Annotated in this window: 204 protein-coding genes, 2 tRNA genes, 1 other RNA gene and 10 pseudogenes (1 of these 217 cut by a window edge); 111 read left to right on the top strand and 106 right to left on the bottom strand. The window is 64.2% G+C overall.

Going from position 1 to position 228,863, the window contains the following annotated elements; genetic code table 11:
* The first annotated feature begins 88 nt into the window (after positions 1-88).
* Positions 89-784, top strand: coding sequence for a sulfate transporter family protein (locus EJ069_RS21325; protein WP_126062981.1), 696 nt, complete (start codon positions 89-91; stop codon positions 782-784).
* On the opposite strand, the gene EJ069_RS21320 is transcribed toward EJ069_RS21325, so the two are convergent.
* The 5 genes from EJ069_RS21320 to EJ069_RS21300 all read right to left on the bottom strand — a co-directional run bounded on the left by EJ069_RS21320 (position 781) and on the right by EJ069_RS21300 (position 4,429).
* Positions 781-1,590 carry an oxaloacetate decarboxylase gene (locus EJ069_RS21320; RefSeq protein ID WP_126062980.1) on the bottom strand — a complete coding sequence of 270 codons (810 nt, stop codon included), beginning with the start codon at positions 1,588-1,590 and terminating at the stop codon, positions 781-783. The genes EJ069_RS21325 and EJ069_RS21320 overlap by 4 nt on opposite strands.
* A gap of 79 nt (positions 1,591-1,669) precedes the next feature.
* Positions 1,670-2,524 (bottom strand): hypothetical protein, encoded by an 855-nt coding sequence (locus EJ069_RS21315; protein WP_126062979.1) that lies wholly within the window; start codon positions 2,522-2,524, stop codon positions 1,670-1,672.
* A gap of 55 nt (positions 2,525-2,579) precedes the next feature.
* Positions 2,580-3,239, bottom strand: coding sequence for an HAD family phosphatase (locus EJ069_RS21310; protein WP_189475911.1), 660 nt, complete (start codon positions 3,237-3,239; stop codon positions 2,580-2,582).
* Positions 3,239-3,724 carry a dUTP diphosphatase gene (gene dut, locus EJ069_RS21305; protein WP_126062977.1) on the bottom strand — a complete coding sequence of 162 codons (486 nt, stop codon included), beginning with the start codon at positions 3,722-3,724 and terminating at the stop codon, positions 3,239-3,241. Before dut ends, EJ069_RS21310 begins: the two co-directional genes overlap by 1 nt.
* A gap of 234 nt (positions 3,725-3,958) precedes the next feature.
* Positions 3,959-4,429, bottom strand: a complete 471-nt coding sequence (locus EJ069_RS21300) for an Lrp/AsnC family transcriptional regulator (protein WP_126062976.1) — start codon at positions 4,427-4,429, stop codon at positions 3,959-3,961.
* Positions 4,430-4,544: 115 nt separating this feature from the next.
* Between EJ069_RS21300 and EJ069_RS21295 the strand changes: the two genes are divergently transcribed.
* Positions 4,545-4,799: a DUF6356 family protein gene (locus EJ069_RS21295; RefSeq protein ID WP_126062975.1), complete on the top strand. Its 255-nt coding sequence runs from the start codon at positions 4,545-4,547 to the stop codon at positions 4,797-4,799.
* Positions 4,800-4,814: 15 nt separating this feature from the next.
* Positions 4,815-5,612 carry a class II glutamine amidotransferase gene (locus tag EJ069_RS21290; RefSeq protein WP_126062974.1) on the top strand — a complete coding sequence of 266 codons (798 nt, stop codon included), beginning with the start codon at positions 4,815-4,817 and terminating at the stop codon, positions 5,610-5,612.
* Positions 5,613-5,701: 89 nt separating this feature from the next.
* Here the strand turns inward: EJ069_RS21290 and EJ069_RS21285 are convergent, their stop codons facing one another.
* Positions 5,702-6,775: an FAD-binding oxidoreductase gene (locus EJ069_RS21285; RefSeq protein ID WP_126062973.1), complete on the bottom strand. Its 1,074-nt coding sequence runs from the start codon at positions 6,773-6,775 to the stop codon at positions 5,702-5,704.
* Positions 6,776-6,840: 65 nt separating this feature from the next.
* Complete coding sequence (locus EJ069_RS21280) at positions 6,841-8,655, bottom strand: winged helix-turn-helix domain-containing protein (protein ID WP_126062972.1); 1,815 nt, start codon at positions 8,653-8,655, stop codon at positions 6,841-6,843.
* 204 nt (positions 8,656-8,859) lie between these two features.
* Between EJ069_RS21280 and EJ069_RS21275 the strand changes: the two genes are divergently transcribed.
* The 5 genes from EJ069_RS21275 to EJ069_RS21255 all read left to right on the top strand — a co-directional run bounded on the left by EJ069_RS21275 (position 8,860) and on the right by EJ069_RS21255 (position 12,938).
* Positions 8,860-9,141 carry a DUF4242 domain-containing protein gene (locus EJ069_RS21275; RefSeq protein WP_067003570.1) on the top strand — a complete coding sequence of 94 codons (282 nt, stop codon included), beginning with the start codon at positions 8,860-8,862 and terminating at the stop codon, positions 9,139-9,141.
* Between the two features lie 16 nt (positions 9,142-9,157).
* Positions 9,158-9,673, top strand: coding sequence for a hypothetical protein (locus EJ069_RS21270; RefSeq protein ID WP_126062971.1), 516 nt, complete (start codon positions 9,158-9,160; stop codon positions 9,671-9,673).
* Positions 9,674-9,752: 79 nt separating this feature from the next.
* Entirely contained in the window at positions 9,753-9,989 is a 237-nt protein-coding gene (locus EJ069_RS21265) for a DUF1127 domain-containing protein (protein ID WP_126062970.1), read from the top strand.
* A 120-nt stretch (positions 9,990-10,109) separates the two neighbouring features.
* Positions 10,110-11,702 carry a peptide chain release factor 3 gene (locus EJ069_RS21260; protein WP_126062969.1) on the top strand — a complete coding sequence of 531 codons (1,593 nt, stop codon included), beginning with the start codon at positions 10,110-10,112 and terminating at the stop codon, positions 11,700-11,702.
* 297 nt (positions 11,703-11,999) lie between these two features.
* The gene (locus EJ069_RS21255; protein WP_126059835.1) at positions 12,000-12,938 is read left to right on the top strand and encodes an IS110 family transposase; all 939 of its coding nucleotides are present in this window, start codon (positions 12,000-12,002) and stop codon (positions 12,936-12,938) included.
* A 70-nt stretch (positions 12,939-13,008) separates the two neighbouring features.
* On the opposite strand, the gene EJ069_RS21250 is transcribed toward EJ069_RS21255, so the two are convergent.
* Entirely contained in the window at positions 13,009-13,476 is a 468-nt protein-coding gene (locus tag EJ069_RS21250) for a VOC family protein (RefSeq protein ID WP_126062968.1), read from the bottom strand.
* Between the two features lie 251 nt (positions 13,477-13,727).
* Between EJ069_RS21250 and ilvD the strand changes: the two genes are divergently transcribed.
* A complete protein-coding gene (gene ilvD / locus EJ069_RS21245; protein WP_126062967.1) occupies positions 13,728-15,572 on the top strand; it encodes a dihydroxy-acid dehydratase in 1,845 nt (614 codons plus the stop codon).
* Between the two features lie 365 nt (positions 15,573-15,937).
* A complete protein-coding gene (locus EJ069_RS21240) occupies positions 15,938-16,900 on the top strand; it encodes an IS110 family transposase (protein ID WP_126060767.1) in 963 nt (320 codons plus the stop codon).
* A gap of 47 nt (positions 16,901-16,947) precedes the next feature.
* Here EJ069_RS21240 and EJ069_RS21235 read toward each other — a convergent pair whose 3' ends face one another.
* Positions 16,948-18,702 carry an ABC transporter ATP-binding protein gene (locus EJ069_RS21235; protein WP_126062966.1) on the bottom strand — a complete coding sequence of 585 codons (1,755 nt, stop codon included), beginning with the start codon at positions 18,700-18,702 and terminating at the stop codon, positions 16,948-16,950.
* Between the two features lie 176 nt (positions 18,703-18,878).
* Between EJ069_RS21235 and EJ069_RS21230 the strand changes: the two are divergent.
* The 3 genes and pseudogenes from EJ069_RS21230 to EJ069_RS21220 all read left to right on the top strand — a co-directional run bounded on the left by EJ069_RS21230 (position 18,879) and on the right by EJ069_RS21220 (position 22,406).
* A pseudogene (locus tag EJ069_RS21230) lies at positions 18,879-20,158 on the top strand (amidohydrolase family protein).
* A 356-nt stretch (positions 20,159-20,514) separates the two neighbouring features.
* Entirely contained in the window at positions 20,515-21,438 is a 924-nt protein-coding gene (locus EJ069_RS21225; RefSeq protein ID WP_126062965.1) for a DMT family transporter, read from the top strand.
* Positions 21,439-21,938: 500 nt separating this feature from the next.
* Positions 21,939-22,406 carry a DUF805 domain-containing protein gene (locus EJ069_RS21220; protein ID WP_126064831.1) on the top strand — a complete coding sequence of 156 codons (468 nt, stop codon included), beginning with the start codon at positions 21,939-21,941 and terminating at the stop codon, positions 22,404-22,406.
* Positions 22,407-22,421: 15 nt separating this feature from the next.
* On the opposite strand, the gene EJ069_RS21215 is transcribed toward EJ069_RS21220, so the two are convergent.
* Positions 22,422-23,321 carry a phosphotransferase family protein gene (locus EJ069_RS21215; protein ID WP_126062964.1) on the bottom strand — a complete coding sequence of 300 codons (900 nt, stop codon included), beginning with the start codon at positions 23,319-23,321 and terminating at the stop codon, positions 22,422-22,424.
* Between the two features lie 100 nt (positions 23,322-23,421).
* On the opposite strand from EJ069_RS21215, the gene EJ069_RS21210 reads away from it, so the two are divergent.
* Positions 23,422-24,054 carry a class I SAM-dependent methyltransferase gene (locus EJ069_RS21210; RefSeq protein WP_126062963.1) on the top strand — a complete coding sequence of 211 codons (633 nt, stop codon included), beginning with the start codon at positions 23,422-23,424 and terminating at the stop codon, positions 24,052-24,054.
* Positions 24,055-24,069: 15 nt separating this feature from the next.
* Here EJ069_RS21210 and EJ069_RS21205 read toward each other — a convergent pair whose 3' ends face one another.
* Complete coding sequence (locus EJ069_RS21205; RefSeq protein WP_126062962.1) at positions 24,070-26,523, bottom strand: FAD-dependent oxidoreductase; 2,454 nt, start codon at positions 26,521-26,523, stop codon at positions 24,070-24,072.
* A complete protein-coding gene (locus tag EJ069_RS21200) occupies positions 26,520-27,404 on the bottom strand; it encodes a phosphotransferase family protein (RefSeq protein ID WP_126062961.1) in 885 nt (294 codons plus the stop codon). Before EJ069_RS21200 ends, EJ069_RS21205 begins: the two co-directional genes overlap by 4 nt.
* 390 nt (positions 27,405-27,794) lie before the next feature.
* Between EJ069_RS21200 and EJ069_RS21195 the strand changes: the two genes are divergently transcribed.
* From EJ069_RS21195 to EJ069_RS21155, 8 genes and pseudogenes are all read left to right on the top strand, one after another.
* Entirely contained in the window at positions 27,795-28,559 is a 765-nt protein-coding gene (locus tag EJ069_RS21195) for a DeoR/GlpR family DNA-binding transcription regulator (RefSeq protein ID WP_126062960.1), read from the top strand.
* Between the two features lie 55 nt (positions 28,560-28,614).
* Positions 28,615-29,520, top strand: a complete 906-nt coding sequence (locus EJ069_RS21190) for a LysR substrate-binding domain-containing protein (RefSeq protein ID WP_126062959.1) — start codon at positions 28,615-28,617, stop codon at positions 29,518-29,520.
* A 164-nt stretch (positions 29,521-29,684) separates the two neighbouring features.
* Entirely contained in the window at positions 29,685-30,455 is a 771-nt protein-coding gene (locus EJ069_RS21185; RefSeq protein WP_245456228.1) for a class I SAM-dependent methyltransferase, read from the top strand.
* Positions 30,456-30,666: 211 nt separating this feature from the next.
* On the top strand, positions 30,667-31,821 hold the full coding sequence (locus tag EJ069_RS21180) for an ABC transporter substrate-binding protein (protein WP_126062957.1): 1,155 nt from the start codon (positions 30,667-30,669) through the stop codon (positions 31,819-31,821).
* A gap of 172 nt (positions 31,822-31,993) precedes the next feature.
* Positions 31,994-32,992 (top strand): ABC transporter ATP-binding protein, encoded by a 999-nt coding sequence (locus EJ069_RS21175; protein ID WP_126062956.1) that lies wholly within the window; start codon positions 31,994-31,996, stop codon positions 32,990-32,992.
* A 217-nt stretch (positions 32,993-33,209) separates the two neighbouring features.
* Complete coding sequence (locus EJ069_RS21165) at positions 33,210-34,175, top strand: ABC transporter permease (protein ID WP_126062954.1); 966 nt, start codon at positions 33,210-33,212, stop codon at positions 34,173-34,175.
* Entirely contained in the window at positions 34,165-34,980 is an 816-nt protein-coding gene (locus tag EJ069_RS21160) for an ABC transporter permease (RefSeq protein ID WP_126062953.1), read from the top strand. The genes EJ069_RS21165 and EJ069_RS21160 overlap by 11 nt, the downstream gene beginning before the upstream one ends.
* Positions 34,981-35,083: 103 nt before the next feature.
* Positions 35,084-36,510, top strand: a pseudogene (locus EJ069_RS21155) (gamma-aminobutyraldehyde dehydrogenase).
* 86 nt (positions 36,511-36,596) lie between these two features.
* Here EJ069_RS21155 and EJ069_RS21150 read toward each other — a convergent pair.
* The 10 genes from EJ069_RS21150 to EJ069_RS21105 all read right to left on the bottom strand — a co-directional run bounded on the left by EJ069_RS21150 (position 36,597) and on the right by EJ069_RS21105 (position 48,006).
* A complete protein-coding gene (locus tag EJ069_RS21150; RefSeq protein ID WP_126062952.1) occupies positions 36,597-38,006 on the bottom strand; it encodes an FAD-binding oxidoreductase in 1,410 nt (469 codons plus the stop codon).
* 326 nt (positions 38,007-38,332) lie between these two features.
* The gene (locus EJ069_RS21145; protein WP_126062951.1) at positions 38,333-38,647 is read right to left on the bottom strand and encodes a hypothetical protein; all 315 of its coding nucleotides are present in this window, start codon (positions 38,645-38,647) and stop codon (positions 38,333-38,335) included.
* 41 nt (positions 38,648-38,688) lie between these two features.
* Positions 38,689-39,051, bottom strand: coding sequence for a nuclear transport factor 2 family protein (locus EJ069_RS21140; RefSeq protein WP_042645780.1), 363 nt, complete (start codon positions 39,049-39,051; stop codon positions 38,689-38,691).
* Between the two features lie 103 nt (positions 39,052-39,154).
* A complete protein-coding gene (locus tag EJ069_RS21135) occupies positions 39,155-40,708 on the bottom strand; it encodes an alpha/beta fold hydrolase (protein WP_126062950.1) in 1,554 nt (517 codons plus the stop codon).
* A gap of 114 nt (positions 40,709-40,822) precedes the next feature.
* The gene (locus EJ069_RS21130; RefSeq protein WP_126062949.1) at positions 40,823-41,134 is read right to left on the bottom strand and encodes a formate dehydrogenase subunit delta; all 312 of its coding nucleotides are present in this window, start codon (positions 41,132-41,134) and stop codon (positions 40,823-40,825) included.
* Entirely contained in the window at positions 41,124-41,954 is an 831-nt protein-coding gene (fdhD, locus tag EJ069_RS21125) for a formate dehydrogenase accessory sulfurtransferase FdhD (protein WP_126062948.1), read from the bottom strand. The genes EJ069_RS21130 and fdhD overlap by 11 nt, the downstream gene beginning before the upstream one ends.
* A gap of 3 nt (positions 41,955-41,957) precedes the next feature.
* Positions 41,958-44,870: a formate dehydrogenase subunit alpha gene (gene fdhF, locus EJ069_RS21120; RefSeq protein WP_126062947.1), complete on the bottom strand. Its 2,913-nt coding sequence runs from the start codon at positions 44,868-44,870 to the stop codon at positions 41,958-41,960.
* A gap of 10 nt (positions 44,871-44,880) precedes the next feature.
* Positions 44,881-46,437 carry an NADH-quinone oxidoreductase subunit NuoF gene (locus tag EJ069_RS21115; RefSeq protein ID WP_126062946.1) on the bottom strand — a complete coding sequence of 519 codons (1,557 nt, stop codon included), beginning with the start codon at positions 46,435-46,437 and terminating at the stop codon, positions 44,881-44,883.
* Positions 46,434-46,913 (bottom strand): formate dehydrogenase subunit gamma, encoded by a 480-nt coding sequence (locus EJ069_RS21110; RefSeq protein ID WP_126062945.1) that lies wholly within the window; start codon positions 46,911-46,913, stop codon positions 46,434-46,436. The genes EJ069_RS21115 and EJ069_RS21110 overlap by 4 nt, the downstream gene beginning before the upstream one ends.
* A 193-nt stretch (positions 46,914-47,106) precedes the next feature.
* A complete protein-coding gene (locus EJ069_RS21105) occupies positions 47,107-48,006 on the bottom strand; it encodes a LysR family transcriptional regulator (RefSeq protein WP_126062944.1) in 900 nt (299 codons plus the stop codon).
* Positions 48,007-48,166: 160 nt separating this feature from the next.
* On the opposite strand from EJ069_RS21105, the gene EJ069_RS21100 reads away from it, so the two are divergent.
* Both EJ069_RS21100 and EJ069_RS21095 read left to right on the top strand, forming a co-directional pair.
* A complete protein-coding gene (locus tag EJ069_RS21100) occupies positions 48,167-48,808 on the top strand; it encodes a DUF47 domain-containing protein (RefSeq protein WP_126062943.1) in 642 nt (213 codons plus the stop codon).
* 3 nt (positions 48,809-48,811) lie between these two features.
* Positions 48,812-49,816, top strand: coding sequence for an inorganic phosphate transporter (locus EJ069_RS21095; RefSeq protein WP_126062942.1), 1,005 nt, complete (start codon positions 48,812-48,814; stop codon positions 49,814-49,816).
* A gap of 24 nt (positions 49,817-49,840) precedes the next feature.
* Here the strand turns inward: EJ069_RS21095 and EJ069_RS21090 are convergent, their stop codons facing one another.
* A complete protein-coding gene (locus EJ069_RS21090) occupies positions 49,841-50,218 on the bottom strand; it encodes a VOC family protein (RefSeq protein ID WP_126062941.1) in 378 nt (125 codons plus the stop codon).
* A 253-nt stretch (positions 50,219-50,471) separates the two neighbouring features.
* Here EJ069_RS21090 and EJ069_RS21085 point away from each other — a divergent pair, with 253 nt between their 5' ends.
* Complete coding sequence (locus EJ069_RS21085; protein WP_126062940.1) at positions 50,472-51,644, top strand: Mrp/NBP35 family ATP-binding protein; 1,173 nt, start codon at positions 50,472-50,474, stop codon at positions 51,642-51,644.
* A 16-nt stretch (positions 51,645-51,660) separates the two neighbouring features.
* On the opposite strand, the gene EJ069_RS21080 is transcribed toward EJ069_RS21085, so the two are convergent.
* The gene (locus tag EJ069_RS21080) at positions 51,661-52,110 is read right to left on the bottom strand and encodes a carbon monoxide dehydrogenase subunit G (RefSeq protein WP_042647051.1); all 450 of its coding nucleotides are present in this window, start codon (positions 52,108-52,110) and stop codon (positions 51,661-51,663) included.
* A gap of 150 nt (positions 52,111-52,260) precedes the next feature.
* Between EJ069_RS21080 and EJ069_RS21075 the strand changes: the two genes are divergently transcribed.
* Together EJ069_RS21075 and EJ069_RS21070 are read left to right on the top strand one after the other, a co-directional pair.
* Positions 52,261-54,066, top strand: coding sequence for an IlvD/Edd family dehydratase (locus tag EJ069_RS21075; RefSeq protein ID WP_126062939.1), 1,806 nt, complete (start codon positions 52,261-52,263; stop codon positions 54,064-54,066).
* 128 nt (positions 54,067-54,194) lie between these two features.
* The gene (locus EJ069_RS21070) at positions 54,195-54,593 is read left to right on the top strand and encodes a hypothetical protein (RefSeq protein ID WP_126062938.1); all 399 of its coding nucleotides are present in this window, start codon (positions 54,195-54,197) and stop codon (positions 54,591-54,593) included.
* Between the two features lie 140 nt (positions 54,594-54,733).
* Here the strand turns inward: EJ069_RS21070 and EJ069_RS21065 are convergent, their stop codons facing one another.
* Both EJ069_RS21065 and EJ069_RS21060 read right to left on the bottom strand, forming a co-directional pair.
* Positions 54,734-56,323, bottom strand: a complete 1,590-nt coding sequence (locus tag EJ069_RS21065) for a trimethylamine methyltransferase family protein (RefSeq protein WP_126062937.1) — start codon at positions 56,321-56,323, stop codon at positions 54,734-54,736.
* A 220-nt stretch (positions 56,324-56,543) separates the two neighbouring features.
* A complete protein-coding gene (locus tag EJ069_RS21060) occupies positions 56,544-58,037 on the bottom strand; it encodes a PLP-dependent aminotransferase family protein (protein WP_040986066.1) in 1,494 nt (497 codons plus the stop codon).
* A gap of 355 nt (positions 58,038-58,392) precedes the next feature.
* On the opposite strand from EJ069_RS21060, the gene pgi reads away from it, so the two are divergent.
* Both pgi and EJ069_RS21050 read left to right on the top strand, forming a co-directional pair.
* Entirely contained in the window at positions 58,393-60,000 is a 1,608-nt protein-coding gene (gene pgi, locus EJ069_RS21055; RefSeq protein WP_245456692.1) for a glucose-6-phosphate isomerase, read from the top strand.
* A gap of 5 nt (positions 60,001-60,005) precedes the next feature.
* Positions 60,006-60,731: an HAD family hydrolase gene (locus EJ069_RS21050; protein ID WP_126062935.1), complete on the top strand. Its 726-nt coding sequence runs from the start codon at positions 60,006-60,008 to the stop codon at positions 60,729-60,731.
* Here EJ069_RS21050 and EJ069_RS21045 read toward each other — a convergent pair.
* Together EJ069_RS21045 and EJ069_RS21040 are read right to left on the bottom strand one after the other, a co-directional pair.
* On the bottom strand, positions 60,728-61,435 hold the full coding sequence (locus EJ069_RS21045) for a 50S ribosomal protein L11 methyltransferase (protein ID WP_126062934.1): 708 nt from the start codon (positions 61,433-61,435) through the stop codon (positions 60,728-60,730). The genes EJ069_RS21050 and EJ069_RS21045 overlap by 4 nt on opposite strands.
* Positions 61,432-63,378, bottom strand: coding sequence for a long-chain fatty acid--CoA ligase (locus EJ069_RS21040; RefSeq protein WP_126062933.1), 1,947 nt, complete (start codon positions 63,376-63,378; stop codon positions 61,432-61,434). The genes EJ069_RS21045 and EJ069_RS21040 overlap by 4 nt, the downstream gene beginning before the upstream one ends.
* Before the next feature lie 463 nt (positions 63,379-63,841).
* Here EJ069_RS21040 and EJ069_RS21035 point away from each other — a divergent pair, with 463 nt between their 5' ends.
* From EJ069_RS21035 to EJ069_RS21015, 5 genes are read left to right on the top strand one after another with little or no spacing between them, the layout of a single operon-like run.
* Positions 63,842-65,440 (top strand): ABC transporter substrate-binding protein, encoded by a 1,599-nt coding sequence (locus EJ069_RS21035; protein ID WP_042647037.1) that lies wholly within the window; start codon positions 63,842-63,844, stop codon positions 65,438-65,440.
* Between the two features lie 51 nt (positions 65,441-65,491).
* Positions 65,492-66,499: an ABC transporter permease subunit gene (locus EJ069_RS21030; RefSeq protein WP_126062932.1), complete on the top strand. Its 1,008-nt coding sequence runs from the start codon at positions 65,492-65,494 to the stop codon at positions 66,497-66,499.
* Positions 66,500-67,408 (top strand): ABC transporter permease subunit, encoded by a 909-nt coding sequence (locus tag EJ069_RS21025; protein WP_126062931.1) that lies wholly within the window; start codon positions 66,500-66,502, stop codon positions 67,406-67,408. It abuts the gene before it with no gap.
* Positions 67,408-68,259, top strand: a complete 852-nt coding sequence (locus tag EJ069_RS21020) for an ABC transporter ATP-binding protein (protein WP_126062930.1) — start codon at positions 67,408-67,410, stop codon at positions 68,257-68,259. Before EJ069_RS21025 ends, EJ069_RS21020 begins: the two co-directional genes overlap by 1 nt.
* Positions 68,256-69,083, top strand: a complete 828-nt coding sequence (locus EJ069_RS21015; RefSeq protein ID WP_126062929.1) for a dipeptide ABC transporter ATP-binding protein — start codon at positions 68,256-68,258, stop codon at positions 69,081-69,083. The genes EJ069_RS21020 and EJ069_RS21015 overlap by 4 nt, the downstream gene beginning before the upstream one ends.
* Positions 69,084-69,319: 236 nt before the next feature.
* On the opposite strand, the gene EJ069_RS21010 is transcribed toward EJ069_RS21015, so the two are convergent.
* From EJ069_RS21010 to EJ069_RS20990, 5 genes and pseudogenes are all read right to left on the bottom strand, one after another.
* Entirely contained in the window at positions 69,320-70,606 is a 1,287-nt protein-coding gene (locus EJ069_RS21010) for a cysteine desulfurase-like protein (protein ID WP_126062928.1), read from the bottom strand.
* A 49-nt stretch (positions 70,607-70,655) separates the two neighbouring features.
* Positions 70,656-71,330, bottom strand: a complete 675-nt coding sequence (locus EJ069_RS21005) for an amino acid ABC transporter permease (protein WP_126062927.1) — start codon at positions 71,328-71,330, stop codon at positions 70,656-70,658.
* 160 nt (positions 71,331-71,490) lie between these two features.
* Positions 71,491-72,288, bottom strand: coding sequence for an ABC transporter substrate-binding protein (locus EJ069_RS21000; RefSeq protein ID WP_126062926.1), 798 nt, complete (start codon positions 72,286-72,288; stop codon positions 71,491-71,493).
* 88 nt (positions 72,289-72,376) lie between these two features.
* Entirely contained in the window at positions 72,377-73,567 is a 1,191-nt protein-coding gene (locus EJ069_RS20995) for a pyridoxal phosphate-dependent aminotransferase (RefSeq protein WP_245456690.1), read from the bottom strand.
* Positions 73,568-73,742: 175 nt separating this feature from the next.
* A pseudogene (locus EJ069_RS20990) lies at positions 73,743-74,504 on the bottom strand (HpcH/HpaI aldolase/citrate lyase family protein).
* Positions 74,505-74,626: 122 nt separating this feature from the next.
* On the opposite strand from EJ069_RS20990, the gene EJ069_RS20985 reads away from it, so the two are divergent.
* Positions 74,627-75,718: an LLM class flavin-dependent oxidoreductase gene (locus tag EJ069_RS20985; protein ID WP_126062924.1), complete on the top strand. Its 1,092-nt coding sequence runs from the start codon at positions 74,627-74,629 to the stop codon at positions 75,716-75,718.
* Here the strand turns inward: EJ069_RS20985 and EJ069_RS20980 are convergent, their stop codons facing one another.
* The 13 genes and pseudogenes from EJ069_RS20980 to EJ069_RS20915 all read right to left on the bottom strand — a co-directional run bounded on the left by EJ069_RS20980 (position 75,719) and on the right by EJ069_RS20915 (position 89,666).
* A complete protein-coding gene (locus tag EJ069_RS20980) occupies positions 75,719-76,114 on the bottom strand; it encodes a RidA family protein (protein ID WP_126062923.1) in 396 nt (131 codons plus the stop codon).
* 35 nt (positions 76,115-76,149) lie between these two features.
* A complete protein-coding gene (locus EJ069_RS20975) occupies positions 76,150-77,298 on the bottom strand; it encodes an acyl-CoA dehydrogenase family protein (RefSeq protein ID WP_126062922.1) in 1,149 nt (382 codons plus the stop codon).
* A gap of 235 nt (positions 77,299-77,533) precedes the next feature.
* Entirely contained in the window at positions 77,534-78,346 is an 813-nt protein-coding gene (locus EJ069_RS20965) for an enoyl-CoA hydratase family protein (RefSeq protein WP_126062921.1), read from the bottom strand.
* Positions 78,343-78,806: pseudogene (locus tag EJ069_RS20960) on the bottom strand (MarR family transcriptional regulator). The gene EJ069_RS20965 and the pseudogene EJ069_RS20960 overlap by 4 nt, the downstream one beginning before the upstream one ends.
* Positions 78,800-79,573, bottom strand: a complete 774-nt coding sequence (locus EJ069_RS20955) for an SDR family NAD(P)-dependent oxidoreductase (protein ID WP_126062920.1) — start codon at positions 79,571-79,573, stop codon at positions 78,800-78,802. Before EJ069_RS20955 ends, EJ069_RS20960 begins: the two are co-directional and overlap by 7 nt.
* Complete coding sequence (locus EJ069_RS20950) at positions 79,570-81,864, bottom strand: bifunctional salicylyl-CoA 5-hydroxylase/oxidoreductase (protein ID WP_126062919.1); 2,295 nt, start codon at positions 81,862-81,864, stop codon at positions 79,570-79,572. The genes EJ069_RS20955 and EJ069_RS20950 overlap by 4 nt, the downstream gene beginning before the upstream one ends.
* A 196-nt stretch (positions 81,865-82,060) precedes the next feature.
* Positions 82,061-82,660, bottom strand: a complete 600-nt coding sequence (locus EJ069_RS20945; protein WP_126062918.1) for a VOC family protein — start codon at positions 82,658-82,660, stop codon at positions 82,061-82,063.
* Between the two features lie 80 nt (positions 82,661-82,740).
* Positions 82,741-83,565: an ATP-binding cassette domain-containing protein gene (locus EJ069_RS20940; protein WP_126062917.1), complete on the bottom strand. Its 825-nt coding sequence runs from the start codon at positions 83,563-83,565 to the stop codon at positions 82,741-82,743.
* Positions 83,558-84,436, bottom strand: a complete 879-nt coding sequence (locus tag EJ069_RS20935) for an ABC transporter ATP-binding protein (RefSeq protein ID WP_126062916.1) — start codon at positions 84,434-84,436, stop codon at positions 83,558-83,560. Before EJ069_RS20935 ends, EJ069_RS20940 begins: the two co-directional genes overlap by 8 nt.
* Positions 84,433-85,281 (bottom strand): ABC transporter permease, encoded by an 849-nt coding sequence (locus tag EJ069_RS20930; protein WP_126062915.1) that lies wholly within the window; start codon positions 85,279-85,281, stop codon positions 84,433-84,435. The genes EJ069_RS20935 and EJ069_RS20930 overlap by 4 nt, the downstream gene beginning before the upstream one ends.
* The gene (locus tag EJ069_RS20925) at positions 85,274-86,281 is read right to left on the bottom strand and encodes an ABC transporter permease (protein ID WP_126062914.1); all 1,008 of its coding nucleotides are present in this window, start codon (positions 86,279-86,281) and stop codon (positions 85,274-85,276) included. Before EJ069_RS20925 ends, EJ069_RS20930 begins: the two co-directional genes overlap by 8 nt.
* Before the next feature lie 185 nt (positions 86,282-86,466).
* Positions 86,467-87,993, bottom strand: coding sequence for an ABC transporter substrate-binding protein (locus tag EJ069_RS20920; RefSeq protein WP_126062913.1), 1,527 nt, complete (start codon positions 87,991-87,993; stop codon positions 86,467-86,469).
* Positions 87,994-88,088: 95 nt separating this feature from the next.
* Positions 88,089-89,666 (bottom strand): NAD(P)/FAD-dependent oxidoreductase, encoded by a 1,578-nt coding sequence (locus EJ069_RS20915; protein WP_126062912.1) that lies wholly within the window; start codon positions 89,664-89,666, stop codon positions 88,089-88,091.
* Positions 89,667-89,785: 119 nt separating this feature from the next.
* Between EJ069_RS20915 and EJ069_RS20910 the strand changes: the two genes are divergently transcribed.
* The 5 genes from EJ069_RS20910 (at position 89,786) to EJ069_RS20885 (ending at position 96,699) form a co-directional block, all read left to right on the top strand.
* A complete protein-coding gene (locus EJ069_RS20910; protein ID WP_126062911.1) occupies positions 89,786-90,577 on the top strand; it encodes a cyclase family protein in 792 nt (263 codons plus the stop codon).
* A 309-nt stretch (positions 90,578-90,886) separates the two neighbouring features.
* On the top strand, positions 90,887-92,458 hold the full coding sequence (locus tag EJ069_RS20900; RefSeq protein ID WP_126062910.1) for an NAD(P)/FAD-dependent oxidoreductase: 1,572 nt from the start codon (positions 90,887-90,889) through the stop codon (positions 92,456-92,458).
* 79 nt (positions 92,459-92,537) lie between these two features.
* Positions 92,538-92,939, top strand: a complete 402-nt coding sequence (locus EJ069_RS20895; protein ID WP_245456224.1) for a MarR family transcriptional regulator — start codon at positions 92,538-92,540, stop codon at positions 92,937-92,939.
* 45 nt (positions 92,940-92,984) lie between these two features.
* Entirely contained in the window at positions 92,985-95,138 is a 2,154-nt protein-coding gene (locus tag EJ069_RS20890; RefSeq protein ID WP_126062909.1) for an indolepyruvate ferredoxin oxidoreductase subunit alpha, read from the top strand.
* Positions 95,131-96,699, top strand: coding sequence for an indolepyruvate oxidoreductase subunit beta family protein (locus EJ069_RS20885; protein WP_126062908.1), 1,569 nt, complete (start codon positions 95,131-95,133; stop codon positions 96,697-96,699). Before EJ069_RS20890 ends, EJ069_RS20885 begins: the two co-directional genes overlap by 8 nt.
* Before the next feature lie 100 nt (positions 96,700-96,799).
* Here EJ069_RS20885 and EJ069_RS20880 read toward each other — a convergent pair whose 3' ends face one another.
* Positions 96,800-97,246 carry a pyridoxamine 5'-phosphate oxidase family protein gene (locus EJ069_RS20880; RefSeq protein ID WP_126062907.1) on the bottom strand — a complete coding sequence of 149 codons (447 nt, stop codon included), beginning with the start codon at positions 97,244-97,246 and terminating at the stop codon, positions 96,800-96,802.
* 282 nt (positions 97,247-97,528) lie between these two features.
* On the opposite strand from EJ069_RS20880, the gene EJ069_RS20875 reads away from it, so the two are divergent.
* On the top strand, positions 97,529-97,792 hold the full coding sequence (locus EJ069_RS20875; protein WP_126062906.1) for a hypothetical protein: 264 nt from the start codon (positions 97,529-97,531) through the stop codon (positions 97,790-97,792).
* Positions 97,793-98,140: 348 nt separating this feature from the next.
* On the opposite strand, the gene EJ069_RS20870 is transcribed toward EJ069_RS20875, so the two are convergent.
* The 8 genes and pseudogenes from EJ069_RS20870 to EJ069_RS20835 form a co-directional block, all read right to left on the bottom strand.
* On the bottom strand, positions 98,141-99,379 hold the full coding sequence (locus EJ069_RS20870; RefSeq protein ID WP_126062905.1) for a DUF1501 domain-containing protein: 1,239 nt from the start codon (positions 99,377-99,379) through the stop codon (positions 98,141-98,143).
* A gap of 19 nt (positions 99,380-99,398) precedes the next feature.
* Entirely contained in the window at positions 99,399-100,868 is a 1,470-nt protein-coding gene (locus EJ069_RS20865) for a DUF1800 family protein (protein ID WP_126064828.1), read from the bottom strand.
* Between the two features lie 93 nt (positions 100,869-100,961).
* Complete coding sequence (locus EJ069_RS20860) at positions 100,962-101,252, bottom strand: hypothetical protein (RefSeq protein WP_126062904.1); 291 nt, start codon at positions 101,250-101,252, stop codon at positions 100,962-100,964.
* A gap of 110 nt (positions 101,253-101,362) precedes the next feature.
* Positions 101,363-101,806 carry a periplasmic heavy metal sensor gene (locus tag EJ069_RS20855; RefSeq protein ID WP_126062903.1) on the bottom strand — a complete coding sequence of 148 codons (444 nt, stop codon included), beginning with the start codon at positions 101,804-101,806 and terminating at the stop codon, positions 101,363-101,365.
* Complete coding sequence (locus EJ069_RS20850) at positions 101,803-102,252, bottom strand: hypothetical protein (protein ID WP_126062902.1); 450 nt, start codon at positions 102,250-102,252, stop codon at positions 101,803-101,805. Before EJ069_RS20850 ends, EJ069_RS20855 begins: the two co-directional genes overlap by 4 nt.
* Before the next feature lie 74 nt (positions 102,253-102,326).
* Positions 102,327-102,868: pseudogene (locus EJ069_RS20845) on the bottom strand (RNA polymerase sigma factor).
* Positions 102,869-102,913: 45 nt separating this feature from the next.
* Positions 102,914-103,342 (bottom strand): acid-shock protein, encoded by a 429-nt coding sequence (locus EJ069_RS20840; protein WP_126062901.1) that lies wholly within the window; start codon positions 103,340-103,342, stop codon positions 102,914-102,916.
* A gap of 151 nt (positions 103,343-103,493) precedes the next feature.
* The gene (locus EJ069_RS20835) at positions 103,494-103,682 is read right to left on the bottom strand and encodes a DUF2158 domain-containing protein (RefSeq protein ID WP_126062900.1); all 189 of its coding nucleotides are present in this window, start codon (positions 103,680-103,682) and stop codon (positions 103,494-103,496) included.
* A gap of 1,072 nt (positions 103,683-104,754) precedes the next feature.
* Here EJ069_RS20835 and EJ069_RS20830 point away from each other — a divergent pair.
* Positions 104,755-104,830: transfer RNA gene (locus EJ069_RS20830), tRNA-Ile, on the top strand.
* 184 nt (positions 104,831-105,014) lie between these two features.
* Here EJ069_RS20830 and EJ069_RS20825 read toward each other — a convergent pair.
* Positions 105,015-105,776, bottom strand: coding sequence for an SDR family oxidoreductase (locus tag EJ069_RS20825; RefSeq protein WP_126062899.1), 762 nt, complete (start codon positions 105,774-105,776; stop codon positions 105,015-105,017).
* Positions 105,777-105,877: 101 nt separating this feature from the next.
* Here EJ069_RS20825 and EJ069_RS20820 point away from each other — a divergent pair, with 101 nt between their 5' ends.
* From EJ069_RS20820 to EJ069_RS33785, 3 genes are all read left to right on the top strand, one after another.
* Entirely contained in the window at positions 105,878-107,161 is a 1,284-nt protein-coding gene (locus tag EJ069_RS20820) for an aspartate aminotransferase family protein (protein ID WP_126062898.1), read from the top strand.
* Between the two features lie 113 nt (positions 107,162-107,274).
* On the top strand, positions 107,275-107,913 hold the full coding sequence (locus EJ069_RS33790) for a phosphotransferase (RefSeq protein WP_281059990.1): 639 nt from the start codon (positions 107,275-107,277) through the stop codon (positions 107,911-107,913).
* A gap of 13 nt (positions 107,914-107,926) precedes the next feature.
* Positions 107,927-108,271: a phosphotransferase gene (locus EJ069_RS33785; protein ID WP_348639374.1), complete on the top strand. Its 345-nt coding sequence runs from the start codon at positions 107,927-107,929 to the stop codon at positions 108,269-108,271.
* Between the two features lie 120 nt (positions 108,272-108,391).
* Here the strand turns inward: EJ069_RS33785 and fabG are convergent, their stop codons facing one another.
* From fabG to EJ069_RS20785, 7 genes are all read right to left on the bottom strand, one after another.
* Complete coding sequence (gene fabG / locus EJ069_RS20810) at positions 108,392-109,153, bottom strand: 3-oxoacyl-ACP reductase FabG (RefSeq protein ID WP_126062897.1); 762 nt, start codon at positions 109,151-109,153, stop codon at positions 108,392-108,394.
* A 152-nt stretch (positions 109,154-109,305) separates the two neighbouring features.
* Positions 109,306-109,488, bottom strand: a complete 183-nt coding sequence (locus EJ069_RS33355) for a hypothetical protein (protein ID WP_245456222.1) — start codon at positions 109,486-109,488, stop codon at positions 109,306-109,308.
* A 115-nt stretch (positions 109,489-109,603) separates the two neighbouring features.
* The gene (locus tag EJ069_RS20805) at positions 109,604-110,755 is read right to left on the bottom strand and encodes an APC family permease (RefSeq protein ID WP_245456220.1); all 1,152 of its coding nucleotides are present in this window, start codon (positions 110,753-110,755) and stop codon (positions 109,604-109,606) included.
* A gap of 99 nt (positions 110,756-110,854) precedes the next feature.
* Positions 110,855-111,553 (bottom strand): cysteine hydrolase family protein, encoded by a 699-nt coding sequence (locus EJ069_RS20800; protein ID WP_126062896.1) that lies wholly within the window; start codon positions 111,551-111,553, stop codon positions 110,855-110,857.
* A 27-nt stretch (positions 111,554-111,580) separates the two neighbouring features.
* On the bottom strand, positions 111,581-112,000 hold the full coding sequence (locus EJ069_RS20795) for a diol dehydratase small subunit (RefSeq protein ID WP_095819267.1): 420 nt from the start codon (positions 111,998-112,000) through the stop codon (positions 111,581-111,583).
* Positions 112,000-114,267 carry a propanediol/glycerol family dehydratase large subunit gene (locus EJ069_RS20790; RefSeq protein WP_126062895.1) on the bottom strand — a complete coding sequence of 756 codons (2,268 nt, stop codon included), beginning with the start codon at positions 114,265-114,267 and terminating at the stop codon, positions 112,000-112,002. Before EJ069_RS20790 ends, EJ069_RS20795 begins: the two co-directional genes overlap by 1 nt.
* Positions 114,268-114,609: 342 nt before the next feature.
* Positions 114,610-114,685, bottom strand: a tRNA-Thr gene (locus EJ069_RS20785).
* 333 nt (positions 114,686-115,018) lie between these two features.
* Here EJ069_RS20785 and EJ069_RS20780 point away from each other — a divergent pair.
* The gene (locus EJ069_RS20780; protein ID WP_126062894.1) at positions 115,019-116,215 is read left to right on the top strand and encodes a hypothetical protein; all 1,197 of its coding nucleotides are present in this window, start codon (positions 115,019-115,021) and stop codon (positions 116,213-116,215) included.
* Between the two features lie 170 nt (positions 116,216-116,385).
* Here the strand turns inward: EJ069_RS20780 and EJ069_RS20775 are convergent, their stop codons facing one another.
* Together EJ069_RS20775 and EJ069_RS20770 are read right to left on the bottom strand one after the other, a co-directional pair.
* Positions 116,386-117,987, bottom strand: a complete 1,602-nt coding sequence (locus EJ069_RS20775; RefSeq protein ID WP_126062893.1) for a cisplatin damage response ATP-dependent DNA ligase — start codon at positions 117,985-117,987, stop codon at positions 116,386-116,388.
* Between the two features lie 314 nt (positions 117,988-118,301).
* Positions 118,302-119,312: a ligase-associated DNA damage response exonuclease gene (locus EJ069_RS20770; RefSeq protein ID WP_126064827.1), complete on the bottom strand. Its 1,011-nt coding sequence runs from the start codon at positions 119,310-119,312 to the stop codon at positions 118,302-118,304.
* A gap of 109 nt (positions 119,313-119,421) precedes the next feature.
* Here EJ069_RS20770 and EJ069_RS20765 point away from each other — a divergent pair, with 109 nt between their 5' ends.
* The 3 genes and pseudogenes from EJ069_RS20765 to EJ069_RS20755 all read left to right on the top strand — a co-directional run bounded on the left by EJ069_RS20765 (position 119,422) and on the right by EJ069_RS20755 (position 121,419).
* The gene (locus EJ069_RS20765) at positions 119,422-120,345 is read left to right on the top strand and encodes a methyltransferase domain-containing protein (protein ID WP_126062892.1); all 924 of its coding nucleotides are present in this window, start codon (positions 119,422-119,424) and stop codon (positions 120,343-120,345) included.
* Positions 120,346-120,440: 95 nt separating this feature from the next.
* Complete coding sequence (locus EJ069_RS20760; RefSeq protein WP_126062891.1) at positions 120,441-120,815, top strand: hypothetical protein; 375 nt, start codon at positions 120,441-120,443, stop codon at positions 120,813-120,815.
* Positions 120,816-120,889: 74 nt separating this feature from the next.
* Positions 120,890-121,419: pseudogene (locus EJ069_RS20755) on the top strand (AAA family ATPase).
* Positions 121,420-121,785: 366 nt separating this feature from the next.
* Here the strand turns inward: EJ069_RS20755 and EJ069_RS20750 are convergent.
* The 7 genes and pseudogenes from EJ069_RS20750 to EJ069_RS20720 form a co-directional block, all read right to left on the bottom strand.
* On the bottom strand, positions 121,786-122,727 hold the full coding sequence (locus tag EJ069_RS20750) for a glyoxylate/hydroxypyruvate reductase A (RefSeq protein ID WP_126062890.1): 942 nt from the start codon (positions 122,725-122,727) through the stop codon (positions 121,786-121,788).
* A 38-nt stretch (positions 122,728-122,765) separates the two neighbouring features.
* A complete protein-coding gene (locus tag EJ069_RS20745) occupies positions 122,766-124,394 on the bottom strand; it encodes an ABC transporter ATP-binding protein (RefSeq protein ID WP_126062889.1) in 1,629 nt (542 codons plus the stop codon).
* The gene (locus EJ069_RS20740; RefSeq protein ID WP_126062888.1) at positions 124,391-125,530 is read right to left on the bottom strand and encodes an ABC transporter permease; all 1,140 of its coding nucleotides are present in this window, start codon (positions 125,528-125,530) and stop codon (positions 124,391-124,393) included. The genes EJ069_RS20745 and EJ069_RS20740 overlap by 4 nt, the downstream gene beginning before the upstream one ends.
* On the bottom strand, positions 125,530-126,624 hold the full coding sequence (locus tag EJ069_RS20735) for a microcin C ABC transporter permease YejB (RefSeq protein WP_126062887.1): 1,095 nt from the start codon (positions 126,622-126,624) through the stop codon (positions 125,530-125,532). Before EJ069_RS20735 ends, EJ069_RS20740 begins: the two co-directional genes overlap by 1 nt.
* Positions 126,625-126,654: 30 nt before the next feature.
* Positions 126,655-128,532 carry an extracellular solute-binding protein gene (locus EJ069_RS20730; RefSeq protein ID WP_126062886.1) on the bottom strand — a complete coding sequence of 626 codons (1,878 nt, stop codon included), beginning with the start codon at positions 128,530-128,532 and terminating at the stop codon, positions 126,655-126,657.
* Positions 128,532-130,411, bottom strand: a pseudogene (locus EJ069_RS20725) (extracellular solute-binding protein). The gene EJ069_RS20730 and the pseudogene EJ069_RS20725 overlap by 1 nt, the downstream one beginning before the upstream one ends.
* A 158-nt stretch (positions 130,412-130,569) precedes the next feature.
* Entirely contained in the window at positions 130,570-131,214 is a 645-nt protein-coding gene (locus EJ069_RS20720; protein WP_126062885.1) for a cytochrome c family protein, read from the bottom strand.
* A 193-nt stretch (positions 131,215-131,407) separates the two neighbouring features.
* Here EJ069_RS20720 and EJ069_RS20715 point away from each other — a divergent pair, with 193 nt between their 5' ends.
* Both EJ069_RS20715 and EJ069_RS20710 read left to right on the top strand, forming a co-directional pair.
* On the top strand, positions 131,408-132,136 hold the full coding sequence (locus tag EJ069_RS20715) for a 3-deoxy-manno-octulosonate cytidylyltransferase (protein ID WP_126062884.1): 729 nt from the start codon (positions 131,408-131,410) through the stop codon (positions 132,134-132,136).
* Positions 132,137-132,146: 10 nt separating this feature from the next.
* Positions 132,147-133,009 (top strand): annotated as a pseudogene (locus EJ069_RS20710) (prephenate dehydratase).
* Between the two features lie 400 nt (positions 133,010-133,409).
* Here the strand turns inward: EJ069_RS20710 and EJ069_RS20705 are convergent.
* Genes EJ069_RS20705 through EJ069_RS20695 form a run of 3 tightly spaced genes read right to left on the bottom strand, consistent with a single transcriptional unit; the run spans position 133,410 to position 135,119 of the window.
* Positions 133,410-133,712 (bottom strand): Dabb family protein, encoded by a 303-nt coding sequence (locus EJ069_RS20705; RefSeq protein ID WP_042639949.1) that lies wholly within the window; start codon positions 133,710-133,712, stop codon positions 133,410-133,412.
* A gap of 10 nt (positions 133,713-133,722) precedes the next feature.
* Positions 133,723-134,664, bottom strand: a complete 942-nt coding sequence (gene nudC, locus EJ069_RS20700) for an NAD(+) diphosphatase (RefSeq protein ID WP_126062883.1) — start codon at positions 134,662-134,664, stop codon at positions 133,723-133,725.
* A 35-nt stretch (positions 134,665-134,699) separates the two neighbouring features.
* Positions 134,700-135,119 carry an HIT family protein gene (locus tag EJ069_RS20695; protein WP_112127995.1) on the bottom strand — a complete coding sequence of 140 codons (420 nt, stop codon included), beginning with the start codon at positions 135,117-135,119 and terminating at the stop codon, positions 134,700-134,702.
* A 181-nt stretch (positions 135,120-135,300) separates the two neighbouring features.
* Between EJ069_RS20695 and ffs the strand changes: the two genes are divergently transcribed.
* The 11 genes from ffs (at position 135,301) to EJ069_RS20640 (ending at position 146,528) form a co-directional block, all read left to right on the top strand.
* Positions 135,301-135,397: signal recognition particle sRNA small type (ffs, locus tag EJ069_RS20690), an RNA gene on the top strand.
* A gap of 106 nt (positions 135,398-135,503) precedes the next feature.
* A complete protein-coding gene (locus tag EJ069_RS20685) occupies positions 135,504-137,321 on the top strand; it encodes a DNA polymerase III subunit gamma/tau (RefSeq protein WP_126062882.1) in 1,818 nt (605 codons plus the stop codon).
* Between the two features lie 22 nt (positions 137,322-137,343).
* Positions 137,344-137,667, top strand: a complete 324-nt coding sequence (locus EJ069_RS20680) for a YbaB/EbfC family nucleoid-associated protein (RefSeq protein WP_112127993.1) — start codon at positions 137,344-137,346, stop codon at positions 137,665-137,667.
* Positions 137,668-137,885: 218 nt separating this feature from the next.
* A complete protein-coding gene (locus EJ069_RS20675) occupies positions 137,886-138,872 on the top strand; it encodes a cell wall hydrolase (RefSeq protein ID WP_126062881.1) in 987 nt (328 codons plus the stop codon).
* A gap of 99 nt (positions 138,873-138,971) precedes the next feature.
* Positions 138,972-139,577, top strand: a complete 606-nt coding sequence (gene recR, locus EJ069_RS20670; RefSeq protein ID WP_042639939.1) for a recombination mediator RecR — start codon at positions 138,972-138,974, stop codon at positions 139,575-139,577.
* Positions 139,578-139,767: 190 nt separating this feature from the next.
* Positions 139,768-141,045: a lytic murein transglycosylase gene (locus EJ069_RS20665; RefSeq protein ID WP_126062880.1), complete on the top strand. Its 1,278-nt coding sequence runs from the start codon at positions 139,768-139,770 to the stop codon at positions 141,043-141,045.
* Positions 141,046-141,311: 266 nt separating this feature from the next.
* Complete coding sequence (locus tag EJ069_RS20660) at positions 141,312-142,943, top strand: ABC transporter substrate-binding protein (protein WP_042639929.1); 1,632 nt, start codon at positions 141,312-141,314, stop codon at positions 142,941-142,943.
* A gap of 18 nt (positions 142,944-142,961) precedes the next feature.
* The gene (locus EJ069_RS20655; RefSeq protein WP_126062879.1) at positions 142,962-144,029 is read left to right on the top strand and encodes an ABC transporter permease; all 1,068 of its coding nucleotides are present in this window, start codon (positions 142,962-142,964) and stop codon (positions 144,027-144,029) included.
* Positions 144,026-144,946 carry a nickel transporter permease gene (gene nikC, locus EJ069_RS20650; protein WP_126062878.1) on the top strand — a complete coding sequence of 307 codons (921 nt, stop codon included), beginning with the start codon at positions 144,026-144,028 and terminating at the stop codon, positions 144,944-144,946. The genes EJ069_RS20655 and nikC overlap by 4 nt, the downstream gene beginning before the upstream one ends.
* Complete coding sequence (locus EJ069_RS20645) at positions 144,943-145,782, top strand: ABC transporter ATP-binding protein (protein ID WP_126062877.1); 840 nt, start codon at positions 144,943-144,945, stop codon at positions 145,780-145,782. Before nikC ends, EJ069_RS20645 begins: the two co-directional genes overlap by 4 nt.
* Positions 145,779-146,528, top strand: coding sequence for an ABC transporter ATP-binding protein (locus tag EJ069_RS20640; protein WP_126062876.1), 750 nt, complete (start codon positions 145,779-145,781; stop codon positions 146,526-146,528). The genes EJ069_RS20645 and EJ069_RS20640 overlap by 4 nt, the downstream gene beginning before the upstream one ends.
* Before the next feature lie 30 nt (positions 146,529-146,558).
* On the opposite strand, the gene EJ069_RS20635 is transcribed toward EJ069_RS20640, so the two are convergent.
* From EJ069_RS20635 to EJ069_RS20615, 5 genes are all read right to left on the bottom strand, one after another.
* Positions 146,559-146,957, bottom strand: a complete 399-nt coding sequence (locus tag EJ069_RS20635) for an SgcJ/EcaC family oxidoreductase (protein WP_126062875.1) — start codon at positions 146,955-146,957, stop codon at positions 146,559-146,561.
* 137 nt (positions 146,958-147,094) lie between these two features.
* The gene (gene attM, locus EJ069_RS20630; RefSeq protein ID WP_126062874.1) at positions 147,095-147,883 is read right to left on the bottom strand and encodes an N-acyl homoserine lactonase AttM; all 789 of its coding nucleotides are present in this window, start codon (positions 147,881-147,883) and stop codon (positions 147,095-147,097) included.
* A 26-nt stretch (positions 147,884-147,909) separates the two neighbouring features.
* A complete protein-coding gene (locus EJ069_RS20625) occupies positions 147,910-149,412 on the bottom strand; it encodes a sugar ABC transporter ATP-binding protein (RefSeq protein ID WP_126062873.1) in 1,503 nt (500 codons plus the stop codon).
* Positions 149,413-149,421: 9 nt separating this feature from the next.
* On the bottom strand, positions 149,422-150,579 hold the full coding sequence (locus EJ069_RS20620) for an ABC transporter permease (RefSeq protein ID WP_245456218.1): 1,158 nt from the start codon (positions 150,577-150,579) through the stop codon (positions 149,422-149,424).
* 4 nt (positions 150,580-150,583) lie between these two features.
* A complete protein-coding gene (locus EJ069_RS20615) occupies positions 150,584-151,687 on the bottom strand; it encodes a substrate-binding domain-containing protein (RefSeq protein WP_126062872.1) in 1,104 nt (367 codons plus the stop codon).
* Positions 151,688-151,955: 268 nt separating this feature from the next.
* On the opposite strand from EJ069_RS20615, the gene EJ069_RS20610 reads away from it, so the two are divergent.
* A complete protein-coding gene (locus EJ069_RS20610) occupies positions 151,956-152,678 on the top strand; it encodes a FadR/GntR family transcriptional regulator (RefSeq protein WP_126062871.1) in 723 nt (240 codons plus the stop codon).
* 11 nt (positions 152,679-152,689) lie between these two features.
* Here the strand turns inward: EJ069_RS20610 and EJ069_RS20605 are convergent, their stop codons facing one another.
* From EJ069_RS20605 to EJ069_RS20595, 3 genes are read right to left on the bottom strand one after another with little or no spacing between them, the layout of a single operon-like run.
* Complete coding sequence (locus EJ069_RS20605) at positions 152,690-155,779, bottom strand: efflux RND transporter permease subunit (protein ID WP_126062870.1); 3,090 nt, start codon at positions 155,777-155,779, stop codon at positions 152,690-152,692.
* Positions 155,779-156,852 carry an efflux RND transporter periplasmic adaptor subunit gene (locus EJ069_RS20600; RefSeq protein ID WP_126062869.1) on the bottom strand — a complete coding sequence of 358 codons (1,074 nt, stop codon included), beginning with the start codon at positions 156,850-156,852 and terminating at the stop codon, positions 155,779-155,781. The genes EJ069_RS20605 and EJ069_RS20600 overlap by 1 nt, the downstream gene beginning before the upstream one ends.
* Positions 156,849-157,913, bottom strand: a complete 1,065-nt coding sequence (locus EJ069_RS20595; RefSeq protein ID WP_245456217.1) for an efflux RND transporter periplasmic adaptor subunit — start codon at positions 157,911-157,913, stop codon at positions 156,849-156,851. Before EJ069_RS20595 ends, EJ069_RS20600 begins: the two co-directional genes overlap by 4 nt.
* 326 nt (positions 157,914-158,239) lie before the next feature.
* On the opposite strand from EJ069_RS20595, the gene EJ069_RS20590 reads away from it, so the two are divergent.
* The gene (locus EJ069_RS20590; protein ID WP_126062867.1) at positions 158,240-159,517 is read left to right on the top strand and encodes a 4-aminobutyrate--2-oxoglutarate transaminase; all 1,278 of its coding nucleotides are present in this window, start codon (positions 158,240-158,242) and stop codon (positions 159,515-159,517) included.
* Positions 159,518-159,570: 53 nt separating this feature from the next.
* Here EJ069_RS20590 and EJ069_RS20585 read toward each other — a convergent pair whose 3' ends face one another.
* From EJ069_RS20585 to EJ069_RS20575, 3 genes are read right to left on the bottom strand one after another with little or no spacing between them, the layout of a single operon-like run.
* Complete coding sequence (locus EJ069_RS20585; protein WP_126062866.1) at positions 159,571-159,897, bottom strand: type II toxin-antitoxin system RelE/ParE family toxin; 327 nt, start codon at positions 159,895-159,897, stop codon at positions 159,571-159,573.
* A gap of 4 nt (positions 159,898-159,901) precedes the next feature.
* The gene (locus tag EJ069_RS20580) at positions 159,902-160,132 is read right to left on the bottom strand and encodes a type II toxin-antitoxin system ParD family antitoxin (protein ID WP_126062865.1); all 231 of its coding nucleotides are present in this window, start codon (positions 160,130-160,132) and stop codon (positions 159,902-159,904) included.
* Positions 160,133-160,169: 37 nt separating this feature from the next.
* Positions 160,170-161,423, bottom strand: coding sequence for an FAD-dependent oxidoreductase (locus EJ069_RS20575; protein ID WP_126062864.1), 1,254 nt, complete (start codon positions 161,421-161,423; stop codon positions 160,170-160,172).
* Between the two features lie 413 nt (positions 161,424-161,836).
* On the opposite strand from EJ069_RS20575, the gene EJ069_RS20570 reads away from it, so the two are divergent.
* The 30 genes from EJ069_RS20570 to EJ069_RS20425 all read left to right on the top strand — a co-directional run bounded on the left by EJ069_RS20570 (position 161,837) and on the right by EJ069_RS20425 (position 192,964).
* Positions 161,837-163,126, top strand: coding sequence for an imelysin family protein (locus EJ069_RS20570; RefSeq protein ID WP_126062863.1), 1,290 nt, complete (start codon positions 161,837-161,839; stop codon positions 163,124-163,126).
* Between the two features lie 97 nt (positions 163,127-163,223).
* The gene (locus EJ069_RS20565; RefSeq protein ID WP_126062862.1) at positions 163,224-163,535 is read left to right on the top strand and encodes a (2Fe-2S)-binding protein; all 312 of its coding nucleotides are present in this window, start codon (positions 163,224-163,226) and stop codon (positions 163,533-163,535) included.
* Positions 163,501-163,986, top strand: coding sequence for a bacterioferritin (bfr, locus tag EJ069_RS20560; protein WP_126062861.1), 486 nt, complete (start codon positions 163,501-163,503; stop codon positions 163,984-163,986). Before EJ069_RS20565 ends, bfr begins: the two co-directional genes overlap by 35 nt.
* Before the next feature lie 12 nt (positions 163,987-163,998).
* Positions 163,999-165,600: a di-heme oxidoredictase family protein gene (locus EJ069_RS20555; protein WP_126062860.1), complete on the top strand. Its 1,602-nt coding sequence runs from the start codon at positions 163,999-164,001 to the stop codon at positions 165,598-165,600.
* Positions 165,600-166,694 carry an imelysin family protein gene (locus EJ069_RS20550; RefSeq protein WP_189475908.1) on the top strand — a complete coding sequence of 365 codons (1,095 nt, stop codon included), beginning with the start codon at positions 165,600-165,602 and terminating at the stop codon, positions 166,692-166,694. The genes EJ069_RS20555 and EJ069_RS20550 overlap by 1 nt, the downstream gene beginning before the upstream one ends.
* Before the next feature lie 439 nt (positions 166,695-167,133).
* Positions 167,134-168,240, top strand: coding sequence for a DUF1513 domain-containing protein (locus EJ069_RS20545; protein ID WP_126062859.1), 1,107 nt, complete (start codon positions 167,134-167,136; stop codon positions 168,238-168,240).
* A gap of 225 nt (positions 168,241-168,465) precedes the next feature.
* Entirely contained in the window at positions 168,466-169,155 is a 690-nt protein-coding gene (gene tsaB / locus EJ069_RS20540; protein WP_126062858.1) for a tRNA (adenosine(37)-N6)-threonylcarbamoyltransferase complex dimerization subunit type 1 TsaB, read from the top strand.
* Positions 169,155-169,649 (top strand): N-acetyltransferase, encoded by a 495-nt coding sequence (locus EJ069_RS20535; protein WP_126062857.1) that lies wholly within the window; start codon positions 169,155-169,157, stop codon positions 169,647-169,649. The genes tsaB and EJ069_RS20535 overlap by 1 nt, the downstream gene beginning before the upstream one ends.
* Before the next feature lie 148 nt (positions 169,650-169,797).
* Positions 169,798-170,598: a lysophospholipid acyltransferase family protein gene (locus EJ069_RS20530; protein WP_126062856.1), complete on the top strand. Its 801-nt coding sequence runs from the start codon at positions 169,798-169,800 to the stop codon at positions 170,596-170,598.
* 73 nt (positions 170,599-170,671) lie between these two features.
* Positions 170,672-172,081: a tRNA (N6-isopentenyl adenosine(37)-C2)-methylthiotransferase MiaB gene (gene miaB / locus EJ069_RS20525; protein WP_126062855.1), complete on the top strand. Its 1,410-nt coding sequence runs from the start codon at positions 170,672-170,674 to the stop codon at positions 172,079-172,081.
* Between the two features lie 87 nt (positions 172,082-172,168).
* Entirely contained in the window at positions 172,169-173,161 is a 993-nt protein-coding gene (locus tag EJ069_RS20520) for a PhoH family protein (protein WP_245431563.1), read from the top strand.
* 12 nt (positions 173,162-173,173) lie between these two features.
* Positions 173,174-173,671 (top strand): rRNA maturation RNase YbeY, encoded by a 498-nt coding sequence (ybeY, locus tag EJ069_RS20515; RefSeq protein WP_126062854.1) that lies wholly within the window; start codon positions 173,174-173,176, stop codon positions 173,669-173,671.
* A 27-nt stretch (positions 173,672-173,698) separates the two neighbouring features.
* Entirely contained in the window at positions 173,699-174,775 is a 1,077-nt protein-coding gene (locus EJ069_RS20510) for a hemolysin family protein (protein WP_126062853.1), read from the top strand.
* Between the two features lie 74 nt (positions 174,776-174,849).
* Positions 174,850-175,320 (top strand): VOC family protein, encoded by a 471-nt coding sequence (locus EJ069_RS20505; protein ID WP_126062852.1) that lies wholly within the window; start codon positions 174,850-174,852, stop codon positions 175,318-175,320.
* Between the two features lie 97 nt (positions 175,321-175,417).
* The gene (lnt, locus tag EJ069_RS20500) at positions 175,418-177,004 is read left to right on the top strand and encodes an apolipoprotein N-acyltransferase (RefSeq protein ID WP_126062851.1); all 1,587 of its coding nucleotides are present in this window, start codon (positions 175,418-175,420) and stop codon (positions 177,002-177,004) included.
* Positions 177,005-177,143: 139 nt separating this feature from the next.
* Positions 177,144-177,566, top strand: a complete 423-nt coding sequence (locus EJ069_RS20495; protein ID WP_095819313.1) for a helix-turn-helix transcriptional regulator — start codon at positions 177,144-177,146, stop codon at positions 177,564-177,566.
* A gap of 166 nt (positions 177,567-177,732) precedes the next feature.
* Entirely contained in the window at positions 177,733-178,998 is a 1,266-nt protein-coding gene (gene metK / locus EJ069_RS20490; protein WP_126062850.1) for a methionine adenosyltransferase, read from the top strand.
* Positions 178,995-179,705 (top strand): tRNA (guanosine(46)-N(7))-methyltransferase TrmB, encoded by a 711-nt coding sequence (locus EJ069_RS20485; RefSeq protein WP_126062849.1) that lies wholly within the window; start codon positions 178,995-178,997, stop codon positions 179,703-179,705. Before metK ends, EJ069_RS20485 begins: the two co-directional genes overlap by 4 nt.
* 64 nt (positions 179,706-179,769) lie before the next feature.
* Positions 179,770-180,069, top strand: a complete 300-nt coding sequence (locus EJ069_RS20480; protein WP_126062848.1) for a DUF1778 domain-containing protein — start codon at positions 179,770-179,772, stop codon at positions 180,067-180,069.
* A gap of 3 nt (positions 180,070-180,072) precedes the next feature.
* On the top strand, positions 180,073-180,582 hold the full coding sequence (locus EJ069_RS20475; protein WP_126062847.1) for a GNAT family N-acetyltransferase: 510 nt from the start codon (positions 180,073-180,075) through the stop codon (positions 180,580-180,582).
* Between the two features lie 154 nt (positions 180,583-180,736).
* Positions 180,737-181,363 carry a ribosome maturation factor RimP gene (rimP, locus tag EJ069_RS20470; RefSeq protein WP_126062846.1) on the top strand — a complete coding sequence of 209 codons (627 nt, stop codon included), beginning with the start codon at positions 180,737-180,739 and terminating at the stop codon, positions 181,361-181,363.
* Between the two features lie 46 nt (positions 181,364-181,409).
* Complete coding sequence (nusA, locus tag EJ069_RS20465; RefSeq protein ID WP_126062845.1) at positions 181,410-183,005, top strand: transcription termination factor NusA; 1,596 nt, start codon at positions 181,410-181,412, stop codon at positions 183,003-183,005.
* Between the two features lie 32 nt (positions 183,006-183,037).
* Positions 183,038-183,688, top strand: a complete 651-nt coding sequence (locus EJ069_RS20460) for an RNA-binding protein (protein ID WP_126064824.1) — start codon at positions 183,038-183,040, stop codon at positions 183,686-183,688.
* Positions 183,685-186,273 (top strand): translation initiation factor IF-2, encoded by a 2,589-nt coding sequence (gene infB, locus EJ069_RS20455; RefSeq protein WP_126062844.1) that lies wholly within the window; start codon positions 183,685-183,687, stop codon positions 186,271-186,273. The genes EJ069_RS20460 and infB overlap by 4 nt, the downstream gene beginning before the upstream one ends.
* A 120-nt stretch (positions 186,274-186,393) precedes the next feature.
* Entirely contained in the window at positions 186,394-186,810 is a 417-nt protein-coding gene (gene rbfA, locus EJ069_RS20450; RefSeq protein ID WP_126062843.1) for a 30S ribosome-binding factor RbfA, read from the top strand.
* The gene (gene truB / locus EJ069_RS20445) at positions 186,810-187,769 is read left to right on the top strand and encodes a tRNA pseudouridine(55) synthase TruB (RefSeq protein WP_126062842.1); all 960 of its coding nucleotides are present in this window, start codon (positions 186,810-186,812) and stop codon (positions 187,767-187,769) included. The genes rbfA and truB overlap by 1 nt, the downstream gene beginning before the upstream one ends.
* A 46-nt stretch (positions 187,770-187,815) precedes the next feature.
* Positions 187,816-188,910, top strand: a complete 1,095-nt coding sequence (gene corA, locus EJ069_RS20440) for a magnesium/cobalt transporter CorA (protein ID WP_126062841.1) — start codon at positions 187,816-187,818, stop codon at positions 188,908-188,910.
* Positions 188,911-189,059: 149 nt separating this feature from the next.
* On the top strand, positions 189,060-189,371 hold the full coding sequence (gene rpsO, locus EJ069_RS20435; RefSeq protein WP_280952563.1) for a 30S ribosomal protein S15: 312 nt from the start codon (positions 189,060-189,062) through the stop codon (positions 189,369-189,371).
* A 364-nt stretch (positions 189,372-189,735) separates the two neighbouring features.
* Complete coding sequence (gene pnp / locus EJ069_RS20430; RefSeq protein ID WP_126062840.1) at positions 189,736-191,886, top strand: polyribonucleotide nucleotidyltransferase; 2,151 nt, start codon at positions 189,736-189,738, stop codon at positions 191,884-191,886.
* Between the two features lie 70 nt (positions 191,887-191,956).
* Entirely contained in the window at positions 191,957-192,964 is a 1,008-nt protein-coding gene (locus tag EJ069_RS20425) for a class I SAM-dependent methyltransferase (RefSeq protein ID WP_126062839.1), read from the top strand.
* Between the two features lie 119 nt (positions 192,965-193,083).
* Here the strand turns inward: EJ069_RS20425 and EJ069_RS20420 are convergent, their stop codons facing one another.
* The 4 genes from EJ069_RS20420 to fabA form a co-directional block, all read right to left on the bottom strand.
* A complete protein-coding gene (locus EJ069_RS20420; protein WP_126062838.1) occupies positions 193,084-194,637 on the bottom strand; it encodes a bifunctional diguanylate cyclase/phosphodiesterase in 1,554 nt (517 codons plus the stop codon).
* Positions 194,638-194,739: 102 nt separating this feature from the next.
* Positions 194,740-195,552 (bottom strand): enoyl-ACP reductase FabI, encoded by an 813-nt coding sequence (gene fabI, locus EJ069_RS20415; protein ID WP_112127956.1) that lies wholly within the window; start codon positions 195,550-195,552, stop codon positions 194,740-194,742.
* Positions 195,553-195,565: 13 nt separating this feature from the next.
* A complete protein-coding gene (fabB, locus tag EJ069_RS20410) occupies positions 195,566-196,786 on the bottom strand; it encodes a beta-ketoacyl-ACP synthase I (RefSeq protein WP_126062837.1) in 1,221 nt (406 codons plus the stop codon).
* Positions 196,787-196,902: 116 nt separating this feature from the next.
* Complete coding sequence (gene fabA / locus EJ069_RS20405; protein WP_040985924.1) at positions 196,903-197,418, bottom strand: 3-hydroxyacyl-[acyl-carrier-protein] dehydratase FabA; 516 nt, start codon at positions 197,416-197,418, stop codon at positions 196,903-196,905.
* Positions 197,419-197,668: 250 nt separating this feature from the next.
* Here fabA and irrA point away from each other — a divergent pair, with 250 nt between their 5' ends.
* Positions 197,669-198,100, top strand: a complete 432-nt coding sequence (gene irrA / locus EJ069_RS20400; RefSeq protein ID WP_042647097.1) for an iron response transcriptional regulator IrrA — start codon at positions 197,669-197,671, stop codon at positions 198,098-198,100.
* Positions 198,101-198,104: 4 nt separating this feature from the next.
* A complete protein-coding gene (locus EJ069_RS20395; RefSeq protein ID WP_126062836.1) occupies positions 198,105-198,491 on the top strand; it encodes a DUF4260 domain-containing protein in 387 nt (128 codons plus the stop codon).
* 141 nt (positions 198,492-198,632) lie between these two features.
* Here EJ069_RS20395 and EJ069_RS20390 read toward each other — a convergent pair whose 3' ends face one another.
* Positions 198,633-199,190, bottom strand: a complete 558-nt coding sequence (locus tag EJ069_RS20390; RefSeq protein WP_126062835.1) for an SH3 domain-containing protein — start codon at positions 199,188-199,190, stop codon at positions 198,633-198,635.
* Between the two features lie 269 nt (positions 199,191-199,459).
* Between EJ069_RS20390 and EJ069_RS20385 the strand changes: the two genes are divergently transcribed.
* Positions 199,460-200,461 carry a D-glycerate dehydrogenase gene (locus EJ069_RS20385; protein ID WP_126062834.1) on the top strand — a complete coding sequence of 334 codons (1,002 nt, stop codon included), beginning with the start codon at positions 199,460-199,462 and terminating at the stop codon, positions 200,459-200,461.
* Positions 200,462-200,465: 4 nt separating this feature from the next.
* Here the strand turns inward: EJ069_RS20385 and EJ069_RS20380 are convergent, their stop codons facing one another.
* From EJ069_RS20380 to EJ069_RS20330, 11 genes are all read right to left on the bottom strand, one after another.
* On the bottom strand, positions 200,466-200,879 hold the full coding sequence (locus EJ069_RS20380) for a DUF126 domain-containing protein (RefSeq protein WP_126062833.1): 414 nt from the start codon (positions 200,877-200,879) through the stop codon (positions 200,466-200,468).
* Positions 200,876-202,129 (bottom strand): aconitase X catalytic domain-containing protein, encoded by a 1,254-nt coding sequence (locus EJ069_RS20375; RefSeq protein WP_126062832.1) that lies wholly within the window; start codon positions 202,127-202,129, stop codon positions 200,876-200,878. Before EJ069_RS20375 ends, EJ069_RS20380 begins: the two co-directional genes overlap by 4 nt.
* Positions 202,126-202,614, bottom strand: coding sequence for a GNAT family N-acetyltransferase (locus EJ069_RS20370; protein ID WP_126062831.1), 489 nt, complete (start codon positions 202,612-202,614; stop codon positions 202,126-202,128). Before EJ069_RS20370 ends, EJ069_RS20375 begins: the two co-directional genes overlap by 4 nt.
* 4 nt (positions 202,615-202,618) lie before the next feature.
* Entirely contained in the window at positions 202,619-203,374 is a 756-nt protein-coding gene (locus EJ069_RS20365) for a molybdopterin-synthase adenylyltransferase MoeB (RefSeq protein ID WP_126062830.1), read from the bottom strand.
* A gap of 137 nt (positions 203,375-203,511) precedes the next feature.
* A complete protein-coding gene (gene recF, locus EJ069_RS20360; RefSeq protein ID WP_126062829.1) occupies positions 203,512-204,672 on the bottom strand; it encodes a DNA replication/repair protein RecF in 1,161 nt (386 codons plus the stop codon).
* 81 nt (positions 204,673-204,753) lie between these two features.
* Positions 204,754-205,872 carry a DNA polymerase III subunit beta gene (gene dnaN, locus EJ069_RS20355; RefSeq protein WP_095819339.1) on the bottom strand — a complete coding sequence of 373 codons (1,119 nt, stop codon included), beginning with the start codon at positions 205,870-205,872 and terminating at the stop codon, positions 204,754-204,756.
* A gap of 200 nt (positions 205,873-206,072) precedes the next feature.
* Positions 206,073-207,620, bottom strand: coding sequence for a chromosomal replication initiator protein DnaA (gene dnaA, locus EJ069_RS20350; protein WP_126062828.1), 1,548 nt, complete (start codon positions 207,618-207,620; stop codon positions 206,073-206,075).
* A gap of 842 nt (positions 207,621-208,462) precedes the next feature.
* Positions 208,463-208,729: a 30S ribosomal protein S20 gene (gene rpsT, locus EJ069_RS20345; RefSeq protein ID WP_040985913.1), complete on the bottom strand. Its 267-nt coding sequence runs from the start codon at positions 208,727-208,729 to the stop codon at positions 208,463-208,465.
* A 291-nt stretch (positions 208,730-209,020) separates the two neighbouring features.
* Complete coding sequence (locus EJ069_RS20340; RefSeq protein ID WP_126062827.1) at positions 209,021-209,794, bottom strand: enoyl-CoA hydratase; 774 nt, start codon at positions 209,792-209,794, stop codon at positions 209,021-209,023.
* A 46-nt stretch (positions 209,795-209,840) separates the two neighbouring features.
* Positions 209,841-210,731: a bifunctional DNA-formamidopyrimidine glycosylase/DNA-(apurinic or apyrimidinic site) lyase gene (gene mutM, locus EJ069_RS20335; RefSeq protein WP_126062826.1), complete on the bottom strand. Its 891-nt coding sequence runs from the start codon at positions 210,729-210,731 to the stop codon at positions 209,841-209,843.
* Positions 210,724-211,962: a phosphopentomutase gene (locus tag EJ069_RS20330; RefSeq protein ID WP_126064823.1), complete on the bottom strand. Its 1,239-nt coding sequence runs from the start codon at positions 211,960-211,962 to the stop codon at positions 210,724-210,726. Before EJ069_RS20330 ends, mutM begins: the two co-directional genes overlap by 8 nt.
* A gap of 132 nt (positions 211,963-212,094) precedes the next feature.
* Between EJ069_RS20330 and EJ069_RS20325 the strand changes: the two genes are divergently transcribed.
* Positions 212,095-213,033: a PhnD/SsuA/transferrin family substrate-binding protein gene (locus EJ069_RS20325; RefSeq protein WP_126062825.1), complete on the top strand. Its 939-nt coding sequence runs from the start codon at positions 212,095-212,097 to the stop codon at positions 213,031-213,033.
* 4 nt (positions 213,034-213,037) lie between these two features.
* Here EJ069_RS20325 and EJ069_RS20320 read toward each other — a convergent pair whose 3' ends face one another.
* The 3 genes from EJ069_RS20320 to EJ069_RS20310 form a co-directional block, all read right to left on the bottom strand.
* Positions 213,038-213,649, bottom strand: a complete 612-nt coding sequence (locus EJ069_RS20320) for a TadE/TadG family type IV pilus assembly protein (RefSeq protein ID WP_126064822.1) — start codon at positions 213,647-213,649, stop codon at positions 213,038-213,040.
* Positions 213,650-213,687: 38 nt separating this feature from the next.
* Positions 213,688-214,281, bottom strand: coding sequence for a TadE/TadG family type IV pilus assembly protein (locus tag EJ069_RS20315; RefSeq protein ID WP_126062824.1), 594 nt, complete (start codon positions 214,279-214,281; stop codon positions 213,688-213,690).
* 137 nt (positions 214,282-214,418) lie between these two features.
* Positions 214,419-214,841 (bottom strand): pilus assembly protein N-terminal domain-containing protein, encoded by a 423-nt coding sequence (locus tag EJ069_RS20310; RefSeq protein ID WP_126062823.1) that lies wholly within the window; start codon positions 214,839-214,841, stop codon positions 214,419-214,421.
* Between the two features lie 356 nt (positions 214,842-215,197).
* Here EJ069_RS20310 and EJ069_RS20305 point away from each other — a divergent pair, with 356 nt between their 5' ends.
* The 9 genes from EJ069_RS20305 to EJ069_RS20265 all read left to right on the top strand — a co-directional run bounded on the left by EJ069_RS20305 (position 215,198) and on the right by EJ069_RS20265 (position 224,342).
* Positions 215,198-215,380 (top strand): Flp family type IVb pilin, encoded by a 183-nt coding sequence (locus EJ069_RS20305; RefSeq protein WP_126062822.1) that lies wholly within the window; start codon positions 215,198-215,200, stop codon positions 215,378-215,380.
* A 145-nt stretch (positions 215,381-215,525) separates the two neighbouring features.
* Positions 215,526-216,044, top strand: a complete 519-nt coding sequence (locus tag EJ069_RS20300) for a prepilin peptidase (protein ID WP_126062821.1) — start codon at positions 215,526-215,528, stop codon at positions 216,042-216,044.
* Between the two features lie 197 nt (positions 216,045-216,241).
* Positions 216,242-217,054, top strand: a complete 813-nt coding sequence (gene cpaB, locus EJ069_RS20295; protein ID WP_126062820.1) for a Flp pilus assembly protein CpaB — start codon at positions 216,242-216,244, stop codon at positions 217,052-217,054.
* On the top strand, positions 217,051-218,577 hold the full coding sequence (locus EJ069_RS20290) for a type II and III secretion system protein family protein (RefSeq protein ID WP_126062819.1): 1,527 nt from the start codon (positions 217,051-217,053) through the stop codon (positions 218,575-218,577). Before cpaB ends, EJ069_RS20290 begins: the two co-directional genes overlap by 4 nt.
* Positions 218,578-218,591: 14 nt before the next feature.
* Entirely contained in the window at positions 218,592-219,323 is a 732-nt protein-coding gene (locus tag EJ069_RS20285) for a CpaD family pilus assembly protein (protein ID WP_126062818.1), read from the top strand.
* Positions 219,324-219,353: 30 nt separating this feature from the next.
* Positions 219,354-220,637 (top strand): CpaE family protein, encoded by a 1,284-nt coding sequence (locus EJ069_RS20280; RefSeq protein WP_189341456.1) that lies wholly within the window; start codon positions 219,354-219,356, stop codon positions 220,635-220,637.
* A gap of 30 nt (positions 220,638-220,667) precedes the next feature.
* Positions 220,668-222,167: a CpaF family protein gene (locus EJ069_RS20275; RefSeq protein ID WP_126062816.1), complete on the top strand. Its 1,500-nt coding sequence runs from the start codon at positions 220,668-220,670 to the stop codon at positions 222,165-222,167.
* 131 nt (positions 222,168-222,298) lie between these two features.
* Positions 222,299-223,312, top strand: coding sequence for a type II secretion system F family protein (locus tag EJ069_RS20270; RefSeq protein ID WP_126062815.1), 1,014 nt, complete (start codon positions 222,299-222,301; stop codon positions 223,310-223,312).
* 13 nt (positions 223,313-223,325) lie between these two features.
* Positions 223,326-224,342, top strand: coding sequence for a type II secretion system F family protein (locus tag EJ069_RS20265; protein WP_126062814.1), 1,017 nt, complete (start codon positions 223,326-223,328; stop codon positions 224,340-224,342).
* A gap of 253 nt (positions 224,343-224,595) precedes the next feature.
* On the opposite strand, the gene EJ069_RS20260 is transcribed toward EJ069_RS20265, so the two are convergent.
* Entirely contained in the window at positions 224,596-225,423 is an 828-nt protein-coding gene (locus EJ069_RS20260) for a tetratricopeptide repeat protein (RefSeq protein WP_042638644.1), read from the bottom strand.
* Between the two features lie 123 nt (positions 225,424-225,546).
* Between EJ069_RS20260 and EJ069_RS20255 the strand changes: the two are divergent.
* From EJ069_RS20255 to EJ069_RS20240, 4 genes and pseudogenes are all read left to right on the top strand, one after another.
* Positions 225,547-226,910 (top strand): annotated as a pseudogene (locus EJ069_RS20255) (leucyl aminopeptidase family protein).
* 72 nt (positions 226,911-226,982) lie between these two features.
* On the top strand, positions 226,983-227,333 hold the full coding sequence (locus EJ069_RS20250; RefSeq protein WP_040985896.1) for a MarR family winged helix-turn-helix transcriptional regulator: 351 nt from the start codon (positions 226,983-226,985) through the stop codon (positions 227,331-227,333).
* Positions 227,334-227,361: 28 nt separating this feature from the next.
* Positions 227,362-228,222 (top strand): NlpC/P60 family protein, encoded by an 861-nt coding sequence (locus EJ069_RS20245; RefSeq protein WP_189475905.1) that lies wholly within the window; start codon positions 227,362-227,364, stop codon positions 228,220-228,222.
* A gap of 232 nt (positions 228,223-228,454) precedes the next feature.
* Positions 228,455-228,863 (top strand): annotated as a pseudogene (locus EJ069_RS20240) (ligase-associated DNA damage response DEXH box helicase) (it continues 2,122 nt past the right edge of the window).

The raw sequence follows: 228,863 nt of genomic DNA, 5'->3' as shown, positions 1-228,863 counted from the left end.
GGGCGACGATTTCCCCTTGCAGTTGCGCCGCTCTTCCTCGCCGCCTATCTCGGGGACGTCGTTTCTCGATGAGGGGTCTGCACCCACCGTGATCCTAGATGCTGCCCGAGCCGCCGCCAGCCGGCTGTTCTCGCCTGAATTCCGCTTCGTCTTCCTCAAGACGCTGGGGCTGACGCTGCTTGCTCTGCTGGCGCTGTGGGCCGGCCTGGAGAGCCTGCTCGAATGGCTGGCCTGGCCATGGCTGCAGACGCTGCTGCCGGGCCTGCCGTCCTGGGCCGGGTGGCTGGGCGGCATCGTTGCCGGCATCGTCCTGGCCGTGGGATTGGCCTTGCTCATCGCGCCTGTGACGGCGATCGTTGCCGGCCTGTTCCTCGACGATATCGCCGAAGTGGTCGAGCGCACCGACTATCCAGACGATCCGCCCGGCCGCGCCGTGCCGGCGCTGCATTCGCTTGTGCTCGCCATCAAATTCTTCGGCGTGGTCGTCCTCGGCAACATCGTCGCGTTGCTTTTGCTTCTGGTGCCGGGCGTCAACATTGCCGCTTTCTTCATCGTCAACGGCTATCTGCTGGGCCGCGAATTCTTCGAATTCGCCGCCATGCGTTTTCGCCCCGAGGCAGAGGCCAAGGCGCTGCGCCGCAAATATGCCGGCACGGTGTTCCTTGCCGGACTGGTCATTGCGGTGTTCCTCGCCGTTCCGCTGCTCAACCTTGTGACCCCGCTATTCGCGGCTGCCATGATGGTGCATTTGCACAAGGCGGTTTCGGCGCGGGGCCTGGTCTAGTCCTGCTCCTTGCCCTCCCGGAACAGCGCCTGCAGCTTGCCGAACGGCATCGCCGCCCGGGTGAAGCCGAAAGTGCCGTCCTGCTGGATTTCGCGCGCCGCCGTCTCCAGCATGCCGTAGGCGAAATTGGTCAGCCACGGTCCGAGCGAGATGCGCTTGACGCCGGCCATGGCGAGGTCGGCGACGGTGAAACCGGGGCGGGCCATCACATTGACCGGCCGGCCCACCGACGAGCAGATGGTGCGCACCATGTCGACGTCGCCGATCCCCGGCGCATAAAGCACGTCGGCGCCGGCTTTCTCGAAGGCCTGCAGCCGCTTGATGGTGTCGTCGAGGTCGGTCCTGCCCCAGAGGAAATTCTCGGCCCGCGCGGTGAAGACGAAATCGTGCTTGAGCGCCCGGGCCGCCTCGACGGCGGCCGCGACGCGCTCGGTCGCATGAGAGAAATCGTAGATCGGGTTGGCGGGGTCGCCCGTGTGGTCCTCGATCGAGCAGCCGGCGAGCCCGGCGGCTTCCGCCGCGAAGATGGTTTCGGCGGCCTGCTCGGGGCTGTCGCCCTTGCCGCGTTCGAGATCGGCCGAAACCGGCAGGTCGGTTGCCGCGGTCACGTCGCGGCAATGGTGGATCATGGCTTCGAAGGTCACGGCGCCGTCAGGCAGGCCGCGCGAGAAGGCGAAGCCGGCGCTGGTGGTCGCCAGCGCTTTGAAACCGAAAGAAGCCAGAAGCTTGGTCGTGCCTATGTCCCAGGGGTTGGGCATGACGAAGGTGGAGGCATGCAGATCGCGAAAAATCTTGCCCTTGTCCATGGCGAGTCCTCAATCATGAGCGGGGTCCTGCGAGGAATTTATCGCGGCCGTTCGACGCGGGCAAACGAATGCGCTTGGATCAGAAGCGTTTCTCGTTCTCTGCTGACAAACGTTTGAAGGCATCTGAATCCGCCACGTAGCGCGACGTTTTCTTGTTCCAGTGATAGGTGACGGAAACGTCGTGCGAGACCGCCTTGGGCGCCGGCTCCTCGCAGCTTTCACCGCTGGGGTTCGTGGCGTCGGTCACGGTCACCCTGATCGCTGCATAGGGCTTTTCACTTCCGCGCGTCTGGAAGGAAAGGTCCTGAGTGCGTTTGTAGGCGCAGACATTCTCGTCGAAAGTGTTGATCTGGTCGATCGGTTCGAAGCGATCGTTGCGGACCAGGATCAGGATCGTGCCGACATAGCCCTGGTTCGAATTGAAATGCGTGCTCATGGTAATGAGCGCGTCGTCGCCGGGACCGATCGCGAGCTTTCCCGGATCGCGAAAATAAGTGCTCTGGTCGGTTCCGACATTGACGGCGTCGAGCAGCTTCGGCTTGCCGGTGAGGTCGTAGAGCGCCAGCACGGCAAATCCCTCGGCGCTGTCTTGCGCCCGGCCGAGGTCGAAAAGCATCGCCAGCCGCTCCTTGCCGCCGGCCTTGATGGCCAGCACCGCAGCATTCGGCAGGTTAATGGTTTCGGGCGGCGATCCGCCATCGTTGCCGCCGAGGATGTCACGCATCTCGATCGGCGCGCTGCCCTTATAGAAACCGTCGTCGCCCGCGGCCAGATCAGGAACGATCATTTTCGCGAGATCGAGATAGGTGACGCCCTGATGTCCGGGAGTGGCGCTGCTTAGTTCCGGAAAACTGACGGCCTGGGCGCGCGCGACCGTCCATATGGAAGGCAGCAGCAGGCAGGCGAGCATGAGACGGGATAGAATGGAAATCATCGAAAACACCCCCGGGGCCGCACGCTAGCACGGAGTCCTGAAGCGTACAGCTGGATCAGCGGATCGGTACCAGGCCAGCAAGTTCCCGCATGTCGTCGAACAGGATACCGCCGGCCGCCGCCAGGCCGTCGCGGTCGGTGAATGGATCGGCGTAGTAGGAGAACACCCGCATGCCGGCGGCAATGCCGGCTTGCGTTCCCGCGACGCTGTCCTCGATGACGATGCAGTCGGCCGGCGCGAAGCCCGTCGTCCTTGCCGCATGCAGGAAGAGGTCCGGGAACGGCTTGCCGCGCCCGACCATGGTCGAGGAGAACATGGCATGCTCGAACAGCGGCAAAAGCCCGGTTTGGCCGAGGGTGATATACATTTTCGAGACCCGAGCCGAGGAGGCGACGCAATAGGCGATGCCGGCCGCGCGGACGGCTTCGACGAACTCACGCACATAAGGGACCGCCTCGACGCCGTGCGAAAAAAGATCCGGCAGGCCGGCATTCCAGCGCTCGACGAAGTCGGCGCCGAGCCTCACCGCGGTCGCCTCTTCGATCTCTTTCTGCACTGAGACCATGCTGCGGCCGGAAAAATGCCTGCGGCAATATTCGAAGCTGGTCGTGAAACCTGCGGCTGTGAGCCATTCGGCGAGGCGTCTGTTGGCAAGGTTCTCGGTATCGACCAGAACCCCGTCGCAGTCGAAAATGACCAGCTTTGGAACTTGCATCAAGCCGTGCCGGTCGACCCGAAACCGCCGGCGCCGCGCGTCGTGCCGCCGGCCAGCGCGCGCTCTTCGACCGTAACCTGGGTCACGGCGGCAAAGACGATCTGGGCGATGCGCATGCCGCGCGTCACCGCGAAATCCTCATCGCCGAGATTGACCAGCAGCACCTTCACCTCGCCGCGATAGTCGCTGTCGACGGTGCCTGGCGAGTTGAGGACGGTGAGGCCATGCTTGAACGCAAGGCCCGAGCGTGGCCGCACCTGGCCTTCCATGCCTTCCGGGATTTCCAGGACAAGCCCCGTCGGTACCAGCGCGCGTTTCCCTGGCAGGATGAGCAGCGGCCGGTCTTCCGGCACCGCGGCCCGCAAATCCATGCCGGCGGCGCCCGCGCTCTCATAGGCCGGCAGAGGCAGGCCTTCGCCATGCGGAAGCCTGACGAAACCGACGGTGGGGCCGATGACGGAGGAAGAATGGACAGCCGTGCGCATGAGCCCATTCCTATGGGAGCGAATGCCGATTCGGTCAACTCGACCGTGACGCTATCCAAGGCTTTCTTTGAGGCGTCACGATGACTTCGCCTTCCAGGTGAAGAAGACAAGATCGTTGCGCTGGTGGAATGCTCATTTGGTGATTGGCGATAACGCCCATCACGTCGTCATCCTCGGGTCTACGCTCCGCTACGCGTCGCTCCGCCCGCGGATGACGAAGAGGCCTTGGCTACCTCAACGCAGTTCCACCGGCACCACGGTCGTCTCCTTGATCTCCTCCATGACGAAGGAAGCCGAGACGTCCGACAATGCCACCTTTGCGATCAGCCGCTGGTAGAGGCGGTCATAGGCCTTCACGTCGGCGACGCGGGCCCTCAGCACATAGTCGAGGTCGCCTGACATTCGATAGACGCCGGTGATCTCGGGAAAGCCGGTCACCGCCGCTCGGAATTTCTGCAGCCAGTCCGGGTCATGATTGGAGGTGCGGATCAGAATGAAGACGGAGAGGCCGAGTCCCAGCTTCTCGGCATCGACCAGCGCGACGCGGCCGGTAATGATGCCGTCCTCCTCGAGCCGTTTGACGCGTCGCCAGCAGGCGTTGCGCGACAGCGCCACCCGCTCCGACAGCTGGTCGACGGAAAGCGTGCCGTCGCGCTGCAGTTCTGCCAGCAATCTTCGATCGATGGCATCGAGTTCCGTCGACATATTGGGATGAATGTCCCACAAAATAGCAAAAAGCAAGGACGAAATGGGACCTATGAACCAAAGCCCTGTGGCACGTTACTCATCATCGGGGCTCATCCCGGCAGGAGGGATAACCATGACGACCAGGCTTACGGCACTCTTCACCGCTCATCCGGCCAAGGTCGGCGAGACCTATTTCGGCCACATGGCCTTTGCCGCCTGGTTCTGCTCGCGCTTGTCGATGGCGGCCGGTGCCGCGCTCGTTCACGCTTTCTTGCCATTTCTGTTCGAAACTACGGCGAGCCGAATCGTTCGCGAGCTCTATGAGCGCACGCACAATCGAGGCTCACACGCGGTCAAGGAGCCTCAGGCTCTGATGGACCGCGCCTAGGAATGGTGGAAAGCGATGTGCCGGTGGGCGGCCTATCTCGGTGAAGCGGTCTTCCTCGAAGACATCATCACCGCGCCCTGCCATTCGCTGATCGCCCAGAGCCATTGCGCCCAGGAAGCCAAGTCGCCAACCAATGGCGACGGTTTTGGTCTGGCGTGGTATGGCGACCGGCCGGAGCCCGGCCTCTATCGCGACATCCTGCCGGCCTGGTCAGATCCAAATCTGAAAAGCCTCTGCCGGCAGATCAAATCCGGCTTGTTCCTTGCCCATGTCCGCGCGTCGACCGGTGGCGCCACCAGCCGCATGAACTGTCACCCCTTCATCTCCGGCCGCTGGTCGTTCATGCATAACGGTCAGATCGGCGGCTTCGAGAAGATTCGCCGCGCGCTAGAGAACTCGCTCGCCGACAAAGTCTTCGACCAGCGCGAGGGCACGACCGATTCCGAGCTCTTCTTTCTCCTGATGATCGACCAGGGGCTGGCGACGGACCCGCAAGGCGCGGTGTCGCGGGCAACCGGCCGCGTCGTCGAAGCCTCGCGCCGTGCCGGGATCGAGCCGGCCCTGAAACTGACGGCCGCCTTTTCCGATGGCGAAACGCTCTACGCCGTTCGCTATGCCACCGACAACCATGCGCCGACGCTCTACACCGGCGCCTTCGCCAGGCGCGCCGGCCATTGCATCGTCTCCGAACCCTTCGACCGCGACGGCGGCGACTGGCAGGCGATCCCGCCATCGAGCTTCGTCACCATGACGAGGAGCGGCACCAACATCCGGCCGTTTGCGCCGGCGGCCCGGTTGGCAATGGCGGTGTAGTCGGAAATAGCGCAACGTCGCGGGACAGTGCCAGCTTCTACACCCTGTCGCAATTCCAATCACGACGGTGGGGTTCGTCGCCCCGCGGCTTACCGGGCGAAGCGCGACAGCGCGTAAGGCGCTAACAGCACATCGCGCTCGCCCTCCAGAATCTCGCGGGCGGCGAACAATCCCACGGCCGGCGCCAGCGTGATGCCCGAATGCATGACGGCGATGTAGAGGCCGCCGACCCCATCGGCGCGGCTGACGATCGGGAAGCCGTCGGCCGGAGTAGGGCGGTAGCCGACGGTGTGAAAATCAAGCTCCAGTCCATCCGCGCCGCGCAAGGCTGCCTTGGTGATCGCAAACAGCTCCCGCGCGGTGGCTTCCGCGTTTTCGCCCGGATCGCCGCCAGCGAAATCCGAGCCGGCGATGATGCGGCCCTCGGCCGTCTGGCGCATGTGCAGTCTCTCGGCATGCACCAGCCCGTTGAGCAATTTCCTGTGGGGCCGGGAGTGCACGATGAGGCCTGGCGGCGTGTCGAGCGGCAGCTCGATGCCGGCTGTCGCGGCAATGGCCGGGGAGCCCGCACCCGCCGCCACGACAATTTCTTCGGCGCTGAGGGTTTCGCCCGAAACAACCGCGCCTGTCACCTTGCCAATCGATAGGGTCAGCCTGTCCACAGCGCCAACAATTACCCGCGCGCCGAGCCGTTCGGCGTCCGCTAGAAGCGCCTTGGCGGTTGCCACCGGCTCGGCGACGCCTTCCTCCGCGACGTAGACGGCGAAATCGGGAGGCGCGACGAGGTTGGGCTCGATCTCTCCCGCCCGCTTGGCGTCGACGCGCTCGATGCCATAACCCCATGACGAGTGTTCGGCGGCATAGGCTTCCAGCCTGTCGGGCGGCAGGTCGAAGCACAGGCCGCCGCACCAGGCGAGCGGCAATCCCGGCACGTCCTTCGCCAAGCGCGTCCACTCGGCCATGGCGCGGATGCGCAGCCGGAAATAGATCTCGGGATTGCCCCAGCTTGCGTTGATCCATGCAAAGGAATTGGGCGTCGCGACACCGCCGGCGCCACTCCCGGAAACGACCGTCACCCCCGCGCCGGCTTTCGTCAGGTGCCAGGCGATAGAAGCGCCGATGATTCCGGCGCCGATCACGATGACTTGCTTTGGACTGCTCATGTGGTCCTTCGGAGAGATTTTCCCCGTCATGCCACCGCGCCGTCCTGACCTCAAGCAAGAAGCAGCTACGCGCTGTCCGCTATTGCCTTCTGGCCCCCGGCGAGGAGGCTCGCCAGCTCTTCACAGCGCCGCATGAGACGTGACGAATCGACCTTCTTCGCCACCGCCCGCGCCGTGCCGAGCTCCAGCTCCGCGCCAGTACGATCGCCTTGCTGGATGAGAAGCGCCGCGAGCGAAAGCCTGGCGTCCGCGCAATTGGTCGGCGAACCGATCTCGGCCCAGCGCGAGCATGCGGTCTGCAGCTCCCGCACCGCTTCGGTGAAGCGATTTTCCCGCATCGACAGTTCCGCCTTGGCCTCGGCGGTCAATGCCCGGATCGAGGCCATCGGCCAGCGTTGCGGTTCGCTTTCCAGCTCGGCGATCACCGCTTTCGCGCGCTCCAGCCGATCGGTCCGCGCCGCTACCTTGGCGAGCGTGGCGAGAACCATGCCCCGACGCTGCAGCGTCGGCCAGCCGTTACCGACAAGCGACCGCTCAAGGGAGCTGAATGCGGCTTCCGCCTGGCCCAGTTCCATCTGCAGCAGCGCAAAGCCAGGCTGCGGATCCCAGCCAGCGGCATGGGACGCGCGGTAGGCTGCATCCGCCTCGGCGAAATCGCCTGCGGCGAGATGGATGTCGCCCAGCACACGTAAGGCATCGCCTTTCGCCCAGGGCGCATCGAGCGTAAGCTGATCGAGCGCCGCGCGCACCAGCGCCTCAGCCTCCCGCAGCGTGCCATGGACGCCGAGCACCTCGGCCCGATGCAGCCGACACGAGCCGGTAAGTTCCTCCAGCCCATGCCCTCTGCACCAGCCCTCGTAGCTGAGGCTCCATTGGTTGGCTCGCGCCCAGTCGCCGAAATTGCGGCAGGCCCAAAGGATGTTGCAGTAGAGGATGCCGCCGACGATCGGGTCGACATCGCTGGAGAGGCCGAGCGCGGCGGCAAAATCCTGGTCCTCCTGACCGGCTTTTGTTTCCCCAAGGCAGAGCTTGAAGAAGCCGCGATAGATAAGGCCGAGCGATTCCACGACTGGATCTTCGAGATTTTTGCCGACCTCGAAAGCTTGCTCGGCAAGAGCAAGCGCATGCTCCGGCTCGGCCTCCGCGCCCTTGATGCGCGCGCCCATCCAGCACCAGAGGCCATGTTCCCTGCTCTCGGTTGCTTTGTCGATCAGCTGCGCGGCACGCTTGTGCCAACCCTTGGCCGCAGCAAGCTCTCCCCTCTCGAGATGGATCATGGCAAGGGTGATTGCCGGGGAAGCCGCCCGCAGGCGTTCGCCGGCCATGCCGTATTCCGTTGCCGCGCGCGTCAGGAGCGGGATCGCCTCTGAGGGCCGCCCCATGCATTCCAGCGCCAGCGCCCATTCTTCGAGGTCGGCCGTCAGCAACTCGTCGGCGGCGTCTGCTTCCCTGAAGGCGGCCGCAGCCTCGTGCCATTTTCGCGCCGCGGCGGCCGCGCGTGCGGCCAGGATTCGCATGCCTGGGCTGGAACGCCTGCTGCCCGTATCGGCCGGCGCCGGCCCCTTTTCCGAAGTGGCTGCCTGGTCGAGGCAAATACGGTAGCCGAAGCGGGGCAGGTTGCGCAGCGCCGCCTCCATGCCGCCCTGGCGCAGAACGCTTCGGGCTAGGCTCGCGACACGCTGCAGCGAAGCCTCGGTCACCGTCACGTCCGGCCAGAGCGTTTCGAGCAACTCGTCCTTGCTCAGGGCGCGGTCCTGGTGGCGCAGCAGGATGGCGAGGAAGTCGAAGACGAGGGGCTGCACCTCGATCTCGTTTCCGGCGAGACGAATGGCGCGGGAGCTCTCGTTAAGCTCGAAGTCGCCGAAGCAATGAGTTCCCATCGGCAGCAATCCCGGTAACGGCAATAGGCAAAGGATCAGAACAAGATAAGGACGGCGTAAGGACTGTCGGCCGCCTGTTCCGTAATTCTGCGTCTGCCTGGCGGGCCAAGCGAGAGTTTACCTCAGCTGCCCCAGGGATGTCACCGGCACCGATTTGGTCGAGTGCCCGGCGGCATTTGAACCTCAGATGAAGGAGTTTGTGACATGCAGAAATACATCATCGAGCGCGAGATCCCAAAGGTCGGCACTTTCGAGCGCGAGCAGCTTCGCGACGCGTCCAAGGCCTCGAACGCAGTCCTTGCCGAGCTCGGCCCGGACATCCAGTGGGTGGAATCCTTCGTGGCGGACGACAAGACCTTTTGCGTCTATCTCGCCAAGGACGAAGCGATCATCCAGCGCCACGCCAAGATGAGCGGCTTCCCGGCGACCAAGATCACTCAGGTCAAGCGCCTGTTCGATCCGACGACGGCCTACGCCGCCGCCTGATGGGAGGGGATCGATCGTGAAGCGCTTTACGGAAATCGTCCTTGCCGTCGGCGTCTCGGCGCTGCTTTGCGGCACCGCGGTCGCCCATGACACGCCCGATCCGGTGCTCAACCGGTCTCGGGACATGGCGGCCAAGTACCTCGACATCAAGGTCGCCAAGGCGGACGGCTACCAGCAGCTGTTCGAATGCACGACGCATGACGAGCACGGCACGATGGGGGTCCATTTCATCCATCCCGGCCGCGCCGGCGACGGCAGGCTGGTGCTCGAAGAACCCGACGTGCTGACCTACGAGCCGGAAGCCGATGGCTCGATGCAGCTTGTCGGCATGGAATACATCGTCTTCGAGAAGGGCTGGAAGGGCAAGGGCGTTCCTGAATTCCTCGGCCGCACGCTGCAACGCAAGACGACGGTGGGTATTCACCCGGTGGATCCCTACTACGAGCTCCATGTCTGGCACTGGCGGCACAACCCGGCCGGCATGTTCGCCGACTGGAACCCGTATGTGAGCTGCGAGCACGATCGGTCCTGACGACCCGTCGGCACAGCCTCCGGGAGGGCCGTGGACGGCCCTCCCGCTTTCATCACTCAACCGCAAGGGAGATACGACCATGTCCATCCTTGGGCACGAATTGATCACCGACCGGACGGTTCTCAGGCGCCTCTTTGCCGCAGCCGTCGAAACCTGCCACTCCGGCATAGTGCTCGTGGCGCGCATCGTGCGCATTCGCAGGGACCGGGCCAGGCTGGACGAGCTGCCGGATTATCTGCTGCGCGACATCGGCGTCGGTCGCTCGGAGATACGATCGATCATCAGGTTCGGCCGCAGGGAGCATGGCGAGGCCTGACTCTGTGCAGGGCCCTGCCGTGGCGGCGAACACGCCCCCTGCGAACCGATCCGCCCGAAACTGTCGACAGGCCGGCCATGCGCTGCTAGAAGCCCGCGCCACAGACAGGATTCCAAAAAATTGGCAGAAGACATCGAACAGGCGGTATCGCGCCGCCGCACTTTCGCGATCATCGCCCACCCTGACGCCGGCAAGACCACGCTCACCGAAAAGCTGCTTCTGTTCGGCGGCGCGATCCAGCTTGCCGGCGAGGTCAAGGCCAAGAAGGACCGCATCCAGACGCGGTCCGACTGGATGAAGATCGAGCGCGAGCGCGGCATCTCGGTCGTCACCTCGGTGATGACCTTCGAATATGATGACAACGTCTTCAACCTGCTCGACACGCCCGGCCACGAGGATTTCGCCGACGACACCTACCGCACGCTGTCTGCGGTCGACTCCGCCGTCATGGTCATCGACGCCGCCAAGGGCATCGAGCCGCGCACGCTGAAACTGTTCGAGGTCTGCCGGCTCCGCGACATCCCGATCATCACCTTCGTCAACAAGATGGACCGCGAGAGCCGCGATCCGTTCGAGATTTTGGATGAGATCGAGCAGAAGCTGGCGCTCGACACCGCGCCGGTCACCTGGCCGATCGGCCGCGGCAAGACCTTCTCGGGCACCTATCATCTGGCGCAGAACGCGGTGCGCAGGAGTGACGACGAGAAGGAACGCACGCCCGTCAACGGTCCGGATTCCAACCGGGTTGCGGGCCTGCTGCCGGAAAACGAGCGCAACGACTTCATCGAGGAGCTGGAGTTGGCGCGCGAGGCCTGCCGGCCTCTCGATGTCGACGCTTTCCGCGAGGGCCATCTGACGCCGGTCTATTTCGGCTCGGCGCTGCGCAATTACGGCGTACGCGACCTGATCGAGGCGCTCGGCGCCTACGGCCCGCCGCCGCGCGCCCAGGAAGCCGATGAGCGCACGGTCGAGGCGACCGAGGACAAGATGACGTCCTTCGTCTTCAAGATCCAGGCCAACATGGATCCAAACCACCGCGACCGCATCGCTTTCGTCCGCGTCTGCTCCGGCAAGCTGGAGCGCGGCATGAAGGCCAAGCTGGTGCGCACCGGCAAGCCGATGAGCCTGTCCGCGCCGCAATTCTTCTTCGCCCGCACCCGCGTCACCGCCGATGAGGCCTTTGCCGGCGACGTCGTCGGCATCCCCAACCACGGCACGCTGCGCATCGGCGATACGCTGACCGAGGGCGAGGAGATCCTGTTCCGCGGCGTGCCGAACTTCGCCCCGGAAATCCTGCGCCGCGTGCGCCTCGGCGACGCCATGAAGGCCAAGAAGTTGAAGGAAGCTCTGCACCAGATGGCCGAGGAGGGCGTGGTGCAGCTCTTCTCGCCGGAGGACGGTTCGCCGGCCATCGTCGGCGTCGTCGGCGCCCTGCAGCTTGACGTGCTGAAGGAACGGCTGAACATCGAATACACGCTGCCGGTGGATTTCGAGATGTCGCGCTTCTCAGTCTGCCGCTGGATCTCGGCCGACGACAAGGCGGAGGTGCAGCGTTTCATCGAATCGCATCGCGGCGACATCGCCCGCGACCTCGACAACGATCCGGTGTTTCTGGCCCAGCACGCCTTCTCGCTGAACTATGAGGCCGAGCGCTGGAAGGCGATCCGCTTCACCGCCGTCAAGGACTACCAGGTCCGCGATAAGGCGGCGTGAGCTGTTTTTCCCTTCCCCCTTGTGGGGAAGGTGGCCTCGCGAAGCGAGGTCGGATGAGGGGTGTTCCAGGGAACGCCAACGTCTCACTCCGCTGGAACACCCCTTGTATCTGCACGGACAGAGATTTGTGCAAGGAAAGCGACTGAGCCTCGAACCGGACGGCCATCCGATACGAGGCTTGGCGAAGTCGCCCGACACCCCTCCGGTCACAACCGTGGATGAGCCTGGGATCTTCGCCTTCGTCACGCACGACCGAATAGTCGCTTGGCTCCAATCGCACGCACAAGGCAGGTTACCGTGAACAAGATCATATGTGGAGTGGATGTTTCGAAAGGATGGCTCGATGCCCATGTCGAGCCGAGCGGGGCGGTGGGCCGCTTCGGCAATGATGCGGCAGGCATCGCCGATCTGGCCGCCTGGTGTCAGAGCCACGACGTCGAGCTTGTCGTGATGGAGGCTAGCGGCGGCTATGAACGACTGGCCTTCCTGCTGCTGTGGGAGTTGGGCGTATGCTGTGGCTTGGCCAATGCCCGCAGTGTGCGCTACTTCGCCGAGGCGATGGGCTTCCTGGAAAAGACCGACAAGATCGATGCCGCCATGATCGCCCGCTATGGCGCGGTCAAGCAGCTCAAGGCGATGCCGCCACCAAATGCGGCCCAACTGCGGCTCAAGGCGTTGGTTGCCCGGCTTTCCCAGGTGACTGGCGATCTCACCGTTCAAAAGCAGCGCAAGAGTGCTGCCCTCGACGCCGAGACCGTCGCCAGCCTTGATGAGGTGATCGCGCTGCTCACACGCCAGAGCCGCAGGCTCGAGGGTGAGATCGCTTCGCTCATCGACGATGATCCGTTGTGGGCATGCCTCGACCGGGCCTTTCGCTCGCTCAAGGGCGTGGCCTCTCGCACCGTGCCACGGCTGATGGCGCAACTGCCTGAGATCGGCATCGTCTCCAACAGGGCCATCGCTAAGCTGGCTGGCCTGGCTCCGATCGCCAATGACAGCGGTAAGCGCAGCGGCCGAAGAGCGGTGCGCGGTGGCCGCGCCGGGCCGCGAGGCGTCCTCTTCCTCGTTGCCAGCATCGTTGCCAAATATGATCCCCATCTCGCCGCCTTCAAGCAACGGTTGCAGGCGGCTGGAAAGGAAAAGATGGTCATTCGCATTGCGCTCGCCAGGAAGCTGCTCGTCATCCTCAATGCAAAAGCACGCGACGCGCGCAAACAGTTCGCAAATGCAACTTGACACCTCAGATAGTCGCTCATCCGTCTCGGCGCTGCGCGCCGGTCCACCTTCTCCCACAAGGGAAAAGCCCTCACCCCTTCGCCGCTTCCTCGATCTTGGCGATATCGATCTTGCCCATCTGCATCATCGCCGACATCACGCGACCGGCCTTCGCTCTGTCCGGATCCAGAAGCAGTTTCGGCAACTGCTCCGGCACGACCTGCCAGGAGACGCCGAACTTGTCTTTCAGCCAGCTGCACTGGCCAGGCTCACCGCCCTCGGTGAGCTTCTCCCAGAAATAGTCGACCTCTTCCTGCGTCTTGCAGTCGATCGACTGCGACATCGCTTCGTTGAACTTGAAGTACGGACCGCCATTGAGCGCCTGGAACGGCACGCCGTCGAGCTCGAACGTGGTCATCAGCACCTTGCCCTCATCGGGGTGACCCTCGGGCCAGCGCAAAACGCTCAGCACCTTCGAGTTCTTGAAGATGGAAACATAGTGGTTCATCGCCTCCTCGGCCTGGCCGTCGAACCACAGGCAGGTGGTGATCTTTTGCATGTCTTTCTCCTCGGACTTGTTCGGGTTGGTTCCATCTTCAACGGCGGGTCGGCGATTTGTGCCGTTCATACCGTCTGCCTCAAGGACGGATCGACAAGGCGCTATCCGACAGCGATTTCAAATTTTCCTGAAGAATCCTGGCGCAGCGCAAAATTGTGGCAAGGCCGGATCATGGTCGCTATAACCGCTGCCGACCAAATTTGAGCGCCGCCCGCCGCGCATCGGCGTGGCCAGCCAGCAAGGACAATGCAATGCCTGCCTATCGTTCCCGCACCACCACCCATGGCCGCAACATGGCCGGCGCACGCGGCCTGTGGCGCGCCACCGGCATGAAGGACAGTGATTTCGGCAAACCGATCATCGCGGTGGTCAATTCCTTCACTCAGTTCGTGCCCGGCCACGTGCACCTGAAGGATCTCGGCCAGCTCGTCGCCCGCGAGATAGAGAAGGCAGGCGGCGTCGCCAAGGAGTTCAACACCATCGCCGTCGACGATGGCATCGCCATGGGCCATGACGGCATGCTCTATTCGCTGCCGTCGCGCGAGCTGATTGCCGACTCCGTCGAATACATGGTCAACGCGCATTGCGCCGACGCCATGGTCTGCATCTCCAATTGCGACAAGATCACCCCCGGCATGCTGATGGCCTCGCTGCGCCTCAACATCCCGACCGTCTTCGTTTCCGGCGGCCCGATGGAGGCCGGCAAGGTGGTGTTGGCCGGCAAGGCGCAAGCGCTCGACCTGGTCGACGCCATGGTCGCCGCCGCCGACGACAAGATATCCGACGAGGACGTCAAGGTCATCGAGCGCTCGGCCTGCCCGACCTGCGGCTCCTGCTCGGGCATGTTCACCGCCAATTCGATGAACTGCCTGACCGAGGCGCTAGGCCTGTCGCTGCCGGGAAATGGCTCGACCTTGGCCACCCATGCCGATCGCAAGCGCCTGTTCGTCGAGGCCGGCCATCTCGCCGTCGATCTCGCCCAGCGCTATTACGAGCAGGACGACGAAACGGCGCTGCCGCGCAGCATCGCCTCCAAGGGCGCTTTCGAGAACGCCATGGCGCTCGACATCGCCATGGGCGGCTCGACCAACACGGTGCTCCACATCCTCGCCGCCGCCCATGAGGGCGAGGTCGACTTCACCATGGAAGACATCGATCGGCTGTCGCGGAAAGTGCCGGTGCTGTGCAAGGTGGCGCCGGCCAAGTCCGACGTGCACATGGAGGACGTCCACCGCGCCGGCGGCATCATGGCGATCCTCGGCCAGCTCGACCAGGCAGGCCTGATCAATCGCGACCTGCCGACGGTGCACACGGCTACGCTCGGCGAGGCGCTAGACCATTGGGACATTGCCCGTACCTCGGCCGAGAATGTCCGCAACTTCTTCCGCGCCGCCCCCGGCGGCGTGCCGACCCAGGTCGCCTTCAGCCAGGACCGCCGCTGGGACGAGCTCGACCTCGACCGCGAGAAGGGCGTGATCCGCTCGGCCAAGACGCCGTTCTCGAAGGATGGCGGCCTTGCCGTGCTCAAGGGCAATCTGGCGCTCGACGGCTGCATCGTGAAGACCGCCGGCGTCGACGAGTCGATCCTGAAATTTACCGGCCCGGCCCGTGTCTTCGAGAGCCAGGACGCTTCCGTCAAGGCGATCCTCGGCAACGAGATCAAGGCCGGCGACATCGTCGTCATCCGCTACGAGGGGCCGCGTGGCGGCCCCGGCATGCAGGAGATGCTCTACCCGACCAGCTACCTGAAGTCGAAGGGCCTTGGCAAAGCCTGTGCGCTGATCACCGACGGCCGCTTCTCCGGCGGCACGTCGGGCCTGTCGATCGGCCACGTCTCGCCGGAAGCCGCCGAGGGTGGCGCGATCGGCCTGGTCCAGGAAGGCGACACGATCGAGATCGATATCCCCAACCGCACCATCCGGCTCGCCGTCAGCGATGCCGAGCTCGAAGCGCGCCGCGCGGCGATGAACGCCAAGGGCCCGGACGCCTGGAAGCCGGCCGAAAAGCGCAAGCGCAAGGTGACGACGGCCCTGCGCGCCTACGCCGCCTTCGCCACCAGCGCCGACAAGGGCGCGGTGCGGAAAGTGCCGGAGTGAGGAGCGCTTCTCCTTCTCCCCTTGTGGAGAAGGTGGATCGGCGCGCAGCGCCGAGACGGATGAGGGGTGTTCCAGCGGAGTGAGACGCTGGCGAATTCCGACTGGATAAACGGCGCCGCCAAGCTGGAACACCCCTCATCCGGCCGCTTCGCGGCCACCTTGCATAAGCGATGTTGTATGAAGTGGTCGTCCCGTAAGGGACGCCAACGGCCGGGTGGCCACCCGGCCGTTGGCGCCGATCGTCGGATCGCCAGCCACCCGAACCCGTGGGGTTAAGGAGAAGCAAGATCGCGATCGGCTCTTCATCGTGGCCCGGATGGTTGCTGGAACAACCTGGTTCGTATGCAAGGCAGGGAACGACGAAGATGAATGAGACTAGCACAAGAACCGCCGGAATCGACACCAGCAAGAAGTCGCTTGATGTCGCAACCTATCCGACGAGCGACAGGTTGCGCGTAGCCAATGCCAGAGACGGACATCAAGAGTTGGTTGCTTGGCTGAGCGCGCGTAAGATCAAACGCATCGGCATCGAAGCCTCCGGGGGTTACGAACGAGCCGTCGTGGAATATTTGCGCGAGCAGGGCTTCGAGGTCGCTCTCCTGCAGCCGCGTCAAGTGCATGCCTTTGCCATCTACAAGCTGCGTCGTGCCAAGAACGATCGTATCGACGCCGCCCTCATCGCCGAGTGCGCTGCCAATCTCGGCGACCTGCATGAACCGCCAGACACCAGGCTGGCCGCGTTCGCTGAGCATCTGCTCTTCATCGAGCAACTGGAGTACGATATCGCTCACCTCAAGACGCGGCGCGAGCACTTCACCACCAAGCGGATTCTCAACCAACTCAAGCGTGACGTTCAGCGTCTGCAGCGGCGCCGCGAGGCCGAACTGCTGCTCCTGCAGGTCGTCGTGTGCAAACACGATGATCTCGCTCGGCGGCTCGAGCTGATCGCCAGCGTTGATGGCATCGGCATACGCACCGCGCTCACCCTCGTCATCCTCTTGCCCGAACTCGGCAAGGTCAGTCGTGAGCAAATCTCTGCCTTGGTTGGCGTCGCTCCTTACGACGACGACTCGGGCGAACGTACCGGCGAGCGCCATATCGCCGGCGGTCGCAGTCGTGTCCGCCGAGCGCTCTTCAATGCTGCATTGCCCGCTTCCCAGCGCTGGAACACCGCCCTGGTCGCTCTCTACGGCCGCCTTACGAACAACGGCAAGGCCCACAGGAAAGCCATCATCGCCTGTGTCAGAAAGCTCCTCATCTTCGCCAACGCCGTCGTCGAACGCGGCACTCCGTGGAGCAAAGCTCCACCCGCAAACCACGCCGCCTAAGCTAATGGTTGCGCTTCTCCCACAAGGGGAGAAGGGGGAAGTCGGCGTTATGGCATCAGCTGATATTCATAAAGCTTCTGATAGAGCCCGCCCTGCTTGAGGAGAGTCCTGTGCGGGCCGCTCTCCTGCACCTTGCCCTTTTCCAGCACCACGATGGTGTCGGCTTGATGCACGGTCGACAGCCGGTGCGCGATGACGATCGTCGTGCGTCCGACCGTCAGCTGCTGCAGCGCGTCGCGGAACAGCGCTTCCGACTCGGCGTCGAGCGCGCTGGTCGCCTCGTCGAGCAGCAGTATCTCGGCATTGCGCAGCATGGCGCGCGCGATCGAGATGCGCTGGCGCTGGCCGCCGGACAAAAGCGAACCGTTTTCGCCGACCTCCGTCTCGTAGCCCTTGGCCATGGCGCTGATGAAGTCATGCGCGTTGGCGGCCTTGGCTGCGGCGATCACCTCTTCATCGGTCGCGTGCTCACGGCCGAGGCGGATATTGTGCATGATCGTGCCGGCGAACAGGAATGTGTCCTGGCTGACATAGGCGATCTTCTTCCGGAGCGAATCGAGCGTCGCGAAGGAGATGTCCTGGCCGTCGAACATCACCCTGCCGGTCTGCGGGTCGTACATGCGCATGATCAGGTTCAGGATCGTCGACTTGCCGCTGCCCGACGGCCCGACCAGCGCCGTCATCTTGCCGGCCGCGAGCGTCAGGTTGAAACCCTCGAACACCGGCGGGCTTTCCGGATAGGCGAAGCTGACATTGTCGAAGCGGATTTCGCCCGGTCCAGGTTGCAGCGACCTCGCGCCAGGTTTTTCCGCGAGCGTCAGCGGCCGGTCGGCCAGCTGGAACATCATGCGCACGCCGACGATGCCGGTCTCGAGCGAGATGCGAACGCGGGCCAGGCGCTTAGCCGGCTCATAAGCGAGCAGCAGCGATGCGATGAAGGCCATGATGTTGCCCGGCATCTGCCCGCCCTGCAGCACCAGGAACCCGCTGATGAATACTGCGCCGGCGATCGCCAGGCCGGCAATGGTTTCCATCACCGGGCTGGTGGCCGCCTCCAGCGTGGCGATGTTGTTGGCGCGGTTCTCGACGTCGGAGACGGCCTGGTACATGCGTTTGCGCATCGCGCCTTCAAGGTTGAAGGATTTGACGACGCGTACGCCGATCGCCGTTTCCTGCATGACATGAACGATCTGCCCAAGCGAGCGGAACTCCATGGCGGCGATGTTGCGGACGCGCTTCAGGATGCGGTTGACGCCGTAGATCGCCACCGGCCCGACGACGAAGCAGATCAGCGACAGCGCCGGCTGTTGCCAGATCATGACCCCAACCAGCACGGCCAGCGTCACCAGGTCGCGCACAAAGGACGTCACGACGAGATCGAGCACGCTGCGCGCCGCCTGCGCGTTGTTGGTCATGCGGGCGATCAGATCGGCCGACGAGGTCGAATGGTAGAACTCGATGCCTTGCTCCAGGATGCGATCGTAGATCTTGCGCTGCCGGTCGGCGATGATGGCGTTGCCGACGCGGCTCATGAAATAGGCCTGGACGAAGGTGGCGAGCCCCTTGAGCAGGAAGATTCCCGCGACCCCGGCCGCGATCAAATTGACGCGGTCGAGCCTCTTGAAGACGACGAATTCGTTGGTGATCTCACGCAGGATCCAGGCGCTGGCGCCGGTCATGGCGGCCACCACCAGCATCGACACGATGGCGGCGCCATAGCCGAATTTGTGCTCTTGGAAGGATTCCCTCACGAGCCTCGCGACAAGGCGCTGGTTCTCCGTGGAGCGGAAGAAGCGAAACAACGGCCGTTCCTGTGTCTGGCTTGCAAGGAATTTCGGATTCGCCACGAGGGCGCGAGGCGGCTTATAGAGCGAGTTGCGGCGCGATGGAACCTTTCGGCTGCCGGGGAAAGAGAAGGCTGCGCGAGGCCGTCTTTTCGGCCACGATGATCGCCAAGGTCTTGAGAGGGTGACGACAGATGGATTTCGACCTCATCGTGCGCGGCGGCACGCTGCCGGACGGCAGGGTTGCCGATATCGGCATTGCCGGCGAAACCATCCGCGCGATCGAGCAGAGGCTGACAGGATCGGCGCCGACCGAGATCGACGCGCGCGGCAACCTTGTTTCGCCGCCCTTCGTCGATCCGCATTTCCACATGGACGCCACCCTGTCCTACGGCATTCCGCGCATCAACGCGTCTGGCACGCTGCTCGAGGGCATCGCGCTTTGGGGCGAGCTGAAGCCGCTTCTGACGCATGAGGCCGTGCGCGAGCGCGCGCTCGCCTATTGCGACTGGGCCGTGTCGATGGGCCTGCTGGCCATCCGCAGCCATGTCGATGTCTGCGACGACCGGCTGCTCGCGGTGGAAGCCCTGCTCGACGTCAAGAAAACCGTCGCGCCCTATATCGACCTGCAACTGGTGGCGTTTCCGCAGGACGGCCTCTATCGCTCGCCGACGGCGCTCAAGAACACCGTCCGGGCGCTCGATATGGGCGTCGACATCGTCGGCGGCATCCCGCATTTCGAGCGCACCATGGCCGACGGCACCCGCTCGGTGACCGAGCTTTGCGAGATCGCGGCGAAACGCGGCCTGATGGTCGACATGCACTGCGACGAGACCGACGATCCGCTGTCGCGCCATATCGAGCAGCTCGCTTATGAAACGCAGCGTCTCGGCCTGCAGGGCAGGGTGGCCGGCTCGCATCTCACCTCCATGCATTCGATGGACAATTACTACGTCTCGAAGCTCCTGCCGCTGATCGCCGAAGCCGGTGTCTCGGCCATCCCGAACCCGCTGATCAACATCATGCTGCAGGGGCGTCACGACACTTTCCCGAAGCGGCGCGGCCTGACCCGGGTGAAGGAGATGCTGGCGCTTGGCATCCGCGTCGGCTGGGGCCAGGATTGCGTGCTCGACCCTTGGTATTCGCTTGGCACCGCCGACATGCTCGACGTCGCCTTCATGGGTCTGCATGTGGCGCAGATGTCGAGCCCGGCCGATATGGCGCGCTGCTTCGACATGGTCACCAATGTCAACGCCGCCATCATGGCCTCGATCACCTCGGCCTTGCCGTCGGCAAGCGCGCCAGCCTTGTCGTGCTCGACGCCGGCAACGCGATCGAGGCCGTTCGTTTGCGCCCCGAACGTCTCTGCGTCATCGCCAGGGGCAAGGTCGTCGCCGAGCGGACCAGGCAGGAGACGCGGCTGTCGATTTCCGGACGTCCGGCGCAGGTGAACCGACGGCACCAGACAGCGTAGGCCTCTCGATTTGACGAGTCGCGTTAGCGGGCAGGACAGCGCTTTCGCCAATTGGTCGTAACGCCCGTCACTTCGTCATTCTATGGCGAAGCAAGGAGCGAAGCGACGCGGCGCAGACCATAGAATCCATTCCGTTACCCTTGATCGTCGCGGCGGTGCAGAACGATCTTTATCTTGCGCCGCCTTCGTTCTTCGCGCGAGGTCACGGAATGGATCCTCGGGTCTGCGCCGCGTCGCTTCGCTCCTTGCTCCGCCCGTGGATGACGAAATTCCGGCGATTCCGCCAACCTCAATTTCCCGGCGCTGGTCTTACAGATTTCCCTCGTCAAATCCTCGGCCTGAAGCTAGGACGCGCCATGGCTCAGACCATCGCTCGCAATTTCACGATCAGGAACGTGTTGCTCGCCGGCATCCTGTTGATGCTGGCGGGGGACTTCATGTTCGCGCTGAACGATGCGATGGGCAAATGGTTGGTCGCCAGTTTTTCCGTCGGCCAGGTTGTGCTGATCCGCTCGATCGGCGCCTTCATCGTGCTGGGGCCCATGATCGCCAACCAGGGCGCGGGCAAGCTGTTCCAGATGGAAAGGCCGGTGCTGCAGCTCTTGCGCGTTGTGGCAACGACGCTCGACACAGGGCTTTTCTACGCCGCCGTCGTCCACCTGCCGCTCGCCGACGTGATGAGCTTCTACATGGCCGGGCCCATCTATGTCGCCGCGCTTTCGCACCTCTTGCTCGGTGAAAAGGTCGGCTGGCGCCGCTGGCTGGCGATCCTCGTCGGCTTCTGCGGCGTGCTGATCATCCTGAAGCCGTCCTCGGCCGCTTTCTCGCTGTCGTCGAGCTATGCGCTGATCGGCAGCGTGACCTTCGGGTTCGCCATCATCCTCGGCCGGCGTCTGCGTGGAACGAGCGACACGACACTCGTTACCTGGCAGACCATCGGCACGCTGATTGTCGGCGCCGTGCTCGCCATCGGCGCCTGGCGCACGCCGTCGGTCCTCGATTTCGGCGCCATGCTGTTGCTCGGCGTCGTTTCCTGCGCGGCCCATCTGATGATCACAAGGGCGCTGAAGCTGGCGCCGGCCTCGACGCTGGCGCCGCTGCATTACAGCCTGCTTCTGTGGGCCATCGTCTTTGGCCTGGTTTTCTTCGGCGATGTGCCGAGCCCGCGCATTCTGTTCGGCTCGGCTATCGTCGTGCTTGCCGGCATATTCATCTTCCATCGCCAGAAGGTGGTGGAAACCGTGGTGCCGCCCGAAAACGTGCCGAAGGGCGTCAATTAGCTTCTTAGCACAGAAATTTTGACCGGTCGGCTATGCGTGCGTTGGCAGATACATGCTTTGGCGATTGGCCGAGACGCCTACCGGGTCGTCATCCACGGGCGGAGCAAGGAGCGAAGCGACGCGCGCAGACCCGAGGATCCATGCCGTGACTTCAAAGCGCTGCGGCGGTCCAGAATTCTGCACCGTTGCACACTTCGGTCCAGGTAACGGCATGGATTCCAGGGTCTGCGCGCGTCGCTTCGCTCCTTGCTCCGCCCTGGAATGACGAGGTTCGGGAGCCTTCGGCTCATCGCCAGCGTTTGCGCTGACTACCCCAAACGGACGTTGATAGCCTTGCCCGACAAGCTTGCAATTCAAAATCACTGTGTTGAGGAACCAGGGCAACTTCACGAAAGTTTTTTGCGGTGCAAATCGCCATCCGGATGCAATCTGTGATTGATTCCGGCAGGGCCGGCAGGATATCTATAACCTGGAAAATTGCGCTATTTGGGGGGAAAGTAATGGGCAGTTTCTCGAGATGGCATTGGCTCATAATTCTGATCATTATCGGCTTGCCATTGTTGTTTGTCTTGAGGGCGCCGCCGGCCGGCGTCAATCGCTTCGGTGACATGCCGCTGAACTTTGGTGAAGCGATTGCAAGCTTTTTCCGAAATTATGTGAACTTTTCCGGCAGGGCCAGTCGCTCGGAGTTCTGGTATTCCTACCTCTTCATAATCATCGTCGCCGTTCTTATGGGGATAGTCGATATCTTTGTGGGAAACGAAGCCGTTTCGTCGCTTTGGAACCTTGCCGTTCTTCTGCCGACACTTGCCATGACCGCGCGCCGGCTGCATGACATCAACAGAAGCGGCTGGCATCAGCTGCTTGCGGGATTCTTCCCCATCGGCACCATCGCGCTGCTCATCTGGTATTGCAAAAAGTCCGACGAAACAGGGTCGTTGAACGAGATACAAAGGGTTTTCAGGTAACGCGCTGGGATGGCTCTAGCCCAGGCGTACGGCGGCGAGGTGTCGCGAAAACTCCGCCGTCTCCATCAGCGCCTTGCAGCGGGCGAAGCGGCCGTCGGCATAGGCCCGGAAATCGTCGGCCGGATTGTCGTTGGCGAGCTGGATCAGGCCCCACAGCGTCCACAAAAGGTCGCACATCGCCTTGTAGATGACGACGCGGCCACGCTCCGCCGGCCGCGCCTCGCCGCCGAAATAAGCGCGCATCAATTCCTCGTCCTGGGCGGCATCGAACCTGCCCTCGACCGAGAGGTCGCCGAGGTCCCAGAGCGGATCGTTCATGCCGGAATATTCCCAGTCGACGATCCACATCCGCTCGCCCGTATCGAGGAAATTCTCGCACAACGGATCGCAATGGCATGCGGCGAGCGGGATGGCGTGCGCGGCAAGCGCCGCGCGCACCGCGTCTGCCTCGCGCACCACGTCGTGATAGCCGGCGGGCAGCGCCACGTCCTTGGTCGACAGGACCTTGAGATAGTCGTCGATCATCGCGAACAGCTCGAAGCGGAAGGGAAACACCGCACCCGAAGAGTGGAGTTTTCGGAAGGCCTCGCCAGCCCGCGCCGGGCTGCCCGGCCGCGCCTTGAATTTTTCGGGCGACATCGTCTCGGCGCCGGCGATGAAGCGCGTCGCCATCACACCGGACGCCGGATCGGCATAAAGCACCTGCGGGCTGACGCCGGCCCTGGCCGCCTCGCGCGCCGCCACCGCCTCGTTGGCGCGGTTGATGTATTCCTCCGTGCCCTTGCCGGGGATGCGCAGGCACACGTCACCCGCCCTGTAGACCCTGTTGGTCAGGCCGCCTAAGCGCTCCAGCGGCCCATCATAGCTCGCCAGCACCGGAACGGCCGCCAGCGCCGCGCGCAGCTCGTCGGTCATGTCGTGTCCCCTTCACGCCATTGTTGTCGTTCTGACGGTTCCACAGTTTTGGCGGCTTGGCTATGATCCTTTGCAGATGAATCGGCTTCGAGGGGCGACGATGACGGACGGCAAGCACAGCGGTTCGCTAAGCGCGGCCTACGCGGCGAAGCGGCCGGAGGACGTGGCCGCGATCTATGACCACTGGTCCGATACCTACGATGCCGACATGTCGGCCGCCGGCTATCGCCATCCGACGATCTGCCTGGCGCTGCTTGCCCGCCACCTGCCGCGCGGAGCCGAACCCTTGCTCGACGCCGGCGCTGGCACCGGGCTGATCGGTGAGTGGCTGGCCATCACCGGCTATCCGCGGGTCGAGGCGCTCGACATCTCGCAAGGCATGCTGGACAAGGCCGGCGCCAAGGGCGTCTACACGGCGCTGCATCGCCTGGCTATGGGCGACACGCTGCCCTTCGCCGACGGAGCTTATGCCGGGATTGTTTCGGCGGGCGTCTTCACCTCAGGGCATGTCGGGGTCGAAGGGCTGGACGAGCTGATCCGCATCTGCCGTCCAGGTGGCGTCATCGTGCTGACGGTCAAGAACACCCTGTGGGATGCCGGCTTCGCGGCGCGCATCGCCGAGCTGGAAGCGCGCGGCGCGATAAGCCGCCTCGAAGAGACACGGCCTTACGCGTCGATGCCCGGCGAGGGTGACACTGTGCCGAGCCGTTGCCTGGCGCTACGGGTCAGCTGATCCGCTTTGCGCGGATCAGGCCCTTATCTTCGCGCCGGCCGGGTCGTACATCGCCTCGAGATGGATTTTCGCCGGCGTGCGTTCCATCGCCACCACCAGTTCGTAATCGCCGGAGGCGAGGAAGTCGTCGCCGACGCCGTCGGCATCGCGCACATAGCCGTAGCCGATGTTCTTTTCGACCGTGTAGCCATAGCCGCCGCTGGTGAGGTAGCCGACAGCTTCGCCATTGCGCAGGATCGTCTCGCGCCCGACCAGCACGACCTCCGGGTCATCCACCGTGAAGCCGGCAAAGCGTTTTGTGGGCGGCTTGCCGGTCGCCTTCTCCAGCGCCTTCCGTCCGACGAAGTCGGTGTTCTTGCGAAGCTTCACCGCCCAGCCGAGCCCCGCTTCCAGTGGCGTGTCGTTCGGCGTGATGTCGGAGCCCCAGGCGCGATAACCTTTTTCCAGCCGGAGCGATTCCAGCGCCCGATAGCCGACCGGGCGAATGCCGTGCGCCTTGCCCGCCGCCCTCAGCGCATCGAAGACTTCGCCGGTGGCGGCGATCGGCACATGCAGTTCCCAGCCGAGCTCGCCGACATAGGTGACGCGCAGCGCCTTCACGATCTGACCGGCGATTGCGATCTCGCGGGCATGGCCAAAGGGGAAGGCGGCGTTCGCAACGTCGGCATTGGTCACCGCCTGCAGCACGTGGCGGGCGCGCGGTCCCATCAGCGACAGCGTGCCGTACTCCTCCGTGACGTCCTCCAGCCTGGCGTCGAGGCCGGAGCCGATATGGTCGCCTATCCAGGACAGGTCATGCGTGCGGAAGCCGGTGCCGGTGACGATGTAGAACCGCTCCTCGCCCAGCCTCGACACGGTGAGGTCGGCCTCGATGCGGCCGCGCGTGTTGAGAAGCTGCGTGTAGGTCAGCCGTCCGACCGGCTTGCTGACGTCGTTGGCGCAGATCCAGTCGAGCGCCTTCAGCGCGTCGCTTCCGGTCAGCTCGTATTTGGCGAAGGAGGACTGATCGAAGATGCCGACCTTCTCGCGCACATGCCGGTGCTCGTCGCCGACCGGGCCGAACCAGTTCTGGCGGCCCATCGAATAGACGTCTTCGGCGGCTACGCCGTCGGGCGCGAACCAGTTCGGCCGCTCCCAGCCGAGCTTGGAGCCGAACACGGCGCGATGCGCCTTCAGCCGCTCGTAGAGCGGCGAGACGATGCGCGGCCGTCCCGAGAGATACTCTTCGTGCGGGAAGCCGATTGTGTAATGCTTGCCATAGGCCTCCAGCGTGCGGTCGCGGACCCAGTCGCGGTCGCGGTGCAGGCCGGAGAAGCGCCTGATGTCGACCACCCAGAGATCGAGCGGCGCCTCGCCGTCGACCACCCATTGCGCCAGCACCCAGCCGGCGCCGCCGGCCGACGCGATGCCGAAGGCGTTGAAGCCTGCCCCGACGAACATGTTGGCGCATTCCGGCGCCACGCCGAGGATGAAGTTGCCGTCCGGCGTGAAGCTCTCCGGCCCGTTGATCATCTGCTTGACGCCGACATGGGCGAGCGCCGGCACACGCGCGATCGCCTGGCTCATATGCTGTTCGAAATGATCGTAGTCGTCGTCGAACAGGCGGAACTCCCAGTCGTTGGGCACGTCGCCGCCGGGAAGCCCGGTTGCCCAGGCCTGCGGGTTGGGCTCATAGCCGCCCATCACCAGTCCGCCGACCTCCTCCTTGAAATAGGTGCGGCGGTCGGGGTCGCGGATCGTCGGCGCGTCGTTGGCCAGCCCTTCGATCCTCTCGGTGATGATATACTGGTGCTTGACCGGCTGCAGCGGCACGTTGATGCCGGCCATCGCGCCGACCTGCCTTGCCCACTGCCCGGCGCAGTTCACCACCTTGTCGCAGGCGATGTCGCCCCTGGAAGTCTTCACCGCCGTGATGCGGCCGTCCTTCATCGTGAAGCCGGTGACGCGCACATCCTCGAACAGTTTCGCGCCATGCATGCGCGCGCCCTTGGCGAGCGACTGGGCGATGTCGGAGGGGCTTGCCTGCCCGTCGGTTGGCAGCCACGAGGCGCCGACCAGGTCGCCCGTCTCCATCAGCGGCCACATGCGCTTCACTTCCGCCGGCGACAGAAGCTGCATGTCCATGCCGAAGCTTTTGGCCGTGGTCGCCAGCCGCTTGAACTCGGTCCAGCGGTCGGCATTGGTCGCGAGCCTGATGCAGCCGGTCATCTTCCAGCCGGTTGCCAGGCCGGTCTCGGCCTCCAGCCCCTTGTAGAGCTCGACCGAATATTTGAGGACGCGCGTGATCGAGGCCGACGAGCGCAATTGCCCGACCAGGCCGGCGGCGTGCCAGGTCGAGCCCGAGGTCAGCTTGCCCTGCTCGAGCAGCACCACGTCCGCCTTGTGGTCGCGCGCCAGATGATAGGCGGTGGAACAGCCGATGATGCCGCCGCCGATGACGACGATTTCGGCATGGCTGGGCAAGGTCATGGCTTGGTCCCGTATTTCGTCCGGTAGTTGTCCAGCGCCGCGTCGAGCCGGACGAGGTTTTCCTCGGTATAGGCGACATAGTCGATGCCGGGCGCGTCGAGATAAAGCTCGGAGACCATGCTCCACATCGCCTCGCGCAGCAGCGAGGCGCATTGCATGGCGGCGTGCGAGCGGCGGATCTCGCTGTCCGGCTCCTTCATGAAATAGGCGGTCAGGAAGGCGAAGGATTCCTCATCGCTCAGGCCGGCGTTGGAGGCGGCGCCCGCGAGATCGAACATCGCCGTGTTGAAGCCGGCATATTCGAAATCGATCAGCCACAGCCGCTTGCCGTCGTCCAGGATATTGGCGGGCAAAAGATCGTTGTGGCCGAAGACGATCGGCAGCAGTTTTTGCGCCCGCTCGAGCTCGTCGGCCAGCGCTAGATAGCGCGGCAACTGATCCGTCTTGCGGCTGCCGCCTTCGTCCAACGTGCGCGCATAGTCGCGGATGACGTGGAACACCCAGAACATGAAGCCGGCGCCGGAGACATGGCTCGGCATCTCGCGATGGAAGCCGCGCAGCAGCGCCGCCACGCGGCCGAGATTGGCCCGCACATCCTCGGCGAGAAAGGTCTTCGCCCCGAGAAACGCCGTCACCAGGATGCCGGGCTCGGCATAATGCACGGCTGGCGCGAATCCAGCCGCATGCGCGGCCCGCGCCGTCATCACCTCGCGCTCACGAAAGACGTGGTGGAACGGAAAATCCTGGCCGAAGCGCACGACATGCCGCCCCGCGGCATCCGTCACGACAAAATTGGCGTTGCTGAGGCCGCCCGGCAGCGGCTCGATCTCGATGCTGCCGTTCCAGCACGGCAAGGCGCGGATGCGGTCTTCGGCGCTCACGGCTTCGCTCCGGCCTCAACCGGTCTCACGGAAAACGACGATGGGACAAAATAAAAAAGCCTCGTCGGTGCGAGACGCCAGGATCGGTATCCCGCACCGCACCGACGAGCCCCTTGGCCAGGTTCAGGATCCCGGCATCCGCCCCCGCGGATTCGATAAAAGCTCAAATCTGGCTGGTCCCAGACGATCTGGTCACTAGGTTGCGGCTCTGCCATCACCCTCCCTTAGCAGTTCCGAGCCCTTGTGACTTGCAACCACTCTCATGCCCAGGTGGCAGAGCTGTCAATCAAAAGCTGTGACTTTTTTTGGGTGTTTTGCCCGAAAATATAAGCAACTCCTTTCAAAGCGTTGTCAAAGCCTTAAATTCGGTCAAGATCCCGGGCATTCCATATGATCCACTCGAAACGGCATGGCGAAATCCTGCGGCTCCTCGGCGAGGAGGGCACGATCAGCATAGCCAGCCTTGCCGAACGTCTCGGCGTCTCGCAGGAAACGGTGCGACGCGACGTCAAGCCGCTCGCCGATGACGGGTCGGTGCTGAAGATGCACGGCGCCGTCGGCCTTGCCTCGATGGTGGGCGAGGCGCCGTTCGAGCGGCGCATGCGCGAGAATGCCGAAGCCAAGCGCCTGATCGCCAGGATGGTCGCGGCCACCATCCGCGATGGCGAGGCGATCATGCTCGACACCGGCACGACCACATCCTTCCTGGCGCGCGAGCTGCTTGGGCATCGCCGGCTGACGGTGGTCACCAATTCCTCCGACATCGCTCGCACGCTGGCGACGGTGAACGGCAACAAGGTCTATATGGCCGGCGGCGAGCTGCGCAGCGACTCGGGCGCGGCTTTCGGCATTTCGGCGATCGAGTTCGTCAGCCGCTTCTCGGTCGATCATGCGGTGATCTCGATCGGCGCCGTCGATGCTGACGCCGGCCTCACCGACTACGAATTGGAGGAGGCGGAGTTCGCCCGCATGGTGCTGTCGCGCGGCCAGCGCTCGCTGGTCGTCACCGACCATACCAAATTCGGCCGCCAGGGGCTGGTCAGGGTGTGCGGCTTCGACGGCTTTTCCGAGCTTGCCACCGACCAGCCGCCGCCGCCCGACATAGCCGCCGCGCTGAGCCGGGCAGGCGCGCGCTTGGCCATCGCGACGGCCTGATCACCGCGGACAAAGCCCGCTTTCATTCCCGCGCGCGGCAGTGTTTAGTCCGGCCATGGCTTTCACAATCCGCCAGCTCCAGTTCTTCGTTGCCGTCGCCGAGCAGGGCACTGTGTCGGGAGCCGCGCAGAATCTCTCGATCTCGCAGTCCTCGGTCACCGAGGCGATCAAGGAGCTGGAGAGCGATCTCGGCGTCGAGTTGTTCGAGCGCCATCCGCGCGGCCTCAACATCACCCATAAGGGCCACCAGTTCCTGCGCCACGCCACCAAGATCCTGGCCGATGTCTCGGATGCGCGCCGTTCTTTCTTCAGCGACCAGGCTGTCGCTGGCGGGCGCCTGCAGCTCGGCGTCACCTCGCTGGTCGCCGGCTACGTGCTGTCCGATCTGCTCGCCCGCTACCGTCGCGCCTATCCCGGCGTCGAGGTCTCCGCCATCGAGGACAATGGCGACTATCTCGAGCATCTTCTGGTCGGCGGCAAGCTCGACATCGCCGTCATGGTCACGTCCAACCTGCGCGACCGCACCGCGCTGCAGTCGGAAATCCTGGAAGTCTCGGCTTACCGGCTGTGGATCCCGCTCAGCCACAGGCTCGCCAGCGCCGACATCATCTCGATCGGCGATATCGCCTCCGAGCCGCTGATCATGCTCACCGTCGACGAGATCGAGGAGAACACCGGCAAGCTGCTGTCGGCGATCGGCGCGAGACCCCATGTCGCCTTCCGCACGCGTTCGGTGGAAGCGGTGCGCAGCCTGGTCGCCACCGGCGCCGGCGTGGCGCTGCTGCCCGACCTCGTCTACCGGCCCTGGTCGCTGGAAGGCGACCGCATCGAATCGCGCGACATTTCCGGCTCGCTGCCGGTGGTCCAGGTCGGCACCGTCTGGCGCCGCGGCTCCGGCCTGCCGCAGGCCGCGCGCGACTTCATCGGCCTCGCCCAATCGCAACGCATGGTGCGCCGCTGAAGCAATTCCAGGAAAAGTGTGAAACGGTCGGCTTGAACGCGTAGAGTGCCCGCAGCGATCGATGAGGGCAACTGAAAGCGAGATCCGCCATGCCGCAATCCGCGCAGCCAAACACGCAGCAAGCCGCTCTCTGGAACGATGCCAGCGGAAAGGCCTGGGTCGAGATGCAGCCGATCCTCGACGGCATGCTGGCGCCGTTGGCGAGCCTGGTGGTGGATGCCGGCTATCCCGGGGAAGGGGGCACGGTTTTGGACATCGGCTGCGGCGCCGGCGCCACGACCCTGGCGATGGCCCGCCGCGTCGGAAATGGCGGCCGATGTGTCGGCGTCGACATCTCGCGGCCGCTTGTCGCCCTGGCCACGGAGCGCGCGCGGGCGGAAGAGGTGGCGAACGCAAGTTTTGAGTTCGGCGATGCCCAGCAATATGCGTTCGAATCCGGACGCTTCGATGCCGTTGTCTCGCGCTTTGGCGTCATGTTCTTCGATGATCCCGTGGCGGCATTCACCAACATAAGACAGGCCGCAAGGCGCGGCGGCAAACTCGCCTTTGTCGCTTGGCGCGGTCCGCGCGAGAATGCTTTCATGACGACCGCCGCACGAGCGGCAGCACCTTTCCTGCCGCAGGCACCCGTGCCGGATCCCGAAGCGCCGGGACAGTTTGCCTTTGCCGACGGCGCCAGGGTGAGGCGGATCCTTGAAGCAAGCAACTGGTCGTCAGTTAAAGTCGAACAGGTTGACGTCCAGTGTCAGATCGCCGAACGCCATCTGATGACATATGCCACCCGGCTAGGGCCGGTCGGCGCTGCGCTGCGGGAGGTTGACCAGGCAACGGCCGAGAAAATCACCGCGGCCTTGCCTGCTGCATTCGCGCCCTTCGTGGCGGACGGCGAGGCTCGTTTCAACGCCGCCTGCTGGCTGGTCACGGCGTTGGCCTGAAGGCATTTTGATATCGGAAAAACCGATATCGGCTTTCTGATAAATGAATTTGCGAAACCGGATTTTTCACAGCACCTTTCGCCCAGGGAACAAAGCCGCGCCCTGAGAGCGCTGCCGTTCGGAGCATGAGCTTCGACGCTTTGTAGTTCGCGCATGATTCTTTCCGAACCGGACCGGTTTCGGGGTCGTGCGCCAAAATGGGAGATCGACGATGAATGCATTCCTGAAGTCGTGCACGGCGCTGACTGTCGCGCTGACTTTTTCCGGTCAGGCCATGGCCCAGGTCAAGGAAATCGGCAAGGGCGAGGGCGAGGTCAACATCGTTGCCTGGCCGGGCTATATCGAGCGCGGCGAGACCGACAAGGGTTACGACTGGGTGACGGCTTTCGAGAAGGAAAGCGGCTGCAAGGTTAACGTCAAGACCGCCAACACCTCCGACGAGATGGTCTCGCTGATGAACGAGGGCGGCTTCGATCTGGTCACCGCTTCGGGCGATGCCTCGCTGCGCCTCGTCGCCGGCAAGCGCGTGCAGCCGATCAACACCGATCTGATCCCGAGCTGGAAGACTGTCGACGACCGCCTGAAGGACGCGCCCTGGTTCACCGTCGACAAGGTGCATTACGGCGTCCCCTATCAGTGGGGCCCGAACATCCTGATGTACAACACCGACGTCTTCAAGGAAGCGCCCAAGAGCTGGAACGTCGTCTTCGAGGAAATGAAGCTGCCCGACGGCAAGTCGAACAAGGGCCGGGTCCAGGCCTATGACGGCCCGATCCACATCGCGGATGCCGCCAATTACCTGATGTTCCACAAGCCGGAACTTGGCATCAAGGACCCCTACGAGCTCAACGAGGACCAGTACAAGGCGGCGCTCGACCTGTTGCGCACGCAGCGCACGCTGGTCGGCCGCTACTGGCACGATGCAGCGATCCAGGTCGACGACTTCCAGAACGAGGGTGTGGTCGCTTCCGGCTCATGGCCCTATCAGGTCAACACGCTGGTCGCCGCCAAGAAGCCGGTCGCTTCCACCGTGCCGGAAGAAGGCGTCACCGGCTGGGCCGATACCACCATGATGGAAGCCGACGCCGCCCATCCGAACTGCGCCTATATGTGGCTTGAGCATTCGCTGTCGCCCAAGGTCCAGGGCGATGTCTCGGCCTGGTTCGGCTCGCTGCCGGTCGTGCCCGCAGCCTGCAAGGGCAATGAGCTGCTTGGCGACGAAGGCTGCAAGACCAACGGCTACGATAATTTCGACAAGATCAAGTTCTGGAAGACGCCGGTGTCGAAATGCGCCAGCCAGAACGACCAGTGCGTGCCTTACTACCGCTGGGTGTCGGACTATATCGGCGTCATCGGCGGGCGGTAACGCTCTTTACCCTCCCCTCTGTGGGGAGGGTCGACGCTTCAGCGTCGGGGTGGGGGCAGTCTGATAGGTTCGCGCCAGCCACCCCCCCCCGGCTTCGCCGCGACCTCCCCCATCGAGGGGGAGGTAAGGCGCCGCGCGAACTTCTCAGACCCGGCAACTGACTGACAGGCCCATGACCTCTGCCGTTTCCTTCAAACAAGTCTCACGCTATTTCGGCAGCGTGCGCGCGGTCGACGCGGTCGATCTGGAGATCGCGCCGGGCGAATTCTTCGCCATGCTCGGGCCGTCTGGTTCCGGCAAGACGACGTGCCTCAGACTGATCGCCGGCTTCGAGCAGCCGACGGCCGGCTCGATCTCCATCTTCGGCGAACGCGCCGAAGGCGTTCCGCCCTATCGCCGCAACGTCAACACCGTCTTCCAGGACTACGCGCTGTTCCCGCATCTCAATGTTCTCGACAATGTCGCCTACGGCCTGATGGTCAAGGGCGTCGGCAAGGCCGAGCGGCTGAAGGCTGCCGAGGAAGCGCTGTCGCTGGTGCGCCTGCCGGGCTATGGCGCGCGCCGCCCCGGCCAGCTCTCCGGCGGCCAGCGCCAGCGCGTCGCGCTCGCCCGGGCGCTGGTCAACCAGCCCAAGGTGCTTCTGCTCGACGAACCGCTCGGCGCGCTCGACCTCAAGCTGCGCGAAAACATGCAGGAGGAGTTGAAGTCGCTGCAGAAGGCGCTCGGCATCACCTTCGTCTTTGTCACCCACGACCAGGGCGAAGCGCTGTCCATGGCCGACCGCGTCGCCGTCTTCAACGACGGCAGGATCATGCAGGTCGGCACGCCGGAAGATATCTACCAGCGGCCGAACACGCGCTTCGTCGCCGATTTCGTCGGCTCGTCCAACGTGCTGCCGCCGGATTTCGTCCAGCGCTATTCCGGCCAGCATTGCTGGGGAAGCCTGCGCCCGGAGTCCATCCGCGTCTCAAGCGCGACCAGTGGCGACGGCGTCGCCGCGCGCCTGGTCGGCACCAACTATCTCGGCGCCACCACAAGGCTGGCGCTCGATGCCGAGGGGTTGAGGCTGCACGCGGTGGTGCCGGCGGGCACCGCGCTGCCGGCGGAAGGTGAGGCGGTGATGCTGACCTTCAACCGCGACAGCCTGCATCTGATGGATGAGCCGGCATGAAGAAGGTTTGCGCGAGGCCCCCCTCTCTGTCCTGCCGGACATCTCCCCCTCAAGGGGGGAGATTGGCTGTCCTTTCGGGTTTCGCCAATCTCCAACGTGTCAGAATTGGCGAGGCCGAGAAACTGCTGATCTCCCCCCTTGAGGGGGAGATGTCCGGCAGGACAGAGAGGGGGGCGAAGGATCGCGACCTCTCACATTCCCACCAAAGGGTGGCCCCATGACCATCGCCGCTGTTCAATCCAACCCCACCCCCGCCATCCTGCCCGGCAGTGGCGGACTGCGCGGCGCGCTCTCCGACCTCTTCTGGCGCCGGCCGAAATTCCTGCTCACCCTGATGCTCGCCCCGCCGCTTCTGTGGCTCGGCATCGTCTATATCGGCTCGCTCTTCGCGCTGTTGGCACAGAGCTTCTTCTCGATCGACGAGTTCTCCGGCCTCATCAACCGCGAGTTCACGCTGAAGACCTATGGCGATCTGCTGCAAGCCGCCAATCTCGACATCATCCTGCGCACCGTCACGATGGCGGCGCTGGTCACGCTCGCTTCGGCGATCATCGCCTTCCCCATCGCCTATTACGCGGCGCGATACGCGCGCGGCCGCTGGAAGGCGCTGTTCTATCTCGGCGTCATGCTGCCGCTGTGGTCGAGCTACCTGGTCAAGATCTATGCCTGGAAGCTGATCCTCGCCAAGGAAGGCATCCTCACCTGGCTGCTCGCCAAGCTGAACCTGCTCTGGCTGCTCGATGGCTGGCTGTCGCTGCCGATCGTCGGCGGCAACTCGCTGTCGGTCTCCTTCACCGGCACCTTCATCGTCTTCGTCTATGTCTGGCTGCCTTTCATGATCCTCCCCGTGCAGGCCGCGCTCGAGCGCGTGCCCGGCAATCTGGTCGAGGCTTCGTCCGATCTCGGCGCCTCACCCGGCCAGACCTTCCGCAACGTGCTCTTCCCGCTGGCGCTGCCCGGCATCGTCGCCGGCTCGATCTTCACCTTCTCGCTGACCTTGGGCGACTACATCATCCCGCAGATCATAGGCACCTCGCGCCTCTTCATCGGCCAGGCCGTCTATTCGCAGCAGGGCACCGCCGGCAACATCCCGCTCGCGGCAGCCTTCACTGTGGTGCCCATCGTCATCATGGGCTTCTACCTCTGGGGCGCCAAGCGCATGGGGGCTTTCGATGCGCTCTGACCGTGGCCAACGTGCTCCGCTCGGCCTGAAGATCGCCGCCGCCTGCGGCCTGCTCTTCCTGCACCTGCCGATCCTGCTGATCTTCGTCTATGCCTTCACCACCGAAGAGAAGAGCTTCGTCTGGCCGCCGCCAGGGCTCACCACGCAATGGTTCGCCGTCACCTGGAACCGGCCCGACGTCTGGGATGCGCTGTCGCTGTCGGTGCGCGTCGCCGCCATCTCGACGGCCATCGCCTTGGTGCTCGGCACGCTCTGCGCCGCCGCCGTCTCGCAGACGCGCTTCTTCGGCCGCGAGGCCATCTCGCTCTTGGTCATCCTGCCGATCGCGCTGCCCGGCATCATCACCGGCATCGCGCTGCGCTCGGCCTTTTCGCTGGCCGACATCCCGTTCTCGTTCTGGACGATCGTGCTCGGCCACGCCACCTTCTGCGTGGTCGTCGTCTACAACAACGCCGTCGCCCGCTTCCGCCGCACCTCGGGATCGATGATCGAGGCCTCGATGGATCTCGGCGCCGACGGTTTCCAGACGTTTCGGCATGTCGTGCTGCCCAACATTGCGACCGCTCTGCTCGCCGGCGGCATGCTCGCCTTCGCGCTGTCCTTCGACGAGGTCATCGTCACCACCTTCACCGCCGGTCAGCAGCAGACCGTGCCGATCTGGATGCTAGAGGAGCTGATCCGCCCGCGCCAGCGCCCAGTCACCAACGTCGTTGCCATGGTCGTCGTGCTGGTGACCCTGCTGCCGATCCTCTTTGCCTATTACCTGACCCGCGACGGCGACCAGATCGCGGGGAGTGGAAAATGAAAACAGCGAGTAGCGAATAGCGAGTAGCGAATAGGGTTCGGCTGTCGATCTCCCTATTCGCTATTCGCTACTCCCTATTCGCTCCTAATCAGGGAGAAACCTTATGGACACCCAGATGCTGATCGGCTCGAAATTCGAGAAGGGCACCGAAACCGAGGAGCCGATCCTCAATCCAAAGACCGGGGCAACGATCCTCAACCTGCCTGAAGCAAGCCCGGCGCAGATCGAAGCTGCCGTGGCAGCCGCCGAGCGATCCTTCGTCAGTTGGTCGCGCACGACGCCGGCGCAGCGTTCCGACTATCTGCTCAAGATCGCCGATCGCATCGAGGCCGAAGCCAAGGAGTTCGCGGCGCTCGAGGCGCTGAACTGCGGCAAGCCGATCAATGCCGTGCTCAATGACGAGATCCCGGCGATCGTCGACTGCTACCGCTTCTTCGCCGGCGCGGTGCGCTCAATGCCCGGTCAGGTGGCCGGCGAATATATTGCTGGCCACACCTCGATGGTGCGCCGCGACCCTATCGGCATCGTCGCTTCGATCGCGCCCTGGAACTATCCGCTGATGATGATGGCCTGGAAGCTGGCGCCGGCGATCGGCGGCGGCAACACGGTCGTCTTCAAGCCGTCCGAACAGACGCCGCTGACATCGCTGAAGCTGGCGAAGATCCTCGCCGAGATCCTGCCCGAGGGCGTCGTCAATGTCGTGCTCGGCCGCGGCGACAGCGTCGGCAACACGCTGATCAACCATCCGAAGGTCAACATGATCTCGATCACCGGCGACGTCGCCACCGGCAAGAAAGTGCTGCAGGCGGCCGCCCGGTCGGTCAAGCGCACGCATCTTGAGCTCGGCGGCAAGGCGCCAGTCATCGTCTTCGACGACGCCGACCTCGGCGCCGTGGTCAACGGGTTGCGCGCCTTCGGCTATTACAATGCCGGTCAGGACTGCACCGCCGCCTGCCGCATCTATGCCGGCACGAAGATCTACGACAAGCTGGTTGCCGACCTCTCTTCCGCCGTCTCGACCATCAAATACAACCAGCCTGACGACACCGAGAACGAGATCGGCCCGCTGATCTCGCGCCGCCAGCGCGACCGTGTGTCGAGCTTCGTCGAGCGCGCCTCTGAGCTGAAGCACATCGAGATCACCACCGGGGCAAGCCCGGCGAGGGCTCCGGCTTCTACTACCAGCCGACGGTCGTCGCCGGCGCGCTGCAGGAAGACGAGATCGTGCGCCGCGAGGTGTTCGGCCCGGTCGTCTCCATCACCCGCTTCTCGGATGTCGACGAGGCGGTGAACTGGGCGAATGACAGTGACTACGGCCTTGCCTCGTCGGTATGGACCAAGGACGTCGCGCGGGCCATGGCGACCGCCGCCCGCCTGCAATATGGCTGCACCTGGATCAACACCCACTTCATGCTGACCAACGAGATGCCGCATGGCGGCCTGAAACAGTCAGGCTACGGCAAGGACATGTCGCTCTACGCGCTGGAGGATTACACGGCTGTCCGCCACGTCATGGTGGCGCATGGGTAACATGAAAAAGGATGGCGGCTCGCCGCCATCCTTAAAATATTCGCTGCGCCGGTGTCGGCATATCAAGCGCTGCGCTACGCCATGCCCTAAGCCGCCGTCCTGCCCTGCATCTCCGATGCCGCGGGCTTGATGTTCTGGTTGACCCTAAAGATGTTGAACGGGTCGTAGATGCGCTTCACCTGGCTAAGCCGCTCGTAGTTCGCGCCATAGCTCGCCTGCACGCGCGCTTCTCCTTCGTCCTCCATCATGAAATTCACGTAGCCGCCTTCGCCGTTATGGGGATGGATGGTCGCCCAGTAGTTCTTGGCCCATTTGGTGAGATCGGCGGCCTTGGCCGGATCGGGATCGATGGCGGCGATGACCATCGACCAGGTCGCGTCGCGCGCATTCCATGCCGTCTCGTTCTTGCCGACGCGGCGAACGGCGCCGTCGATAGGGTAAAGATGCATGAGCGACAATTCGCTCGGCGCCGCGGCGGCCTGCGCGATATGGGTCGCGATGGCTTCGTCGGGAAGCGACCTGACGAAATCGCCCTTCCAGTACCATTGCAGGCCTTTCGGAAGCAGCGGGTCGAACATTGCCTGCAAGGCCGGGAACGGCATCACACCCATCCAGTTGAAAATCGGCGGCGGCAGATTGTCGAGCAGCGGCGCCATGGCCTTGCGCCCGTCCTCCTCGGCGCCGTTGTAGCAGGAGATGATGGCGCAGGCGCGCTTGCCCCAATATTCGCGCGGGAAGGGATCGGCCGAGGGAACGGTTTTCAGGCCGACAAAGGCGCCGAGATCCTCCGGCGCCTCCGGCAGATAGTCGCGATAGGTCTGCATGACGGCCATGGCATCCTTGGCTTCCCAGAACACCGGGCCGCCGAAGATCATGTTCACGGGATGGGCCTGGAACAGGAAACTGGTCACGACGCCGAAATTGCCGCCGCCGCCGCGGAGCGCCCAGAACAAATCGGGGTTCTCGGCTTTGCTGGCGGTCACCACTTTGCCGTCGGCCAGCACCAGATCGGCCTCGACCAGGTTGTCGATGGTGAGACCGTATCTGCGCGTGAGATAGCCTGTCCCGCCGCCGAGGGTCAGACCGGCAACGCCGGTGGTCGAGACGATGCCGGCCGGAACGGCGAGCCCGAAAGGATGGGTGGCATGGTCCACGTCACCTGAATTGCAGCCCGGCCCGACCCTCACAGTCCGCGTTTTCGGGTCGACATGGACACCCTTCATCATCGACAGGTCAATGACGAGACCGTTGTCGCAGATCCCCAATCCGGCGCCGTTGTGGCCTCCGCCGCGCACGGCGATCAAAAGGTCGTTGTCGCGGGCATATTTCACGGCGGTGATCACGTCGGCGACATCGGCGCAGCGCGCAATCAGCAGCGGGCGCTTTTCGATCATGCCGTTATAGACCTTGCGGGCCTCGTCATAGCCGGCATCGTCGCGCAGGATCACCTCCCCGCGCAGGCTTTCACGCAATTTTGCATGGGCTTCGTCGGTCATCGGTTTGCTCCCTTGATTGCGCCAGCGCCATGGCGCGTCGGCGCGACGCATGTGTTGCTTTGTTTGCTCGCCTCATCGGCGGATGCGTTGGATGGTGCAGGAAGCGCACATTGCACCAATCCGGTCCCCGCCGCTTCGCCCGAAAGGACCAGCGGGGCATGGCCCGGGAGAGCCATGACACGGCAGCCAAAGCGGCTGCCGTGACTGACCGACGGGCCGGTTCCTGATTTGGGCCGATCCGGTGACGTCGAGTGGCCGCCTGCTCGCAGCCACTCTTCCCGCGTGTTCGCTGCTGCCGCTTCGGCCTTCGGCTATTTCGCAACCAACTATTCCACGATCCGGAAGATTTGCCACTGGCTGGTGCCCGACACCACATAGGGCTCCAGCTCCTTGCCCCACTTGGCATGCGCGTCGATCTTGGCGATCTTGGCGAAGAACGCTTCCAGTTGGGCCAGGCTTTCGACCTCGTGATGGGACTCGATCGTCGCTTCGCGTGCGCCGATCGAGCCCGTCATGAGTCGGAATTTCAAATCGGCGAGCCCCACCTGCGAGCCGATCTCGCGCTCCCATTTCCGCATCAGCTCAAGTGCGGTCTGCTTGTGGCCGAACCTGGCGTCGATCTGCCATCTGGCGCTGAACATCTCGGTACTCCCTCACGATTGTGTTGATTGTCCGCGGTCGGCTATTCGTCCCAGGCCTGCACGACGGTTTGCCGCGCGATCAGGCCGTTCTTCAGCTCCAGCATCGCCGCGCAAACCACCTTCGTGCCGTCCGGATAGGCGCAGGCTTGCATGAAGGCGAGGTTGTCGCCCTCGGCGATGGTGGTGTCGACCTTGTGGGTCATCGCCCGGCTGCAGATATCGTCCCAGAAGATGCTGATCGCCGCGCGGCCGCGGATCTCGCGCGGCTTGCTCGGCGGGTTGTTGCGGTCGACCACGCGCACGAGCGCATCGTCGGTGTAGAAGCTCGACAGCAGCTTGCCGTCACGGCCCTCGATTGCCTTCTTGATCGCCGCGCCGTCCACCGTCTTTGTCTTGGTCAGCATCTTGTCTCTCCATGGCCCCGCAGTGCCTTCCCGGCTGCCTGCATGGGGATAATTGATACCTCTTACGGCGTCCCCACCGCTTCGCCCGAAAGCGCCATGGCTCTCATGGCCCGTCCGGGCCAGCATGTCTGGCCGAGAATGCCGCTGCCGCCGCCCGCGACGGCAGGTCGAGCTTGAGCAGTATGTTGGCGACATGGCGCTTGACCGTGTGCTCGCTGAGGTCGAGCTCGGCGGCGATCGCGGCATTGCTCTTGCCGTCGGCGATCAGGCTCACCACCTCGCTCTCGCGAGCCGTCAGCGTTGCCGGTTCGGCCGGCCTGGGCTTGGGACGGCAGGCCGGCTCCAGATGCTGTTCGGCCGTCACCTGCGCCAGCGCCATCGGCTCCTCCAATTCGTCGAGGCTGATGCGGCCGGCATCGGTGAAATGCAGCCCCGAACCCGCGGCGAGGTCGGCGACCAGCCTTGAGCAGAGGATGTGGCCGCGCTCGGCATGGGCGGCGAGCTGCATGGCTACGCGCGCTGTCAGCCCCGTCGGCGGTCCGCGTACTTCGATCTCGCCGACATGCACCCCTTGCGCGCTTGCCACGCCGATTTCCTGGGCCGCCTCGCGCAGCAGCGCCGCGCAGCGCACGGCACGCGCCGGGCCATCGAAGCGCGAGATCATCAGCTCGCCATGCGTGCCGGCGACGCGCCCGCCATGGCGCCCAACCAGCATGCGCCAGTTCTCCTGGAAGCGCAGGCTGCGTTCGCTCCACAAGCGGTCGCCGAGCCGCGCGGTGTCGTAGATGCGTGTCACCAGAAGTGCCGCGAGCACGCGTTCCACAACGGCCACCGCCGGCTCCCCGGTCAGGAATTCCTCGATCAGGTCGGCAACGCGGTCGACGTCGCCGGTCCAGATCGGGTGGTCGCGCCCCGAAATCTCGACCAGGCGGGCGCCGGGGATCTTTCTGGCCAGGAAGCGGCTGGCGTCGGGATCGACTCGAGCGTCGTTGCGGCGATGGATCAGGTAGGTCGGCACGCTGATCGTCCCGAGCATGTCGCGCACGTCTATGCCGGCATTCATGCGGGCAAGCGCCGTAGCGGCCGTCGGGCTGGCCGACAGCCGCTCGAACCGGGCCCACCACTGAGTGAAGTGGGTATCGTCGACTCGGCCCGGCGCGAAATTGGGCAAGGTGGCGCCGGTGCCCCAGGATGTTTCCGCCGTCTCGATGAAGGCTTCCAGCCGTTCCGGCGGCATCACCCATTTGTGGAAATGCGCATAGCCGCCGTAGAGCACCAGCGCCCGCGTCCGCTCCGGATAGGTGGCGGCGAACAGCATCGCCATCGGCGCGCCTTCCGAGGCGCCGAGGATAGCGGCGCGGCCGCTGCCGGTGGCGTCCATCACCGCCCGGACATCGTCCATGCGCGTCTCGAGGCTGGGCAGGTGGTGGGTGTCGACGCGGTCGGAAAGCCCGGTGCCGCGCTTGTCGAACAGGATCAGCCGCGAGAAGGCGGAGAGCCGTTTCAAGAGGCGGCTGTAGCCCTCGTCTTCCCAATGCAGGTCGAGATTGGAGATGAAGCCCGGTACGAAGACGAGATCGAAAGAGCCCTGGCCGATCACCTGATAGGCGATCCGCACATCCCCGCTACGGGCGTATCTGGTCTCGATCGGCCTCACGCGAACTACCCCGCCCGGCCAGACGACTTCCTGTCGCCAACCATAGCAGAGCCGTGCCGATAGCGGCAGCTTAAACTTTAGCGGAAAGGAATATAGCGCCGTCCGATCGCTACATCATTCCTGCGAAGCGGCGATATCGGCCGGAAAGGCTGTGACTCCAAGCTTCCTGTCGGCCTCCGCAGGGGAGATCGGCCGCTTGATCCTGGCCGAGGCCGCGATCACCAGCTCGTCGAAATCCTCAGCGTCGCCGTCGAGCAGCTCGAAAAGCTGCCGCCGCATCCGTGGCTCCCAGAACTTGTTGATGTGCTCCGCCAGCCCGGCAATGCCTTCCTCGCGCGGCTTCGAATGGAAGAAGGTGGCGATCTGGTTGGCCATGCGCACCAGCTTTTCCCTGGTGCTGGCGATGTGGTCTTCGTCATGCGACATGCTTGGCAACTCCGGAAGCCACCCGTTCGGGGTGGGTAAAAATATCGAAATCATCGCCGCGCACCAGCGCCACCAGCGTCATCCCGGCGGTATCCGCCGTGCGGATGGCAAGCGCCGTCGGCGCCGAAACCGCCATGATGATCGAAGCGCCGATGGCGGCCGTCTTCTGCACCATCTCGACCGAGACGCGCGAGGTCACCACGACAGCGCCGCTTGCGCCATCGATGCCGGCTTTGGCCAGCGCGCCGGCGAGCTTGTCCAGCGCATTGTGGCGGCCGACATCCTCGCGCGCCATCACGATGCCCTTGCCGGGAACGTAGAAGCCGGCCGCATGCACCGCGCCGGTCTCCGCGTGCAACGGCTGCTGCTTCGACAGCAGGCGGACGGCGGTTGTTATATCTTCCGCTTGAAGCGTAAGTCGTGACGCACCAACGGCGCCGACCGAGCGCATTGCCTCCTCGATGGATTCGATACCGCACAAGCCGCAGCCGACCGGTCCCGCCAGCCGCCGACGCCTTGCCTGGAAGCGCGTGTTGGCCTGGTCCTTCAGCCTGATCTGGATGTCGATGCCGGCGCCGAGATCCTCGACCTCGATCGACTCGATCTCTTTCGGGTCGGCGATGATGCCTTCGGTCAGCGAGAAACCGAGCGCGAAATCCTCGAAATCGGCGGGGCTCGCCATCATCACCGCATGCGTGGTGCCGGCAAAGGAGAACGCCACCGGCGTCTCTTCCGGCACCATGCGGTTCGCGGCAGCGGTGCCGCCGGCGCGATGCGCGAGCCGCGATATTTGCGTCGTCGCTTTGCGCCGCGCGCCCAAGGACTACTCCGCCGCCGCCAGTGGTGCGATGCGGCGGCTCTGCCGGGCCTGCTCGTTATAGTCCTTCTGCCAGTCGGTCGGCCCGTTGGAGGGCGCCACCTGCACGGCGGTGACCTTGTATTCCGGACAGTTGGTCGCCCAGTCCGAGAAGTCGGTGGTGATCACATTGGCCTGCGTGTCCGGGTGGTGGAAGGTCGTGTAGACGACGCCCGGCGAGACGCGGTCGGTGATCAGCGCGCGCAGCGTCGTTTCGCCGGAGCGGCTCGCCAGCCGTACCCAGTCGCCTTCGCGCACGCCGCGAACCTCGGCGTCATGCGGATGGATCTCCAGCCGGTCCTCCGCATGCCACGCAACGTTCTCGGTGCGCCTGGTCTGCGCGCCGACATTGTACTGCGACAGGATGCGGCCGGTGGTGAGCAGCAGTGGATAGCGCGGACCGGTCCGCTCGTCTGTTGCCACATACTCGGTGCGGATGAACTTGCCCTTGCCGCGCACGAAGCCGTCGACATGCATGATCGGCGTGCCGAGCGGCGCCTTCTCGTTGCAGGGCCACTGCACCGAGCCGACGCGGTCAAGCAGCTCGAATGAGACGCCGGCGAAGCTCGGCGTGGTCTTGGCGATCTCGTCCATGATCTCAGACGGATGGGTATAGTTCCAGTCGAGCCCGATGGCGCGGGCAAGCTCCTGCGTCGCCTCCCAGTCGGCATAGCGCGCCTTCGGCTCGATGACCTTGCGCACCATGTTGATGCGGCGCTCGGCATTGGTGAAGGTGCCGTCCTTCTCGAGGAAGGTCGAACCCGGCAGGAAGACATGCGCGTAGTTGGCCGTCTCGTTGAGGAAGAGGTCGTGCACGACCACGCATTCCATCGCGGCGAGGCCGCCGGCGACATGCTTGGTGTCGGGGTCGGACTGCAGGATGTCCTCGCCCTGGATGTAGATGCCCTTGAACGAGCCGTCGACGGCGGCGTCCAGCATGTTGGGGATGCGCAGGCCCGGCTCGTCGTCCAGCTTTACGCCCCACAGGCTCTCATAGATGTCGCGCACCGCATCGCCCGAGATGTGGCGATAGCCGGGCAGCTCATGCGGAAAGGAGCCCATGTCGCAGGAGCCCTGCACATTGTTCTGGCCGCGCAGCGGGTTCACGCCGACACCCGGACGGCCGATATTGCCGGTCGCCATGGCAAGGTTGGCGATCGCCATCACCGTGGTCGAGCCCTGGCTGTGCTCGGTGACACCGAGGCCGTAATAGATCGCGCCGTTGCCGCCCTTGGCATAGAGCCGCGCGGCACCCCGGATGGCTTCCGGGTCGACACCGGACAGCTTGCCGACCGTCTCCGGGCTGTTTTCCGGGAGCGCAACGAAGGATGCCCAGTCCTGGAACTCGGCCCAGTCGCAGCGCTCGCGCACGAAGGTTTCGTTGTAGAGGCCCTCGGTGACGATGACATGCGCCAGCGCCGTCAGCACCGCCACATTGGTGCCGGGCTTCAGCGGCAGGTGATAGTCGGCCTCGATATGCGCCGATTTCACCATCTCGGTGCGGCGCGGATCGAGCACGATCAGCTTGGCGCCCTGCCGCAGCCGCTTCTTGAGCCGCGAGGCGAACACCGGATGGGCGGAAGCCGGATTGGCGCCGATGATCACGGCGACATCGGTGAATTCGACCGAGTCGAAATCCTGCGTGCCGGCCGAGGTGCCGTAGGTCTGGCCGAGGCCGTAGCCGGTCGGCGAATGGCAGACACGCGCGCAGGTGTCGACATTGTTGTTGCGGAAGCCCTGCCGCACCAGCTTCTGGACGAGGTAGGTCTCCTCGTTGGTGCAGCGCGAGGAGGTGATGCCGCCGATCGCCGTGCGTCCATACTGATACTGGATGCGGCGGAATTCCTTCGCCGTGTGGGCGATCGCCTCTTCCCAGCTCACCTCGCGCCAGGGATCGGTGATCTTCTCGCGGATCATCGGCGACAGGATGCGGTCCTTGTGTGTGGCATAGCCATAGGCGAAACGGCCCTTGACGCAGGAATGGCCGTGGTTCGCCTTGCCGTCCTTGTAGGGCATCATGCGGATGACCTCGTCATCCTTCACTTCGGCCTTGAACGAGCAGCCGACGCCGCAATAGGCGCAGGTGGTGACAGCCGAGCGCTCCGGCATGCCTTTTTCCAGCACCGTCTTCTCGCGCAGCGCGTCGGTCGGGCAGGCCTGCACGCAGGCACCGCAGGAGACGCATTCCGAAGCGATGAAATCCTCATGCATGCCGGCGACCATGCGCGATTCGAAGCCGCGGCCCTCGATGGTCAGCGCGAAGGTACCCTGCACCTCTTCGCAGGCGCGCACGCAGCGCGAGCAGACGATGCACTGCGCCGGGTCATAGGTGAAATAGGGATTGGATTCGTCACGCGCGATATAGTCCACCGCCAGCGAGCCATGGCCGGGCGCCACGCCACCCTCTTCCTTGACGTGGTTGCGGCCTTCGGTGCCGTAACGGTTCTCGGTGAGACCCACCGACTTCGCCACCGCGTCGAACTCGCTGGCGCCGGTTCCCGCCTTCTCGTTCCAGCCCGTCGGATGGTCGGAGACATAGAGTTCCATGACGCCGCGGCGGATGGCGTCGAGCCGGTCCGACTGCGTGCGCACCACCATGCCTTCGCCGACAGGCGTCGTGCAGGAGGCGGGCGTGCCGCCGCGCCCTTCGATCTCGACCAGGCAAACGCGGCAGGAGCCGAAGGAATCCAGCATGTCGGTGGCGCAAAGCTTCGGGATCTCGACCCCGCCTTCCATCGCCGCGCGCATGATCGAGGTACCTTCCGGCACGGTGATGCTTTGCCCGTCGACGGTCAGGGTGACCTGCTTCGTCGCTTTCGACTCCGGCGTTCCGTAGTCGATCTCCTGGATGAGTGTCGGGAAGTCGGCCTTGATGTTCATCTGCCAGCTCCTATTCAGCCGCCACGCGCGCCGGCGCGGGCTTGAAATCCTCAGGGAAATGCGTGATCGAGCTCATCACCGGATAGGGCGTGAAGCCGCCCAGCGCGCAGAGCGATCCGAACTTCATCGTGTTGCAGAGGTCGGTGACCAAAGCGAGGTTCTTCTCCGCTTCGATGCCAGCCGCGACCTTGTCCAGAACCTCCACGCCGCGCGTCGAGCCGATGCGGCAGGGCGTACACTTGCCGCAGCTTTCGATGGCGCAGAATTCCATGGCGAAGCGCGCCTGCTTCAGCATGTCGGCCGTGTCGTCGAAAACGGTGATGCCGGCATGGCCGATCAGGCCGTCGCGCTTGGCGAATTCCTCATAGTCGAACGGCGTGTCGAACAAGGCGCGCGGGAAATAGGCGCCGAGCGGTCCGCCGACCTGCACCGCCTTCACGGGACGCCCGGAAGCCGTGCCGCCTCCGATCTCGTCGACGATTTCGCCGAGCGTCAGGCCGAAGGCCGTCTCGAACAGGCCACCATGCTTGACGTTGCCGGCGATCTGGATCGGGATCGTGCCGCGCGAGCGGCCCATGCCGAAATCCTTGTAGAAGGCGGCGCCCTTCTCCATGATTACAGGCACCGAGGCCAGGCTGATCACGTTGTTGATTACCGTCGGCTTGCCGAACAAGCCCTGGATGGCCGGCACCGGCGGCTTGGCGCGCACCACGCCGCGCTTGCCTTCGAGGCTGTTGAGCAGCGAAGTTTCCTCGCCGCAGACATAGGCGCCGGCGCCGACGCGGATCTCCATGTCGAAGGCGTCGGGCGAGCCCAGCACGTTGAGACCCAGCACGCCCGCCTTACGGGCGATCGCGACGGCCTTGTTCATCGTCGCCACCGCATGCGGATATTCCGAGCGGATATAGACGAAACCCTTGGTCGCGCCGGTGGCGATGCCGGCGATCGCCATGCCTTCGATCAGCACGAAGGGATCGCCTTCCATGATCATGCGGTCGGCGAAAGTGGCGCTGTCGCCTTCGTCGGCATTGCAGACGATGTATTTCTGGTCGCCGGCCGTATCCAGCACCGTCTTCCACTTGATGCCGGTCGGGAAGCCGGCGCCGCCTCGGCCGCGCAGGCCGGATTCCGTCACCTGCTTGACGACATCGGCCGGCGCCATCGCGACGGCGTTCTGCAGGCCGCGCAGGCCGCCCAGCGACTTGTAGGCATCGAGCGACAGCGGGTCGTTGATGCCGCAGCGTGCGAAGGTCAGCCGAGTCTGCTTGGCGAAGAAGGGGATCTTGTCGGGCGCGCCCAGCCAGCGCTTGTGATGGCCGCCGGTGAGAAAGCCGCTGTCGAACAGGCTCTTGACGTCGGACGGCTTGACCGGCCCGTAAGCGACGCGGCCCTTGTCGGTCGCCACTTCGACCATTGGCTCGAGGAAATAGGCGCCGCGCGAACCGTTGCGCACGATCTTGGCCTCGACGCCGCGCTCCTTGAGCTCCTTCTCGATCGCCCTGGCGACCTTTTCGGCGCCGAGCGCCAGCGCGCCGGAATCTGCGGGGATATAGATGCGCGGGATCATGAACGCACCTCCGCGACGATCTCTCCGATCTTCTCGTCATCGAGCCGGCCGATGACTTCGCCGTCGAGCATCGCCGACGGCGAGCAGGCGCAAAGCCCGAGGCAGTAGACCGGCTCCAGTGTAACCGATCCGTCGCGCGTGGTCTCGTGGAAATCGATGCCGAGCAGCTGCTTGACCTTGGCCGCGACCGCATCCGACCCCATCGACTGGCAGGCTTCCGCCTGGCAGAGCTTGAGCACATGCCGTCCGGCGGGCTTGGCGCGGAAATCGTGATAGAAGCTGACCACGCCATGCACTTCGGCGCGGGAAAGGTTCAGCCCGTCAGCGATCACCGGCAGGGCGTCCTTCGGAACGTATCCGAACTCTTCCTGTATGCTGTGCAGGATCGGCAGCAGCGGGCCCTCGAGGCCCTTCATCTCGTCAATGATCGCCGCCGTGCGCGACGCGATCTCGGTACTTGCGGCCTGCATGGTCACGCAGCGCCCTCCCTGGTCGTGGCGGCCAATGTATGTCACCCCAGGATATAGAGCGTTTTCGGGGCAACGACATGCATAGGGCGCAATATCGCTAAGTCCTTACGAAATCAGAGGAAACCTCCGAAATCAATAAAGCGCTCCCGTCGATCGATAGAAATTTTCTATCGAGAAGCAGTGGCTCGCATTCTCTAACCTAGCGATGACGGCGGAAATCGTCTGCCAGCGCCATCGCCTCGTCCAGCAGCGCCTGCACCAGTGGCGTGTGCGGTTCGCGCGGCGCCGCCACCAGACCGACCGTGTGGCTGGCGTCCGGCTCGACGATCGGAATGGCCCGGATCGGCTCCGAAAAGCCGAACGTTTCCGCGAGGTTGAGCGGCATGATCGACGACCATTTGCCTGTACGGATATGCGAGAACAGCACGATCATTGAGTTGGATTCCAGCGTCGGCCTCACCTGCACGCCGGCTTCCGCCAGATGCTGGTCGATGATGCGGCGGTTCTGCATGTCCGGCGTCAGCAGGCAGAGCGGCAGCTGGCTGATCTCGGCCCACGTCACTTTGTCGCGATCGGAATAGGGGTTCCCGATCGCGGTGATGAGTTGGTAGCGCTCGTCATAGAGCGGCACGCTGATGACGCGCCCGAGCGGCTCGTTGTCGAGATAGGTGATGCCGGCATCGACGTCGAAATTGCCGAGCAGTGACAGCACCTCGATCGAGGTCCGCGACAGGATGGAGAAGGTGACGCCCGGATGCTTTTCGCGAAACGGCGTCGTCAGCCGCGCCACCATGGCCAGTGCCGTCGGAACGGCGGCGATGCGGATACGGCCGGCAAGGCCGTGGCGCGCCGCCCGCATCTCCTCGCGCATCGTCCTTGTGTCGCCGACGATGCGACGCGCCCAGCCCAACACCTGCCTGCCTTCGGGCGTCAGCCCCTGGAAGCGGGAGCCGCGCAGCACCAGCATGACGCCGAGCTGCTCCTCGAGCTGCTTGATGCCGGCCGACAAAGTCGGCTGGGTGACGCCGCACACCTCCGCCGCCCGGCCGAAATGCTCCTCCTTGGCCAGCGCCAGGAAGAACTCCAGTTTGTCGATCATGCCATCCGATCCAACGCGGTTTAGCCCAAGGTCGGGGAAATCGCATCGCTTCGCAAGACGCACGCACAATCGAACCTCATCCACATTTTTGAGCCGGCTATCTGTTTTCCCGCGCCGCACATGGCGCTATGTGGGGGTAGGGCGGATTGAGGAGGACGACATGCTGGGCTGGTTTCGCAAGCTGTTGCCGCGCGAGGATCGCTTCTTCGATCTGTTCGAGCGGCATTCGCGCACTGTGGTCGGCGGCGCCGAAGCGCTTCAGCATCTTCTCAGCGGCGAGGATATCGACCGCTGGTGCCAGACAATCGTCGGTCTCGAAAACGAGGCCGACGGCATCACCGCCGAGGTCCTGCTTGCGGTCAGGCGCTCCTTCATCACCCCTTTCGATCGCGGCGACATCAAGGATTTGATCCAGTCGATGGATGACGCCATCGACATGATGCACAAGACTGTCAAGACGGTGAAACTGTTCGAGGTGAAGGAGTTCGACCCGCTGATGCGGGAAATGGGCGGCGTCATCGTCCAGGCTGCCCGGCTCGTCGCGGAGGCGATCCCGCTGCTCGGCAAGGTCGGCGCTAACGCAGCGCGCCTCAACGCCATAGCCGAGGAGGTCATGCGCGTCGAAGGCCGCGCCGACGACCTGCACGAGCAGGGCCTCAAGGATCTGTTCAGACATCACGGCGGCAGCGACCCGATGGCTTACCTGATCGGCTCGGAAATCTATAGCCAGCTGGAAAAGGTTGTCGACCGCTTCGAGGACGTCGCCAACGAGATCAGCGGCATCGTGATCGAGAACGTGTAGGCGATGGACGCCACGATCGCTTTTCCGCTGCTGATCGGCCTCGTCGCCGTGGCCCTGTTCTTCGATTTCCTCAACGGCCTGCACGATGCCGCGAATTCGATCGCGACCATCGTCTCCACCCGGGTGCTCAGGCCGCATTACGCGGTGTTCTGGGCGGCTTTCTTCAATTTCATCGCCTTCATGTTCTTCGGCCTGCATGTCGCCGAGACAGTGGGAAAAGGCATTGTCGACGCCAGCATCGTCACGCCGGCGGTGATCTTCTCGGCACTTGTCGGCGCCATCGTCTGGAACATCGTCACCTGGGTCGCCGGCATTCCGTCGAGCAGCTCGCACGCCCTGATCGGCGGGCTGGTCGGCGCCGGCGTCGCCAAGGCCGGGACCGGCGCCATCGTCTGGTCGGGGCTCGGCAAGACGGTCGCGGCGATCGTGCTCTCGCCGGCGACCGGATTCGTGCTGGCGCTCGTCCTGGTTCTCGTCGTCTCCTGGCTGTCCGTGCGCCAGACGCCATTCGCCGTCGACAACACGTTTCGCGTGCTGCAGTTCTTTTCCGCCTCGCTCTATTCGCTGGGACATGGCGGCAACGACGCGCAGAAGACCATGGGCATCATCGCCGTGCTGCTCTATTCGCAAGGCATGCTCGGCCAGAGCTTCTACGTGCCGCTGTGGGTGGTCCTCACCTGTCAGTCGGCGCTGGCTCTGGGCACGCTGCTCGGCGGCTGGCGCATCGTGCACACGATGGGATCGAAGATCACGCGGCTGAACCCAATGCAGGGTTTTTGCGCCGAGACCGGTGGCGCCATCACGCTTTTCGCCGCCACCTGGCTCGGTGTTCCGGTCTCCACCACCCACACCATCACCGGCGCCATTATCGGCGTGGGCGCCGCCCGTCGCGTCTCCGCCGTGCGCTGGGGCATTGCCGGCAACATCGTCGTCGCCTGGGTGATCACCTTGCCGGCGACGGCCGCGATCTCGGCGTTGACCTATCTCGCGACGCGACTGGCCGCATGATGCGGCCGGAACACGGCCGCCTCACTATTCGCCAACGAGGTTCAGGATATTGCCATCAGGATCCCTGAACCAGGCGACCTTCATGCCGTAGCCGATATGGACGTCGCCCTCCAGCGTCAGCCCGGGCATATCGTAATGCTCGAAGCTGACGCCTTTCGCCCGCAACGACTTGACGATCGCGCCGATCTGGTCGCCGACTGCCCAGGTTACCGCCGTCGCCTTATTGGTGCCGGCGAATTGCGAATGGTAGACGTTGATGAGCGTGTCGCCGCTTTTATAGACGACGAGTTCGCCGCCCATGTCGTCGACCTGTTTGAGGCCGAGCATTCCCTCGTAGAACGCCTTGGCCTTTTCCAGGTCCTTCACCGCGAGATTGGCTGTCGCATTGCTGTTTTCGAGCATGGATTTCTCCTTTCTCTGTCGGCTGCTCCGTTTTGGCCGCCGTGCCGGAAACCCGGAAGATAGGGTTGCGCCGTCTTCCGGCGACTGCAGCTCGTGCAGTCGGATGCATCTGTCTGGAAGACGAAAGCCGCCTGCGAAACCCGACAGGCGCGTGCAAGTTTTTTGAAGGCATGTCGCCGCACATGTCGTTCCGAAGCTTGGTTCTCGCCCGGAACTGCATTATCTGACCCGGCAAACGCTCGGGAAAAAGCTCATGCCCATTACCAAGGAATCCGTCATCGAGCGCCTGAAGACGGTGAACGGGCCGGACTTCACCGGCAACATCGTCGATCTCGGCATGGTCTCGGAGATATTCATCGCCGATTCCAAGGTGTTCTTCTCGATCACCGTTCCCGCCGCGCGCGCCCAGGAACTGGAGCCGCTGCGCGCCGCGGCCGAGCGCGCGGTGAAGGCCATCCCTGGCGTCGCCAGCGCCGTCGTCGCGCTGACGGCCGAGAAGAAGGGCGGCGGCATGGAAGCGCCGGTTCCGGCGCGCCCGGCAGCGCCGAGGCCCGCAGCCCCGCAGCCGTCACAGCGTCCCGCGCCACAGGCGCCGGCCTCGCATAGTCACGGCCGGCGAGGCGTGCCCGGCATCGACGCCATCATCGCGGTCGCCTCCGGCAAGGGCGGCGTCGGCAAATCAACCACCGCGGTCAACCTGGCGCTCGGCCTCGCCGCCAATGGGCTGAAGGTCGGCGTGCTCGACGCCGATATCTATGGCCCGTCGATGCCGCGGCTGCTCAACATCCACGGCCGGCCGCAGACGGTCGACGGCAAGATCTTGAAGCCGATGCAGAATTACGGCCTGAAGGTGATGTCGATGGGCTTCCTCGTCGATGAGGAGACGCCGATGATCTGGCGCGGCCCGATGGTGATGTCGGCGCTGACGCAGATGCTGCGCGAGGTTGAATGGGGTCCGCTCGACGTGCTGGTGGTCGATATGCCGCCCGGCACCGGCGACGCCCAGCTCACCATGGCGCAGCAGGTGCCGCTTGCCGGCGCCGTCATCGTCTCGACGCCGCAGGACCTGGCGCTGATCGACGCCCGCAAGGGCCTCAACATGTTCAAGAAGGTCGACGTGCCGCTGCTCGGCATCGTCGAGAACATGAGCTACTTCCTCGCGCCCGACACCGGCAAGCGCTACGACATCTTCGGCCATGGCGGCGCGCGGCGCGAGGCCGAGCGCCTCGGCGTCACCTTCCTTGGCGAGGTGCCGCTGGAAATGGGCATCCGCGAAAGCTCGGACGCCGGCGCCCCGGTCGTCGCCTCCAAGCCCGAGGGCGCCGAGGCGAAAATCTATCGCGACATCGCCTCGAAGGTCTGGGGCCGGGTCCAGGAGGAGCGCGGCGCGGCCGAAGCCGCCGTGCCGAGCATCGTGTTCGAATAGTCCTGCTCGGTTGGCGCTAGGCGCCGACCTTCTCGCCGAACGTCGAGAAGAATTGCCCCGCGAGCTTCTTCGATGTCGACTGGATCAGCCGGCTGCCGAGCTGCGCGATCTTGCCGCCGACCTCGGCCTTGGCGGCGTATTTGAGCACCGTCGCATCCGGCCCGTCCTCGGTCAGCGTCACGTCGGCGCCGCCCTTGGCGAAACCGGCAATGCCACCCTTGCCTTCGCCCTGGATGGTGTAGGAATGCGGCGGCTTGAGGTTCTTCAGCGTCACTTCGCCGTTGAAGGTCGCCTTGATCGGCCCGATCTTCAGCACCACAGTCGCCGCCATCTCGGTGTCCGAATTCTTCTCGAGGCTCTGGCAGCCCGGAATGGCTTCTTTCAGGATCTCCGGGTCGTTGAGGGCTTCCCACACTTTTTTGACGGGTGCGGCGATCCGCTCCTCGCCTTCGATCACCAAAGCCATCAAACCCTCCCTGATTGCTGTTATCGATTGGTCGTAGCGCGCGGCCTCTAACAAGTCTATCGCACCAAAGTCCGGGTCCCGGCTGCGTCTGCCTCTTGCTTGCGCTCGCGCGTTGTCCTATCGATTTGTCATACAAATACGGAGACCACCATGGCAGGCGCCCCCACCAGGAAGAAGAAATTTCGCTCGCAGGAGTGGTTCGACAACCCCGACAATCCAGGCATGACGGCGCTCTATCTCGAGCGTTATCTGAACTATGGCCTGACGCGCGCCGAGCTGATGTCGGGCAAGCCGCTGATCGGCATCGCGCAGACCGGTTCTGATCTTTCGCCCTGCAACCGCCACCACCTCGAGCTTGCCAAGCGCGTGCGCGAAGGCATCGTCTCGATGGGCGGCATCCCCTTCGAGTTCCCGTGCCATCCGATCCAGGAGACCGGCAAGCGCCCCACCGCCGCGCTTGACCGCAACCTTGCCTATCTCAGCCTCGTCGAGGTGCTCTACGGCTATCCGCTCGACGGCGTCGTGCTCACCATCGGCTGCGACAAGACCACGCCCGCGTTGCTGATGGCGGCGGCCACCGTGAACATTCCGGCGATAGCGCTGTCGGTCGGTCCGATGCTCAATGGCTGGCACAAGGGCAAGCGCACCGGCTCCGGCACCATCGTCTGGGAATCGCGCCAGCGCCTATCTGCCGGCGAGATCAACTATGACGAGTTCATGGATATCGTCGCTTCCTCGGCGCCGTCGACCGGCTATTGCAATACCATGGGCACCGCCACCACGATGAACTCGCTGGCCGAGGCGCTCGGCATGCAGCTCCCCGGTTCGGCCGCCATTCCGGCGCCCTATCGCGAGCGCGGCCAGATCGCCTACGAGACCGGCAAGCGCATCGTCGACATGGTGCATGAGGACCTGAAGCCGTCCGACATCATGACGCGCCAGGCCTTCGAGAATGCCATTGTCGTCAACTCGGCCATCGGCGGCTCCACCAATGCGCCGATCCACCTCAACGCCATCGCCCGCCATCTCGGCGTGCCGCTCGACAATGACGACTGGCAGAAGATCGGCCTCAACGTCCCGCTGCTCGTCAACCTGCAGCCGACCGGCGAATATCTTGGCGAGGACTATCACCATGCCGGCGGCGTGCCGGCGGTCGTCGCCGAACTGATGAAGGGCGGCCTGCTGCCGCATCCCGATGCGATCACCGCCAACGGCAAGTCGATGGGCGACAATTGCCGGGATGCCGTCAACGAGAACCACGAGGTCATCCGCGGCGCCGACCAGCCGCTCAAGGCCAATGCCGGCTTCATCAATCTCAAGGGCAACCTGTTCGATTCCGCCATCATGAAGACCAGCGGCATCTCGCCCGAGTTCCGTGAGCGTTATCTCTCCAACCCGAACGACCCCGAGGCCTTCGAGGGCAACGCCATGGTCTTCGACGGGCCGGAGGACTACCACGCCCGCATCGATGATCCGGCGCAGGGCATCGACGAGCACACGATCCTGTTCATGCGCGGCGCCGGTCCGGTCGGCTATCCGGGCGGCGCCGAGGTGGTCAACATGCAGCCGCCGGCCCACCTCATCAAGAAGGGCATCCATTCGCTGGCCTGCATCGGCGATGGTCGCCAGTCCGGCACCTCCGGCTCGCCGTCGATCCTCAACGCCTCACCGGAAGCCGCGATCGGCGGCGGCCTCGCACTGCTCAAGACCGGCGACCGCGTCCGCATCGACCTGAAGAAGGGCACGGCCAACATTCTCGTCAGCGACGAGGAGATCGCCAAGCGGCGCGCTGCGCTGGAAGGCAATGGCGGCTATCACTATCCCAAGCACCAGACGCCGTGGCAGGAGATCCAGCGCGGCATGGTCGACCAGTTCTCGGCCGGCATGGTGCTGAAGCCGGCGGTGAAGTACCAGGACGTCGCCCACACCAGCGGCGTGCCGCGCGACAATCACTGATCTTGTAGTCGACCAAATCACGAGGACGCTCGCCGACGGCGGGCCGTCCTTTTTCGTGCCCTTGTCTCAGCCACGCTCAGCCCACAGATATGGTCGATCTCGGCAGGCCGTGAAGGGGAGAGATCATCGTGGCAAAACGGCGTTCTTCCCTCGGCTTCCTCGGCATGTTCGGCCGCTCGGGCGACCTGCGGCAGTTGGATGAGGCGTTGCGCAAGGCCGACCTGCATCCTGCCCTGGTTCCCGAAGGCGTAAAACTCACCATCGTCAATCTGATGAACGACCGCTGGCCGGACGAGCCGCCGGCCGACGCGTATAGCTCGGTGGCGCAGCTCTGCGGCTATTGCGTCGCCGGGCCGGACGTGTTCGAGCAGGCCAATGGTCGTGAGCCGACCTTGGCGGTCGAGCGCCGCATCGAGGCGGCGCTCGAGGCCGGCGACAGTTTCGATGCGCAGATCGTGCTGATGACGCTGCACGCCAAGCTGATCAACCCAGAAGTGGTTCAGCGATACGAGCTGAGCGCCGAGTAGGATGCGTTGAGATTCAGGTCAGGCCGAGTCGAAAACGGGATCTTTCGAGAACCGGAGCGCAGCGTACTCAAAGTATGTGAGCACCGGAAGCGCAGGAGACGGCCATTTGCAGGCCGGCCTCACCTGAATATCAATGTCTCCTAGCCGCCCATGCCGCTGCGCGGCAGCTTGATCATCTCGCCGAAGCGGGCGCGCAATTTGTCATCGAGAATGCGCGAGACGTGGCGCGGGAAACGCTCCGCAAGCACGCGTTTCTTCTCCGCGATTGCCCGCGACAGGATGTCGGGCCGGCCCTTTTCGTTCCATTCCTTGGGCGAGAAACGGTCGCCGACGGCAGGATAGAAATACTCGGTCTGCATCAGCTTCAGCGTCTGGTCGTTGCCGAGATAATGCCCGGGGCCCTTGAGGCAAACCTCGGCGATGGTGTCGATCGACAGCGCGTCGTCGGTCACCTCGATGCCGCGCACGCAGCGCAGGCAATGTCCCAGCATGTCGTTGTCGATGATCAGGCTTTCGAGGCAGAAGCCGAGCAAAGAGGCATGCATGCCGGCCGATTCATAGACCAGGTTCAGGCCGGATAGCCCCGCCATGACATTGGTGATGCCCTTCTCGTAACCGGCCTGGATATCAGGCAGCTTGGAGTCCGACATGCCGGCGGCCGAGCCGCCGGGCAGATCGTAATATTGCGCCATCTGCGCGCAGGCAGCGGTCAGCACCGCCTGCTCGGCCGAGCCGCCGGACATGGCGCCGGTCCTGAGGTCGGAGACGAACGGCCAGGTGCCGAAGATCGCCGGATGTCCGGGCTTGATCGCATTGACATAGACCAGGCCCATCAGCACTTCCGCCACCGCCTGGACAACGGCGCCGGCGATCGCGGCGGGTGCCGTGGCGCCGGCCTGGCCGGCCGACAGAAGCAGGATCGGAATGCCGCCTTCGACGCAGGCTTCGAGCACGCCGCAGGCGTCCTCGGCGAACTTCATCGGCGGCACGACGAAGCAGTTCGAGTTGGACACGAAAGGCCGCGCCCGGAAATTCTCCTCGCCGCCGGCGATCGCATAGAGCATCTCCAGCGCCGGCTTGACGTTCTCGCGCACGGTGAACGAGGTGCCGACATGCTTGGACGTCCCCATCACGCAGGCATAGAGCGTGTTGAAATCCATATCGAGCGGGTCGGGAATATCGCGTGGCACCATCGTGCGCTGGAAGAAATGGATGTTGTCCAGCCCGTCGACGAGGCGCGCGGCGTCGTAAAGATCCTGCAGCAGCGATTCGCGATATTCGCGCTTCTCGACATCGACCAGATGCACCGCCGCGCCCGCCGTGCCGTAATGCACGCGTTTGCCCTGGATCAGCATGTCGTGCTTCGGATCCTGGCCGTAGAGGGTGAAGTTGCGCGCCGCCCTTTTGATCGTGTCCAGCACCAGCGCGCGCGGCAGGCGGATGCGGCCATCGTCGCCATAAATGCCGCCAACCCTGGTCAGCGCTTCGATGCAGGACGGGATGGCATTGGCGAACCCGACCGTCTCCAGCAGCGTCAGCACCGCTTCGTGGATGCGTTCCTGGTCGTTCCGGCTCAACGGCCCGTAGCTGCCGCCTTCAAGCCCCGGCCGCACCGGGCGGATGTCGTCGGCCAAGGGCGCCGCCCGCATCGCGCGGCGCGCTTCGCGCCCGCCGGAACGTCGCGAACGCCGGTCCGACGACGCTTCCTGCTTCTCGAGAGCCACTGACATGGAAGCACTCCACCTTTTGTCTTTATTGCGACGCGGTCCGCGGCGGTTGGTCCACCATCGGCCTGCCTCGTCCCCTTATTGCCCCGACTATGCCGCCGGCATTGGTACAGCCTATGAGCCAAGCAATCCCGTCGAATATGCCAGAGTGCTAAAGCGGCTAGCATGCGCCCAAGCAAAAAGAGCCGGCGGCTGCCGGCTCTTTTTGGAAAGTCCGTGGGGATCAGGCCGCCGCGGGCCTGCGCCCGGCAGCGGTGGCGAGCTCGCGGATGCCGGGCTCGATATGCTGCAGGGAAATCGAGGAGATACCCAAGCGCATGAAACGAGAGGGCTTTTCGCTGCGGTCGAAGAACCGGTCGCCGGGCTCGATGATGACGCTGCGCGAAGCGGCGGCTTCGGCCAAGCCGCGCGAATCGGTGCCGCGCGGCCCTTCCAGCCAGAGCGATGTGCCGCCAGCCGAGTCGGTCGAACGCCATTCTGGCAGGAAAGCGGAAATCGCATGGACCAGCCGCTTGCGCCGCTCGTCGAAGGCGGCGGAGAGCCTGCGCACCAGCGCCTCGTGATGGCCGAGCGACAGGAACAGCGCGACAGCGCGCTGGTTGTTCGCCGGCGGGTGCCTGAGCATGAAGCGGCGCAGCGCGCGAAGCTCGGCGATCAGCCCAGCCGAGGCCACGATGTAGCCAAGCCTGAGGCCTGGAGCCAGCGTCTTCGACATCGAGCCGACATAGATGACGCGGCCCGAGCGGTCGAGGCTCTTCAGCGCCTGCTGCGGCGCCTCGTCGAGCAGCTGGCTGTCATAGCCGTCCTCGATGATGATCTGGTTGTTGCGGTTGGCGCGCGCCAGAAGGTCCTGCCGGCGTTCCGCCGACAACGGCACCATGGTCGGGCAGTGGTGGCTCGGCGTGACGAAGACGAAGCCGGAATCGCTGGGAATCGACGAGGTGACGATGCCCGACTGGTCGACCGGAACCGGCTGGATATCGGCGCCGGCCAGCCGGAAGATCGAGCGGGCGTCGGGATAGCCTGGATCCTCCATCGCCACCTTCGAACCCTTGGTCATCAAGAGCGAGGCCAGCATATAGAGCGCGTTCTGCGCCCCCAGCGTCACGATGATCTCGTCCGGGTTGGCAAAGATGCCGCGGCGCGGCAGGAGCCTGGCCTGGATCTGCTCGATCAGCAGCGGATCGTCGCGGTCCACCATGTCGGATGCCCAGTTGCGGATCTCCAGCACGGCCAGCGCCATGCGGTTGCACTCGCGCCATTCGGCGGTCGGGAACAGCGCCGGATCGAACTGGCCGTAGACGAACGGATAGGAGGACTTGATCCAGTTGTCGTGCTTGGCGGGCGGCGGCATGTCGCTTGCGGCGATCTGCCGGCGCGCCTTCCAGTCGATCTCATTCTGCTGGTCGGGCGCCTTTTGGTGCGGCTTGGCGGGAGTGGCCAGCACGTCAGGGTTGACGAAATGGCCGCGCCGCTCGCGCGCCACCAGGAAGCCCTGGTCGACCAGCTGCTGGAAGGCGAGCACCACGGTGCCGCGGGCAACCCCAAGTTTTTCCGCGAGAATCCGGCAAGACGGCAGAGGCATCGAAGCGGCGATCTGTCGGTCGAGAATGGCCGCGACGATCGCCTGGCGTATCTGCGCCTGGAGGGTTTGGCCGGATTCGGCCGAAATCCGGAACAGGCCGGACCATATGGCCGTGTCATTGCGCTGTGGCATGGGAAATCATCCTCGGATGGCCAGCTGTTTTCACTTGGCTGGACCAGTGGAGTGTATGGGTGGCATAAGGGGTTGCGCCAATCAATTTTTCTGATCGCTGGGATTTATGCCAGTGATCTATTGGCCGCGTAAGCGGTCATTTAGCGATCGGTAAAAACAATGCTGCAGTGCATCATAAAAGCGTGATGCACTGCGGCAATGCCGCGCTTGAATGAAATGGAAATCGGCTCAATAGAATGATGCGAAAATCACGCGACGACATGAGCCGGAAACATCCGGCCTGCTAAGATAAATCTAAAAAGCCGCCAGGAGCCCGCCAGTGGACCAGTCATCTTTCGACAAGCATCTTGCCGCCCTGCGTGATCAGCGCGCGGCGGCCAAGGGTACGATGCGCGAGGCTTTCGCTGCCGATCCCAAGCGCTTCGACACGTTCTCCGCCACCGACGGCGACCTCCTCCTCGACTGGTCGAAATGCGCGGTCGACGCAAATACCATGACGATGCTGGAGAAGCTCGCCGGCGCCGCCGATCTTGCGGGACGCCGCGCGGCCATGTTCGAAGGCAAGAAGATCAACATCACTGAGAACCGCGCCGTTCTGCACACCGCGCTGCGCAACCTGACCGGCAAGAGCGTCGTGGTCGATGGCCAGGATACGAAGGCCGATGTGATTGCCGTGCTCGACGCCATGGGCGCCTTCGCCGACGCCATCCGCTCCGGCAAGGCGCTAGGTGCCACCGGCAAGAAGATCACCGACATCGTCAACATCGGCATCGGCGGCTCGGACCTCGGCCCGGCGATGGTGACGCTGGCGCTGGCGCCCTACCATGACGGGCCGCGCGCGCATTATGTCTCCAATGTCGACGGCGCCCATATCCACGACACGCTGAAGGGCCTGTCCGCCGAGACGACTTTATTCATTGTCGCCTCCAAGACCTTCACCACGGTCGAGACGATGACGAATGCTGAGACGGCACGCGATTGGCTGCAGAAGGCGCTGGGCAAGGAAGCGGTCGGCAAGCATTTCGCCGCCGTGTCGACCGCCCTCGATCTGGTGGCGAAGTTCGGCATCGAGCAGGACCGTGTCTTCGGCTTCTGGGACTGGGTCGGCGGGCGCTACTCGGTGTGGAGCGCCATCGGCCTGCCGGTGATGATCGCCGTCGGCCCGCGCAACTTCCGCGCCTTCCTCGACGGCGCGCATGAGATGGACGAACATTTCCGCTCAGCACCCATGCAAAAGAACCTGCCGGTGCTGCTGGGGCTGATCGGCTGGTGGCACCGGGTCGTCTGCAAATATCCGGCCCGCGCCGTCATCCCTTACGACCAGCGCCTGTCGCGCCTGCCGGCCTATCTGCAGCAGCTCGACATGGAATCGAACGGCAAGAGCGTGACGCTGGACGGCACCGCGGTCGCCACGCCGACCGGCCCGCTGGTCTGGGGTGAGCCCGGCACCAACGGCCAGCACGCCTTCTTCCAGCTTCTGCATCAGGGCACCGACTTCATCCCCGTCGAATTCCTTGCCGCTGCCGTCGGCCATGAGCCCGAACTGAAGCACCAGCACGATCTCCTGCTCGCCAACTGCCTGGCGCAGTCGGAAGCCTTCATGAAGGGCCGCACGCTGGAAGAAGCGCGCGCGCAGATGCTGGCCAAGGGCATGAAACCGGCCGAAGTCGACAGGATCGCGCCGCATCGCGTCTTTTCGGGCAACCGCCCCTCTCTCACCATCCTCTACCGCAAGCTCGATCCGCGCACGTTGGGCCGTATAATCGCGCTCTATGAGCATCGCGTCTTCGTCGAGGGCACGCTCTTCAACATCAATTCCTTCGACCAATGGGGCGTCGAGCTCGGCAAGGAACTGGCGACGGGCCTGCTGCCTGTCGTTGAGGGCAAGGAGACTGCCGCAAACCGCGACGCCTCGACTGCCGGACTGGTGGCTCATATCCACCAACTGCGCGGCAAGGAGTAAAAGGATTGGCGGATATCAAGGGAATATTGTTCGACAAGGACGGCACGCTTGTCGACTTCAATGCAACCTGGCTCGGTGTCGCGGACTTCATGGCGATGGATGCCGCCGAAGGCGATCGCTGGAAGGCCGATCGCCTGCTCGCCGCAGCGGGCTTCGACTTCGTCAGCAAGCGCTTCAAGCCCGACTCGATCTTTGCCTCCGGCTCGAACATGGACGTCGTCGAACTGTGGTTTCCGCGCCTGTCCGAAGAGGACCAGATGCATGCCGTTTCCCGCTTCAATGAGATCACCTCGGTGCAGGGCTCGTCGATGGCGGTGGCGCTTCCCGGCGTTCTCGATTCGCTGCGGGCGCTGCACACGCGATCCTATCGCATGGGCGTCGCCACCAATGATTCCACCAGCGGCGCCGAGAAGACACTCGCCACGCTCGGTATCGCGCAGCTCTTCGACGCCGCCTTCGGCTATGATGCCGTGGCCAACCCGAAGCCGGCGCCGGACACCGTCATTGCCTTTTGCGATCTGACCGGGCTGAAGCCGGGCGAGATCGCCATGGTCGGCGACAATCGTCATGACCTGGAGATGGCGCGCGCTGGTGGCTGCGGCCTGGCGGTGGGCGTGCTTTCCGGCACAGGCACGCGCGACTCGCTGGCGCCGATGGCCGATGTCATCCTGGACTCGGTCGCCGACCTGCCGGATTTCCTCGCCGCGCGGATAAGCGTGCCTGCGGGCTAACCGGGTTCGGCCACAAGCGCGAACACCGCGCTTGGCTTCGGCTCGCCGCCGCCGTTTCCGCCGACATCCGGCACCTGGTATTCGCCGAGCAGGCAAAGCCGCGGTCGGGGCAGCCAGGCGCGACCGGGGTCGCCGACCAGCACGTCGATGCCGGCGGTCAGGCAGCGGTCGAGGAAGGGCATCATCCGCTGGCCGACATCCTGCGCGTAGAAGACGTCCCCCGCGAGCACCAGATCGACCGCCGGCGGCGGGCCGCCGGTGACGTCCTCATCGCGTATCTCGATGGCGATGCCATTGGCTTCCGCGTTGAGGCGGAGCCCCGCCACACCATTGCGGTCGATCTCCGCCGCGATCACCGCGCGCGCTCCGGCTTTCGCCGCCGCTATGCCGACCAGCCCCGAGCCGGCGCCGAGATCGAGCACCCGCTTGCCGGCCACGATCGACGGACGGTCCAGGACGTAGCGGGCCAGCACCGCGCCGCCGGCCCAGGCATAGGCCCAGTAGGGCGGCTGCGGCTCTGCCCCGCCTTGGTCACCATCGTCCGGTTCGAGCAGCCGCCGCAGACCGCTGCCAGGATGCGCCTGATAGAGCCGGATCTCCGGCAGCGCCGGCACCGGCGCCAGTCGCAAGTTCGCCTTGATGAACTCCGCCGGATCGAGCACCTTCGCCGGCTCTCGCTTCAGGCTGGTCGTGCTATCGCTCAAGCCTCGTCCCGCAACGCGCGACGCAGGATCTTGCCGACTGGCGTCTTCGGCAGTTCGGTGCGGAACTCGATATATCTCGGCCGCTTGTAGCCGGTCAGGTTCTCGCGGCAATAAGCCATCAGCGCCTCGACGGTGAGCGCCGGGTCCTTCTTGACCACGAACAATTTAGGCACTTCGCCGGAATGCTCGTCCGGCACGCCGACCGCGGCCGCTTCCAGCACGCCGGGGTGGTGCGCCACCACTTCTTCCAGTTCGTTGGGGTAGACGTTGAAACCGGAGACCAGGATCATGTCCTTCTTGCGGTCGACGATCTTGGTGTAGCCGCGCTCGTCCATAAAGCCCATGTCGCCGGATTTGAAGAAGCCGTCCTTGGTCATCACTTTGGCGGTCTCGTCGGGCCGGTTCCAGTAGCCGGCCATCACCTGCGGGCCGCGGATGCAGATCTCGCCCACCTCGCCCAGCGGCACGTTGTTGCCGTCGTCGTCCCGGATGGCGATCTCGGTCGAAGGCAGCGGCAGGCCGATCGTGCCGGTGAAGTCGCTGGAGCTGAATTTGTTGGCGGTGGCCACCGGCGAGGTTTCGGACAGTCCGTAACCTTCGCTCACCGGGCAGCCGGTCAGCGCCTTCCAGCGTTCGGCGACGCCCTTCTGCACCGCCATGCCGCCGCCCAGCGTCAGGATCAGCGGCTTGAAGTCCAGCTTGCGGAACTCCTCATTGTTGAGCAGCGCGTTGAACAGCGTGTTGAGGCCCGGGAAGATGTGCATCGGGTATTTCGCCAGTTCCTTGACGAAGCCCGGAATGTCGCGCGGGTTGGGGATCAGCACGTTCTGCGCGCCCTGCTGCATGCCCATCAGCGCGTTCACCGTCAGCGCGAAGATATGATAGAGCGGCAGCGCGCAGATGAAGTTTTGATGCGCCGGCTTGGGCTTCACGGTATAGGCGTCCTCCACCCAAAGCGAGTTCTGCGCGACGTTCGAAAGCACGTTGCGATGCAGCAGCACAGCGCCCTTCGAGACGCCGGTGGTGCCGCCCGTATATTGCAGGAAGGCGATGTCGTCGCCGGAGACCGTGGGCGGCTTGAAGGCGATGGTCGCGCCGGTCTTGAGCACGGCGTTGAACTTGACGTGGCCGGGCAGCGACCATGCCGGAACCATCTTCTTTACCCGCCGCACGACGAGGTTGACGATGGCGCCCTTGAGGCCGCCCAGCATGTCGCCCATCGACGCGACGATGACATGCTTCACAGGCGTCCTGGCGATGACCGCCTGCAGCGTGCCGGCGAAATTTTCCAGGATGACGATCGCCTGCGCGCCGGAATCCTTCAACTGATGTTCCAGTTCGCGCGGCGTGTAGAGCGGGTTGATATTCACCACTGTGTAGCCGGCGCGCAGGATGCCCATCATCGCCACCGGATATTGAAGCACGTTCGGCATCATCAGCGCCACGCGCGCGCCCTTCTCCAGCCCTCTTGCCTGCAGGTAGGCGCCGAACGCGGCCGACAGCCGCTCGAGCTCCGTATAGGTGATTGACTTGCCCATGCACACGAAGGCCGGCTGCCCGGCGAATTGCTTGCAGGCGCCGACCAGGAACTCGCCGATGGACTTGTAGGGCAGGGCGCCGATCTCTGCCGGCATGTTCTTCGGATAGCTTTTCAGCCACGGCTTTTCCGGCAGGCCGACCGTGAGTTCGGTGATCGCCTTCGGCAAACCCTTCGAAGTAGATTTGGCGGTGGCCGGCTTCGTGGCGGCTGCTTTCGCGGCCGCCGCCTTGGCCTTTGGCGCTGCGGGTTTGGCGGCGGGTGGCTTTGCCGCCTTGGCGGGCGCGGTCTTCGCGGCCGTCTTCGCCTTCGGCGCGGCGGCAGCCTTGGCAACCTTGGACGCGTCGCTTTCGGCGGCCTTGGCTTTTGCTTTCGCCGGGCCTGTCGTCTTGGCTGCTTTTGCCACCTGTCTCTCCCTGTCGCCTTCGGTCTGGGCGCCCGCTTCCGCAAGAAGCGTCCTCCACGCCGGTCACGGATTTTCCGGGAAATCCCCACCCATCATCTATGTATTGCCTCTATCCGCGACCGTGCAAGCCTTGCCCCAGCGGCAGGGCGGGGAAAGATTTGCCGTCGAAATCCACTCCTCGACGGCCTCGCGCGCCAAGCCTGGAGGGCAGGCGGACCTCCGGCGGCGAGGCCCTTACCGGCTCGTTTCCCCAGGCGGCAGATCAATAAAAAAATGCGGTCGTTAATAATGTTGTGAGCGGAAAAGAATGCTCACTTTTTCTATTGTTGGAGCACAATCTAGATTCTTTTCCTGCTTCCCGTGGGGTACGCACGCGAGGTGTTCCAAAGGCGAAGAAACGGTGCTTATATGCGCGCTTCGCGAGCCTGATAGAGGGGCTTGAGAGAACATCAGGGAGTGCTCAATGAAAAAGACAATGACTTTTGCAGCCGCGTTGCTGGCTGCAAGCGTCCTCAGCGGCATGGCCAGTGCCAAGACGCTCGTTTATTGCTCGGAAGCGTCGCCGGCCAATTTCGATCCCGGCACGACGACCGGCGGCAACGACTTCGACGCTTCGTCGCGCACCGTCTATTCGCGACTGGTCGAGTTCAAGCATGGCGGCACCGAAATCGAACCGGGTCTCGCCGACAAATGGGAGATTTCCGACGACGGCCTGGTCTATACTTTCCACCTGCATCCGGGCGTGAAGTTCCAGACCACCGATTATTTCAAGCCGACGCGCGACCTCAACGCCGATGACGTCGTGTTCTCCTTCGACCGCCAGTTCAACAAGCAGAATCCGTGGAACGGCGACAAGTATCTGCCGAACCTCACCTGGGACTATTACACCGGCATGGACATGCCGAAATATGTCGCCAAGTGGGAGAAGGTCGACGACCTCACCGTCAAGCTGACGCTGACCGAGCCGAACGCGCCGATGCTGGCCAATCTCGGCATGGACTTCGCCTCGATCGTGTCGAAGGAATATGCCGACCAGCTCGAGAAGGACGGCAAGATGGCCGACTTCTCGACCAAGCCGATCGGCACCGGTCCGTTCCAGTTCGTCGACTACCAGCTCGACGCCGTCATCCGCTATGCGGCCAACCCGGACTATTTCAAGGGCAAGGAGAAGATCGACGATCTGGTCTTCGCCATCACGCCTGACGCGACCGCCCGCATCCAGAAGGTGCTGGCCGGCGAGTGCGACGTGGCTCCGTATCCGAACCCGGCCGACATCGCCACCATCAAGGCCAACAAGGACGTGACCTTGATGGATCAGGCCGGCCTCAACATCGGCTATATGAGCTACAACACCACGATCCCGCCGCTCGACAAGCCTGAGGTGCGTCATGCGCTCAACCAGGCGATCGACCGGGAAGCGCTGATCAAGTCGCTGTTCCAGGATGCCGGCGCCACGCCGGCCGAAAACCTCATCCCGCCGACCATGTGGTCGTGGGACAAGGACGTGAAGACCGACGCCTACAATCCGGATGAGGCCAAGAAGGTGCTCGAGGCTGCCGGCTTGAAGGAAATCCAGCTTTGGGCTTCCGACCGCGTTCGTCCGTATAACCCGAACTTCCAGCGAGCCGCCGAGCTGATCCAGGCCGACTGGGCCAAGGTCGGCGTCAAGGCGACCATCGTCAACTACGAATGGACGAAGTATCGCGAGGAAGGCAAGAAGAAGGACCGTCCGGGCGCCTTCCAGATCGGCTGGACCGGCGACAATGGCGATCCGGACAATTTCTTCGCCACTCTCTTCGCCTGCTCCGCCATCGGCGTCTCGAACTACTCCAGCTGGTGCGACAAGGACTTCGAGGACCTGATCCAGAAGGCCAAGAAGACCAGCGACCAAGCCGAGCGCACCAAGCTCTATGAGCAGGCGCAGGTGATCTTCGCCAAGCAGGCTCCGGCTTTCCTGCTGGCTCACAGCCAGGTCTACGCGGTCGTTCGCAACAATGTCAGCGGCTTCAAGATGGACCCGCTCGGCATTCACCGCTTCGACGGCGTTGACAAGGCCGAATAATATTGCGAACGGGGCGGCGCTAATTCCAGCGCCGCCCCGCTCCATTTGACGATGCTCCGATATCTTCTCAACAAAATCGCCCTCCTGATCCCGACTTTGGTCGGCATCACCATCTGCGCCTTCGCGTTCGTGCGCCTGCTGCCGGGCGACCCGATCCTGGCCATGGCCGGCGAGCATGGCGTCGCACCCGCCCGCTACGAAGAGCTCAAGCAGCAATTCGGCTACAATCTGCCGATCTGGGAGCAGTACGCGCGCTATGTCGGTGAGGTCGCGACCGGGGATTTCGGCGTCTCCATCTCGTCCAAGCGGCCGGTGCTCGAGGAGTTCAAGACCCTCTTCCCGGCGACGCTGGAACTATCCTTCTTCGCCATGATCTTCGCCATGGTGATCGGCATCCCCGCCGGCATCTTCGCTGCCGTCAAGCGCGGCTCATGGTTCGATCAGTCGCTGATGGGCACGGCCCTAGTCGGCTATTCGATGCCGATCTTCTGGTGGGGCCTGCTGCTCATCATCCTCTTTTCCGGCTATCTCGGCTGGACGCCGGTCTCGGGCCGCATCGGCCTGCAGTTCTTCTTCAAGCCGATCACCGGCTTCATGACCATCGACAGCCTGCTCCACGGCAAATGGGATGCGTTCCGCTCCGCGCTCAGTCATCTCGTGTTGCCAGCGATCGTGCTCGGCACCATTCCGCTGGCGGTGATCGCGCGCCAGACGCGCTCGGCGATGCTCGAGGTGCTGGGCGAGGACTATGTCCGCACCGCGCGCGCCAAAGGCCTTTCGGGGGCGCGCGTCATCGGCGTGCATGCGCTGCGCAACGCGCTGATCCCGGTCGTCACCACCATCGGCCTGCAGGTCGGCACGCTGCTCGCCGGCGCCATCCTCACCGAGACCATCTTCGCCTGGCCGGGCATCGGCAAATGGATGGTCGATTCCATCTTCAAGCGCGACTACGTCGTCGTGCAGTCGGGTCTGCTTTTGATCGCGCTCATCGTCATGGCGGTGAACCTCATCGTCGACGTGCTTTACGCCGTCATCAACCCGCGCATCAGGGCGGCATAAATGACCCAGACCGAAATCGCCCCCATGGCCGCCGGAAGTCCGGACCGCCTCACCGGCCTCAAGACCTTGTGGCACTATTTCTCGGTGAACCGCGGCGCGGTCATCGGCCTGTTCGTCTTCATCCTTTTGGTGCTCGCTGCGCTCTTTGCGCCGCTGCTCGCGCCCTATGCGCCCGACGTGCAGGACAAGACCGCGTTCCTCAGGCCGCCCGCCTGGCAGGCAGGCGGCTCGACGCAATATCTGCTCGGCACCGACCCGGTCGGCCGCGACATCCTCTCGCGCCTGCTCTATGGCGCACGCTTCTCGCTGCTGATCGGCGCCGTTGTGGTCACGCTGGCGCTCACCGGCGGCATCACGCTCGGCCTGCTGGCCGGCTATTTCCGCGGCTGGGTCGATGTCGCGATCATGCGCGTCATGGACCTGATCCTGGCCTTCCCGTCGCTGCTGCTGGCGCTGGTGCTGGTGACGATCCTCGGGCCCGGCCTGTTCAACGCCATGCTGGCGATCGCGCTTGTCCTGCAGCCGCATTTCGCTCGCCTGGTGCGCGCCGCCGTGATGGCCGAGAAGAGCCGCGAATATGTCGTGGCGGCGAAGGTCGCCGGCGCCGGCCATCTCAGGCTGATGCTCGCCACCATCCTGCCCAACTGCCTGGCGCCGCTCATCGTCCAGGGCACGCTATCCTTCTCCAACGCCATCCTTGAAGCGGCCGCGCTCGGCTTCCTCGGTCTGGGCGCCCAGCCGCCGACGCCGGAATGGGGCACCATGCTCGCCTCGGCACGCGAGTTCATCCTGCGCGCCTGGTGGGTGGTGACGTTCCCGGGTCTCGCCATCCTCATCACCGTGCTTGCCATCAACCTGATCGGCGACGGCCTGCGCGACGCCCTCGATCCCAAGCTCAGGAGGTCGTGATGGCGCTGCTCGACATCCAGAACCTCGTCGTCGAATTCCAGACCGCGTCCGGCCCGTTCCGTGCCGTCGACGGCGTCTCGCTCCATGTCGACGAGCGCGAGGTTCTCGCCATCGTCGGTGAATCCGGTTCCGGCAAGTCGGTGTCGATGCTGGCCGTGATGGGGCTCTTGCCATGGACGGCCGCCGTCACTGCCGACCGCATGACCTTCAACGGCCGCGACCTGTTGAAGATCAGTCCGGCCGACCGCCGCAAGATCATCGGCAAGGACATCGCCATGATCTTCCAGGAGCCGATCGCCAGCCTCAATCCCTGCTTCACCGTCGGCTTCCAGATCGAGGAAGTGCTGCGCTTCCATATGGGCATGGACAAGGCCCAGCGCCGGGCGCGCGCCATCGAGCTCTTCAAGCAGGTCGGCATTCCGGATCCCGCCGACCGGCTGAACTCCTTCCCGCATCAGATGTCGGGCGGCCAGTGCCAGCGCGTCATGATCGCGATGGCGATCGCCTGCAATCCGAAGCTGCTGATCGCCGACGAGCCGACCACCGCGCTCGACGTCACCATCCAGAAGCAGATCCTCGATCTGCTGGTCTCGCTGCAGGCCAAATACGGCATGGGCCTGATCATGATCACTCACAATATGGGCGTGGTAGCCGAGACCGCTGATCGCGTCATCGTCCAGTACAAGGGCCGCAAGATGGAAGAGGCCGACGTGCTGTCGTTGTTTGAATCGCCGAAGAGCAATTACACGCGCGCGCTGCTCTCGGCACTGCCGGAAAACGCCGTCGGCGACCGGCTGCCGACCGTCACGGACATGCTGTTCGAGGCCGCGCCTTCAGGAGCCGGCGCATGACCAAGGTCGTCGAGGGCAAGGACATCAAGCGCGACTACCATGTCGGCGGCGGCCTGTTCCGCGGCGCGCGTACCGTGCATGCGGTGAAGGGCGTTTCCTTCAGCGTCGAGAAGGGCAAGACGCTGGCAATCGTCGGCGAGTCCGGTTGCGGCAAGTCTACGCTCGCCCGCATCATCACGCTGATTGATCCGGCGACGGCCGGCGAGCTTTTCATCGACGGCAACAAGGTCGACATCGCCAGGGACGGGCTCACCAAGGAAATGCGACGCAAGGTGCAGATCGTGTTCCAGAACCCTTACGGCTCGCTCAACCCACGCCAGAAGATCGGCGACGTTCTCGGCGAGCCGCTGCTCATCAACACCGACAAGCCGGCCGAGGAACGGCGCGACCTTGCGATGAAGATGCTGAAGAAGGTCGGCCTCGGACCCGAGCACTACAACCGCTACCCGCACATGTTTTCGGGCGGCCAGCGCCAGCGCATTGCCATTGCCCGCGCGCTGATGCTGAACCCGAGCCTGCTGGTGCTCGACGAACCGGTCTCGGCTCTCGACCTTTCCGTGCAGGCGCAGGTGCTCAACCTGCTCGCCGACCTGCAGGACGAGTTCCAGCTGACCTACGTCTTCATCAGCCACGACCTCTCGGTGGTGCGCTACATCGCCGACGATGTGATGGTGATGTATTTCGGCGAAGCGGTCGAATACGGTCCGCGCGACGAGGTCTTCTCCAACCCCAGGCACGCCTACACCAAGACGCTGTTCGCCGCGACGCCGCGCGCCGACATCGCCAGCATCAAGGCGAGGCTTGCGAAGAAGAAGGCGGCCTAGGCCACAGGTCGCTGTCCCAGAGGGCGGTGACCCCAGAGGTCGTCATCCTAGGGCGGAGCGACGCAAAGCGTCGCGTAGACCCTAGGATCCATGCCGTTACCTAGATGGTCAGCGCAGCGGGGCAGAATTTCTGCATCGTGAGCGGCGCTCTCACGTCACGGAATGGATCCTCGGGTCTGCGCGCGTCGCTTCGCTCCTTGCTTCGCCCGTGGATGACGACGCGGAGGTGGTCGGCATCACGACAGCTTCGCGATGATCGCCCGCAGCGCCTCGCCAAATTTGTGCACTTCCTCGACCGTGTTGTAATGCACCAGCGATGCGCGGATCGCGCCGCTGTCCATCGACAGGTTGAGCCGCTTCATCAGCCGCGGCGCATACATGTGGCCGTCGCGGATGCCGATCTGCAGGGCCGCCATCTCCTCGACGATCCGCTGCGGCGACAGCTTGCCAATATTGAAGCAGAAGGTCGGCACGCGCTCGGTAATGCGTGCCTCGTCGGCGACGCCGTAGATGGTGGCGCCGCAATCCTTCAGCACCTTCATCATCTCGCGCCCCAGCATCTGCTCATAGTCGCGGATGGCGTTCATGCCCGCGACGATGTTGTCGCGGCGCGAGCGGTTGTTTTCGGCCAGGAAATTGCGGCCCACCGATTCCAGGTAGCGCACCGCCGCGTCCATGCCCGACACGTTCTCGTAGATGAAGGTGCCCGCCTCGACCTTGTAGGGCGGCTCGTCCGGAATGAAATCCTCGCGGAAAGTCGGCAGCCGCTTCAGCGTGTCGAAGCGGCCCCAAAGGAAGCCCATATGCGGCGAGAAATTCTTGTAGCCGGAGCAGACGAGATAGTCGCAGTCCCAGGCCTGCACGTCCATCAGCCCGTGCGGGCCGTAATGCACGCAGTCCAGGAACACTTCCGCGCCTGCCGCATGCGCGATCCTGGCCACCGAGGCGACGTCGACGATCGAGCCGATCGAATGCGCCGTCACCGTGCAGGCGACGAGCCGGGTGCGTTCCGACACCAGCGGCTTGAGATCGTCGACATGGAGATTGCCGTCCTCGCGCATGCGCCACCATTTGAACTTCGCGCCGGCCGGCTCCAGCGCCAGCCAGGTGGCGATATTGGCGTCGTGATCCATGTCGGTGACGATGATCTCGTCGCGTCCCCCATCCGCGTCCTTGGCGAGCATCTGGCCGATCCCGAGGCTGACCAGGCGGATGAACGAGGTCGCGTTCATGCCGAAGCAGATTTCGGACGGGCTGCAGGCGTTGATCAGGAGCGCGACGCTCTCGCGCGCCGTCGCGACCGACTGGTCGACGGTGACGCTGCGGCCATAGCGGCCGCCGCGCTGCACATTGTGCGACACCAGATGGTTGGTCACCGAATCGAGCACGCTTTGCGGGATCTGGGCGCCCGCGGCATTGTCCATGAAGATGAAATCGCCGGCCTGCTGCAAGGCGGGAAACATGGCGCGAATCTTTTCGACCGGGAAGGCGGCGCTGGTGCTGTCGGTCTGATGCTTGTTCACGGGGCAGGCTCCTGCGAGGGACTTGGGCGGGAATGGGTATCGATGGCGGTCAGCGCGCTTTCTCGTCCTTGAAGCGGCGCTCGAGCAGGCTGACGAGGCGCACCATCGGCCATAGGAAGATGAGGTAGACCAACGCGGCGCCGATCAGCGGCGAGGGGTTGGCGTAGAGCGACTGCGCATTGGTCGCTTCCTTCAGAAGTTCCGGCAGCGCCACCGTCGAGGCGAGCGAGGTGTCCTTGAACATCGAGACGCAGTTGCTGGTCATCGGCGGGATGACGACGCGGATCGCCTGCGGCAGCACCACCTTGCGCAAGGTGAGCATGAAGGGGAGACCGAGCGCCTGTGCCGCCTCGAACTGACCCTTCGGGATGCTCTCGATGCCGGAGCGGAACACCTCGGCCGAATAGGCCGACATGATGATGGCGAATGCGGTCACGGCGGACGCCCAGGACGACAGGCGGATGCCGAGGAAGGGCAACGCGTAGTAGATCAGGATCAGCACCACCAGCACCGGCAGGGCGCGGAAGATGTCCGTATAGCCGATGGCCAGCCACCGCAGCGGCTTCGGTCCGTAGAGCCGCACCAGGCTGATCGCCAGGCCCACCGCGATGCCGATGACGATGCTCATGATCCCCAGCAGCAGCGTGTTGAGGAAGCCGCGCAGCAGCGCCGGCAAACTCGACGCAATGACCTCGGGATTGAAGAAGGTGTCGATCAGCGACATGGGAGCATTCCCGGACCGTGTTGCGTCATGCGATGTCCTGACAGGACCCGGACTATCGAAATCGGATTGGCCGAAAGCATGGTGGTCCGGGGACGTCACGCGTCAAACAAGACGTGCCGGCCTTTGGAGCCGGCACGTCGCTCGTTTTGCCGGTGGCCGCTCAGGCCTTGGGCAGCGGCATTTCCTTGACCGTCGAGGAATCGGCCGGCGCGTCGGTGCCGAACCACTTCTTGTGGATCGCGGCCAGCGTGCCGTCCTTCTTCATCGCCGTCAGCGCGTCGTTGAGCTTGCCGAGCAGCGGATGGTCCTTGCTCATCATCAAGCCGTACTGCTCGCCGGTCTTGATGCGTTCCTTGACGACAAGGTCCTTCATCTTCTGGAACGAATACTGCATGCCGGGGATGTCGCTGACTGCGGCATCGACGCGGCCGGCGCTGAGGTCGAGCAGCAGGTTCTGCTGCGTGTCGTAGCCCTTCACGTCGCTGAAGCCGTCGGCTGCCTGATGGTCCTTGACCCAGGTCTCGCCGGTCGAGCCGGAGAGCACGCCGACGACCTTGCCCTTGAGATCGGCTTCCTTGCTGATCGCGCTGTCGGTCTTAGTGGCGATGCCCATGTCGGAATCATAGTAGGGCTGGCTGAAGGAGAGCGTCTTCAACCGTTCCGGCGTGATGGTGATCGAGGAGATCGCGACATCGATGCGGTTGGAACTGACAGCCGCGAACAGCGCCTGGAAGCCGAGATCGGCGATATCGGTGGTCATGCCGATGCGCTTGGCCGCTTCGTTGACGATGTCGACCTCGAAACCCTCGAAAGTGCCGCTCTCGTTCTTGTATTCGAAAGGCGGATTGGTCGGATAGGCGCCGACATTGAGCACATCGGCGGCATAAGCGGTGGCGGGACCGGCGGCGATGCCGATGGCGGCGGCCAGAACAAGCAGGTTGCGACGCGTAAAGCTCATTGGTTTTCCCTCTGGGTCTTCCCTCTGTTGTCGATCGGGCGGGGCTCGCCCCGCACGGTTTGTTGCCGTCCCGCCTCCCAGCGGGGCGTCAATTCATGGCGGCGACCATGCGCTCGAGCGCCGTTTCTATCTGACCGCTGTCGCGGCACACACACATGCGCAGGAAAGCTGTCGCCGAATTTCCAAACAGGTGACCGGGCGCCAGCCCGACGCGCGCCGTCTCCAGGATCCGGGCGCAGACCTGCCGCGCATCGCTTTCGCCTTCCAAAGCGAAAAAGGCGTACATGCCGCCGCGTGGCTTGGTCGGCAGGATGACGCCCGGGATCCGGGCCAGCCGGTCATAGGCGAGGTCGAGGCCGGTCCTGATCCGTTGCCTGATCTCTTCGACCAGCGGCTCGCCCTGGCGGATGGCGGCAACGGCGCCGGCCTGGATCGGGGCGGCGGTGCCGCTGTTGATATATTGCGTCATGGCGCCGAGCTGGTCGGCAACGCCCGACGGATGCGTCAGCCAGCCTATGCGCCAACCGGTCATCGCCCAGGCTTTCGAAAAACTGTTGACCGACAGCACCCGGTCGCCGTCCTCGGCGATCTGCAGGATCGAGGGCGCGACGTTGCCGTCGAAATAGAGCCGGCCATAGACCTCGTCGGAAATGATCCAGATGCCGGTGCGCCGGCTGAAATCGAGCAGCGCCTGCATCTCCTCGCGCGACGCGGTCCAGCCGGTCGGGTTCGACGGCGTCGACAGGAAGATGGCGCGGGTGCGCGCGTCGCAGGCCGAAAACAGCCGGTCGAGGTCGAGCCGCCAATCATCCTTGAAGTCGAGGGAGAACGGCCGCGGCTCGCCGCCGATCAGGTGGATGGCGTTGTGGATGTTGGGCCATTGCGGCGCGACATAGACGACATTGGTGCCGGTATCGACCAGCAGCTCCAGGGCAAGATACAACGCCTGCATGCCGCCTGGCGTGACCGTGGTGCGCGCGATGGGGATCGGGCGGCCATGGATGCGCGTCTGGTATTCCGACTGCGCTTCATTCAGCGGGCCATAGCCGCGCATGTTGGGGACGTAGAAGGTCAGGCCTTCGTCGAAGGCCGCCTTTGCGGCGTCTCGGATGAAGGCCGGCGTCACCACATCGCCTTCCCCGTACCAGAGCGCGATGACATCGCCGAGCTCCCGCGCACGGACCGCGAGGTTGGCGATGTTTTCCGTGTGCAGGTCGCGGATCTGGGCGCGCACGCCATCGAAGGCATAGCGCGCGCTGGACGACGACTGGGGCAACACAAACGACAAGGACTGAAACCCCTTCCACCCGGGCGGCGACGGACTGACGGAAACCCCTTAGCCGCGGCAGCCGCCATCAGGATGCTATCCAAAGCGCCGCGCTTTTCAAGGCAAAAGTTTTAAGCTTAAAAAATTTGGCGCCCCTGCTGCCTAACGGATGCGGGTCGCGTCCGTTTTACGCCAGCTCGTCGCACGCCGCGGCAAAATTGGCCGCCGCGCCGGCGCCAAGAAACATCGTGTCGCTGGCCAGCACGAAGAAGCTGGCGCCGAGGGCGCCCCATCGGCCGACATTCTGCGGGCTGGCGCAGAATATGCCGGCGGTCCTGCCATGTGCTAGCGCTGCGCCGATGATGCTCTTGATCGCCGTATTGAGCTTCTCCGTGCCGGCAGGCCCGATCGCGTCGATCGACACGGAGAGATCGCCGGGGCCGACGAAGATCAGGTCGACGCCGTCGACGGCGGCGATTGCCTCGATGTTGGCGAGACCTTCCGCCGTCTCGACCTGGACCGCGACGACGATCCGCCCATTGGCGGCGGCCAGATATTCGGGAATGCGATAGCCATAGCCGGCAGCGCGTCCGGGACCAACGCCGCGCTAGCCCTGCGGCGGATAGCGCGAGGCCTTCACGGCAAATGCGGCCTGCTCTGCGGTCGAGACACGCGGCACGAGCACGCCTTGCGCGCCGCTGTCCAGTGCCGCCTGGATCGCCTCCGGCGCATGTCCGGGAACGCGCACCATGGCCGGCACGCGATGCACGTCGGCCGCCCGCACCATGGCCTCGATCGTCTCGCGCGAGATCTGCGCGTGTTCCCAGTCGATGCACAGGAAATCGAGCCCGGACGATGCCATGACCTCGACGGCGACCGGATGGGGAATGGCGGCAAAGGACCCGACCAGGTTGGTCCTGCTGATACATTTCTGGCGGAACTCGTTCATGCCGATCCCCTTTTCAAGTTGCCCAATCCATATCCGCAAACGACGACGAGGCGAAGCTATTTCAGGCTTGAAATATTTTCACGCCGGCCTAGCGTGTGGTGTTCCGCCCAAGAGTTTCCAAGATGATCAAAGCGCATCCCCTGCATGGCCCGAACAGACTGAAGCTTGGCGTCTTCTCGACCAACGCGGATGGCGGGCTTGCCATCACCGATGTGCCGGAGCGCTGGACGGCAAGCTGGCAGGACAATCTGACGGCGGCCCAGATCGCCGACCGCGCCGGGCTGGAATTCCTGCTGCCGATCGCGCGCTGGCGCGGCTTTGGCGGCCGCAACAAGGTGCGCGAATTCTCCTTCGAGACCTTCACCTGGGCGGCAGCCCTTGCCGCGTCGACCGAGCAGATCGGCCTGTTCATGACGGTGCATGTGCCGCTGGTGCACCCGCTCTACGCCGCCAAGGCGCTTGCCACCGTCGACCATATCAGCCAGGGCCGCGCGGGGCTCAACATCGTCTGCGGCTGGAACCCGAAGGAATTTGGCATGTTCGGCACGCCGCTGGTCGAGAAGGGCTACGACCAGGCGGCCGAATGGATCGAGATCCTGGAGCGGCTTTACGCGTCGAGCGAACCGCTCGATTATGAGGGCGCCTACTATCGCCTGAAGGAGGCGGTGAGCCGGCCGGCCAGCCTGCAGGTGCCGCGCCCAGTGACCATGAACGCTGCCTTCGGCGGCCCCGGTCGCGATTTCGCAGCTGCCAGATGCGATTATCTGTTCACGACCTTCTCCGAGATGAGCGATGCCGGCAAGCATGTCGCCGACATCAGCGAACGTGCCGACAAGGTCGGCCGCAACGTCGGCGTCTATACGGTCGCGCATGTCGTCTGCCGCCCGACCATGGAAGAGGCGCAGGCCTATTACACGCGCTATGCCGTCACCATGGCCGACCACGAAGCGGTCGATGCGCATATGGCCGGCAAGAAGGAATTCTCGCAGTCGCATGACCCGCATGCCTATGACCGCTACCGCCAGCGCTTCGCCGGCGGCGCCGGAACCTACCCGCTGATCGGCACCCCTGAAACGATCGCCGCCGACATGGCTTCCATCGCCGCGCATGGTTATCAGGGCATCGCGCTGTCCTTCGTCAACTACACGCAGGAACTGCCCTATTTCTGCGATCACGTGCTGCCGCAGCTGAAGCAGGCCGGGCTGCGTCAGTAGTCAGTCAGGTATGACCGCGGTCGCCTGGATCTCGACCTTGGCGCGGTCCTCGACCAGCGCCACCACCTGCATGGCCGCCATCGCCGGAAAATGCCGGCCAACCACGGCGCGATAGGCCTCGCCGATGCCTTTGAGGTTGCCGACATATTCGGCCTTGTCGGTGAAGTACCAGGTCATCGAGGTGATGTGCCGCGGCTCGCCGCCGGCTTCGGCTAGCACGGCGACGACATTGGCGAGCGTCTGACGCACCTGGCCGACGAAGTCGTCGGTCTCGAACTTGCTCTCGGCGTTCCAGCCGACCTGACCGCCGATAAACACAAGCCGGCCACGCGCGGCCACGCCATTGGCGTAGCCGACCGGTTTGGCCCAGCCCTCAGGCTGCAAGATGGTGTGCATGTCTCCCCCTATTTCAGATGCGGTTGGCAAAGGTTTCACGCCGCGCCCATGACCTGTCTGGCGATTACCACCTTCTGCACGTCGGAGGCGCCCTCATAGATGCGCAGGGCCCTTATTTCGCGATAAAGGCTCTCGACGATATGGCCCTTGCGCACGCCGTCGCCGCCATGCAGCTGCACCGCCTTGTCGATCACCTCCTGCGCCTTGTCGGTGGCGAAGAGCTTCGCCATGGCGGCCTCGCGCGTCACCCGCGCGGCGCCCATGTCCTTGGTCCATGCGGCGCGGTAGATGAGCAGCGCGGCGGCGTCGACATTGAGCGCCATGTCGGCGATGTGGCCCTGCACCATCTGCAGCTCCGCCATCGGCGCGCCGAACAGTTTGCGTTCCGCGGCGCGCTTGACGCTCTCGTCCAGCGCGCGTCGCGCGAAGCCAAGCGCAGCCGCGCCGACAGTCGAGCGGAACACGTCGAGCACCGACATGGCGATGCGGAAACCGTCGCCGGGCTTGCCGATCAGGGCGGAAGCCGGGATACGGACATTGTCGAAGGAGAGCCGCGCCAGCGGGTGAGGGGCAATGACCTCGAGCCGTTCCGCGATGCCGAGACCCTTCGTGTCGGCCGGCACAACGAAGGCGGAAATCCCCTTGGCGCCCGGCGCCTCGCCGGTGCGGGCGAAGACGACGTAAAGGTCGGCGATGCCGCCATTGGAGATCCAGGTCTTTTCACCCGAGAGGATGTAGTTGTCGCCGTCGCGCGTGGCCGTCATTTCCATGTTGGCGACGTCCGATCCCGAGCGCGGCTCCGACAGCGCGAAGGCTGAGATCGCCTCGCCGGCTCGAGTCTTCGCAAGCCAGCGCTGCTGGTCCGGCGCGCCGAACAGCGTGATCGCGCCGGTGCCCAGGCCCTGCATGGCGAAGGCGAAGTCGGCGAGCCCATCGTGGCGGGCGAGCGTCTCACGGGTGATGCAGAGCGTGCGTACGTCGAGCGGTCCGGGGTTGGCCAGGTCGAGCGCCGTCGGCTTCAGCCAGCCATCGCGGCCGAGTTTCGCGACGAGTTCGCGGCATGCGGCATCGACGTCGTGGTGATCGACGGGGAGGTTTTTCGCGCACCAGGCGTCAAGGCGTTCGGCGAGGTCGCGGTGGCGGTCTTCGAAGAAGGGCCAGTCGAGGAAGGAACGGTCAGGCATTTGTGCCTCCGCAGTTCCGCGAGGTTTGCGCTCCACGGCGCCCCCCTCTGTCCTGCCGGACATCTCCCCCACAAGGGGGAGATTGGCAGCTCGGGCGCCGGCGTCATCCTTGCAACGTTGAAAACTGGCGAAAGCGGACGCGACGGCTGATCTCCCCCCAAGTGGGGGAAATGTCCGGCAGGACAGAGGGGGCGCTGTCCCGCCAGCATGTCCATCTTGAGCGACGACAACATCCTCAATTCCCCTCGAACACCGGCTTTTCCTTCGCCACGAACGCCTTGTAAGCCCGCTCGAAATCGCCGGTCTGCATGCAGATCGCCTGTGCCTGCGCTTCCGCTTCGATCGCCTGGTCGAGGCCCATCGACCATTCCTGGTTGAGCTGCGTCTTGGTGATGCCATGCGCGAAGGTCGGGCCGGAAACGATGCGCGCCGCCATGTCGAGCGCGTCGGCTTCGAGCGCCGCCGGCTCGACCAGGCGGTTGTAGAATCCCCAGCGCTCGCCCTCGGTGGCGCTCATCGTGCGGCCGGTGTAGAGCAGCTCGGCGGCGCGGCCCTGGCCGATGATGCGCGGCAGGATCGCGCAGGCGCCCATGTCGCAGCCGGCGAGCCCGACGCGGGTGAACAGGAAGGCGGTCTTTGCCTCCGGCGTCGCGATGCGGATGTCCGAGGCCATGGCGATGATCGCGCCGGCGCCGACAGCCACGCCGTCGACGGCGGAGATGATGGGTTTGCCGCAATTCAGCATCGCCTTGACGAAATCGCCGGTCATGCGCGTGAAAGCCAGCAACTGCTTCATGTCCATCTTGACCAGCGGTCCGATGATGTCGTGGACATCGCCGCCAGAGCAGAAATTGCCGCCATTGGGCAGGAACACGACGGCGTCGACATCGTCGGCATAGACGAGGTCGCGAAACGTGTCGCGCAGCTCGGCATAGCTGTCGAAGGTCAGCGGATTCTTGCGTTCCGGCCGGTCGAGCCGGATCTTAGCGACCTTGCCTTCGACCTCCCAGAGGAAGTGCTTCGGCTTGAGCCTGGCCATGGCGCTCATTCGCGTCCCTCCCAATTGCTGCGGAACGATTTCAGCATGCTGGTGAGCCGCTTCGCTTCTTCCTCGCTCACACCCCGAGCAGCTCGCCGACCCAGCCCTCGTGCACGGCCGCGATCCTCGCGAAAGCTTTGCTGCCTTCCTCGGTCAGCCGCACCATCGAGGTGCGGCGGTCGCCGTTGCGGCGCGCGCGCGTCACCAGCCCTTCCGAAACCAGCCGGTCCACGATGCCGGTGACGTTGCCGTTCGACACCAGAAGGAAGCGCGACAGGTCGCTCATCAGCATCCCTTCCGGCACGCGATAGAGCGCCGCCATCACGTCGAAGCGCGGTAGCGTGGTGTCGAATTCCTTCTTCAGCCGTTCGCGCAGCTCCGCCTCGATGGTGCGCGAGGCGCGCAGCAGGCGGATCCACAACCGCAGCCTCTCCTTGCCCGGCCCGGTGGAGGTCGGTCCCGCTACCATGTCTCGCCTCCGGAAATGGAGATTGCCTGTCCGGTGATCGATCGCGCCGCATCGCTGCACAGCCACAGCACCGCGTCTGCAACCTCGTCCGGCTGGATGAAGCGTCCCTGCGGGTTCGTCGCCGACAGGCTCTGCCGTGCTTCCGCTGCCGACCGCCCGGTCTTTTCGACGATGCGTTGGACGGACTCCTCCAGCATGTCGGTTTCGACAAAACCGGGACAGACGGCGTTGACCGTCACGCCTGACTTGGCGGTCTCGGCGGCCAAGGCGCGCATCAGCCCGACGACGCCATGCTTGGCGGCCACATAGGGCGCGACATAGGCGTAGCCCTTCAGCCCAGCGGTCGAGGCGACGAAGACGATACGGCCTGCCTTCCGCGAGAGCATGCCGGCCAGCGCCGGCTTCACCGTCAAAAACGCGCCGGTGAGGTTGACGTCGAGTGTGCGCTGCCAGTCGGCCAGCGCGGTCCTATGCGCCGGCGCGCTGCCGGCCATGCCGGCATTGGCGACGACGATGTCGAACGGTCCGCGCGCGGCTTCGGCCTGCCGATAAAGGGCCTCCATCGACGCCTCATCGGTGACGTCGGCGGCAATGCCGAGGATGCGGTCGCTTGCGCGGGCCACCTTGGCAAGCTCCACCTTGCGCCGCCCGCAGATGGTTACGTTCACCCCAGCTTCCGCCAACGCCAGCGCAATGGCCTTGCCGACGCCGGAGCTGCCGCCGGTGACCAGCGCATGCTTGCCCTCGATTGCCCGCGCGGCGCTCATACTTTCAGCCCCGTTGCCGCTTCGCGTTCGGCCAGCCGGTAGATCTGGTCGCGTCCCGGCAGATAGGGATCCGGCCATTTGACGCCGCGATCGCCGAGCGTGACCGCCGCATGCAGCGTCCAGTAGGGGTCGGCAAGATGCGGCCTCGCCAGCGCGACAAGATCGGCGCGGCCGGCCATCAGGATCGAGTTGGCATGGTCCGGCTCGTAGATGTTGCCGACGGCCATCGTCGCCATGCCGACCTCGTTGCGGATGCGGTCGGAGAACGGCGTCTGGAACATGCGGCCATAGACCGGTTTGGCGGCGATGGACGTCTGTCCGGCCGAGACGTCGCAGAGATCGACGCCGGCTTCGCGCAGCAGCTTTGCGATCTCGACGGCGGACGCCGGCGTCACGCCTTCGATGCCGACCCAGTCATTGGCCGAGATGCGCATCGAGATCGGCTTTTCCGCCGGCCACACCGCGCGCACCGCGTGGAAAATCTCCAGCGGATAGCGCATGCGGTTTTCCAGCGAGCCGCCATACTCGTCGGCGCGGCGGTTGGTCAGCGGCGTGATGAAGGCCGACAGCAGATAGCCATGCGCGGCATGGATCTCCAGCATGTCGAAGCCGCAACGCCCGGCCATCTGAGCCGAAGCGACGAACTGGTCGCGGACCAGATCCATGTCGGCGCGGTCCATCGCCTTCGGCACCTGGTTCTGCGGCGACCATGCCACGGCCGACGGCGCCATAACCGGCCAGTTGCCGGAAGGCAACGGCACGTCGGTTCCTTCCCAGCCGACGCGGGTCGAGCCCTTGGCGCCGGAGTGGCCGATCTGGGCGCAAATCTTGGCCTCCGTTTCGGCATGGACGAAATCGACCAGTCGTTTCCAGGCGACCTCATGCTCCGGCTTGTAGAAGCCCGGGCATCCGGGCGTGATGCGCCCTTCCGGGCTGACGCAGGTCATCTCGATATAGAGCAGGCCCGCGCCGCCCTTGGCGCGCTCGGCATAGTGAGCAAAATGCCAGTCAGTCGGGCAGCCGTCGACCGCCTTGTACTGCGCCATCGGCGAGACGACGATGCGGTTGGTGAGCGTCATGTCGCGCAGCTTGAACGGCGCGAACATAGGCGCGCGGCGCAGCATGTTGCCGCCGGCGCCGGCCTTGCGCTGGAACCACTCCTCGGCGCCCGCCAGCCATTCGGCGTCGCGCAGGCGCAGGTTCTCGTGGCTGATGCGCTGCGAGCGGGTGAGCAGCGAATAGTTGAACTGAACTGGATCCAAACCGAGATATCGTTCGACTTCCTCGAACCATTCGAGCGAATTGCGCGCCGCCGATTGCAGCTTCAGCACTTCGGTGCGCCGCGCATCCTCATATCTGCGGAAGGCCGCTTCGAGGTCCGGCTCGGACTCGACATAGTCCGCCAGCGCCACGGCGCTTTCCAGCGCCAGTTTGGTGCCGGAGCCGATCGAGAAATGCGCCGACGCCGCGGCATCGCCCATCAGCGCCAGGTTCTTGTAAGACCAGCGCTCGCACAGCACGCGCGGGAAATTGATCCAGGCCGAACCTCTGATGTGGTTGGCGTTGGTCATCAGCGGATGGCCGCCGAGATGCTTTGCAAAAATGCGCTCGCAGGCCGCGATCGATTCCTGCTGCGTCATCTGGCCGAAGCCGAAGGCGTTCCAGGTCTGCTCGCTGCATTCGACGATGAAGGTCGCGGTCTCGCTGTCGAACTGGTAGGCATGCGCCCACACCCAGCCATGCTCCGTCTTCTCGAAGATGAAGGTGAAGGCGTCGTCGAATTTCTGCGTCGTGCCCAGCCACACGAACTTGCATTTGCGGGTATCGATGTCGGGCTTGAAGACATCGGCGAAAGTGGCGCGGGATTTCGAGTTCAGCCCATCCGAGGCAACCACCAGGTCATGCGTTTCCATGAAGGGTCGCGGATCGGAAATCTCCGTCTCGAACTGCAGCTTGATGCCAAGCTCGCGCGCGCGGCGCTGCAGGAGGATCAGCAGCCGCTTGCGGCCGATGCCGCAGAAGCCGTGGCCGGAGGAGACGGTGCGTACGCCGTCATGGATCACCGCGATGTCGTCCCAATAGGCGAAATGCTTCTTGATCCAGACGGCGCTGACCGGGTCGTTCCTGGTCAGGTTCTCCAGCGTCTCCGCCGACAGCACCACGCCCCATCCGAACGTGTCGTCCGGGCGGTTCCGCTCATAGACCGTCACCTCATGCGCGGCGTCGCGCAGCTTCAGCGAGATGGCAAAGTAGAGGCCGGCCGGTCCGCCGCCGAGAACCGCAACCTTCATGTCTTGCGATCTCCTCTAGAGCAATTCCAGGAAAAGCGCGTAGCGGTTTTCCGTCCGGAATTGCGTGAACTCTATAAGATGTCCGGAACCGCCGGATGGGACCAGCGGTTCCGACTGTCAGTATTGCGCCAGGGGTCAATTATTTCAAGCTTAAAGTTTTATAATTGAACGATGGTTTGGGCGCGGGCGGTTGAGGTCATTTGCTCGGATCCTTCGGGCTCCACAACACGGTCTCCGCCCCCCTCTCATAGGCCATGCCTTGCGGGTAGCTGATCGCTTCCAGCTGCAGTCCCCACGGCGCCTGGAAATAGAGGATGGTCTGGCCGGCGGCGGGTCCTTCCTTCACCGGAAGCGGTCCCAGTCTGGTCTTAACGCCCTTGCCGTCGAGATAGGCCTTCGCGGCCCCGACGTCGTCGACATAGAAGGCGATGTGGAAGCCGCCGATGTCGCTGTTCTTCGGCGTCAAGTCCTTCTGGTCGGGCGCAGTATATTTGAACAGCTCGATGTTCGAGCCAGTGCCGCAGCGCACCATGGTGATCTCCTGGATCACCGCCTTCGGATCGACGCCGAGCAGGTCCTGCATGAAGGTGCCCTTGTCGTCGGCAAACGGGCCGAATGACATCGCCTTCTTGCAGCCGACGACATCGGTGAAGAAGTCGACGGCCTGCTTCATGTCGGGCACGGTGATGCCGGTATGGTCGTGCCCGCGCATGCCGGGAATCGAATCCGCCGAAGCCGCTCCCATTGCGCCGGACAAGGAGGCCGCGAGGACCGCTGCCTGGATTGCGTATTTCATGTCACCCTCCGTTGGCGGGCCGACTTGTCCTTGCGCACATCCGAGGCCCGCTGGCCGGCGTGCGGATATCGAAGCTCAATTCATGCCGGCGCCTTGGACCGCAGCCAGTCCGCGTCGATCTCCGGCAGCGGAATGGCGGCGAGCAGGTCGCGCGTGTAGGTCTCCTGCGGATTGTCAAACAGCGCGTCCGTTGCGCTGGCCTCGACGATCCTTCCCTCGCGCATGACGATGACCTGCTGGCAGAGCCGCCGGATCACCGACAGATCGTGGCTGATGAAGGCGACCGTCAGCCCCATCTCGGCCGCCAGCTTCTCCAGCAGCGTCAAGATCTGCGCCTGGGTCGAGACGTCGAGCCCGGAGACGATCTCGTCGGCCAACACGAATTTCGGCGAGAGCGCGAGCGCCCGCGCGATGCCGACGCGCTGCCGCTGCCCGCCCGAAAGCTCGTGGCGGTAGCGGCTGGCAAAATTCTGCGGCAGGCCGACGCGCTGCAGCGCTTCGGCGACGCGTTCCTTCAGCCTGTCGCCAAGCCCGTTCTGCCTCAACGGGGCGGCAATGATACTGAAGATCGTGTGGCGCGGATTAAGCGACGACATCGGATCCTGGAAGATCATCTGCAGGTCGCGGCGCAGCGGCCTGAGCTCTACCTCCGAAAGATGGCTGATGTCGCGCCCCTCGAATTGGATCGAGCCGGCGCTCGGCTCGAGCAGCCTGACCAGGGCGCGGCCGAGCGTCGACTTGCCCGAGCCGGACTCGCCGACGATGCCGGTGACCGAGCCCTTGGGCAGATCGAAGTCGAGCCCTTTCAGGATCTCGGCCAGCGGCGCGCGGCCGATCAGCGGCTTGCGCGTCATGTCGGGCAGCGCCACCTTCAACCCGCGCACGGAAAACAGCGGCTCAGCCATGGCCGGGCCTCCAATCCTTGTCGGCGGCTGCGATCTCAGCCGTGAGCCCGGCAAGCACGCGCTCGTCCACCGGCTTCAGCGATGCGTATGGATCGGTGTAGCGCGGCGTCGCCGCGATCAGCGCCCGCGTGTAGGCATGCTTCGGAGCGACGAAGAGCTGGGCGGTTTCGGCCTCCTCCACCACCTTGCCGGCATAGAGCACCGATACTTTCTGGCTGATCTTGGCAACGACGCCGAGGTCGTGGGTCACGAACAGGATCGCGGTTCCGTGGTCGCGCTGCAGCTGCGCGATCAGCCGCAGGATCTGCTTCTGCACGGTGACGTCAAGCGCCGTCGTCGGTTCGTCGGCAACGATCAGCCTCGGTTCCGCCGCAAAGGCCGCCGCGATCAGCACGCGCTGGCGCATGCCGCCGGACAATTCGTGCGGATAGCTCTTCAGCACGCGCTCGGGGTCTCGGATATGCACTTCGTCGAGCAATTGCCGGATGCGTTTGTCCGCCCGCTCGCCGCTCCAGCCGAGGATACGGACCAGCCGGTCGGTCATCTGCGGGCCGATGCGGCGCGACGGGTTGAGCGCGGTCAGCGGATCCTGCGGGATCAGCGCCGTGCGCGCACCGATCAGGTTGCGCCGGGCCTTCGGACTGAGTCCGCCGAGATCCTCGCCTTCGATCAGCATCTCGCCTTCGACGATGCGCACGCTTTTCGGCAGCACGCCGAGCACCGCTTTGCCGATCATCGTCTTGCCGGCGCCGCTTTCGCCGACCAGCGCGCGCACCTCGCCGGGCTGCACGGCAAGCGACACCGAGCGCAGCACGCGCTGGCCGTTGGGCAGCACGGCGCTCAAGGAGCGGATGTCCAGACAAGTGCTCATCGCAGCACCGGATCGAAGCGCGCCTTCAGCGCTTCGCCGAACTGGCTGAAGGAAAGCACGGTGAGGATCAGCGTGATCAGCGGGAACACCAGCACCCACCAAGCCTGGTGGATCGACAGACGGCCCTCGGCGATGATGCTCCCCCAGGTCGGGTCGTCGGTCGAGATCGACAGATTGACGAAGGACAGGATCGCCTCGACGATGACGGCGATGCCCATCTCCAGCGACAGCAGCGCCACCACCGACGGCAGCACATTGGGCAGCACTTCGCGCAGCATGATGCCGATGCGGCCATAGCCGGCGATGCGCGCGCTCTCGACATAATCCATGCGCGCCTGGCTCATCGCCTCGGCGCGGATCACCCGGCAGAAGCGCGTCCAGTCGATGATCGCAATGGCGAGGATGACGGAGCTGAGGCCGGTGCCAAGCACCGCGACCAGCAGGATCGCGAACAGCACCGGCGGAAACGCCATCCAGACATCGACGATGCGCGAGATGATGCGGTCGGCCCAGCCGCCGAAATAGCCGGCGATCAATCCCAGCGCCGAACCGATGAGGCAGGCGGACGTCGCTGCCGCGAAGGCGACGATGAAGGCGATGCGGCCGCCGAAGATCAGCCGCGAGAGAAGATCGCGTCCCAGGCTGTCGGTGCCCAGCCAATAGCCGGGCTCGGCACCGTCCAGCCAGAAAGGCGGCAGCCGCTCCAGCATCAGATCCTGCGCCAGCGGGTCCTGCGGCGCGATCAGCGGCGCGAAGATGGCCGCCAGCAACGCCAGCAGCAGCCAGCCGCCGGCCAGCCACAGCCGCGGGCTCAGGCCGCGTCGGGCGATACGGGCCTCATCCATGGCGCAGCCTCGGATTGAGCAGCGCATACATCATGTCGACGGCGAGGTTGATCAGCACGAAGAGCAGCGCGAAGACCAGCACGATGCCCTGGATCAGCGGCAGGTCGCGGTTGATGACGGCGTCGATTGCCATATTGCCGAGGCCTTCATAGGAGAACAGCCGCTCGACGATGACGGTGCCACCGATCAGGAAGGTGAATTGGACGCCGACCAGCGTCAGCGTCGGCAGCGCAGCGTTCTTCAGCGCCTCGCGCAGGACCACCTGCGTCTCGGAAAACCCCTTCACCCGGGCGAGCACGACATAGTCGAGATCGAGCACTTCCTTCAGCGACTGTTTGAGCAATTGCGCGATGATCGCCGCCAGTGGCAGCGCCAATGCCACGGCCGGCATCAGCATGTGTTTCAGAAGATCCCAGGTCAGGTCGAAGCGCAGCCTGAGGATGCTCTCGACCAGATAGAACTGGGTGACGAAAGGCAGATCGAGCTGCGGCGACACCCGGCCGGAAATGTCGAACACCGGCACCAGAACGCCGAACAAAAGGATCAGCACCAGGCCCCACAGGAAATCGGGGATGGAGAGCGTCGCGCCGCTGGCGATGTCGATGCCGGCTTCGATCGCCGTGCCGCGCGAGCGCGCGCCGAGGATCGCCGCGGTGGCGCCGAGCGCGATCGCCATCAGCAGCGCCACGGTCGCCAGCTCCAGCGTTGCCGGCAGCCGGTCGAAGACCAGGCCGAGCACGTCCTGGCGCAACGAGATCGAGGTGCCGAAATCGCCATGCAGCACGCCGCCGAGCCAGATGAAGAATTGCTGCACGATTGACTTGTCGAGCCCGTAGAGCGCGCGCAGCCGGGCGATGTCGTCATCGCTGGCGCCGGGCGGCAGCATCATGGCGATCGGGTCGCCGGGCGCGACGCGGATGACGACGAAGACGACGATGGCGACGCCAAACAGCGTCACCAGCATCGTCAACAGACGAACGAGGAATCTCTGCAGCAGCATGCGTGCGTAATCACTCTGAGCGGACTCCCCCTCATCCGGCCGCTTCGCGGCCACCTTCTCCCCGTTGGGGGAAAGAGATCAGCTCAGCCGTCCGCGACCTCTTCTCCCCTCGGGGAGAAGGTGGCCCGAAGGGCCGGATGAAGGGGCCCTGCCGGGCGAAGACCGGCAGAGGGCAAGGCCGATGATCAGGCCGGGGTCATCAGCGTCGGCAGCAGCGCGCCGGACACGTGCTGCACGACATTGACCTTCTTCGAATGCACGATCGGCTGCGCATACTGGATCAGCGGCAGCACATAGGCCTGCTCGGCGATATATTTGTCGACCGCCTTCCAGCCGGCGATGCGCTTGGCCTCGTCCTTCTCGCCCCAGAGCGGATTGATCATGTCGACAAGGTCCTTGCTGTCCCACACCGAATGCGGGCTCGGGCCGTACATGGCGAAGCCGGTCGAGGTGGTCGGGTCGCCGATGGAATTGCCCCAATTGTAGAAAGCGGCCGGCGCCAACTTGTCGGCGGCGCGCAGCTCGTAATGCTTGGCGATCTCATAGACTTCGATCTTGGCCTCGATGCCGACCTTGCGCCACATGCCGACGATCGCCTGGATCATCTCATAGTCCTTGGGCTTGAAGCCCTTGGTGGTCTGGATGGTGAACTTGACCGGCTTCTTGGTCGAATAGCCGGAGGCGGCGAGCAGTTCCTTGGCTTTCTCCGGGTTGTGCTCGACCTTGATCGATGGATCGAAGGCCGTGTATTCCGGCGTTTCCAGCGTCGCGATCGGCTGGCCGTAGCCGCGCAGCAGGCGCTTGACCAGGAGTTCCTTGTCCACCGCCATCACGGCCGCCTGGCGGACGTTCTTGTCCAGCATCGCCTCGATGTCGTTGAAGAAGATCATGCCGATGTCGGAGACGTTCTTGATCGAGCCGGCGAGTCCGTCCTTGGCGATCAGCCGGTCATATTCCTCATAGGGGATTTCGAGCGTCACCTGCGAGGAGCCCGACTCGATCTCGGCGACCCGGCTTGCAGCGTCGGTGACGAACTTGATCGTCACATTCTCGAAGGCGGGCTTGGTGCCCCAATAATGCGGATTGGCCTTCAGCCGCAGGAAGGCGTTGCGCTCGAACTTGTCGACCATATAGGGGCCGGTGCCGATCGGCGCCTTCTCGAAACCTTCGGCGCCGACCTTCTCGTAATAGGCTTTCGGCAGGATGTAGCCGGTCAGGAACGACATCCACTTGAAATAGACCGGGTCGAACTGCACGACGTCGCCGGTGATCTTGTTGCCGTCGATCTTGAAATTGTTGACGTTTTTCCAGACGAACTGGATCGGGTTGCCGGTCTTCTCGTCGCCGGCCCGGGTCAGCGACCACACCACGTCTTCCGGCGTGAAGGGCGATCCGTCATGCCATTTGACGCCCTCGCGCACCGTCATCGTCACCTTGGTGCGGTCGTCGTTCCAGCCCCATTCGGTGAGCAGTCCTGGCGTGAAGGAGAGGTCCGGCTTCTGGCCGATGATCTGGTCGAACACCGACTGGTAGAGGCCCTGGATCGTCGGATTTACCGCCGACGGGCCGGTCGTCGGATCCCAGGAGGGCAGGTTGACATTGTAGGCGATGGTGAGCTCGTCGGCCGCCTTGGCCGCCCTCGGCAGGCCAAGCGTCGCCGCGCCGATCGCGGCGGCGCCATATCCAAGCAAGTCGCGTCTGTTGATGGTCATGGTCGTTCCCCTTGTTGGTTGTCTTTAATTTGCGCGGCGTCATCGATCCGTCTGTTCAGGCACCCGGGCAACCGCGCGCTTCCCGTCCTGGAATTCTAGTTTCCTCCCAGCTGTTGGGCGAGCATGAAGCCGGAACCCGCGCCCGTGCCGGCGCCCGGCCATGTGGCGGCGCCGGTGAGGTAGAGGTTCGAGATCGGCGTGTTCCAGCGCGCGAGGCCGCGCGCCGGGCGGAACAGGAAATTCTGCGCCAGATGGTGGCTGCCGCAAATCTGGTCGCCGCCGACTAGGTTCGGGTTTTCGCGCTCGAGATCGAGCGGCGAGAAGATCGCGCTGCTGCCTAAGATTTTCTGCCGCAGCCCCGGGGCATAGTTCCCGATGACGTCGAGCACGCGCTCCGCATAGGCGTCCTTGACCGCGTCCCAGGGCGCCGGCGCGATCTTGCCCGCGGCATCGCCAAGGATCTCCGCCGGCAGCATGCGCACCTGCACCCACAGCACATGCTTGCCTTCCGGCGCCCGCGATGGATCGACGGCCGTCGGCTGGCCGACCACGAGCACCGGCTGATCAGGCAGCAGACCGGCGATCGCCTGCTGGTAGGTGCGCGACATGGCGTCGAGCGACGGCGCCAGATGCACATAGGCGAACTGGCGAAGCTCGGCGCCGGCGCTCCAATCGGGCAGATCGTCCATTGCCAGATGGATCATCATCGTGCCCGGCGCATGGCGGAATGTCTGCATCGCCGCATCAAAGCCGGCGTCGCCCGACCCGTTGGGCAGCAGCTTGCCCGTCAGCGCTTTCGGCGCGACGCCGGCGATCACGGCCTTGGTCGCGACATGGGTTTCGCCGGATGCCAGCCGCACGCCGGTCGCCTTGCCGCCGGAAACCGTGATCTCGGCGACATCCGCGCCGGTCGTGATCTGGCCGCCGGCCGCCTTCACCATGCCGGCCAGCGCGCGGATGATGGTATCGGCGCCGCCCTTGCCCAGCACCATGCCGAAACTCTGGTTGGCCATCGATTCCAGGTATGGGAAGACGGCGCCGCCGGCGATGTCGGGCGCGAAGTCGAGATGCATGCCCCAGGCCGCGAGTGTCGTGCGCACATGCGGCGTCTCGAAATTCTCCTCCAGCCATGCGCGGGGCGAGGAAAGCAGCAATCGAGCCGTATCGAGCGCGCCGGCAAGACCCTTCTTGCGCCACAGGTTCCAGCCCGTGCCGGCCAGCGCCCTTGCGCTCATCGGCGATCCGAGCAGGCGGAACAGATGCTCGGCCTCGCCCGGAAAGGCGCCGACCAGCTTCCGCCATGTAGCCGCGTCCGCCGCCGAGAAGGCGGCCAGCCGCGATGCAGTCTTTTCCAGGTCGTTGCTGACGCCAAACCATTTCCCATCCGGGAAGGCGCTGGCGAAACAATCGGCCACGGGCGCGAATTCCAGCCCGTGGCTTTTCAATTCATTTGCATATTTCCGGTGGAAGGCGGAGCCGGCGAAGAGGCTCAAATTCATCGCGCCGAAATCGTGGCGGAAGCCGGGAAGCGTGTATTCGCTTGTCCGCACCGCGCCGCCGATCGTTTCGTTGCGCTCGAAAACGCCGATTTTCCAGCCTTTGAGCGCCAGATGCGCGGCGCATGCCAGACTGTTGTGGCCCGCCCCGACAAAGATGGCGTCGAACTCGCTCACGCCCCGCCCCAAAATGCTTTATGCTTAAAGATAATTGCAGATGCATATGTTTTCGTCTAGTAGGTATATTAAGGGCCGCAACGAGCCTTGATCATCACGGACAAGAGGGAACAAAGACCATGGACACGCAGAAACTCCTCGGCGAGGTCGCCAGCCAGCTGCTTTCGGGAGGGATCAAGGTGGTCGACCTGACGGCGCCGCTCGGGCCGAACACGCCGCTGATCAAGCTGCCGCCGGAGCTGGCCGTCGACACGCCGAAGGTCGAGATCCACGAGATTTCCAAATACGACAAGAACGGTCCGTGGTGGGCCTGGAACTGGCTGAAGCTCGGCGAGCATTCGGGCACGCATTTCGACGCGCCGCAGCACTGGATCACCGGCAAGGACTATCCGGACGGCGCCACCGACACCATTCCGGCGCAGAATTTTGTCGGCCCGGTCAACGTCATCGACTGCTCAGTGGAAGCGGCTGAAGACCACGATTTCCTGCTCACCGTCGACCATATCAAGGCCTGGGAAGCCAAGCACGGCGCCATCAACCCCGGCGAGTGGGTGGTGATGCGCACCGACTGGTACAAGCGCAACGGCTCGGAAGCCGAGTTCCTCAATGCCAACGAGACCGGCCCGCACACGCCCGGCCCGACGGCCGAAGCCATCCAGTTCCTGATCAGCAAGGATATCAAGGGCTGGGGCTCGGAGACGATCGGCACCGATGCTGGTAAAGCAGGAGGAATGGAGCCGCCTTTCCCGGCGCACACGCTGATGCACAAGGCCAATCGTTATGGCCTCGCCAGCCTCTGCAATCTCGACCAGCTGCCGCCGAAGGGCGCTATTCTGATCGCCGCCCCGCTCAAGATCGAGCGCGGCACCGGCAGCCCGATCCGCGCGCTGGCGCTGGTGCCGGGCAAGTAAGGCGAGGCGGCGGTCTTCGGGAGAAGATCATGCTCGAGGGCAATGGAGTGATGACGAGGTCGAGGCGACCGTCCTGGAGCGTCAGCGCTCTACGGCGCCCCCCTCTGTCCTGCCGGACATCTCCCCCACAAGGGGGAGATCAGACGTCACGCCTGCTTTCGCCAATCTCCAACGCCGCAGGATTGAGCAAGGCGCCGAGGCTGCCAATCTCCCCCCTTGTGGGGGAGATGTCCGGCAGGACAGAGGGGGGCGCGAAGGAACTCGGCTTTGCGCGATTGACGTCCATTTCTTGACCGCGAGCACCCCCCAATGACCGCCGCCGATCATATCATCGTTGGGAGCGGCATCAACGCCCTGGTCTGCGCGGCGATGCTTGGCGCCAAGGGCGCCAAGGTGCTGGTGCTCGAGCGCAACGACCGCATCGGCGGCTGCATGCGCACCGAGGAGATCACCGCGCCGGGCTTCGTCCATGACGTGATGGCGACGACCTTCGTGCTGTTCATCACCTCGCCGGCCTTTGCCGCGCTCGGCAAGGACCTTGCGCGGCATGGGCTGGAGTTCTGCCACACGGCCACGCCCACCGGCGTGCTCACGCCCGACGGCAGCCATGCCGTGCTCACCACCGACCGCGCCGCCAACATTGCGGCGCTCAACCGGATCGCCGCCGGCGACGGCGACAGTCATGGCACCGATGTCGGCGACATCGAACGTAATGCTGGGCTGCTGTTCGGCCTGCTCGGCGGCGCGCTCTGGTCCTATCCGACAACCAAGCTGCTGGCCGGCGAGGCCTGGCGGCGCGGCCCGCGCAACCTCGCCGCCTTCATGGGCGAGGCGCTGGTGCCCGCGCGCGGCTGGCTGGAAACGAGCTACACCTCCGACATTGTCCGCGCGCTCTGGGCGCCCTGGGTGCTGCATGCCGGGCTTGGGCCGGAAGACGCCTTCTCCGGCCAGATCGCCAAGGTCATCGCCTTCGCGCTGGAAGCCGCCGGCGCGCCGATCGTCAAGGGCGGCGCGAAAAACCTGCTCGCCGCCTTCGAGGCGCTGATCAAGGAACGCGGCGGCGAGATCCGCGTCAACGCCGATGTTACCTCGATCGTGCAGAGCGGTGGCCGCGCCACCGGTGTGCGGCTAGCTTCCGGCGAGACGTTGAGCGCTGCGAAGAGCGTCATCTGCTCGGTCACGCCGACTCAGCTCTACGGCCGCCTGCTCGGTAGGGATGCGCCTGAGGCGGCAACCAAGGCCACGCAGGCCTATCGCTACGGCAAGGGCAATTTCCAGATCCACTATGCGCTCAACAAGCCGCCGGCCTGGCGCGGCGAGGGCCTCGACAAGGTGGCGCTGCTGCATCTGACGCCAGGGCTCGACGGCGTCTCGAAAGCCTGCAACGAGGCGGTGCGCGGCCTGCTGCCGGAGGTGCCGACCATCTGTGTCGGCCAGCCGCATGCGCTCGATCCGTCGCGCTGTCCGGAAGGCAAGGCGATCCTCTGGCTGCAACTGCCCGAGGCGCCGCGCCACATCAAGGGCGATGCCGCCGGCAAGCTGGACGCGCCAGCCGACGGGCGCTGGACCGAAGCGCTGCGCGAGGCCTATGCCGACCGCATCGAGGCGATCCTCGTCAGCCACATCGACGGTTTCCGCGACACGGTGATTGCCCGTCGTGCCTATTCGCCGGCCGATCTTGAGGCGATGAACATCAACCTGGTCGGCGGCGATCCCTATGGCGGGTCGTCGACCATCGACCAGTCCTTCCTGTGGCGGCCGTTCAAGGCGAGCCGCAACCACGAGACCGGCATCAAGGGCCTCTACCATATCGGCGCCTCGACCCATCCGGGCGCCGGCCTCGGCGGCGGCTCCGGCTTCCTTCTGGCGGGGAGGCTGTGATGGAACAGAACGCCCGCAGAGGCGCCAGGGCATCTCGACCCTCGGCCAGATCGGCCTGCAGCAATTCGCGCCCTATCTGATGAACCGCATCATGGGCCGCTACAACGCCACTTTGCGCGAGGATTTCCGTAAGCAGGGTCTTACCATTCCGCAGGTGCGGACGCTCGCCGTGCTCTCGGTCACCGACGGTGTCACCGTCAACGACCTCTCGGTTTACACGGTGATCGAGCAGTCGACCTTGAGCCGCACGCTCGACACGCTGGAGGGCCAGGGCCTTGTGCGGCGCGAGCAGGGCGTCACCGACAGCCGCATCCGCCATGTGTTCCTGACCGACGACGGACGCGCGCTCTTCACCCGCGCCTGGCCGGCCATGCACGACGCGTTCGAGGCGATGTTCGAGGATGTCGACGATGCCGAATATGCCGCGCTGATCGCGATCCTGCAGAAGATGCTGAAAAACATCCGCAAGCACGACATCTGAATTGACATACGCGCCGCGTGATTGCGGCAACGGAAGGAGGCGGAGATGGCCGAACGGTCTTTTGCCAAGGAAGTCGAAAAGCTGAGGTTAGGGGCCGGCGAGGAATTCGCCGGCGAGGGCATCCTCGCCATCACCAAGGCTCTGCTGCAATGCGGCGTCGGCTATGTCGGCGGCTACCAGGGCGCGCCGATCAGCCATCTGATGGATGTGCTGGCCGATGCGCAGGACATTCTGGGCGAGCTCGGCGTGCATTTCGAGGCGAGCGCTTCGGAAGCGACTGCCACCGCCATGCTGGCCGCGTCCGTGCACTACCCGATCCGCGGTGCCGCCACCTTCAAGTCGACGGTCGGCACCAATGTCGCGTCCGACGCGCTCGCCAATCTCGCGTCCGGCGGCGTCACCGGCGGCGCGCTGATCATCGTCGGCGAAGATTATGGCGAGGGCTCCTCCATCATGCAGGAGCGCAGCCATGCCTTCGCCATGAAGAGCCAGGTGTGGCTGCTCGATCCGCGCCCGAACCTGCCCTCGATCGTCAAGGCGGTCGAGGACGGCTTCGAACTGTCCGAGGCGTCGAACACGCCCGTGATGCTGCAGGTGCGCATCCGCTGCTGCCACGTCCATGGCCACTTCACCGCCAAGGACAACAAGCGTCCGCCAATGTCGGTCGCCGATGCGCTGTCGGCACCGCGCCGCGACACCGGCCGCATCGTTTTGCCGCCCGCCTCCTTCCTGCATGAGAAGGAGAAGGTCGCCAAGCGCTGGCCGGCCGCGATCGATTTCATCAAGAGCCGCAAGATCAACGAGATGTTCGGGCCGGACCACGGCTCGGTCGGCATCGTCATGCAGGGCGGCATGTACAATTCCGTCATCCGCGCGCTGCAGCGGCTTGGCCTTGCCGACACCTATGGCGACACCGACGTGCCGCTTTACGTGCTCAACGCCGTCTATCCGCTGGTCGACGACGAGTTCCTGGCCTTCTGTGAAGGCAAGCAGGCGGTGCTGGTCGTCGAGGAAGGCCAGCCCAATTACATCGAGCAGGCCTTTGCCGCGATGCTGCACAAGGCCGGGCGCGGCACCAGGCTGGTCGGCAAGGAGCATTTGCCGATGGCCGGCGAATACACTGGACAGGTCATGCTCGACGGCATCGGCTCCTTCCTGCGCGCCAACGCCCCGCATCTCTTGCCGGGCGAGGTGCGCGCGCCGAACAAGCTGGGCGAGGGCGTCGACACCGCCGATCTCATCAACGTCGTTCCCGGCCGGCCTCCGGGCTTCTGCGTCGGCTGCCCGGAGCGGCCGATCTTCGCCGCGACCAAGCTGGTCGAGCAGGAGCTCGGCAAGCACCACATCGCCTCCGACATCGGCTGCCACCTGTTCTCGATCATGCCGCCCTTCGAGCTCGGCGCCACCACCATGGGCTACGGGCTGGGGCCGGCCTCGGCCTCCGCCTTCAACTCGCCGGAAGCGAAACGCCGCTCGATCTCCTTCGTCGGCGACGGCGGGTTTTGGCACAACGGCCTCACCTCCTCGATCGGCAACGCCGTCTTCAACCGGAATGACGGCGTCATCGTCATCGTCGACAATTTCTACTCGGCCGCCACCGGAGGGCAGGACATACTGTCGTCGCGCGCCAACAACCGCACCAAGTCGACGAAGCATCCGATCGATGAAGCGGTGAAGGGCATGGGGGTCAAATGGCTGCGCCACATCGACCGCACCTATGATGTCGGCAAGATGCGCGCCGCGCTGCGCGAGGCGCTGACCACCGAGGAGAAGGGGCCGAAGGTCATCGTCGCCTCGTCCGAATGCATGCTCAACCGCCAGCGCCGCGAGAAGCCGCTGGTCGACAAGGCGATCAAGGGCGGCGAGCGCGTGGTCAAGCCCAAATTCGGGGTCGATGAGGACATCTGCACCGGCGACCATGCCTGCATGCGCCTCTCCGGCTGTCCCTCGCTGTCGGTCAAGTCGCTCGACGACCCGTTGCGCGACGATCCGGTGGCCTCGATCGACCAGAACTGCGTCGGCTGCGGCAATTGTGGCGAGGTGGCGGATGCGGCGGTGCTCTGCCCGTCCTTCTACCGCGCCGATGTGGTGCACAATCCCGGCCGCTGGGACTGTTTCCTCGAAAGCGCGCGCCGCGCCGTGATCGGGCTGTTGCAGCGCCGCCGCGAGAGCCGCCGTTTGATGTTCGCCGATGCTTGACCCCAGCGCAGCGCTGCGCCCGAAGACGGGCGCTTCTGGCGACGAGCGGGTGATAAAGCTCGCCGTGCTCGCCGTCGGCGGCCAGGGCGGCGGCGTGCTGGCCGACTGGATCACCGATGTCGCCGAGCGCAACGGCTACATCGCGCAATCGACCTCCGTGGCCGGCGTCGCCCAGCGCACCGGCGCGACGATCTATTACATCGAGATGGCCCGCGACACCGGCCGGCTGCCGGTCTTCGCGCTGTCGCCATCGCAGGGCGACGTCGACATATTGATCGCCGCCGAGCTGATGGAGGCCGGCCGCGCCATCATCCGCGGCTTCGTCACGCCCGAGCGCACGACGCTGATCACCTCCTCGCATCGCATCGCCGCCGTCTCGGAAAAGATCGAGCCGGGCGACGGCCGCGCCTCGTTGGAAAAGGTGCACGCAACGGCTCAAGCCGCGGCAAAGCGCTTCATCGCCTTCGACATGGAAAAGATCGCCGCCGACAACGGCACGATGATCTCGGCCAGCCTGCTCGGCGCGCTGGCTGGGTCCGACGCGTTGCCCTTCACCCGCGAAAGCTATGAGCAGGCGATCGGCGCCGGCGGCCGTGGTGTGAAAGCCAGCCTTGCCGCCTTCGGCGCCGCATGTGATCGCGCGCGCGGCATCGCGGCCGCGCCAACAAGCGAGAAGGCGGCGAAGCCTGCCGCCGAACCCAAATCGACAGCGAAGGTCAGCGGACCGGAAACCCTGCTGAAGGGCTGGCAGCAGCTTGCCGCCCGCGTCGCGGCGCTGCCGCAGCCGCTGCGCGACATGGCCGAGCGCGGCCTGAAGAAGGTCGTCGACTACCAGGACATCGCCTATGGCGGCGAATATCTCGATCGGCTGGACAAGGCGTTCGCGCTGGACGATGCGGAGCGCGGCTATGCGCTGTCCATCGCCGCGGCGAAGCATCTCGCCAACGCAATGTGCTATGACGACATAATCCGCGTCGCCGATCTCAAGACCCGTTCGACCCGCGACAAGCGCGTGCGCAAGGAGGCCGGGGTCAAGGAAGGTTCGGTCCTGCAGGTCACCGAATATTTCCATCCGCGCATCGAGGAATTCTGCGGCACTATGCCGGCAGGCCTCGGCAGCTATATCGAGAGCCGGCCGAAGCTAGCCGCCTTCCTCGACCGTCGCATCAATCGCGGCCGCCACATCCGCACCGACAGCTTTACCGGCTTCGCCATGCTGTGGTTCATCGGCGGCCTGCGCCGCTGGCGCCGCCGCCTGCTGCGCCACAAGGTCGAAGGCGAGCATCTCGAGCGCTGGTACGAATTGGCGCTCAGCCATGCGCGGCAGGACTACGCTTTGGCCACCGAAATCCTGAACTGCCGCCGGTTGATCAAGGGCTACAGCGACACCCATGCCCGCGCCCAGTCGAAAATCGACCGCGTGCTCTCGGCCCTGCCCCTGCTCGAGGGTCGCGAAGACGCCGCCGACTGGATCCGCCGGCTGCGCGAGGCGGCGCTGAAGGACGAAAAGGGCGACATGCTGGACGGCGCGCTGAAGACGGTGGCGACGCTGGGCGGATAGCCGCGCTCCGCGGTGTTTCAGTTGACACCTTGGACGATGCCGGATGCGCGAAGCACCGGCAATGGGGCCTCTTCATGGAGCCCGGCTCGCGCCGAGTCGATTATTCGCTCGCTTCCCGTCCCGAAATCTGCTCGACGAGGATCCGGAAAAAAACGTGCGGAATGGTGTCCGATGTGGGAGGCGTGACGGGCCTGAGCGCGCCTGGCTCCCACCAATCGGTGTGCTTGCTCAAGACCGACCAGGCATGGTCGCGCTCAACCTTATGGCCGACTCGGTCGGGCAGTTCCTCATAGCGGCCGTCGACAACAACGCTTCTCCATCCGCGTCCTTGCGTATGTTCCTGTACCTGGGCGCACACCAGGGGATTGGCCCGCATCCAGTCGATCTTTTTACCCTCCAAGGAGAATGCATAGAGATGGCTGTCGGCGTAGGCATAGTTGAAGCATACGACGTAAGGTTGCCCATCCTTCACGCATGCCAGATGGCCGATGCGGTTTGCCGCCAGCAATTTCGTGCATTCCAAAGTGGAGAGCGCGCGGATCATCATCGCTGTGAACTCCTGGTCTCAACCGGCCTTCGGCCGGTCTCCGCCGATCGGCCTCTATCACCTGGAGCCTAGAGCGGAGGACCTCGTGGCTCCTTGATATGGATCAATTTGATGCCGGCCGCGACAATCCCATTTCAACGGCGCAACCGGAGGCGACGCGTGCCGAACCGTCGCGGGGCGGTGCCGTCGAAGGGGCTAACGAAGATGTGATCCACACCGCTCCGACGGAATTCGGCCTACACTCCGTTTCACGGACGTAGGGACGAATTACGGAGACAACGCATGTTCGCAAAATACTTTCTGTCCATCGCCCTGGCCGCCGGCACATTGACGGTTTCCGCCGTTGGCTCCGAGGCCATGCCGCTTGTCAAGCCAAGCGCATCTCCGCTGCCAGTCGAGACCGTCGGCTGGCGCTGCGGCCCCGGCTGGCACGTGAACCGCTGGGGCGGATGCGTGCCGAACGGCCGGGTCCGCCCGATGCATGTGCGCCACTGGCACCCCGGCTTCTGGTATCACGGCCGCTGGCATCACGGTTTTTGGAGCTGATGATCGCACCCGGATCGCCGTCGACGCCCGCGCCGGAAACGGCGCGGGCGTTTTGGCTAAGGTCCCCACGCACAGGTTCGAAACCTCCGCGCCAGCGTTCGTGATTGGCCGCGGCCCCTCAGCCTCGTCATCAACGGGCGGGGCAAGGAGCGAAGCGACGCAGCGCAGACCCGAGGATCCATTCCGTTACGTTGAGGCGCCGCAGCGGTTCAAAATTCTGCTCCGCCGCGCCCTTCGATCAAGGTAACGGAATGGATCCTCGGGTCTCCGCGTCCGCTTCGCTCCCGCTCCGCCCGTGGATGACGAACTGACAGGCGCCGAAGCCATCTCTGACCGGCAAACCCAGGCTCACGCCACCAGATCCCGCATCGGCTTCACCGTCGCCGACTCCGGAAACACCTTGTCGCCAAGCACTGCCGCCGAAAGCCCGAACTGATCCGCCAGCAGCCCCTTCAGCACCGCGCGCACATCGCTGGTCGGCGCAAGGTCGCGGCCTTCATAGAGCTGCGCCGGCTTCAGTCCCGGCCAGTCGGCAATGACGCGGCCGCCCTTGATCGCGCCGCCGGCGAGCAGCACCACCGTGCCGGTGCCGTGGTCGGTGCCGACGGTGCCGTTGATGCGCGCCGTGCGGCCGAACTCGGTGATGGCGACGACCGCCGTGTCCTGCCAGCGTTCGCCGAGCCCCTTCTCGAATTCCTCGAAGGCGCCGTCGAGGCCGCCGAGCAGGTTGGCGAGCCGCCCCGTCGCGCCGCCTTCGTTGACATGCGTGTCCCAGCCGTCGAAGGCTAATGCGGCGATGCGCGGCCCGTCATCGGCCGCCATCAGCCTGGCAGCGCCCTGCGCCGACTGGCGCATGCCGGCGGCATTGTCGAGGCCGCCCTTCGGCTTCATCGTCTTGCCATCGAGCTGGTCGCCCATCGCCATGCGGTCGGCGTCGAGACCTTTCTGCAGGGCAGCAGCCAGCGCCGGGTCGCGATGGTTGTAGAGGTCGAGCACGCGTTCGGCCAAGGCGTCGCCGGGCGTGGGCAGCGCCTGTGGCGCCCAGCCGAGCACGGGTGCTGCGCCGCGGATCACCAGCGGCGTCGACGGCCCGACCGCGAGTCCGCCGGCCTTCGCGATCCTGTCACCGGCCGGCAGATTGGCCAAAGCCCGGTTGAGCCAGCCGGTGGTGGCATTGCCGGGGCTTGGCAGGCCGCTTTCCAGCACGTCCTGGCCGTCGAAATGCGAGCGGTCGCGATAGCCGGTCGCCGCAGCATGCACCACCGCCGCCTGGCCCGCCTTGAACAGCCGCGCAAACACCGGCATTGCCGGGTTGACGGCGAAGAAACCGTCGAGTGGCAATGCCGGGTTGGCGCCTGAGAGCGAAAGCGCGATGTCGCCATGCAGGCCGGCATAGTCCGGGTCGCCGACCGGCCCGACCGTCGACAGCCCGTCCAGCGCGCCGCGCAGCACAATGACGATCAGGCGCGGGTCGCGCTTGTCGGCGGCGCGGGCGAAGCGCGGTAGATAGGCCCAGGCGAACAGCGCCCCGCCGGTCATCAGCATCGCGCGCCGGGACAGGGTTGGGGTTTCGCAAAGAAGGCTCATGGCCGCATCTCCATTGCTGTCAGCGACGTTGGAGCTCAGGCGCCATCAACAGCAGCGCCAGGCCCTGCTGCTTGGACTCGGCGCGCGAAATCGCGACCCGCGTCTCGTCCGACACGGACGCGCCGATCAGCGACGACAGCATCTCGTCGGGATCGCCGATGTCGTTCGCCTGCTCCGCGGCCTGCCAGGCGATGTCGAGACGCGTCTTCAGCCCCTCCGCCGAAGCCCAGGCGTCGGTGCTGTCGGCAAAGCCGTTCGGTCCTGGCGGCTGCCACAGCGGCTCGCCGAGCGCGCTCAGCCAGCGCAGCGACCGCTGCGGTTCGTTGCCGGCGGTCGCGCCGACCGCCCGTCGCAGCGCGACGACATAATCCAACGGCGAGCGCAGCTTCGTGAGCGGCGTCGACCAGGCTTCGGGCATGTCGACCAGCATCAAGGCGATCGAGCGCAGGTCGCCGTCGGTCTTGGTGAAGACCGAGGCCAGGCGGGCGACCGCCCCCGCCGGCGGATCGTCGGCGATGAAATGGCGCGCAAGCTTGGTGGCGATGTGCCGCGCGGTGGCCGGATGGCGGGCAATGTCGTTGAGCGCGGCCTCCGCCTGGCCCATGCCGCTGTCGGGATAGGTCTTGCCAAGCAGCGCCGCCTTGCCCGGCTGATGCGCATTGGCGTTGAAGACGAAGCTTCCCGGTTCTCCCAGCCGCCCCTCGCGGCCCGCCATGGTCCAGCCGGTCAGCATGGCGGCGAAACTGGTGACGTCGGCCTGAGCATAGCCGCTGCCGACGCCGAGCGTATGCAGTTCCAGGATCTCGCGGGCGAGGTTCTCGTTGAGGCCGCGGCCACGCCTTTTGCCGGCGCGCGAATCAGGCCCGATCGACTGTTGGTTGTCGAGATAGAACAGCATCGCCGGATGATGCTCGACAGCCAAAAGCATATCGGCGAAACCGCCGAGCACGAAGGGGCGGATCGCCTCGCGTTCGAAGGCGCCGGCGCAGGCGCGCACGACCGGCGCCTTGGCGACCGACACGCAGAAATGGTTCGACCAGAAGCCGACCAGCCGCTCCACGAAGCCCGGCGTCGCGGCGAGCGCCTTGTCGAGCCGGGCTTGTGCGTCGTCGCGATAGATATCGGCCTCGACACGCGGCAAAGCGGGCTTGGCTTTTGCCACGGCCGGGCCGGCTGGATCATCCGCTGGCATCGGCTGCATGGCGGCGGCCACCTTCTCATCCCGCGCCGCCTTACGCTCCATGGCCGCCGCCATGCTGGCCTGGATCGCCGCGGTGCTGTCCAGCAGCCCGGCATTCCTCGGGTCGTCGGGGGAAATCAGCGCGATGTCCTGCTGCTTGAGCTCGGTCTTGAGATAGCCGCGCGGATCGGCGGCGATCTTGGCGAAATCGTCGCCTGGTCTTGCGCCGAGGCCGAAGCGGTGGAGCGCGGCCAGTGCCGGATCGGGCGGCGTTGCATTTGATGCGGGTAAGGCCAATCCAGCCTCCATCTCTCCGGCCGGCGCTCGCCGCGTCGGCGGCCTGTCCTCGTCGTCGGATGGCTTCACGACGCCGGCCGCAGCAGTGGCATCGCGAGGCGGCTCTTACCAGCGGCGCCAGTGGTGCCAGCGTTGGTACGGATGCCAGGCCGGGCCGATATAGACGCGCGGCCCGACCCAGTAATAATAGCCGGGGTAGATCACGCGCCGATTGAGGACGCAGCGGCCCCAATAATTGGGATGCCAGCCCGGACCGCAACCCCAGGCGACATGCTCGATCCTTGCCGGCGCGGCGGGCGCAACCGGTGCGATCGGCATGGCCGAAGCCGCGCTTGCCGCGGCCGTGCCGCCGATGGCGAGCGCGGCCGCGAGCGAATATTTCGTCAGACTGTTCATGGGATACTCCCGAAGTTCCGAGGTTGAAGAGAACCTGCCGCCGCCGAAGGCGGTCACAGGCCTGTCTCTCTCTCCCTTGAACGGAGCGCGCCCGCTTTTTCCGTCGCCGCCTATGGCGATTTTTTTGCGGGCGGCGGCTGCCGACCCGCACGCCGAAGCAAGGCGTCGGCCAGCAACTGGCGGTCTTCCGGCGAGCCCGATGCGGCGAATTCGACGATGCGCTGCTCCAGCCGCGCCCGCACGGTGACGTCGGCGTTGCGCGCGCGCTCGAGCGCCGCCGCAAGCGCATTGCTGTCGAGGGTAGGCTGCTGCAGGAGGTTCGCCGCTTCGCGCCTTGCGGCCTGTCCATCAAGGATCACGTCGCGGGATTCTCGGCGCACCTCGCGCAGCGCCTGGCGGAAAATCTTGCGGTCGGCGGCGGGCAGCCGGCCGCCTGCCGATTCCAGCGAAAAGCCCGGATTGGATTTGCCGATCAGCCAGCCCGCCCCGCCGGCCACCGCGCCGATCAGAAAGACGTTGAGCACCAGGGATGCCGCGGCAAGACGGGGGTTCATAGGTCCTCCTCCGCCTGGTCGGCATCGGGCCCGGCGTCGCCGAACGACGTCGCGTTGGCGTCCATCACATAATGGTCGGACTGGATATCCGGGCTGACGACGGTCACCAGCGCCAGCCCTGCCACGGCGCCAGCGAACCCGACGCCGGCGAGCCCGAAGCCCACCCACCAGAACCGCCGGCGCCGCTCCTGCCTGACCTCGGTCGTTGCCCGGGCGACGATGGCGCGATGCAGCGCCGGGCTGGGCGCCTCGACCCGATGCCGGTCGAGCATGACGTCGAGCCTGCCGGCGCGCGCCAGGATGGCGCGGCCTTGCTCGGTCTCGGCAAACAGTGTCGCGGCGGCCTGATCGGCCCGCGGCCAGCGGTGCAACGCGCCGCCATAGGCGTCAGCCAACGCGGCGAAACGCCCGGCATCCATCGGCCCTTCTCTAGTCCTCTCAGCCATATCGTTCCCCCTTCCACCGTTTTGACGTGGCCCCCCACGCCCTCATCCGCGAAGCCGGCAACTCCCTTGCTGTATCAGTCATCGCCATCATCTCCGATAAGCATCGCCTGCAGGGCGCGGCGACCCCGCGCGAGCAGGCTCTCCAGCGCATCGACGCTGACCTGCATGGCGCCGGCGGCCTCGATGTTGGACAGCTCCTGATAATAGACCAGCACGATCGCCTCGCGCTGGCGTGGCGCGAGGCGCTGCAGCGCCTGGTTGACCCTGCGCTCTTCGTCGCCCGGCATGGCATCGGGAAGCGGTGCGTCATCGGCCACCTCCGGCAACTCGTCGGTCGTCCATTCGCGCCGGCGCCGCAGCCGGTCGTAGCAGAGGTTGAGCGCGACGCGATGGATCCAGGTGTCGAATCGCGCGTGTCCCTGGCGCCAGCCGGAGCATGGCGCCAGATGCGCACGAAAGTCTCCTGCGCGACGTCCTCGGCCTCCGCAGGATCGCCGAGCATCCGCGCGGCCAGAGCCAGGATGCGCGGTAGCTTGCGCGCCACCATCGCCTGCATTGCGGCGGGGTCGCCGGCGCCGATGCGGCGTACCAGTTCCTCGTCCGGATCGGCGCCCATCAACAGGGGCGCTCGCATGTGTCATTGCACGGCATAACCTCTTGGTCATTGCTCCTGCTTGGGAGCGGATTTGTGGCCTGGCCGCTCGTCGGCGCTGAGCACCCCGTCGCCATTCTTGTCCAGCTTGGCGAAGCGCTTGGCGAGGAAGGCGTCGAGTTCGCCCTTGTCGACGAAGCCGTCCTTGTTGGCGTCCATGCGCGCGAAGGATTTGGCCGGATCGCCCTTGGCCTTGCGTTCGGTCTGGAAAGCGGTCCGTTCGGCGAGGCTGACCTTGCCGTCATTGTCGGTGTCGGCCCGCATGAACGCCTTTTCCCGGCGCGCTTCGAACTTTTCCAGCGTGAGGCCGGACTTGGTTTGGTCAGGTTTGGCGGAAGCCGCAGTGTCCGGCGTCGTCTGGGCGGGGGCAGGCGTCGTCGTCTGGGCGACCGCGACAGCGGTCTGCAGGCCAAGGGCAACGGCGAATAGGCGGATCATGCTCTCGTCACCGGTTTGAGCGGCCATTGGCGGCCACGCTTCAGCCGTTGAACGCGGCGAGGAGCAAAATCCGTCGGTCTATTTCGACTGGACAGCAAATCTATCCGATCCGGTTGCGCCGGACCGGAATGCGCCCGTACGGAAGCGGCGACTATCTCTGGTTGTCGACCACCACCAGCTGGTCCGGCTTGAAGCCGGCATGCTGCGGCGTCCAGACGTCGCCTTCGCGGTTGAACCAGTGGCACAGATACGTGCCGGAGGCCGCGCCATCGCTGACGGTCATTTCCGGCCCTCCGGATTTCAGCCTGACGACGTCTCCGGTCTTGAAACTATTGGGCATTTCGACCTCCCATGCTGACCGGCCGAGTTTCCCACCAACAGCTACTCCCGACAATGGCCGACATGCGCCGACGACGTGGTACAGGGTTGGGAAGGTGTCGATGCCGCTTGCTTGGCGCGCCGGGCAGCGCTCCATATGTGGCCGGATCGTGTCGGGGCTTCGCAGGCGAAGCGAGCGACTTGATCGCTCCGTGTCTTCAATCGCTGTCGCGCTGAGAGGCCGGCGGCTGCACCGACTGGCTGTCTTGTCCGGCCGGGCGGACGGTCATGGACCTCTCATCGGGCCACAATGCCTGTGCCTTCATAACCGCTGCCAGGAGGTTCTCTGCTTCAACGCTTCCGATCTCGGTTAGAAGCGGGCTGTTGCCGCCTGCTGCGAAATCGACGTGATAGACAGTCCAACTCCTCATTGCATTTCCGGCAATTTGCGTCTCGGCGCGGGCACGCGGATGGAAGCCCGGCTCGCTTTTGTGGTTAGGATTTTGAGGTCCGCGAGCCGGGCATGCGCCAACCGATGGGCGGGGGGCTTGGGGTTATCAGCCGGCGCGATGGCGACACTGTCTGATTTGCCCGCTGGTCCACAATCGACCGAGGTCCATCCTGGCGGACGCATTGGTCCGAAAGGACAAAAGATATAGCCCCTTATTCCGTTGGGGCAGATTGCCTGTGCCGGTGATTTGTCAGCCCGGGCTTGGCAAAATCTGTCGGCGCCATCAGATACCTGTCTCAGGCCGCCGGCATTGGGCGCGGATCGAGTCGGGTCAAAAGGCGACCAAGACGCCGCTCTGGAGAGCCGGCAACCCGCGCTGGATCGCGTTTCTCCTGGATGGAGGCGAACCTCTTCCTGCGCAGGCAGCGTTTGCGGCTGAAGCAACTCGGAAAACAATGCGGATCGCCGCAGGCCAAGGTCCAGCAGCATCAGCGACCAAATCAAGGTTCGAAAGATCGGGTCGTCGCTACTCGGTCATTTCGAATCGCTCCATCTCGGGGATATGGCCTGACCCCGGCGATCGAACCGGCGCATTCGGAGAGGCTTGTGCGGAAGAGCGAAAAACACTAAGCCAGCCCGCGTGGGGCCTGTAGCTCAATGGTTAGAGCCGGCGGCTCATAACCGCTTGGTTGGGGGTTCGAGTCCCTCCGGGCCCACCAACTATTCCATTTCAAATGCCTACGCTTATTCCTCGGGAATTTAGCGAGCGCTGTTGATGTCACCTGTGAGAAGTAGCGGGACGGGGCATTCTCTTGGATGTCCATTCGGCCCCTCAGACGCGTGCCGAAGCCTGGTAACTCCAGTCTCCTCGGTCCGGTCCGAATAACCTCCTGAAGCCCACGCCTAGACCACCGTCTCTCCTCCATCGATAACCAGAATCTGGCCCGTCATGTACGAGGACCGGTCGGACACAAGAAACAGCACCGCCTCCGCGATTTCCTCGACGCTTGCCCAACGACCAAGCGGCACTTTTTCGCGGATGTAGGCTTCGATGGCTTCCCGGCCTCCCATCTGGGCGATGAAAGGAGCATTGAAGGGCGTGTCCACCCAACCCGGGCAAAGCGCGTTGACGCGAATGCCGAAGCGGCCATAGTCGCCGGCCATCTGCCTGGTCATCGCGATCACCGCGTGCTTGGTCGTCGTATAGGCGATCATCTCGCGGTCGTAGAGCACGCCGGAGCTCGACGACGTGTTGAGGATGACGCCGCGGCCTGCCTTCTTCATGAATGGCATGACGATGCGGGCACCGAGGAAGTGAGCCCGCACATTGAGCGTCCAGGACGTGTCGAAGCCTTTGACGCTCACACCGAGCACGTCACCCTCTACCTGCACGCCGGCATGATTGTGCAGGATGTCGATCCTGCCTTGTGTGTCGATGAAATTGCGGAAACAGGCTTCAAGCGCCTGATCGTCGGTCAGGTCGAACACAAGCGCTTTCGCTCGGCCACCAGCAGCAACAATCTGGTCGACGGTCGCGTTCGCGCCGTCAGCGCTGCGGTCCGCCACGCCGACCACCGCACCCTCGCGCGCGATGATCAGCGCTGCCGCCCTGCCGATGCCCGATCCTGCCCCGGTGACGATCGCGGTCCTGTCCTTCAGGATCATCTTTCAGCCCCTTTCTCCCTGGCCCGTAATCCTGCATCATCCGGCGAACGAGCCTCGCCGGCTTGGGTGCGCGCCGATCAACCTCGGGGGAAAAAACAGGTATGTACGACTTCGGCCCCTTCAAGTTCGAGTCGAAGCAGGATTTTTTCGACAAGGCAATCCGTTTCTGGAATCCCGACAAGACCAGGTTCTGGCAGAAGGCCGGGATCGATCTGGTTATCGGCAGGCGGGAGGGCTACTTCCTCTACGACATGTCGGGCCGCCGCCTGATCGACCTGCACCTGAACGGCGGCACCTACAATCTCGGTCACCGCAATCCGGAGCTGGTCGAGACGCTGAAGAGCGCGCTCGATTATTTCGACATCGGCAATCACTGGTTCCCCTCCGTGGCGCGCACGGCGCTGGCCGAATCCCTCGTCGATGTCTCGCCGGGAATGAAATATGCGGTCTTCGCGCCGGGCGGCGCGGAGGCGGTGGACATCGCCATCAAGAGTGCCCGCTATGCCACCAAGCGGCGCAAGATCGTGTCGATCATCAAGGGGTACCACGGGCATTCGGGGCTCGCGGTGGCGACCGGCGACGATCGCTTCACCAAGATCTTTCTTTCCGACCAGCCGGAGATGTTCATCCAGATCCCCTTCAACGATATCGACGCCATGGAACAGGCGCTCGAGGGTGAAGACGTCGCGGCGCTGATCATGGAGACGATCCCCGCCACTTACGGCTTCCCGATGCCGAAGGACGGCTATCTCAGCGCCTGCAAGGCCCTGTGCGAAAAGCATGGCGCGATGTACATCGCCGACGAGGTCCAGACCGGCCTGATGCGGACCGGCAGCATGTGGGGCTGGCAGGCCTATGGCGTCCAGCCGGACATCATGGTGACGGCAAAGGGCCTGTCTGGCGGGCTCTATCCGATCAGCGCGGCACTGGTGAACGACAAGGCCGGCGGCTGGCTCAACGAGGACGGGGCGGCCCACATCTCGACCACCGGCGGGGCCGAGCTCGGCTGTGTCGTTGGCCATAAGGTCATCGAGATGCTGCAGCGGCCTGAGCTGGTGGCCAATGTCGGCACCGTGACCGAGTTCATGGCGCATGCCATGGGCGAGATGCTGGCTCGGCACGGCGACATCTTCACCGGCGTGCGCCAAAAAGGCGTGATCCTCGGCCTGGAATTCAGCAATCACCCGGAGGGCGCCGTCTTCGTGTCGCGTGCACTCTACGAGCAGGGCGTCTGGGCGATCTTCTCCTCGCTGGATAAGCGGGTGCTGCAGTGGAAGCCCGGCGTGCTTCTGGATCACGAAACCTGCCGGGACATCATGGATCGTTTCGATGCGGCAATGCCGCGCGCCCGGGAGCTGCTGCATCAGGCAGGCAAGGCGAATTGACATGGTCCAAACCTGGTTGAAACTGCCAGGCGTCCAGCGCGGCTGGCGATTGGACTTGCTGAGATCGCAGGGTTCCGGCAGGGGACAAGGTGCAAAGATAGGCAGGACGGACAGTGACGGATTTCGACGCGCTCACCCATGACCAGCAACTCGGCATCCTGCAGGAGACGGCGGAGGCGGCCATCGCCAACTACGATCTGCCGGCGGACGTCTCCGTTACGATGATCAACCTGTCGGAGAACGCAACCTATAAGGTTGCGGCTCCCGACGGCCGGCGCTGGGCGCTCCGCATCCATCGCGACGGCTACCATTCAAGGACGGCCATCCAGTCCGAACTGGCCTGGCTGACCGACTTGCGCCAGACCGGGATCGTGCCCACCCCCGTGCCGGTGGCGGGCAAGGATGGCGAGCACATCCAGCGTGCCGGCCATGCCAGGCTGGCGCAACCGCGCAATGTCGTGCTGTCGCAATGGGAGACCGGTTCGGAGCCGGGCATAGGCGAAGCGCTCGCCGAACCTTTCGAGGTGCTTGGCGAGGTGACGGCTCGCATGCACATCCACGCCCGGCAATGGAAGCGCCCATCCTGGTTCACTCGCCACGTGTGGGATTTCGAGACAAGTCTCGGCGAGGAAAAGCCCCATTGGGGTCGCTGGCGTGACGGCATGGGCGTCGACGCCGCGAAAGCCAAACTTTTTGGCCGCACTGCGGAGCTGATCGGCCGCAGGCTCGCCGCCTTCGGCAAGGGTCAATGACCGCTTTGGCCTCATCCATTGCGACCTGCGGCTCGCCAATCTTCTGATCGACGGCAAGACGGTCAAGGTCATCGACTTCGACGACTGCGGCTTCGGCTGGTTTATGTACGACGCCGCTACACCCATCTCTTTCTACGAGCATGAGCCGCAGGCAACCGATCTCATCCAGTCGTGGACGACCGGCTATCGCCGCGTGCTTGACCTGCCCAGGCGGACGAGGACGAAAATGCCGACCTTCGTGATGCTGCGCCGCCTGTTGCTGGTTGCTGGATCGGCTCGCACGCTGAAACGGACCTCGCAAAGTCGATGGGCCTTCCCTACACCGAGGGAACCGTCGGGCTGTGCGAGGCCTATCTGAGCAAGTTTTCCTGACAGCAATCGCAGGAAAGGCGTGAAACGGTTTTCCCGGGAAAAGCGCGTAGCGCTTTCCCTGGGGAATTGCGTCAGGCAAGAGATAGAGCGGTCGTCACGAGCCGCTCTATGCCAGGGCCTCCAAGCTCTCCGGCAGAATCTGGCCGCCGTCGACGATGATCGTCTGTCCCGTCACGTATCCCGCTTCCTTCGACGCGAAGTAGAGTGCGGCGTAACCGATGTCCTCCACGGTTCCGAGCCGCTTGAGCGGGATCGAGGCGGCCATCGTCTTCTGGTAATCCTCGCCCAGGCGGCTAGGCCTCGTGATGATGTTGCCCGGCATAACGGCGTTGACGGTGATGCCGTATCTGGCCAGCTCGATGCAGGCCGTTCGCATGAAACCGAGCTGCCCCGCCTTGGTGGCGCCGTAGTGCGACCAACCGGGGAAGCCGGTGACCGGGCCGGTGATCGACGAGGTCAGCACGATGCGGCCCTGGTCGGATCTCTTGAGGTAGGGAACGACTGCCTTGACCGCGTGGAAGGTACCCTTGAGGTTGGTGTCGACAACCTCGTCCCATTGTTTTGAAGTCATGTCCTCGAGCCGGGCCTGCGGGAAAATTCCGGCATTGGCGCACAACACGTCGATGCGCCCGTTTTCTCCGGCCACTATCCCAAAAGCGCTCTCGATGCTGGCGAGCGAGGTGACATCGCCAACCACGCCAAAGGCGCCGTGGCCGATCTCGGCGGCAGCGGCTTCGGCCTGGTCGAGATGGCGCGCAATGATGGCGACCTTGGCGCCAGACAGCGCGAACACCCGCGATATGCCCTTGCCGATGCCTTTCGATCCGCCGGTAACAACGACGGACCGGCCCTTCAAAGACTGGGTCATGATCTGAAGCTCCAAAATGAGACGGGACAGAGTGATACCCCGTCCCCGTTGTCGCAAGGATTTCTGGGCGGTAGCGCTTTAGCCTTCGTTCACCATGTGACCGATGTTGGCGTACGCCTTGGGGTTGGTGGACTTCAGCACGAAACCCCAGATCAGGCCGACGATAAGGATCGCAAGCCCGACATAGGGGATGCTCCTGGCGAAGCCATTGGTGCCGCGAGCGTCGCGAGATTGGCCACCAGCGTGTAGACGAGGACCAGCTGGACCACGAGCGAGATCAACGGCGCGATGACCGTCGCCAGCAGGCTGCCGCCGCCGTTCTTCTTGAACCACATGTAGATCGCCAGCGAGACGACGGCTGCAGCACCAGCAGCAGTCCGGTGCCGAGCACCGCAAACAGCGTGTAGACGCCCAGCCAGGCCTGTCCCGACGGATCGTCGAAGCCGTAGGCTAGACCGTAGAGCAGGACCCATATCGCTGCCAGAACCGACTGCAGGGCCGAGCCTTGTGAGGGCTCTTGTGGTGATCATGCGTCTCCGCGATCGCCTGTGGCAGGACGCCCTCGCGTGCCAGCGAGTACAAATAACGGGAAGCGGTGTTGTGAAAGGCCATTCCGCAGGCGAAGGAACTGGTGAGAATGAGCAGCGACATCAGCTGATAGCCCCAGCCGCCGACAAAAGTCTGAATGGGTGTCAGGAAGAAGTTCACGCCGTCGGAGAAGGCTTTGGCCACCATGTCGGCCTCGGTGGGATAGGCCGCCACCGCGCACCAGCTGACGAAGGTGTAAAACAGGCCGAGGCCAATGACCGAGATCAGCAGCGACTGCGGAATGATGCGCTTTGGATCGCGCGACTCCTCGGCGTAGTTCGGCGCCATCTCGAAACCGACCCACGACCAGAACGCCATGAAGATACCGACGGCGGCCTCGCCGGCGGGTATCGCCACATCGCCGACCTTCTGCTCGGCGACAGGCGTGAACACCTTGAACACATTGAGCGAATCGCCGGAAAAATTCGTCCCGCCATGAGCGAAAAGCACGCCCAGCGAGAAGATCACCAGCATGATCACTTCAAGAATGAGGGCGATCCCGAGCAGGCGCGCCGACACCTTCACGTCGCGATAGGCGAGTGCCGCGATGACCACGATCATGGCGAGCGCGAGCACGATCCACGGCACGTTGATGCCGAAGTGCTGGGAAATCCAAAGATTGCCGAAAAATGCAAACAAACCAGTGAGCGAGGCCTCGAACAGCGAGTAGCAGGCGAGCGAGCCAATGCCGGCCGACATGCCGACCTCGCGGCCGAGCCCTTGGCTGATGAATGAGTAGAAGCCACCGACGGACGATACCCGCGATGCCATCGCCGCATAGCCGACCGAGAAGATGGTCAGCACGATCGTCGCCATCAGGAAGGCGGCCGGCGTGTATTTGCCGATGCCGTAGCCTGCCGCGAACGGCACATTGCCCAGCATCGCCGACATTGGCGCCGCGCCGGTGACGGCCAGAAAGAGCACCCCCGCAAGCCCCACGGCTTTCGAGTGCAAAAGGTTGATGCTGTTACTCTTCGAGACGTCGATCGTCCCGCTTGCAATTTCCGTGGCCATGAAGCCCTCTCCATTCGTGACAGCTGTATGCAGTTCCCCGCACGTGGCGGCCGATGTGTCCCGGCCTGCGAGTGCTGTATTGACACTACGGACGCCGCATCACTTTGCCAAGGCCATGATTTTGCAAAGCTCGGCGCTCGACATGACGTGGCAATAGATCATGTTGATGATTTCGAGCTCCTTGCGATGAAGCTCGTCGGTCGCCGCCGCGCAGCAATCCTCGAGCACGATGACGGCATAGCTTTCGTCGGCCAGGCTGCGCACCGTCGAAGACACGCACTGGTCCGTGAAGATGCCGCAACAGATGACGTTCCTGATGCCGAGATTGTGCAGGATGAGGCGCAGATTCGTCCCGGTCAGCGCGGAATCGGTGGTCTTGGTCACCACGATTTCGTCGCCTGCCGGCTGAAGCTCGGCTACGAGCTGCGATGCCGCGTCGTTCTTTGGCAGCAGCAAATTGTTCCAGCCCGGCATTTTTTGGGAGAGCGAGCGGTCGCGCCCGTCCTTGGTATGGCAGGCGATGCGGGCGAAAAGGCATTCGATGCCATTTGCCCGTGCCAACTCCAGCAATCTTGCCGTGTTCGGTATGACCGTGCCGTGCATGCGCTCGTGGAACGGCGTCCACAGATCGTAGCGCTGCTGTTCCTGCGGTGAAAGCGACGCGCGATCCGGCCGTTCCAGGTAGGTGTTTTGAACGTCGATGATCAGGATGGCGGTTTGTGCCGGCACCAGCACCGGATCATCCGGCTCGGGTGCGCCGAGGTAATAGAGCGAACGGAATCCGGTTTTCCAGCTCATGCGGTCCTTTCAGAAGCGGGCGGTCCTTCAGAAGCGGAACGTGAAAAGGCCGCGCGCCGCGTAGGTCTCGGCGGCTTCCTCGATGAAACGGGCGATGCGTTCGGCCTGGTAGGTCTCGCGCATCGTGGCGGCGGCCTCGAGCAATTCTTCCTTGGACTTGGCGCGGCCTGGGCGCAGCAGTTCGTAGACCTGCATGATGAAATCCTGCGGCACCTCGACCAGCTCTGCCCCGCGCTCGAAGTTGAGGGCGAGAGTCGGCCGGCCGACATCGCGCGCCACATCGGCCTGCGCCTGCAGCGCTTGCGGCGTGATGCGGAGGTCTTCCATCGTCACCTCGCCGGCAAGCACCGCATCCAGCGTTATCTCCGGAAGCGCCTTGCCGTGCTTGCCGGTCACGGCGCCAGGCTGGGTTTCGGCGAGCGGATAGTCGGCACGCGTAAGGGTCACTATTTCGCTCCCGTCAGGACGACGTCGACCTCTTCGGGAGCCGCGCCGGCCTCGGTCAGCCCGGTTTCGATGGCGTAGATGAGGGCGACGCGCGCATGGTAGCGCGACCCCATGGCCTCGCCTCGCTGCGGCACCACGATGGGCTCCGGCATTTCGCCCAGCGCATAGGCCGCCGCATTGGCACCGAGGGCGCGATAGTGCTCGAGCCTGGTGATCGGGGCATTGGAAAACAGTTCCAGATTGTTGTGCGGCTGGCGGTCACGCTGATGGATGACGGCCGTGCCCTTGGCCTGGATGCCGATGCCGATGCCGCTGCCGGCAAGCCGGGCGGCGGACAGGCCAAGGAAGGAAGTATCAGCCGTATGGCGGAAGCGGACGACGCGCGCCTTGAGCCCGCGCGCGCGGATCGCATCCAGCATGGCGCCAAGCACCTCGGACAGCCGATGTCCGGCCGTCGTTCGGTAGAGCTTCAGCCCGAAGGCCGGGCTGATGCCGATGACCACGTCGTCGTTTGTCGACCCGTTGGCTGCCGGCCCAAGGTTGCGATAGCGGATGTGCCTTGCCTCGTCCTTCTCGTGCAGGGCCTCCGAGCGCAGCACTTCTTTCTGATCCAGCACATCGCGGATGTCGTTGAGCTGCAGGCGCCGTTCTTCGGACAAGCGATAGCCGGAGCCGGGGCCGAGATAGTCGTTCGGGTCGTTGACCGCGCTGACGATTCGCCCATTGCGGATCATGGCCGAGGTCTGGAGATAGTCGCCGGAAAGGCGCAGCTTCACCACGTTCAGGAGGTTCTCGGCCTCTTCTCGGAAACCGCGGTTGGCCAGCGCCTTGACCGTGTCGATCACGGTGATGCCGCGCTCCTTGATGGCCTCGCTGATGAAGCTCACGTCGCGTGGCATCAGGCTGCGCGTGTCGTCGGAACCGGAGGCATAAACCACGCTGGTCTTCATGTCCTCGGTCGGTGTCGACAGGCCGAGCTCCTCGAACACCGCGGCGATCGCCGCCACCGCCCGCTCGCGCAACTCGATCGCGCGGGACTCGGGCAGCGGCGTCAGCCCGCCATCGGCCTCGAAATCGCGCTGCAGCACAAGATAGTCTTCCAGCTCCTCGCCGTTGATCAGCGAAGGGTTGAACGAATTGTCGTATTTCAGGATCGATCCCATCCCGGAGCAGATCAGGTCCGAGCCGGCAATCAGGTAGGGAAGGATCTTGGCGCCGACACGAATTTCCGATTCGGTGGAGCGCGCATCATTGCCTGATGCGCATTCGAGATCGAGCCAGACGGCGATGAGGTTCTCGGCCATCAGTTCGCGAACACCGCCGGGTATAGTCGCGGTCAAAGGCGCTCCGTCGATACCGCCATTTTGCGTGCCTTGCACCCCCATGCCGCGCTGCAGGCAGAGGCAGCGCGCCTCCAGGTAGAGCAGCGATTTTGCTTCATGGAAGCCCATCAGCAATTCGGAGCCGGCGCCCGACGTACAGCGCATCTTGACGCCGCGCGAGGCGTAGGCGGCGGCGAGAAATGCCTTGGACCACGGCGTATCGTCGCCATCGGTGAACGATTTTTCGGTGCCGTAGACGGAAACGGTTTCGGCATAAGACGTGAAGCCGGCCATGGCGATGCGCAGCTCCTCCGCCTCCTCGCTGGAGCATTGGAACAGCGTTCCCCAGCGGCCGACGGCGCCGCCCACCGCACACGCCACCGCGTTGGACCAGGCGTTGCGCGACACGCGCATCGTAGTCTCGATCTCGTCGAAGCCGAAGGCGACGGCGGTTGCGGCGTCCGCGGCGAGCTGCAGCGGGTCGTCCTTGGCGTTGGTGACATGCGCCTGGTTACCCGGTGTTTTGCGGGCTCGCATCTTCGAGTAGGCGAAGGCGATCTCCAGCGCGTTGAGCTGCGACACGACCTCAGCGAGTTTGGCGGGCGTCATGCCGTGGGCGAGCCGCACGAGCTTTTCGCGCGGAACGTTCATGTCGACCAGCCAGCGCGCAATGGTCGCTGACTCCAGGGCCATCGCTTCCGGCGCCACTTCCGGGTCGATGTGATGGCGGGCGATGAAGCGGTCGATCATGTCGTAGTCGCGCTCGAGCACCCCATCGAGGGACACGACGCGCCCGCCCTTGATGCCGATGCCGGGTTTGGGATCGGCCGGGCTGGAGAAGGCGGAGAAGCCGTTGGCAGGGTCTTCCGCCGCGAACTTGTCCAGCCGCAACGGCCGCTCGTCCCAGTCGGCGAAGCGCTTCCAGCGGTTCAGTTTCGGCGTCATGCGTGCATTCCTTGACCCGACGGAAAGACTATTGAATGCCCGATCGTCACACAATGGCCTGCATCGAATCTCGCCGAAGGGCCTGCCCTGGCCGCCATCACCACCGGAACCTTGGGGATAGGCGCGGCGCTCACGGGATTTCGAGACTCGCCTACGACCTAGTCAAGGATCTCAGTGCTCGCAGACGACATGCGCGGCTGTTGTTCAACTTGAGTGACTTGCCCTCTCGTCCGTGCCCTTTTTGGTTCAGTTTGGGAGGCGCCGTCGCTGCAGATGCTGGAAGAGAACTTCCGCCGCCACTCGGACAAATCGAGGGAGGCGATCGGCTAAGTGCTTGAATTTTGGTGCCGCTTGCGTGACTCGAACACGCGACCCCATCATTACGAATGATGTGCTCTACCAACTGAGCTAAAGCGGCCCGGGAAGCGTCAGGCTTCCAGAATGGGCTGCGTGATAGACTCAACCGCTCGCTAATTCAAGATGGGCAGCGGCGAATTCCGGCCTCTTTGCCGGCAATTCCCATCTACGGTTACCGCGCAACGGCAGCGGCCGCGGCGCGCGGTGGCGTCCAAGCCGGCTGCTCCACGGCCGCATCGTCCGGAGTGTTCGTGACGAAAAATGTTGATTCTCCAGCAAAAAACCCCGAAATGGCGTTGGATACGCCGGCAAGGCAGCCGCTTGCCCGTTGATCGATTGGCCGCCTGCGGCTAACGATCAGGGAACTGTGAGCGAACGCGCAGAGGGAGCTCGCTTGGACCCCATCGAGAAAGCTATCCGCAATGCCTTCGAGAAAGGCAATGCCGAGGACCGGGCGTTCCGAGAGAAGGTCTATCGATCGGCCTTTGCCGCGCTGGACCGCGTCCTCCAGGCCAATCCGAACATCACGGTCGAGGCCGCCATCGGCCGCCGCAAGGCGGTGCAGGCCAAGATCACCGAGATCGAATCGGAGTTCCTGCCGGCCGTCCCCGATGTGACGCTGCCGCCGGAAAATGTCGTGCCGGCCGGCAATGGCGCGCCGGATCCCCGCGTCGAAGCGCCTGCCGGTTCGGCCGCGCCTTCGGTCGACGCGCCGCTGCCGCCGTCGCAATCAGCACGCTCACCCTCGATCACCGTCGACGGGCCGGTGCAGCCAGATGCCTCGGACCAGCCGCGTTCGCGCGTGCTGCCGCGCGTGCCCGACATCATGCCGGACGAGACGGCGCTCCCCGACGCGCCGTCGCTCGATGATTCGCCGGGCGCTCCCGTCCGCAACGGCGCCGAGGTCGCGCCCGACCGCGACGAGCGGCGGATCAGAGGCCGGCGCCTGCCGCTGACCGCGATCTTCGTCGTCGCGACATTGCTCGCCGCCGCCGGCATAGGTCTCTACTTCGCCAAGCAGACCGGTGTCTTCAAGACGGCTGCCGAGCTCGACACCGGCCCGCCGGAGCCGACGCCGACCCTTGACAGCGAGGACTCCTCGCAGCCGGGCGACACCGGCTCGCCGCAGAAGCCGGGCGAGGCGGACCAGTCGAAGAACTGGATCAACGTCTTCTCGCCCGCCGATCCGACCCATGTCAGCACGCCTTCCGACGCCGGCGCCGACGTGATGAAGGACGACACCGGTCAATTCCTGCGCATCCGCTCCGGCGCTTCCGGTTCGGCCATTGCCTTCGATGTCGGCCAGGGCGTGCTGGAGAAGCTTGTCGGCAAGCACGCCATGTTCGACGTCGTCGCCCGCTCGGAAGAGGGCAAGGAGACGCAGATATCGGTCGACTGCAATTTCGGCGATCTCGGCGATTGCGGCCGCAAGCGCTACGCCGTCGGCCACGAACGCAACGAATATCTGTTCGACGTGCAGTTTCCGGACAAGCATCCGGGCGCCGCCGGCACCATCGCCATCAACTCCGACATCGACCAGAAGGGCAAATCGGTCGATATCTACGAGATACGCGTTTCGATCGCGCAGTGACCCGTGCGCTCTACCTATCAACGCTGGCGCAGCACCCCACCCGGCGCTTCGCGCCTACCTCCCCATCGAGGGGAGGTAGGATGTAGCGCCAACCCTTACCATCCCCTTGATGGGGAGGTCGCGCCGCAGGCGCGGGCGGGGTGACAGCGCCGACGTCGGATTTTCAGCCCTTAGCCATCCAACAACGATTGCAGCGTTTCGATGCGGTCGGCTTCCGCCGCCGGCTTGTCCCAGCGCAGTCGCGAGATGCGGGGAAAGCGCATCGCCACGCCTGATTTATGCCGGGTCGAGCGGTTGAGGCCTTCGAACGCCACCTCCAGCACCAGGCCGTTCCTGCGGTCGGCGCGCACCGAGCGCACCGGGCCGAAACGCTCGATGGTGTTGTCGCGCACATATTTGTCGATCTCTCTCAGCTCCTCGTCGGTGAAGCCGAAATAGGCCTTGCCGACCGGCACCAGCTCTTCCGAGCCCTCGGGGCCGGCCCACACACCGAACGTGTAGTCTGAATAGAAGCTGGAACGCTTGCCGTGGCCGCGCTGCGCATACATCAGCACCGCGTCGATGGTGTGCGGATCGCGCTTCCATTTGAACCATGGGCCCTTCGGCCGGCCGGCAAGGTAGGGCGAATCCCAGCGCTTCAACATCACCCCTTCGATGATCGGATGCGGCGGCGCCTGGCGCAGCCGTTCCAGCGTCTCCCAATCGGGGAACTCGACCAGCGGCGAGAGATCGAAGCGGCTAGGATCGAGCGTCTTGATGAACGCCTCGAGGTGCTTGCGGCGCTCCGCGAAAGGAAGCGTGCGCAAATCCTCGCCGTTGATCTGCAGCGCGTCGTAGCAGCGCATGAAGGCCGGATAGCGCTGCTGGATCTTTGGCGACACGCTCTTGCGGTTCAGCCGCTGCTGCAGGTCGGAGAAGGTTCCGGTCGCCTCGCGAGGGTCGCCGACCAAAAGCTCGCCGTCGAGCGCCGCTTCGAAAGTCATCGCCGCGGCAAGATCTGGAAAGGCACCGGACACGTCGTCGCCGGTACGCGAATAGAGCCGGCGCACGCCGCCCTCGCAGACCGCCTGCACACGGATGCCGTCCCACTTCCACTCCGCCGCATAAGCGCCGTGGTCGAGCTTCTCGAGGTCGCCATCGTCGACGGCGTTGGAGAGCATCACCGGCCGGAACAGCGCAAGTGCCGCGCTCCTCGGCTTTTCCGCCCTGCCTTCCAGCCAGGCGAACAGCTCGGTGTAAGGCGGCGTCAGCCCGTGCCAGAGCTCCTCGATCTCGCTGACATCGATCTTGCCAAGATCGGCCAGAGCCTGTTTGGCGAGCCGCGCCGACACGCCGATGCGCAGCCCCCCAGTCACCAGCTTGATGATGGCGAAGCGCGCCGAGATGTTGGCGTCGTCGAGCAGCCGCGCCAGCACCTTGGGCCCGTCGGAGCGGCTTGCCGCCTGCAGTCTGCCGACCACCTCGGCAAGCGTCGGCATATGGTTGGGGAGGTGGCCTTGCGGCTGCGGCCAGACCAGCGACACGGTCTCGGCGAGGTCGCCGACATAGTCGTAGGAATAGCCGAACAGCACCGGATCCATGCGCTCCACCACCAGCGCGCGCAGCATCGCCGGCTTCACCGCCGCGATGTTGAGATCGCCCGTGATCGCCGCCAGCGCCAACCCGCGATCGGGATCCTCGACGCTGTGGAAATAGTCTCTGAGCAGCGTCAGCTTGCCGTTGCGCGACGGCGTCAGCACGAGACGGTCGAGGAGCTCGGCGAAGCGGTTCATTCGCGCCACGCCAGGGGCAAAAGCCGGCGCGAGGCCCCCCTCTCTGGCCTGCCGGCTCCGGCCCTTCGCTGTCGCTCCGGGCGTTCGTCGTTCGGAAAGCCAAGCAATTGGCTTTCCGTCCGCTGCGCGGACCTCTCCTCACCCCCTCAAGGGGGAGATCAGATGTCGCCACGGCTTTCGCCAATCTCCGGCGTTGCGGGAGATGCGCCGGCATTCAAGCTGCCAATCTCCCCCCTTGAGGGGGAGATGCCCGGCAGGGCAGAGAGGGGGGCCGTAGAGCGCGACGGCGGCGATTGGCGATACCACTTTGGCCATCAATCGCCCTCATCCTCATACCCCACCAGATGCAACGGCCTTGCCGCGATGCCCTCCAGCTCGCACCAGCGCACCAGCGCTTCCTCGCGGCCATGCGTGACCCAGATTTCCGCAGCACCCGTTTCCTTGATCGTGATGATCAGCTCGTCCCAGTCGGCGTGGTCGGAAATGATCAGCGGCAGCTCGACGCCGCCCTGCTTTGCCCGCTGGCGGATGCGCATCCAGCCCGAGGCGAAGCAGGAGATCGGGTCCGGAAAACGCCGCGCCCAGCGATCGGCGAAGGCCGAGGGCGGGCCGACGACGATCGCGCCGGCGAAATCGGCCTTGCCGCCGCTTTCAACCGTCGCCGGCTCGAGCCGGCCGAGATCGATCCCCTGGCTCTGATAATATTCGCTGAGCCTGGCCAGCGCGCCGTGGATATAGATCGGCTTGTCGTAGCCGGCGTCGCGCAACAGCCGCATCACACGCTGCGCCTTGCCAAGCGCGTAGGCGCCGATCAGGTGCGAGCGTTCGGGAAACTGCGCCGCCGATTTCAGCACGCGCGCGATCTCCTCATGGTCCGGCGGATGCCGGAACACCGGCAGGCCGAAGGTCGCCTCGGTGATGAAGACATCGCACCGGATGGGCTCGAACGGCAGGCAGGTGGCGTCCTTTTGCCGCTTGTAGTCGCCGGAGGCGACGATGCGCATGCCCCGGTGCTCGACGCAGATCTGCGCCGAGCCCAGCACATGCCCGGCCGGATGGAAGGTGACGGCGACGCCGTTCATGTCGACTGTTTCGCCAGGCACTGCCGCCTGCGTCGTTCCGGCGAAATCCTCGCCATAGCGCAGTCCCATGATGTCGAGCGTCTCTTGCGTGGCGAGCACCGAGCGGTGGCCGGAGCGCGCATGGTCCGAATGGCCATGCGTGATCAGCGCCCGCCCGACGGGCCGCACCGGATCGATGAAGAAATCGCCAGGCGGGCAATAGAGGCCCTCCGGCCGGGGTTTGAGCAGGTCGCTGGCGCGCATGGTCTTGAACATAGTGGCTAAATTTGCAGCGGAAAGCCCGTTGCAAGAGACTGCTGACTCATCTTAAAGCCAGCCGCCGGCTCCGCGCCGCCGGTGGGATTCTTCACGAATGAAACCGCTCCAGGCCTCGTCGGGCGATTTGACTGCCGACCGTCGCGCCGATTTCGCCGAGATGCTGCTCGCCTCGGGCGAGCCGGCGCAGGCGGCGGAGCTTCTGCTCGGCGCGCTGGAGCTGGCGCCGCGATGGGCCGCCGGCTGGTTTCGCCTCGGCGAGATGCAGGAGGCGGCTGGCCTGCCCGACCAGGCCGAGCAGGCCTGGACCATGGCGCTGAAGCTCGACTCCGCGGATCGCCTTGGCGCCGCGCTCAAGCTGCAACTGATCGGCAAGGCGCCCGCGGCCCCGGCGCCTCCCAGCGCCTTTGTCGAGACCTTGTTCGATCACTACGCCGACAGTTTCGAGGAGTCGCTTGTCGGGAGGTTGGGCTATCGGCTGCCGGACTTCCTCGGCCAAGCCATCCGCAAGGCAAGGCCCGGCCGGTTCCGGCTGGCCATCGACCTCGGCTGCGGCACCGGCCTGATGGGCGAAAGGCTGCGCCCGTTCGTCGACCGGCTGGAGGGCTACGACATCTCGGCCGCCATGCTCAGCAAAGCGAAGGCCAAGGGCATCTATGACCTGCTGGCCAAGGCCGACCTTCAGCATTTTTCCCACTCCGGCGCGGGGGCCGACCTCGTGGTCGCGGCCGACGTGTTCATCTATCTGGGCGCGCTCGAACGCATCGTCGGCGCGGTCGCGAACATGCTTGCGCAGAACGGCATATTCGCCTTCTCGCTCGAGACGCTTGCCGGCGGCGATGATTTCGCTCTGCGGCCGTCGCGGCGTTACGTCCATTCCGAGGCGTATGCGCGGCGCGTGCTCTCGGCCAACGGGCTTGCGGTTCTGTCTCTGGAAAGCGTGGTTATCCGGCACGATCGGCATGATCCCGTCGAGGGCCTGGCCATCGTGGCCGGCTTCCCCGCCTCATCTGCCGGGTGAGCGATCCGGCACTCTCATGAGCCTGGCCTTGCTGCGAAAAAGCCTGAATGGCATGGTCGGGGTAGCGCGGGGCAGACATCACGAGGAGAAGATCCATGCGCTGGACCATGGTTGTGTTGGCGTCCTGCCTGACGGTCGCCGGCTGTGTCGGCGGCACGTCGATGGCCGAGCGCCAGGACGAGGACGTCCAGTCCTCATTGCAATATGACGATGTGCCTTGCGATCAATTGCTGGCGCAGCGCAATCAACTGGCACAGCAGAACAGTCTGCCGATCACGGCCAAGCCGAGCTTCTCCAATCCGGCGATGGGCTTCGGCCCGTTCACGCCGGACATGCGCTCCAAGGCGCAGCGCGCCAGCAACAAGGCGAGCGGTGAGATCGACGCCATGAACCGCTCGATCGAGCGCCGCGACTGCGGCAAGCCGAAGAAGAAAGAGACGTTCGGGTTGCCCGGCTCGCAGCCTTCCTGAGCGTTCGATATTCCGTATTCCGCCTGGCGCTCTGCTGGATCGACGAGCGTTTGATCGCGCTTGAAAGACCACTGATGAACCTCTCAGACCTCGGCGACCGCATCTGCATCCTGGGACCGTCCAACAGCGGCAAGTCCACCCTTGCCAACGCGATCGCGCGCAAGCGTGGCCTGGATGCCGTTCACCTTGATCAGCTCTTTCATCTGCCCAACACGGATTGGCAGCAGCGTCCAAGGGACGAATTCATCGCCCTGCACGACGCCGCCATCGCCGGTGAGCGCTGGGTGATGGATGGCAACTACTCGGTTTGCATGCCCCAGCGTTTCCGGCGAGCGACGGGGTTGATCCTGCTGGACGTCTCCACGCCCATGAGCTTGCTGCGTTATTTCCGGCGATGCCTGTTCGAGACCGGCAGGCACGGCGCCCTGGAAGGCGGGCGCGACAGCGTCAAATGGGACATGATCCACCATATCGCCGTTGTCACGCCGCGAAATCGCAAACGATACAGCGCGATGCTGGTGCGGTCGACCTTCCGAAGCTGCGGCTATCCTCGGTGAGAGCGATCAAGCAGTGCTTCCGGGACTGGGGTTTGAGCCTGAACTAGTGGCACCGCACAGGTGTTTTGACCGGTCGGCTGTGTTTTGCGTTGGCAGGTGGCATGCATTGGAGATTGGCCGGAACGCCCATCGCGGGCGATGAGCTGGAGGCTCCTGAACCTCGTCGTTCTAGGGCGGAGCAAGGAGCGCAGCGACGCGCGCAGACCCTAGAATCCATTCCGTTACCTGGACCGAAGTGTGCAACGGTGCAGAATTCCGGACCGCCGCGGCGCTTCCAAGTCACGGCATGGATCCTCGGGTCTGCGCGCGTCGCTACGCTCCTTGCTCCGCCCGTGGATGACGACCGCGACAGGTGTCTCGGCCAATCGCCAAGGCATGGGGTCTGTCAAGGCAAACTAACCAACCGGTCAGAACTAATACCCGGCCTCTCGGTCGACCAGGTTTTCGAGCTTCTCGCCGCGCTCGAACGCATCCATCTGCCGCAACATGGCTGGCACCAGATGAGCCGGATCCGATGTCGCCGCCGCGTGCGGCGTGATGAAGACTTTCGGATGGCTCCACAGCGGGCTTGTCTTGGGCAGCGGTTCGACCTCGAACACGTCGAGGCTCGCTTCCTTCAGCGTGCCGTCATCCAGCGCGCGCACGATGTCGGCGTCTTTCTGCAGGCGTCCGCGACCGGCATTGATCAGCACGGCGCCGCCAAGCCCGTTGCGCCGGCGCAGTTCCTTGAGCAGCCCGTAATTCACAATACCTTGCGTTTGCGGCGTCAGCGGCAACAGCACGACGAGAATATCGGTGGCGTTGAGGAAGGGGATCAGCCCCGCCTCGCCGGCATAGGTCGAAACACCTTTCATCGGCCGTTCGGTGCGCGACCAGCCGTTCACGGCAAAGCCGAGCGACAAAAGCACCGACGCCGCCGCGCGGCCGAGATGGCCGAGGCCCATGATGCCGACGGAAATGTCGCCGGCCGGGCGCTGCGGCGGCTCGTGCCAGATCTTCTTCGGCTGCTGCGCCCGATAGAGCATGCCGTGCCGATGGTGATCGAGCACCCGCCAGACGACATATTCGGTCATGTATTGGGTGAGATTGTCGGCGACCACCCTGACGATCGGCACGTCGGGCAGGCCGGGATCGGCGAAGATATGGTCGACGCCTGCGCCGACCGAAAAGATGGCTCGCAGGTTGGGCAGCCCGGAGAGCAGGTTCGGCTTATGCTTCCATACCACCGCGTAGGCGATCGAGGGATCGTTGGCGCCTGCCGGCTCCAGCACCACCTCGCGCTCGGCCGCCAGCAGTTGATGCCAGCGCTGCGGATGAAAGGCCGTGACGGCAAGCAGGATTTTGCCTTTTTCCATTTGCGGATTCAGTCCTTGTTACGTCAATCAAGCCGGGTCTATTCGCTGACCACGCCGGTCGGCGCCGTCTCGATCTTGAAGGCCGCCGCCATCAGCGCCCGCGTATAGTCGGTCTGCGGGCTGCCGAAGATCTGTTCGGAAGGTCCCGCTTCGACGACCTTGCCATTGCGCATGACGATGACGTCATTGGCAAGGGCGCGGACGACCTTGAGGTCGTGGCTGATGAAGAGATAGGCGAGATTGTGCTTGGCCTGCAGGTTGCGCAAAAGATCGACCACCTGCGCCTGCACGCTCATGTCGAGCGCCGAGGTCGGCTCATCGAGCATGACGAAGCGCGGATTGAGCACCATGGCGCGCGCGATCGCCACGCGCTGCCGCTGGCCGCCGGAGAATTCGTGCGGGTAGCGATGGCGCGTTTCGGGATCGAGGCCGACCTCCTTCAGTACGGCGACCACCTTGTCGTCGCGCTGATCGGGCGAGAGCTTCGGCTCGTGGATCTTCAGCCCTTCCTCGATGATCTCGGAAACCGACAGGCGTGGGCTGAGCGACCCGAACGGGTCTTGGAAAACGATCTGCAATTCGCGCCTGAGCGGCCGCATGGCGCTGAAGGAAAGCTGGTTGATGTCGCGTCCGTTGAAGTTGATCGTGCCGGTCGAGGAGATCATCCGCGCGAGCGCCAGCCCGAGCGTCGTCTTGCCCGAGCCGGATTCGCCGACCACGCCCAGCGTCTGGCCGGCGCGCACGGTGACGTCGATGCCGTCCACCGCCTTCACATGGTCGACGGTCTTGCGAAAGAAGCCTCTCTTGATCGGGAACCAGACTTTCATGTCCTTGCCCGTCATGACGGATTTGGCGCCCGGGTCTGCCGCAGGCGGCTTGCCCTTCGGCTCGGCGGCCAAGAGATGCTTGGTGTAAGGATGTTGCGGGTTGGCGAAGATCTCCTTGGTCGGCTCGGTCTCGACGATCTTACCCTTGGTCATCACGCAGACACGGTCGGCTATCTTTCTGACGATGCCGAGGTCGTGCGTGATGAACAGCATCGACATGCCCTTGCGGCTTTTCAACTCCGCGAGCAGTTGGAGGATCTGCGCCTGCACGGTCACGTCGAGCGCCGTCGTCGGCTCGTCGGCGATCAAAAGCTCAGGCTCGTTGGCGAGCGCCATGGCGATCATGACGCGCTGGCGCTGGCCGCCGGAGAGCTGGTGCGGGTAGGCGTCGAGACGTTTCTCCGGCTCGCGGATGCCGACCTCGTTGAGCAGCTCCAGCGTGCGCGTCCTGGCCTGAGCATCGCGCAGGCCTTGATGCAGTTGCAGCACCTCGACGATCTGCTGCTCAACCGTGTGCAGCGGGTTGAGCGAGGTCATCGGCTCCTGGAAGATCATGGTGATCTTGTTGCCACGCACGCCGCGCAAGGCCTTCTCGTTCATGGCGAGCAGATCGGCGCCGCTGAACAGGATTCTTCCCGAGGGATGGCTGGCGGCGGGATAGGGCAGGAGCTTCAGCACCGACAGCGCCGACACCGATTTGCCCGAGCCGGATTCCCCGACCAGGGCAACGGTCTCGCCCTTGCCGATGTCGAACGAGACATGATCGACGGCGATGGACTGCTTGCCGCCTTGCGCGAAGGCGACGCTCAGATCTTGGACGGACAGCAGGGCTTCGCTCATTTGAACGTCTTGCGCGGATCGAAGGCGTCGCGCGTCGCCTCGCCGATGAAGACCAGCAGCGACAGCATCAGCGAGATCACGATGAAGCCGGAAATGCCGAGCCAGGGCGCGTTGAGGTTCCGTTGCGCCTGTTTCAGCAATTCGCCGAGCGAGGCCGAGCCGGGCGGCAGGCCGAAGCCGAGATAGTCGAGCGAGGTCAGCGTCGAGATCGAGCCGGAGAGCAGGAAGGGCAGGAAGGTCAGCGTCGCCACCATGGCGTTCGGCAACAGGTGCCGGAACATGATGGTGAGGTTTGGCACGCCGAGCGCACGCGCCGCGTTGACATATTCGAAGTTGCGGGCGCGCAGGAATTCGGCCCGCACCACGCCGACAAGGGCTACCCATGAGAACAGCAGCATCAGGCCGAGCAGGATGAAGAAGCCGGGCGGCAGGATGGCCGAGACGATAAGCAGCAGGTAGAGCACCGGGATCGCCGACCAGATCTCGATGAAACGCTGGAAGAGAAGGTCGGTCCAGCCGCCGAAATATCCCTGCACCGCGCCGGCCGCGACGCCGATCAGCGATGATCCGAGCGTCAGGATCAGCCCGAACAGAACCGAGATGCGGAAGCCGTAAAGCACGCGCGCCAGCACGTCGCGGGCCTGGTCGTCGGTGCCCAGCCAGTTCCAGTTGCCGACAACGCAGTTCTCGTCGGCCTCCCCCTTGGGGTATTGGCCGCAGCGCTTGTTCTTGTCGTAAAGCCAGGATGGTTTTGCTGGCGCCGGTTCCGGAATGGCGTTGTTGACCGTCTGATAGGAGTAACGGACCGGCGGCCAGATCATCCAGCCATTGGCATTGATCTCGTCCTGGATGACCGGATCGCGATAATCGGTGACGGCGTAGAAACCACCGAACTTCTCTTCCGGATAGGCGACCAGGACCGGAAACAGGATCTCGCCCTTGTAGGAGGCGATGATCGGCTTGTCATTGGCGATCAGCTCGGAAAACAGCGACAGCACGAACAGGAGCAGGAAGATCCAGAGCGACCAGTAGCCCCGCCGGTTGGCCTTGAAATTCTGCAGCCGCCTCTGGTTGAGCGGCGACAGAAATGGCCTGCGAGGCCTGGCCGGCGCGCTTTCGATCGCAGCCTCGGCCATCAGATGTCTCTCCGCTCGAAGTCGATGCGCGGATCGACCCAGGTGTAGATCAGGTCGGACAACAGGCCGACGAACAGGCCAAGCAGCGAAAAGATGTAGAGCGTGGCGAACACCACCGGATAGTCGCGGTCGATCACCGACTTGAAGCCGAGCAGGCCGAGGCCGTCGAGCGAGAAGATGTTCTCGATCAGCAGCGAGCCGGTGAAGAAGGCCGAGATGAAGGCGCCGGGGAAGCCTGCGATCACGATCAGCATGGCGTTGCGGAAGACATGGCCATAGAGCACCTTGTGCTCCGACAGGCCCTTGGCGCGCGCCGTCACGACATATTGCTTGCGGATCTCTTCGAGGAAGGAGTTCTTGGTCAGCAGCGTCGTCGTGGCGAAGGCCGACAGCACCAGTGCTGTCAACGGCAGCGTCATATGCCAGAAATAGTCGGCGATCTTGGCGGGCCAGGACAGCTGGTCCCAATTGTCCGAAACGATGCCGCGCAGCGGGAACCAGTCCCAGAACGAACCGCCGGCAAACAGCACCATCAAGAGGATGCCGAACAGGAAGCCGGGAATGGCATAGCCGACGATGACGACGCCGCTGGTCCACACGTCGAAGGTCGAGCCGTCCTTCACCGCCTTGCGGATGCCGAGCGGGATCGAGATCAGGTAGGACAAAAGCGTGATCCACAGGCCGATGGAAATCGAGACCGGCATCTTCTCCAGGATCAGGTTCAGCACCGAGATATCGCGGAAATAGCTGTCGCCGAAATCGAAGCGGATATAGTTCCACAGCATCATGCCGAAACGCTCGAGCGGCGGCTTGTCGAAGCCGAACTGCTTTTCCAGCTTCTTGATGAATTCAGGATCGAGCCCCTGCGCGCCGCGATATTTCGAGCCGACATCGCCGGCTACGTCGAGATTGCCGCCGCCGGCGTCGCCGCCACCGCTGCCGAGGCGGTCGTTGCCGCCCTGGTTGGTCAGCTTGGCAATCACCTGCTCGACCGGCCCGCCCGGCGCGAACTGGATGACCGCGAAGGAGATCGCCATGATGCCGAACAGCGTCGGGATCATGAGAAGAATGCGGCGCAGGATATAGGCGCCCATCAGGCGACGGGCCCCGCGCGGATGATCATGTCAGGCTTTGCCAATCTTTGCCGCCTTGCCCTTGTCGAACCACCACAGCGCCTCGACCGGAAAGCCGAAATCGGGTTTCTGCTCTGGAAAGCCGAACATGTCCCAATAGGCGCTTCGGTGATTCGCCAGATACCAACTTGGAATCCAATCGCGCCGCGCGCGCAAGGCCCGGTCCAACGCGCGCATGGCGGTGGCCAGGCTTTCACGGTCTTTGGCAGCGCCGACGGCATCGATCAGCGCATCGACGGCCGGGCTTGCAATGCCCGACAGGTTGCGCGAGCCCGACACTGCGGCGCTGCGCGAGTGGAAGAAGATCTCCAGATCGTCGCGGGTTGGCGTGGCGCTGAAATTGAAGGCGGCCGACAGCAGGTCGAAATCGAATGTCGATTGCCTGAGCTGGTACTGCGCCGAATCCACCAGGCGGATCGAGGCATCGATGCCGATGGCCTTCATGTTGGCGACCCAGGGCGAATAGACCTGCACGAAGGTCTCGTCGTCGACCAGAAATTCAGCCGCCAGCCGGCCGCCCTTGTCATTGAGCACGAAATCGCCGGAGCGTTTCCAGCCAGCCTCTGCGAGCAATTTCAGCGCAGCGCCCAGTTGCTTGCGGTCTCGTCCGGACCCGTCCGATGGCGGTTGCGTCACCGCTTCACCGAAGATCTCCGGCGGTAGCTGGTCGCGCAGCGGTTCCAGCAGCGCCAGCTCCTGCGGCGACGGCATGCCCGTAGCCCGGAAGTCGGATTTCTCGAAGCAGGACTGCGAGCGTTCATAGGAGCCATAGAAGAAGTTGCGCCGCGTCCATTCGAAATCGAAGCAGAGCGCGATCGCCTGCCGCACGCGTGGGTCCTTGAATTGCTCGCGCCGCTGGTTGACTGCGGTGGCCTGCATGGAAGGTGTGGTTTCGGCCGGGAACTCATGCTTGATCACCTTGCCGGCGGTAAAGGCCGGAAAGGCGTAAGCCGTCGCCCAGACTCGTGACGTGAACTCCTCGCGGTAGAGGATCTCGCCCTTCTTGAAGGCTTCGAAGCCGGCCGTGCGATCCTGGTAGAATTCGATGCGGATACGTCCGAAATTGTTCTGGCCGCGGTTGACCGGCAGGTCGTTACCCCAATAGTCGGCCACGCGCTCATATTCGATCCAGGCGCCTGCCGACCAGCGCCCGACCTTGTAGGCACTTGAGCCGAGCGGCGGGTTGAGCTGGGAGGAGTCGAAGGGATTGGCGGTGAAGAAGGCCTTCGAAAGGATCGGGAATCCGACCACGTTCAGGATGGTGCGGGCCGACTGCTTGCCGGAGAATTTAAGCTCGACCGTATGGGTGTCTTTCGCCACGGCATCTTCCAGATGCGTCAGCGACAGCGCATAATCCGGATGCCCTTTGTCCTTCAGCAGCTTGTAGGTGAAGGCGACGTCGTCGGCGGTGAGCGGCGTGCCGTCATGGAAGCGTGCCTGCGGGCGCAGCGAGAAGGTGAAGACGTTGCGGTCGTCCGAGATCGTGACACCCTCGGCGATCAGCCCATAGACCGCGTCCGGCTCGTCGAGCGCCCTCGCCATCAGCGTATCGAAGCACATTTCCATGCGCTGCGGGGAATCGCCCTTAGGGACGAACGAATTCAGCGTGTTGAAGGTCTGCGGGCTCTGGTTTTGTCCCCAGTTGGGCGGCGAGAAGTTGAAGGTGCCGCCTTGCGGCGCATCGACATTGACATAGTCGAAATGCGTGAAGTCGGGCTTGTATTTCAAATCGCCGAAGGCCGACAGGCCGTGCAGCTTGACGCCGGTCGGCGTGTCGGCAAACGCCCGGCCTGGCAGCAGTGCTGCGGCAGTGGCTGCGGCGCCGAGCGCCAGGAAATCGCGGCGAGGAAGCAAAGTCCGCCGCTCCATCAATTGAGCCCCTTGTACTTGGCTGCCAGCGCCTTTTCCTTCGCGGGGTCGATCCACCAGGAATCGATGTCGGCACCGCGGTAGGTGGGCTGCTTCTCAGGCATGCCGAACTTGTTCCAGTAGGCAAGCCAAACCACCGCGCGGTAATATTGTGGCACGGTATAGTAGTTCCACAACAGGACGCGATCGAGCGCATGGGTCGTGGCGATGAGATCGTCGCGGTCGGTGGCGAAGATGATGCGGTCGACGAGCGCATCGACGACCGGGCTCTTGATGCCGGCATAGTTGCGCGATCCTGGCGTGTCCGCCGCCTTCGAACTCCAGAAGTCTCGCTGCTCGTTCCCAGGCGATTCCGACTGCCCAAGCTGGCCGATGATGACGTCGTAGTCGAAATTGTTGCGCCTGTTGATGTACTGCGTCGGATCGATGATGCGCAGCGTCGCATCGACACCGATCTTGCGCAGATTAGCGATCCAAGGGCTGGAAATCACCTGGTCCGTGTCGGCCGCGCCGAGGACTTCGAATTTGAATGGCTCGCCGGTCTTGGCGTTCACCATCTTGCCGCCTTTGATCACCCAGCCTGCCTGGGCGAAGAGATCGACCGCCTGCTTCAGGTATTTCCGTTCCGCTTGCGGGGAATCATAGACCGGCAGCTTGAATTCCTGTGTGAAGAGTTCCGGCGGAAGCTTGTCGCGATACTTCTCCAGGATTTCGAGTTCCTTGCCTTGCGGCAGCCCGCTCGACGCAAGTTCCGTGCCCTGGAAATAGCTCTGGGTACGCGTGTTCGAGTTGTAGAACAGCGTGCGGTTCATCGTCTCGAAATCGAATGGATATGTCAGTGCTGCCCGCACAAGACGATCCTGGAATAGTCGGCGCCGCTGGTTGAGCATGAAAGCCTGCATCGGCTCGGGCGAGGTGGTCTTGAACTCCTTCTTGATCACGTCGCCAGCCTTGATCGCCGGGAAATTGTAGAATGTCGCCCAACGCCTCGAGCTGTTCTCCGGTTTGAGATCCTGAAATCCGCCCTTGGTGAAGGCCTGCCATGCGGCATTGTCGTCCAGGATGTAGGTGAAGCGCTGGATGTCGAAATTCTCGCGGCCGATCTTCACCGGCAGCTTGGCGCCCCAATAATCCGGAACGCGTTGCCAAACGATCTCCGAGCCCGGCTTGAAGCTGGCGATCTTATAGGCGGCGGAGCCGAGCGGCGGTTCCAGCGTCGACTTGGTTATGTCGCGCTTCTTGCCGCTGGGTCGGTGCCCTCCCACCAGTGCTTCGGCAAGACGACGAGGTCGCCGAGGATCTTGGGCAGTTCCCGATTGCCCTTCTGGTTGAAATGGAACTCGACCTCCCGGTCCGAAATGGCGACGGCCTCGGTCACGTTCTCGAAATAGCGGCTATACATCGGGCTGTTGGCCTTCAGCACCTGGAACGACCAGATCACGTCGTCGGCGGTGATCGGCTGTCCGTCATGCCATTTGGCTTGAGCATTGAGCCGATAGGTCGCAGACGAATAATCCGACGGATATTTGTAGGCCTCGGCAATCAGAGGATGGCTGACGCTACCCTCATCCGTCGCCTGGTCCATCAGCGTGTCATAGAGCAGGCCGCCGCCGAACTCTGCGAAGCCGGCGGCCGGCGATCCCTGCACAATGTAAGGGTTGAAGCTGTCGAAGGTGCCCACAACAACGGAGTTGTAAGTACCGCCCTTCGGCGCATCCGGATTGACGTAGTCGTAGAGCTGGAAGCTCTCGCCGTATTTGGAAGGTCCGATCAGCGAGGACGTCGTGTGCCATTCATCGGCGAAGCTGGCCTGCAGGCTGGCGGCGAAGGCGAGGGCCAGCGCCGATGCGAAAAGCGTGCGGAATCGGCCAACCTTCATGCGTTCTCCTCGTCGCTAGTTCCAACCACCCGCAATCTAGATCATTTGACGGCGGTGGAAACCGCAAGGGACGGCCTTTGTCGCTGTCCATGCAGCATTCCTAACAGAAAAGCCGGGACGAACCCGGCTTTTCTGAGGATATCACCATTACAAATTGTTTATTGAGCGGGGGCCGCGGGCTTGGCTGGAGCGGTTCCCTCGGCCGGCTTGGCGGCGCCATCCGCCGGCTTTGCCGAGGCGTCGGCGGCGGCGTCCGGCTGCGGCAGCGGCTTCGGATTGTCCGACAGCGTGCGCAGATAGGCGATCACATTGGCGCGGTCTTCTTCCTTCGGCAGGCCGGCGAAGCCCATCGCCGTGCCCTTCACGAACTTCTTCGGCGAGGTGATGAAGTGATTGAGGTTGTCGTACGTCCAGTGCTCCTGGCCGCCCTTGGAAAAATCCTTCATGCCAGACGAATAGGCAAAGCCTTCATGCTCGGCGACGGGGCGGTCGACGATGTCCCAGAGATCCGGACCGACCTTGTTCGGGCCGCCCTTTTCGCCGGAATGGCAGGCCTGGCACTTTTTGAAGATGGCGGCGCCCGCGTCGGCGCTGGCGCCGGCAAGCAGGTCGGCGATCGGCTTTTCAGCCGCGGCCGGCGCGGCCGCGCCGCCTTCGGTCGGCTCCTGCGCCTCGATGGCAAAGCCGGGCTTTTCGGGGGCGGGCGAGGCGAACAGGCCGTCCGAGACGAGGCCTATCGAAAAGACGATGAAGCAGGTTCCCAGAAATCCGCCGAGCAGCTTGTTGACTTCGTTGGAATCCATACGCCCCTTGCTCCCTTTTCCGGCGGACCGTCCCGTCCACTCCGTCCGTCGGTATCGCGAACTGCCCTGAAAGGCCAGTCAAATCGGGCGGAAACTAGGTCTTTTGCTCTGGCGTTGCAACACCTATAAGGGCGCTTCCAGTGAGACCTTTTGCCACTTTTCCATCCCCGTTTTTCGACCGCTCCAAAATCCGATGTCAACCTTGATCCTGATCCCCGCCCGCATGGCCTCGACGCGTCTGCCGGGCAAGCCGCTGGCCGACATTGCGGGCGCGCCGATGATCGTCCAAGTCGCCCGCCGCGCAGCCGAGGCCGGGCTTGGCCGCGTCGTGGTGGCGACCGACACCCAGGCGGTCGCGGAGGCCGTACGATCCCACGGCTTCGAGGCGGTCATGACCCGCATGGATCACGAATCGGGTTCCGACCGCATCTTCGAGGCGCTGACCGCCCTCGACCCTGAAAAGCAGGTGGAAACGATCGTCAATGTCCAGGGCGACCTGCCGACCATCGATCCCGAGATCATCGGCGCGTCGCTGCGGCCGTTTGAGGACAGATCGGTCGACATCGCTACGCTTGGCGTCGAGATCGTGCGCGACGAGGAGAAGACCAACCCTAATGTCGTCAAGATCGTCGGCTCGCCGCGATCCGCGACACGGCTGAAAGCGCTTTATTTCACCCGCGCCACCGCGCCCTGGGGCGAGGGGCCGCTCTACCATCATATCGGCCTATACGCCTATCGCCGTGCCGCGCTCGAACGCTTCGTGGCGCTGAAGCCGTCGCCGCTGGAGCGGCGCGAGCGGCTGGAGCAATTGCGCGCGCTGGAAGCCGGCATGCGCATCGACGCCGAGATCGTCAAATCGCTGCCGCTTGGCGTCGACACGCCGCACGACTTGGAACGCGCCAGGCAGATCCTTTCAAGCTGAGACCATCCGCATGACCGCAAAGACCAACAGAATCTCCTTCCAGGGCGAACCCGGCGCGAACTCCGACACGGCCTGCCGCAACATGTTCCCGTCGATGGAACCGTTGCCCTGCCCGACCTTCGAGGACGCTTTCAACGCGGTCGAGACCGGCAAGGCCGAGCTCGCCATGATCCCGATCGAGAATACGATCGCCGGCCGCGTCGCCGACATCCATCACCTGTTGCCGGAATCGAAGCTGCACATCGTCGGCGAGTATTTCCTGCCGATCCATTTCCAGCTGATGGTGCTGCCCGGGGTGAAGCGCGAAGAGATCAAGACCGTGCACAGCCACATCCATGCGCTGGGACAGTGCCGCAAATATATCCGCAAGAACGGCTGGAAGCCGGTGATTGCCGGTGACACGGCGGGTTCGGCGAAGATGGTGTCGGAGGTCAAGGATCGCACCATGGCCTCGCTGGCGCCGGCTTTGGCCGCCGAGCTCTATGGGCTCGACATCATCGAGAAGAATGTCGAGGACACCGATTCCAACGTCACCCGCTTCGTCGTGCTGACCAAGAACAAGCAATGGGTGGAACGGCCCACGCCGGACGCCAAGATGATGACGACCTTCATCTTCCGCGTCCGCAACGTGCCTGCCGCGCTTTACAAGGCCATGGGCGGCTTCGCCACCAACGGCATCAACATGACCAAGCTCGAGAGCTACCAGTTAGGGCCTTCACCGCGACGCTGTTCTACGCCGACATCGAAGGCCATCCGGACGATCCGCTGGTCAAGCTGGCGCTGGACGAGCTACGCTTCTTCTCGCGCGAAATGCGCATCCTCGGCGTCTACCCGGCAAGCGCCTCGCGCGAGCAGTGGAAGGTGGCGGATTGACCGGTTAAAGCATGTCTCCCGAAAGTGGGAACCGGTTTCGGGATAAAGACATGCGTAAAATCAAAAAACCTAAAGCGCGTGGAGCGAATCTGAAAGATCGCGACGCGCTTTAGTGGCCGTCAACCGGCGGTTCGGAACTCACGACCTTCGAGATTGGCGGGAGCCCTCGCGAAGTCGTCATCCACGGGCGGAGCGACGCGAAGCGGAGCGAAGACCCGAGGATCCATGCCGTTACCCCAGTCGAGAGGCGCAGCGGAGCAGAATTCTGGATCGCCGCAACGCGTCGAAGTCACGGCATGGATCCTCGGGTCTACGCGCGTCGCTTCGCTCCTTGCTTCGCCCGTGGATGACGAAGCACGAAGGCCTTCGCTGACCTCCGGCGTTTGCGTTCAACCCGATATCACCCCCAGCCTAGCGGCACGTAGTCGATCTCCAAGAACTTCTCCACCTCCGGCACCCAGCGATCGCGCACGAAGGCGACGTGGTCGGGGTGCTCGTTATAGCGCGTGTAGGCCGCCTGGTCGGCGAACTCCATCGAGAAGCCGAACTGATAGTCGTTCTTCGGGCTCACCTGCCGCAATTGCTCGAAATGCGTCACACCCTTGATCCCGGTCAGGATCTTCTTCGCGTCGTGCAGGAAGCGCTTCGTTTCCAGCGAATGCGGCTCGTGCTTCAAGGTGAACACCACGGTATGACGGATCATTCTTGCGCTCCTATTCGCTGTCGACCCAGGCGCGGATGAGGTGATGGGCGATCGCCCCTTTCGGCGGTGTGATCAGGCCGTCGGCATGCGTCCTGTCCAGCATCGTGCGCACCTCGTCTCGGAAGAACCAGCGGCAGTCCTCCAACTCGTTGAGGTCGGCCTGGATATCCTCGTTGAGCGGCTCGCCGAAACAGCCGATCATCAGCGAATAGGGGAACGGCCAGGGCTGGCTGGCGTGGTAGACGACGCGGCCGAGCCGGATGCCGGCCTCTTCCAGCGTCTCGCGCCGCACCGCCGCCTCGATCGTCTCGCCCGGCTCGATGAAGCCGGCAAGCGCCGAATACATGCCTGGCGCGAAATGCCGGCCGCGCCCCAGCAGGCATTTCTCGCGCGTTGCCGTCAGCATGATCGCCACCGGGTCGGTGCGCGGGAAATGGTCGGTTCCGCAGGCCGGACAGTGGCGCCTGTAACCGCCGGCGCGCATCTCCGAGCGGTTCCCGCATTTCGAGCAGAAGGCGTGGCTGGCGTGCCAGGCGAGCAGCGCCGCCCCTTGCGCCAGCGCGCCGGCCGCCGCCTCGTCGATCAGCCCTTGCATATAGACGGAACGATAGTCGATCGCCTTGACCGTCTCGGGGAGATTTTCCGGTTCGATGCCCGCCGGCACGGCCAGCACCGGGCCTTCCTCGGAGAAGCCGAGCAGCACGCCACGGTCGAGCGAGACATCGAAGGTCTCGCTCTCGGCCACGTTGAACCAGGGGTCGAATTTGCCGTCATCGAGTTTGAGGTAAAGCCGGCCGGCATGCATAAGCATCAGCCGCGTGGTCTGGTCGGCCAGCGCCTTTTCGACCGCGTCGTCGGCGCGGTTCTCGGACTGCCGGTCGATCCGGTTGCCGGCGAAACCGACAAACTGGCTCGGCTCGCGCAAGGGCGCGTCAAACAGGCGGAAGCTCATGGGGACTCGGGATATGCTGGTGGACACTGGTCAGCTTATAGCGCCGCCTTGATCGTTTCGGCAAACCGCCTGATATCGGAGCGCTGATAGGGTTCGCGTATGCCGTGCCCCCAGACCGGACCCGGCCAGCCGGGGTCGCCCTCGGAGCGGGCGACGACATGGACATGCAGCTGGCGCACGATGTTGCCCAGAGCGCCGGTGTTTATCTTGGTGCAACCGGTCACCCGCTTCAGCGCCTGCGCCACCATATTGGTCTCGAAGGTCAGCATCGCCTGGTCGAGCGGCGTCATCTCGTGCAACTCCTCGATGCCCGGACGCTGCGGCACCAGCACCAGCCACGGCCAGCGGCGATCATTCATCAATCGGAGTTCGCAAAGGCCAAGCCACATAAGCTGCTCGCTGTCCGCCTCCAGACGGGCGTCCAGCGTGAAACCGGCCTTGAGGCCAGGCAGCATGGGCGTTTCCTTTGTTTCTTGTATCATTCTTCAAACCAACGAACGCTAGAGCGGCGGCAAGGTGGCTGCAAGCGATTCATTGACCGCTCTTGGCGATTTGAAGGACTTTCCGGTCTCCATATGGCCGCAGGCTCCGGCTCTGCCCTTGCATTTCGCCGCTGAATTGCCGATATGGAGCGCGGGAGGTTGGTGGTGGACGATCCACTCGCCAACCGGGTCAGGTCCGGAAGGAAGCAGCCCTAACGAGCCCGGAACGGGTCATTGTTCCAGCCTCCCACCTCTTCGCCTTTCTCCCGCGACATTGACGGCGCCAAGCCGTGCGGGCGAGACTATGCGCAGGAATCGGCCGCCTTCCGTCGCGGTCCTGGGAGCTTTTGACGGCGAATGAGCGAAGCCGGAAACTTGGGGACGGAAAGCCTGGAGACCGGCAAGGCCGGCGCCTATCGCGTCCTGGCGCGTAAATATCGTCCCTCGAATTTCTCCGAGCTGATCGGCCAGGAGCCGATGGTCCGCACGCTGACCAATGCCTTTGCCACCGGCCGCATCGCCCAGGCCTGGATGCTGACGGGCGTGCGCGGCGTCGGCAAGACGACGACAGCGCGCATCCTCGCGCGGGCCCTCAACTACAAGACCGCGGCCGTCGACCAGCCCTCCGTCGACCTTTCGATCCCCGGCGAGCATTGCCAGGCGATCATGGAAGGCCGCCATGTCGACGTCATCGAGATGGACGCCGCCTCGCACACCGGCATCGACGACATCAGGGACATCATCGACCGGGTGCGCTATGCGCCGGTCTCGGCCCGCTACAAGGTCTACATCATCGACGAAGTGCACATGCTCTCCACCCAGGCCTTCAACGGCCTGCTGAAGACGCTGGAAGAGCCGCCGCCGCACGTCAAATTCATCTTCGCCACCACCGAGATCCGCAAGGTGCCGATCACGGTGCTGTCGCGCTGCCAGCGCTTCGACCTGAGGCGCATAGATGCTGGCGCGCTGGTCGGGCATCTGTCCTCGATCGCCGCCAAGGAAGGCATTTCCGTCGACGACGAGGCGCTCGCGATGATCGCGCGGGCCGCCGAGGGCTCGGCGCGCGATTCGCTCTCCATCCTTGACCAGGCGATCGCCCATGGCAGCGGCACCGTCAGCGCCGATGCGGTGCGCGCCATGCTCGGCCTCGCCGACCGCGCCCGCATCATCGACCTGTTCGAATATGTCATGAAAGGCGAGGTGGCGGCGGCGCTTGCCGAGTTCCGTGCGCAATACGACACCGGCGCCGATCCGGCCGCCGTGCTCACCGATCTTGCCGAGTTCAACCACCTCGTCACCCGCCTGCGCTTCGTGCCGGCCGCGGCCGACGACGCGTCGCTTTCCGAGGACGAGCGCCGACGCGGCGCCGAATTCGCAGGCACATTGTCAGTGCGCGTGCTGTCGCGGACCTGGCAGATGCTGCTCAAGGGCATTCCCGAGGTGCAGTCCTCCAACCGGCCGGTCAGCGCCGGCGAGATGGTGCTGATCAGGCTGGCGCATGCCGCCGACCTGCCGACGCTGGACGAGGCGCTGAAATCGCTGGAAGGCGCAGGCCCGTTGCCGAACGGCGCGCCGCGCGCCAATGGCGCACCGGCCAATCCGGGCAATGGCGGCGGCGCCAGTGCCGTGGCGCAGGCGCGGATGCCCAGTTCAAATGGGGGCGCTCAGACGATGCGGCTGGTCGATGCGCAGCCTGTGCCGGAGGCCTACGTTCCGCAACCGGCGCCGGTCGCCGAAACGCCTGTCGTTCCGGTCAAGTCGCTGGCCGACATCGTCGCGCTCGCCGACGCCAATCGCGACATCGCCTTCAAGGTGCTGCTGAAACGCTGCGTTCGGCCGGTGCGCATCGAGCCCGGCCGTCTCGACGTCACCCTGACCGACGACGCGCCGAAGATGCTGCTCAACGACTTGACGTCCAAGCTGCGCGCCTGGACCGGCCGCAACTGGCTGGTGTCGCTGTCGAAGGAAGAGGGCGGCCAGACACTGGCCGAGATGGAGACGACCAAGCGCGAGAACGCCTTCTCCGACGCCAAGGCGGATCCGACTGTCGCGGCCATCCTCGCTCGCTTCCCGGGCGCCAAGATCATCGACGTGCGCATTCCGGATGTGCCGGACGTGGAAGAGGCCGAAGCCGAAGTTCCGGTCGAGCCCGCGTCCGACGACGACGAAATCTGAAACAATCTTAGAGGACCATCCGATGAAAGATCTTCTCGGCCTGATGGGCAAGGCGAAGGAAATGCAGGCCAAGTTCCAGGCCATGCAGGACGAGATCGCCACGCTTGAAGCCACCGGCCAGGCCGGCGGCGGCCTCGTCAGCATCACGCTCACCGGCAAGTTCGAGATGAAGGCGTTGAAGATCGATCCGTCGCTGATCAAGGCGGACGAAGCCGAGATCCTCGAGGACCTCATCCTGGCCGCCCACAATGACGCCAAAAGTAAGGTCGAGCAGGTCATGCAGGAGAAGACCAAGGCGTTGACGGCGGGCCTGCCGATTCCGCCCGGAATGAAATTGCCGTTCTGAGGCGGCCTCCGCCAGTTAATTGATTATGAACGGAAATCGAGCCCGGACGGCAATATTAACCATTTTGCCGGCAATGCTCACGGGCTCATTTCGCGGCTTTCATAAAGTTTTACCCAAGTCCAGAAGTCGCTAACCATCTAGCCATCTTTTTGCCTGAAAGAGTCTCATTCTTGCCACATCTCGGGGCGGGCTGGCATCTTGGACATGAGGCTTTTTTGGTGATCGCGACGCGATGGAAGACGCCGCTGCTGCTTATCGGCATCGTCACTTCCCCCTTGCTCCTGGCCGGCTGCAGCCAGACCACTTCCTCCCATGGCATGTCGGTGTCGGGACTGACCGACGCGCTGACGCCGAGCTTCCTCACGCGTTCCTCCAGCCACTCGCTGAAGGACAAGGAATGCCTGCAAAGGGCGATGTTCTTCGAGTCCAACCGGTCGAGCCGCGACGGCATGATCGCCGTCGGCACGGTCGTGATGAACCGTTTGCGTTCGGGCCAGCATGGCAACACCATCTGCGAGGTCGTCGGCGAGAAAGGCCAGTTCGCGCCGGGCGTTCTGACGCGGCCGATGAATTCCAGGGCGCTGCCCGATGTCGAGGAAGCCGCGGACGCGGTGCTGAGAGGCGAGCGCAAGGCCAAGCTCAAGAACACGATGTATTTCCACACCGCCGGCCTGCGTTTCCCCTATAACAACATGCATTACACGATGGTGGCCGGCGGCAACGCCTTCTATGAGAAGCGCGGCCGCAACTGGCAGCCGCTTCCGGACGAGCCGATGGTCGCCATGGCCTCCGGCAAGCAGCAGAAAATCGACCCAACCGCGCCCGTGCTGGTGGCTTCCGCCGAGCCGGTGGTCAAGACGATCGTGCGGCAAGATCCGGCCAAGCAGGCCGCGATGAACGCTGCCGAACCGACGCTTCCGGCCAAGGCGGCAATCGTTCCGGCCGAACAGACCTATGTGACGGCCGCTGCTGCGCCGTCGCAGAAATCCGGCCGCCTCGCGCAGAAGCCGACGGTCGTGGCTATGCAGGAGCCGATGGCCGAGCCGGACGCCTCGCGTTTTGGCGGCACGCTCAAGGGCCGCTACATCACCTCGGTGCCCAAAGCGACGCAGGAAGCGTCGATGGGCTTCCAGTCGACGCCTGAGAACACCGACGCGATCGGCGCGATGATCGTCAGCCAGGACCGGCCGCTCGAAACCAACTGAACCCGATTGCATCCGACGCAGGGCCCGTCATGGCAGCATGGCGGGCCCTGTGTCGTTGCGGCTGTTCCAAACCGCTCGGAAAAATCCTAGATCAGGGCGATGTCGAAGAGAATCGCCGGTCCGGAAATCGAACGCCTGATCCAGCTCCTGGCCAAGGTGCCGGGGCTTGGGCCGCGCTCGGCCAGGCGCGCCGCGCTCCATCTCATCAAGAAGAAGGAGCAGCTGCTCGAGCCTTTGGCCGCCGCCATGGGCGAGGCGGTCGACAAGGTGCGCATCTGCTCGACCTGCGGCAATGTCGACACCTCCGACCCGTGCATGATCTGCACCGATCCACGCCGCGACGCCGGCACGCTGATCGTCGTCGAGGATGTCTCCGACCTCTGGGCGCTGGAGCGCGCGGCCGCCATGAACGTGCGCTACCACGTGCTCGGCGGCACGCTGTCGCCGCTCGACGGCATCGGTCCCGACCAGCTCAACATCCGCTCCCTGGTTGACCGCATCGCCGGCGGCGAGGTGAAGGAAGTCATCCTCGCCGTCAACGCCACCGTCGAGGGGCAGACGACCGCGCACTACTTGACCGATCAGCTGTCCGGCTTCGATGTGAAGGTGACGCGGCTGGCGCATGGCGTGCCGGTCGGCGGCGAGCTGGATTATCTCGACGAAGGCACGCTGGCCGCGGCGCTGAGGTCAAGGACGGCGTTTTGAGGGGACTGCGGAGGGGGCGGGGAATGACTGGAATAAATCCTTCGAAGTTGGCGCCAGGCCCCCCTCTCTGTCCTGCCGGACATCTCCCCCTCAAGGGGGGAGATTGGCTGTCGGTTCGGCCTTCGCCAATCACGAGCGTGGGGAAGAGGACGCGGCCGATGAAGCTGCCAATCTCCCCCTTGAGGGGGAGATGTCCGGCAGGACAGAGAGGGGGGCGACAGAACGAGGCTTTTCCAAATACAGCCTCGCATTTCTTCTGCTGGCAATATTCAGCCTCATTCTCACCACTCCCACCCACGCCGCCTCCATCGACGACCAGTTCCAGGCCTGGCTTCAAACCGATCTCTGGCCCGAAGCCAAATCCAAAGGCATCTCGAAAAAGACCTTCGACGAGGCCTTCCTCGGCGTGAAGCCGAACCTCAAGCTGCCAGATCTCGTCCTGCCCGGCGAAAAGCCCACGACACCTGAGAAGCAGCATCAGGCCGAGTTCGGCCCGCCAGCCAACTATTTTGCTGAAAAGATCATCCGCGCCGTCACCACGGGCGGGCGGACACGCGAGAGCGCCAATTCGAGAGTGCTCGGGCTGATCGACAAGCGCTATGGCGTGCCGGGCGAGATCGTTCTGGCGATCTGGGGCCGCGAGACCGGCTTCGGCGCGGCCAAGATGCCCTACGATGCCTTCGAGGTGCTGGGCACCAAGGCCTTCATGTCGACCAAGAAAGACTTCTTCCGCACCGAGGTGCTGGCGGCGCTCGACATCGTCGAGCGCGGGCTGGCGCCGGTCAATGCGATGAAGTCGTCCTGGGCCGGCGCGCTCGGCCAGCCGCAATTCATGCCGACCTCTTTCCTCAAGCACGCCGTCGACTTCGACGGCGATGGCCGGCCCGACATCTGGAATTCGACGCCCGACGTGCTCGCCTCGATCGCCAACTACCTCGTCCACTATGGCTGGGTGAGGGGGCGCGGCTGGGGCGTCGAGGTGACCGTGCCGGCAAACGTTTCCTGTGCGCTCGAAGGACCCGACCAGGGCAAGAAGATTTCCGACTGGGTGGCGATGGGCATCAGGCGCGCCGACAACAAGGCGTTTCAGGCAAGCGAATTGAAGGCCGAGGGCCTTCTGCTGATGCCGGCCGGGCGCAGCGGACCTGCCTTCATCGTCACGCCGAACTTCTATGTCATCAAGCAATACAACAACAGCGATCTCTATGGCCTGTTCATCGGCCATGCCGCCGACCGCATCGCCAAGGGCGACGCCGGCTTTGCCGGCAGTTGGGGGCCGGTCGGCGATCTGCACCGCTCCGACATCGCCGCCTTGCAGCGTGCCCTGGAAGCCAAGGGCTACGACGTCGGCAGCGCCGACGGCCTGCCCGGCTTCAAGACGCGCCGCTCGATCGGCATCTGGCAGGCCAAGAACGGCAAGCCCGCCACCTGTTTCCCCGATGCAGGCTTGGTCGCGCAGTTGAAATAGCGGCGACTTCCAGGGCTCGAACACAGGCAGATTTTTCTCGATCGGCGGCTGCAATTAGCCGGCGCATGGGTCGACGGATCGCCGCCCATTTGGTCCGATATGCCGCCTGGCAGAAATCCATGCGGCCGAGCGGACGGCAACGAATAGGGAGTTGACCAACTGGACAAAAAACACGACGGTAAGCGGTCCAAGCCGCTGCCGGCTTCGAGAAGAATAATCAAGCCCTGAGCCGGGAACTCAGGTCAACAAAACAGGGAACGATCACCATGATGCTGGAAAAGTTTGCCGTCCGTAGCTTGCTTGCGGGTGTGGCGATGACCGCGCTGCTCGCGACGCCTGCCTTCGCCGTCACGCCCGCCGACACGCTGGTCGAGGGCTTCGCCATCGACGACATCATCTCGATGGATCCGGGCGAGGCGTTCGAGCTGTCGACCGCCGAGGTCACCGGCAACACCTATGACCTGCTGGTCCGCCTCGATCTCAGCGACACCTCCAAGGTCAAGCCCGACCTCGCCGAGAGCTGGACGGTGTCCGACGACGGCCTGACCTACACCTTCAAGCTCAAGCCAGGCATGAAGTTCGCGTCCGGCAATCCGATCACCGCCGCCGATGTCGCCTATTCCTTCGAACGCGCCATCAAGCTCGACAAGAGCCCGGCCTTCATCATCAACCAGTTCGGCATCAGCGGCGACAATGTCACCGAGAAGGCCAAGGCGGTCGACGACACCACCTTCCAGTTCGTCGTCGACAAGGCTTACGCGCCGAGCTTCGTGCTCAACTGCCTGTCCGCCACCGTCGCCTCCGTCGTCGACTCGAAGCTGGTCAAGGAGCACGTCGCCGCCGTCACGCCGAGCGCCGACTACAAATGGGACAACGACTTCGGCAATGCCTGGCTGAAGACCGGCTATGCCGGTTCAGGCCAATACAAGCTGCGCGAATGGCGCGCCAACGAAGCCGTCGTTCTGGAGCGCAACGACAATTACAATGGCGAGAAGGCCAAGCTCGCCCGCGTCATCTACCGCAACATGAAGGAAAGCTCGGCGCAGCGCCTGGCGCTGGAGGCTGGCGATATCGACGTCGCCCGCAACCTCGAGCCGAACGACCTCGACGCCATCGCCAAGAACGCCGACCTCACCACCACAAGCGCGCCGAAGGGCACGGTCTATTACATCAGCCTCAACCAGAAGAATCCGAACCTCGCCAAGCCGGAAGTTCGCCAGGCGTTCAAATATCTGGTCGACTATGACGCGCTGAGCACCACCATCCTCAAGGGCATCGGCGAGATCCACCAGTCCTTCCTGCCCAAGGGCGACCTTGGCGCGATCGACGACAACCCGTTCAAGCTCGACGTCGCCAAGGCCAAGGAATTGCTCGCCAAGGCCGGCCTGGCGGATGGTTTCAAGGTGACGATGGACGTTCGCACCGGCCAGCCGACCACCGGGATGGCGGAATCGATCCAGCAGACGCTCGGCCAGGCCGGCATCCAGTTGGAGATCATCCCAGGCGATGGTAAGCAGACGCTTACCAAATATCGTGCCCGCAACCACGACATCTATATCGGCAACTGGGGCCAGGACTATTTCGACCCCAATTCGAACGCCCAGACCTTCGCCTCGAACCCGGACAATTCCGACGCCGCCAAGATCAAGACATTGGCTTGGCGCAATGCCTGGGACATTCCGGATCTGACCAAGCAGACCGAGGCGGCGCTTCTGGAAAAGGATTCAGCCAAGCGCGCCGACATGTACAAGGATCTGCAGAAGAAGATCCTCGACACCAGCCCCTTCGTCATCATCCACCAGCAGCTGGAAGTGGCGGGGCTGCGCAAGAACCTCAAGGGTTTCGCGCTCGGCCCGAGCTTCGACACCAACTTCGTCGGTCCGGTCTCGAAGGAATAGCGTCTTCGGACGCGCCTCGTGAGCATAGCTGAAAACCAGGCGGCGGCAGGGCGCGGGAGCGCCCGCGCCGTCGCCATTCTATCGTCGCTCGGCCGCTTCCTGGTCGTCGCGGTGACGACCTATCTCGGCCTGCTCGCGGTGACCTTCTTCATCGGCCGCGTCATTCCGATCGATCCGGTGCTGGCCGTGCTCGGCGACCGGGCGCCGACCGCTGTCGTCGAGCGCACGCGCCGCGAGATGGGGCTCGACCTGCCCTGGATCGAGCAGTTCTACCTCTATGTCAAAGCAGCGCTGAGGGGCGACTTCGGCACCTCGGTGCTGACCACCAATCCGGTGATGGCCGACATCCGCCGCGTTTTCCCGGCGACCATCGAGCTGGCGACGTTGGGCACGATCATCGGCGCCGTCATCGGCGTGCCGCTCGGGGTGCTGGCCGCCGTCAAGCGCGGCAGCCTGATCGACCAGATTGCCCGCGTCGTCGGCCTCATCGGCTATTCCGTGCCGATCTTCTGGCTGGGACTGCTCGGGCTGGTGCTGTTCTACGCCAAGCTGCAATGGATCGCTTTCCCGGCGCGGCTCGACGTCGTCTACGAATACACGTTCACGCCGATCACCGGCTTCTACCTGCTCGATGCCGCGATCCAGGGGCAGTGGGACGTCTTCCACGACGCCTGGCGTCATATCGTCCTGCCGGCCGCGCTGCTCGGCTATCTGTCGCTCGCCTATATCAGCCGCATGACCCGCTCCTTCATGCTGAACGAGCTGGCGCAGGAATATGTCGTCGCGGCGCGTGCCAAGGGCCTGTCCGAGACGCGCGTCATCTGGGGCCATGCGCTGCGCAATGCCGCCGTGCCGATGGTGACGGTGATCGCGCTTTCCTACGCCAACCTGCTCGAAGGCTCGGTGCTGACCGAGACCGTCTTCTCCTGGCCGGGCATCGGCCTTTACATCACAAATTCGCTGCAGAATGCCGACATGAACGCCGTGCTCGGCGGCACCATCGCCATCGGCTCGGTCTTCATCGCCATCAACCTCCTGTCCGATCTGCTTTACCGGCTGCTCGATCCAAGGACGAAGATCGGATGAGCGCTGAAGCCATCCAATCCAGGCGCGAATGGCTGCTCAGCGACCGGCCGGCATCGCGCCTGCAGGCAAGGCTCGGCCGCGCCTATGTGTCCTGGCGGCGTTTTTCCGCCAACCGGCTGGCGCTGGTCGGCATGCTCATCATCATCGCGCTGCTGGTGGTCGCGGCCTTCGCCGATGTGCTGGCGCCCTATTCGCCGACCGTCGGCGATCTGAAGAACGCCCGCCTGCTGGCACCGAGCGCCGCGCATTGGTTCGGCACCGACGACCTTGGCCGCGACATCTATTCGCGCATCGTCTACGGCGCGCGCTGGACGCTTTATGTGGTCATCCTCGTCGCCATCATCGCCGCGCCCATCGGGCTGCTGGTCGGCACTGTCGCCGGTTACGCCGGCGGCTGGACCGACACGATCCTGATGCGCGTCACCGACATCTTCCTTGCCTTTCCGAAGCTGGTGCTGGCGCTGGCTTTCGTGGCCGCGCTCGGCCCAGGCATCGAGAACGCGGTGCTGGCGATCGCCATCACCTCTTGGCCGCCCTATGCGCGCATCGCCCGCGCCGAAACGCTGACGGTGCGCAACTCCGATTACATCAAGGCGGTGCAACTGATGGGCGCCTCGCCTGTCCGCATCGTGCTGCGCCACATCATGCCGCTCTGCATCTCCTCGCTGATCATCCGGGTGACGCTGGATATGGCCGGCATCATCCTGACCGCCGCCGGCCTCGGCTTCCTCGGTCTCGGCGCACAGCCGCCGCTGCCCGAATGGGGCGCGATGATCGCGTCCGGCCGCCGCTTCATCCTCGACCAGTGGTGGGTGGCCGCGGCGCCCGGCGCGGCCATCCTCATAGTCAGCCTCGGCTTCAACCTACTCGGCGACGGCCTGCGCGACGCGCTCGATCCCCGGAGTGGCGATCAATGAGTGGCGACACGCTCCTCGAAGTCGACGACCTGCAAGTCACCTTCCCGACCCGCACGGGCCTTGTGCAGGCCGTGCGCGGCGTTTCCTTCTCGCTCGGCCGCGAGCGGCTGGGCATTGTTGGCGAGAGCGGCTCCGGCAAATCGCAGACCGGCCGCGCCATCATGGGCCTCACCCCGCCGCAGGCCGAGGTGTCGGCCAAGAAGCTCGCCTTCGACGGCATCGACCTGCTCTCGATCTCGCCTCGCCAGCGCCGGTCGCTGCGGGGAAACCGCATCGCGATGATCCTGCAAGACCCGAAATACTCGCTCGACCCGGTCATGACCATCGGCCGCCAGATCATCGAAACGCTGCGCACCCACGAAAAAGTCTCCAAGGCCGAGGCGCGCGAACGGGCTCTGGCCATGCTGCAGGCGGTGCAGATCCGCGATCCGGCTCGCGTCTTCGACCTTTATCCGCACGAGGTCTCGGGCGGCATGGGCCAGCGCGCCATGATCGCCATGATGCTTGTCACCGGACCGGAGCTGATGATCGCTGACGAGCCGACCTCGGCGCTCGACGTCACCGTGCAGCTAGACGTGCTCAAGATCCTCGACAAGCTCGTCGCGGAGCGCGGCATGGGGCTGATCTTCATCTCGCACGACCTGCGCCTGGTCTCGTCCTTCTGCGACCGCGTCGTCGTCATGTATGCCGGCAAGGTGGTCGAGCAGATCAAGGCGTCCGAACTGCGCGATGCCCAGCACCCCTACACGCGCGGCCTGCTCAACTGCATGCCGAGGATCGGCTTCGAGCGCCATCCGCTGCCGGTGCTCGACCGCAAGCCGGAGTGGGCGGCATGACGGCCGCAATCGCCATCCAGGGGCTGGAAGTGGTCTTCGACCGTTTTCGCGCGCTGAAGGGCGTAAGCTTGGAGGTGCGCGAAGGCGAATCCTACGGCCTGGTCGGCGAAAGCGGCTCCGGCAAGTCGACGCTGCTGAAGGCGATCACCGGCCTTGCGCCTGTCGCTTCCGGCACCGTCACCGTCAACGGCAAGCCGCTCGGCAAGACGCGCGACAAGGCCTTCTACCGCGAAGTGCAGATGGTCTTCCAGGACCCGTACGGTTCGCTGCATCCGCGCCAGACAGTCGATCGCCTGCTGCAGGAGCCTCTCGCGATCCATGGCATTTCCGACGGCGAGAAGCGTATCGAGCGCGCGCTGGACGAGGTCGGCCTCGGCAAGGGCTTCCGCTTCCGCTATGCGCACCAGCTCTCCGGCGGCCAACGCCAGCGTGTCGCCATCGCGCGTGCGCTGATCCTCGAACCTTCGATCCTTCTGCTCGACGAGCCGACCTCGGCGCTCGATGCCTCGGTGCAGGCCGAAGTGCTGAACCTTCTCGAAGAGGTGCGGCGGCGCCGCAAGCTCACCTTCCTGATGGTCAGCCACGACCTCGCAATCATCACCCATATGTGCGAGCGGCTGATGGTGATGCAGAACGGCGAGGCGGTGGAAACGCTTACCGCGAGCCAGCTGATCGGCCATCGCGTCAGCGAGGATTATACGCGCAATCTGCTCAGGGCGAGCGAGGGGTTCGTGCGGACGGCTTGAGATCGTCGGCGCTGGCCAACGAGTGGACAATTAGGGTTGCCTTCGATCGGGGACCAATTCAGAAAAATGGTGCAAGGCGATCTGCCATTCGTTACCCTTGGCGACAATCACAAAACTTGAACGAACAACGTTCTTAGTCACCGTCCCATCGAAATTGTAATTAAGGATGTTACCGAATCCTTGTGTAGCAAAGACATCAGGGCCCATTGGTCGTGTATTTTGATCAATCAGGGTGAGTTCGACTTTTTCGAGGATCAGCCTGTAGCTTCCGAAATACTCCTCGATTTCCGACCGACCAACATAGAGCCGTGGGAGCAGCCCGAAAAATACGGCGTCCCTGGTGTAGATACGGGCCAGCGCCTTCGGATCCCAGGTCGCCGCGGCAGCGTTCCAGCGCGTCTGAATGTTGTCGAGAATGATGTCATGCATCTGGAGCTACCCTAGCGGAACGGTTGCCGGCAATAATGATGTGTTGCGCTCCGCGGCCGCGCCGCGTCGCTCGCTCTGGATGAATTTGCAGAGACCGCGACCGGCGGCTAAGCGCCGATCGCGGAAAGCCTATCGGCCTATTTGTAATATTCGGCCGGTGCCTTCTTGAATTTCTGCCAGGTCTCCATGTCGTGTCCCGGCACGACGACGGCATTTTCCTTCTCGACGATGCGGCGGAGCCTGCGAACAGATGCGGCAGCCTCGCGCGCGGATGTCAGTGCGCCAGGCAGGCATTTCTCGTTCCAATGATCCATGGTGTAGGCAGCGTCGATCGCCAGGAGGATAGGGCCGGTTTCCGGCAGACGCACCATGATCGACTGATGGCCCGGCGTGTGTCCCGGCGACAGGAAAGTCTGGATGCTTCCGTCGCCGAATACGTCGTACTGGTCCTCGTCCTCCATGACATCCCAGGTAATGCCGTCCTTTGTGAGGTCTTTCTTGATATATCCGCCTTGCATGAACCAGTCGGCGGCGAAAGCCCAGTCGATCTCGCGCCGTTGCACCAAATGGCGCGCCTTCGGGAAGTTCCCGCAGGCGCCGGAATGATCGAGATGGAGATGGGAATGCAGCACGAACTTGATGTCGTCGGGCTTCATGCCAATTTTGCTGAGCTGATTCACGCACCCCTCTTCCGGGTCCATGATCGGGTAGTATTTCTTGGTGGTGTCGCCCCACCAGCCCTCGGGATCGCGCGCGGCTTCGACCGCGGTGCCTCCGTCGATGACGATGTTCCCCTTGGGGTGAACGATCAGGTACCAGGGGATCGGCGTGAAGAACTCAGCTTGGCTGTAGCCAAGCTTGATGTCGACTTCCTTCTGCCGGATCTGGCCGGTCTGAAACATGTAGAGCCTGATGTCGGTGCTCATGGATCTTCCTCCTTCTGTGCGAATGGTTATGCGGCGCGCCTCGACATTCCGCTCAGCGTGACCGCCAGCAGCTCGTCATAGGTCCAGTCCTTCTTTGGGGCTTCGGCGACTTTTTCGCCGTCGTGGATGACAATGATTCTGTCGGCCAGGGCTAGCGTCTCGTGCAGCGATGACGACACCAGGAGCACGCCGGCCCCGCCACGCGCTAGGCTCAGGATTATGTCGTAGATCTCCTTGATCGCCCCGACGTCGACACCGTTGGTGGGTTCGACCACGATGTAGACTGCGGCACCGGCGCTCATCCATTTGCCGATAACCAGCTTCTGCTGGTTGCCGCCTGAGAAGAACCGAACCTGCGTGGACGAATTCGGGGGGCGGACCGCGAGCCGCTCCATCACCCCATCGGCATATTTTCGCATCGGACCCGGGCTCACCGTCAGCAGACGTTGCAGCGAGTTCAGCACCGGCAGACAGATATTTTCGGCGACCGACAGGGACGGGAACAGGGCCTGTTTGCGCCGATCTTCCGGGATGAGCGCGATTCCGGCGCTCCGGGCTTGAATCGGCGTTGCCAGTGCGACTGTCTTGCCTCGCACCGAGGCGCTCCCAGAGTGGCGCGTGATGCCGCCAAGCGCGCGGGCCAGTTCTTCCATCCCGCCACCGACCGGCCCGGTGACACCGAGGACTTCGCCTGCGTGAACTTTGAAGCTCAGCGGCGCCAGCCGGGCCGTGGATATGGCGGTTACCTCGAGGGCAACGTCTGGGAGGACGCTTTCGCCATTGTTGAAGGTGGCCAGCTCCGAGCGATTGCGATCGACCATCAGCTCGGTAACGCGGTCCTCGGTGACCTCGCCCCTGTTCAGGGTGCCGGAGACAAGGCCGCCTCGCAGGATCGTGGCTCGGTCGCAGATCTCCTGCACTTCGCGCAGCCGGTGGGAGATGTACACAATCGCAATGCCCTGAGCCTTGAAGCCCTCGATGATCCGGAAGAGCGCCTCCGACTCGGCGGCTGACAGCCGCGCGGTCGGTTCGTCGAGAACGATCAGCTTGTAGCGCCGATGGAAAAGAGTCGCCAAGGTGACAAGCTGCATCTCGGCCGCCGAGAGGTCGCCCGCGAGCGTCCTGACGTCGAGGTCGATTCCCATCTCGGCCAGGATCCGGGTGGCTTCCTCGTGAATGACCCGGTCGTTCAGAGCGATCCTGCCGGGCTCGTTGCCCAGCAGGATGTTCTGGCCGACGGTGAAGCTCGAGACCAGTTCCGCGTCCTGGTACACGGCGCCCAAACCCAGCCGATGAGCTTCTGGGGGACTGGAGATCCTGACCGGGCTACCTTCGAGCAGGATTTCCCCAGCGCTCGGACTGTACACGCCCGTGAGGATCTTGATGAGAGTCGATTTGCCAGCTCCGTTTTCTCCGAGCAGGCCATGCACTTCGCCGCTGGCGAAGCTCAGGCTTACGCCTTTCAGGGCCTTGGTGCCGGCGAATTCCTTTTCCAGGTTCCTAAGTTCGACCAGAGGTGCTTGAGCCATGACCATCCCTCAGATGAACTTTAGATGGACTTCTTCACGGTTGAGCAGCGCGTTGGCGCCAACCGCGACGATGAGGACCAAGCCTTGGAAGATGTGACGGGCGGCAAATGGGAAGCCGACCATGTTCATGCCAGAATCCACCATGTAGAGGAAGAACACGCCAACCAGCGTGCCGAGGACATGGGGTTTTCCCTTGCCGAGCACGGTCGCGCCAAGGAACACGGCGGCGAACGCTTCGAGCAGATAGCCTTCGCCCCCGACTGGCTGGGCCGAGGAAGAGATCGAGGTGACAATAACCCCGGCGATTCCCGACATGAAGGCCGAGAGGACGAAGGCCAGGATCACCCAGCGGTAGACATTGATGCCCGAGTAAAAGGCCGCCATCGGGTTGTCGCCGACAGCGGCGATATAATGTCCGATACGCGTGCGGGTCGCTGCAATGAGAGCCAAGGCGAATATGACGAGCAGGATGATGACGGGCACGCCAATGATGCCGAGCTTCCCCTGACCGAGATACAGGAAGGCGGTTTCGCCATAGTCTATGGGTACCTGGTAGCCGCCCGTAATGAAGACGTTGATGCCGTCCAGCACAAACATTACGCCCAACGTGACCACGATGCCCGACAACCGTCCGTAGGTGACGAGGACACCATTCACCAGACCGATGACGCAGGCTGCGGCGAGGGCAATGACTATGGCGAGCCAAGGCCCGACGACCGGCATCAGGAAGGCCACCAGGATTGATGATGTCGTCACCGTGAGGCCGATCGATAGATCGAAGCTGCCGGCCATCACGACCCATGTCAGACCCATGGAGACCAGGGCGCTGACAATCATCGAAAACAGGACATTGTTCAGGTTGGAGACGGTCGCGAAGTACGGCGAGGCGAGAGCAAACCCAATGCCCGCAAGCACGATAACGGCAATCGTTCCCCAGCGCCGCAGAAAGCGCATCGCGGCAGATTCTTTGCGTCCGGTGGACACGGCCGTCCTGGCCACTTTTTGCACGACGGCGGGAGAGGTTTGGTGGTCAACTTGCGTCAATTGTTCGTTCCCGTCATTCGGGTGAAGTTTTAAGCCGATCCAACAGGCGTCGGATTCCACTCCGATCTGTTTGTCTGACTGCGACAGAAGGCGGGCGGCGGTTACTCGTCTGCCGTCCGCCAATGCATCAGCCGCCAAACTGCTTGAGCAGCGCAATCGCCTGTTCGTCCCAGCTCTTAAGCTCGGCCAGAGCCGCTTCCGCCTGGTCCGGGGTCTTGGTGATCACTGGAATACGATAGACGATATTGGGTACTTCCTCGCCGCGTGCCAGCTTGACTGCGAGTTCGCCCGTCTTGCGGCCGATTTCGGGGAAGGGGGAGTCGCAACTGAAGACGACAGGCACCTGTTTGGCCGCCCAGGCCTCGAGGAACTGGGTCGAAAGATAGTGGTTGAAGAGCGGGACGTCATCACGGCCCATCTGCTTCAGCGCCTGGCCTGCGCCGAGCGTGAACGGCCACCACCAGGAAATGAAGCCGGCGAGCGACTTAGGCTCCGGGTGGGCCTGCAGTAGCGAGAGCATGTTCTTGCGGCCGACCGAAATTTCGTCGGTGGTGCCCTGGCCGCCGTCGATGAAGGGAAGGACCTTCATGCGCGGCTCGTACTTGCACATGAGTTCGAACATGTCGACTTCCATGTCGAACGGCGTGAAATAGCCGCGCTGCTCCGCCGTCTGGGCGAAAGTGCCCTGGCGGCCGGTGTAGTTCTGCACGAAATATCCGAGTGTAGTCGCAGTCCCCCACACATCGTCCATGACAGCAGGCGAATCCTTGACGGGAATGGTAAAACCGACGGTCTTGATGCCCCGCTTGTGCGCTTCGTCGGCAATATACGCGGTTTCTGATTCCTGCGAGTAAATGCCCATAACCAGGGCGTCGATGCCACGGTCGAGTAGCGCGCGTTCGGCCGATTGCTCGCTCGCCTTTGTCGGCTCGCCGCGAACACTCACGACCTCGCCACCAGCGTCGAGCACGGCCTTGACGATCTGCCAGCATCCACGGCGCCATGGCTGATTGAAGGGCCCGTAGGTCAGCGGCACGCCGATCCGCACCTTCTTGCCCGGCTTCGGCGGCGTTACGTCTTCGGCGCTGGCCGTGGTGGTGATGCCTGCGAAGGCGGCGCCGCCGAGCGCGCCGCCAATGCCTTTGAGAAGGGACCTGCGGCTGAACTCGGTGTATTCCGCAGCCTCGTGAGCAAGCCTGGCAATCCTTTTGCCATCATCAAAAATGTTCATGTGTGTTCCTCCCATTACGCGGAATCGCGATGTGCAGGGCACGGGAACCCGCCCCTCCAAGAAGGCACACGAAGTCCCTCTTCGCCGCCGGCATCACCCAGCTTCGAACCAGCGGCTCCGCAGTCTTCTGACTTTGCTAATAACCATGTTGCTTGGTTGCCTGACAAGTGGAATCTGCTATGTTGACGGAGAATTTGTTTCGCCTCGCCGAGGCTGGGTTGCGCTGGCCTGCCATCCATGGTCGGAGAGGCTGATTTTGGAGAATGCCATGGTGGTCGACGACAGGGTCCGACGCGCGCCTTCGCTGGTTGAAGTTGTCGCGGGCCGCATCCGCGAGGATATCACCTCAGGGATTTATGCCATCGGCGATAAGCTCCCGACCGAGCGGGACCTGTCGGAGAAATACGGCGTCAGCCGACCAATCGTTCGCGAGGCTATCGGCACGCTCAAACGAGACGGTCTTGTCGCGACCCGACAGGGACTTGGTGCGTTTGTCATCGAAACAAAGGAGATCGCCTTCCGCCTGGCAGGGATTGATCTCACCGATGCGCTCGATATCCGTAATGTCATAGAGCTGCTGATGGCCGTTGAGTCGGCCGCAACGGCACTGGCGGCCGAAAGGCGTTCGGCCGAGCAGCTTGCGGCGATCGAAAGGCAACTCCATTCGATCCAGAAAGCCTTTGACGACGGTAAGGCGGGCGTTGAGGAAGATTTGGCCTTTCACCGCGAGATTGTCGACGCCTCGGGCAATCCGCATTTTCGGGAGATGTCTGATTTTCTTGAGTCCCACGTCCGCAACTTTATTCGAAAGGCGCGTGCCAGCTCGCTGCGCAATGCGCTGCTCGCCGACGTTCAGAGGGAGCATGTTGCAATCTTCAATGCGATCGCGGACGGCAACCCGCAAGAGGCTCGCAGGGCGGCAGAAGAGCATCTTCGTGGAGCCGCAAATCGCCTGGCGTTGCTTCTCAAAGCTGGGAACCAGCCAGGCTGATCGACCGCGCCTTATGTCTCTGCGGGGATGGGGCTGCCTGACATATCGTCCTGCTCCCGTTTCGGCTCTTTGATCCTGAACCAAGTCACATAAAGCGCCGGCAGGAACAGCAGCGTGATCGCCGTGCCGGCGATGATGCCGCCCATCATGGCGTAGGCCATCGGTCCCCAGAACACTTCGCGCGCGATGGGGATCAGCGCGAGACTTGCAGCCGCGGCGGTCAGCGCGATCGGCCGCATGCGGTGCTCGGTCGCTTCGATCACGGCCGCCCATGGGTCCTTGCCTTCCTTGACGAGGTCCTCGATCTGCACGATCAGGATCACTGAGTTGCGGATCAGGATGCCGATCAGCGCCAGCACGCCGAGTATGGCGACGAAGCCGAGCGGCGCGCCACTGGGAACGAGCGCCGCCACCACGCCGATCAGGCCGAGCGGCGCCACCGCCACCACCAGGAACAGGCGCTGGAAGCTCTGCAACTGGATCATCAGGATGGTCGCCATGACGAACAGCATCAGCGGCACCACCGCCGCGATCGGCCCCTGGCTCTTGGCGCTTTCCTCGACCGAGCCCGCCGTCTCGACCGAATAGCCCGGCGGCAGCTTGGCGATGAAGGCGTCGACCGACGGCTTCAGCTCGTTGACGACGGTAGCCGGCAGGACGTCGCCGACCAGCCCGGCGCGCACGGTGATGGTCGGCGTGCGGTTGCGCCGCCATACCGTCGGCTGTTCGAGGTCGTAGCGGAAGTTGGCAACGGCGGCGAGCGGGATCGACTCGCCGTTTCCGGTCGGCAGCTGCATGTTCTGCAGCGTCTCGATCGAGCCGCGCTCGGCCTCGCGCGACCGCGCCACGACGTCGATGAGATAGGTCGCGTCGCGCACCTCCGTGATCGTCGAGCCGCCCACCGTGCTGTTCAGCGCGCTGGCGATGTCGGAAGAGGTGATGCCGAGCTGGCGCGCCTTGTCCTGCAGCACGTCGACCCTCAGCACGCGCTGCGGCTCGTTCCAGTCGAAGGTGGGGGCCGCGAGCTTCGGATTGGCCGAGATCACGCCGGCGAATTGCTGCGCCAGCTCCCGCACCGTCTGGATGTCGGGACCGCCGACGCGGTACTGCACCGGCCTGCCGACCGGCGGACCGAGTTCCAGCAATTTGACGAACGCGTCGGTGCCGACGAACTCCTCGCGCAGCAGCTTCTCCAGCGCCGGCTTCACCCGGTTGCGCGCCTCGATGTTCTTGGTGACGATGACGGTCTGGCCGAAATAGGGATTGGCAGGCTGCACGTCATAGGCCAGCACGAAGCGCACGGCACCCTCGCCGATATAGGAGGAGAAGTGGTCGATGTCCGGATTGCCGGCCAGCGCCCGCTGCTCGAAGCGCTCCATCTGGTCTCGCGTCTCGGTGATCGAGGAGTTCTGCGGCAGGTTCCAGTCGACGATCAGCTCCGGCCGGTCGGAGGGTGGGAAGAACTGCTGCTGCACGAGGCCGAAGCCGGCGACCGAGGCGGCGAACACAAGCACCGTCACGATGATCGTCAGCCAGTGCCGGCGCACGGAGAAGACAAGCACGCGCCGGAACAGCGAGGTGAAGCGTCCTGGCTGGTCGTGGTGCTTCTCCTTCATCGTCGCAGGCAGGATGGTGACGCCGAGCAGCGGCGCGAACAGCACCGCAACGATCCATGACACAAGCAGCGACACCGCGATGACGACGAACAGCGTGAAGGTGTACTCGCCCGCGGCGCTCGAGTTGAGGCCGATCGGGATGAAGCCGGCGACCGTCACCAGCGTGCCGGTCAGCATCGGAAAGGCGGTCGAGGTGTAGACGAAGGTCGCCGCCTTGCGCAGATTGTCGCCGACTTCCAGCCGCGCCACCATCATCTCGACCGCGATCATCGCGTCGTCGACCAACAGGCCGAGTGCGATGATCAGCGCGCCGAGCGAAATGCGCTGCAGCGAGATGCCGAGATAGGCCATCACCGTGAAGGTGATGGCCAGCACCAGCGGGATCGACAGCGCGACGACGAAGCCGGCGCGCAGCCCCAGGCTGATGAAGGAGACGGCGAGCACGATCGCGACGGCCTCGAACAGCGCCCGCGTGAAGCCCGAGACCGCCTCTTCGACGATCACAGGCTGGTCGGCCACCAGATGCACGCCGACGCCAACCGGCAGGTCGGCCAGCACCTTCTGCATCTCCTCATGCAGCGCCTCGCCGAATTTCAGCAGATTGGCGTTGGGCTTCATGCCGATGGCAAGCCCGATCGCGTCCTGGCCGTTGAAGCGGAACAGGGCCGTCGGCGGGTCGACATAGCCGCGCCGGATCGTCGCCACGTCGCTCAGCCTGAAGAAGCGATCGTTGACGCGCAAATTGATGGCCCGCAGGCTTTCCTCGGAGGTGAACTGGCCGCCGACGCGCACGCTGATCCGCTCCGGCCCGGACTGGATGACGCCGGACGGCGTGATGGCGTTCTGCGCCTGCAGACTGGCCACGATTTGCTGCTGGTTGAGGCCGAGCGCCGCGATCTGGCGCGTCGAGAACTCGAGATAGATGGCCTCGTCCTGCGCGCCGACCAGATCGACCTTGCCGGCATTCGGCACGGTCAGGATCTTGGTGCGGACATCTTCGACATAGTCGCGCAGCTGGCGTGGCGTCAGCCCGTCGGCGGTGAAGGCATAGATGTTGCCGTAGACGTCGCCGAAGCGGTCGTTGAAGAACGGTCCCTGCACGCCCTGCGGAAGCTGCGCCTTGATGTCGTTGACCATGTTGCGCACCTGAAGCCAGTTCGGCACGACGTCGCGCGCCTTGGTGGTGTCCTTCAGGTTGACGAAGATGACCGTCTGGCCGGCAGTGGTGACCGATTTGGTGTAGTCGAGGCTGTCGAGCTCCTCGAGCTTCTTCTCGATGCGGTCGGTCACCTGCTGCACCGTCTCCTTGACCGAAGCGCCCGGCCAGTTGGCCTGGATGATCATGGTCTTGATGGTGAAGGCGGGATCTTCCTCGCGGCCAAGATTGAGATAGGAGAAGATGCCGGCCACCACGAAGACCAGCATGAAATACCAGACCATGGATCGGTGACTGAGCGCCCAGTCGGAGAGGTTGAAGCCCTTCATCAGACGCCGCCCTCCGGCACTTTGACCTTCTGGCCTTCGCTCAGGCTGTGGACGCCGGCGGTGACGACGCGCATGCCGGCCTCGAGCCCTCCGGCCACCGTGAAGCTGCCGCCGCTCTTGGAGGCGATCTTGATCTCGCGCGCGCTCACGCTGGAGGATTGCGGATCGACGATCCACACTTTGTCGGAACCGTCCTTTTCGAGCAGCGCCGATATCGGCAGTTCGATCGTCGGCGCGACCTTGGTCACGCGCGTCGCCGTGATCGTCGAGCCCAACCGGAACGCTGTCGGCGGATCGACCAGTGTCAGCTTCACGCGCCTTGTGCGGGTGGCGCCTTCCGACTGCGGCGCGATCTCGCGCAGCCTGGCCTGTGTCTTGATCGTCGGCAGCGATTGAAGGACGACCTCGAAGGGCATGCCCACGGTGAGATCGCCGATCAACTGGTCGGGAATGTCGACCACGGCCTCGCGCGGGTCGGTGCGCGCCACGGTGACGACGGTCTGTCCTGGAGAAACGGTCTGGCCGACCTCGGCGCCGGTAGCGATGACGACGCCATCGAAATCGGAGAACAGCCGCGCATAGCCAAGCTGCTCCAGTGACTTGGCCAGAGCGGCATTGGCGCGCTCGACGCCGGCTTCCGCCGCCTGCCGCGCCTGCTTCGCGGCGTCGAACGTGGCCTGCGATGTGTTGGCCGAGGCAAGCAGCTGGCGCTGGCGATCCTCGCTGGCGGCGGCGTTGATGAACTGCGCCTGCGCGTTCGACAGATCGGCTTTCGACGCTTGGACGGCAAGCTCCAGCGCCGTCGGATCGAGCGCCGCGATCGTCGTGCCCTTGGTGACGAGGTCGCCGACCTTGACGTCGCGCGAGACGACGCGGCCGAGCAGCCGGAAGGCGAGGTCGGCACTGTATTGCGGCTCGACCGAACCGGCGAAGCCGAAGGTTTCGACGGTCTTTGGCTCGACCACCACCGAAAGCACCGGCCGGATGACCTCCGGCGGCTTCTCTTCCGAGCGCGAGCAGGCGGCGAGCGCGGCAAGGACGAGCAGCGGAGCAACGTGCCGCAACCGGCTCATTGGCTGGCTCCAGCGATCTCGACCGTCTGTCCGGGGCTGAGCAACTGTCCGCCGGCAGTGACGACGCTCTGTCCTTCCTGCAATCCCTTGTCGACGGCGATGATGCCTGAATCGAAGGCGAGCACCTCGACCGGAGTCTCGGTCACCGCCTTGCTCGACGGATCGACGATCCAGACGGCGGGCTGGCCGGCGGCCGATGTCAGCGCCTGCCATGGCAACAGAATGGCCCTGACCGGCTTGGCGCTGACCGTGCCGATCACGGCCGCGCCCAACGGCATGCCGGCCGGCGTGTCAGGGATGCCGACCTTGACCCGGATCGATCCGGACTGGGTGTCGACCGCCGGCGAAATCTCGCGCACCTTGCCCACTGCGCGCACCTGCGGGTCCGACAGCAGCGTGATCGTCACCGCAGGCGAGGGCGGCGTCTGGGCAACCAGTGTCTCGTGCACGTTGAAGACAGCATCGCGGTCGCCGTCCTCGGCGATGGTGAACACGGTCTGCGCCGCCTGCACCACCTGCCCGGCCTCGACCTGGCGCGCCGTGATGACGCCGGCAGCCGCCGCCTTGAGCTCGGTGTAGGAAAGGTCTTCCTTGGCATTGGCCAAGGCGCTTTGCGCCGCGTCGACGCTGCCTTGCGCCACTTTCAGAGCCTGGTCCGCGCTGTCGAAATCCCGCCTCGTCGTGAAACCCTGCGAAAGCAGCGTCTTTTGCCGCTGATAGGTGGCCTCGGCCTGGGTGAGCTGCGCCTGCGCCGCGTCGAGATCGGCTTGGGCCGAGCGCAGGTCCGACTCCTGTTCCTGCGGGTCGATGCGGGCAAGCACAGCGCCCTGGTCGACATGCTGGCCGACATCGACCAGACGCTCGGCGACCCGGCCGCCGACGCGGAACGACAGATTGTTGAGCGTGCGGGCGGCGATCACCCCGGTCAGCGAGGTTCGCGGCGCGTAGTCGGCGAGGGCGACCGTTTGCGTCGTCACCACTACCGGCAATTTCTTTTCCGCCGCCTGCCGCTTCTGGCAGCCGGAGATCGAAATCGCAGCGCCGGCGCAGACGAGCAGCAACAACGTTTTTGAACGAAAAGGATGGCGGTATGGCGAAGACGGCAAGGCGGACGATGTCGCTTTCCTGCTCATGGTTCCCCTCGATCCGTGGGGGCCGCTGCTGACGGCGGCACGTCGCGGATGAAATGAGATTAATCCATCGGCGGGAAAAGGAAACTCTTTCCGGGGCGTGTTTCGTCAGCCTGGTTAAGGGCATTCTCGCAGGCCCAATCGACTGGGCCATGGTGCCGACTTGAGCAAAACATGAAATAAGGCCAGAAGGGATTTCAACGACATCAAACGAGAACTGGCCAATCTCGATGAGGGATGGCCCGATGAGGGACAAGATGAAGAATTCAGCCATTTCCGAACGCAAGAACCAGTCGATCTCGCGCGGCGTCGGCATGACGACGCAGATCTACGCCGATCGCGCCGAGAATTCGGAAATCTGGGATGTCGAGGGCCGCCGCTATATCGACTTCTCTTCCGGCATCGCCGTGGTCAACACCGGCCATCGCCACCCGAAGGTGATCGAGGCGGTCAAGGCGCAGCTCGACCGCTTCACCCACACCTGCCACCAGGTCGTGCCCTATGAGAGCTACGTTCATCTCGCCGAGCGGCTGAACGGCATGCTGCCCGGCAAGTTCGACAAGAAGACGATCTTCGTCACCACCGGCGCCGAGGCGGTCGAGAATGCCATCAAGATCGCCCGCAACGCCACCGGTCGCCAGGCTGTCATCGCCTTTTCCGGCGGTTTCCACGGCCGCACCTTCATGGGCATGGCGCTGACCGGCAAGGTCGTGCCCTACAAGGTCGGCTTCGGCGCGATGCCGGCCGATGTCTTCCATGCGCCGTTCCCGGTCGCGCTGCACGGCGTTTCGGTCGCGGATTCGCTTGCCGCGCTCGACAAGCTGTTCAAGGCCGATGTCGATCCGAACCGCGTTGCCGCCATCATCGTCGAGCCGGTTCAGGGCGAGGGCGGCTTCTACGAAGCGCCGCGCGATTTCATGGCAGCGCTGCGCAAGATCTGCGACCAGCACGGCATCCTGCTCGTAGCCGACGAGGTGCAGACCGGCTTTGCTCGCACCGGCAAGATGTTCGCCATGGATCATCATGACGTGGCGCCCGATCTCACCACCATGGCCAAGAGCCTCGCCGGCGGCTTCCCGCTGTCGGCCGTCACCGGCCGGGCCGAGATCATGGACGCGCCCGGACCCGGCGGGCTCGGCGGCACCTATGGCGGCAGCCCGATCGGCGTCGCCGCCGCCCACGCCGTGCTCGACGTCATCGAGGAAGAAAAGCTTTGCGATCGCGCCAATGCGCTGGGCGCCAGGCTGAAGCAACGGCTGGAATCGATCCGCGAGGACGTGCCGGAGATCGTCGACATCCGCGGCCCGGGCTTCATGAACGCGGTCGAGTTCAACGACGTGAAGAAAGGCCTGCCGTCGGCCGAATTCGCCAACGCGGTGCGGCTGAAGGCGCTGGACAAAGGCCTCATCCTGCTCACCTGCGGCGTCTACGGCAACGTCATCCGCTTCCTGTCGCCGATCACCATCCAGGACGGCGTCATGACAGAGGCGCTGGATATTCTGGAAAGCTCGATCCGCGACGCGCGGGCGGCCTGAGGGAGGGCTGTATTTCTCCTGACGGCTGCATCGAAGCGATTGGATGTGTGCCGTCAGGAGCCCGGATTCTGTAACCACACTGGAATATCCGTCTTGGCGTGCAGAACCCGCCAGACATCGATATGGTCGGTCTGTTCGAAGTAGAAGATCAGGTAAGGGTATCGTTTGAGTTGCAGGCTACGCAGGCCAGGCAACCCGACTTCATAGCCAAATCTCAGAGAGCCCGATGCCGGGTAGCTGACTATCAGCTTGTAGGCATTTTGGAGGTCGTCGACGTAGCCTAACGCGACGTGCGAACCAGCTTCACGGGCATAATAATCGACAGCGTCCTCGATATCGCGCAGAGCAAGACTTCGAGGAATAATTGGCTTGACGGCCACTAACTTATTGGCCCCGCGCTCGTTTCCTCAGCATTGCAAAATAGTCGTCGTTGACGGGCGCACCCGGCGCGGATGAGGCGCCCTCGAGCAGCAAACGGCGCAGAGATTGACGATCCTGATCGTGGCGGATCAATTCACGCACATACTCGCTGCTCGTGCCGTAGCCGCGCTCGGTCACCTGCTGATCGACAAAATGCTTTAAGCTGTCAGGCAGGGAGATATTCATCGTGCTCATTTTGTCAATGTATGTCCAATGGCAAAAATTGGCAACATTACGCTCTGGCCCTGATCAGTTCGTCCTCATTGAAAGCCGCAAGCGCGGCCTTCAGCGCATCCGGCCCGCCCGCCACCGTTTGTGGCGTTGGCGAGAAGCCCGCTCCCAGCATCTTGCGGCCAAGCATGTGGTCGGCCGGGCGGTTGACGGATTCGATGCCGAGCAATCGGTCGCCGGCATAGTGGTAGATCGAGAACTTGTTCTCGGCTAGATCGCCGAGCACCACGTGGCTGTCCCCGCCTTGCGTCAGCCCCACCATCTGCAGCTTCATGTCGCCGATATCCGACCAGAACCACGGCACCGCAGTAAAGGGCTCGACATGGCCGAGAATGGTCCGCGCGGCGAGCCGCGCCTGGTCGGTGGCGTTCTGCACCGATTCGAGCCGCACGTTACCTCCGGTGAACCAGTGTCGGTAGGCGGCGGCGTCGCCGATGGCTAGGATTTCTGGAACAGAGCTCTGCATATGCTGGTCGACACGGATGCCGTTGGCGACAGCAATGCCGGCGGCTTCGGCCAGTTCGACATTGGGCACGACGCCGATGCCGATGATCACCATCTGCGCCGGCAGGCGTTCGCCACTTGAGGTGATCGTTGCCGAGACGCGGCCGCTGTCACCCTCCAGCCTGGCAATGGTTGTGCCGGTCAGGATGCGCACACCGATCGCCTCCAGGCGCTGGCGCACATGGGCGGCGATGATCGGCGCCACGGCGCGGCCGAGCAGCCGGTCGACGGCCTCGACGACGGTGACGTTGCGGCCGGCGGCCCTCAGCGTCGCCGCGATCTCCAGCCCGATGAAGCCGCCGCCGAGAATGACCACGTCCTCGCTTTGCGCGCTGAGCTCGCGGATCAGGCGCGCATCGGCCAGCGAGCGCAGCGAGACCACGCCGGCGAGGCCGGCGCCGTCGAGCTTGAGCAGGCGCGGCCGCGACCCGGTCGCAAGCACCAGCCGGTCGAAGCCGAGCGTTCCACCGCCTGCGACATTCAACCGGCCCGCGCGGGCATCGATGCTGTCAATGCGCACGCCCGGCCGGTAGTCGATGGTGTTGCCCGAGTAAAAGGCCTCGCCGCGCAAGGGTTGCGGCTTGGCTTCGAGATCCTTGATGAAGGTCTTGGACAGCGGCGGTTTGTGATAAGGCAGTTCCTGCTCGTTGCCGATCAGGACGACGGGCCCTTCATAGCCCTCTTCGCGCAGGCTGGCTGCGGCCTGCACGCCGGCATGGCCCGCACCGACAATCACAACCCCGTTCGTCATCGCAATCCTTTTTGTTTGCAAATCTAAGCCCTTGCGCCAGGTGGCGATTGTCTGCCGCCGCCGCAAGAGCCGAGGATCGGGTCGCACCCAGAATGGCTGTCTGTCAATCGGGTTAGCGAGGCAGTCGTGGTTTAAAAGTTGACATTTGTAGCTTAGAATAATTCTAAACTGTTGTTTCAATTGAATTTTTTCCGTCGCGCCAGTTGACTCCTGGCCTCTCCCTCGCTTTATGAGGACTGCGCGCAAAGCGTATCCCTTTGATGTCTGGGCCTTGAACCCTTTCGATTGGAGGCAAGTGGGTGTCTTTTTATCGCGAACCGCGCATCGGCGCGGCCACCATCTTTACCGGCATGCTCATGCCTCGGCGCGGGTTGGCGCCATCTATTGAATTTCCAAAGAACTGGAGAAGGATAATGACGGCACGCAACGGCGGCAGGCTGGCTGCGATCTGCGCCACGGCTGCACTGACGGCGGCGGTGTTCGTGTTGCCGGCGAAAGCCGGGACCGACGCGAAAGCGGTGATCAAGACCTATGCCGACATCGCTCTGGCCAAATACGAGGATTCGCTGACCACGGCGCAGACGCTGGACAAGGCTGTCGATGCGCTTATCGCCAGCCCCTCCGCCGATACGCTGAACGCCGCGCGCGAAGCCTGGAAGGCGGCGCGCATCCCTTACCAGCAGACCGAGGTCTATCGCTTCGGCAACAAGATCGTCGACGACTGGGAAGGCCGCGTGAATTCCTGGCCGCTGGATGAGGGCCTGATCGATTATGTCGCCAAGAGCTACGGCACCGAGTCGGACGAGAATGCGCTCTACACGGCCAACGTCATCGCCAACAAGGAAATCGAGATCAACGGCAAGAAGGTCGACGCCTCGAAGCTGACGCCGGAATTCCTGTCCGGCACGCTGCAGGAAGCCGGCGGCGTCGAGGCCAATGTCGCGACCGGCTATCACGCGATCGAATTCCTGCTCTGGGGCCAGGACCTGCACGGCACCGGTCCGGGCGCCGGCGAGCGGCCCTACACGGACTACGACCTCAAGAACTGCACGGGCGGCAATTGCGACCGCCGCGCCGAATATCTGAAGTCGGCGAGCGACCTTCTGGTGTCCGACCTGCAGGAGATGGTCAACAACTGGAAGGAAGACGGCGCCGCGCGCAAGAACCTCACTGACGGCGATGCGAATACCGGCATCTCCACCATCTTCACCGGCATGGGCTCGCTCTCCTACGGCGAACTGGCGGGCGAGCGCATGAAGCTTGGCCTTTTGCTGCACGATCCGGAGGAGGAGCACGACTGCTTCTCCGACAACACCTATAACTCGCATCTCTATGACGCGGTCGGCATCCGCGACGCCTACCATGCCAGCTACAAGCGGCTCGACGGTTCCGTGGTTTCGGGTCCGTCGGTGTCCGACATGGTGAAGGCCGCCGAATCGGCGATCGACAAGGAGTTGTCGGGCAAGCTCGACACCACCGTCGCCAAGATGGAGGCCATCAAGGCGCGCGCGTTGGCCGGCGAGGCCTACGACCAGCAGATCGCCGAGGGCAACACCGAAGGCAACGCCACCGTGCAGGCGGCGATCGACGCCCTGATCGACCAGACCAAGTCGATCGAGCGCGCCGTCGGCTCGCTCAAGCTGAACCAGATCGCCTTCGAGGGTTCGGACAGCCTCGACGCCCCGGACAAGGTGTTTAAGTAATCCCAAAAACTGGAAGCCGGTTTTTGGACAGGATCATGCACGACTAAGAAACCAGCCAAGCGGCGCCGGACCGGCGCCGTCAGCCAGAGCAAGTGAAATGCTGATCTGCCATTGCAACATCATCACCGAGAAGGAGATCGAGCGGACGATCATCGGCCTGCTGGATGAGGATCCTTGGCAGTTGATCGTGCCCGCGAAGGTCTATCACGCGATGCGCAAGCGCGGCCGCTGTTGCGGCTGTTTCCCAAATGTGGTGGAAACGATCATTCGGGTCACCGAGAACTACCACGCCCGCTCACAGGTGGGCGGCGTGGACATCGTTTCACACCTGGATCGCGTGCGAGGCTTGCGCGGCCAATACGGGAGCAGAACCCATGAAAGGCGAACCGCAGATCATCGAGCGGCTTAACGAAGCTCTGTTTCTGGAGCTTGGAGCCGTCAACCAGTACTGGGTGCATCACCGTCTGCTCGAGGATTGGGGCTACACCAAGCTGGCAAAGAAGGAGCGGGCGGAATCGATCGAGGAAATGCATCACGCCGACCGGCTGATCGCGCGCATCATCTTCCTCGAAGGCCATCCGAACCTGCAGTCCGTCGCGCCGCTGCGCATCGGCCAGAACGTCAAGGAAGTGCTCGAATCCGATCTGGCCGGCGAATATGACGCGCGCACCGCCTACAAGCGCTCGCGCGAGATCTGCCACGACGAAGGCGATTTCGTCTCAATGAAGCTGTTCGAGGACCTTTTGACCGACGAGGAAGGCCATATCGACTTCCTGGAAACGCAGCTCGACCTGCTCGCCTCGATCGGCGAGGAGAAGTACGGCCTGCTCAATGCCGACTCGGCCAACGAGGCGGAGTAAGGATATGCGGGAATGCGGCGCCCCGTAGACTTTTCGCGCCGCGCGCGGCGGGCCGCAATCGACGGCTTGCCGCTTCAGAAGAGCCCGCGATACCGGACCGGGCGCGGGGCGTCGCTTTTGCTGGCGATCATGCTTTCCGCACCCACGCTGGCCGGCGAGCCGGCCGCTCTGCCGACGAGCCGCACCGACCTGACTCCGAAGGACCAGGCGCGGGTTCTGGCCGTCACCAGGCCAACGACCGACTTCACCATGCCTGAGCCATTCGAGCTGATGCAAGGTGGCGCCGGCACGTCGCGCAAGGACGTCAACCGCGATGCCTTCTCGCAATCCTCAGCCAACATCACTTTCGAGGAAGAGGGCAATTTCAAGCTCGGCAATGCGCTTTTCCGCAAGAACTGGGTGTCGTCGCCGTCGTCGACCCAGGCTTCCGACGGTCTTGGCCCGCTGTTCAACGAGCGCGCCTGCCAGAACTGCCATTTGAAGGATGGCCGCGGCCGCCCGCCGCAAGGTGATGCCGGATCGACGTCAATGTTCCTCAGGCTCGCGCGCGACGCGAGCAGCGCCGAGGAAAAGGCCGCGCTCGCCGACCACAAGGTGCTGAACTTTTCGGACCCGGTCTATGGCGCGCAATTGCAGGATTTGGCAGTTCCGGGCCTCAAGAGCGAAGGCCGTGCGCGCGTCGAGTACTCCGAGGAAAAAGCAACACTCGGCGACGGCACCGTCGTTTCGCTGCGCAAGCCGCGTTATTCTGTCGAAAATCCCGGCTACGGTCCGCTCGATCCGCGCACCACGCTGTCGCCGCGCCTGACGCCGCCGATGATCGGGCTCGGCCTGATCGAGCAGATCGCGCCGGCCGATATCCTCGCTCATGCCGATCCGGACGATCGCGACGGCGACGGCATTTCGGGGCGGCCGAACATCGTGCGCGACGAGCTGAGCGGTGCGGTGACCCTGGGCCGCTTCGGCTGGAAGGCGCAGACCGCCTCGATCCGCCAGCAGGCGGCCGATGCTTTTGCCGGCGATATCGGCATCTCGACTCCGGAAATGCCGAAGCCTTGGGGCGACTGCACGGAGGCCGAGAAGGATTGCCTGGCCATGCCGAACGGCGTGCAGCAGCGGCTGGGCACGGCCGAAGCCCCGCCGCCGGTGATGGACCTCGTCACCTTCTATTCGCAGAATCTGGCCGTGCCGGCGCGGCGCGACATCGCCACACCGCAAGTGCTCGCCGGCAAAAAGCAGTTCTACGACATGGGCTGCATTTCCTGCCACACGCCAAAATTCGTCACCATACGCGGCACGCCAAACAAGGCGCAGGCCTTCCAGCTGATCTGGCCCTATTCCGACTTCCTGCTGCACGACATGGGCGAGGGCCTTGCGGACGGACAACGGGTTGGAGAAGCCACGGGGAGCGAGTGGCGCACGCCACCGCTCTGGGGTATTGGGCTCGCCGCGACAGTCAACGGCAATGCCTTTTATCTGCATGACGGCCGCGCCCGCACGCTTGCCGAGGCGATCCTGTGGCATGGCGGCGAGGGGCAGAAGGCCCGCGACCGCTTTGCCGGGGCGGCCGCGGCCGACCGTGAGGCGCTGATCAAATTCCTGGAGTCCCTCTGATGCTAAAACGCGTCGCTCTGATGTCGAAATGCCTGGTCCTTGTTCTTCCTTTCCTTCTGGCCGCCGCCTTGCCGGCATCGGCCGCGGTCAAGGCTTCCGACGTCATCGAGCGCGCGATCGACGGGTTCGTCCGCCCCGCCTATGCCAGCCTTGATGAGCATGCGGTAGGGCTGACCAAAGCGATGCAACAGCTTTGCGAAGCGCCGTCCGAAATCAATCTCGAAGCGGCGCGCTCGGCGTTTTCCGGCGCGGTCGAGGCCTGGTCTGTGGCCGAGATCATCGCCTTCGGGCCGATCAAGGAAAACAACCGGCTGGAGCGTATGCTCTATTGGCCGGACCGCAAGAGCATCGGCCTGAGACAAGTGCAGGCCACGCTCGCATCGAAGGTCCCGTCAGCCACCGATCCGGCGCAACTGGCGCAAAAGAGCGTCGCCATGCAGGGTCTCGGCGCGCTCGAATACGTGCTCTATGGCGACGGCGCCGAAACGCTTGCAGGGAAGGACGAGCCCTATCGTTGCGCCTATGGCGAGGCGGTCGCCGGCAACGTCGAAACCATGGCCGGCGAGGTGCGCGATGCCTGGCAAAAGCCCGACGGCTTCGCTTCGCTCTGGGCCAATCCCGGCCCGAAGAACCCGCTCTACCGCGACGGCAACGAAGCGGTGACGGAAATGGTCGGCGTCTTCATCAACGAGCTGGACATGATCCGCGATGTGCGGCTCAAGGGCTTCCTTGGAGCCAAGCCGGACGCCGACAAGCCGAAGCAGGCGATCTACTGGCGCTCGCGGAACACGGCGGCCTCGCTGGCCGGAAATCTCTCCGGCATCGACCAGCTATTCCAGGCTTCCAAGCTCGGCGATGCGCTGCCCGCCGATGCGCAATGGATGGCCGAGTCCATCCATATCCAGCTCACCAACGGCGTGACAACAGCGAAATCGATCCCCGGCCCGATCAACAAGGCGCTCGCCGACCCCGCGCTGCGCGACAAGCTCGAACATTTCGCGCTGATCACCTCGAGCCTGTCGACCTTGATCGGCACCAGGATGACCGCCGAGTTCGGCCTGACCGCGGGCTTCTCGTCGCTGGATGGGGACTGAGCATGGTCCCGACAGTGGCGCAGATTGTAGGGAATAGTTCCTGGCCAAGAGGCTTTGGTTGTTCGAACGCGTCTGCTTCGTGGAATCACTGTCTTTCGAAATTGGCTGAAGCGCTCCTCCCATCGTCATCCACGGGCGAAGCAAGGAGCGTAGCGACGCAGCGCAGACCCGAGGATCCATGCCGTGACTTTGAGGCGTTGCAACGGTGCAGAATTCTGCGCCGCTGCGCCCTTCGGCCAAGGTCACGGCATGGATCCTTGGGTCTCCGCGACGGAGCTGCGCTCCTGCTTCGCCCAAGGATGACGAAGTTCCGGAGGCTTCGGCCAACCTCCAACGTCTGCGATGATCCATCCCAGCGATCGGTAAGCGCCAAGCTTCGGCTGCACGCGATCGAAATTGCGGCGTCCTGGAGCAAGGCAATGCAGGGGGAGATCGTCCCGTGAGAACCGCCCTCATCGACCGCCGCGATTTCCTGCGGGCCGCGGGCGCTGGCTTCGCCGCCGCCATGGCGCCGCGCGCCTGGGCCGACGCCCTTGCGGCGGACGCCGTATTTGCCACGGCCTTCGTCAAACGCGACGGCAGTTTTGGCGCCGCCGTGCTCTCCGAGGCGGGGAAAATCCTGCACACTGTCGATCTGCCGGATCGCGGCCATGACGTCACTTTCGATCGGGTGTCGAAACGCTCGGTCGTTTTTGCCCGGCAGCCCGGCACTTTCGCGGTCGTCTTCGACCATGCCGGCCGCGACAAGCCCTTGACCATTGCCAGCATCGCCGGGCGGCATTTCTTCGGCCATGGCGTGTTCTCGCCCGACGGCGCGCTGCTCTATGCGACCGAAAACGATTTCGACAACGCGGCCGGTGTCGTCGGCGTATACGATGCGAAGTCCAAGTTCAGCCGCGTCGGCGAGTTCCCGACCTATGGCATGGGGCCGCATGAGCTGCTCCTGCTGGGCGACGGCCGCAACTTGGCTATCGCAAATGGCGGCATCGAAACCCATCCTGATTACGGCCGTGCCGAGCTCAACATCGCGACGATGAAGCCCTCCTATACGCTGGTCGACCGTGTGACCGGCGACCTGATCGAAAAGCACGAATTGCCGCCGGCGCTGCATCAGCTTTCGATCCGCCATATGGACCGCGACCAGGCGGGCACCGTGTGGTTCGGCTGCCAGTATCGCGGGCCGGCGACCGACCGCCCGGCGCTGGTCGGCCGCGCCGCGCGCGGCAAGGAACTCGAACTGGTGGAGATACCGCAGGACGTGCTCTCCGGCTTCCGCAATTACATTGGCTCGGTCGCCGCCAATGCCGCGACAGGCACCGTTGCCGTCACCTCGCCGGAGGGCAATTCGCTGGCCGTCCTCGATGCCGCCAGCGGACGCGTGGTCGCGACGCGGTCTCTGGTCGAGGTTTGCGGTCTTGCGCCTGACGGCAGCGGCTTCATGGCGACGACCGGCGCCGGCGAGATCGTCGGCGGCGCCGGCGCTATCCGTTCCGAGCCGGACTATGTCTGGGACAACCATATGCTCCGCATTGTCGCGACGGCGTGATCGCCGCGCCTGGAGTAATTTCGGGGGAAAGTGTGAGCGGTTTTCCGCCCGCATTTGCGTCAAAGCAAAGTGATAAAGCGTCTCGCCGTTTCCGTGAAACGGTGAAACGCTCTAGAAGCAAAGCCGCTTAACATTTCTCAGCCCTGGCCCTTGCGGCGGCGGCCCATGCCGGGCAGAGGGAATTGTGTTCGATCAGTTCGTTAGCCGGCCTATGAAGCTGCCCGTATGAAGTTGCTTGCCATCGACTGCGCCGCCAGTCTCTGCGCCGCCTGCGTCTATGACGCGGGCGCGGGGAAGGAGCTTGGCCGCGAGCTGCGCGATCTCGGCAAGGGGCATGCCGAGCATCTGATGGCCGTCATCGAGACCGCCTTGCAAGCCGGCAGCGTCGGCTACCCTGACCTGGACGCCGTTGCCGTCTCGATCGGCCCCGGCTCCTTCACCGGCCTGCGCGTCGGCGTCTCGACCGCGCGCGGCCTGGCGTTGGCGCTGAAAATCCCGGCGATCGGCGTGACGACGCTGGAAGCCTTGGCTGCCGAGGGCGCCAACACCTTTCCCGGGCGCGCGGTGCTTGCCGCGCTCGACGCCGGCCGCGAGGAAATCCATGCGGCGCTCTACGATAAAGCGTTAGCCGAAACTTACGGACCATCCGTAGCCACGCTTTCCGAGGCGGTGACAATGGCCGTCAATGCCGACGCTGTCCTTGTCGGCACCGCCGCGCCGCATATTGCCCAAGCGGCTGAGCGTCCTTTCGACACCGGTCCGGTCGCCGCCACCGCCGATATTGCGACCTATGCCAGGCTGGCCGCCGCCAAGGGACCCGGCGAGAAGCCGAAGCCGCTCTATCTGCGCGGCGCCGACGCCAAGCCGCAGGCGGGTTTCATTCTGCCAAGGCAGGACAAGGGAACCGAGCCCTGATGCGCATTCCGTTCTTTCAGCCGCGCCGCAGGGATTATGCGCTGGAACCGCTGACGGTCGCCGACAGCGCCGCTGTCTCGGTGCTGCATCGCGAGGATTTCGTGCGGCCCTGGACTGACGGCGAGTTTGCGGCACTCCTCGAACAGGACACGGTCTTCGGCTATGCGGCGCGGGAAACAGGTCAGGGCTCCAAGCCGCCGGTCGGCTTCGTGCTCGCCCGGCTCGCGGCCGGCGAGGGCGAGATCCTGACCGTGGCCGTCGCCCGCAGCCATCGCCGCCAGGGCCTTGGCTGGCAACTGATGGACGCGGTGCTGCGCGAGCTTCATGCGCAGCGCGCCGAAGCGCTCTTCCTCGAGGTCGACGAGACCAATTCGCCCGCGATCGGGCTCTACCGCAGGCTCGGCTTCATCCAGGTCGGTCATCGCCCGAACTATTACCGCTCGACCGAGCACGGCCCGACCGGCGCGCTTGTCATGCGCCGCGATCTTCGCTAGCCAGTCCGCGCGATACGGGCATGATCCCGAAAAGTGGGAACCGGTTATTGCTGCGCTGACCTCCGGTTCGGAAAACATCATGCTCCACAAAGAGTTAGATCAGGACGACGATTCAACGAAGCGTCATCCTGATCTAGGGCCGGAGCGAATGATCGAGAAATTGCGGATTTTCCTGGCGCTCTTCTATGTCGTCGTCTGTTCCCTGGTGCTGGTGCCGCTGCAGATCCTGTCGATGAAGACGGGGCTGTGGCCCGAAACTGTCATCCTGAAGACCTGGCACAGCATGATCCTGCGGGCGCTGGGCATGCGGGTGCATGTGACGGGCAGCTTGGCCAAAGACCGCCCTCTGTTGGTCGCGGCCAACCACATTTCCTGGACCGACATCATGGTGCTCGGCTCCTTCGTCGATGTGAAGTTCATCGCCCGGGCCGACATGGAAGGCTGGCCGCTCATCGGCATGCTGTCCAAGCTGCAGCGCACCGTCTTCATCGAGCGCGAGCGCAAGCGCACCTCCGGCGACCAGGCCAGCGAGATCGCCAAGAGGATGGCGAAAGGCGACGCCATGGTGCTGTTCGCCGAAGGCTCGACCGGCGACGGCAACCTGGTGCTGCCGTTCAAGAGCACGTTGTTCGGCGCGGCCTCGATGGCGATTTCGGAAGGCGCGGCGGAACAGGTCTTCATCCAGCCCGTGGCGATCGCCTATACGCGCCTGCACGGCATGCCGATGGGCCGCCGCCATCGGCCGATCACCGCCTGGATCGGCGACCAGGATCTGATGCCGCATCTCAAAACCCTGCTTGCCGAAGGCGCGATCGATGCCGAGGTGCATTTCGGCCAGCCGGTGCCGTTCTCCAAGGGTTCGAACCGCAAGGAAACGGCGAGGCTGATGGAAGCCAAGGTGCGCGAGATGATGCAAGGCATCCTCGCCGACCCGGCCAAGAGCCGGTGAAGTCGAGGCGCACGACGGGCCACAAGGCAGAATCGTCTGTTTTTTGTCACGGAAAGGCGCTAGAAGCCGCCCGATGGAACTGAACACGATTGAAAGCCATGGCATCGGCGCTGCCGCCGAGCGCTCGGCCGCCACTGACCGCACGGCGAAAAAGGTCTTCGTCAAGACCTATGGCTGCCAGATGAACGTCTACGATTCCCAGCGCATGACCGATGCGCTGGCCGCCGACGGCTATGTCGCCACCGACGCCGTCGAGGAGGCCGATCTGGTGCTGCTCAACACCTGCCATATCCGCGAGAAGGCGGCTGAGAAGGTCTATTCGGAGCTTGGCCGCATCCGTGACATGAAGGCCGAGCGCGCCGGGGCCGGCCGTGAATTGCTGATCGGTGTCGCCGGCTGCGTGGCGCAGGCCGAAGGTGCGGAAATCATCCGTCGCGCGCCGGCGGTCGACCTGGTCATAGGCCCGCAGACCTATCACCGGCTGCCGGACGTGCTGGCGCGGGTTCGCGGCGGCGAGAAGATCGTCGAGACCGAATACGCCATCGAGGACAAGTTCGAGCACCTGCCGCAGCCGAAGCGCGCCGAATTGGCAAAGCGCGGCGTCACCGCCTTCCTCACGGTGCAGGAAGGCTGCGACAAGTTCTGCACCTTCTGCGTGGTGCCCTATACCCGCGGCTCCGAGGTCTCGCGCCCGGTGGCGCAGATCGTCGCCGAGGCCGAGCGGCTGGCCGAGGCCGGCGTGCGCGAGGTGACGCTGCTCGGCCAGAACGTCAATGCCTGGCATGGCGTTGGCGAGAATGGCGAGGAATGGGGTCTCGGCCGCCTGCTGTTCCGGCTTGCGGAAATCCCCGGACTGGCGCGGCTGCGCTACACAACCAGCCACCCGCGCGACATGGACGACGAATTGATCGCCGCACATCGTGACCTGCCCGCCTTGATGCCCTATCTGCATTTACCGGTGCAGTCGGGCTCCGATCGGATTTTGAAGGCGATGAACCGCAGGCACACGGCACGCGACTATCTGGCGCTCATCGAACGCATTCGCGCCGCCCGTCCCGACATCGCCATGTCGGGCGATTTCATCGTCGGCTTCCCCGGCGAGACGGACGAGGATTTCGAGGCGACGCTGAAACTGGTGCGCGAAGTGGGCTACGCCTCGGCCTTCACCTTCAAATATTCCCCACGTCCTGGCACGCCGGGCGCCGAGATGGACGGTCATCTTTCCGAAACCGCGAAGGACGAACGGCTGCAGCGCCTGCAGGCGCTGATCAACGATCAGCAGCAGAATTTCATAGCCAGCGTGGTCGGCCGCACCGTCAGCACGCTGATCGAGAAGCCAGGGCGCCGCCCCGGTCAGATTCTTGGCCGCTCGCCATGGCTGAACCCGGTGATTGTTGACGACAAGGCCGGTGGAATCGGTGACATTATCGATGTGCGAATCACGAAGACAGGCCCCAACAGCCTGTTCGCCGAGTTGGCCTAGCCACAAGCCTCGGCAGATGAGGAGAGACGGTTGAGCGCTGCCGAACTGAAGAATCCGCCCCAGAACCAGGCGTCCGGGGCTTCCGACATGGCGCACATCGTACTGACCTTCGACAACAACAAGCTTGCCAGCGCCCTCTACGGCCAGTTCGACGAGAACCTGGCGCGGCTCGAGCAGAAGCTGGGCGTGGATATCCGCTCGCGCGGCAACCAGCTTGCAATCAAGGGGTCGGCTTCGGCCGCCGAACAGGCGCGCCGCGCGCTGGATACGCTCTATGGCATCCTGCAGAAGGGCGTCGACATCGGCCAGTCGGACGTCGACGGCGCCGTGCGCATGGCGATTGCCGCCGACGACCAGCTGACGCTGCCCACCATGGAGCGCAAGGGCAAGGTTTCGGCCGCCCAGATCTCGACGCGCAAGAAGACGATCTACGCCCGTTCGCTGACGCAGGACGCCTATATGCGGGCGCTGGAGCGCTCCGAAATGGTCTTCGGGATCGGCCCGGCAGGTACCGGCAAGACCTACCTGGCGGTCGCGCATGCGGCGATGCTCTTGGAGCGCGGCATGGTCGAACGCATCGTGCTGTCGCGCCCCGCGGTCGAGGCCGGCGAGCGGCTGGGCTTCCTGCCCGGCGACATGAAGGAGAAGGTGGACCCCTATCTGCGGCCGCTCTACGACGCGCTCTACGACATGATGCCGGCCGACAAGGTCGAGCGGGCGATCGCGGCCGAAGTGATCGAGATCGCGCCTCTGGCCTTCATGCGCGGCCGCACGCTGGCGCATGCGGCTGTAATCCTTGACGAGGCGCAGAACACCACGCAGATGCAGATGAAGATGTTCTTGACCCGTCTCGGCGAGAACTCGCGCATGATCGTCACCGGCGATCCGACCCAGATCGACCTGCCGCCCAACACCAAGTCGGGGCTGGTCGAGGCGCTGCGCATCCTCGACGGCGTGCCTGGCATCGTCACCGTCCGCTTCAACGAAGGCGACGTGGTGCGCCACCCGCTGGTTGCCGAGATCGTCAAGGCCTATGACCGCGACGGCAAGCTGGCGCGGGGCCTGGGCGCCGAAAGCTGATCAAAAGGCTATATGGCTGACAATCCAGCATCCAGCGGCGAGACGCCGGTCGATATCGATATTTTCGTCGAGGCCGGCGATTGGCCTGCCGAAGTCGAGCTGACGCGCCTGGTCGACCGCGCCGTTGCGGCCGCCTTTGCCGAAACCGGGGCGACCGGCGTCTCCGAGCTCAGCGTCGTCTTTTCCGACGATGCTCACATCCGGACGCTCAACGCCGAATGGCGCGGCAAGGACAAGCCCACCAACGTCTTGTCTTTTCCGGCTTTTCCGTTTCCGAAAGGCGGCAAGCTGCCGCCGATGCTGGGCGACATCGTGCTGGCTTCCGAAACGGTGGCGAGCGAGGCCGCACTCGAAGACAAGCCGCTTGAGAACCATATCACCCATCTCGTCATCCATGGCCTGCTGCACTTGCTGGGTCATGATCACGAGACCGACGCCGAGGCAGAGGAGATGGAAGCGATCGAGCGCGCCGCGCTTGCGAGGCTTGCCATTCCCGATCCCTACGCGTAACAAAAAAGCTCAATTGACCTGATGGCGATGAACGACACACCAGAAACTGCCGCCCGCCCGGACGCCGGCAGTGCTGCCAAGCCTTCCGAAAAAACGGAAGAGGGCTCGAGTCCGAGTATTCCCACCGGCAGCGCGGCCGCTGAGCCGACGCATGCCGGTCCTTCGCTCTTCGACCGCGTGCTCGGCCTGTTCCGGCACCGCAACGGCACCAGCCTGCGCGAGGAGATCGCCGGCGCGCTCGCCGAAACGACGACCGATGCGGAATCCTTCTCGCCCGGCGAACGCGCCATGCTCAACAACATCCTGCGCCTGCGCGAAGTGCGGGTCGAGGACGTCATGGTGCCGCGCGCCGATATTGAGGCGGTCGAGATCAACACCACGCTTGGCGACCTGCTCGGCCTTTTCGAGCAGTCCGGCCATTCGCGCATGCCGGTCTATTCCGAGACGTTGGACGATCCGCGCGGCATGGTCCACATTCGCGATGTGCTCGCCCACATCACCAAGGTCGCCCGCGTCAAGAAGGGCCGCACCAGGGCGAAGGCGCCGGTGACGACGGCGCTCGACCTTGCGCAGGTCGATCTCGCGCGCACCATCGGCGAGCTCAATCTGATCCGCCAGGTGCTGTTCGTGCCGCCTTCGATGCTGGCCTCCGACCTCATGGGCCGCATGCAGACGACGCGCACGCAGATGGCCCTGGTCATCGACGAATATGGCGGCACCGACGGCCTCGCCTCGCTGGAAGACATCGTCGAGATGGTGGTCGGCGACATCGAGGACGAGCATGACGACGACGAGCCGATGATCACGCAGACCGGCGACGGCGTCTTCGTCGTCGACGGCAAGGCCGAGATCGACGAGGTCGCCAAGATGATCGGCGAGGATTTCGCCGCCGGCGAGCATGGCGAATATGTCGACACGATCGGCGGCATGATCTTCAACACGCTCGGCCGGGTCCCGGCCAGGGGCGAAGTCGTGCAGGCCATTCCCGGCTTCGAGTTCCACGTGCTCGACGCCGACCCGCGCCGCGTCAAGCGCGTGCGCATCGTGCAGAGCCTGAAGGGCGAGCGGCAGCGTCGCCGCGCCGCCCGCACCGAACAGGCCTGATCCCCTGGAGCAATTCCAGGAAAGTGCGCAGCGGTTTTCCGTCCGGAATTGCGTAAAAAAGAACGTGGAGCGGCATGCCGACCGACGATCCATTCCACCATGCGGTCCTGGGCTCAGGCGTTTTCTATCGCGATCCGCGCGCGGCTTTGTCCTTTCTGCAGGCGGCCTTTGGTTTTGAGCCGAGCATGCTGGTGAGCGATCCCGACGGTCGGCTCGTGCATGCCGAAATGCGCTTCGGCGACGGCTATATCATCGTCGATTCCGAATGGGATGAGCGTATCGCCAGTCCCGTCTCTGTCGGCGGCAAGAACACGCAAGCCGTCTATGTCCGTCTGCAGCAGGATATCGACGCTCATTGCGAGAAAGCGCGCGCGGCAGGCGCGGAGATCGTCGAGGAGCCCGCGGATCATTTCTACGGCGAGCGCCAATATCGCGCCCGCGACCCCGAAGGCCATATCTGGACATTCACCCGAACCGTACGCGTCGTGTCGAAAGACGAGGCCGAGCGACTGACCGGCCTGCGGATCGAGGGCTGGCACAGATAGCGCTAAGGTGTATCAGGCGCCGCTTATCTGGGTTTGGATCGCGCGGCTCGGCCTGTTAAACCTCTAACTCCCTGATTCGCGCGACTTGGGAAGCTGGATGCAGCGCTTTGCCGGCCGGATAATTCTGCTGTGGGGGTGGCGGCGGGCGCTGGTGGCCTTTGCCGCCGGAGCGCTGGCGGTGCTTGCCCAGGCGCCTTACGATTTCTTCGCCGTCTGCTTCGTCTCGTTCCCGGTTCTGGTCTGGCTGCTCGACGGCGCCACCGGCGAGGCTTCCGATGGCTGGTTCAGGCGCCTGCGGCCGGCTTTCGCCACCGGCTGGTGGTTCGGCTTCGGCTACTTCCTCGCCGGTCTCTGGTGGATCGGCCAGGCATTGCTGGTCGAGGCCGACAGCTTCGCCTGGGCCTTGCCCTTCGCCGTTGTTGGCATCCCCTTTGCGCTCGCCTTCTTCTATGGCTTCGCCACCGTGGTGGCGCGCGTGTTGTGGAGCAGCGACATCGGCCGCATCGCCGCCCTTGCCTTCGGCTTTGGCCTTGCCGAATGGCTGCGCGATTTCCTCTTCACCGGCTTTCCCTGGAATGCCGTCGGCTATGCGGCGATGCCGGTGCCGCTGCTGATGCAGAGCGTGTCGGTGACCGGCATGATCGGCATGAACGCGCTCGCGGTTTTCGTGTTTTCGCTGCCTGCGCTGGTTGCGGCACGCCGGCATCTGAGGCTGGGTCTTGCCCTGTTCGTCATCCTCGTCGCCAGCCATGTCGGCTTCGGCTACGCCCGGCTCGCGGCCCCGGTCGAGCCGGCCCGCTCGATCGACGTTCGCATCGTTCAGCCGTCGGTCGATCTCAGCGAAAAGTGGGACGCCTCGGTGCGCGACCGCATCTTCGCGACTTTACTGGGCATGTCGGGGAAAGCGCCGGAAGAAGGCCATGCCAAGCCGCAGCTTATCCTGTGGCCGGAAACATCGGTGCCCTTCCTGTTCACCGAGCGTCCGGACGCGCTCACGGCTCTGGGCGACATGCTGGCCGACGGCCAGATGCTGATTGCCGGCGTCGTGCGCGAGGAGGGCGGATCGGCGAGTGCCGGCAGCCGCTATTACAATTCCGTGGTGGCGATCAACGACAAAGGCGAGATCGTCGATGCCGTCGACAAGGTGCATCTGGTGCCCTTCGGCGAATACCTGCCCTTCGCCGATCTTTTCCAACGCTTCGGCATAGGCCAGCTCGTTGCCGGACCGATGAATTTCGCCGCCGGCAACGAGCGGCATCCGATCAGTCTGCCGGGCGGCCTGCGTGCCGCGCCGTTCATCTGCTACGAGGTGATCTTTCCCGATCTCGTCGCCGCCGACGCCGCGTCATCTGACGTGATCGTGAACGTCACCAACGACGCCTGGTTTGGTGACACGCCAGGCCCGTATCAGCATTTCAGGCAGGCGCAGATTCGCGCGGTGGAGAACGGATTGCCGCTGCTGCGCGCGGCCAACAACGGCATCTCCGCAATTGTCGATTCGCGCGGGCGCATCATCGATGCGCTTGCCGTCAACGCGCGCGGCGCCATCGACGCGCATGTGCCGGTTTCTGGGCGCGCCCTCCTGTCCCCCGAACAGCGGCATTTTAACGGATTGCTGATCATGTTCCTGTTTGCGCTGATGGCCTTCACATTGAATGTAAGGCAGCGGCTACGGGTGAATTGACAGTCGGCACATTAGAAACTCATACTGTAACGCCTAAAATTTTTCGAAGTCGGTTGGAGGGTTCTGTTGGGGCAGGTGGCTCCGGCTTCATATGGGCGGAACAAAATAGAAAAAGCCGGAAAAATTCGGCGAGGAAAAAATGACAGAAGAGAATAAGAAGAAGCCGAATCCGATCGACATTCATGTCGGGAGTCGCATCCGGCTGCGTCGCAATATGCTTGGAATGAGCCAGGAAAAGCTGGGTGAAAATCTCGGCATCACCTTTCAGCAGATCCAGAAGTATGAGAAGGGCACGAACAGGGTTGGCGCCAGCCGTCTGCAGGCGATCGCCTCCATCCTGAGCGTTCCCGTCGCCTTCTTTTTCGAGGATGCCCCGGGCGAGGAGACCGGTGGCGGCAATCGGGGATTTGCCGAAGACTCCTCGATGGCCTTCGCCATCGAATTCTGCGGCAGTCCCGAAGGGCTTCAGCTCAACCGGGCTTTCGTCAAGATCGGCGACGTCAAGGTGCGCCGCCGCATCATCGATCTGGTGAAGGCGCTCTCCGCCGAGGACGCCGATTGATTTTTACCTATGCCGCCGGCGGCGCCCCGCCGCTGGTGGCATAGCCGGCCTTGCCTACATTCATGCCAGATCCGTCGCGCCGCTTGACGAGCGGCGCCCGGCACCGCTAACACGTGGCGCGCCAAAAATCGGCAACCTGCCGATTTTTTTTCAAGAGGGGACACCCGTGACGCGGCAGAATTATCTCTTCACCTCGGAATCCGTCTCCGAGGGTCATCCCGACAAAGTTTGTGACCGCATCTCCGACGAAATCGTCGATCTGGTCTATCGCGAAGCCAAGAAGACAGGCATGGATCCGTGGAAGGTCCGCGTCGCCTGCGAAACGCTGGCCACCACCAACCGCGTCGTCATCGCCGGCGAGGTCCGCGTCCCCGACACGCTTTTGAAGAAGGACAAGGCCGGCAACGTCCTCAAGGATGCGTCCGGCCACCCCGTGGTCAACCCGGCCAAGTTCAAGTCGGTCGCCCGCAAGGCTATCAGAGAGATCGGCTACGAGCAGTCCGGCTTCCACTGGAAGACCGCCAAGATCGACGTGCTGCTGCACGGCCAGTCGCCCGACATCGGCCAGGGCGTCGACAACGCCGCCGACCGCCAGGGCGAGGAAGGTGCCGGCGACCAGGGCATCATGTTCGGTTACGCCTGCCGCGAGACGCCCGACCTGATGCCGGCGCCGATCTATTACAGCCACAAGATCCTCGAATTGCTTGCCGCCGCGCGCCATGAAGGCAATGGCGAGGCCGGCAAGCTCGGCCCGGACGCCAAGAGCCAGGTCACCGTGCGCTATGCCGACGGCAAGGCGGCGGAAGTTACGCAGATCGTGCTATCCACCCAGCATCTCGATGCCAGCTGGGACTCCAAGAAGGTCCGCAAGGTCGTCGAGCCCTATATCCGCGAGGCGCTTGGCGACCTGAAGATCGCCGAGGACTGCAACTGGTACATCAACCCGACCGGCAAGTTCGTCATCGGCGGGCCTGACGGCGATGCCGGCCTCACCGGCCGCAAGATCATCGTCGACACCTATGGCGGCGCGGCACCGCACGGTGGCGGCGCCTTCTCGGGCAAGGACACCACCAAGGTCGACCGTTCGGCGGCCTATGCGGCGCGCTACCTCGCCAAGAACGTGGTGGCGGCCAAGCTTGCCGATCGCTGCACCATCCAGCTCTCCTACGCCATCGGCGTCGCCCAGCCGCTGTCGGTCTATGTCGACCTGCACGGCACCGGCAAGGTCGATGAATCGAAGCTCGAGGAGGCGCTGCGCAAGGTGATGGACCTGTCGCCGTCGGGCATCCGCCGTCATCTCGACCTCAACAAGCCGATCTACGCAAAAACCTCGTCCTACGGCCATTTCGGCCGCAAGGCCGGTCGCGACGGTTCCTTCTCCTGGGAGAAGACCGATCTCGCCAAGGCGCTCAAGGACGCCGTCGCCGCCTGACGCCAGCGAACGCAAAGGACAGGCCGAGCCGTGCGACCGAAGGATTCTTCGGCCGCCGGCACGGCAAGACCATACGCCCGCAGCAGGCCATCGCCCTCGAAAGCGGCCTGCGCGAATACCGGCTCGACCTGACGGCGCAAGCGCCGGCTGACCTCAGCACCTTGTTCAAGGCTGAGGTTTCGGCGCTGCAGCTGGAAATCGGCTTTGGCGGCGGCGAGCATCTCCTGCACCGCGCCAAGGAAGCGCCGGAGACCGGCTTCATCGGCGTTGAGCCCTTCGTCAACGGCATGGCCAAGATGATGACGGCGCTTGCCAAGGCGCCGCTTGGCAATCTCAGGGTCTATGACGACGACGCCACGCGCCTGCTCGACTGGCTGCCGTCGGCCTCGCTCGACGGCATCGACCTGCTCTATCCCGATCCGTGGCCGAAGAAGAGACACTGGAAGCGCCGCTTCGTTGGTGCCGCCAATCTCGGCCGCTTCGCCCGCGTCCTGAAGCCGGGCGGCAGGTTCCGCTTCGCCTCCGATATCGACAGCTATGTGAACTGGACGCTGCTTGCCTGCCGCGCTCACGGCGCCTTCGCATGGCAGGCCGAAGACGCTGCCGGCTGGCACCAGCCCTATGAAGGTTGGCCCGGCACGCGTTACGAGGCCAAGGCCATGCGCGAAGGACGGCGGCCGGCTTATCTGACCTTTATCCGGAAATGAGTAGCCGATCTCTGTATTGCATTTAGCGCTACAGCCCGCTATATTGCCCAACAAGGAGACAGCTATGACGGCCACGGTCGAACGCAAGGAATATCCGATCTCGATGCGCCTGCCGGAAGCGGACGTGGCGATGATCGATCGCGCCGCCAGTCTGCGGGGCCGGTCGCGCACGGATTTCGTGCGCGATGCCGCCGTGCGCGCGGCCGAGGATGTGCTGATGGACAACCGTCTTGTCCGCATGAGCCCGGAAGGATTCGCGGAGTTCATGGAGGTCCTGTCAGTTCCGGCTGCTCCGGTTCCCGACATGGCGGAACTGGCAAAGCGGCCCGCTCCGTGGGAAGCCGGTTACACGACGAAGCGTTGACCCGTGGCCTTATCGGCTCCCGAGTCGCTTACCGCAATTCACGACGTGTCTGGATTTTCCTGTGGGAAGCCTGCGCTTGATCACTGGCTGAAAAGCCGTGCGCTCTCCAATCAGGAGAAGGGTTTCACGGCCGTTCTGGTTGTCCACGAAGCCGGCCGAGTGGTCGGATATTATGGGTTGGCGCCGACGGCCGTCGTGCCGTCGATCCTGCGTCGGTCGATCCGTACGGGGCAACCGCCCGATCCGGTGCCGTGCCTCCTTCTCGGCCAGCTTGCGACCGACGTCGAATGGGCCGGGCGCGGCATCGGCACGGGCTTGGTGAAGCATGCCCTTCAGCGTTGTGTTCAAGCGGCGGACCTGATCGGCGGGCGCGCGCTGATGGTAAATGCAGTCGATGCGGAAGCGGCGCAATTCTGGCAACGGCGGGGATTTCTCCCGACGAAGGACGATTCGCTTATCCTGTTTCGTTCGATCGCGGCAATCGCCGCGTCGCTCGTGGAGGCCCAAAGATAAGGTGAGGCGACCGCCGTGTCTGAAGGCTTGAAACACCGGCGGCAATCGTCTATATCAGCCTCAAATTCTTGGTCGGTATGACGAAGAGTGGGTCCACCCGGTCCCGCTCTTTTTTATTACCTGCCGGCCGGAAGCCAAAAGCGACAGGGATCCGATGACTGCAGCGGCAAGCGAGGCCGACGACCGTATCATCCGCGAAAGCGGCATCGACGCGCGCATTGCGCTGATCGTGCAGCCGGTGCTCAAGGCCATCGGCTTTCGCCTCGTGCGGGTGCAGTTGACCGGTCAGAACGGGCTGACGCTGCAGATCATGGCCGAGCGCGAGGACGGCACGATGACCGTCGAGGATTGCGAAGAGGTCAGCCGCGCGGTGTCGCCGGCCCTCGATGTCGAGGATCCGATCGAAAAGGCGTATCATCTCGAAGTGTCCTCGCCGGGTATAGACCGGCCGCTGGTGCGCAAGACGGATTTCACCACCTGGACCGGTCACCTGGTCAAGCTGGAGACGTCCGTCCTCGTCGGCGATCGCAAGCGCTTCAAGGGCAAGATCGCCGGGGCCGACGCCGATGGCATCCTTATCGAGCGCGACAAGGCGGCCTATGGCGAGGAGCCGACGGTGCGCGTGCCTTATGACGCGATCGCCGAGGCCCGGCTGGTGCTGACCGACGATCTCATCCGCGATGCCCTGTCGAAGGACAACCGGGCGCGCAAGGAAGCCAGGAAACGCCGCGGCGAAGCGGAAGACGCCGCCGAGGAAAACGAAACCGAACAGAAAAGTTGATAGCGCCGCCGGGCCGCGTGTCCGAGGCGAAATCGGGAGAAAGACAATGGTTGTAAGCGCCAACAGGCTTGAACTGCTGCAGATCGCCGATGCGGTCGCGCGTGAAAAGTCGATCGACAAGTCGATCGTCATCGCCGCCATGGCCGATGCGATCCAGAAGGCGGCGCGCTCGCGCTACGGCCAGGAGACCAACATCCGCGCCGACATCAACCCGAATACCGGTGAGATGAAGCTGCAGCGGCTGATGGAAGTGGTCGATAAGGTCGAGGACTACGCCACGCAGATCGCGCTTTCCACGGCGCGCGAGCGCAACCCCGACGCCCAGCTCGGCGACTTCATCGCCGAGCAGCTGCCGCCGATGGATTTCGGCCGTATCGCCGCCCAGTCGGCCAAGCAGGTCATCGTGCAGAAGGTGCGCGAGGCCGAACGCGATCGCCAGTATGACGAATACAAGGATCGCATCGGCGAGATCGTCAACGGCACCGTCAAGCGCGTCGAATACGGCAACGTCATCGTCGATCTCGGCCGCGGCGAGGCGATCATCCGCCGCGACGAGCTGATCCCGCGCGAGAACTATAAGTATGGCGACCGCGTCCGCGCCTATGTCTACGACGTGCGCCGCGAGCAGCGCGGCCCGCAGATCTTCCTGTCGCGCACCCATCCGCAGTTCATGGCCAAGCTCTTCACAATGGAAGTGCCGGAAATCTACGACGGCATCATCGAGATCAAGTCGGTCGCCCGCGACCCCGGCTCGCGCGCCAAGATCGCCGTCATCTCGCGCGATTCCTCGATCGATCCGGTCGGTGCCTGCGTCGGTATGCGCGGCAGCCGCGTCCAGGCGGTGGTCGGCGAATTGCAGGGCGAGAAGATCGACATCATCCCGTGGTCGCCTTCGGCCGCATCCTTCATCGTCAACGCGCTGCAGCCGGCCGAGGTCGCCAAGGTGGTGCTCGACGAGGACGCCGAGCGCATCGAGGTGGTGGTGCCGGACGACCAGCTGTCGCTGGCCATCGGCCGCCGCGGCCAGAACGTGCGCCTGGCCTCGCAGCTCACCGGCTGGGACATCGACATCCTGACCGAGCAGGAAGAGAGCGAGCGCCGCCAGAAGGAATTCGTCGAGCGTTCGGCGCTGTTCATGGAAGCCCTCGACGTCGACGAGATGGTCGGCCAGGTGCTTGCCTCGGAAGGCTTCACCAGCGTCGAGGAAGTCGCCTATGTTGATTCGGGCGAAATCTCCTCCATCGACGGCTTCGACGAGGACACCGCTTCGGAAATCCAGACCCGCGCCCGCGAATATCTGGAGAAGATCGAGGCCGAGCATGACGAAAAGCGCAAGGCGCTGGGCGTCAAGGACGAGCTGCGCGAGATCCCCGGCGTCACCACCGCCATGATGGTGACGCTTGGCGAGGACGGCGTGAAGACGATCGAGGATTTCGCCGGCTATGCCGCCGACGACCTGATCGGCTGGAAAGAGCGCAAGGACGGCGAGACCAAGGTCTATCCGGGCGTTTTGGCCTCTCATGGCGTCTCGCGCGCCGAGGCCGAGCAGATGGTGCTCGCCGCCCGCAGGCAGGCCGGCTGGATCACCGAGGAAGAACTCGCCGCCGAAGAGGCAGCAACCGGCGAAACCGTCGGTGCGTGAGGTGACCACCAATCGCAAAGCCCGTGGACGAGATGAACGATCGCACTTGCATCGTTACGCGCAGGCAGGCCGAAGCGGATGAACTGATCCGCTTCGTCGTCGGCCCGGATTCGGCCGTCGTTCCGGACATCAAGAGAAATCTGCCCGGCCGCGGTTGCTGGGTCACCGCCGATCGCCTACATATCGAGAAGGCAGCGGCGAAGAACCTGTTTGCCCGCGCATTCAAGGCGCAGGTGACCGTTCCGTCCGATCTCGGCGGCATGGTCGACGGGCTGCTCTCCAGATACGCTCTGGGTATGCTTGGCCTTGCCCGCAAGGCGGGCGCCGTCGTTCTTGGCGCCGCCAAGGTCGAGGGTGCTGTGCGCGACGGGCAGGCGTCGCTCGTTCTGCATGCGGCGGAGGCGTCGGACGACGGTGTCCGCAAGATCAGTCAGGCGCGGCGGGCGACCGTCCATCTCGGCGGTTCCGCCATCCTTGCCTACAAACTTTTCTCCGAGGCCGAGTTGAGCTTGGCATTGGGGGGTACAAATGTGATACATGCTGCCGTCCTCGCGCAGGATGCGGGACTGGCGGTTGAGAAGCGCGTTGTTGCGCTCGACCGATATCGGGGCGGTACCCCGAACGATCTGGCAATGCTTGCGGCCGTTGCCGACGAAGATGATGCCGCAGAGGATATGGAATGAACGATACGAAATCGGGCGACGACAAGACGTTGAGCGTTACGCCGAAGAAGACCTTGACGCTGAAGCGCCCCGGCCTCGAGCAGGGCACCGTGCGCCAGAATTTCTCGCATGGGCGCACCAAGTCGGTCGTCGTAGAGACCAAGAAGCGCAAGTTCTCGCTGCCTGGCGACAAGCCGGAGCCGGTGGCGCCGTCCGTGTTCACGCCGAAGCCCGCCGCGCCCGCTCCTGTCGCCGCCGCGCCTGTCGTGCAGGAAGCGCCGAAGGCGCCGCCTCCGCCGCCGGAACGTTCGGGCATGGTCCTGAACGAGCTGTCACGCGGCGAGATGGAAGCGCGCCGCAGGGCGTTGGAAGGCTCCAAGGCCCGCGAGGCCGAGGATCGCCAGCGCGCTCAGGAGGATGCCAAGCGCCGCGCCGAGGAAGAGGAACGCCGCAAGCGCGAGCGCGACGAATCCGCGCGCCGTCAGGCCGAGGAGGAAGCGCGCCTGCAGGCCGAGGCCGAGTCGCGGCGTCGTGCCGAGGAAGAGGCTCGCCGTCGCGCGCCGCAGGCAGCCGATGTCGCTACGGCCGATGACGAAGAAGAGGCCAAGCCGAGGCGCACAGGTGCCGGCGGTGGCGCAGGCGCCGGTGCGCCTGCCCGGCGCCTTGCAACGCCGGAAGTGGCGCGGCCCGCCAAACCGACCAAGGGCGAGGAAGATCGCCGCCGCGGCAAGCTGACGCTGAACACCGCGCTGTCGGACGAAGATGCGCGCGGCCGTTCGCTGTCGTCAATGCGCCGCCGCCAGGAAAAATTCAAACGCGCGATGCACAATGAGCCGCGCGAGAAAGTCATGCGCGAAGTGATCCTGCCCGAAACCATCACCATCCAGGAACTGGCGCAGCGCATGTCCGAGCGCGCCGTGGATGTGGTCAAGTACTTCATGAAGCAGGGCCAGATCCTGAAGCCGGGCGACGTCATCGACGCCGACACGGCCGAGCTGGTCGCTTCCGAATTTGGCCATACGGTCCGCCGCGTTGCGGAGTCCGACATCGAGGAAGGCCTGTTCAACATCGCCGACCGTCCCGAGGACCTGGTGTCGCGTCCGCCGGTCGTGACCATCATGGGCCATGTCGACCACGGCAAGACCTCGCTGCTCGACGCCATCCGCAACGCCAATGTCGTCTCCGGCGAGGCCGGCGGCATCACCCAGCATATCGGCGCTTACCAGATCGAGAAGAACGGTCAGAAGATCACCTTCATCGACACGCCCGGCCACGCCGCCTTCACGGCCATGCGCGCCCGCGGCGCCCAGGTCACCGACATCGCCGTGCTGGTGGTGGCGGCGGACGACAGCGTGATGCCGCAGACGATCGAATCGATCAACCACGCCAAGGCGGCCGGCGTGCCGATCATCGTGGCGATCAACAAGATCGACAAGCGCGACGCCGATCCGCAGAAGGTGCGGACCGAGCTGCTGCGCCACGAGGTGTTCGTGGAATCGATGGGCGGCGAGGTGCTGGACGTCGAGGTTTCGGCGACCAAGGGCACCAATCTCGACAAGCTGCTCGAAGCGATCCTGCTGCAGGCCGAAGTTCTCGACCTCAAGGCCAATCCTGACCGCACCGCCGAAGGCGCGGTGATCGAAGCCAAGCTCGACAAGGGCCGTGGTCCGGTCGCCACCGTTCTGGTGCAGACCGGCACGCTGATGCCGGGCGACATCATTGTCGCCGGCAACGAGTGGGGCCGTGTGCGCGCGCTTGTCGACGACCGCGGCGAGCACGTGCCGGAAGCGCCGCCGGCGATGCCGGTCGAGGTGCTTGGCCTGCAGGGCACTCCGCAGGCCGGCGACCGCTTCGCCGTCGTCAACAACGAGGCTCGCGCCCGCGAGATCACCGAATACCGTCAGCGCCTGGCGCGCGACAAGGCTGTGGCCAAGCATGCCGGCCAGCGCGGCTCGCTTGAACAGATGATGTCGCAGTTGCAGACGAGCGGGCTGAAGGAATTCCCGCTGGTCATCAAGGGCGACGTGCAGGGCTCCATCGAGGCGATCAACGCCGCTCTCGAAAAGCTCGGCAACGACGAGGTCAGGGTGCGGATCGTCCATTCGGGCGCCGGCGGCATCACCGAAAGCGACGTCTCGCTGGCCGAGACATCGGGTGCCGCGATCATCGGCTTCAACGTCCGCGCCAACGCGCAGGCGCGCACCGCGGCAGCGGCCGCGGGCATCGAGATCCGCTACTACTCGATCATCTACAACCTCGTCGACGACGTGAAGGCGGCCCTTTCCGGCATGCTTTCGCCGGAGCGGCGCGAGACCTTCATCGGCAATGCCGAGATCCTCGAGATCTTCGACATCTCCAAGGTCGGCAAGATCGCCGGCTGCCGCGTCACCGAAGGCAAGGTCGAGCGTGGTGCGGGCGTGCGCCTGATCCGCGACAACGTCGTCGTCCACGAAGGCACGTTGAAGACGCTCAAGCGCTTCAAGGACGAGGTTTCGGAAGTGCCGGGCGGCCAGGAATGCGGCATGGCCTTCCAGAACTACGAGGACATGCGCGTCGGCGACGTCATCGAGTGCTTCCGCGTCGAGATGGTGAGCAGGACGCTCTAATTCGGGTATACTTGCCGAAATGAACGGGCGGCGGCCGCAAGGCTGCCGCCCAGACCGCTCATGCATTTGAGACATGTGGCGTGGTCCCATCCCGCGCTTCACGATTTCAGGACCGAAGAAATGTCACGTTCGACAACGTCAGGCCCCTCCCAACGCATGCTGCGCGTCGGCGAGCAGGTGCGTCATGCCCTTTCCGAAACGCTGCAGCGCGGCGAGATCATCGATCCGGTGGTCGAGAACAGCGTCGTGTCGGTCTCCGAGGTGCGCATGTCGCCCGATCTCAAGATCGCCACCGTCTTCGTCTCGCCGCTTGGCGCGGCTGACGACAATGCCGTGGTCGAGGCGCTCAACAGGCACGCGAAGTTCATCCGCGGCCGTGTTTCGGGCGCTCTGAGGCAGATGAAGTATATGCCGGAGTTCCGCTTCCGGCTCGACACATCCTTCGACAATTTCGCGAAGATCAATGAACTGCTGAAATCGCCCGAAGTGGCGCGCGATCTCGGCGACGGCAAGAACAACGGCAAGGACGAGGAATAGTGGCGCGGCGCGGCAAGAAGAAGGGTCGGCCGGTCTCCGGCTGGGTGGTGCTGGACAAGCCGGTCGGCATGGGCTCGACCGAGGCCGTTTCCAAGATCAAATGGCTGTTTCAGGCCGAGAAGGCCGGCCATGCCGGCACGCTCGATCCGCTCGCTTCCGGCATGCTGCCGATCGCGCTTGGCGAAGCGACCAAGACCGTTCCCTACGTGCAGGATGGCGCCAAGATCTACCGCTTCACCGTCGCCTGGGGCGAGGAGCGCTCGACCGACGACCTCGAAGGCCCGGTGACCAACAGCTCCGATCGGCGCCCGGCCGAGGCCGAGCTGAGGGCGCTGCTGCCGAAATACACCGGCATCATCATGCAGACGCCGCCGCAATTCTCGGCCGTCAAGATCGCCGGCGAGCGCGCCTATGATCTCGCCCGCGATGGCGAGACGGTCGACATACCCGCACGGGAAATTGAAATCGGCCGTTTGGATATTATCGAGCACAATGCCGACAAGACCGTCTTCGAGGTCGAATGCGGCAAGGGCACCTATGTGCGCTCGCTGGCGCGCGACATGGGCCGCGATCTCGGCTGCTTCGGCCATATCGCTGAATTGCGCCGCGTCGAGGTCGAGCCGTTCACGCCGGACGATTTCGTCACGGTAGCCGAACTGGAAGCGGCCCGTTTTGGCGGCAAGACTGAAGAAAGTCCGGATAAGGCCGAGGCGCCGGTCGATTTCAGCGCCATCGACGCGCTGCTGGTCGAAACGGCGGCGGCGCTCGATTGCCTGCCGCAAGTCGCGGTCAGCGACGACGCGGCGACGAAGATCCGCCTTGGCAATCCGGTCATCATTCGCGGCCGCGATGCGCCGGTCGAGGCGGAGGAGGCCTGCGCCACCGCGCGCGGCAGGCTCGTCGCCATCGGCGCCATCGAGCAGGGCATGTTCAAGCCCAAGCGGGTCTTTGCCGGGTGAATCCGGTCGTCTAAGCTCCACTGGCTGCCGACGCTTCAGGGATCTCATGGCCAAGGCTGATACAGGCAACAAGAGGGCGCCGCTGAGAACCCGCCGGCCGCCGGTCGGGGCGTCGCCCGGCACGCTGATCGCCGATCCGGCGGCACGGCGCAGCGAGCTTCGGCTGACATTGATCTCGCCGCAGAAATACGAAACCATCGACAATGCCTCGATCGACGACCTCAACACCCATTGCCAGAAATGGCCTGTCGTCTGGCTGGATTGCACGGGGCTTGCCAACATTCCGCTGATCGAGGAGATCGGCCGTATCTTCAACCTCCACCCGCTGGCGCTGGAGGACGTCGTCAACACCGGGCAGCGGCCCAAGGTGGATTTCTTCGAGGACCATGCCTTCGTCGTCATGCGCATGATCGACGATGTCACCGCGCATCGCTACGAGCAGATCTCGCTGTTTTTCGGCCGGAATTTCGTCGTCACTTTCCAGGAACGCGAGGGCGATCCGTTCGATCCGGTGCGCAAGCGCATCGCGGCCGCGATGCCGAACAGGCTGCGCTCGCGCGGTGCCGACTATCTTGCCTATGCGCTGATCGATGCCATCGTCGACAGCTATTTCCCGCCGATCGAGGCGGCGAGCGAATTGGTCGACGGCATCGAGGACGAGATGCTGAACAAGCCGCACAAGCATCAGATGCGGCAGCTGCATGAGCTCAGGCGCGACGCCAACGTGCTCAAGGGCGTGCTGTGGCCGATGCGCGATGCGCTGGCGACGCTGATCCGCAACGACGTGCCCTTCGTGAAGGCCGAAACCAAGATCTTCTTCAACGACACGCTCGACCATTCGCTGCGGCTGATCGAGCTGGTCGAGAACCAGCGCGACATGCTCACCGGCCTGATCGAGATGCATCTCTCGCTGTCCCAGGCCCGCACCAACGACGTCATTTCCTATCTGACGATCGTCTCGGTGATCTTCATGCCGCTGACCTTCCTGGTCGGCGTCTGGGGCATGAATTTCGACCCGGAAAGCTCGCCCTGGAACATGCCCGAGCTGAAAGCCTATTACGGTTATCCGGCGTCGCTGCTGTTCATGGCGGTCGTTGCTGTCGGGCTGATCGCGTTCTTCAAAGGGAAGAAGTGGTTGTAGCCTTTGAATTCCCCGGTTTTCGCCGCCAGAACCTGCGACAAGCCGGCTTGACAATTGGGCTGGTGTTTTTTCCGGAATTGCACTATATGCGCCGCAGCTTCGCGCCCTGACGCGTCGCTTGCACTGGCCCCTGCTGGACGACATCCCGGCTGTGGGCGTCCCGTTTCCTCCAACAGATAAGGAAAAGCACGATGTCGATCACTGCCGATCGCAAGAAGGAATTGATGACCGAATACGCAACCGCCAAGGGCGATACCGGATCTCCGGAAGTCCAGGTTGCCATTCTTTCCGAGCGCATCAAGAACCTGACCGAGCATTTCAAGGACCACAAGAAGGACAACCATTCCCGCCGTGGCCTGCTTGCTCTGGTTTCCCAGCGCCGCAGCCTGCTTGATTATCTCAAGCGCAAGGATGACGCGCGCTACCAGACGCTGATCGACAAGCTCGGTCTCCGTCGCTGACCAATTGGCCGGCGGGCTCTCCAAGGGGGCCCGCCGGTCGCGCATTGGCGCATCGGATAGTCCGCTGCCGCAATGCTGAAAAAGGAAATTCGCCTGCGCGCATGGCGCGTTCCGGAAACAGCGTTTCCGGCGTCAAGCGCAAGGCCGGCCGACCAGCCGGCCAATCGGGTTCCGGACCGCAGAGGGCTATCCGGAACCGCCCATGGACGGTCATGGGGCAGGATTGCAGGATGCTCGCTCGGCCTTGCGCCGGAACTGTCGAGCTTCCCGTTGTCTTGCCCGTGGCTGCCCGAAGGAAGCCAGGAAAGGGAGAACCCGCGACCGTTAGGACGGTGCGGCCCTTTCCGCATATGAAGGACAAGATATGTTCAATCATCACAAAGTGGAAATCGAATGGGGCGGCCGTCCGCTCATCCTGGAGACCGGCAAGATCGCCCGCCAGGCTGACGGCGCGGTGCTCGCCACCTATGGCGAGACCGTGGTTCTGGCCACCGTCGTCTCGATGAAGGAGCCGAAGCCCGGCCTCGATTTCTTCCCGCTCACCGTCAACTACCAGGAAAAGACCTATGCCGCCGGCAAGATCCCGGGCGGCTACTTCAAGCGCGAGGGGCGTCCGAGCGAAAAGGAAACGCTGGTTTCCCGCCTGATCGACCGTCCGATCCGCCCGCTTTTCGCCGACGGCTACAAGAACGACACCCAGATCGTCGTCACCGTCGTGCAGCATGACCTCGAGAACGATCCGGACATCCTGTCGATCGTCGCCACCTCCGCCGCGCTCACGCTTTCGGGCGTGCCCTTCATGGGTCCGATCGGCGGCGCCCGCGTCGGTTATATCAACGGCGAATATGTGCTCAATCCGCATATCGACGAGATGCAGGAATCCAAGCTCGACCTCGTCGTCGCCGGCACCGCCGACGCCGTGCTGATGGTCGAATCCGAGGCCAAGGAACTCTCCGAGGACCTGATGCTCGGCGCCGTCATGTTCGGCCACAAGAGCTTCCAGCCGGTCATCGATGCCATCATCAAGCTGGCCGAGGTCGCCGCCAAGGAGCCGCGCGACTTCACCGCGCCGGATTATTCCGCGCTCGAGGCCGAGATGCTGAAGGTCGTCGGCGACGAGCTTCGCGAGGCCTACAAGATCACCGACAAGCAGTCGCGCTATGCCGCGGTCGATGCCGTCAAGGCCAAGGTCAAGGCTGCCTTCGCTCCGGCAGAAGGCGAGGAAGCCAAGTACACTTCCGAGCAGATCGGCAGCGTCTTCAAGGAGCTCCAGGCCAAGGTCGTGCGCTGGAACATCCTCGACACCGGCTCGCGCATCGACGGCCGCGATCTCAAGACCGTGCGCAAGATCGTGTCCGAGGTCGGCGTCCTGCCGCGCACCCATGGCTCGGCGCTGTTCACCCGCGGCGAGACCCAGGCGCTGGTGGTTGCCACGCTCGGCACCGGCGAGGACGAGCAGTTCGTCGATTCGCTGACCGGCATGTACAAGGAGAAGTTCCTTCTCCACTACAACTTCCCGCCTTACTCGGTCGGCGAGACCGGCCGCATGGGCTCGCCGGGCCGCCGCGAAATCGGTCACGGCAAGCTCGCCTGGCGCGCCATCCATCCGATGCTGCCTTCGGCGGAACAGTTCCCCTACACGCTGCGCGTCGTCTCGGAGATCACCGAATCCAATGGTTCGTCGTCGATGGCGACCGTGTGCGGCACTTCGCTGGCGCTGATGGATGCGGGTGTTCCGCTGGCCAAGCCTGTCGCCGGCATCGCCATGGGCCTGATCAAGGAAGGCGAGCGCTTCGCGGTGCTCTCCGACATCCTCGGTGACGAGGACCATCTCGGCGACATGGACTTCAAGGTCGCCGGCACCGCCAATGGCGTCACCTCGCTGCAGATGGACATCAAGATCGATGGCATCACCGAGGAGATCATGGGCATCGCCCTTGGCCAGGCTAAGGACGGCCGCCTGCACATCCTTGGCGAGATGGCGCATGCGCTGTCCGGCGCCCGGGCCGAGCTCGGCGAATTCGCGCCGCGCATCGAGGTCATGCACATCCCGACCGACAAGATCCGCGACGTCATCGGCTCCGGCGGCAAGGTGATCCGCGAGATCGTCGAGAAGACCGGCGCCAAGATCAACATCGAGGACGACGGCACGGTCAAGATCGCTTCGGCCAACGCCAAGGAGATCGAGGCGGCGAAGAAGTGGATCCACACCATCGTCGCCGAGCCGGAAGTCGGCGAGATCTACGAAGGCACCGTCGTCAAGACGGCCGACTTCGGCGCCTTCGTCAACTTTTTCGGCCCGCGCGACGGTCTCGTCCACATCTCGCAGCTCGCCAATGAGCGCGTCGCCAAGACCTCCGATGTCGTCAAGGAAGGCGACAAGGTTTGGGTTAAGCTGATGGGCTTCGACGAGCGCGGCAAGGTTCGCCTGTCGATGAAGGTCGTCGACCAGGCGACCGGCAAGGAAATCGTCCAGGAGAAGAAGAAGGCCGAAGGCGAGGAAGACGCCGCCTGATCGGTCTGGCTGGATAGTTTAAGACGGGCGCGCCGCAAGGCCGCGCCCGTTTTGTTTCGAGGGTGGATGAATGGCCGCCGAACCGCTGAAGACGCTGTTTTACCCGTTCGAGGCCGAGGCGCTGCCTCTGCCGCGAAAGGATGCCCGCGTTCTCTTTCTGGGCGCCGAGCCCGGCTTCCGCTTTCCCGAAGGCTTTGATGCGGCGCTGCATCTCGTGCAAGGCTTTCGACCGCATTTCCGCGCCTTGCAGGCGTCCGGCTACACGGTCACGCCGCGTGTGGAAGGCCAAGGTTACGACATGGCTCTCGTGCTTGCCGGCCGTCATCGGGGCCACAATGAGTTGCGCATCGCCGAAGCACTCGAGCGTGTTGCGCCGGGCGGGCTGATCGCTGTCGCGGGTGGCAAGGATGACGGCACCGACAGCCTGCGCAAGCGGATCAACGCGCTGGCGCCGCTCGAAGGTCACCTGCCGAAGCATCACGGCGTTGCCTTCTGGTTCCGGCGGGCCGGCATGGGAGCAGCCGCGACGCTGCGCGCCGGCAACCCCGACCTTGTTGTCGAAGGCGGTTTCAAAACCGCGCCTGGCATGTTCTCGTTTGACAGGATTGACGCCGGTTCGAAACTGCTGGCCGCTAGCCTGCCTGATGATCTCAAAGGCAATGTCGCTGATTTCTGTGCCGGCTGGGGTTATCTGGCGGCGGAAGTCCTGCAGTGCTCGCAGAGCCTCACCGCGCTTGATCTTTACGAAGCGGACTTCGAAGCACTGGAAGCAGCTAGGTTGAATGTCCGTGGCGCCATCGAGCCGCGCTTCTTCTGGATCGATCTGCTCACCGAGGCGGTCGAGCGGCGCTACGATGCCATCGTCATGAACCCGCCTTTCCACAGCGGCCGCGCCGCCGAGCCCGGCATTGGCGCCGGCATGATCCGCGCGGCGTCGAAGGCGCTGAAACCGGGCGGTCGCCTATTCATGGTCGCCAATCGCCAGCTTCCCTATGAACAGGTGCTGTCCGAGGCTTTTGCCAACCATACCGAGATCGCCCGCGACGGCATGTTCAAGGTGTTGTCGGCGCGCCGCTGAAAGCAATTCCAGGAAAAGTGCGGAGCGGTTTCCCGTCCGGAATTGCGCCAGGAAAAAAGCAATTCCAGGAAAAGTGCGGAGCGATGTTCCGTCCGGAATTGCGCCAGGAGAAAGTAGCTCTAATGCAGGCTGACGATACGGGCGGGCTCGCGCGCTTCGATGGCAGGCCGCATCTCGCCGAGCTCGACCTTGAGCGGGGCCGGGCGGCCGAACAGATAGCCCTGGACCACCTCGCAGCCCGCGGCCCTGAGCAGCGTAGCCTGGTTCTCTGTTTCCACGCCTTCGGCGATGATGCCGACGCCCAGCGCCCGCGACAGGCCGACAATGGTCGAGACGATCGCGCCGGAACTGGAGTCGGTGTCGATGCGGCTGACGAAGGAACGGTCGATCTTCAGCTTGCCGAAGGAGAAGTCGATCAGGTAGCTCAAATTGGAATAGCCGGTCCCGAAATCGTCGACGGCCACCGAAATCCCCATCTCGGCAAGCTGCTCCAGGATCGCGGCGGCGCGGTCGCGATCCTGCATCATCGCCGTCTCGGTGACCTCGAGCTCCAGCCGCGACGGCTTGATGCCGGTCGATTCCATCACCTCGCGCACGATGCCGACGAAATCCCTGGTCATGAACTGGACCGGCGAGATGTTGACGGCGACGAAGCAGTCCTGCGGCAGATGCTTGGCGTCGCTGCAGGCCTTGCGCAGCACCCATTCGCCGATCGGATTGATCATGCCGGTTTCCTCGGCGATTGGAATGAACTCCATCGGCGGAATCATGCCGCGCTCCGGATGCTTCCAGCGGATCAGCGCCTCGTAGCCGACGACGCGACCACTCGGCAGGTTGAGCTGCGGCTGGTAGTGGAGACTGAAGTCGCCGCGGTCGAAAGCGGTCTTCAGCTCCGATTCGATCCATTGCCGATAGTCGGCCACGCGGCCCATGTCGGCGTGGAAGACAGACCAGTTGCCGACGCCGCTGGCCCGTGCATTCTGCAGCGCCAGGTTCGAACGGCGCAGGACCAGGACCGGGTCGACGCCGTCCTTCGGCATCGCCACGATGCCCACCGACAGGCTGACCGACTGCAGGTGGGTCTGCAACTGGTAAGGCTCCATCATATCGCTGATGAGCTTTTCGATCAGCCGCTCGATCGAACCACGGATGTCGCGGTCCGGCAGCAGCACGCCGAACTCGCCGGCGCCAATGCGCCCGATCACAGCATCCTTCGGCATGCTCTCCTTCAGCCTGCTGGTGAAGGCGCGGACAAGGTCGTCACCATGGCTGTAGCCGATGGCGTCGTTGATCTGCTTGAAGCGGTCGATATCGATGTCGATCAGGAACACCGGCTCGCCGGTTCGGATCGTTCCGGCGGCGGCATCGGCAATCTCGCCGACCATGGCCTGGCGCGACAAAAGACCCGTCAGCTTGTCGAAATGGGTTTCCTTGACGACATAGGCCACCGATTCATCGACGCCGGCGAAGAACGACATCGCCGCACCGCCGGCGGCAAGGGCGCACAGCGCGGCGATGGCGCCTATCATCGTCTCAGCCGGCATGCCGGCTATGCCATCGCCGAAGCCGAACTGCAACCCCCACAATCCGAGGATGAAACTGCCCATGCCGGAGCTGGCGATGGTGATCAGCCGGAACAGCGGTGTTCGCTTCGGGTTACTGATTGCAGACATGCAAGGTCCCTGGATTAAGGGGCCTTGTAGCGGAAATCTCCTTAAAATGAGTTTCCGCCGATGCCTGCAATTTTACTGGAAAATATTGTTTGCCTTAGCGAACTATTCGCGACCACCGTCGTTCTGCTTCAGCTCCTCCAGCGACGGCATCGAAACTATGTGATAGCCGGAATCCACATAATGGATCTCGCCGGTGACACCCGACGAAAGATCGGAGAGCAGGTAAAGCGCCGAGCCGCCGACTTCGTCCAGGGTCACGGTGCGCCGCAGAGGCGAGTTCCGCTGCTGATAGGAGAACATGTGGCGGGCGTCCGAAACGCCAGAGCCGGCCAGCGTACGCACCGGTCCGGCCGAGATGCCGTTCACCCTGATGCCGCGCGGCCCGTAGTCATTGGCAAGGTAGCGAACGCTGGCCTCGAGCCCGGCCTTGGCGACGCCCATGACATTGTAGTTCGGCATCACCCGCACCGACCCGGCATAGGTCAGTGTGATCATCGAGCCGCCATTGCCCATGAGCGCGGCGGCGTTGCGGGCGACCTCGGTGAAGGAATAGCAGGAGATCACCATGGTGCGCACGAAATTGTCGCGGCTGGTGTCGGCGTAGAGGCCCTTGAGCTCGTTCTTGTCGGAAAAGCCGATGGCGTGCACCACGAAGTCCAGCCCGCCCCAGGCCTTGCCGAGCGTCTCGAAGGTCGCGGTGACGGAAGCGCTGTCCTCGACGTCGCAAGGCACGATCAAGGAGGCGCCCACCTTCTCGGCGAGCGGCTTGACGCGCCGCCCGAAGGCGTCGCCCTGATAGGTGAAGGCAAGCTCCGCCCCGTGCTCGGACAATTTCTTGGCAATGCCCCAGGCGATCGAATGATCGTTTGCGACCCCCATGACAAGCCCGCGCTTGCCCTTCATCAACCCTTCCATAAAAGGCAGATCCTTATGCGGAATAGCGCTGGAAAATCAGCGTTGCGTTGGTGCCACCGAAACCGAAGGAATTGGACAAAACGGTGTCGATCTTGGCGTTGTCGATACGCTTGCGCACGATCGGCATGCCCTCGAATTCCGGATCGAGCTCCTCGATATGGGCGCTCTCGCCGATGAAGCCGCCCTGCATCATCAGGATAGAATAGATCGATTCCTGCACGCCGGCCGCCCCCAGCGAATGGCCGGTGAGCGACTTGGTCGAGGTGATGTAGGGCATCTTGTCGCCGAACACTTCGCGGATGGCGCCCATTTCCTTGGAATCGCCGACCGGCGTCGAGGTCCCGTGGGTGTTGATGTAGTCGACCGGGGTCGAGACGGTGGCAAGCGCCTGCCGCATGCAGCGGATGGCGCCTTCCCCCGAAGGCGCGACCATGTCGTAGCCGTCGGAGGTCGCGCCATAGCCGACGATCTCGGCATAGATCTTGGCGCCACGCGCCTTGGCGTGCTCCAATTCCTCCAGCACCAGCACGCCGGCGCCGCCGGCGATGACAAAACCGTCGCGGTTGACATCATAGGCGCGCGAGGCGGCCGTTGCCTTGTCGTTGAACTTCGACGACATGGCGCCCATGGCGTCGAAAAGGTCCGACATCGTCCAGTCTAGATCTTCGTGGCCGCCGGCGAACATCATGTCCTGCTTGCCCCACTGGATCAGCTCATAGGCGTTGCCGATGCAATGCGCCGAGGTCGAGCACGCCGACGAGATCGAGTAGTTGACGCCATGGATCTTGAACCATGTGGCCAGGGTCGCCGAGGCCGTCGACGACATCGCCTTCGGCACGGCGAATGGACCGATGCGCTTGGGGCTGTTGTTCTTGATCGTGGTTTCGGCCGCCTCGACGATGGTGCGGGTCGAGGGTCCGCCGGACCCCATCACGATGCCGGTCCGCTCATTGGTGATGTCGGTCTCGCCAAGCCCGGCATCGGCGATCGCCTGGTCCATGGCAACATGGTTCCAGGCCGCGCCCTGGCTCAGGAAGCGCATGGCGCGGCGGTCGATCATCGGGGTAGGATCGAGCGTCGGCGCGCCCCAGACCTGGCAGCGGAAGCCGTGCTCGGCGAAGGAATTGGAAAAGCTGATGCCGGATTTGGCATCGTAAAGCGAGCTCTGGACCTCATTGGCATTGTTGCCGATCGACGACACAATGCCGAGCCCTGTCACTACGACCCGTCTCATTCGCAACTCCTTCCGGCGTATCCGGGCGGAAAACCTAGCCGGTTTTCGCCTGTGATCATACGCAAATAAACTGACGTGGCGCCCATTGGGTACGCGGACGCCGTGGCGAAAAACGGTCAGGCGGCCGACTGTTTGGACAGGCCGACCTTCAGATCCGTGGCGGCGTATATGGGTTCGCCATCCGCCTTAAGCCAGCCATCGGCGATGCCGAGCACCAGCCGGCCACGCATCACGCGCTTGAAGTCGACGCCGTACTCCACCTTCTTCACCGACGGCGTCACCATGCCCTTGAACTTCACCTCGCCGGTCGAAAGCGCCATGCCCTTGCCGGGTTCGCCCAGCCAGCCGAGATAAAAACCCGTCAACTGCCACATGGCGTCGAGGCCGAGGCAGCCCGGCATGATTGGATTGCCGATGAAGTGGCAGGCGAAGAACCACAGGTCCGGCTTAATGTCGAATTCGGCGCGGATGAAGCCCTTGTCGAAGGCGCCGCCGGTCTCGCTGATCTCGGTGATGCGGTCGAACATCAGCATAGGTGGGTAGGGCAGCTGGGCGTTGCCCGGCCCGAACAGGTCGCCGCGGGCGCAGGCGAGCAGTTCCTCGTAATCGTAGCTGGACTTTTGATCCGCCATCAAATTTCCGTCCCCGTGTTCTTTCGCGGGCGGCAGGGCGCCCTTCTCGTTGGTTTCCTAACACACTCTGTTTGCGGCCGGAAACCGGCGTTTGCGCTTAACCCGTGCGCCTGCCCGGGTCAATGCGCGCGCTATTGATCGCATTCAGACTACAGAATATATGTCGGCTGATGTCCGGTTTTGGCTTTCGACGTCTTTTTGCCACTCTGGACCTGTTGATGGGCTGGGCAACAAGCTTCGAAGCGAAGAGATGGATTCGGGCTACCGGAAGGAAAATGTCGCTGTGGACAAGCGGGTTCGCGAAGCCGGCCTGAGGCCGACGCGCCAGCGCATCGCGCTGGCCGATCTGCTTTTCGCCAAGGGCGACCGCCACCTTTCGGCCGAGGAACTGCATGAAGAGGCGATCGCCGCCGGCGTGCCGGTTTCATTGGCGACGGTCTATAACGCGCTCCATCAATTCACAGAGGCCGGGCTGCTGCGCATCCTGGCGGTCGAAGGCTCGAAAACCTATTTCGACACCAACACCTCCGACCATCATCACTTCTACGTCGAGGGCGAGAACCGGATTTTCGACATCGAAAGCGGACCGGTCACAGTCTCCAACCTGCCGGCACCGCCGGAGGGCATGGAGATCGCCAATGTCGACATCGTCGTGAGGCTTCGCCCGAAGCGCGGCGACTGATCCCGTGGCGACGCGGCCCGTCGACCTGATCGTCCGGTTTGAGTGGGTCACCGTCGCCGCCTTGGCCGTCGTTTGCTACGCGCTGGCCCACTTTTCCTGGTGGCTGTTTGCGCTGCTTATCCTGGCGCCGGACCTGTCGATGCTGGGCTACCTCGCCGGGCCGCGCCTCGGCGCCGTCACCTATAACGCCTTGCATATCCTGATTGCCCCGCTGGTCCTTCTGCTCGCGGGCGCGTTGCTCTCTGGTCCGCTCACAACCGCGGTGGCGCTTATCTGGATAGCGCACATCGCCATCGACCGTGCCCTCGGCTACGGCCTCAAGCTGCCCACCGCTTTTCAGGATACGCATCTCGGCCGCATTGGCCGCGACCGCAGCGGCGCTGCCGGCTAGGGGCGCATCGAGATTCAGATCAGGCCGAGTCGAGAATGATGGTTTCCGAGAACCGGAGCGGAGCGTACTGAAAGTACGTCAGCACCGGAAGCGCAGGAAGCCGTCATTCGCAGGCCGGCCTCACCTGAATATCGATGCGCCTCAGTTCTTGAACTTCTCGCCCGGATAGGCGCCCCACACCTGCGACTGGGCCATCCAGCCGGTGTGACCATCAAAGGTCATCTCGCACCATTGGCCGTCGCATTTCTTGATCGAGCCGATCACGCCCGGCTCGATGATGGCGATGACACCGGCGTCCTTGTCGGGCTCGTCGAGCAGGTTGACCTGCCCGCCCTTGCCGCGCTGCCAGGGCGCGACGATGGCGGTGCGCCGGCCGGAAAGCAGCGACTGGTTGATCCAGCCCTCCGATCCGTCGGCATCGCGCACGCGCCGCCATGTGTCGAATTCCTGGATGACTTCCATCGGCAGGCCGGCCTTCAGATACATCCAGTTGACGGAATAATTGGCGCCGGGGCCGACGCGCGAATTGACGCGGGCCGGTTTCAGGCTGACGAAGCGCGGCAGCGGCAAACCGCTCGGACCAAGCGTTATGGTTTGCGCCGGCGCGGCCGCGCTTTGCGCGAATGCCTGCGGCGCGCAAAGGAGGGCGCCAAGAATGGCTGCGCTGAGGGTCAGGCGAAGCGACGCGAAACCAGACACTTTCGTTCCTTTCGGCGCCGGTCCGTCGGATGAGCGCCCCTTTTTCTTTGTCTTCGGCGGCACCGCTTGTTACAGGAGTGGGCTGATGCCGCGACTGGCTACAAGTTTCGCCGGTCTTGGTTAAAGAGGTCTCAACGAGATCGGTTTCGAGAGCATGATCCCGAGAAGTGGGAATCGGTTTTCGGAAACGATCATGCTCCAAAAAAGAGCAGGATCAGGATGACGATTCAACGAGACGTCAACCTGATCTAGCAAGCTTCGGGGATAAAATGGCAGGCAAAAAACGGCCCCTCGTCGTCATCACGCGCAAGCTGCCCGACCCTGTCGAGACCCGCATGCGCGAGCTGTTCGACGCAAGGCTGAACGTCGAGGACCGGCCGATGACCCAGCCGGAGCTGGTCGCGGCGGTCAAGGAAGCCGACGTGCTGGTTCCCACCATCACCGACCACATCGACGCGGCGCTGATCGCGCAGGCCGGCGAAAACCTCAAGCTGATCGCCAATTTCGGCAACGGCGTCGACAAGATCGACGTCGCGGCGGCCGCCAAGAAAGGCATCACCGTCACGAACACGCCGAACGTGCTCACCGAAGACACCGCCGACATGACCATGGCGCTGATGCTCGCCGTGCCGCGCAGGCTCGCCGAAGGCGCCAATGTGCTGACCGGCGAGAAGAAATGGGCCGGCTGGTCGCCGACCTGGATGCTCGGCCGACGCATCTGGGGCAAGCGTCTCGGCATTGTCGGCATGGGCCGCATCGGCACGGCGGTCGCCAGGCGGGCCAAGGCCTTCGGCCTCTCGATCCACTATCACAACCGGCACCGCGTGCTGCCGGCGGTCGAGGAGGAGCTGGAGGCAACCTATTGGGAAAGCCTCGACCAGATGCTGGCCCGCATGGACATCATCTCGGTCAATTGTCCCTCGACGCCGGCGACGTTCCACCTTTTGTCCGGCCGCCGGCTGGCGCTGATGCAGCCTTCGGCTTACCTGGTCAACACGGCGCGCGGCGACATCATCGACGAGGAAGCGCTGATCAAGCTGATCCATGACGGCAAGATCGCCGGCGCCGGCCTCGACGTCTATGAGCACGAGCCGGCGCTGAACACCAAGCTCCTGAAGCTTGCCGCCAAGGGCAAGGTGGTGCTTCTGCCGCATATGGGATCGGCTACGCTCGAGGGCCGCATCGACATGGGCGAGAAGGTGATCATCAACATCCGCGCCTTCTTCGACGGCCACCGCCCGCCGGACCGTGTTCTGCCGCTGAGGACCTAAAGGCTTAAACGGCCATGGTAATCGCGCCGTCCGCAGTGACGGTTGCCGCGCCTCCGCGGTAGGCGTCGAACGCGCCGCGGTCGAGCCTCACCGCGATCGGCGTCTGCCAGCCCATTTCCCGGGCGACGATCAGGCCGAGCAGCAGGATGGCGTCCGGCTCGTGCAACAGCAGGGCCACCGGCGCGCGTCCGTTGTAGACAAGCTCCATCAGCACCGCCGAAGCCGATGACGAGCCGATCGTGCTCGGCAGGAACAGCACGCGGCCGGCAATGACTTCGCCATGCTGCGGGTGGCGGACATCGGCGATGCGGCCTGTCTTCGGGTCGACGCCGCCCCAGAAGCTGATCGGCGCCGTCAGCACCAGGGCCTCGCCTTCGCCGGCCTTGCCCGGCACCAGGATTTCGGCTGCTGAGTTCATGCGGCGATATCCGTCAAGACCGGCTTGCCGCGGACCGCGCTTTCGACACAATCGGCGAGCGAGGCGTAGAGCACCGCATAGCCGGTGTTGCCCGGCGCGTAATGGGCGAACTTGCCCGAATTGGTCATCAGCACGCCGTTGCCGATGTCTGGCATGATCGGCGTCACCACCACGCAGGTGTCGGCGACGATGACCACGCCGCTGGCCTCGAGCCTCTTTCGCCGGCCGTCCTTCTCCAGCAGGGCAAGCGCATGGCGGCCGGTGCAGGCATAGATCGGCACCGCGAGCCGCCGCCCGGCGATCAGCCGCTCCAGGCTTTCGAACTCGGCGTGCGACAGATGCGGGCTGCCGATCGCCACCGCATCGATGGCTTTAGGCGCTAACGCGGTCGACAGGCCGGCGCGGGCATTGGCAACCATCTCAGGCGTCACGCGGATCACCGCTTCCGGTTCCGGCCCGGCCAGGATGGTTGCGACCTCGGGAGCCTCGGGCGTGACGCCGGCTATGTGGAACAGGCCGACCGCGCCAGACGATGCGGCCGCCGCGCCGAAGGCTTTCAGCGCATCCTCGCCGGGATGACCGGCCACTCCTCTGAGGACGCCGATCGCGTTGCCGACCTCGCGGCCGTAGAGGCTGCCCAGGACAGGCCAGGCGATTTCCGAGGCAAGGAAGGAGGGCGACAGGCCCGAGACGTCGAACACAAGCCGCGCCCGGCGGTTTTCAGGCCGATGCAGGCCGTAGTCCGGCGCGCGGCCGGTGATGGCGCAGGCAATGTCGAGAAAATCGCCGTAGCGGTTGGTGCGCGCGCCCAGCACCGAGTTGCAGAAGACAACCGCGTTGGACTCGCCCCAGGCCACATCGCTGCCCTGTGCCGGCCTGTGTCCGGCCTGATAGGGCGCGCAGGTCCAGCTCTGCTCGCAGCCGAGCTTGCGATAGGCTTCCATCATTCGCCGCGCCATGCCGCGCTGCGGCTCTTCCAGGCGGATGCGCGAGCAGCCCATCAGGTCGAGCGCTCCGACATTGAGCGTCGAGCGCACCGCGACCTTCGTGCCGCCTTCGACCAGCCTTTCGGCGAACAGCGTGCCGGAATCGCCGTGATAGAGCGCCCCGTCGATATGCGCGGACGCGATCGGGATCAGCCCCGGCGCGCCGAGCAGCCTGGCGCTTTCGGCAACGATGCGCATCGCCATGCCCGCGCCGTCGTGGCTGGCGGCGATCGCCTGTTCTTCCGGGCTGAGGGCAAGACTCAAGACAGCACCTTGCGCATGGTGATGGAGGTCGGCCTGTCATAGCCCGCATGCGCCGTGCGCCCGGTCTCGCGAAAGCCGAGCCGGGCGAAGGCCGCGTGGTTTGCGGTCAGCTCGATACGGGTCTGCAGCTCGATCGCATCCTTGCCGCGCGCCCGGGCAAGATCCTCCACCGCTTGCATCAGCCGGGCTCCGAGGCCCTGACCCTGGAGCGCTGGCTCGACTGCGAGCTTGCCGACATAGAAATCCCGCGCCCGCTCCAGCGCGAAGACGCAGCCGACGACGCGGCCGTTCTCGACGACCACAAAGCACGTCTCCTTTTTCGCCTTCCCGGCAAGGTTGTCGGCGCTCAGAAGATGCGCCGATGACGGTGGGTCGATGACGCCGTCCATATAGGCAAAGGCGCGGCGGATCAGCGCGAGCAAGTCGTCCCATCCGTCGAAATCCGCGGGAAGGCCGATAATGGAAATGCCGACGGTCTGGTCCATACGCTCAGACGGCCTTGTAGCGGATGGTGTCGAAGCGGGCTGTGAGCCCGTCATAGAGCAGTAGCCGGCCGATGAGCGGATCGCCTATGCCGGTAATCAGCTTGATCGCCTCCATTGCCTCCAGCGCGCCGATGACGCCCGTCAGCGCGCCGACAATGCCGGCAACGGCGCAGGACGGCACCAGCCCTTCGGGAGGCGCCTCTGGGAACAGGTCGCGATAGCTCGGGTTGCGCTTGCCGTCGGCGCCTGTCTCGAACGGTTTCAGCACCGTGACCGAGCCGTCGAAGCGGCCGACGGCGGCCGTCACCAGGGGCTTCTTCTCGCTGGCGCAGGCATCGGCGACCGCGTAGCGCGTCTCGAAATTGTCGGAACCGTCGACAACGACATCGTAACGGGCGACGAGGGCAGGGGCGTTCTCTTCCGTTAGCCTCAGGCCGTGCGTTTCCACCGCGACGTTGGGGTTGAGGCGCATGATCGCTGCCGCGGCGCTGTCGGTCTTGGCCATGCCGATCGTATCGCTGCCATGGATCACCTGCCGCTGCAGGTTGGACAGCGAAACCGTGTCGTCGTCGACGATGCCGAGCGTGCCGACGCCGGCGGCGGCAAGATATTCCAGTACCGGCGCGCCGAGCCCGCCGGCGCCGATCACCAGCACCCGCGCTCGTTTCAGCTTCTGCTGCCCTGGCCCGCCGATCTCCGTCAGCACGATGTGGCGGGCATAGCGTTCGAGCTCTTCGTCGGTGAGGGCGGCATCGGTCATGGCTGGACTTTATCGCTGGTGCAGAGCCTTGTCAGTAAGCGCAAGGCAAAGCCTTGTGGTCCACATGACGAGGCAAAGGTTTCGCACGACGCAAGGCAAAGCCTGGTGGCGCAGCGCCGAAATAGCTTCTTCACGGGCTAGCCGGTCGGCTCGACGCTGCCATGATCGACCGTCAGGAACTGCGCCCGGCCTTCAAGGCTCGAGAATAGGGCGGCATCCGTGCCGGTCATGAAGGCCTGGCAGTTGAGCTCCTCGAGGATTGAAAATAACGCTGCGCGCCGGCCTGCATCGAGATGCGCGGCGATCTCGTCCAAGAGCAGGATCGGCGTCAGACCCGACATCTCGCCGGTCAGCCTGGCATGCGACAGCACGATACCGACCAGCAGCGCCTTCTGCTCGCCGGTCGAGCAAAGTTCCGCCGGCATCGACTTCGGCCGATGCCGCACCACGAGATCGGAGCGGTGCGGACCGTCCAGCGTGCGGCCGGCGGCGCGGTCGCGTTCACGGCCATTGGCAAGAGCGGCGCGATAGCGTTCCTCAACATCGACCGCCGGTGCGCTGCCAAGCGCGCTTTCAAGATCGCCGGCGAGGCTGATATCGGCCTGCGGAAACGGCCCGCTGCCGGGCAATCTGTCGATCATGGCGGCAAGCAGCCGCACCAACTCGGCCCGCGCCGCGGCGATCGCCACGCCGGTTTCGGCCATCTGCGTCTCGATCGCGTCGAACCAGGCGCCGTCGCGGGAACCTTCGGTAAGCAGACGGTTACGCCCACGCATGGCCTTCTCATAGTCGAGCGCGCGCTGGCCATGGCCAGGGTCGATCGCCAGCACCAGCCGGTCGAGGAAGCGGCGTCGGTCCGCCGCCGGCCCGGGAAACAGCCCGTCCATCGCCGGCGTCAGCCAGACGACCCGCAGCCATTCGAGCATATCCTCGGCCGATCGCGCCGGCGCGCCGTTGATCCGCACCTTCCTGCCGCCTTCGCCGGCGGCGTCGCCGCCGGAAATGCCGGTGCCGATCTCGACCTGGCCCTCCGGCCCCTCGATGCGCGCATGCAAGGCGAAGCCGCTGTCGCCGCCTTCGCGCGCCACATCCGCATAAGGCGCGCGGCGCAGGCCCCGGCCAGGCGTCAGGAACGAGATCGCTTCCAGGAGATTGGTCTTGCCGGCGCCATTGTCGCCCGACAGCACCACCGCGCCAGGGGCAAGTTCCAGCGAAAGTGCCGCATAGTTGCGGAAATTCGTAAGCGTTAACTTACTTATGTAGCTTTGCTGCCGAAGCTGTTTCGCATCCGCGGTCACGGCGACACATCAGGTCCGCTAAAGCAATTCCAGGAAAAGTGCACTGCGGGTTTCCGTCCGGAATTGCGTCGACAAAGAGACCTAGACCCGCATCGGCATCAGCACATAGAGCGCGGTTTCGTCGGCCATGTCATGGATCAGCGTCGGCGAGCCGGCGTCGGCCAGCATGAACTTGGCCTCCGACCCGGTGAGCTGGGCCGCCACATCGAGCAGGTATTTGGCGTTGAAGCCGATCTCGATCGGATCCGACGAATAGTCGGCCGCCAGTTCCTCGGTGGCACTGCCCGAATCCGGATTGTTGACCGCGAGCGTGAGCTGGCCGTCATTGATCGACAGCTTCACGGCCCGGCCGCGTTCGGAGGAAATGGTCGAGACGCGGTCGACCGCGGCGGCGAAGCTCTGGCGATCGATGATCAGCTTCTTGTCGTTGCCGGTCGGGATCACGCGCTGATAGTCGGGGAAGGTGCCGTCGATCAGCTTGGAGGTCAAAACGACGCTGCCGATGGTGAAGCGGATCTTGGTGTCCGACAGTTCCGTCGTCACCGCGACATCGGGGTCGTCGACCAGCTTCTGCAGCTCGCTCACCGTCTTGCGCGGAATGATGATGCCCGGCATGCCTTCCGAACCTGCCGGCGCGTCGATCTCGGCGCGCGCCAGGCGGTGTCCGTCGGTCGCCACCGAGCGCAGCTTCAGCTTGCCGCCGACTTCGACGGCGTGCAGGTAGATACCGTTGAGGTAGTAGCGCGTTTCCTCGGTCGAGATGGCGAACTGGGTCTTGTCGATCAGCCCCTTCAGCGCCGCCGATTCCAGCCGGAAGATATGCGAGAACGAGCCAGCCGAAAGCTCCGGGAAGTCGGATTGCGGCAGGCACTGCAGGCGGAAGCTCGAACGGCCGGAGGTGACGGTCATCGCGTTGCCGTCCTCGTCCGTCTTCAGCATCACCTCCGCGCCATCGGAAAGCTTGCGCACGATGTCATAGAGCAGATGCGCCGGCACCGTCGTCGCGCCGCCGCGCTCGACCTTGGCGGGTGTCGCCTCCGTCACCTCGAGGTCGAGGTCGGTCGCCTTCATCTCGAGGCTCGCGCCCTCGGCGCTGAGCAGCACGTTGGAGAGGATCGGGATGGTGTTGCGCCGCTCGACCACTCGGTGGACGTGGTTGAGTGACTTCAGGAGATTTGACCGTTCCAGGATAACACGCATGACGAACAGGCTCGCTTCAATGAATGAACGGGTCACCGGCAGGCGGCATCCCGCGAAAGCCCTGAAAGGCTTCCAGAATCTCCGTAAGCTGACAGTAAAAAGCCTGCAAAGGCAAGCCCGCGGCACCGGTTCGAGCCGGTTGCGCGGGCTTTCTGGGGATAAAGCCGGCGAAGCGGGTCGCCGGCCATTTTCGCATTGCCTCAGGCCTGGTCGTTGATCAGCCTTCTGAGCAGTTCGAGCTCCTGCGCGAGCGTGTTGTCGCCGCCCGAAAGGTCCTCGATCTTGCGCACGGCATGCAGCACGGTCGTGTGGTCGCGGCCGCCGAAACGCCGCCCGATCTCCGGCAGCGAGCGCGGCGTCATCACTTTCGACAGATACATGGCCACCTGCCGCGGCTTGACGATGGTGCGCGTGCGCCGGTTGGACAGAAGCTCCGTCTTCGACACGTTGTAATGGCGCGCCACGATGCGCTGGATGTCCTCGATGCGCACCCGCTTCGGCTCGCCCGAGCGATAGATGTGGCCGAGGATCTCGTCGATGCGGTCGATCGTGATCTGCGGCTCGAAGGACTGGCGAAACAGAAGCTGGTTGAAGGCGCCCTCAAGCTCGCGCCCGCTGCCGGTGACCGTACGGGCGACATGCTCCAGGATCTCGTCCGAGATGTCGAGCGATGTGTCATCGCTCTTGGCGGTGGCGCGGCGCAGCTTCAGCATGCCGAGCCGCATGGCGAAATCCGGCGCCGACATTTCAAGCGCCACGCCGCCATTGAGGCGCGACCGCACGCGAGGCTCCAGCGATTCCAGCTCCGACGGCGGCCGGTCGGCCGCGACCACCACCTGCTTGGCGCTGTCGAGCAGCATGTTGATCAGGTGGCAGAATTCGTGCTGGATCGATTTGCCTTGCAGGAACTGCATGTCGTCGATGATCAGGAGATCGATGTCGCGCAGCTGCTCCTTCAGCGTCAGCGCGTTGTTGTCGCGGATCGCGGTGGCGAAGCGCCACATGAAATACTCCGCCGTCAGATAGACGACGCGCGACTTCGGATTGTGCCGCAGCGATTCCGCCGCGATCGCCTGCAAGAGATGCGTCTTGCCGAGCCCGACGGTGGCATGCAGGAAAAGCGGGTTGAAACGCACCGCGCTCGACTGCGATTCCGCCACGGCTCTCGCCGCCGCGAAGGCCACCCTGTTGGACGGTCCCTCGATGAAGGAGGCGAACGTGTAGCGCGGGTCGAGTGGCGACCCCAGAACATTGTGGCGGAACTCCGGTTCCGCGGATGCGCCCTGGCGGGGCGCCGGCGCCCGTTGTTCCACGCGTCCGGCGCTCGCGGTGCCGTTGGCCAGCGCGGTGTGCGTCTGCCTGGTCGTCTTGCGGGCCGGCGCGATTTCCGGCTCGACATGGTTGCGCCCCTGGCGCGTCGCGGTGCGCACGACGATCTCGATCTTGAGGACGTCGGGATCCTCATGCCGCCACAGCTCCGCGATAAGCTCGAGATAGTGGCCGTTGATCCATGACCGCAGGAAGGCGGTCGGCACCGAGATGCGGACAATGCCGCGGGAAGCCTCGGCGACCTTCATGCGACCAAACCAGCTCGAATAGACCTCGGCCCCGAGACGCGCCTTCAACTGGGCCTTGACCCGTTCGAACTTCTGTTCCGCGTCGCTGGATACCGCCACGTCGCCCTCTCCGACAAAAGTTGCTGGAAATGGGAGATCGCCCGCTATCTCCCTCTCGATGCCGCTTTGCATGATCACAGTTCCTTGTCTTCTCGTACCCTTTTCCCGCCGGGGATGCGCCTCCTGCATCCTTGGTCCGGCGACCTCATTCGCCGCGCTGCCGCTGCCGCCGCCGGCAAACGGTCATCGCAACTCGCGCAAGGGACCAGCCGCCGGCTCCGCACGCCGGCTTCCGACAAAGACAAGGCAATACGCCACCCTCCGGCGAAAACGCCGGCGAGACATCGACCGCCAATGTACAATTACGCCAGTCCCCTACCGCACCGAAGAGACAAACCAAGCCACGCGCGGAATTGCTCCACGTCATGAATTCTGCCATTTTGTGCTGGCCGATTCAGGCTGGGTCAGGGGCTTAGTGCCCGTCCCTTCGATGGATGGACATTACCGAAATCGCTGTGGATAGGGCAAGGCCACATCTAACGGTTTTTTAACGAATCTGGTTACCGAACGGGACTTGAATTCGGGTGCTGCGACGGCACGTTTTGACAAAGCCATTGTGATTCAAACCCTTTTCCGGCGAATATGAAAAAGACCGCCCGAAACGAAATATTCTGAAATAATTCTCTTGACAGCTACTTCTCCCCCGCGGTCCGGCCGTGCGTTGAACAAGCTGTGGATGACCGTCTGTAAGTACCTGAAAAGAATGAGAAATTTCTGACAGGGGAATTTGGGCAGGTGCCGCGGCGGAGGCGCGCAGATATAAGCGGCGCTGTATATGCCGGCAAAACAATACCGGCATTTGAATCGCCTCACAAGTGCAGCTTGCGGGCGAACTTTTTAAGTACTTGCCGGCAAACGAAAAAACCCGGCCTGTGCGGCCGGGTTCCAAATCGAGGGATCGAGGATTGAGTCGATCAGGCCGACAGCGTCTTGACCCGCTGAGCCAGTCGCGAAACCTTGCGGGAAGCCGTGTTCTTGTGGACGACGCCCTTGGTGGCGGCGCGCATCAATTCCGGTTCGGCAGCCTTGAAGGCTTCCACCGCAGCGGCCTTGTCGCCGGCGGCCAGTGCCTCTTCGACCTTGCGGACATAGGTGCGGACGCGCGAGCGGCGGTTCTTGTTGACCGCAGCGCGGCGGGCGATCTTGCGCGTAGCCTTTTTGGCCGAGGAAGTATTGGCCATGATGCCTCTCTTCTGATCTGGTGAACGCCAGCGATGTCGCAGGGCGCAAAAAACAAACGGGCAGCCACGGGCCGCCTCGGTTGGTGCGGCTTATAGTTCAGCTTTTCCGCCTCGTCAACGCCGCTTCGCGGTCTTTTTGGGCCCCGATGTCATGTCCCGCAAAATCGCGGCCACCTGGGCGAAGCGCCTAAAGCGCGTCGCGATCTTTCAGATTCGCTCCATGCGCCTTAGGTTTTTGATTTTACGCATGTCTTTATCCCGAAACCGGTTCCCACTTTCGGGAGACATGCTTTAGCGGTTGGTGAAGTTCGGCTTCCGCTTCTCGACGAAGGCGGCCATGCCTTCTTTCTGGTCGTCGAGCGCAAACAGCGAGTGGAAAAGACGGCGCTCGAAGCGCAGCCCCTCGGCCAACGTCGTCTCGTAAGCGCGGTTGACGGCCTCCTTTGTCATCATCACCGACGGCAGTGAGAACTCGGCGATCTTCGCCGCCGCCTTCAGCGTTTCGTCGAGCAGCTCGGCGACCGGGACCACCCGCGACACCAGCCCGCTCCTCTCGGCCTCGGCCGCGTCCATCATCCGCCCGGTCAGGCACATGTCCATCGCCTTGGACTTGCCGACGAATCGGGTCAGCCGCTGCGAGCCGCCCATGCCCGGCATGACGCCGAGGGTGATCTCGGGCTGGCCGAATTTGGCGTTGTCGCCGGCGATGATGAAGTCGCACATCATGGCCAGCTCGCAGCCGCCGCCGAGCGCGTAGCCCGCGACCGCCGCGATGACGGGCTTGCGCGTGCGAGTGAATTCCTCCCAGCCGACGAAGAAATCCTGCGTGTAGGCGTCGGCGAAGGACATCGCCTGCATTTCCTTGATGTCGGCGCCGGCGGCGAACGCCTTTTCCGAGCCCGTAAGCACCATCGCGCCGATGGCGGGATCGGCATCGAACGCGCTCGCCGCCGCAACCACCTCCGCAAGCACCTGCGAATTCAGAGCATTGAGCGCCTTGGGCCGGTTCAGCGTGATCAACCCGACCTTGCCGCGTATCTCCACGAGAATGGTTTCATAGGTCATGGTTCGCTTCCTCCGCGGGGGTGGGATGATCGATACCGTTCCTAGCTTACCGCTGACAGGTCCGGCAATAGAAGGTCGAGCGGCCGCTCTGCACAATGCGTTCGACGTGGCCACGGCAGCCCGGCTTCTGGCATGGCTCTCCTTCGCGATCGTAGACGGCGAAGGAGTGCTGGAAATAGCCGAGCGATCCGTCGGCCTGGACATAGTCGCGCAGCGACGAGCCGCCGGCGGCGATCGCATCGGCGATGACCGAGCGGATCGCCTCGGCGAGGCGTTCGCTTTGTCCTTTCGCCTTCTTGGCCGAGCCAGCGATGGTGCCGGCCTCGCGCAGCGGCGAGAGCCCGGCGCGCCACAGTGCTTCCGAGACATATATATTGCCGAGCCCGGCGATCAGGCGCTGGTCGAGCAGCGCCGCCTTGAGCGGCGATCTGCGATCCTTCAGCAGCGAGGCGAGCAGGGGGCCGTCGAGCGCGTTGCCGGTTGGCTCGATGCCGAGTCCCGCCAGCATCGGATGCGTGTCCGGCGAGCCTTCGGCAAACAGCATGAAGCCGAAGCGGCGCGGGTCGTTGAAGATGATGCTGGACCGCACGCCCATCGGCGAGGTGACGTCGAACACGACGTGGTCGTGCGCGGCGATCTTCGAGCGCTCGTGATGGAAGGAGCCGGGAACCCCGCTGCTCCCGGCGGTTTCGACCCGGAATGACCCCGACATGCCGAGGTGGCAGATCAGCACCGGACCATCTTCGACATGCATCGTCAGATATTTGGCGCGCCGGCCAAGCGCCGTCACGGTCTTGCCTGTCAGCCGCTCCGAAAAGCGCTCGGGAAAAGGAAAGCGAAGGTCGGGCCTGCGCGCTTCGACCTTGACCAGCCGCGCCCCTTCCAGGACCGGCTGCAGTCCGCGCCGGACGGTTTCGACTTCAGGCAGTTCAGGCATGGACGCCTATCATTGCGAGGAATGATGTTCCATGGCGTCCGGCTGCCAGGCCAAGGTGATCCGCGACGGTTTCGCCGATATCGGCGAAGGTTGGCCTCAGCCCGATGTCGCCGCCCTTCAGCCCCGGCCCGATGCCGATCACCGGGACGCGCTCACGCGTATGGTCGGTGCCGCGCCAGGTCGGGTCGTTGCCGTGATCGGCGGTGAGGATGAGAAGGTCGCCCGGCCTGATGCGCGACAGCGCCTCGGGCAGCCGGCGGTCGAAGGCCTCGAGCGCGGCGGCATAGCCGGCGACATCGCGCCGGTGGCCGAACTCGGTGTCGAAGTCGACGAAATTGGCGAAGACCAGGTCGCCTTCGCCGGCATCGTCCATGGCGCCGAGCGCCTTGTCGAACATCGCCATGTTGCCGCCTGCCTTGCGCACCTGCGAGATGCCGCGATGAGCGAAGATGTCGCCGATCTTGCCGACCGCGATGACCTTGCTGCCGCGCTCCGTCAGCCGGTCGAGCAGGGTCGGCTCAGGCGGCGGCACCGCATAGTCGCGGCGGTTGTGGGTGCGCTGGAACGTGGCGGGCGTCTCGCCCACGAAAGGCCGCGCGATCACGCGGCCGATCTTCAAGCGATCGACGAGCCGGCGCACCGTCAGGCAAAGCTCATAAAGCCGCTCCAGGCCGAAATGCGTTTCATGCGCGGCGATCTGCAACACGGAGTCCACCGACGTGTAACAGATCGGTCTGCCGGTGCGGATATGCTCTTCGCCGAGCCGCTCGATGATCTCGGTTCCCGGCGCATGGCAATTGCCGAGGATACCCAGCACCTTGCCTTCGCGGATGATCGCGTCGGTCAGCTCGGCCGGGAAGGCAGGCACCGTGTCGGGAAAATAGCCCCAGTCGAAGCGCACGGGCAGTCCTGCGATCTCCCAATGGCCCGACGGCGTGTCCTTGCCGCTTGACACCTCCTGGGCGGCGCCGTGGAAGGCCGAGGCGATCAGCGGCGTGTCGGCGTCGAGCTGCAGTCCGGTTGCCGTCCGTGCCGCCAGGCCAAGCCCGAGCGACATCATGTTGGGCACGGCGAGCGGTCCTTTGCGTAGACCTTCCCGGTCGGCGCGGCCTTCGGCGCAGGCCTTGAAGATATGTCCGAACGTGTCGGCGCCAGCATCGCCATAGCGTTCGGCGTCGGCCGCGCCGCCGATGCCGAAAGAATCGAGAACGAACAGGAACGCGCGCGCCATGGGTGTCATTGTTGTCAGTCCTGGCTGCCAGACATAGGGTTCCGCGGCGGCGTTGGCAAATCGGAAACCAAACCGCAACCGCTTCGCGCCATAGTTGCGACGAGGCGTGGATATCGCGGGAGCAAAGCAAGCATGGCGAGGCGCGGCAAGACCGCGGCAAGGCAGGCCGTGAAAATGTGCGCGGCCGCTCTCTTGGCGTCCGGCGCCGCCGCATGGCCGGCACACGCCGACTGGCGTGACGACATCGGCACGTTCCGTATCGGCATCGTTGCCGAGCCGGGCGGCGGCAACACCGTCCCTGGGCTTGCGCGTCTGACGGAAGCCTATGCCAGCGCGCTCGGCATGAAGGTCGAGTTCGTCGTTGCGCGTGACTACGCGGCGCTGATCGAGGCGCAGGCGAGCGGTCGCGTGCAATACGCGGTCTATTCGGCGCTTGCCTATGCCACGGCCTCGGAGCGCTGCGGCTGTGTCGAGCCACTGGTGGCGCCGGTCGACGCCGACGGCGCCGTCGGCATCCGCTCCGTCCTGGTGACGCGCGACGGCAGGCTTCAGGATCTTGCCGCCATGGCTTCGCATCGGATCGCGATTGCGCCGGCCGACAATGTCGGCGGCGCGCTGCTGCCGCTGGCGGCCCTTTCCGCCGCAGGGGTCAAGATTGCGCAGGATTCGCCGTTCCTGGCACGCGCTGTCTCGGCCACGGCGGCCGAGACGATGTTGGGCGGCGGCGACGCGGATGGCCTGTTCGGCTGGGAGCCGGCCGATGCCGACGGCCAAGCCGCCCATTCCGGCGGCACGGTCGAGCGGCTGGAGGCTGCCGGCATTCCTGGGGCGTCGCTTACGGTGTTATGGACCTCCGCCCTGTTGCGCTACGGGCCGCATGCAGTCCGCAGCGATCTCGATCCAGAGGCGAAACGACGGCTGACCGTCTTCCTGACCAATCTCAAATCGCAGACGCCCGATGTGTACGACCTTCTGGAGAGGGCGCATACCGGCGGCTTCGTGCCGGTCTCGCAGAAGGATTATGCGATGGCCGAGGCGATCGTGCGGCGGGAAACGGCAGGACAGGAGTAGCCTGTCAGCAGTCGCTGCAGGGGATGGTCGGGCTTCGGCGAGGCCGCAGGTAGTAGGTCTCGCTCATCGATATGTTGTTGAAGGCCGAGGTCAATCCGAGCCCCTGCGAATCGCTGGCGGACCAGGTGATGATCGGTTTGTAGCCGAGGTCGCTCTCGACCCGGACCAGGAAGGTGTTGCGGATCGTCAGCGTCGCCGGCACCGTGGTGATCGAATTCACAGCCGCGTCCGCGCTGTAGGTGGTGCCCACCAGCTTGCGCGACCATGCGACCTGCACCCTCGGCGTCGCTTCGTCCGTGATCTGTATTCCTGTGATGATGATCGTCGGCAATGAACGGTTGTAAGGCTGCAGCGTCGATGTGCCGATCTTCATTATTGCATCGAGGTTGGCCTTCACGACGGTCTGCTGTTGCGTGACGAGATCCGCCACCATGCTGCCGATGCGGCTGACCTTCTTGCTGGTCTCGATGGCCTGCGAGGCCTCCATCGTGATGAAATACATGATCAGCAGTACCGGCACGATGAACGCGAACTCGATCGCCGCGACGCCGCGGCGATCACGGCAAAACCGCTCAACTTTCGCCGGAACCCCCCGGAGTGCCCCCGCACTATGCATATCGTCCTCCACGCCGCGGCTTTAGCCGTCGAGCAGCCTCAATTGTCGTCGAATGGCTCGTTCTGCCAGGTCACCGAAGCGAAATGCAGTGTTTTCTTGTCCTTCAGATTTGCCATCGACTGGGCCAGGAAATCGGTCATCACCGGCCATTTGTAGAACACCCGCAACATGTTGATGGACTCTGCCAATCCCGGCGAGACGGCGGGGGTTGTCGTGCTCGCGCCCTGTGTAAGCACGATATCTCCATCCACAATCTTGAAGCCCGCCGTGGCTGCGTCGGCGAAGCTCGGATATTCACGCAGGTCCACCAGCAATCCCGGGCAGTCCTTGGCCACCATGATCTCCAGCCTGCTGCAGATCAGCTGCTTGATAGAGGCTTCGGTGACGTTCGACTTCTGCAACTGGCCGGTCCGCAACTGGCGGGCGACATCGTCGGTGATGTTGGCCATCACCTCCTGGCCGGCAAAGGAGATGCAGCTCTCGAGAATAGCGAAGACGAGAAGCGCGAACGGGATGGCAAGCATCGCAAATTCCATTGCCGTGCTGCCGCGTCTGTCACTGAAGAAGCCGGGGCGGGGTTTGCCGCGCGCCGTGCTGTCCACGCCGTCGCCGGATGTGGCGTCCTTGCTCATTTGCGTTCCTGCCGATCCCCTTGCGGTACCGGCGGCAAGGTAGCGAAAACCCATTGAGGTCCGGTTTGGATGATCGTTAAATTCGCCGGGCAGGCTTTAAGCTGTCCTTAACGCTTGCTCTGACGCTCTCTTCGGGCTTAGTGCGCAGCGCTCATTTCGGTCTCGGAAGCCTTCTCGGCGTCGGTCTTGTAGGCGCTCTCGCAATAAGGCGTGCAGGACATGGTCTGGACTTCGGCACGCCTGTAGATGCGCACCGAGGAAGCGGCCTGTCGCACGACGGTCACCTGTTCATCGATGATCGGGCTGCCGTCCGAGTCGAGCACGACCAGATTGGTGACGCCAAAACCTTTGCCGGTGAGAACGATGGTCGAGGCGTCCTGCACCGAGGCATCGGCGATGGCCGGGTTGCCGATGACGACGGTGTCGGCCGCACGGGACAATTTGACGATCTTTGCCTGGTTCATGGTCACTTCGACACCCGCGCCGGCCCTGGCCGGCATCACCAAGGCTGCAGCCGCCAGCAGCGCGGCGACTGGAAACAGCGATCTCGACAACCTCATTGAACAGCTCCCGGCAGGCGGATTCTTCAACGGAACATGAACGAGATTGGTGAAGCAACGGTTAAACCGGACCAGGCCGCGATTAAGGACTTTGCCTCGCCCGTCCACGCGCCGACGGCGCTTCCTGTTTTAGTAACATTGCACAAGCGCAGGTTTGCGCCGCTTTGCTCGATCCTCGAGCCGGCTGACAATGTTTAGGCCGCGGTTAACCACGCAGTGCGTTCGCGCCCGGAAAGGAATCGGTAAGGCTGTTTATTAAGCCGATCGAAACGGCTTCTCCCTAGATTTGCAGCATCCGATCAACCGCAAAGAGAAGTTGACGGAAGTGCTGTAACACGTGGAGTAGGAGCTCTCGCATGTCTAATCTCATTGCACGTTTCGTGAAGGACGAATCCGGCGCGACCGCCATCGAATACGGTCTGATCGCCGCTCTCATCGCGCTCGCCATCATGGTCGGCGCCACCTCGCTTGGCACCGCGCTGAATACCAAGTTCGCTGCGATCGCCACGGCTGTCAACAACGCCCCGTCGGGCCCGTGATAAGCCGAGGGACGGCGAAGTCATTCTGACACAAGGGCTGCCTCGCGGCGGCCCTTGTTCGTTGCAGCATCCGGCTACCCTGCTCACCGATCGTTAATGCGCCATGCTTTAGAGTGCGCGCGGTATTGTCTCACGGCACCTGTTCATGCTCGAAGCCATAATCTTCGTCGTCTTCCCATTCTGCATGCTGTTTGCTGCGATCTCCGATACGTTGTCGATGACGATCGCCAACCGCATTCCCGTATTGCTGGTGGCGACATTCGCGCTTGTCGCGCCGCTCACCGGGATGGACTGGGCGACCTATGGCTGGCACTTCGCCGCCGGCGCCCTCGTGCTTGCCACGACATTCGGCCTCTTTGCGCTCGGCGGCATGGGCGGCGGCGACGCCAAGCTTCTGGCCGCGACCGCTCTTTGGATGGGCCTCAACATCAACTTGATCGGCTATCTGGTGACGTCGGCTTTCATCGGGGGACTGCTGACCATCGCAATCCTGGCTTACCGGAAATCGCCGCTGGCCGCGTATACCGGCCACAGCCGATTCCTGCGCTACTTTGCCGACGAGAAAGTGGGCATTCCCTATGGCATCGCGCTTGGCGCCGGTGGACTGATCACGTTCCCGGATTCGCCGCTGATGGTCTGGGCGCTGCAGAGGCTTACGGCATAGGTTTTGGTGACATCGATGTCGGCGACCGAAGGCGGCCTGGCCGCCTTTTTTGTTAACGGCGGGCCGTTCGATCTAATTTGAGTAAACCTTAAATTAATCACGATCGTAAGCATTACATTAACCTTGTTTTGACGATTGCGGCTGCAAAGTCCGGCCAGGCGTGGGTGGTTTGCCACGAGGCGAAGGGTTTCGGACGAATGCCAGCATCCCGATTGATTATTCTGGGCGTGGCTGCGGTCGCGGCGGGTGGCGCGGGCTATGTCGCCAAGAACATGGTGGTGGCGCCGCCAGCGCAGGTCGTTGTCAATGCGCCCGCGCAGCCGGCGGTCGCGTTGCAGGACGTGCTGGTGCTTTCCGGCGATGTGGCAATGGGCAGCCAGCTCGGCAACAACATCAGCTGGGAACAATGGCCGGCCGACGGCGTCAATGCCAATTTCATCACACGCGCCGCCGAACCTGACGCGGTCGAAAAGCTCAAGGGCTCGGTAGCGCGCGTCGCCATGTATACGGGCGAGCCGCTGCGCCGCTCCAAGCTGGTCGGCGAGGGGCAGAGCTTCATGTCGTCGATCCTGCCTTCAGGGATGCGCGCTGTCGCCACCGCGATATCGGCCGACACCTCCGCCGGCGGCTTCATCCTGCCCAACGACTTCGTCGACGTCATCATGACCCGCCGCGCCGACACCGGCAACGGCGGCAGCGGCTTCAACACCGAGACCATCCTCAAGAACATCCGGGTGCTGGCCATCGACCAGACCATCCAGGAAGATGAGGAAGGCAAGAAGACCAGGGTCGGCCAGACCGCGACACTGGAGCTGACGCCGCAACAGGCAGAGATCATCACCGTCGCGCAGCAGATGGCGGACCGCCTGACGCTCGCGCTGCGTCCGATCACCGACATCCACGAAAAGAATGCGGACGAAGCCGATTATCTGGTCAACGGCAATGGCCGACGCGGAACGGTGCGTCTGATCAAATCGGGCGAGGTTTCCGAGGTTGGAGCAAGGAAATGAGGCTAAACAGTAAACTGCTGCCCTTCCTGGCGGCCGCGGCGATCGGCCTGCTTCTGATTGGCACCAACGCCTCGGGATTGGTCGAAGCCAAAGCCGCGAGCGCCGGCGTATCGGCTTCCGTCGCCACGCAACGCGTCAAGCTCGGCCTCAACAAATCCGTGGTCATCGATCTGCCGAATGATGCCTATGACATCCTCGTCGCCAATCCGGCGGTTGCTGATGCCGTGACGCGCACGGCGCGGCGCATCTACCTGTTCGGCAAGGCGGTCGGCGAGACCAACATCTTTGTCTTCGGTCCCAATGGCGAGCAGATCGTCAGCCTGGATCTGGCCGTCGAGCGCGACGTCGCCGGGCTGGAGGATTATCTCAAGCGTTTCATCCCGTCCTCGCAGATCAAGGTCGAGCTGCTCAACGATAACGTTGTCCTTACCGGGATGGTCGACACGCCGCTCGACGCCAAGCGCGCCGTCGATCTCGCGACCATCTTCGTCTCGGGCGGTGAAGCGACCACCGGTCAATATTCGCAGACCGCCGCCGGCGGCTCGGTCAATGGCGGCGTCGACATCAACAACCCCGACCAAGAACGCCGGGTCTCCAAGATCGTCAACCTGTTGCAGATCATCGGCGACGATCAGGTGACGCTCAAGGTGACCGTCGCCGAAGTCAGCCGCTCGGTGATGAAACAGCTCGGCGTCAATATGCTCGCCAGCGGCGGCAGCAACGGCATTTCCTGGGCGGCGCTCAGCGATCCTTACATGGGTCTTGGCAAACCGCTGTCGAACGCGGGCCTCTCTATCAGCTCGTCAGGGCTGCAGTCCTATATCAACGCAATGGAACAGTCGGGGGTCATGAAGACCCTGGCTGAGCCGACTTTGACCGCCGTGTCCGGGGAAAAGGCGACCTTCAAGGTCGGCGGCGAGTACAATATTGTGAAGAGCGTTTCCGCCAACGTGTCCACCGACAACCAGACCGGTCTGCAGAACTATTCGCTCGACAAGATCGAGTACGGCATCGGGCTGGAGTTTCAGCCGGTTGTTCTGTCGCCCGGTCGCATAAGCCTGAAGGTGAGGACGTCGGTTTCCGAACCGACGACCGAAGGATCTGTATCGGCATCCACAGACAATCGGAACATCGGCATGAACGCTTTGTCGCTGCGCAAGCGCTTGGCCGATACGACGGTGGAACTGCCTTCCGGCGGTTCGATGATGATCGCGGGCCTCGTGCGCGACGATCTCAGGCAGGCTGTCACCGGATTGCCCGGCCTGACTAAGATCCCCGTGCTCGGGACGCTCTTCCGCAGCCGCGACTTCGTCCGCAACGAAAGCGAGCTCGTCATCATCATCACGCCCTATCTGGCGCGGCCGGTGGCGCGCAACGACCTGGCCAAGCCGGATGACAATTTCAACCCGCCGAGCGACGGCGCCGGCATGTTCCTTGGCCGCGTCAATCGCGTCTACGGCACCATGCAGACCGACAGGCCGCCGGGCCGGTATCACGGCGTTGTCGGCTTCATCTACAAATGAGCGGGAAAACGGACATGTCCAAGTCAGTATCGAAGGTCATGACGGCCCGGACAGCATCCGGCATAGCAAGAATCCGCCGGCAGGTGCTCCCGGCACTGGCGGTGGCCCTTGCGGCGTCGCTCGCCGGATGCGCCAATCGCGACAGCGTCACGGTCGGGTCGATCCCGGACGACTACCGCACGACGCATCCGATCGTCATTGCCGAGAAGAACCAGAAGATCGATCTGCCGGTCGGCGCCGGCGATCGCGGCATGACCGGCAAGCAGCGCGACGCGCTGCTTGGTTTCCTTGACGGCTACGACAAGAGCGCCGCGCCGGCGCTGACGATCGCGATGCCATCCGGCTCCGCCAACGAGGTCGCCGCCCGCGCCGCCGGCCGCGATTTTGCCAGGCTCGCCATGGCGGCCGGCGTCAAGCGCAACCGCATCGTCATGACATCCTATCAGTCGGCCGTGCCGGAGGCGTCCGCGCCGGTGCGTGTCGCCTTCGTCGCGGTGCGGGCCCAGACCGACAAATGCGGGCGTTGGCCCGACGACCTGACCGAGACGTCGGAGAACAAGCACTATGCCGACTTCGGCTGCTCCTACCAGAACAATCTCGCGGCCCAGGTCGCCAACCCCAACGATCTGATCGGGCCGCGCAAGCAGTCCGAAATCGACGCCGAAAACCGTGGCGCAGTGATCGACGTGTACCGGGCGAGGGGCATCTCCGACGAGTTCCTGGGCAATTCTGAAGTGACGTACTGAGCCGCGCAAGACGACGGAAAGAGCATGACGATGAGCAATCTTGCCTACGACACGCCCGCGGAAACCGGCGACCTTTCGCAGCAGGACATCGCCGCCATGCAGGCGCTGCGCCCCGTGCCGCGCATTTCGATCCAGGCTTTCTGCGAGACCGAAGGCGTCGCCAGCCCCGTGGAGCGCGCCGCCGAGGATCGCCGGATGGCCAAGGCCCATCTCAAGGTCCATATGGGCGGCGTTCCGACCGCGATCGAGTTCTATCAGTCCGCGCCGACACCGAACCTGATCCTGCTGGAATCGCGCAGCGAGCCGAAGCAACTGCTCGAACAGCTCGGCCAGCTCGCTGAGTATTGCGATCCGTCGTCCAAGGTCGTGGTCATCGGCCACTACAACGATGTCGGGCTCTACCGCGAGCTCATCCGTTCAGGCATTTCCGAATATGTCATCGCGCCGGTCTCGATGTCCGACATCGTCAGCGTCGTGTCGTCGATCTTCGTCGATCCGGAATCGGAGCCGATCGGCCGCTCGATCGCCTTCATCGGCGCCAAGGGCGGCGTCGGCTCATCGACCATTGCTCACAATACGGCCTGGGCGATGTCGTCGCTGTTCAAGTCCGAAGTCGTCATCGCCGATCTCGACCTTGCCTTCGGCACCGCCAACATCAACTTTGATCAGGATCCGGCTCAGGGCATCGCAGAGGCCGTGTTTTCGCCCGAGCGCGTCGATGAGGTCTATCTCGATCGCCTGCTCGCGCAATGCGCCGAGCATCTGTCCCTGCTTGCGGCCCCCTCCACCTTGGAGCGCGTCTACGATTTCGACGCCGAGGCGTTCTCGCAGGTCATCGAGACGGCGCAGCGTAGCGCGCCCCTGCTGGTTCTCGATATCCCTCACATCTGGAGCGGGTGGACGAAGAGCACGCTGGTCAAGGCCGACGAGATCGTCATCACCGCCACGCCCGAGCTCGCAAATCTTCGCAACACCAAGAACTTGGTGGACATGCTGAAGCGGCTGCGCCCGAATGATCCGCCGCCGAAGCTGATCATCAACCAGGCAGGTGTGCCGAAACGGCCGGAAATAGCGCCTTCCGATTTCGCCGAGCCGCTCGGCATCGCGCCCATGGCGGTGATCAATTTCGAACCGCTGCTGTTCGGCAATGCCGCCAACAACGGCCGCATGCTGACCGAGATGGACGCCAAGAACCCGGTCGTTGCCATCATCAATGAGATAGCGCATGTGCTGACCGGACGGAGCGAAATCAAGACCAAGAAGAAGGCGGGCCTGGGTTCGATCCTCGGCAAGCTCTCGCGCAACAAGAAATGACGCTGTTTGAGCGGCATCGGGTAGTCGATCATGTTTGGTAAGAGAGGCAAAGACGACGGCAACCGGGTGACGCCCGAATTCCGTCCGCCGGCGTCGGCTCCCGCCGCTCCCGCTTCGACGGGAACGATGACGGCCGAGCGGCCGGCCGCGCCGGCGTACAGCGCGCCGCCCGCGCCGCCGGCTCGCCGTCCCGTCGAGGCGCCGCCGATGGCGCCCGAGCCGCCAAGAAGGGTCCAGCGCGAGCGCTCAGAGACCTATTACGACACCAAGAGCCAGGTTTTCTCCGCGCTCATCGACACGATCGACCTGTCGCAGCTCGCCAAGCTCGATCCCGAGAGCGCGCGCGAGGAAATCCGCGACATCGTCAACGACATTATCGCGATCAAGAATTTCGCGATGTCGATCTCCGAGCAGGAGGAGCTGCTCGAAGACATCTGCAACGACGTTCTGGGCTATGGACCGCTAGAGCCGTTACTTGCCCGCGACGATATAGCCGACATCATGGTCAACGGCTTCAAGAACGTCTACATCGAAGTCAACGGCAAGGTCGAACAGACCGGAGTCCGCTTCCGCGACAACCAGCAGCTGCTCAACATCTGCCAGCGCATCGTCAGCCAGGTCGGCCGTCGTGTCGATGAATCGAGCCCGATCTGCGACGCGCGCCTGCCCGACGGCTCGCGCGTCAACGTCATCGCGCCGCCGCTCTCCATCGACGGCACCGCGCTCACCATCCGCAAGTTCAAGAAGGACAAGCTGACGCTGGACCAGCTGGTCAAGTTCGGCGCCATCTCGCCGCAAGGCGCGGAAATCCTCAAGATCATAGGCCGTGTCCGCTGCAATGTCGTCATCTCGGGCGGCACCGGCTCCGGCAAGACGACGCTGCTCAACTGCCTGACCAACTATATCGACCGCGAGGAGCGGGTCATCACCTGCGAGGACTCGGCCGAACTGCAGTTGCAACAGCCGCATGTGGTGCGTCTGGAAACCCGGCCGCCCAATCTCGAGGGCGAGGGCGAGGTGACCATGCGCGATCTCGTCAAGAACTGCCTGCGCATGCGGCCCGAGCGCATCATCGTCGGCGAAGTGCGCGGACCGGAAGTGTTCGACCTTCTGCAGGCGATGAACACCGGTCACGACGGCTCGATGGGAACGATCCACTCGAACAGCCCGCGCGAATGCCTCAACCGTATCGAATCGATGATCGCCATGGGCGGCTATTCGCTGCCGCAGCGCACGGTGCGCGAGATCGTCGTCGGCTCGATCGACGTGATCATCCAGGCCGCTCGCCTGCGCGACGGGTCGCGCCGCATCACCCACATCACCGAGGTGGTCGGCATGGAAGGCGACGTCATCATCACCCAGGATCTCGTCCTCTATAACATCAAGGGAGAGGACTCGAGCGGCCGGCTGGTCGGCGAGCATGTGTCGACGGGCATCGGCCGCCCGCATTTCTGGGATCGCGCCCGCTACTATGGCGAGGAGCAGCGCCTCGCCAATGCGCTCGAGGCGATGGAGAAACGCGCTGACTGATTTGTCTGGAGGTCTGACGCAATTCCAGGAAAAGTGTGAAGCGGTTTTCCGTCCGGAATTGCGTCTAAACAAAGAAATAGGGCGGTTCGCCGTTTCTTTTAAACGGCGAAAGGGCCTAGGGGCACCGGTCGATGTTCGGAATTGACACCACCGTCCTGGCATTCATCGTGCTCGCCGGCTTCAGCGCCGGCGCGGTGGCCTATGCTTTCCTGTTCACGCGCATCGACAACGAGAAGCAGGCGGGCAAGCGGCTTCAAACCATCAAGACAGCCGAAACCGACAGGTCGGTGGTGAAAGCCACGCGCGATCGCGCCGCGGAGGCGGTCAAGCGGCGCAAAAGTCTCCAGGACTCGCTCAAGCAGCTCGACGAGAAACAGAAGACCAACGATCGCAACCTCAAGAAACCGCCGCTGAAGGTCCAGATCAGCCAGGCCGGCATGCAGGTCCCGATCGAGCGCTTCTACATGTACTCCGCCGTCTGCGGCATCATCCTGACGGCCCTTCTCTTTTTCGTCGGCGCGCCTCTGTGGGCCCTGCCCGGCGCCCTGCTGGTGGGCGGGCTCGGCATGCCGCGCTGGTTCGTTTCGTTTCGCCGCACACGTCGCGTCAAGGCCTTCCTGGAAGAGTTTCCGAACGCGCTCGACATCATCGTGCGCGCGGTCAAGTCCGGTCTGCCGCTCAACGACGCGATCCGCCTGATCGCCAATGAATCGCCCGAACCGGTCCGGTCGGAGTTCCGCCGCATCGTCGATTCCCAGCAGATGGGCATGTCGGTCCCCGACGCCGCCATGCGCATGTCCGAGACCATGCCGTGCAGCGAGGCCGGCTTCTTCGGCATCGTCATCCAGATACAGTCGCAGGCCGGCGGCAACCTGTCCGAGGCGCTAGGCAACCTTTCGCGCGTCCTGCGCGACCGCAAGAAGATGAAGGCCAAGGTCCAGGCGCTGTCGATGGAAGCCAAGGCATCCGCCGTCATCATCGGCGCCCTGCCTTTTGTCGTGGCCTTCCTCGTCTATCTGTCGAGCCCGAATTATATCATGCCGCTGTTCACCACCAGTGTCGGCAACCTGATCCTCGGCTGCTCGGGTGTCTGGATGTCGATCGGCATCCTGGTGATGCGCAAGATGATGAACTTCGAAGTATAGGGGCGCGGATCCGGTGACAGAACAGGTCGTCAAAACACTCACCGATCCTTCCTTCCTGATCGCGATGCTGGTCGGCATCGCCGTGTTCGCGACCGTGTTCACCCTCATGCCGGCGTTCGGCGGCACGTCGCTCAAATCGCGCATGAAGTCCGTGGCGCTCGAACGCGACAAATTGCGCGCCGAGCAGCGCGCGCGGCTGGCCAGCGAGGCCGACCGGCGCCGCAAGGGCCTGCGCGAGGAACAGTCCATCGGCATGCGCAACATCGTCGACCGCCTGGATCTGAAGCGCGCGCTTGCCGATGAAAACACGATCCAGAAGCTCAAGGTCGCGGGCTTCCGCGGCCAGAACCCGCTGACGCGCTTCCTCTTCTTCCGCCTCGTCCTGCCATTCGTGGGCTTTGCGCTGGCGGCCGTCTACCTGTTCGTGCTCGGCGGCCTGCCGCAGCAGCCGGCTTTCATCAAGCTGTTCGTCTGTATCGTCGTCGCCTATGGCGGCTTCTACGCCCCCATCCTCTATGTCAACAACCGCGCCACCAAGCGCAAGCAGTCGATCCAGCTGGCGTGGCCGGACGCGCTCGACCTGATGCTGATCTGCGTGGAATCCGGCATGTCGGTGGAAGCGGCCCTGCGCAGGGTCGCCGACGAAATCGGCGCGCAGTCGGTCCCGCTTGCCGAGGAATTCGTGCTCACCAATGCCGAGCTGTCCTATCTGCAGGATCGCAAGATCGCCTATGAGAACCTGGCAAGCCGCACCGGCCTGGAATCGGTCAAGTCGGTGTCGCAGGCCTTGGTCCAGGCCGAACGCTACGGCACGCCGGTGGCGCATGCGCTGCGCGTGCTCGCCTCGGAAAGCCGCGACATGCGCATGAACGCGGCTGAGAAGAAAGCCGCCGCGCTGCCGCCGAAGCTCACCGTGCCGATGATCCTGTTCTTCCTGCCGGTTCTGTTCGCCATCATTCTTGGCCCGGCCGGCATCCAGGTCAGCCAGCGCGGCATCTTCGGCGACCAGCACAGCTCCTCGAGCCAGTAAAGCAATTCCAGGAAAAGTGTCGCGCGGTTTTCCGCCGGAATTGTGTAGAAAAAGAGAAAGCAATTCCAGGAAAAGTGTCGCGCGGTTTTCCGCCCGGAATTGCGTAGAAAAAGAGAAGGCAATTCCAGGAAAAGTGTCGAGCGGGTTTCCGTCCGGAATTGCGTAAAAAGCAAAGAGAAAGAGCCGTTCGCGTCAATCAAAAAAGCCGCGCGGCTTCTGCCTTGTCGGAGCGGGCGGCGCTTGGCGGCGTCCGTCAGTTCGTGGCGACTTTCGCCTTGTTCTTGTCCTGATCCTTCAGCTGGCTCCAGGCATTCTGCTGGGCAAGCATCTGGCGCAGATAGGCTACGTTGGCCTGCGCCTGTTCGGGTGACAATTCCTGCGAGGCGATCTTCTCGGCCTCGTCGAAGCGGCCCTGCAGGCCCACCACGAGTGCAAGGTTCTGCCGCACCCGGCTGTCGGCGCTGGGCTGCTGCGCGGCCGAGCGCATATAGGTCTCGGCCGTTCGCAGGTCGCCTTCGAGCACATAGGACATGCCGAGATTGGACAGCACCGAAGGCTCGTTCGGTTTGAGTTCCAGCGCCTTGCGGTAGTCCTGACGCGCTTCGTCCTTCTGGCCCATCTGGTCGAGGATCGCGGCTTCCGCCGACACCAGTTTCCAGTCCGGATATTCGGGCGTCTGCGCGCGGCGAACGGCGTCGAGCGCCGGCTCGAACTGGCCGTTGGCGGCAAGCGCCTTGCCATAGGCGGCAAGCACGTCGCGATCCTTGGGATAGGCGATCGCCAGCTTGCGCATCACGGCGAGCGACTGGTCGGCATCGCCATCCATCTGCAGTGCCGCCGCGAAATTCATCGCCATGCGCTTGTCATTGGGATTGCGGGCGTAGGATTCGCCAAGCCTGGACGTGGCCGTGTGCAGTTCGCCGGCCGACATCGTTTCCAGCGGCCTTCTGTCGGAGCGCGAGATGGAGCCGGTGGTCATTTGGCTGGTGCTGCCGCAACCTGCCACGCTGGCTGCCAGTGCCGCCATGAAGGCTGTGCTGATCAGACGCTTGGCTCTATGGTTCAACGCTTTGATCGGCATCGGCGCCCGGTCTCCATTCCTGTGCGGCCATAGGCTGGCCGTCTTCCCTCCCGCAGAAATATTCTGTTAACCCTAACGGACCGTTAAGAAGCCGACTCATCCTGTTCGGCCGGAGATCATCGCATGCCTGTCGAACTCGTCGAACAAAAGCCGCAAGCCGCCTTCCCTGTCTATCTGGTGGCAAAGGACGCCCTTGAAGCCGCGGCATTGCCGCCGCCCGCCATCGCCTGGGCAAGAGCCAACGGTTTTTCCGGCGAGGCAGGGCGCACGCTGGTCCTGCCTGGCGAGGGCGGTGGTCTCGCCGGCGCGCTGTTCGGCACGGGTGACGGCGAAAGCGCGCTTGCCCTCGGCGCGCTCGCAAGGGCGCTGCCGGAAGGCGACTGGTATTTCGCGTCGGGCCTGGCGCAACCCGAACTCGCCGCGCTGGCGCTTGTCCTGGGCGGCTATGTCTTCACGCGCTACGGCAAGAAGCCCGGCAAGGCCCTGCGCTTCGCGCTTCCGGAGGGCGCTGACGCCGCGCATGTCCGTCGCGTCGCCGACAGCGTTTTTCTGACGCGCGATCTGGTCAACACGCCGACCAGCGACCTCGGGCCGGTCGAGCTGGAAGAAGCCGCCCGGCAATTGGCGGCCGCCCATGCCGCCGAGATTTCCGCAATTCACGGCGACGATCTTCTGGCGCGGAATTTCCCGATGATCCACGCTGTCGGCCGGGCTTCCGCCGACGCGCCGCGGCTGATCGACATGAGCTGGGGACCGAGCGCTGCGCCGAAGGTGACGCTGGTCGGCAAGGGCGTCTGCTTCGACACAGGCGGTCTCGACATCAAGCCGTCGTCCGGCATGCTTCTGATGAAGAAGGACATGGGCGGCGCCGCCAACGTGCTGGGCCTCGCTTCCATGATCATGGCGGCGAAATTGAATGTCCGGTTGCGCGTGCTGATCCCAGCCGTCGAGAATTCGATCGCCGGCAATGCCTTCCGGCCCGGCGACGTGCTGAGGAGCCGCAAGGGCATCACGGTCGAGATCGGCAACACGGACGCGGAGGGCGGCTGATCCTGGCCGACGCGCTGGCGCTGGCCGATGAGGAGAAGCCAGAATTGCTGATCGACATGGCGACGCTGACCGGCGCTGCCAGGGTCGCGCTCGGCCCCGATCTGCCGCCCTTCTACACCGCCGACGAGACGTTCGCCGCCGACATTGCCGCCGCCTCCGTGTCCGTCGAGGATCCGCTGTGGCGGATGCCGCTATGGCGTCCCTATGATGCGAAGCTTTCCTCAAAGATCGCCGACATCAACAATGTCACCACGGACGGTTTTGCCGGCTCGATCACCGCGGCGCTTTTCCTCAAGCGCTTCGTCGAGAAGACCCACAGCTGGGCGCATTTCGACATCTTCGCCTGGAACCCGGCCGATCGCCCTTACGGCCTGACCGGCGGCGAGGCGCAGGGCATTCGCGCGCTGGAGCGGGTCATCACGCAGCGATTTGTCTAGGCCGGAAGACCGGGTCGGCGGATAAACCGTCACTGAAACGGAACCGAAACAATTTGCCGGCATGCTTGGGCGATGTCGATCTCGATGCGCCCGAGCCAGGCCTTGCGACTGTGGCAGCAGGTGATGCTGGCCCAGGTGCGCGATGGCGAGCCAGATCTCACCATGCGCCAGACGGCGATCCTGTTCACCATCTATCTCGATCCGCCGCCGCACACGGTGCGCGGGCTTGCGGCAAAACTCAACGTCACCAAGCCGGTCATCACCCGGGCGCTGGACACGATGGGCGCGCTGAAGCTGGTCTCGCGCCATCGCGACGAGCTCGACAAGCGCAACGTGCTCATCCGCCGCACGGTGGAAGGCGCGCTCTTTGTCGAGCGCTTCGGCGATGGTATCGTCGCCAGGGCGCACGAACTGCCCATCTGACCTCACTGCCAACGACCGGAATATCGATTTGACCGCAAGGGATGCCCGCCTTCACGCTTTCCGCTCCGACCTTGCCGATGCGAGGCTGAAAGGCGAAGTTGCCGCCGACCGCTTCGTCACCGGCCGCCCGGCGCGGATCACGGCCTCGGTCGCCGACCTGCGCAAGGCGCCGCGCCCCGATGCGGGCGTCAACACGCAGGCGCTGTTCGGCGACGACGTGCTCGTCTTCGAGGACGCGGAAGGCTGGGCCTGGGTGCAGGCCGAGCGCGACGGCTATGTCGGCTATGTGGCGGACAATCTCCTTGGCGCGCGCGACCACGCGCCGACCCACATCGTCTGCGTGCCGCGCACCTTCCTCTATCCCGGGCCGGATCTGCGTTTTCCGATCAGCGGCCAGCTGTCGATGGGCTCGACCGTGACCGTGAGCGGCTCGGCCGAGACGCGCGGCACGCATTATGCGCTGCTGCCCTCCGGCCAGGCGATCATCGCAGGCCATCTGCGGCCGATCGGCGAGCTTGCGGAGGATTACGTCACCGTCGCCGAAAGCTTCCTCGGCACGCCCTATCTCTGGGGTGGTGTCTCCGGCTTCGGCATCGACTGCTCCGGCCTCGTGCAATTGGCGATGCGCATGACCGGCAAGGATGTGCTGCGCGACTCCGACATGCAGGCAGCGTCGATCGGCACGCCCTTCGAGCCGGGTCCGGACTATACCGGCCTCCAGCGCGGCGACCTCGTGTTCTGGAAAGGCCATGTGGCGATTATGACCGACGAAAGGGACATGATCCACGCCAACGGCCACACCATGCTGGTCTCGCGCGAAGGGCTGAAGGAAGCGGTCGAGCGCATCGGCTATCTCTATGGCGGCCCAACCGGGTTCAGGAGGCCGTAACTCCCCGACCTCTCCCCCTGTGGGAGAGGTCGGATTGCCCCGATTTGTCCTTCACAAATCGGATGGCAATCCGGGTGAGGGGTAGCTTGGCGCCAAGCTGGAACACCCCTCATCCGTCTTGCCGCTTCGCGGCAATCCACCTTCTCCCACAAGGAGGGAAGGAAGAAATAGCTGATCCCCTTTTGTTCCGATTTTCCTTGGCGATCGCGTGCCGCCGCGCTACCTGTTGCGCGTGACCGAGCAGCCGCGCCTTGCCGAACAGAATGCCGCCGTCCTGCTGCCTGAGCCATTCGTCAGATGGTTCGGCGAAAAGGGCTGGTCGCCGCGTGCCCATCAGCTCGAGCTGCTGGCGAAGGCGCAAAGCGGCCAGTCGGTGCTGCTGATCGCGCCGACCGGCGCCGGCAAGACGCTGGCCGGCTTCCTGCCGTCGCTGACGGAACTGGCCAACCGTCCCAAGCGCAAGCCTGGCCAAGCCCGTCGCGGCATCCACACGCTCTACATCTCGCCGCTCAAGGCGCTGGCCGTCGACATCGAGCGCAATCTCGGCAAGCCGGTCGAGGAGATCGGCCTGCCCGTCACCATCGAGACCCGCACCGGCGACACGCCTTCGCACAAGCGCCAGCGGCAGAAGCTGGCGCCGC

The sequence above is a fragment of the Mesorhizobium sp. M2A.F.Ca.ET.043.05.1.1 genome (assembly GCF_003952445.1).
In the GTDB taxonomy this organism is placed as follows: Bacteria; Pseudomonadota; Alphaproteobacteria; order Rhizobiales; family Rhizobiaceae; genus Mesorhizobium.
The sequence above is the reverse complement of the archived record's forward strand: the minus strand, read 5'-3'. Positions and strand labels throughout refer to the sequence as shown.

What these genes read in the sequence shown, in the direction of transcription:
- EJ069_RS21320 (WP_126062980.1), bottom strand. Translation starts at nt 1,590, where the DNA reads ATGGACAAGGGCAAGATTTTTCGCGATCTGCATGCCTCCACCTTCGTC.
- EJ069_RS21315 (WP_126062979.1), bottom strand. Translation starts at nt 2,524, where the DNA reads ATGATTTCCATTCTATCCCGTCTCATGCTCGCCTGCCTGCTGCTGCCT.
- EJ069_RS21310 (WP_189475911.1), bottom strand. Translation starts at nt 3,239, where the DNA reads ATGCAAGTTCCAAAGCTGGTCATTTTCGACTGCGACGGGGTTCTGGTC.
- dut (WP_126062977.1), bottom strand. Translation starts at nt 3,724, where the DNA reads ATGCGCACGGCTGTCCATTCTTCCTCCGTCATCGGCCCCACCGTCGGT.
- EJ069_RS21300 (WP_126062976.1), bottom strand. Translation starts at nt 4,429, where the DNA reads ATGTCGACGGAACTCGATGCCATCGATCGAAGATTGCTGGCAGAACTG.
- EJ069_RS21295 (WP_126062975.1), top strand. Translation starts at nt 4,545, where the DNA reads ATGACGACCAGGCTTACGGCACTCTTCACCGCTCATCCGGCCAAGGTC.
- EJ069_RS21290 (WP_126062974.1), top strand. Translation starts at nt 4,815, where the DNA reads ATGTGCCGGTGGGCGGCCTATCTCGGTGAAGCGGTCTTCCTCGAAGAC.
- EJ069_RS21285 (WP_126062973.1), bottom strand. Translation starts at nt 6,775, where the DNA reads ATGAGCAGTCCAAAGCAAGTCATCGTGATCGGCGCCGGAATCATCGGC.
- EJ069_RS21280 (WP_126062972.1), bottom strand. Translation starts at nt 8,655, where the DNA reads ATGGGAACTCATTGCTTCGGCGACTTCGAGCTTAACGAGAGCTCCCGC.
- EJ069_RS21275 (WP_067003570.1), top strand. Translation starts at nt 8,860, where the DNA reads ATGCAGAAATACATCATCGAGCGCGAGATCCCAAAGGTCGGCACTTTC.
- EJ069_RS21265 (WP_126062970.1), top strand. Translation starts at nt 9,753, where the DNA reads ATGTCCATCCTTGGGCACGAATTGATCACCGACCGGACGGTTCTCAGG.
- EJ069_RS21250 (WP_126062968.1), bottom strand. Translation starts at nt 13,476, where the DNA reads ATGCAAAAGATCACCACCTGCCTGTGGTTCGACGGCCAGGCCGAGGAG.
- ilvD (WP_126062967.1), top strand. Translation starts at nt 13,728, where the DNA reads ATGCCTGCCTATCGTTCCCGCACCACCACCCATGGCCGCAACATGGCC.
- EJ069_RS21240 (WP_126060767.1), top strand. Translation starts at nt 15,938, where the DNA reads ATGAATGAGACTAGCACAAGAACCGCCGGAATCGACACCAGCAAGAAG.
- EJ069_RS21225 (WP_126062965.1), top strand. Translation starts at nt 20,515, where the DNA reads ATGGCTCAGACCATCGCTCGCAATTTCACGATCAGGAACGTGTTGCTC.
- EJ069_RS21220 (WP_126064831.1), top strand. Translation starts at nt 21,939, where the DNA reads ATGGGCAGTTTCTCGAGATGGCATTGGCTCATAATTCTGATCATTATC.
- EJ069_RS21215 (WP_126062964.1), bottom strand. Translation starts at nt 23,321, where the DNA reads ATGACCGACGAGCTGCGCGCGGCGCTGGCGGCCGTTCCGGTGCTGGCG.
- EJ069_RS21210 (WP_126062963.1), top strand. Translation starts at nt 23,422, where the DNA reads ATGACGGACGGCAAGCACAGCGGTTCGCTAAGCGCGGCCTACGCGGCG.
- EJ069_RS21205 (WP_126062962.1), bottom strand. Translation starts at nt 26,523, where the DNA reads ATGACCTTGCCCAGCCATGCCGAAATCGTCGTCATCGGCGGCGGCATC.
- EJ069_RS21195 (WP_126062960.1), top strand. Translation starts at nt 27,795, where the DNA reads ATGATCCACTCGAAACGGCATGGCGAAATCCTGCGGCTCCTCGGCGAG.
- EJ069_RS21190 (WP_126062959.1), top strand. Translation starts at nt 28,615, where the DNA reads ATGGCTTTCACAATCCGCCAGCTCCAGTTCTTCGTTGCCGTCGCCGAG.
- EJ069_RS21185 (WP_245456228.1), top strand. Translation starts at nt 29,685, where the DNA reads ATGCAGCCGATCCTCGACGGCATGCTGGCGCCGTTGGCGAGCCTGGTG.
- EJ069_RS21180 (WP_126062957.1), top strand. Translation starts at nt 30,667, where the DNA reads ATGAATGCATTCCTGAAGTCGTGCACGGCGCTGACTGTCGCGCTGACT.
- EJ069_RS21175 (WP_126062956.1), top strand. Translation starts at nt 31,994, where the DNA reads ATGACCTCTGCCGTTTCCTTCAAACAAGTCTCACGCTATTTCGGCAGC.
- EJ069_RS21165 (WP_126062954.1), top strand. Translation starts at nt 33,210, where the DNA reads ATGACCATCGCCGCTGTTCAATCCAACCCCACCCCCGCCATCCTGCCC.
- EJ069_RS21160 (WP_126062953.1), top strand. Translation starts at nt 34,165, where the DNA reads ATGCGCTCTGACCGTGGCCAACGTGCTCCGCTCGGCCTGAAGATCGCC.
- EJ069_RS21150 (WP_126062952.1), bottom strand. Translation starts at nt 38,006, where the DNA reads ATGACCGACGAAGCCCATGCAAAATTGCGTGAAAGCCTGCGCGGGGAG.
- EJ069_RS21145 (WP_126062951.1), bottom strand. Translation starts at nt 38,647, where the DNA reads ATGTTCAGCGCCAGATGGCAGATCGACGCCAGGTTCGGCCACAAGCAG.
- EJ069_RS21140 (WP_042645780.1), bottom strand. Translation starts at nt 39,051, where the DNA reads ATGCTGACCAAGACAAAGACGGTGGACGGCGCGGCGATCAAGAAGGCA.
- EJ069_RS21130 (WP_126062949.1), bottom strand. Translation starts at nt 41,134, where the DNA reads ATGTCGCATGACGAAGACCACATCGCCAGCACCAGGGAAAAGCTGGTG.
- fdhF (WP_126062947.1), bottom strand. Translation starts at nt 44,870, where the DNA reads ATGAACATCAAGGCCGACTTCCCGACACTCATCCAGGAGATCGACTAC.
- EJ069_RS21115 (WP_126062946.1), bottom strand. Translation starts at nt 46,437, where the DNA reads ATGATCCCGCGCATCTATATCCCCGCAGATTCCGGCGCGCTGGCGCTC.
- EJ069_RS21105 (WP_126062944.1), bottom strand. Translation starts at nt 48,006, where the DNA reads ATGATCGACAAACTGGAGTTCTTCCTGGCGCTGGCCAAGGAGGAGCAT.
- EJ069_RS21100 (WP_126062943.1), top strand. Translation starts at nt 48,167, where the DNA reads ATGCTGGGCTGGTTTCGCAAGCTGTTGCCGCGCGAGGATCGCTTCTTC.
- EJ069_RS21095 (WP_126062942.1), top strand. Translation starts at nt 48,812, where the DNA reads ATGGACGCCACGATCGCTTTTCCGCTGCTGATCGGCCTCGTCGCCGTG.
- EJ069_RS21090 (WP_126062941.1), bottom strand. Translation starts at nt 50,218, where the DNA reads ATGCTCGAAAACAGCAATGCGACAGCCAATCTCGCGGTGAAGGACCTG.
- EJ069_RS21085 (WP_126062940.1), top strand. Translation starts at nt 50,472, where the DNA reads ATGCCCATTACCAAGGAATCCGTCATCGAGCGCCTGAAGACGGTGAAC.
- EJ069_RS21080 (WP_042647051.1), bottom strand. Translation starts at nt 52,110, where the DNA reads ATGGCTTTGGTGATCGAAGGCGAGGAGCGGATCGCCGCACCCGTCAAA.
- EJ069_RS21075 (WP_126062939.1), top strand. Translation starts at nt 52,261, where the DNA reads ATGGCAGGCGCCCCCACCAGGAAGAAGAAATTTCGCTCGCAGGAGTGG.
- EJ069_RS21065 (WP_126062937.1), bottom strand. Translation starts at nt 56,323, where the DNA reads ATGTCAGTGGCTCTCGAGAAGCAGGAAGCGTCGTCGGACCGGCGTTCG.
- EJ069_RS21060 (WP_040986066.1), bottom strand. Translation starts at nt 58,037, where the DNA reads ATGCCACAGCGCAATGACACGGCCATATGGTCCGGCCTGTTCCGGATT.
- EJ069_RS21035 (WP_042647037.1), top strand. Translation starts at nt 63,842, where the DNA reads ATGAAAAAGACAATGACTTTTGCAGCCGCGTTGCTGGCTGCAAGCGTC.
- EJ069_RS21030 (WP_126062932.1), top strand. Translation starts at nt 65,492, where the DNA reads ATGCTCCGATATCTTCTCAACAAAATCGCCCTCCTGATCCCGACTTTG.
- EJ069_RS21025 (WP_126062931.1), top strand. Translation starts at nt 66,500, where the DNA reads ATGACCCAGACCGAAATCGCCCCCATGGCCGCCGGAAGTCCGGACCGC.
- EJ069_RS21020 (WP_126062930.1), top strand. Translation starts at nt 67,408, where the DNA reads ATGGCGCTGCTCGACATCCAGAACCTCGTCGTCGAATTCCAGACCGCG.
- EJ069_RS21015 (WP_126062929.1), top strand. Translation starts at nt 68,256, where the DNA reads ATGACCAAGGTCGTCGAGGGCAAGGACATCAAGCGCGACTACCATGTC.
- EJ069_RS21005 (WP_126062927.1), bottom strand. Translation starts at nt 71,330, where the DNA reads ATGTCGCTGATCGACACCTTCTTCAATCCCGAGGTCATTGCGTCGAGT.
- EJ069_RS21000 (WP_126062926.1), bottom strand. Translation starts at nt 72,288, where the DNA reads ATGAGCTTTACGCGTCGCAACCTGCTTGTTCTGGCCGCCGCCATCGGC.
- EJ069_RS20985 (WP_126062924.1), top strand. Translation starts at nt 74,627, where the DNA reads ATGATCAAAGCGCATCCCCTGCATGGCCCGAACAGACTGAAGCTTGGC.
- EJ069_RS20980 (WP_126062923.1), bottom strand. Translation starts at nt 76,114, where the DNA reads ATGCACACCATCTTGCAGCCTGAGGGCTGGGCCAAACCGGTCGGCTAC.
- EJ069_RS20975 (WP_126062922.1), bottom strand. Translation starts at nt 77,298, where the DNA reads ATGCCTGACCGTTCCTTCCTCGACTGGCCCTTCTTCGAAGACCGCCAC.
- EJ069_RS20965 (WP_126062921.1), bottom strand. Translation starts at nt 78,346, where the DNA reads ATGAGCGCCATGGCCAGGCTCAAGCCGAAGCACTTCCTCTGGGAGGTC.
- EJ069_RS20955 (WP_126062920.1), bottom strand. Translation starts at nt 79,573, where the DNA reads ATGAGCGCCGCGCGGGCAATCGAGGGCAAGCATGCGCTGGTCACCGGC.
- EJ069_RS20950 (WP_126062919.1), bottom strand. Translation starts at nt 81,864, where the DNA reads ATGAAGGTTGCGGTTCTCGGCGGCGGACCGGCCGGCCTCTACTTTGCC.
- EJ069_RS20945 (WP_126062918.1), bottom strand. Translation starts at nt 82,660, where the DNA reads ATGAAATACGCAATCCAGGCAGCGGTCCTCGCGGCCTCCTTGTCCGGC.
- EJ069_RS20940 (WP_126062917.1), bottom strand. Translation starts at nt 83,565, where the DNA reads ATGGCTGAGCCGCTGTTTTCCGTGCGCGGGTTGAAGGTGGCGCTGCCC.
- EJ069_RS20935 (WP_126062916.1), bottom strand. Translation starts at nt 84,436, where the DNA reads ATGAGCACTTGTCTGGACATCCGCTCCTTGAGCGCCGTGCTGCCCAAC.
- EJ069_RS20930 (WP_126062915.1), bottom strand. Translation starts at nt 85,281, where the DNA reads ATGGATGAGGCCCGTATCGCCCGACGCGGCCTGAGCCCGCGGCTGTGG.
- EJ069_RS20925 (WP_126062914.1), bottom strand. Translation starts at nt 86,281, where the DNA reads ATGCTGCTGCAGAGATTCCTCGTTCGTCTGTTGACGATGCTGGTGACG.
- EJ069_RS20920 (WP_126062913.1), bottom strand. Translation starts at nt 87,993, where the DNA reads ATGACCATCAACAGACGCGACTTGCTTGGATATGGCGCCGCCGCGATC.
- EJ069_RS20910 (WP_126062911.1), top strand. Translation starts at nt 89,786, where the DNA reads ATGGACACGCAGAAACTCCTCGGCGAGGTCGCCAGCCAGCTGCTTTCG.
- EJ069_RS20900 (WP_126062910.1), top strand. Translation starts at nt 90,887, where the DNA reads ATGACCGCCGCCGATCATATCATCGTTGGGAGCGGCATCAACGCCCTG.
- EJ069_RS20895 (WP_245456224.1), top strand. Translation starts at nt 92,538, where the DNA reads ATGAACCGCATCATGGGCCGCTACAACGCCACTTTGCGCGAGGATTTC.
- EJ069_RS20890 (WP_126062909.1), top strand. Translation starts at nt 92,985, where the DNA reads ATGGCCGAACGGTCTTTTGCCAAGGAAGTCGAAAAGCTGAGGTTAGGG.
- EJ069_RS20885 (WP_126062908.1), top strand. Translation starts at nt 95,131, where the DNA reads ATGCTTGACCCCAGCGCAGCGCTGCGCCCGAAGACGGGCGCTTCTGGC.
- EJ069_RS20880 (WP_126062907.1), bottom strand. Translation starts at nt 97,246, where the DNA reads ATGATGATCCGCGCGCTCTCCACTTTGGAATGCACGAAATTGCTGGCG.
- EJ069_RS20875 (WP_126062906.1), top strand. Translation starts at nt 97,529, where the DNA reads ATGTTCGCAAAATACTTTCTGTCCATCGCCCTGGCCGCCGGCACATTG.
- EJ069_RS20870 (WP_126062905.1), bottom strand. Translation starts at nt 99,379, where the DNA reads ATGAGCCTTCTTTGCGAAACCCCAACCCTGTCCCGGCGCGCGATGCTG.
- EJ069_RS20865 (WP_126064828.1), bottom strand. Translation starts at nt 100,868, where the DNA reads ATGGAGGCTGGATTGGCCTTACCCGCATCAAATGCAACGCCGCCCGAT.
- EJ069_RS20860 (WP_126062904.1), bottom strand. Translation starts at nt 101,252, where the DNA reads ATGAACAGTCTGACGAAATATTCGCTCGCGGCCGCGCTCGCCATCGGC.
- EJ069_RS20855 (WP_126062903.1), bottom strand. Translation starts at nt 101,806, where the DNA reads ATGAACCCCCGTCTTGCCGCGGCATCCCTGGTGCTCAACGTCTTTCTG.
- EJ069_RS20850 (WP_126062902.1), bottom strand. Translation starts at nt 102,252, where the DNA reads ATGGCTGAGAGGACTAGAGAAGGGCCGATGGATGCCGGGCGTTTCGCC.
- EJ069_RS20840 (WP_126062901.1), bottom strand. Translation starts at nt 103,342, where the DNA reads ATGATCCGCCTATTCGCCGTTGCCCTTGGCCTGCAGACCGCTGTCGCG.
- EJ069_RS20835 (WP_126062900.1), bottom strand. Translation starts at nt 103,682, where the DNA reads ATGCCCAATAGTTTCAAGACCGGAGACGTCGTCAGGCTGAAATCCGGA.
- EJ069_RS20825 (WP_126062899.1), bottom strand. Translation starts at nt 105,776, where the DNA reads ATGATCCTGAAGGACAGGACCGCGATCGTCACCGGGGCAGGATCGGGC.
- EJ069_RS20820 (WP_126062898.1), top strand. Translation starts at nt 105,878, where the DNA reads ATGTACGACTTCGGCCCCTTCAAGTTCGAGTCGAAGCAGGATTTTTTC.
- fabG (WP_126062897.1), bottom strand. Translation starts at nt 109,153, where the DNA reads ATGACCCAGTCTTTGAAGGGCCGGTCCGTCGTTGTTACCGGCGGATCG.
- EJ069_RS33355 (WP_245456222.1), bottom strand. Translation starts at nt 109,488, where the DNA reads ATGTGGTTCAAGAAGAACGGCGGCGGCAGCCTGCTGGCGACGGTCATC.
- EJ069_RS20805 (WP_245456220.1), bottom strand. Translation starts at nt 110,755, where the DNA reads ATGGCCACGGAAATTGCAAGCGGGACGATCGACGTCTCGAAGAGTAAC.
- EJ069_RS20800 (WP_126062896.1), bottom strand. Translation starts at nt 111,553, where the DNA reads ATGAGCTGGAAAACCGGATTCCGTTCGCTCTATTACCTCGGCGCACCC.
- EJ069_RS20790 (WP_126062895.1), bottom strand. Translation starts at nt 114,267, where the DNA reads ATGACGCCGAAACTGAACCGCTGGAAGCGCTTCGCCGACTGGGACGAG.
- EJ069_RS20775 (WP_126062893.1), bottom strand. Translation starts at nt 117,987, where the DNA reads ATGAACCGCTTCGCCGAGCTCCTCGACCGTCTCGTGCTGACGCCGTCG.
- EJ069_RS20770 (WP_126064827.1), bottom strand. Translation starts at nt 119,312, where the DNA reads ATGCGCGCCAGCGACCTGCTCAAACCCCGGCCGGAGGGCCTCTATTGC.
- EJ069_RS20765 (WP_126062892.1), top strand. Translation starts at nt 119,422, where the DNA reads ATGAAACCGCTCCAGGCCTCGTCGGGCGATTTGACTGCCGACCGTCGC.
- EJ069_RS20760 (WP_126062891.1), top strand. Translation starts at nt 120,441, where the DNA reads ATGCGCTGGACCATGGTTGTGTTGGCGTCCTGCCTGACGGTCGCCGGC.
- EJ069_RS20750 (WP_126062890.1), bottom strand. Translation starts at nt 122,727, where the DNA reads ATGGAAAAAGGCAAAATCCTGCTTGCCGTCACGGCCTTTCATCCGCAG.
- EJ069_RS20745 (WP_126062889.1), bottom strand. Translation starts at nt 124,394, where the DNA reads ATGAGCGAAGCCCTGCTGTCCGTCCAAGATCTGAGCGTCGCCTTCGCG.
- EJ069_RS20740 (WP_126062888.1), bottom strand. Translation starts at nt 125,530, where the DNA reads ATGGCCGAGGCTGCGATCGAAAGCGCGCCGGCCAGGCCTCGCAGGCCA.
- EJ069_RS20735 (WP_126062887.1), bottom strand. Translation starts at nt 126,624, where the DNA reads ATGGGCGCCTATATCCTGCGCCGCATTCTTCTCATGATCCCGACGCTG.
- EJ069_RS20730 (WP_126062886.1), bottom strand. Translation starts at nt 128,532, where the DNA reads ATGGAGCGGCGGACTTTGCTTCCTCGCCGCGATTTCCTGGCGCTCGGC.
- EJ069_RS20720 (WP_126062885.1), bottom strand. Translation starts at nt 131,214, where the DNA reads ATGGATTCCAACGAAGTCAACAAGCTGCTCGGCGGATTTCTGGGAACC.
- EJ069_RS20715 (WP_126062884.1), top strand. Translation starts at nt 131,408, where the DNA reads ATGTCAACCTTGATCCTGATCCCCGCCCGCATGGCCTCGACGCGTCTG.
- EJ069_RS20705 (WP_042639949.1), bottom strand. Translation starts at nt 133,712, where the DNA reads ATGATCCGTCATACCGTGGTGTTCACCTTGAAGCACGAGCCGCATTCG.
- nudC (WP_126062883.1), bottom strand. Translation starts at nt 134,664, where the DNA reads ATGAGCTTCCGCCTGTTTGACGCGCCCTTGCGCGAGCCGAGCCAGTTT.
- EJ069_RS20695 (WP_112127995.1), bottom strand. Translation starts at nt 135,119, where the DNA reads ATGCTGCCTGGCCTCAAGGCCGGTTTCACGCTGGACGCCCGTCTGGAG.
- EJ069_RS20685 (WP_126062882.1), top strand. Translation starts at nt 135,504, where the DNA reads ATGAGCGAAGCCGGAAACTTGGGGACGGAAAGCCTGGAGACCGGCAAG.
- EJ069_RS20680 (WP_112127993.1), top strand. Translation starts at nt 137,344, where the DNA reads ATGAAAGATCTTCTCGGCCTGATGGGCAAGGCGAAGGAAATGCAGGCC.
- recR (WP_042639939.1), top strand. Translation starts at nt 138,972, where the DNA reads ATGTCGAAGAGAATCGCCGGTCCGGAAATCGAACGCCTGATCCAGCTC.
- EJ069_RS20665 (WP_126062880.1), top strand. Translation starts at nt 139,768, where the DNA reads ATGTCCGGCAGGACAGAGAGGGGGGCGACAGAACGAGGCTTTTCCAAA.
- EJ069_RS20660 (WP_042639929.1), top strand. Translation starts at nt 141,312, where the DNA reads ATGATGCTGGAAAAGTTTGCCGTCCGTAGCTTGCTTGCGGGTGTGGCG.
- nikC (WP_126062878.1), top strand. Translation starts at nt 144,026, where the DNA reads ATGAGCGCTGAAGCCATCCAATCCAGGCGCGAATGGCTGCTCAGCGAC.
- EJ069_RS20645 (WP_126062877.1), top strand. Translation starts at nt 144,943, where the DNA reads ATGAGTGGCGACACGCTCCTCGAAGTCGACGACCTGCAAGTCACCTTC.
- EJ069_RS20640 (WP_126062876.1), top strand. Translation starts at nt 145,779, where the DNA reads ATGACGGCCGCAATCGCCATCCAGGGGCTGGAAGTGGTCTTCGACCGT.
- EJ069_RS20635 (WP_126062875.1), bottom strand. Translation starts at nt 146,957, where the DNA reads ATGCATGACATCATTCTCGACAACATTCAGACGCGCTGGAACGCTGCC.
- attM (WP_126062874.1), bottom strand. Translation starts at nt 147,883, where the DNA reads ATGAGCACCGACATCAGGCTCTACATGTTTCAGACCGGCCAGATCCGG.
- EJ069_RS20625 (WP_126062873.1), bottom strand. Translation starts at nt 149,412, where the DNA reads ATGGCTCAAGCACCTCTGGTCGAACTTAGGAACCTGGAAAAGGAATTC.
- EJ069_RS20615 (WP_126062872.1), bottom strand. Translation starts at nt 151,687, where the DNA reads ATGAACATTTTTGATGATGGCAAAAGGATTGCCAGGCTTGCTCACGAG.
- EJ069_RS20610 (WP_126062871.1), top strand. Translation starts at nt 151,956, where the DNA reads ATGGTGGTCGACGACAGGGTCCGACGCGCGCCTTCGCTGGTTGAAGTT.
- EJ069_RS20605 (WP_126062870.1), bottom strand. Translation starts at nt 155,779, where the DNA reads ATGAAGGGCTTCAACCTCTCCGACTGGGCGCTCAGTCACCGATCCATG.
- EJ069_RS20600 (WP_126062869.1), bottom strand. Translation starts at nt 156,852, where the DNA reads ATGAGCCGGTTGCGGCACGTTGCTCCGCTGCTCGTCCTTGCCGCGCTC.
- EJ069_RS20590 (WP_126062867.1), top strand. Translation starts at nt 158,240, where the DNA reads ATGAAGAATTCAGCCATTTCCGAACGCAAGAACCAGTCGATCTCGCGC.
- EJ069_RS20580 (WP_126062865.1), bottom strand. Translation starts at nt 160,132, where the DNA reads ATGAGCACGATGAATATCTCCCTGCCTGACAGCTTAAAGCATTTTGTC.
- EJ069_RS20575 (WP_126062864.1), bottom strand. Translation starts at nt 161,423, where the DNA reads ATGACGAACGGGGTTGTGATTGTCGGTGCGGGCCATGCCGGCGTGCAG.
- EJ069_RS20570 (WP_126062863.1), top strand. Translation starts at nt 161,837, where the DNA reads ATGACGGCACGCAACGGCGGCAGGCTGGCTGCGATCTGCGCCACGGCT.
- EJ069_RS20565 (WP_126062862.1), top strand. Translation starts at nt 163,224, where the DNA reads ATGCTGATCTGCCATTGCAACATCATCACCGAGAAGGAGATCGAGCGG.
- bfr (WP_126062861.1), top strand. Translation starts at nt 163,501, where the DNA reads ATGAAAGGCGAACCGCAGATCATCGAGCGGCTTAACGAAGCTCTGTTT.
- EJ069_RS20555 (WP_126062860.1), top strand. Translation starts at nt 163,999, where the DNA reads ATGCGGCGCCCCGTAGACTTTTCGCGCCGCGCGCGGCGGGCCGCAATC.
- EJ069_RS20550 (WP_189475908.1), top strand. Translation starts at nt 165,600, where the DNA reads ATGCTAAAACGCGTCGCTCTGATGTCGAAATGCCTGGTCCTTGTTCTT.
- tsaB (WP_126062858.1), top strand. Translation starts at nt 168,466, where the DNA reads ATGAAGTTGCTTGCCATCGACTGCGCCGCCAGTCTCTGCGCCGCCTGC.
- EJ069_RS20535 (WP_126062857.1), top strand. Translation starts at nt 169,155, where the DNA reads ATGCGCATTCCGTTCTTTCAGCCGCGCCGCAGGGATTATGCGCTGGAA.
- EJ069_RS20530 (WP_126062856.1), top strand. Translation starts at nt 169,798, where the DNA reads ATGATCGAGAAATTGCGGATTTTCCTGGCGCTCTTCTATGTCGTCGTC.
- miaB (WP_126062855.1), top strand. Translation starts at nt 170,672, where the DNA reads ATGGAACTGAACACGATTGAAAGCCATGGCATCGGCGCTGCCGCCGAG.
- EJ069_RS20520 (WP_245431563.1), top strand. Translation starts at nt 172,169, where the DNA reads ATGGCGCACATCGTACTGACCTTCGACAACAACAAGCTTGCCAGCGCC.
- ybeY (WP_126062854.1), top strand. Translation starts at nt 173,174, where the DNA reads ATGGCTGACAATCCAGCATCCAGCGGCGAGACGCCGGTCGATATCGAT.
- EJ069_RS20510 (WP_126062853.1), top strand. Translation starts at nt 173,699, where the DNA reads ATGAACGACACACCAGAAACTGCCGCCCGCCCGGACGCCGGCAGTGCT.
- EJ069_RS20505 (WP_126062852.1), top strand. Translation starts at nt 174,850, where the DNA reads ATGCCGACCGACGATCCATTCCACCATGCGGTCCTGGGCTCAGGCGTT.
- lnt (WP_126062851.1), top strand. Translation starts at nt 175,418, where the DNA reads ATGCAGCGCTTTGCCGGCCGGATAATTCTGCTGTGGGGGTGGCGGCGG.
- EJ069_RS20495 (WP_095819313.1), top strand. Translation starts at nt 177,144, where the DNA reads ATGACAGAAGAGAATAAGAAGAAGCCGAATCCGATCGACATTCATGTC.
- EJ069_RS20480 (WP_126062848.1), top strand. Translation starts at nt 179,770, where the DNA reads ATGACGGCCACGGTCGAACGCAAGGAATATCCGATCTCGATGCGCCTG.
- rimP (WP_126062846.1), top strand. Translation starts at nt 180,737, where the DNA reads ATGACTGCAGCGGCAAGCGAGGCCGACGACCGTATCATCCGCGAAAGC.
- nusA (WP_126062845.1), top strand. Translation starts at nt 181,410, where the DNA reads ATGGTTGTAAGCGCCAACAGGCTTGAACTGCTGCAGATCGCCGATGCG.
- EJ069_RS20460 (WP_126064824.1), top strand. Translation starts at nt 183,038, where the DNA reads ATGAACGATCGCACTTGCATCGTTACGCGCAGGCAGGCCGAAGCGGAT.
- infB (WP_126062844.1), top strand. Translation starts at nt 183,685, where the DNA reads ATGAACGATACGAAATCGGGCGACGACAAGACGTTGAGCGTTACGCCG.
- rbfA (WP_126062843.1), top strand. Translation starts at nt 186,394, where the DNA reads ATGTCACGTTCGACAACGTCAGGCCCCTCCCAACGCATGCTGCGCGTC.
- corA (WP_126062841.1), top strand. Translation starts at nt 187,816, where the DNA reads ATGGCCAAGGCTGATACAGGCAACAAGAGGGCGCCGCTGAGAACCCGC.
- pnp (WP_126062840.1), top strand. Translation starts at nt 189,736, where the DNA reads ATGTTCAATCATCACAAAGTGGAAATCGAATGGGGCGGCCGTCCGCTC.
- EJ069_RS20425 (WP_126062839.1), top strand. Translation starts at nt 191,957, where the DNA reads ATGGCCGCCGAACCGCTGAAGACGCTGTTTTACCCGTTCGAGGCCGAG.
- EJ069_RS20420 (WP_126062838.1), bottom strand. Translation starts at nt 194,637, where the DNA reads ATGTCTGCAATCAGTAACCCGAAGCGAACACCGCTGTTCCGGCTGATC.
- fabI (WP_112127956.1), bottom strand. Translation starts at nt 195,552, where the DNA reads ATGGAAGGGTTGATGAAGGGCAAGCGCGGGCTTGTCATGGGGGTCGCA.
- fabB (WP_126062837.1), bottom strand. Translation starts at nt 196,786, where the DNA reads ATGAGACGGGTCGTAGTGACAGGGCTCGGCATTGTGTCGTCGATCGGC.
- fabA (WP_040985924.1), bottom strand. Translation starts at nt 197,418, where the DNA reads ATGGCGGATCAAAAGTCCAGCTACGATTACGAGGAACTGCTCGCCTGC.
- irrA (WP_042647097.1), top strand. Translation starts at nt 197,669, where the DNA reads ATGGATTCGGGCTACCGGAAGGAAAATGTCGCTGTGGACAAGCGGGTT.
- EJ069_RS20385 (WP_126062834.1), top strand. Translation starts at nt 199,460, where the DNA reads ATGGCAGGCAAAAAACGGCCCCTCGTCGTCATCACGCGCAAGCTGCCC.
- EJ069_RS20380 (WP_126062833.1), bottom strand. Translation starts at nt 200,879, where the DNA reads ATGAACTCAGCAGCCGAAATCCTGGTGCCGGGCAAGGCCGGCGAAGGC.
- EJ069_RS20370 (WP_126062831.1), bottom strand. Translation starts at nt 202,614, where the DNA reads ATGGACCAGACCGTCGGCATTTCCATTATCGGCCTTCCCGCGGATTTC.
- EJ069_RS20365 (WP_126062830.1), bottom strand. Translation starts at nt 203,374, where the DNA reads ATGACCGATGCCGCCCTCACCGACGAAGAGCTCGAACGCTATGCCCGC.
- dnaN (WP_095819339.1), bottom strand. Translation starts at nt 205,872, where the DNA reads ATGCGTGTTATCCTGGAACGGTCAAATCTCCTGAAGTCACTCAACCAC.
- dnaA (WP_126062828.1), bottom strand. Translation starts at nt 207,620, where the DNA reads ATGCAAAGCGGCATCGAGAGGGAGATAGCGGGCGATCTCCCATTTCCA.
- rpsT (WP_040985913.1), bottom strand. Translation starts at nt 208,729, where the DNA reads ATGGCCAATACTTCCTCGGCCAAAAAGGCTACGCGCAAGATCGCCCGC.
- EJ069_RS20340 (WP_126062827.1), bottom strand. Translation starts at nt 209,794, where the DNA reads ATGACCTATGAAACCATTCTCGTGGAGATACGCGGCAAGGTCGGGTTG.
- mutM (WP_126062826.1), bottom strand. Translation starts at nt 210,731, where the DNA reads ATGCCTGAACTGCCTGAAGTCGAAACCGTCCGGCGCGGACTGCAGCCG.
- EJ069_RS20330 (WP_126064823.1), bottom strand. Translation starts at nt 211,962, where the DNA reads ATGGCGCGCGCGTTCCTGTTCGTTCTCGATTCTTTCGGCATCGGCGGC.
- EJ069_RS20325 (WP_126062825.1), top strand. Translation starts at nt 212,095, where the DNA reads ATGGCGAGGCGCGGCAAGACCGCGGCAAGGCAGGCCGTGAAAATGTGC.
- EJ069_RS20320 (WP_126064822.1), bottom strand. Translation starts at nt 213,649, where the DNA reads ATGCATAGTGCGGGGGCACTCCGGGGGGTTCCGGCGAAAGTTGAGCGG.
- EJ069_RS20315 (WP_126062824.1), bottom strand. Translation starts at nt 214,281, where the DNA reads ATGAGCAAGGACGCCACATCCGGCGACGGCGTGGACAGCACGGCGCGC.
- EJ069_RS20310 (WP_126062823.1), bottom strand. Translation starts at nt 214,841, where the DNA reads ATGAGGTTGTCGAGATCGCTGTTTCCAGTCGCCGCGCTGCTGGCGGCT.
- EJ069_RS20305 (WP_126062822.1), top strand. Translation starts at nt 215,198, where the DNA reads ATGTCTAATCTCATTGCACGTTTCGTGAAGGACGAATCCGGCGCGACC.
- EJ069_RS20300 (WP_126062821.1), top strand. Translation starts at nt 215,526, where the DNA reads ATGCTCGAAGCCATAATCTTCGTCGTCTTCCCATTCTGCATGCTGTTT.
- cpaB (WP_126062820.1), top strand. Translation starts at nt 216,242, where the DNA reads ATGCCAGCATCCCGATTGATTATTCTGGGCGTGGCTGCGGTCGCGGCG.
- EJ069_RS20290 (WP_126062819.1), top strand. Translation starts at nt 217,051, where the DNA reads ATGAGGCTAAACAGTAAACTGCTGCCCTTCCTGGCGGCCGCGGCGATC.
- EJ069_RS20285 (WP_126062818.1), top strand. Translation starts at nt 218,592, where the DNA reads ATGTCCAAGTCAGTATCGAAGGTCATGACGGCCCGGACAGCATCCGGC.
- EJ069_RS20280 (WP_189341456.1), top strand. Translation starts at nt 219,354, where the DNA reads ATGAGCAATCTTGCCTACGACACGCCCGCGGAAACCGGCGACCTTTCG.
- EJ069_RS20275 (WP_126062816.1), top strand. Translation starts at nt 220,668, where the DNA reads ATGTTTGGTAAGAGAGGCAAAGACGACGGCAACCGGGTGACGCCCGAA.
- EJ069_RS20270 (WP_126062815.1), top strand. Translation starts at nt 222,299, where the DNA reads ATGTTCGGAATTGACACCACCGTCCTGGCATTCATCGTGCTCGCCGGC.
- EJ069_RS20260 (WP_042638644.1), bottom strand. Translation starts at nt 225,423, where the DNA reads ATGCCGATCAAAGCGTTGAACCATAGAGCCAAGCGTCTGATCAGCACA.
- EJ069_RS20250 (WP_040985896.1), top strand. Translation starts at nt 226,983, where the DNA reads ATGTCGATCTCGATGCGCCCGAGCCAGGCCTTGCGACTGTGGCAGCAG.